The following is a 230,686-nucleotide window of genomic DNA, read 5'->3' as shown; positions in this document are numbered from 1 at the left end:
TGGTCGACATCACTTTATATTCCTTATCTTTATAGATGATTGCACAATTGTTATCCACCGCGATTCCCGGCAGACCTCCACCTTTAACCATGCGTGTAAAATCTTCAACCCGAATATCCTCATTATAATGCGGACAATGAATGCCCGGCAGAATCCCCATGGCTGCAAGCTTGATATACTGCCATTCCCCCTGGTCGTCGAACGCTTCAGAGTCACTATGCCCATATTCAAACCAACAGATGGAACCTGCGCTAAGCCCGGCCAATACGGTTCCAGAGGAATAAGCTTCTTTCAAAAGCGTATCTACCCCTGTATTTTTCCAAATCTCCAGCATCTTTCGGGTATTGCCTCCACCAACATAAATCAAATCAGCAGCTGTAATTAAATCTGTAATCTCATCCTGAGTGTAGGTTTGGCTCACAAGCAATAAGTGACTTATTTCACATCCGAGAATATCGCCATATACTTTGCTAAAAGTATCACAATACCCCGGCGCATCACTACTGGCTGTTGGAATAAATAACACCTTCGGCTTAGCCTTTTGAGTTAGCTGCACAACTTCACGATCAATTTCCAGCGTTTCAAGCTCGATTAACTCTCCCCCGCCAATAACTACGATAGTGCCCATGTTTTCCCCTTCTTTCACCAGGATTACATCCTATTGCTTACTCTTGGCTTACCGATGCTTGCAAAATATTCCTCTGCCAAAATGCTGTAAATCTCCAGATCCACCAGCCCTTTACCTGACCATACATGCGCCTGCCTTAACGTGCCTTCTTTCGTAAAGCCATTTTTCAAAAGCACCCGCTTCGATCGTTCATTAAAGGGCATAACCTCAGCTTGAATTCGATTGACTTCTGCAGTCTCAAATAAATATTTCACCACTAACTGAATGGCCTGAGCTGCAATCCCTTTGCCCCAATAAGGTTCCGCCAAAAAGTAACCGATCGTCACCATATCCACCTTTTGATTAAAATCCATAACTTCGATGATACCTAGCAGTATGTAAGGGTTATTTTTGAGGAAAATCCCCCATTTCACTCTCACCCCTTTGGTAAAATCACGTTCGAAATGGCCGATCATATTCTTGACTGTATCTTTATTATGTTTCGGAATAATCCCACAGTACTCAAACACTTGATCATTGCTATATATCCCAAATACCTCATTAAGGTTGCTGACTTCAATCTTTTTCAGTAATAATTGCTCGGATTCCAAAGTAGGGAATTGCTCAAATACGTGACTAAGCTTCAATTTGTTCCCTCCATTACTTTTTGATGGCTTGGATTAAGGTTGCAGTTTGATTTTTTGTTTCCTTTATTATCCTTTCCTTTATTATCCCCGGACACTTCCCCTGTACTGCGCGGTTCTAAGCTCACGAATATAAGGCTCTGCAGCTGGCATATCTGCCTCAACGGCCTGTTGAACGGCTAACTCGATGTCATAAGGCACTCTTACAAATTGCATATTTAAAGGAGCTGCTGACCCTCCCATGTATTCTCCCTCCATAATCACATAAGATGCCTGGGTTAAATCAAGCGGATTCCCCACACTGCCTACATTAAATAAAGTCTTGCCTTCTAAATGTTGAATAAAAGCATTATGAATATCCCCGTAACCTACGATATCCGCTTGTCGTTTCTCCTGGCAGAGATCAGAATAATCAAACAAAGATAATCGCTTTTCATAATCATCCCAAGGTTGAACACGTTCATACAGGCTTCGTGGCGAAGCATGAAATAATCGCACAAATTTACCACTTATCATAAACTCAATCGAAAACGTCAACGTGCTTAAATAATCAAGACGTTCTTGACCTAATAACCCGCGGCACCACCGAGCCATCTCAAAATCAACATCCTGATTCATTAAATCATCCCAGTTCCCCATAACACTGATTTCACAATTCTTTTTTATGATATCAACGGCTAGATCTGAGTTCGGTCCTTTTCCAACAATATCGCCTAAACAAAATACTCTGCTGATTCCCCGCTGCTGGATGTCATCTAAAACGGCCGTAAGGGCCGGTATATTTCCATGAATGTCTGAGATTATTGCAATTTGCTCCACTGTAGAACCTCCGTATATATTGATCTTTAAAAAAGTTACTTATCCTAATTCTAATTGTACTGCATCAGCGACTGTTGCTCATTTATAGGGCTTTTTGCTTCTCATTTTGCTACTTTGGATGATTTCAGCCAAATCTGAGGCATTTATACCGTACATTCCACCATTCCAGCCACTTCAGCCCATTTCAACGGCATTTATACCGTACATTTCACCATTCCAGCAACTTCAGCCCATTTCAACGGCATTTATACCGTACATTTCACCATTTCATCCACTTCAGCCCATTTCAACGGCATTTATACCGTACATTCCACCATTCCAGCAACTTCAGCCCATTTCTACGGCATTTATACCGTACATTTCACCATTTCAGCTACTTCAGCCCATTTCAACGGCATTTATACCGTACATTTCACCATTTCATCCACTTCAGCCCATTTCAACGGCATTTATACCGTACATTTCATCATTCCAGCGACTTCAGCCCATTTCAACGGCATTTATACCGTACATTCCACCATTCCAGCCACTTCAGCCCATTTCATAGGCATTTATACCGTACATTTCACCATTCCAGCTATCTTGTTCTAGTCCCACTTAATCTTTTGTAAACTTTATGGATTGTAAAATATCCTCTATCCTCTTCATGTCTTCTTTATGTACTTCATCCACACTGTAAGGGAACTGCACCATAAATGACATTTCCGGTTCCTCAATAACGTAATAGATAGCTTTCCCTTTACTCCCTTCCTCTTCGAATACTTCAGTTTCGTACTTTATGGACTCTAACCCGCCTAAACTAGCTTTACTTTTTGTCAGCTCCGCCCCGTTGTTGTAATTCGTTTGGGCATCCTCGAGCCATTTGTTGACAAGCTCCATATCCTTAGGCTTAAATCCAAAGAGCATTACTCCTGGACCTTTAAGTCCCTCAGCAGGTTTATAATCAGTCGTAGAGACTATCAACCATAATGGCGCTCCATACTTCTCAGTTACAACCCAATGATCCGGATAGTTAAAGGTGATTCCAAAATTCGCATCCTCGTATTTAGTGGTATCCCTTGATTCATTACATCCGGTAATCATTACCATAATTAGTAGTATAGGCAGTAATTTCTTTAACATTCTTTAGCTCTCCCTCAATGTATGTATGTATATTATCTTTAATCCGGCTTCTAAATACAGATTCTATATTCCCTCTTACTTCCCTTCTTTGTCCATAAACCTAATTAAGCAAAAAAAGACCAGAATCACGTTTTCACATGTTCTGGCCTTCCTTCTAAGCTATGATATGGAGTAATCATAATTCAGGCATTTCATTCACAATCTGCTCCAATGTAACCTCCTGGAGAACATTCTCCATTGCTTTTTGGGCGAGCGAGAACACAGGTACAATTGCACTGGCTATATTCTTGCCAACAGGACAATCGGGATTAGGATGCTCATGGACAGAAAACAACGAGTCCTCTTCCACCGCATTAACTGCTTTATAAATCTGCAGCAGCGTAATCTCGGATGCGCTACGCGTAAGCGAAGCACCTGCGACTCCGGGGCGGGCATTTACTAGTCCTGCTTTTTGCAGCATACTCGTAAGCCGACGGATAACTACAGGGTTTGTGTTTACGCTACCAGCTATCCACTCCGAAGTGCTTTTGCCTTCTTTATTGCTGTCAATCAACGTTAATATATGAATGGCTACCGCAAATCGGGTGCTAATATTCATAGAAATCTCTCCTTCTGCCTTGCTGCAAAACATCATTCAGATGCAACTATAATAGTTACATTTCATGCGTTTGTCAAACTTTTGAGGATATGAACAACTTAAAATCTATCAATATTCTCCATATAGATTAGGATGGTATATTTTCATAAAAAAAGATCGCTGGGCAATATTTTTAATAATAACAGTTGTCTTTGAATTTATTAATATAACTTACAGTTTAATATTCGAACAATCCATAGAATGGTTTTCTTTGATTATCTTAATTCTCTTTGTTTCTTTAATTGTTAATTCTAATAAAAGTAAAAACAAAAAAAATGATTAAATACAACTGCCAAATGGCACTCGTATCCTAAGTATCTTTTCCTATGTTATCGAATTCCTTTAGAATCTCAGCCACCTGGGCAGCATATTTTTTACTCAGACGCGATTTGCCAAGATTACTCTTCACAATCTTAATGATTCGGGCATCTCGGCTCTTTGCAAATCTCTCCAGCATAACAAAGCCTTCTTCAGGCTCATTCGCCACAAATACACTCAAGCTGTATTCAAGTCCCTTAGATAATACACGAAAATGCTCAGCGTCCTCATGTTGCGCTCCCCCACCATCTATACTCTCCATGATTCGGGCAGCCAACTGAAGACAATATAGCGTATTTTCTTTCTTTTTTAAAAGAGGAGGATGCGCTAATGCCGCTACAAAAGCCCGTTGTTCAAGCCTGTTCGCACCTTTCTCCCACATGTCAATCAGCTGCCTGAGCAGGGTGAAATCATCCTCCCCTATACTTTGCAGCGCCATAGCAGACGCTTCACGCACCCTCCATCTCGAATCATTCATAGCTGTCTTAATGCTGTTTTGAATCACTACTTGCTGTTCTTCTCCAGCGTAACTGTAATAAGCACCGAACGCCCTAACCGCACAAAACGGCAGAAACTCACGGGGATCATTCACCCCAGCTTCAGCTTCAGTAATATTAGTCCAAGAGACGAGCAGCTCCCAGCCTGTATCTGTTAGATTAGGATGCGCGAATTGTTTGGCGAAATGGTCTGAGAGCTCCAAATTCACTCGTGGTCCTGGGAGTTTACTCTCCTGCATCATCAAATCATTAAGCTGTACCCACAGCTCCTTATCGTTTACCCATTGCTGAAACGGCACTTCAATCATCTTTTGCTCAGCCATCTCTGGTCCCCTCCGATAGTTATCTTCAGATTCGAACGATTCCTTGCATCGCGTATGCGAGTTTCCTGTTCCATCAATATTTGATCAAATCTCCAGCATTAATCACTCATGGACATTTTACATCACATCAATGGCTTATGCATATAACCGATGAGGGAATATTAACACCTTGGCAGAAAACTTCAAATCTAGATAAAGCGAAAACGTGCAAGACAAAAAGCAACTTATCTGTAGATAAGCCGCTTCTCTGTAACAAGTTCAATATCACCTAGGCTTAGATCGTTAAAAAGCATCCAATAGTTGCATGCAATCCTGGTGAAATTGGCATTGGTTTACCACTGAAACCTCCCCGGGAAATAAGGGGTTTTGCGCACATACGGCTAATTTATATTTCTCATCAATATGATACTGCTTAAAGTGATACAATCCGATTGCGTCATGGTTCTCCAATTGAATTCCGTTGTTTAAACGAAACGAAAACGAGTTCAATGGAAGAGATAATCCCTTCCCTATCGCTTTGATATAGCTTTCTTTAAGTGTCCAAAGGTCAAAGAAAAGACTCATCCGACCCATCTCTTCACATTCCGTCAATTGGACATATTCATCTTGCGAAAAAAAACGCTTAGCAATATTAAGATCGGCTTGCTGAATCTGCTCAATGTCAATACCGATCGGCAATTCATCTAATGCGCAAACCACCCATTCTCCTGAATGCGAAATATTAAACTCTACAGTACCCCCCCTTTTTTTTAGGGAGGGTTTTCCGTAGACATTTGTAACAAACTCGATATCGCGGTTGTTCACTTTTAACCGTTTATTTAAGCTTACACGAACCAGCAATTCAGCAATAAGAGAATGCTGCAACGCTTCCACTCTTTTAAAGCGTTTAAGCCGCTCTCTCTTTTGTTGGGGGATGCGCCACATTAATGTTTCTAACGCAGGTTCAGATATTAGCTCAGCCACCTTCACCCCGAAAATCTCCATCGCTCATCGCTACTCCTTCAGCTCATAAGTACTTGCGAATCCTATTCATGAAAGGACAACACGTCATTCTCTATAAAAGCAGCTTTCTCTACAATTTTCCGCTTATAATTCCTTACTTTTGCATCATCTTTCTCTCCTTGAAGTGCAAAAAAACTATCCCGTGTTTCATCAGAAATTCCCCAGAATTTTTGCATCACCAAGGAAGTATGCATGTAGCTTTCTTCACCATCTTTATAAATTCCAAAATCAAAAAGCTGTTCCTTCACCTGTTCATATAGCTGTGTGCCAACATAAGGAACATTGATATTTATCACATAATTATCAGCCTTTAAGGCTTTAAAAAAAGGTAACATCTCTATATAATCTTGGTCATTGAATCCAGGGCATCCCAGCAAAATATAGGCTGTCCGTTTGATTCCCGCCTCCGCTGCCATGCGGAAAGCTTCCTCGACTTCCGTCAATCTAATTCCTTTATTCACCACTTGCAGCATCCTTTGGTTGGCCATTTCCACACCAAATTTCAAATGCACGCACCCCGACTGCTTCATCTTATCAAGGATATTCTGTCTCACACAAATGTCCACGCGCGCCTCTGCCCACCAGTGAAACTCAGGGTACTCCTCTTTTAGTTCAATCAGCAATCTAAGCATTTCTGAAGTGCGTTTGCCTAAGCCCGGCAGAAAGATCATATCTGAGAAATAAAATCCAAATACATGCATACGTTCAATGCGGTAGCGGATTTCGCTAACAAAACGTTCGGGAGACATAAAGGAGACATTGCAGCCGCGCAGCGAGGGCTGATAACAGAATGTACAGCGTTTGGGGCACCCGCGCATAGACATAATGTAGTCCCAGTCTTCCGGCTTATTTTTCTGCGCTAAATATGAATCTGTCAGTATCGGAAGATCGTTTAATTGCTGGGCCCATTTAACAGGCAGCATTCCCCTTGCATTCCCCTCTACTACAGAAACCGCAAGATCCTCGCCTTCTCCAACAATGATCGTATCCAAATCAGCCGTGTCCTTCAGCTTGGCATGTTTAAGCAAATGTCCATAACCAATACAGGTAACCTTATCTCCCCATCTCTTCTTTATCTCTTTTGCAAGGTATGCACAGGACTGAGTACTTCCAAGTTCGACAGTAGGCATCAGAACATCGCCAACACCAATAAACACATAATCAGGCTGAAAGCGCTCTAGCTCATTTATGACCATATCAAAGCTTTCATGCCCCCGAGTACAACGTTCCTGCATAAGCCAGCTGTTCATAGTCATACTGTACCGCTCTGTATAATCATGATCATCTGGAGCATTATCGCCATTAATTAACGTGACTGCATGACCCCTACGATGCAATATCTCCGCTATGTAATGCATAGCAGGACTGATCCTATTGTTTTTCGACTCAATAAGCCGGTAAAACGGGGGAATAACACAGGCTACTCTTTTACTCTGACGATCTGCCATTGATTTCGGCCTCCATTGTTAAATTTTAGTGAAACTGAGGTCTGAATCTGAGACGATGGAAGAACCGACTTTGGCAGCGGAACCGGGAAGTGTTCCAAATCTGGCACCCAAAAAACTGGCAGAGAATTGGGGCATCCAGCCATGCACATTAAAGCAGCCATTTCGGTCAAAACCGGCAATTAACATTCCCGAACGGTCGTATCTCCCTCTTGGAAGCCAAATCCAGTATTCCGAATCCGGGGTATTACCTGTCAAGAATCTCACTCTAGCCACGAAAAGAAGATACCTTTCCAAACTAAAGTTAAGATCCCCGCTGTCTTCCACTAAGTGTGCAACCTCTAGCCCTGTGTGTTTCATTAATGAAGGCGACAGCGCAGCCGATGTTCGAATCCAGCAATCTTCCTGCTCCGTTGCGGCTGTCACAAGTGGATCTTTTAAGGCCCAGCTTGAAATTCTTGTAAGCTCACCAATCTGTTCCCGTGTAATTCCCTTGGGAAAGCACAAAATAATTTCTCCATTTTCTCTCGATGAACGAATCTCTTCGCTTGTAAAAGGACAAGGCGATAGTTCGAATTTTCTGCCAATGATCTGATCTACCCCCATCCCACGATACCAGGATTCAAGCTCCAGACGCAGCATTTCGGGATCATCCGGTGAATGCTCAAGGTTTGCGGTAAACCGTTTGAGATCCGTCCGCTGAAGCACATTTGCGTTTAGCATATTATCTATAAGCTTTAACATTTGGTTCTTAGAGTTCTCCATTTCAATAAACCTCCTATACTTCTAAATCTTGTAGTATTCATTAATTTTTCTGCCTGCTGCAGTTAGCCAGCGATTGGACCGCAATGATGATATGTCTAATGTTTGTGCCGAATTCCCGGCTATTTCTTCACTGATTAGGAGTCCGGCGGCCGGGCTGTGCATAAAACCATGTCCGCTGAATCCTGACGCATGGTAAAACCCTTGGATTTTGTTATCAGCGCCCAGCACCGGATGGGAGTCCGGCGTGTCATCATAATACCCTCCCCAGCAGGATTTGATGGTTGCTTCCTGGAGACGAGGCAGCCGACGAAGAGCAGCTTCCAGATGTTTATATTCCCATTCCGGGTCTGAGTAGCTATAATCCGGATCTTCGCATCCCCCTGCAACAAAGGGCTTATTTAAGCCCGTTAACAGACCGCCTGTCTCCTTATGTAAGCCCAGACCTTCCCCGGGGAACACAATAACGGGAAAATCGGCGGGCAGCCATGGGAGCACATCTGTAACCAACAACTGCTGATGGCAGGGGATTACCGGCAACTCAATTCCGGCTTTAGCAGCCACAAATTTGGACCAGGGGCCCGTAGCATTTACAACAACTCGCGAAGTTATCGCTCCTTCTGACGTTACCACTTGCTGTATCTCGGAACCGTCAGTAATAAAGTCCGTTACAGCGACTCCAGGATAATATTTGACACCCAGCTCTCTGGAGAGCCGAATATACGTGCTTGTAATCTTATTGGGATCGATCAATCCATCCTGCTTATTGTAAGTTGCACCGGTTACATCCTCTAGAACCAGCATCGGCAGCTTCTTTTGAATCTGCTTAGGCTCCATCCATTCCGTTTGCACACCCAACCTTTGCTGCAAAAGCATCGCATCATAAAACTCAGAAAGATTATCTTGTGCCGTGAAAATAAACATATATCCGCACTGGTCCATTTCATCCTGAACAAGGTTATACGAATCAAGCTGCTCCAGCAATCGAAAACTTAACTTGGACAATTCAATATTTATCTCCGTTGTAAACTGACTTCGCATCCCGCCTGCGCAGATAGATGTGGTTGCTCCGCCTAAACTTTCGCTTTTCTCAAGCACTACCACATCGGTTATTCCTTTTTTGGCTAAATAGTAGGCTGTACATGCCCCGACTGCCCCAGATCCAATAATAACAACTTCACATTTATCGGGTATCACCGAGAATTCTCCTTTTCTTCTATTTTGCTGATTACAGTACTAAACTCTTTCAAAAGCGCTGACAGAAGCGCGCGCTCTTGCACATCGATACTCTCCACTGTGCGTGCAGCGATCCGCAACAGGTTAAGGTCAGGCTCAAGATGATATTTCACCAAAATGTTTCTGAGAATAAGAGTGGTTTCGTATATATCCTCATAGCCTTTCATAATGAAATCAGAAAGGTTATATCCACATTGAGATAAATATCCAAGCCTGTTAACCATGCATTTTTTGTGCTCCCAGAGTAAATGAAACGGACGAACACAATAGAAAATTTCGTTACGCGCCAACCTATCTAAATAGTCTAGCAGCGCTCCATACACCTTCATTCCCCAACACGAACCTCCATCTGTTCCCGGGCAGGTTACCATGGTTTCTGGCTGGCGTGAATAGTAATAATCCGCTAGGCTTGCGATCAGTGTAGTTGGCTCAAAATGCATCTTATCAGCTTCATTTAGCCGGACAGAGCGAATCGAACGCCGTTCGAATGCATGAGCGCGCAGCGATGATATGATCTGATCGGCGGGAAGCTCATGAAACTCGAAGATTTTATCGTAATCCGAGCCAGCAATACTAAATGTATGACTAAGATCATCATAGCCGTAAATCATAAAATTCCTTTCGAAATGAACCTTATTAAAATAGTGCTTACCTTCTATATAAAATTCATCCAAGCTTACTTCGACATACTCCTTCTCGGCCAGACAATCCAAGATCTGTTTTACAGCAACACGTTCAGGACCAAGCCTGATCTCTTTCAAATTCAGATAGGGGAAATGCCCCAAAGATTGCTCGGGTGACAGAAATTCAAGATCCATCACATCCATATTCGCTCCAAGATACAAATGAATATAATGGTTATGCAGCCAATCCATCTTTCTAGAGCAGACTTCTACTACACTGAGCAGATGAGAGCTGTTCATGCTGCTGTTCACCATAGGGTACTTGATCGGCAGGTTAGGCATCTGTGGCACATCCTTCACCATTTTTACTCCAGAGATATGCCGTTAAATCTCCAACCGTAGGAAAATGTCCTGCTACCAAAAGGTAAGGATCAAAGTCCAATTGCAACGCCCGCTCAACTTCAACAATAAATTTGATGTAAGTAAGCGAATCCATTTCCAGATCTGTGAACACACTTTCGGGCTCCAAGGAAATATCACACTTTACAAATAGGCGCAGCAATACCTCCACCCGCTGTTGTATTTGGTCCATCATATCCTCCCCGTCCATCATTTATCTCTGGCCTAATGTTCCTTCGCCTACTTGCAAAATTTCTTCCAACGACATTCCTAATTGAGATAACACTGATTTCGTCAGCTGTCCCTGGGCTGCAGCAGAGGACGGTTCAGCAAGCATGTCCGCCATTCTTGCAATCGTAAATTCGCCTAGGTACAACTCCATAATGGTTATGTTTGTATTGAATCTTTTGTTGACAATACTAACTAGCTTTAGAGCTAATAACGAATGGCCGCCCAGATCAAAAAAATTCTCGGCAATGCCGATCGCACGGCCCTCCAAACTCAACAACTCTTGCCAGATAGATTCTATCTCTGCCTGAAACTCATTTTTAGGAAGTAGAGCGCTGCTCGCTTCTTTAAATCTCACATCAGGCAGCGGAAGCGCCTGGCGATCAACCTTACCATTTCGATTTAACGGAAATCTCTCAAGTCTCATAAAGATGCCAGGAATCATATAGGCCGGCAAATAAGCTCTCGCATAGTTTCGCAGCTCCGCAGCGGCAATCTCTTCATCGCTCACATAATAGGCAATCATAAGCTGCCCCCCGTTATTCTGCTTGAGCGGATGGACAAGAATCTCTTTGATCCGGTTGTAACGGCGAAATACGGCCTCGATTTCACCCAGCTCTATCCGCGCACCGTTGAGCTTGATTTGTTGATCTGTTCTTCCCCCATAAATAATCGTGCCGTCTTCGAGGAATTTGCCCATGTCTCCTGTGCGGTACAGACGTTCAGCAGCAGGATGTCTGGAGTAAGGATTGGGTACAAAACTGCGGTTGGTCAGCTCTTCATTTCCGATGTATCCTAGGCCCACTCCTATTCCACCAATGCATATTTCTCCGTAAACCCCAACGGGAACCGGCAGAAGATACTTATCCAGAATGTAAATTCGGAGATTGGAAATCGGTTTGCCGATCGGAACACTTGAATGGCCTCGGCTCTCCGCACAGTCCCAGCAGGTTACATCAATGGCCGCCTCAGCGGGCCCGTACAAGTTGAACAAATGCGCAGCGGATTTTGAGAAAAAAGAATCACGTAATGTGGTACTCAGCTCTTCTCCACTGCAAATGACATTTTTAAGTGAAATGCAGCTTTCTATTGGAAAGGAGTCCATAAACTGCTGCAGTAACGCCGGAACAAAATGAATCGTCGTAATATGCCTCTCGACAATCACATTCCCAATATATTCAGGATCATGCGGTTTATCCGGTCGGGCTAATACCAATTCCGCTCCATGCAGTAATGGCCACAGCAGCTCCCATACTGCCACATCAAAAGTGAGCGGTGTCTTCTGCAGCACTTTATCGGTCTCATCCAAACCAAACTGCTGCTGCATCCAAAGAAGCCGGTTGTATAATCCCTCATAGCTGTTCATCGCGCCCTTCGGGGTTCCGGTTGAACCGGAAGTATAGATAACATAGGCTAAATCGCTGGGTTCGACCGGCTCATTGTGCACAATTTCACACCTTAAGTCAGCTGAATAAGAGCTAATCCCGACGAGGACCACCTTATGCATCGGTTTAAACAGAGCCGCATATTGTTCCTGGGTGATGATCAGTGCACACGACGACTCACAAATCATATGGGCCAGACGTTTGGAGGGCAGCTGTGGATCAAGCGGCATAAATGCCCCGCCGCATTTAATTACCGCCAGAATTGAGGTGACTAGCTCAACAGATCTCTCCAAGCCCAACCCAACAAGGCTGCCACGCCCGATCCCCAATTGTATCAGCCTCGAAGCAAGCATATCTGAGGCCAGATCAAGCTCCTCATAACTCATGTTGTCTTCTTCGCTCAAAAATACAGCCCGCAGATGACTATGCTTCGCAGCTTGTTTTTTGATCTGGCTTATGAACCTTCGGCTGTCCAGACAGCCGAAATCCGTACAAGTATCATTCCATTCGTAGATCACTTTATTGATTTCTTCCGCGGTCAAAAACATGTGGCTGCTAACCGTAGCCTCCGGTCGCTGCAGCAGCTGCTGGAGAATGTTAATGTAGTGGTAATGGAATTGCCTCAATGAGGCCGCGTACCATTTATCATTGTTGTATTCGTAAAATAATTGCACTCCGCTTCCGGTATCATTAAGCCCAATCGTCAGGTCAAAGGCCGAAGAGCTTTTATCTGCCTTTAACGCTTCAACAGTTAGGTTGGATAACTCCAAATCCGTTTTGCCGCTCTGCACATAAGTAAACATCGTTTGAAACAGCGGATTTTCCCCTGGCCTGCGATCTGGATGCATAATACTGACCAGCTTGTCGAAAGAGACTTGTTGATAGGCAATGCCCTCATTAATTGTTTCTTTCTCTTTATTCAATACTTCAAAGAAGCTGTCTTCAGTCTGCACATTGGTGGTGAGTGGCAAAGTATTGGCAAAAAAACCGATAAGATTCCTTACTTCAATGCGGTTACGGTTAGCCATGGTTGAGCCGATAATCAGGTTAGACTGGCCGGTATATCTAAACATCAGGACCCGGTAGGCTGCGAGCATAACGTTATAGACCGTGAATTCGGGGTGACGTTTTATAAAATCCAGCATTTCATTATAGGCATCCTGCGGCAACTCTCCCCCATAATTGCACTCCGAATCGGTTGGCCCAGCAGCTTCAGGCATTGCCGCAAGGTTTAAATCAAGCCGTGTATCTGCCGAAGCTAACTTGTTGCTCCAATAATCCATTAGTGTTGGATTGCCGGCATTTGCAATATATTTTTGTTCCCAGACCGCATAAGCAGAATACTGTACCGGCAATTCAGGCAAGCGTGCCACCCTGCCTTCTTCCAAAGCGTTGTAGATCTCCCTGAATTCATTTGTAAAAATATCCAGAGACAACGCATCTGAAATGCTGTGATGGAAACGAAATATCAGTAAATGCTCGGTTGGGCTCATCTGCACCAGTACCGTCTCAAATAAAGAGCCTCCATTTAATTCGAACGGTTTATTAATCTCCATTGCCAACCAATCCAACGCCTGTTTCTCCATCTCTGACTCAAGACAATCCAACCGCTCAATCCTGACCGCTGCGGGCTGTGGAACCGTCTTTTGGTAAGGCTCCCCGTCTTTTTCGTAAAATACAGTGTCTAAAATTCGATGCCTTTCCTTCAATATACCCAGACATTCAGTCAAGTGTTTATAATTCAGACAACCCTTCAAGCGGTATTGTATCGTCATATTGTAAGCGGAGCTGGCAGGGTTCAATTGATGCAAAAACCATAATCTGCGCTGAGCGCCGCTCAGCGGAATATCGGTTAAATCGGAATCAGCACGGATAGGAGGGAGACTTCTATGCATTCGCTCGGCCTGCAGCAGCGCTTCCCAATTTGATAAACCTCGAGTCATACTTCATCCTCCCGATTCTTGGAATTAAAAATCATGCATCAGGAAATTGCCTTATCATTGAGCAACACTTTAAGACAGTTAATAATCGTCAAGGGAGACTCAAAGGTCTCTGGAGTGAGACAGTTGTCTGGAATCTGAACCCGGAAGACCTCCTCCAAATCGTACAGAAGATATAAAGCCCGGAACGAATTAACTCCCCATTCGGTTAAAGTTCTGTTCAAATCAGCAGCCTGCAGCGTCTCTTTCTGCTCTACTGAGGGTAAGGCTCCATTTTTGCGGATTAGTTCCATCACTGTCGCTTGGATATATTCCTCATCTCTGTTCATAACGGTCAAATCCCCTCGTTTCCCGTATTATTTTTCGATTAAGAAATTGCCGACCGCCAGCGCATCCATAGCGGAGGTATAGAAGGTTTTGATGGCGTCGTATGGAGTCTCACACACCGGTTCTCCTCGTGTGTTAAGCGATGTGTTCATTATCAGCGGAATTCCAGACAACTTATAATGCTCGGCAATAAGCTGATGCCAGACCGGATTCACCTCGCTTCGAACCGTTTGCGGTCTGGTAGATCCATCTACATGCACGATGGCAGGAACAGCCTGCCTTCTCTCTTCTTTGACTGTGTAGGCTTTCAGCATATACGGCGAATACTGCGCCTCCTCCACCAACCAATCCGCATGTTCATCCATAATACTTGGCGCCAGCGGTCTCCAGGATTCTCTGAATTTGATTTTTTGATTGACTTTTACATATGAATCATAACTTGCAGGACTGGCTGTTATGGAACGATTGCCCAATGCCCTTGGCCCCATCTCGGCTGCGCCTTGGAACCAGCCAATGACTTTACCTCTATCAATCAGTTCTGCCGTCTGCCGGCAAATATCGGATGAATAGTTATACTTCAAACCAAGCTTGTTTAATACCTCCGATATATGGTTGTCATCATAGGAAATTCCCCAGTAAGGAGTCTTCAGTCTGCCCTTTACAGGGAGAACGGAACGTTCTTTAGAGGCAATCATGGCAGCTCCGATACAGCCCCCAGCATCATTGGTTGCCGGTAATACGAAGATTTCATCGAAAATTCCGAGGCGTTCCAGCCTTCCATTCGTCGTACAATTGAGAGCAACACCTCCGCCTATCACCAAATTTTTACTGTTGCCTTGCCGGATGGTCTGCTGGCAAAGATGCACAATAGTGTCTTCCAGCGCCTGCTGCGCCGATGCGGCAATATCTTTGTGCTTCTTGCTGTATTCGACCGTATAATTGAGCCCGCCATACAGTGTATTATTGCTATAGATACGCTTTGGAGGATCACCGAATTTACGGTACATTTCCTTCATCCATATTCGGGTCAGCTTGTTATACTTATCCTCCAAACCAAGCGAACTATCAGGTTCTCCGATAGGAATCTCGTACCCGTCTTCCGTCAACCGTACAGAAAAGTCATAGACTGACTCTCCATAAGAGGCTAATCCCATCAGCTTTCCTTCTCCCGATGCTCCAAGCTGTAAATAATCACTGACGATGGAATAAAAAAATCCAAGCGATTGTGAAATCCCGTATTCTTGCTTAACCTCAATATGCTCATTCTTCCCATAGGCTACTGTGGTTGAAATATCGTCACCTTGTCCGTCCATAACCAAAATCACCGCATCATCGAACCCGGATAAATAGTAGGCACTTGCCGCATGACATAAATGGTGGCTGACCGAAATGATAGTGGGCATTTTTTTGCCTGATAATACCGGGTGCTTCTTGAATTTCTCCAATATCCCCAATTCTTCCGCTTTTTGCGGGTCCCATGATAAAGCAATCAGATCGATATCTTCAAAAGCAACGCCCGCTTGTGACAGACAATTGAGGAGCGACAAAACCGGGGGCTCTCCGTAAGCATGTTTTTTTCGGCAAAAACGCTCCTCCTCAGCATAGGCCACCAAAACGCCATCATGAACCAAACATGCCGCTGAATCATGTCCTAGCCCACCGCTTAAACCAAGAATTAACACGTATACTCCCCCTCTAAGTTTTGTTGATATTGATTGAGAAGCTGATTTACAATTCGACCTGTTTTGGAATTCTTGATTTCCGCGATGTTCTCTGGTGTGCTTTCACCCAAGACTTGTCCCCCCTCCAGGCCTCCCTCCGGCCCCATGTCAATAATCCAGTCCGCCATGACTAAGACATCGGTATTATGTTCTATCACAACGACAGAATTACCCGAGTCGACCAACTGCCCAAGCATATCAATCAGCTTAATCACATCATGCGGATGCAGGCCTGTTGTTGGTTCATCAAGCAAGTACAAGGTGTGGTGTCTACTGCTTTTGGAGAGCTCTCTGGCCAACTTTACCCGTTGTGCCTCCCCGCCGGACAAAGTGGTTGCCGGCTGGCCCAGAATTAAATAATCCAGTCCAATACGGCACATCACATCCAGCTTGTTATATACGGATGGTTCATCCGCGAACAGTTCCATCCCTTCTTTTACAGAGCAAGCCAATACATCTGAAATGCTATAGTTTTTATACTTTACATCCAGAATCTCCGGCTTAAATCGTTTGGTCCGGCATACAGGACATGGGGTCTCAACCGACGGTAGGAATTGCAAATTCACTTGCACAACCCCTGCTCCCTGACAGCGTTCGCATCGGCCGCCGGGGACGTTGCAAGAAAAGTGTTTGGCCTGGAGATTACGCATTTTCGCTTCAGGCAGCGCAGCAAAAATATTCCTTATCGCCGTGTACACATCTGTGTAAGTTGCCGCGTTTGATCTTGCAGTCTGACCGATAGGGGATTGATCGAAGCTAATGACCTTATGCACATTCTCCCAGCCCTTAACATCTGCATAGGCATCAGTCTCGGTGCTTTGGGTAAAATGAAGCTGTGCGGATCGAGCCAGGACGTCGAACATAAGAGTCGATTTCCCCGACCCTGATACCCCGGTCAGCACAACGAGCTTGCCCAACGGGATATTCACACTTACATCCTTAAGGTTATGGCGATTGGCATTTGTAATCTCAATGCATTTCCCGTTCCCTCTGCGGCGCTGTTCAGGAAGAACCACCGTATCTTTACCAGCGAAATACTGCCCGGTCCATGATCTGCTGCACTGAATCAGCTGCTGAACGGAGCCAGCCGCAACCACTTCTCCCCCTTGCTTGCCCGCACCCGGTCCGATATCAATAAGGTAATCGGCCGCCCGCATAACATCCGGGTCATGCTCGATAACTAGAACCGTATTTCCAAGATCACGCAACTGCCGGAGCACCCGGAGCAGACCTTCGGTATCTATCGGGTGAAGGCCAATTGTCGGTTCATCGAGAATATACAAAACTCCTGTTAAGCTAGCTCCGATTAATGAGACGAGCTTAAGCCTCTGCATTTCTCCCAGAGATAAAGAAACGGTGGAGCGGTCCAAGCTTAAGTAGCCGACACCCACTTCAATCAAGCGAGCCAGCTTTTTTTCCATTTCGGAAACGATGTTCATAAGCGGATCCTGACTTCCCCCTAGCTGTTGAGCGGACACTTTACGCAACCAGCCAAGCAAATGGAAGAGCGGCATTGCAGATGCTTCGGTGATACTTTTCCCGGCTAGCGTAACCGCTCGACTGTCTGCGTTCAGCTTCGTACCGTGACAATCCGAACACTCTTGCAGATGAAAGAATTTTTCAATCTTCTCTCGATAGTCCGATTCGTGTCCACGTTCCTTGTATCTGCGTTCCAGGTTGGTCAGAATCCCCTCGAATCTTCCCTCTGCAGCATAAGTTGGAGGGGTCTTCCCAGGAAAATGCCTGATAAATCGCTGGCTGTATACACCGAAATACAGCAGATCCCGTTCGACCGTGCCCAAATCTCTCAAGGGTTTATCAGGATCAAACACAAATCCGTAATAGTTACCGGCTGCAACCAAATTATCGGCCATTAACTGTGCTCCATGAGGATTGCTCCCCTTAAGTGCACACTGCTTCAAGCTGAGGCTGTCATCGAAAATTTCTTGTAAATTCGGTTTTCGTTCAACCCCCAAGCCCATACAAACCGGACATGCGCCTTCAGGTTTATTGAAAGAGAAATGGGACATGGTCAATGCTCTAAGCTCATGGCTGCACTCTGGGCACACGGCTTTGCCCTCATCGGAATAGGACATAGGAAGATCATGAATCTCTGTTTCGATCGACTCATAGTTTTCCTGCCAGATGTCAGCACTACTTGAACCCTTGACTTGGCTTCCGCAATTAGGACAAGCTCTTTCTCCGCTTTTGGTAAACAATATACGAAGCAAGGTGTACAAATCCGTTGTAGTTCCAACGGTTGACCGGGGATTTCGGTTAGTGTGGCGCTGGTCAATACAGATGGAAGGCGACAACCCTTCAATAGAATCAACCTTAGGTTTGTGGATAAAATCACTTATCATACCGAGCGAATCCATGTATTGCCTCTGACATTCCTGCTGCAAGGTATTCATGGCAAGCGTTGATTTGCCGGAACCAGACAATCCAGTTAACACCACTAGTTTGTTTCGGGGGATAGACAGAGATATATTTTTCAGATTGTTTTCTCTCGCACCTTGAATTTTAATCCAGTCATTCAATGTGATCGGCTCCTTCATGAGACATCGTCATATGCTGCCGTATGAATGTTATCCATTCGGTCTTCGCTTCAGAAATGTTCATCAGCTCACTGAAGCATGATTCATGGTTAAAAGCTACTAACAGATTTCCTTGCATCTTTGATGCTGGTTTTCGTTTTTTGCCGCTCCATATTTCTCCTTCAAAAAAACAATAGCTATCTTCATCAGTTATACAAACCCCGCCTTGAGACTGGTGGCTTTGATTTAACCAGACATACACCAACACTGTAAGGGAAGCCGGATCGGCGGTACCGTGACGTATTACTTGGTCTGCAGTCATCAGTCGGTCGTGTTCCCGAAATATGGATTTCTTCTTCAATAAATCCACATACTCAAAAAAATGCTGTTTCGTATTATAATCGCTCAGAAACTGACGAATAAGCGGACTATTCATAGATGCCAGAACATAAGCCTGCGGTTTTGTTACTAATAGTGTCTGATAAGCATATTTGGCGTACGTATATACAGAATCCGGCAGATTGCAGCTGTATCTCAGCATCGTTTGACGCAGCAACCGATGAAGTTGCAGCGGGTCAGCGCATTCTTTTAAACTGGGCATTGGGCATTCATCCATATAGCTACTTCCCGTTGTTAGCGGACGTGAGAATTTAAACACAATGCCATCCTTGAACCAGTTATTTAATCGCTCCACCGTCCGGCCTGATAAATTCGAACTTCCGGCAGCAGACCAATACTCCCTCTCATTGAACAGCTTGCTGATTTCGGTCTGATAATAGTAAGTACCTGCATTTAATTTAACAATCCGGTCTGTGAAAAACAGGTATGCCTCTCCAGTGATGGAGACGAGCAAACAATCGTAATTAACTAAACGGAGCTGGACGATATCCGAAGCCGCCAAGCCGCATAATCGGAGCACCGCAAAATAAAATGACATAAGCGGCGTACAATTAGCGGTTAATGGAAAGTGATCTTCAGCCAAGGTCAACAGTTCATCATAACTAAACGTTGGAGCAGTAAATTTGCTTGACCAGCTGCTGTTACGATCAGGCCGCTCAATCTGGAAATTGATATTTTCACTTGCAAAATGATATAAGGACTCCAGCGTCCCTAGAGCGGTTGGCTGAAACAGCAATGCTGCCAGATCAGCTACGCGCAAAGACAGCATATTGGATAGAATGGCCGCACATTCCAATTCAGAGTGCACTTCCCGGGAACGTATATTTCGTGGAATTGCCCGAGCGTATAAATTCGCCGGCAGAGGATCGTTGCTGTTTCTAACAATCTCCAATTCCGCTTCATTGGTCCACCAGAAGAGATCAGTCATGGAATAAGTATCGTAATGAATTAGATCGGCTTCGGCCGAACCAAACGGTAGCCAGCTTTTCTCGATCGTTACAACCTTCCATTCTTTTTTGTCTTCAACATAGCGCATAGTATAAATATGCTCATCCTTTAGCTGGTCAAACTGTTCATAAGTAAAGGTCAAAGTACAAGCAGCAACAATTTCAGCAAGACTTATTCTGACATTTCGTACGTTAAATTCTATGCAAGTCGGAACTGTTTTTTGTAAATACCCATGGAACCATGCCCGCTGTGATTCAGCTTCCATTTCATCTTCGAAATACTGGGTCTCCAGCCAAAGTTCAATATCTCCTGTTGTTAAAGCACGATGAAGACAGTCGAGCAATGTAACGGAAATGGCGGATGTATCCAATGTCTTATCCACACTTCTTCACCTCACCTTGCTGACATTTCGGATTGCAGCATATTCTCCAGATACAGTTCGAATTTTTCAGGCTGGGCCTCCGTTATAAATTCCTGCGCGGCAGCTTTAGAGGCTGCAGAAATGGATTCGTAGAGTGTCCTGTCCGTCAGCAGCCGTTGCAAAGTCTCCACCCATATGGCAGTATCCTGTTCGGGAATAACCGGCATTGTATGTCCTGTTGCTTCATCCTTGTAAGTTTCCGTAATCGGCGTCACCGGAAGATTATAGTCAACCTTGCATTTCGATTGCATGAGGCCGCCTTGGTCGCTTGCAATAACAGGAATACCTCTTAGCATCGCTTCAATTACTGTCTGCCCAAAAGCTTCAGCGCAGATGGAAGGATGAAGCCACACTCGTACCTGTTCAAAAATCAAATTCATCTCGCGCTCCGGTTCAAGCAGTGTCACATTAGGCAGAGCACGTAAAGCGGATTGTTCCTCCTGCTTCAAATCGCCCCATGTAATTACCGCAGCAAAAGGATAGTCCGGAAAAGCTTGAGCCAGCTTCAGAAAAATGGATAAACCCTTTATCTCTGTAGGGTTGCATATCGCGATGTATCCTCTGTTGAAATTATGAAAGGTTGGAAAAATACCATCCCCATAAATTGGGAAACGTAGCGAAACAGCATTGGTATAACCACCCCATTCGGTGATATTATGAGCTACGAAATCACTGTCACCAATAAAGCCGGAGACCTGGGCAAGTTCCTGTCGGAGCAGCGGATTTTCGATCCAGCTATGCGGCCCAAAAGGGAGAGTGATCACATCATGACAAATCACAACCAATTTTGTTGCGCTTCCAGCCACGAGCTTTATTCCCGCAGCAACCATGGTGTGGTAAGCCATATTCACAAGAACCACGTCCGGATTGCCTTTTTTCATTAAATCCCCTGCTGTTCTGTATAACAGCATAACACTCGTGGTGAAATGGCATTCTACACCATTTACTGTCCCCTGAAGACTATGCGCGGAACGAATAATATTGTTTACCCCATGCTCCTGCAGCTGTTCCTCCACCTGTAACAGAGAATCTTCCTGGTCTACCAGATGGACTACTCTACATTGATGTCCCCTGGCAGCCAGGGACTCGAATACTGCACGGTTAGCCTTGACGGCCCCTTGATAATAGGCAAAATAAGCACCTTCAGAAAGAAACAAAAGATTCATCGTCAGCTGCTCACCCTTTCCGACTGTCCCTCAATATATGCCGTCAATTTTCCGGTATCATTTAATAGTTCCAGTGCCAGGTCATCATCTTCAATGACGATTCCAAGCTGTTGTTCAATCTTAACGATAATCTGCAAAGCAATCAGTGAATCCATATGGAACGCTTCAAGTAAATCCGCTTGCGCATCCAGTTCCTCCATTGTAACCTCCTTGCTCAAGACCTCTGAAAAAATAGCGGCCAGCTTACCCAGAATCTCCTTGTTCTGCATGCTTATATCTCCTCTCAGAAAACCTTTGGTTGCCGCTCTGCCGTATCTTGTACCAGCTGCTGCAGCATGTTTAAGCTCTTGGTCCGGGCGGAAGGATCAGGAAACGAAAGGACTTCAACGGCAAATTGATCACAATACCCGCATACCGCACAATCCAGTGACCGGCAATCGACTTCTTTGAAAAAATCAATAAAACCTTGCAGCTTAGAATTGTCAATATAAACATCCAATAAGGTCAGGGCACGGATGCTCTGGCGGCTCTGCTGCGTTTGCCGGGAAAAAACCGCCTTTTCTCGTGTAACCGCACCGGCCGTTCTGCGATGGTTGGTGTGAACGATGTTCAAAATATCAGCCAAGTTCCCCGGATACTGCCTATCATGATAGGCTTTTGCCGCCTGCAACAGCCAGGCAGTAGATTTTGACCGGTCCGTCAGCTTAAAACGGTGTATGCCTATCTTCTCATATTCCGCCAAATCCTCCGGCCTGATCCAGCGCGCCTTCATGATATTCCCTGGATCATTAAATTTCTCGTAAGTGCATTTGACGGAGCAATAATCCATAAAGCTTTGGTTATCCGTTCCACGGTTGGATGAGCCATGGCTCATTACATTGTCATGATAGACCTGCATTGGACATTCATAGAGACAGGTCTGATTGACAATGACCTGGATTTCACATTCAACGCTGTTCTGTATACGTTCAAGCAGCCTGAAATCTCTGGCTATGTTTTCTCTTACTGTGATCTCTTTGACGCCCATTGAATCAAAGTATTTTGCCCGTTCCACACTTTCGACCACCGCAAAGGAGGACAAGCTCACTTTGATCTCAGGATGTCTTCTCCTGCAAATGTCCACAAGCAGCTGATTGGCTAAGGTGATCCAGTCCACACCTATTTCAGCGGCCCAATCCATTTGATCTACAATTTGTCGGTAGCCTTCATCCTCATATTCCCTGTTGCCGAGACAGGAACTGTTCATCAAATAGTTAAACTCTTTGTTGTACATATGGGCCCGCTTAACCGCTTGTTCAATATCGCTCCGCGTACTTATCGGCATTGCCGCAGCCGATCTTCCGCTTCCACAGCCCTCCTGAGAAGAACCACCGAAGAAGCAGCTGATATATTCGTATCCGCCCAGCTCGTCAATAAGCTGGATATCGCCGTTATATGGAACAGATATCTTCATAAATTACACCTGCCAGCTATTTTTTTGTGCCAGTGCGATCAATGCAGCACAGCAATTCTCAGTTCCGCTTAAAGTCCTCAGCTTGGACCTATAATGCCCGCGAAGCTCAGCCAAATTATCGTTCAACGCTGTCTCAACAATCTTACGGATACGGCTTGGTCTGAATGCTTGAACGGGTAGCTTATAAGTGAGACCAAGATTTTGGAGCTGCGTACAATTATAGTCCCGTTCAAAATGTTGACCGGGAACGGTTATGCTCGGAAGTCCATGAAGCATTGTCGTAAGCATAGTATCTTGTCCGCCATGAAAGATTACCAGAGCTGCTTCCGGCATAATTTCAGCAGCCGGGATAAACCAATGGAATTGAATATTGTCGGTATGGTCAGGAAGCACCTTAAGCTCATAATGAAATCCGCATAAACAGGCAACACGGTAGGGTTGCTTGTCAAAGATCTCTTTGACCAGCTCAATATAAATTAAAGGGGGAATGGCACTAACGCTTAAATAAATAAAAATTAGCGGCTTGCCCTGCCAGTCCGGATGCCACTGCAGATTTGAAGATTGTCTTGCCTCCAAATCCAAAATGTAACCGGCGAAATCGCACTCCTTCAACGCAGCCAGCTCCGGCTCCAGTTCCGGTAGTGTCGGTGCCATTTTAATTGTTGCTCTTGAAAATAATAATTCAGCCAGATTGGAAACAGAATCCAGTGAATAATCCGCCAACACCTCATTAAAAGCGGCGATAGCTTTGGCAGATCCCGGATACTGTAGGTTGGCCGGGAAGGCTGGATGGCTTGGCCAGCTCGCAATCATCAAAGCGGGAATCTGGGCCACGGCAGCTGAAATGGAAGCACTCGGACGAGACTCGGCAAATATGGCGTTGGGTTTAAAAGCCTGTATCGCCTTCAGTTCAGCCTCAACCGCTTGACGAATAAAGCCCGATTCTGCCATCCCTGTCCACTCTACATAATCGGCAGCACTGCGAACATCTCCGGAATTCCCTGAAGGAAGCGGAATCGGATAGTCATAAACCTGAAAGCCGTTGGCTCGGACAAAGTCAGCAAGCTTGCCGCCAATCACAAAGCTGACCGTGCAACCTTGGCTTTGCAGAACCTTGGCAATGCCCAGCGTTTTGCTCACTGATCCTATAGAACCGGAGCTAGGGGGGCTTGGAAGAAGCATAATTCTTGGCGGACTCACAAACTATTCACCTCGCTTCTATTGGACATTTCTTCGATTAAATAAGGAATCGCATGGGCGTAAGTAGGGTATGCCAGCCGTACATCGGCATTCTTTTTTATCTTTTCGTTTCCCATACGTACGGAAAGGGCGCGTAAACCATGTATACTTAGTCTGATACGATCAGTGACAGCCTCAGGAGAAATCCATTGTATTTCAGACAGTTGAGCATATTTCCGAACCTCTTTTATCAATTCCTCCTGTGTTAGAGGAAGATCATCACTCACGTTATAAATCTCTTGAACAGCAAGATTACTCCAGGCCAACTGCATCATTGAAATAACATCATCAATATGCACTTTAGATGAATAACTGCGCCCGTTCCCCAGCATCTGAGTGCAGCGCATTAATTGCCGGATATAATTATGCTCAAGCGGGCCGTACACTTCAGCGATCCTGAGAATGATATAAGAAAATTTCGCATGGGTGCAGTATTGCTGGACCAGCCGCTCCATTTCGAGTGTAATTCTTCCAAATGGATGAACGGGATGGCACAGTGCAGATTCATCGGCCACACAAACGTTGTCGCTTCCATATACAGCCCCATTGCTTGCCACAATGAACTTGCCATACGTTCCGCTGCGCAAAAGTTGGTCCAGCAGATTCCGCGTCCCCTCTACATACAGCTGCCTCATCCGGGACACAGAACCAGAATGTTTGCCGGCAAGATGATAGACGACATCAATATCCTCCCCTATGCCATCCATCGTTTCAGGGTTCAGAACGTCGCCTACCCACAGTTCCATACCCAATTCTACAAGTGTTTCGCCAACGCCTTTTTCCTTCGGCAATACAAGCCCTCTGACAGCATGTCCCTGTTCCAGTAAACTGCTTGTTAACCTGCTCCCGATAAAACCGCTGCAACCTGTCACAAGAAACCTCATGGCGTCAGGATGTGACTGGCTGCTTGATTCTGATTTCTCAGCTTCTTCCCATAGCGACCCTTGGGAATGTTATCCGTCCACTTGATTACTCTCGGCACCTTATATGCCGCAAGTCTCGCTGAACAGAATCTGATAATATCATCGGCTGATACCTGGGCATCCAGCGGCACGATCTCCGCAATCAGCTTGCTGCCATAGTATTTATCGGAAACACCATATACAAGTGCTTCTTTAATGCCGTTATGGAGCAGTAGGACTTGTTCAATCTCTGCCGGATTTACCAAATGTCCGCCGACATTGATGTTATCAGAAAGCCGCCCCGACAAATACAGATACCCAGCCTCATCCAACCTTCCCAGATCACCCGTACGTACCCAACCCTGTTGAAAGACCTCTGCCTGCAACTCGGGTTGCCCGTAATACCCGCACGATATATGAGCGCCGCTGACCCATATCTCTCCTTCCTCTCCATGAGCAACCTCGTGCCCCTCCGGATCAAGCAGCCGAATAGAAACTCCCAGATGTGGCTGTCCCACCGAATCTCTGATCAGTTCTTGCTCATTTGAAGGATTATAGGCAATTGCCCCACCTTCGGATGAACAGAACAATGAACGGATAGACTTGCCCGACAGCTTATAAAAGTCCTTAAAAGTCGCTGCGTCCAGATGAGCAGAGCAGCTGATGCACAGTCTCACTTTATCCCAAGCTACACTTGACGATGACACGACTGACTCATTAAGCAAGGCATACATATAGGGAACCGCAAAAAGAATCGTTACCTCTTTGCGATTGATCTGCTCGCAAATTCTAGCAGGCATTGTTCCCTTCGACATGATTAATGTAGCACCGGCACAGAGGGCCGGTAGGACTACAGTGGTTAGCGTCGCGGGCAGCCACGGCGAAATCGGTGTGAACAGCTTGTCGTTTGCAGTAATTTCAAGCCCTCTACAGATGGCCATTACATTATTGTAGATGGCCCGATCGCTAAACTGTACGCATTTAGGCGGTCCAGTCGTTCCTGAGGTATAAAAATTCAAAGCAATATCTTCATCAGACTGCTTATCTGCCTGTAAAAAAAGCGTTGCAGTCCTAAAAATAAACATCGGTACTCTGAGTACGAGCTCAAGCTGACTGCTGCCCTCCGAATCAATTGGATCGCAAATTAAATACTGACAATGGCTTGACGAGTGCATTCTCTCCAGTTCCGGTAAGTTCTTCACAGGTTCAAATGGGATCGGAACGGCTCCCGTATGCCAGCATGCAAGCCACAGCATGATAAAAGCAGATTTGTCTGCAACGGCTAAGGCAACTCTGTGCCCGGGCCGGATCCCCGCGAGATCCAGCTTCTCACTACTGTGCTCCAGTTCCTGCCGTAGCTCTTCATAAGTGATCGTTGATCCTTCATAATCAATGGCCGTAAGCCCTGGATTATTCGAGCAATTGAAATAAATCAAATCCAATATGGAAGAAGTGCTCACTTAGAATCCTCCTCAACTAGAAGCACTTGCATATTTTTTCACTGCTCGTTTAAAAAACGCACTGGCTAACATTAGCAAAACCGCAGCTAGCAAGCTGCCTCCGAATAAATAGGACAGGCTTACCCTGCCCACTAATGCTTCTGCAGGAATGGAAACGATAAAGGCGACAGGAACGATCCAGGTAAGCGCCAATTGGATTGGTTTCTGATATACATTGACCGGAAATCTACCCATCTGCATGATACTGTCGAATATACTCAACATCGGACTTCCGGCATACCAAAACGCCAAAGAGCTTAATAACAGCAGTATTGAGTACAACAGCAGTAAAGCATTGCAAATGGCCCATACAAACATCAGACAAGTGGATATTCCTATCGCTTCTTGCATTTGAGAAACGCCCAGCACCATCACCGCTACTCCCACCATAACATCAAACAGATTAAGCGGAGACCAGTATCTCGTGCTCACATAAAACTGGGTCTCAATCGGTTTGAGCAGCGTTAAATCAAATCCTCCAGTCCATAGCTCTCCTTCCATCCCGGCTAATGAGCCAAGGCTTGGACCAACAAATAGATTTTTCATTGCCAAAATAAAATAGTACACGCCCGATAATGCCAGCGTATCCGCAAAAGTCCAACTGTTAAGCGAATTTGTGTTGGAAAAGAGGATCGCGATCCCGCCAATCGTCCCGGTTAAATTAATTGCGGTATACAAAATTTTGATTAGAAAGTCACCGCGGAATGACGCTTCCTTTAGAAGCGCTGTAGAGAAAAACAATCTCAGCAAACGCATATATCTCAGCATGTTCCCTACCCTCCCACGGCCATGTATGCACGAATCCCTTTTTTCCACACTAAACGGTTACATAATATGATAACGACCGCCCAAACGAATTGAACAATTATGCCAAAAACAAGCTGTGAATGATCCAACTTTCCAAGGGAAAACTCTATCGGAAAGCTGATCATATATTGAAAAGGCAAATAATCCGAGATATCCTGCATAAATCCCGGAAGCAACGACGAAGGCGCTACCTGTCCGGCCAGCAAAAATACCAGGGTGTCATTAATAGAAAGTAAGGACTTGATTTTATTGGTGAAAAATGCAAACAGGGAAAGTGTATAGGCCAGCATAAATCTGATTATTTGAGCCATGAGAAGAAGATAAACGGCCACCAGCAAGTCCAGACCGGATATAGCCAGTCTGAAGTTCAAAAAAATGGCAGCCACACCGGCAACAAATATAACAAAAGGCATACAGACGATTTTGACAGCCAAATCTGATGCAACCACATCGTAAAAAGGCGATATCGGCCTCAATAATACAATCGACATCTTGCCGCCATAGATTTGATCGCCGACCGTCCAGTGTGATGTAGGGTAGGTCAGCTGGTTCACAAGAATTAACAGAATATAATACCTCACAAAATCCTGCTGAGTGAACCCGGTTATGCTTCCATCTCCCGCAGCAACGGTCCAAACAAACATATAGATGATAGGTCCCATCATCCAACCAAGCGTCAATGTCCAGAAGAAACCTTTCTCAGCCATAAACCCGAACATAGTCCTACGTATCAGCGCAAAGCCTCCGCGAAAATTCAAAGGAGCCTCCCCTCTCGATACACTTCATCAATTACCGAATCGATTGGAGCATCATTGATTGTTACATTTCCAATGCAATAGCTATTAAAGATTTCTGAAACAATCTCAGGTACAGCTTCCTTCTGAATCTTAAACAATACGTAGCTTTCCGCAAGCTCCATGACCTGCAAGCTGTCAGTAAACTTCTCCTTTAGCTCTTCAATTGTGCCCGTTACGTCTTCATCCATAAAACTGACTTTGAGAATGCGGTAGGGAGCTATTTTACCGCTCAGCTGCTCCAGAGATCCGTCGTATAACAGCTTGCCTTGATTGATCAGCACAACCCGTTTACAAAGGGAAGAAATATCCTCCATATAGTGACTGGTAAGCAGGATGGTTGTCTCATGTTTTTGGTTATACTCCTTGATAAAACTGCGAAGCCGCAGCTGCATGCTAACATCCAGCCCCAAAGTAGGCTCATCCAAAAACAATACACGTGGCTGATGTAACAACGCTGCTGTTAATTCACACTTGGAGCGTTCTCCCAAAGAGAGATTACGTGCCTGATTCTTAAGCAGATGCCCTATATCCAGTAGTTCTTTTAGCTCGTTGAGTCTTTGTTTAAAATCAGCATCAGAGACTCCGTATATTTCCTTCATCACAAAGAAAGAGTCCTCGACCGTAATATCCCAGGTTAACGTCGATTTGTTCCCCATTACCATACTGATGTTGCGCAGAAACTTATGTTGGCGTTCCCACGGTTTGAAGCCATAGACGGAAATGTTGCCTGATGTCGGATACAGGATACCGGAGAGCATCTTCAGCGTGGTTGTCTTTCCCGCGCCGTTAGGTCCGATGAACCCGACAATTTCTCCCGGCTCAACCCTGAGGTCGATACCTTTTACCGCCTCAACTTCGTTGTATTCCATTTTGATCAGACTTTTGAACGCATGCTTTAACCCATGTTCTCTTACAGGGACGCGATAGACCTTTCTCAGATTATCAATAATAATGCCCTCGTTCATTGCTGCCCCCTTAACTCTGCGACCACACTTAAGAATACAGCCAAAACATAATCGATCTGCTGATCAGTCAAATTGGGATAAATCGGCAAGCAGATATGACGCCGACAATAATCATCCGCTAGCGGATATTCCCCACTGAACTGTAGGGAAGCAGCGATCGGCTGCCTATGAAGCGGCGTTGCATATACCTCCCCTTGGAGCGAAACGTCTTTCTCCTTGAGTCTGTCCTTCAAATCGGAACTGTCAACGTCTAAAGGCACTATAACAATGTACTTATACCAACTGCATCTGTCCTGCGGCATTACAATCTCGAAATCAGGAAGATTTTTCGTAAAGAAGGAAGTATAACGGTTGGCGATCGCTTCCCGTTGTTCAATGATCGCGTCGAGCCGCTCAAACTGGGTAAGCGCTATCGTTGCTGTGATATCACTCATTCGATAATTGTTGCCAAGCGAGGTGTGGTAAGTCTCCCAAGGCTGGGGCTTGCCATGATTGCGGAACATTCTTAGCTTCTCAGCCATTGAATGATCGTTTGTGACAATGATCCCTCCTTCCCCCGAGGTAATGATTTTCGTGGCAAAAAAGGAATAACTTCCGGCAATTCCGAAAGCTCCCGCACCTTTTCCGGCCATCCTGCTGCCATGTGCATGAGCGGCATCTTCAAATAACCAGAGCCCCTGCTCATCGCACCATTGCCTGATTTCTTCAATCTCCGGTGTAACAATTCCGCCAATATGTACGATAATAACCCCTCGGGTACGACTCGTGGCCTGCTTCTTTATTTCAGCCAGCGACACCGAAAATGTACGGGGATCAATATCAACAAGGCGAACATGCCCTCCGGCAAACAGGACACTGGAAGCCGTGGCAATAAACGTATTTGCCGGAACCAGCACTTCCTGCCCCTTTACTTCGAGCACTCTCATTACCGCTTCAATCGCACTTGTACCCGAATTAACCGCAATGGCATGAGTAACTCCTACATACCGGGCAAAACGTTCCTCCAGCTCCTGTACATACCTACCCTGACTCAACGCTCCTCTCGACAGACAATCATCAATTCGCTCCATAATGATACGCCGCTCCTGCTCAGAAAATGCAATATCGAGTGCGGGTACATCCATAACACCTTGTGTCAACTGCATGACGAACCTCCTCTACCAGTCATAGACTACAGTTTTCCCTTCAAAAAAGCCTTCCGCCGCTTGCCTGATAAATTGCTCCATATGTTCCGCATGAATATGTTGGGCAATTAGGCTGGTTACTTCAAGCTCTTGCTTCCCAATTCTGCGAGAGATTTCCTGAATACGGTCATGCGTTATGGATTCCTTAAGTATTCCAGGTCTTGTCAGATCAATAAATTGTATGTGCTGGTCTGGTGGATCGTTTTTTAAAGCCGAATGCCGTTGAACCTGCGAGAGCAGGTCCGAATCAAGTGCAACAATGGCTCTCTCCTCGCAGTCCCACACACCGCTGTTTAACCCGGCCCAAATCTCATCCTTGGCCTCCTTCTTTTCAACACTGAAGCTCAAATCTTCATCCTGCTCCAGCAACCTTAATAAAAGCTTTCCTAGCAGTCCCATTCCCCACAGTTCCACCGTTTTAATGCCTTCATCTGCCAGCTCTTCACACACATTTAGTGCCACACAAAACATAGGAACAAACGCAGCTGTCACAGGGTCTAAGTCGTTGGAAATAAAGATCTGACCATCCACCCCACTGTGCAGAGGGACACATACATCCTTTGTATAATGAGGAGAAAACACAAGAGCTTGGCCTACGCGATGCTCTGCTCCAAGCCCCGCTTTAGTCACTACTCCGACACTGGAGTAAGGATAATGCCCTGGTAAATGGCATGCCCCATGAAAAAGCTGCAAGCAGGATGGGTCCTTTACCGTTCCCGTTAAAGTAAAACGGTTGGTAATGAACAATTCATTAGGACCCGGTTCTGCCTTGCGAGCAGCGGTGAAGTGTACACTAGGCTGAGGCCCCGATTCAGTGAACTTATTGTACATAGCCGAAATAACCGTCTCCTTACTGTTTATATATGGTCAGGTATCCAGGTATAACGTCCGCCCACCATAGGCGAGTGGAAATTCGGCATCCAGCCATGTGCTGTAAACTCGCCAGCCGAGTCGAAACCAACCACAAGCATCGCCTTTCCTTCATATTTGCCGTTGGTAATCCACATCTTTGTCCTTATATCCGGTGTTTGTCCTGTCAGATGCCTCATGCGGGCGACAAATACCAGATACCGCTCCAGACTCATTCCCAATTTTCCGGTTTTCTTGTATGTACGCTGTATTTCCACAGCCGTCCGATCCAGCATATCCGGTTCGGTTGTCCGCGGAACGGTGAACCAGAAATCCTCAATTTCCGGAGTTGCTGCGACCAGTTCACTCTCCAGCGCCCAATTGCGGATATTAAACAAGCAGCCTAATTGCTTGCGACTGACGCCTTGGGGAACACATAAAATGATCTCGTTTCTTCGGTCCGCTTCTTCTAATTCTTCTCTCGTAAACTGCGGCATCCGAAGTGAAAATTTTCGCTGGATGATATATTCGATTCCTAATGTTCTGTACCAATTCTCCATCTCGCTCCGGATGTATTCCGGAGAATATGTGTCGTGGACATCGCTTTGAAACCTGAACATATCCTCCTTCTGAAGCAAGTGCTCATCGAGCATGACGCCAATCGTATGCAGCGTTTGTTGTCTTAATAGCTCCTTCTCAATCATCGCCCAACCTCCTGTACTGTGTTCAATGCCGACAATATTTCAGGTATGACTGTAAAAAGATCGCCTACGATCCCATATGTGGAGTAATCAAAGATAGGTGCATTGCGATCCGTATTTATTGCAAATATCGTCTCCGAATGATGCATCCCAACCTTATGCTGCACTGCCCCAGACACTCCGCAGGCGATGTACAGTTTGGGCTTGACCATTTTACCTGTCAGTCCGACTTGATGCATACTATCCATCCATCCACATTCTACAAGCGGTCTGGTAACCGCTACTTTCCCCCCAAGCGCATCGGCGAGCGCATAGATTAAACGAAGATTGTCTGCGTTTTGAATGCCTCTCCCGGCAGCAACAATAATTTCTGTAGTCTCGATGTTCTCCTTGCCCGCGGCTTCTTCAATTACTCCCATAAACTGCAGGACTGAGGAAGAGCAAGAATACAGGGAGCTTAGATCAACAATCTTGCCCTGCGCGACGTGTGCGGTCTCAGCAGCGGAATAAAAATTGGTTTTTACAGTTGCCATTTGCGGCCGTCTTGCCGGTATTTTTATCTCAGCGAATTGCTCGCCCATTTGCGTCGGTCTGGTAATAATAAAATCCCCGTGATCCGGTCCCATCTTCAAATCGATGCAATCGGCGCATAGCCCCGTCCGCAGGCGAACTGCGACTCTGGGGAAAATAGACCTCCCCCATGCGGTAGCCATACCTAGTACGACAGACGGTCTTTGATCCCGGAGCACCGCAGAAATCAAATTATAATGAATATCTTCGGCGTAACGCTGTATTCCCGGTTTGTTCACCATCCACACCTCATCTACTCCCCACTGAAGCAGACGCTGGGCTAGGTCTTCTATACGCTCTCCGACCACCAAAGCGTAAATGCGCTGGGCTCTCATAGCCTGCAGCTGTTTTGCTGCGGTAACCAGTTCCGGAAAATATGAAGAGAGAGCGCCTTCAGCATGTTCCACAACAAGGCAAATACCCTCATGCTCAGGGTACGGTTGTCTGGTCTCCTGTGCCCTGCCTTTCATTATAATGGCTTGGTTAGGACAGCAAGACGTGCAGACTGAGCAATAAGTACATGCCGCAACGTCGATACGCAAGCCCTCATCCTCATCCTTGATTGCAGCGGCGGGACAGCGTTTTAAACACAGGAGGCAATATGTGCATTGTTCCTGATCAATCCTAATCATCCATTTCTAACCTCGCTGATTTTGCTGATTATCGGCTCCAATACCCGTAGATATTCATCGCTTTCTAGCAAAATCCCCTTTCTTTCGGAGTGCTGTTCGTACACTGAAACTACTTCAGTAGCCGAGCCTGCCAAACCAACCGTCTGTGGGTCAAGGCCAAGGTCATGACAGGACCATACTAGAATATCCTTGGTTCTGGCATGCAATTTGGCAGCAATTGTTAGCGATTTCAACTCAGAGGCGGCTGTCATTCCACCAATACTCAATACTGCCGGAAGCCGGCAAGACTGTCTGGTTGTTACCCCTTCGTCATGCTGGCGGTGGAACAATACCTCATCGGTCGAAATATCCTCAAACCGTGTTACATTTATCGCGTGGGGGATATCTAGATACTCGCCGATTCCCGGACCTACCTGACCGGTATCACTGTCGGTTGAATGGCTGCCGGTCAGAACCAGATCACATCCACCAAGCTTCTCAACAGCACGAGCCAGTACCAGCGATGTCGCCAATGTATCCGAACCGGCAAAAGAAGCGTCGCTGAGCAGGACTGCCTCATCGATTCCATAACCCATAAACTCCTGCAGAGCCGTTTTACAACCGGGAGGGGCCATGGAAATAAGAGTTACATTAGCATTACAGCTATTCTTCAGCTCCAATGCCACATGGATGGCTTGCCGGTCCGGATAGTTTAGCTCAAAGGTTGCCTTCGGTGGCGGTGAGGCCGAGATCTTACGGCCATCAGCAATGCCACGCACATCGCCTTTGTTCACGTGTGCAATAAACTTTAAACAAACCACTATTCGCAATATATCGCTCCCCCCATCACATTCTGCTGCTTTTTTATCAGAGAAACGTATGTCAAAATGTTTCCAAAAGTACTATTCTTCGCCAGATTACCATTTCCCTTTATTATCATAATATGATTATCATCACATAATTGGAATGAACAATTATTATAGTATAATAATGTCATTTATTTCATTTTCATTTACATATAAGGGGAATATGGAGGTGTAAATTGAGTAAAATTACTTTACCCGTTTCCGATCCACTAATAAATACTTCCAACGCCTATGGGACTTTGTTTTCTATTATTTCTTCGGATAACCGCATATGGCCCTGGGTTTATTCCAACTTCATTCAGCTGAGATATGTAACGGATTGGGAAACTTACTTTTTTGACAATCATGAGCTTCTTGTTGATTATTGCCCATTTCTCAATAAGTTCATATTGCCTAGAACCATCATTTCCAAGTGGTCTTCCTTTACGGATTTTGTAGTAGACTCTATCAACGGCGATTGCTATGTATGGTGCCATCTCGACCGGTACTTTATATCTGCATATCAGGAGTTCGGCCAAGAGCACCGTTTTCACGAGACATTAATTTACGGCTACGATCTTGATCGCCAAACAGTCTGCATTCGGGACAATATTACGGGCGGTAAATTTATGACCGCTCAATGCACCTTTTCCGAACTGGAATCCGCCTTTGACTATCTGTCCGGGGAAGAAAATTTTATTACGCGTGTAACTTTGCTTAGCAAAATCGATGCAGAATTTGATTTAAACGTCGAACAGATTGTCGACAGCTTGCAGCGATATCTATCCTCCAAGCGTTCATTCGATTTTATTAACCATACCACTACCAGCATCTATGGACAAAGTGTGTACCAACACCTCATTTATCAAATGGAGCATCCTAAAGAAGATGACCCTGAGCTTGACATTAGAGCCTATCATTTGCTGTGGGAGCATAAGAAGCTTATGGTTTTAAGACTTAAATATCTCCAACAAATAAAACTCCTGCTGCAAAGCGACCGATGGATTGAGCGTTGTACTGAGCTTGAAGAACGCTCTCTTCTGAACAGAAATATGGTGCTTCGGTATAATCTGTCCATGGACCCCAAGGTGCTAGACGCACTCAAACATTCTCTGTTGACCATACAAACAGACGAAACCAAATTATTGGGCGAAATAATAAGCGCGCTCGGCTCCAAGGGATGAATTGGAGAATTAGCAGCAGTTGGAGGGACAATTATGCAGACGTTGCAGACGTTAGAAATGGAATATTACTATAATTCTGCAGGGGAGCCTATTGCAGAGGTACAGTCACTGGGAAACTGCTATACCCGTAATATTTTTTTCATGCTAAAGAGGTATGTCAATGACTCTAGCGTATTGTACAAGATGTTTTTAGATGATTTTAATCTGAAATTAGTTACCCATACTGACAGTGACCAGTTTGAATTAAGCTTGAACGAGATCAAAGATCCCGAGGATTATATAACAGTCGCTAATAAACATACTTTTAGCAACAATGCAGAGGCAGCCATCCAGACGATAGAGACACTGTTAGCAAATAACGAAGTCGTATTTGTCAATACGTTAATGAAACGAGTCCCCTTTTATAGAACATTTGAATTAAACCCGGCTCTGGAAACAGATCATATTGTGGATGGGCATATATTTTTGATCCTAGGGCAGACGGCAACTGATTTTTATTTCTTGGACAATTATATAAATTACAACAAAGAGTATTTCAAGCCTTATCCGCATAACAAAAATATCGGTCAAGATGCCAAAACTTCGTTTATGGATGCCTACAATCGTCAGTTTTCCTGTTTCACAGTGCATCCTAATCAAGATGAGCTTGCTGAATTGCCAGCCCGAGCCTCGCTCATTTTAAGAACCGCACTATCGAATTATTATAAGCCGCCCTCTTGTACCGAAGGCCGCCTGGAATATATCGGACGATCAGCCATCCAGGAACTGAACAATCTGTTTGCAAGTGGACGTTTCATCCTCAATACAAAGATTTCAAACCGCCCCCATGACCTTTACTCTTTAACCCGGACGACGCTCACCCGTCATTCAGATAGGAAAAAAGTATTGCTGTTGCTGCTGAATTCCTTAGCAAATCCTAATGCTCTCAGCGATGTCATTCATTGTGCTCGGCAAAGCATCGAACAATGGGAACTTTTAAGGAATGTTATGACCAGGCAGTATATTATGAATGAATTTACACTTACTGACCAGATGGAAGAATACATGGCCTATGTCCTTCATGCGGAAGACCTGTTTTATCATTCCATTGAAAAAAACATCGATAATTTATGCCAAATATAGGATATAAGCGTAACGCCTCATCCTAGAAAAAAAGAGACTTGTCAAATAGACAGGTCTCTTTAAAGTATTTACCGCATTGCCACTTATCACGGCTAATAACAACTTCGCTAAAGACATGGAAGGAACGGAGGGTCCGGGTAAGGGCTTTTGCTCATATCCCCCTCCATCCTCCACCCCTTTAAGTCGCTATTCGGGCTTACACACTAGTCAGAATAATAGGCTCACCTTTAGTCACGATAATCGTATGTTCAAACTGCGCTACCCGACCGTTATCTACAACACTTAGCGTCCAGCCATCCGATTGCTGCTCAACATAGTCCGCTCCAGTCGAGAGGAAAGGCTCTACTGTAATTACTTGTCCTTCCTTCAGTACTGTGGTCACTCTTGGATTATAGAAGGGTAGAATTTCAAAAGGCTTCTCATGCAGTGATTTGCCAATTCCATGGCTGCACAGATTACGCACCACTCTATAACCGCGTTTGCGAGCTTCAAGTTCCATCATTCTGCCGATCTCGTTAACCTTCATCCCTGCCCGCAGATGATTGATCACACTCATCATGGTTTCCTCAGTACTCCGGCATAAACGCAGAATATCATCGTTATAGGGCGGCAGTTGAAAAGAAACGCCAGCATCCCCATAATACCCATTCAGCTCAGCAGAGACATCAATGTTGATCAAATCGCCGGCATTAATCACTCTCGGACCCGGAATACCATGAGCAACCTCTTCGTTCACACTGATGCAGGTGCTGCCCGGGAAATTATAAGTTATCTTCGGGGCTGAGGATGCTCCGAAGCTTTCCAGAATCTCAGCTCCAATAAGATCCAACTCCGCAGTCGTCATCCCAGGGGTTACTTTCTTTTTCATCTCGGCGATGGTGTGGCCCACCACTTTTCCAATAGCTTTTAACCCTTCTAAATCTTGTACCGTATCACTTGTCATCCAACACACATTCCTCTCACTTCATGAATTAATCAATTGTCCAGCCTCTGAAATGCACTCCCTACCCACTGAAAAGTATCTTCCACTTGTTTGCCTGCTGCGATATCGTAGTAACTTCTCTTGAAGCTATGCTCATCAACTTTATCCAGCTTTATGGAATACCGCTCAGGACTGCTGATAAACAGCTGATTTTCAGGTTTAATAGGCAGTTCTTCTATCACGTTATTTCTTCTGAGTGTAAAAAGCTTGTAGAAATAACCGTTACTCGTTCCATATTGTCCGATCGTAAAATCGGGATCACCGTCTCCATTATAATCCTCAAACTGAAGCTGGAAAAAATCATTAAAGGTCTGGGCAAATTGATCATTTAACGGATAGCTACTCAGCGTTTTCCCTTGCTCATCAGTCACAACTAGTCTAAATCGGCCACTCCAGTTTCTTCCCGTTAACGGACTGGGTGTAGTCCAATCTTCGCTATATCTCCCCTCTAGCAGTTGCAGATTTAAAAATCCCGCTCTGCCTGTGACCGGAGACAGTTCATTATGTGATAGGGTTACTGGACCTGTTACCTCGACAGAAGTCTCCACAGGGTCTGCCTGTTCAATGTTCTTCGTATCGATTGTTCCATAAATGAGCTTTCTTAACTGGTCAGAGTTTTTTACAGGAATCGTGTAGCCCTGACTGCTGTTCTCCGCTGTAGTAAACATCCCTTCATGTCCAAGTTGATCTCCAAGCGCTATGTAATAGTCTTCCGAATAGCCGTCCCCATAAACAAGCTTCATTTCAAATTCCGGACCCCAATCCAGATCATCAGAAAATTTCTTACTCTTGTTCATAGCCTCCGCTAGCGTCTTGATCAAAACAGAATCCTTTAGCGTTAAGCTCTCTGAGTGCAAAGGACGATCCGCTTGTTTCTGATCACTAGTTGCCACGGGTGTCAACGACACGCCTTCGATCCATCTGGCATTGATGAAGCCCAAATCACTTTTACATCCGCTTAACACTACGACCAATAACAAAGGTGCTATCCATATTAACCGCCTAATGCGAATCGCCTCCAATACATAAGCATATTCCAATTATAACAGTGTCTATAAATATATAAAAACGACTTTACTAACACGCGATTAAAAAAAGACTACAACCTGCTTATTAAAGCGTGGTTCTAGTCTTATAATGACAATTGATTAGATTGCTCCCATCGTTTTGAGCCAAGCATCCGCAATAAGTGCATGACCTGCAGGAGTAGGATGTACTCCATCATATGCCCAGTAAGCCGGTTTTGCTTTTACGGAGGCCGCTGCAAAAAGTCCATCTAGCGGAACCAGCGGCGCCCCATATTCACGTGCCAGCTCGCGGACAATATGAATTTTAGGATCAAGATCCTGACGCCAAGTTCTACGATCTTCCGGTACAGGCAAAACAAAAGGCTCTATAAGAACTAATTTAGCATCCAAAGATTTCTGAGTGCGTTTAATCAGGTCCCGATATGAAGCTTCAAACTGCTCGGGAGTGGTTTCTTCACCAGAATCAAAACGGCGCCAAGTGTCGTTAATTCCAATATAAATGGACACCCAAGTCGGCTTCAAATCCAGGCAATCCTTATCCCAACGCCCCTGTAAATCAACAATACGGTTGCCACCAATGCCACGGTTAATAAAAGTAAGATTCTTCTCTTGGTATAAATACCCCAGACGAGCGGCGACCATCATTGCATAACCCACTCCAAGCGATGAAGCGTCTTCATGATTACGTCCCCAGTCTGTTATGCTGTCACCTTGAAACAGAATGACATCGTTTTGTTGGAATATCATAAATGAAATCCTCCTCTAACTACCTCTGTTAATATAACCCAATCTATTATATCAAATACAATGAATACAGCCTACTACGAAACATCAATAATGCAAACATTTCACTAAAAAAACAATAACAAAAACCCCGCTCAGATTCGAGCAGGGTTTAGGGTTAAACTATATTAGTAAGCTAGGCTGAACAATCCTTTAATGTGGGACAAGTAACGAATATTACTTGCTTCCTTCATCAGAGTTGCAGGCAAGCCTTTTAACGGAGTAGAACTTGCACCAACGATGGCTACACCGTCTTTACGGCCTAAGCTAGCAAGCGTACCAGAGTTGATTGGGCTAAAGCTTTCAAACGATTTATTTTTCAAGAAGGCATACAGATTGTATCCGATCAATTCACCCATTTGCCAAGCGATTTGAGCAGTTGGAGGGTATGGACGTCCATCTTCTGCAAAGACCACCGCGCTGTCACCAGCAACGAATACATCTTTGTGAGAAGTGGATTGCAAGAACTCATTCACCGTTGCACGACCGCGGTTAACTTCAAGACCGGATTCGCCGATGAGTGGATTTCCTTGTACGCCACCAGTCCATACAAACGTGTTAGCAATAATTTTTTGACCGTCTTTCAAGTCAATCGCATTGCCTTCTACATTCGTAACAGGAAGACCTGTCAAGAATTGAACACCACGTTTTTCCAAGCTTGCTACAGCACGTTCGATCAATGCATCTGGCAATACTGGAAGGATTTTAGGACCTGCTTCAACGAGCATAAGCTTAATTTCTTTAGGATCAACGCCATATTTTTTAGTAAGTGTAGGCAATACATCCGCGATTTCACCAACAAGCTCAACACCTGTTAAGCCGCCGCCACCGATTAGGATGTTTGCATCTGCTTCATTTTTCGATTTCGCATATTCACGAATACGATCCTCAATATGTTGATGAATTTTGTTAGCATCTGCAGCTGATTTCAATACCATACTGTATTGTTCAAGCCCTGGAATGCCAAAATAAGCTGTAGTGCTGCCAAGACCTACAACAAGCGCGTCATAAGTTAGTGTCACACCATCAGAAAGAACAATTTGTTTGTTCTCCACAGAAAATGAATTAACCTTCGCGATTTTCAGGTCAATATCTTTACCTGCGAAAAGCTTAGTTAGAGGCATAGCAACAGCACCCTCTGCAACACTACCTGCTGCAAGACGATGCAATTCTGTGATGATTTGGTGGGTAGGATACTGATTAACTACAGTAATTTTAGCTTCATCTTTTTTGAGATACTTGCGTACGGTTAAGGCGCTTAGTAGACCACCATAACCTGCTCCTAGAATGACAATATGTTTAGACATGATGTTTCCTCCGTCCCTTACGAATAAGATATGAAAATGATTATTTCTGCTTACTGCGTTCTCCAGCAACTTGAAGGTATGCATTTACGAAACGGAAAAGCTTTTGTGCTTGTGGATCTTTCAACAACTTCATAAGACCAAAAAGACCAATAACTTCGTTACTTTCATTCGCACGATCTTTTGCTTCGATCACTGTAGCTGCCATATTCTTCGCGGAATGCACTACAGGTTCAGCAAGTTCTTTAATTGCACTTACCGTATCACTTTTCAAGACATCATCCGCTGCGACAGTTTGCACAAAGTCATAGGACTTTGTAAGCACGCCAACAAGCTCAGTTAATTTTGGCAGCTGTTCCACCAAGACTGTTAATGATTCCTGAACTTCTGGTTTCAAGAGCTGCTCTAGAACATCCATTTGTTCCTTGCTAACAGCTACTTTTGGTGATTCTTGTTCAGGTTGTGTTTGAGTGATTGATTCTGACATATCCAAATCTCCTCTGCAATAAGCTTTGCTGCTTAATAGTAATGAAAAACATAAGAACTTTTAACGCCATATTTCTATTATAGCACTTATCAAGTTATAAATGTCACAAAGTTTTTGAATTTCCATAAAATTTTGTGATTTTTATTACATTATAATAAATTATTTAAATTACCAGTGTTAATTAAAACCGTTTGAGTGAATTAATGTACAAATTCATTCAAATTCTTCTCAGTTTTCAACAAAACATCCACAATGTCCATATTCTTCTCTGTTAGAAGTAACCTGAAATAAAGAGAACGCAGGAAGTTCTTTGTATTTATTCGAGTAACATACTGGCTGTGGCTTCTAGGCCAACTGCCACATTGCGCCAAGTTGAGAATCCAATCGGTTATAGACTGCTGTGGAAGTAAATGATGATCGATGATTGTAACTATAATAGTAGCAATCCGTTCATCTTCTTCCTCCCTGAATATGTATTGATCGTTATAAAGCATCTTTTGAACAACTGTCAGAACCTCTTCCCGCACCTCGGCATCACTCTCCGAGCATAAAACCAGCTCATCCAAGGCGTCTGCGCCATGGGCTGCTGCGTGTGCCCAGCCTTCTTTTTCCATATAACCTCTTAAATCCCGTTCTTCCTTATAATAATGAATTAAACCCTGCTTCACCTTTGTAAATTCAGAGCTATCCAATATAGCCTTTTCCCTATGCCGCTGGAGAATAAGAGCAACAACCAATACAGAAAATGTTCTTGTATACACCGTCTGATCTTCTTTGTTCCCAATGTGATAAAACAGATGCTGCTCGTCAAGGAGTATCCACAGCAGTTCACGAAGCTCCGCATCATTAAACCAATGTTTCTCATTAATCCATTTGTAGAATGTGGAATAAATCAATTCATCACGCAGCATAGGCTCGGGAACTCCTAAATGCTCAAGCATCAACTTCACATAATCCTTTATGTCCTCTCCACTTCTAAGCTCGTAGTCATTCTCTTCGATTCTTTGCAAATCTATCATCAATCGTTCTCTACTATTAATCAATTTATCCACCTTTCATTCACCGTGTTTTTACATATCCTAATATCCTAATTTATGTCCTATTTTTTTACAACAGGGTATTCAAGATTAACTTCAATAAATTTTATCATTGACGAATTTTATAGGCTGTGTTATTTTGAGTTAGTAACATTTAGTTAGTAAATTTACAAATATCAGGTGTTTATATTTTACAACCGAATACATACACAACGGAGGAATACTTATGAGCGCTTTTACAGACTTGATTCAGTCCCGCAGATCCGCTATGAATTTTGTGGAAGGGGTCACCATCCCTCAAAATGAATTAGAGGAAATGTTCTCTTACGCCAGATTGGCACCATCGGCCTATAATCTACAGCATACAAATTACAAAGTGATATCTAACGAGAGCTTAAAAGAAGAAATTCGCGAAGCGGCTTACGGCCAATATAAAATCCATACTGCTTCAGCAGTTATTGTAGTGCTAGGAGATAAGCATGCTTATCAGCAGGCTCCAGAAATCTATGGCGGGCTTAAAGCTTTAGGAGCGATGTCACAAGAGGAATATGATGAGCAAATAGAGATGATTAACAATGCTTACATTGATAAGGATGCTTTTCAAAGAGATGAAGCAATACGTAATGCCTCTCTCTCGGCCATGCACTTTATGCTGATCGCCAAAGATAAAGGCTGGGATACCTGCCCGATGATCGGCTTCGATGCTGATGTTATCCAATCCACCTTGAATCTGCCGGATCATATGGTACCTGTTATGCTGATCACGATCGGCAAAGACAAAAAACATAAAATCAGACCCCGCGGCTACCGTAAGCCAGTCAACGAATTCGTTGAGTTCATCTGATTATAGATACAGCAAAACGTTCCATCCGAGGCAAGTAGCGGGTGGAACGTTTTTTAATTGAAACTCATCATGAAGATAGTCGACCATGCGCTCGTTATATAGAAGAAGTTTTACTTCGCATATTGTAAAATGGCAATCGCTGCTCGTTCCCGTCGTTCGGAGTCATCACAAATCAAAGCTTCTTTCAAAATATTAAGCGCCTTAGAGAGCATCTCCTCATCCAATTGCAGCGGACTATTCACTTCTTGTTCATTAGCAGAAACACCTGTAATCCACAGATCCAAGCGAGCACTTGGTTTTGGACCCTTATATTGTACAACCGGTGCACTTTGGTTAAATAACTCCCGCAGGCCTGTGTTTAGTTCAGAAATCGGCAGACTTTTCAACCACGTTACACCACGCCGATGGCATGTACCCTCGTCAACATTATCATTTAACTCGTTGTAAAAATAATCTCCGAGGTCTCCGAGATGTACCCAATCTCCATCGGCCACCAGCACATAATCTCCATCTTGCATCGTATGTACAAATAGCTGAAGGGCTTGCAGATGTTGCATAAGCTCCGGCTCACTATATTGGTAAGTACCGATTAATCGATCATGAAGTTCCTCTATGCTTAGATTCTCCAGATCCCCTATTCCGGGGTAGCCGATACTCACATAATTATCCTCCAAAAATGTGCTGATCCGCTCAATCCCCAGTGGCTTAGATCCCATCCGAAACAGATTCATATGTCATTCCTCCAAATACTTAATAAAATGCTTATAGTAGCCCTTGGATTTGGGAGTAACAAACCGTCCATCATTCGCAGAATCCTTCATTAGTTTATGAAGATTCGGACCTCCAGTATAGGGATCTACTACGCTAGCCTTCAGTCTTGTCGCTTGGATTGCCTTCTGAGGACAAGAATAAACACAACGCATACATAATAAACAATTTTGACTGAAAACAATTCCTTCTACGCCGCTACTAATATTGGATGTTGGACAGTTGCTGACACATTTTAAACATAGTGTGCAAGCGTCCGTTGTACTCAATCCTTTGGCGAAGTATTTTCCCCCTTGGTGTTCCTCACAATAATATACTGTTCTCAGAACCCGCTCCAACACAGGGTGAATCGGCAGATTTCGTGGTGTTCGGTTTACGATTTCCTCTGCAAACAATTCCACCTTACGCTGTGCGGCTTGGTACAACTGCTTATTCAACCTGTCATCATATTTGATATAAAAATTACATGGCATCGCCAAAATGGAATTGTGAAAAGGGATATATCCCTTCCCACGCAAAGAACGAAGAACCGTATTCGAAGCACCGTTATTGATATAGTGTGGAGAGGATGCCGTTTTGAATACAAATGCCGGGGTTCCATTACATTCAGGCAGCTGATCTGCAAAATGTTCAACAAAACCGGAAGCGCCAAAGCCTAGAACCGGATGACCAATACCTATAAGATCATAGGCTTCATATTCTACAGAACGAGTGCCTTTAATAATATCTTCCACTCTAAACAAATCTACGTCTTGCCCTTTACTTCTTAGCCTTTCAGCAAATTGCTTAGCAATAATCTCCGTATTGCCAGTACCTGAGAAATAAAATATGGCCGTCTTTGCATTATGCATTCCATCCCCTCCCAGATCAAATATACCTCATTCCCGTCTGGGAAAGCTGTGATGCTGAAGTGGGTTTGGGCTATTTCGGACTCAGTTGCTCTTATTTCTATAATTTCGCTCGTTTTGCCACACTATCAGACTCAGTTGCAGCTATTCGCTCAAATGTACTCAAATACTGCAATTAACATATCCTCAATCATGCGTCCTCACAGGAGTAATTAAAAAAAGTGTGGACGAAGATGCGTCTACAGGCAGGATCACCAGCGGTCTTTCTTTTCCCGCGAACCTGATTCTAAGCGTCTCACTATCAATCGCCCGAAGGATGTCCCTGAAATATTTTCCGTTAAAGGCTACTCGAAAATGATCACCCTCTAGATGCTCCAAAGGAATCTCTTCTTTTACATCCCCAATTTCTGCAGTCTTGGACACTAAACTTAGCGTGTTAGAAGGAAGTACGCTGAGCATAACACTCTCACCAGCCAATATAGAAATACGTTCAACCACATGTAACAAACGGTCTGTCTTAACAATCACTTCGGAGAGATACGCTTTTGGGATTAAATTATTGACAGAGGGATAAGTTCCTTCTAGAAGGGCAGACTGAACCCTCAATCCATTAGAAATAAATCTGATCTGCTTGGGGCCTATTTCTAAATCGGTGCTGCTGTCTGCATCATCGCTTAATATTTTTAAAAGATCCTCCAGGCTGCTGCCCGGGATTACAACATCTAAAGGAATTGCACCGTAATCTTCTATGCTTTCAACAATATGCTGGGCGAAGCGGATGCCATCAGTGGCGACTACACGAATATTTCGCTTATCTATTTGAAGCAAAACTCCTGTGAGCACAGGTCTGGTTTCCGATGAAGAGACCGCAAAAACCACTCTTTTAAATATTTGCTTCAGGAGAGTGTTCTTCATGCTTATCTTTTGAATGTTTGGATGATCTATGTATTGGATTCTTGGAAACTCTGCCGCATCCATTCCACATAAACGAAATTGAGTGTTCCCTGATTGAATGTTTAGAATCAATGCCTCTTCGATTTCCAGCCTAATTAGTCCAGGATCAAGCTTACGAATGATCTCATAAAAATAACGCGCGGGAACTACGATCTCACCTGTGTTGTGCACAACCATCGAATCCATCTTCACAGGGAGCTTATATTCAATGGTCATTCTTATATTGCTGGCTGTTAATATCAGACCCTGAGTTTGCGCCTGAATAAGTATTCCTGAAAGAACACGTGAGGAACTATTCGCGGATATGGCTTTTAATGCTGCCTGTAATGCGGTACTAAGAGAATCTTTTGATACATGGATTAGCAAAGACTTCACCTAACTCTCCTTAGATTCCTTTACAAAATGCGCCTCAATAATGTTCCGAAATACTTGAGAGCGAGATGCGTTCTGATCCGCACAAGCCTGCTCTATCTCCTGCCAAACGTCCTCAGATAACGTCAAAGATACCTTTTTAGTTACACCAGTGCTTTTTCTACCCGCACCCTCCCGAAGACCTCCCCTTGTAAAAAGAAACCCCAACTGCCCATCTTTAGTAGCTACACCTACTTTAACTTTATCCTCGTTGTTACTTGCGCTATCGCTAGTGACTTTATCTTTAATTTCGCTAAAATTGCTCCTCTTGTGTACGCCTTCGAATTTATGATCACCCAATCCCTCGCACCTCCGTATTTGAATTTAGTAACTTAAATCAATGCATTCACTAATTTCATAATACCATAATCGCCATTAATCCACCACAAGTCTAACCACAAAAAAAACACCCCAAAGATCGGAGTGTGTGTGGTGGGCTAGGCATGAGTTTGGTATGCGTTGGGTATGAGTTGGGTATTGCAACGTTAACCCATGGATTTTTTATTTTGCTTAAATTTTTTTGTGAATGTATGAGTTAATTGCACTTTATACAACTATAAACAATACATAGTGCTGCCCGAGCGAAATAAGTGTATTCTCTGCAACTAAATTCATCGATATTAACAAATTAGTGTGAAAAGACTTCTTTTAACTGCACCAAATGCAACTAAAAGTGACTAAGCTTATTATCTCCTGCAAATAAGTGCATAAACTGCAACTATCCCGTTTACCCGCTCCCGGACACACGCACTCACCCTCATCACGCCACTAGCCCAACCTTCCTCCCCTCTCACTCACCATCTCCTAAGACTCCCTTCCCTACTCAACCCATTACCTTTACCGCAGAACTCCCTACTCATGTAAAAATAGCTCGCCTCATAACTCAACGCGCGGCACATATTAACATCTACTCTTCCGCCCGCCTTACCTAAACTACACTATCTCAGGATGTTCTGATAATTTGGTGGGAAGTCTGACTTTTGGGGGTCTTTTAGATGCTTGAACGATTCAAGCTTCACCTTAGGACCAGGAGAGATCCTAAAAGTCATGGTATCTTCTCCAACTGAAATATGTGGACCTACTGTAGGATATACGTTAAGTGTAATCAAGAAATCAAACCCACGGAAACCATTGAGCCGCTTCACCTCAGTCACATCCACAAAGTAAGGATAAACCATTGGCGATTCTCGCAGAAGCGGTGAATAAATATCTGCAATTTTTTTCTCAATATGGGGTAAAAGAAATAACATCAGCATGTCTTGAAACTTAAGTTCGCGAGAATCTTGATCTGGCAGTTGAAGTCCCGAATCAGACCTGGAGGGCGTTATAGATTGAGGTTGAATTAACCTATTAGCGGAGCAAGGTTGTGGCGTCAGAACAAGCATCACTGCGACAAGAAGGGGAGCAATCCAGCTTTTTTTCATCACAATAGCCTCCTTAGGGAACTTTATATAAATTCCCCAAAGAGACCCTATTTTTATACGTTAAATCTCAATCCTGTCAAAAAGAAAGGGTTCTCCCTTAAGATAATTTTTCAGGATCGCTAGCGCATAGGGCTGTTCTGCTTTTAGACCCTCAGTTTCCCTAGGATCGGATACGTGATGGCAATAATTTTCGATCATAACCATGACCGTAAAATTCTCTAAAGTCTGAACCCACTCCCCATCGAGCTTGGCGATACTTTCGTACCCCTTAATGACCCCTTCTCTTTGCAATGGATACAGTCCAAGAAGGGTATGTGCCACGTCATAAAGATAATACCCCCAACCACATCTTCCAAAATCAATCGGCCGAGGCTCACCCTCTTTAAATATGATATTGCCTTGATGTAAATCTCCATGGATAACGCCATAAGACCTTCTGTTCTTATTTTTATGCTGCTTGCTTAGCCAATTGTATAACTTCTCAGCTGCCGACTGATACAGCACAAACTCTTCATCCGTAAGAAAACAATGATAATGCAGCTTTAAACGAAGCATTGCTTTTCGAAAGCTATGTTCATCCCAAACAGGACGATTAAAGCCAGGGGGTAACTCCAGCTCCTGTGCCGCCTTATGTAGCTTGGCTAATAGAACACCTTCTTTGTACATTTGTTCTTCGGTAAGATTTTCATTCGCATGTTCCCCTTCAACCCAGCGCATTAAAGAGGCATACACGCCTTCTCCATTTCCCTGTTCCACTTTGAACGTTACAGCACCCGTGCGATCATGAACACCTTTTGGCAGGGGGACATCAATTTTGCTCCTTAAAAGCTCCAGCCACGCGATTTCGGAGTTAATTTCCTCTTTAGATCTCCCCGAATGAAGGCGCAGTAAAAAAGTTCCCTCTTTATTAGTTTCGATTACAAAGGTACAGTTATCCGATAGCTGGTTAAAACGAATCTGCGTCCAATCCAGGTCAAAGTTCTGAAGCGCTATTAAAGCTGCCTGCTTATAATTTTTTCTCATCGCAAAGGAAGGAACACTTCAGCCTCATCGGGCCAGGAAGGGTTCGCAATTTGATAGAATTCTATATCCAATCCACGATCATTACTCTGCAAACTGTTATTAAATTCTCGCTTCATTTCCGGCAATTCAAGCACTTGGACTTGGCCTTCAACATTCATATATAACCATCCCTTCAATGATCTATAAAAATGAAAACTATCTGAAAAAATATTTATCTTGAAAATATTTTCAGAAAACTAAATAATAGAAAAGCAATACTTACATGTCGGATCTATCATCTTAACCAAGGTGGAGCTTCATTACAGGCAGAAGAAAGGTTGAACATCGGCATCATGAATGCAATTCCAAACCTCAACAAGGCACAAACACGCAAAGAACGAGCAGGGAAAGAGCCCTTTCCCATCTCTATACTTTCTCTTACGGTAGGCGCTTTTGCGATTGGTATGACTGAGTTTGTTATTATGGGTATTTTACCAAATGTCGCCAACGATTTACAGGTTAGTATTTCGACTGCTGGCCAACTCATTACAATGTACGCACTTGGAGTGGCCGTTGGCGCACCCATCCTGACCATTCTCACGCAGCGCATTCCGCAAAAGAAACTGTTATGCCTTCTCATGATTCTTTTTATACTGGGCAACGGAATCTCTGTGTTTGCACCCAACTATACCGTTCTCATGGTAGCTCGTATAATTACAGCTTTAACTCATGGTACTTTTTTTGGGGTTGGCGCAGTCATTGCATCCAATCTTGTACAACCCAATAAGCGGGCCGGAGCCGTATCTATTATGATGGCAGGTTTAACGATAGCCAATATTGTCGGAGTTCCTCTAGGAACATTTATTGGACAAAGTATGGGCTGGCGGGCCTCATTTGCAGCGATTGCTGTCATGGGAGTCGCCGCGCTGATCGGCATCCTCATTTTTATTCCAAAGCTTAAACAAGAGAAACCAGCGAGTGTTATCCAGCAGATTGCTGCTCTGGCTAATCCAAAGCTGCTGCTATTCTTATTGATCGGGGCGTTAGGGAACGCCAGCTTGTTCACCGTGTTCACATATATTACTCCACTGCTTGAAGAAGTGACTGGTTTTGCTGAACATAGTGTGACTTGGATTCTAGTCTTATTCGGCTGTGGGGTGACCATCGGGAACATCGTTGGCGGAAAGCTTGCGGATTGGAAGCTGATGCCTTCTATCGTGGGACTTTATTTTGCAGTCAGTATGATTCTAACGATCTTTTCCTTCACGATGCATAGCCCAATAGCTGCGGTAATCACAATATTTTTCTGGGGTATGGTGTCCTTTGCGGTCATGCCAGGTCTGCAAATACGGATTATGAGTCTGGCTCAGGCAGCCCCTGCACTTGCTTCAACGACCAGCCACTCCGCCGGGAATCTCGGTAACGCAGCGGGTGCCTTTATTGGTGGTTGGGTTATTTCTCATCTAGCGATCACTTCGCTTCCTTGGGTCGGTGCGGTTCTAGTGGGCCTTGGTCTGGTATTAGGCATAGCTTGTTTTGTAGCAGAACGGAAAGAAAGTGTAGCGTAAGCTTTATAGATATTTATACAAAAAACGAGGGCGCTCCCAAAGTCATCATGGCTTGAGGCACCCTCGTTTTATATTTCAGAGGAACAATTCTGCTCTTCTAATCTTCAACATCTGCTTTGCACCTTTTTGAAATTCATAAGGAACCTCTAGTTCCTCTGCAGTAAATCCTTGTCTTACCAAATCATCAATAAGGCGGTCTAAATGCTCATACCTTTTGCAAGAAAGATCGACTAGTGGAAAGATTCGAAGCTCGCCTCTCGTCACCCGCATGAGTTCCTTAACAGTCTCTAGATGGAATTCATAGTCCAGCCGATCGCTGTACATAAATAGAAAGTGAGCAGATAATGTCAGATCAAATGCTTCATCCGCAAAAGGCAGATCCGGAAGTACCACAGGAACATAATGCTCCGGGGTTTGTTTTCGATCCTTAGTGCTGGCGGTTAAAGCTGCGTTTCTCGCTTCGGTCAGTCCCTCGATTGATTTAAAGTAGTTCCAAACGAAATTATCCTGTACTTTTTCCATTCCGGACATCGCATGTGCAATATCTAGAACCCCTTTGACTGCCAGCTCATCTTCAGAGTAATAGTAAGCAATATCAGCAGCCGTTACTTCACCACCCAACTGATTCGCTATTGCTGTAAAAGAGCAAGCACCCGCAGGACAATCCAGAATTCTCTGGCCGATAAGATCTGATTCCAGCAAATCAAACATACGTATATATTCCTCATAGGTCCTGCCAATAAAAACAATTCTCTCCAAATCAAGTTTTCCCTTTGCTCCGCTCATCTCAGCTCACCTTTCCTCTTCTATGCTCATCTACACTTCTACTTCTGTTTTATTATACGAATCAGGTAATCCATTAGAATACCCAAAATCAAAAACGTTCCAAAATGAATAATATAAGTTGGGAATCTGACGCTGATTAACGCACTATTGGTTTCCCATCTCGGATTATTTACATCAACCATGAAGCTTTCAAAAGGTTCTGTAAAGATCAGTGTATCTATAATAGGGTTCAAACGGACAAGAATAATATTCGCGATCCCCACCCCCAGATAGTCACTCAGACAGATGATGATACTTATAATCGAAAGCCAGAAACTGAATTTCCTCCTAAAAAACATCAAACACCGCCCTTTCTATTTTTTCTATTTCTTAACAATTCGTTTAAAATTCAAAATATCCTTGTCACGGTTAGTTCTTGTTTTAAAAAATGATACAATCTGGAGCTCGCTAGCTTGAGCGGATAATCTGAAAGTTTACATAGGATCCCACAGGTCATATCAATAACCTTCCCCTCCAGCTTCCGTACTATAGTTCCTGCCGGGGCTGGATTCAGCACAATCTCAGGAACAAGTGCCACGCCTAAACCACTTCCCACAAAATATTTCAGCGCTGTCATACTCCCAATCTCCATTGTTTCTAGTGGCGGCCCGCCTGATTCCTGCAGCACACTTTCTAATTTTTTGCGATAAGGACAATTCGCTGCCGTAATCAGTAAGCGATGACTCTGTAGATCCTCTGGGGTGATATGTTCCTTGGATGCTAGCGGATGCTCTTCTGGCAAAAGTAACAAGAATTCCTCCGCAAATAACGGTTCAAAATAAAGCTCCTTACCGAGCTCTGGTGCCGAACACACTGCCAAATCAATTTCACCACGCAGGAGTAATTCACTAAGTGCGGCGGTTCCCGCAATATCCACGGAGACCTTCACTTTAGGAAATTGCACCATAAACCTACTTAAAAGCTGCGGCAAACGATAGCTCGCCGTCGGGTCCGTTACTCCTAATCGCACGTTGCCAGCTTCTCCTATTTTTAAATCAGCCAAACGGCTCTCTAGTCGTTCCATATCTTTAACGATATGTAAGCTCTCTTCATAAAACAATCTGCCTGCTTCTGTTAAGCTGATTTGCTTACCCCGCTCAAGCAATTGACATCCCAGATCAGATTCAAGCCTTTGCATCTGCATCGTAACTGTAGATTGGGCATAGTTCAATTCTTCTGCGGCACGATTAAAGCTTCCGGAAGTTACGATTGTTTGAAAGGTTTTTATTGTTTTTAGATCCATCCTAGTGTCCTCCAGTGTTCAATTCAAATAAATTGAACCAAACCTTCATTATATTCAATTATACGAAATCCACTTTTCTCTATAGAATACTTTATATCAACAACATACGCCAACTTAAGGAGTGCATGAGGATGGATCTCAACAATAAAGTCGCATTAGTAACTGGTGGAGGGACTGGAATTGGCAAAGCTGTAAGCTTGGAACTATCCAAACGCGGGGCTCACGTCGTAGTGAACTATTCTAGATCTGAGGATGAAGCCATTGAAACCGTAAAGACAATTCTGAATCAAGGGGGGCAGGCTATAGCAATACAAGCCAACGTTTCTAAAGATCAAGAAGTGCAGAGTATGGTGGATTCGATTATTCAGCATTTCGGGACAATAGATCTGCTAGTGAATAATGCCAGTATAACTAAACATATTGCTCTCGGAGATCTGGAAAAGGCAACCGAGGAAGTATGGGATGAGCTATATGATGTAAATGTGAAAGGAATGTTTTTCTGCGCCAGAGCGGTTGCACCATATATGAATCATAAAAATTCAGGAGCCATCATCAATCTCGGCAGCATCGCTGGACAGACAGGCTTAGGCTCCTCCCTTCCTTATGCCGTCTCCAAAGCGGCTGTCCACGGTCTTACGAAATCGCTGGCACACGCGCTGGCTCCAAATATTAGAGTTAACTGTGTAGCACCGGGCGCCGTTGCTACTAGATGGTGGGCTGGACGAGAAGAACAGATGTATAAACTAGCCCCTAATCTGCTGCTTCAGCATATTTCAACCCCCGAAGATATCGCCCAGTTCGTCTGCGCTGCGCTAGAACAGGAAGCAATGACTGGACAGATCATTACCATAGATAGCGGACAAACATTGTAACAGCCAAAACAGCTAATGGTATGTCAGAACTACTTTTAAGTATCATTAGCTGGTTCTTACGTACCGTACAGGACGAAGTGAAGCGTTGATAGAATAATTGGGGAATTTCTCCCTAAAATTCTGAGTTTTCTGGTCATCCAACCAATAATTAGGGAAAACCTCCCTAATTATTAGCTAATTTACTGGCAAATAACGAATTCGCCTGATTTTTAGGGAGGTATTCCCTGATTTCGTTCATTTAAAGCAAATATCGGCTGTTTTCAGGGAGGTTTTCCCTAATTACTATATAGCCAACACTGTAGGAACCATAAATGCATCCGACATACCACATGCCTTCTCATAGCACGTACCACATGCCTTATAGAACGTTGCCACATAGTACACGCCTCTTAGAACGCACGTAGTACACCACAGTCTGTGGGTTAAAGTAAGAAGCTGCCCCAAAAGTAGAATTTTCTACTTTTAGGACAGCCTTTTCAGCATAACTATTAATGGAGATTCTTAGTTAGGTTCACTACCCCAGATCAGATTACCCGAGATATAGGCTGGCGCTTTTGTCCAATCTACAAAATTGGTATCAACCGCATTAAAGGAGTAATCTCCGGTTTGAGTGTAATTTGACCAATCCTCTTTAGCCACTCGCACTTGGATATCGATGCTCGCACCCGCAGCAAGTGAACCTGCTGCACTCGAGAATCCAAGCTCCAGATAATAATCCGCATCTGCTTTAGCCGTTGGCAGCTTCACAAACGTGCCCGTTACATTCGCGCTTCCAGCCTGTGACCAATCGCAGAAGAAGCTTTGTGCCTGCTCACCGTCAATTGTGTAATAATATCTTAATTTCACATCAGAAAGTGCAACAGCACTTGTGCTTGTATTCACCAGCTTAAACTTTGGATTTAGAGTATTTCCGGAAGCAGACACTGTACCGTTATACATCTGCACTTTCAGTGCTGCTGTAGGAGCTACTGACGTATCTGTGATGGTGACAACCAAGGATTGTGCGGCTCCTGCACTAAACTCAAAGGTCAGCGTTGTCGTTCCTACGGCTTGAGTTGCCAGATACTCCTTCTTGAGAGTGACTGTTGATCCACTTACCGTATAATCCGTTCCAGCTACGAGGGTTGCCGTTCCATTTTTGATCGCACTCAGCGTATTTCCGTTCAACGTCATAGTTACGGCGACGTCTGTCTGATTCGCTGTCTTCTTATCAAATCCGGCGCTTGTTGGCGTTATCGTGGAGTTGGATACTGGTGTTGTAGTATCCGTTACCGCTACCGCCAAGGATTGTGTGGCTCCAGCGCTAAAGCTGAACGTCAGCGTTGTCGTTCCTACCGCTTGTGTCGCTAAATACGTTTTTTTAATCGTCACTGTTGATCCACTTACCGTATAATCCGTTCCGGCTACAAGGGTTGCCGTTCCGTTCTTGATCGTGCTCAGCGTATTTCCGTTCAACGTCATAGTTACTGCAACGTCTGCTTGATTTGCTGTTTTCTTATCAAAACCTGCGCTGCTTGGGGTGATGGTCGAGTTGGATACTGGTGTTGTAGTATCCGTTACCGCTACCGCCAAAGATTGTGTAGCTCCAGCGCTAAAGCTAAACGTCAGCGTAGTCGTTCCTACCGCTTGTGTCGCTAAATACGCTTTTTTAATCGTCACTGTTGATCCACTTACCGTATAATCCGTTCCGGCTACAAGGGTTGCCGTTCCGTTCTTGATCGTGCTCAGTGTATTTCCGTTCAACGTCATAGTTACTGCAACGTCTGCTTGATTCGCTGTTTTCTTATCAAAGCTTGCAGTTATTGGCGTAATGGTCGAGCCTGTAGCTGGTGGATTTACAGGATCAGCATACAAGGTGCCTCGGCCATTCGTACCGAGATATACACGTCCATAGATTCTTGGATCCCCAGTAATCGCCATATTGATCTTAGCGTATTGGTGAGCATCGTCATTAATACGTACCCAAGTTGCGCCAACATCATCGGAACGGAAAACGCCCCTTACACCATCAATCTTCGCTACGGTGTACAATGCCATATAAGTTTGGCCCGGAGCAGCCTTACCATAACCAATAAGATCAGCTTCTTCTACATTCGTTAACTTCGTGAAGCTCGCACCTGAATTAGTGGAGTGCCATAGACCATATTTATTCTCAACCGTATTCCCTCCGGCGAACCAAATGTCGCCTTCAATACCTGGAACTGCCTTCATACTGATTTGGGCTTCATTCGGCTGTAATCCAGCCACATTATTGGTCGGGAAGCCCGAAGCTGCGGTGGCAGTAAATGTAGCTCCACCATCCACACTTACATAGAAAGTTCCTGCATAGAATCCATAATATTTGTTAGGATTCACGCGATCAGACGCTATCTTCGCCCCTGCCGGTAATCCTGCACTTGCTGTCCAAGAATTGCCTGAGGTTTTGGAGTAATAGACCCCAATATCTGAGGTGCTCCACAGAATGGAATTACCACTTGCAGAGACTGCCACTTGTCCATGGCCCACCGTTGTTTTGGTTCCATTTGAAGGCTCGGAGTTTGGCATATACCAGTTCACTCCACCATCGTTAGAGATACCAATGGACTTCATGCTTGGCGTTTTTTCTTTATCTGCACTGCCTACCCGCACCATATAGGACGGACTCAATTCAGCGTAGTCAATACTCATCGTTGTTGCCCATGAAGGACTGGTCTGGAATTTGGTTGGTGCTACCGACAAATCCTCATGACGGAAACCAGAAACGTCACCAAGTGCAGTGATCAAATGCGAAGTTCCAGTTGGCGGGCTAATTAGACCCAGCACTGCAGTTTCCTCCACACCTTTTGCCATGACTGAGATATTTACCTTGCCACCGGTATCCCATGAGGTCAAATTGTTCGAGCCATAAATTGTTGCTCCAGTGCCGTACATCATTCGATTCGAGTTAAATGGATCAATTTCCAAATCACCCATCATCCAGCCTAACTTCGGTGAAGGATCCAGGGATGTAGAAGTGGTTCCATGATCGAGCCATGGAGCGGCGGTGATATCCATACTGAACTTATAAGTCCGTTCTGGATAATTGCCCCAATCCCAAATGCGACTCCAAGTAGCGCCACCGTTGGTACTGCGGAAAATGACTTCATCAGGCCACCAGGCGTTTAAGCTGGATACCATCAATGTGTTAGGGTGCTGAGCATCCAGCGCCAATCCACCAAAGCCGTACCAATTATCTGTACCAGTCGTAGGACTGATATTGGTCCAAGCCCCACTAGTTTTGTTATATTTCCAAACTTCACCCTTACTACCATCATACGGTCCTACACCATTACTATAAGTAATATAGAGGTCGCCTGTGGATGACAGCTCGCCGTGATGTGGCAAGAAACCCGTAGGTTGTCCAGCCAGAGCTGTCCAGGTTACTCCACCATCTGTACTCCGATATACGCTGCTAGCCGTGTCGGCTACACCGACATAGATCGTTTGAGTAGCGTTGCCAAGTGTACCTGTACTCTTATCGAAAGTGATCCAAGACAATCCGACGAGATCATTCCCATAATCAAGTGTCGGATTCTGAATATACGTGCCTACATTTGGAAAAGAGGTTACCTTTGACCAAGTTACACCAGAGTCAATACTCTTCCAGAGACCGTTACCACTTCTAGCTCCAAAGTAGAGAATGTTGTTCTTATTGGGGTCGATGACTAGGCGTTCACCAGCGGAACGGCCCGGCATATTGCCACCTACTTTAAAAGGCAGTGGTGTGGTTTGCCAGGTGTTCCCCCGGTCATTAGAGCGCATAATCTGGCCATTATTATCCCAATGATTAGTATACGTACCCGTTGCCATGTAGACTTTATTAGGATCAATTGGGTCTGTAGCCAGAGCATCTACGCCATTCTTGTTCCAATCTACCCAGCCTACCGAGTCACTAATTGAGACCCAACTGGATGTAGCTTGATTCCAGCGATAGGCACCGCCAATATCTGTTCTGGCATAAATCAGATCCGGTTCAGTTTGATTAAAAATAATTCCGGGTACAAAGCCCCCGCCAGCTCCCGTTACAACGCTTTTCCAGGTGTAAGGTTCACTTGAGACTGCATGGGTAGTAGCTGGGAATGCAGAGAATAAAGAGCCTACCATCGCGCCAAGCAGGACCAAAAGTCCTGTTTTCCGGATACGGTTACGAATCACGTTTTACGCCTCCTACGATATAATTGGTTTGTTTATGCCTTCTTCTTACTCTATATCCCTGCTCCTCCCTCCCCCTTAATCCATACCTTTAGAACTTAGAATCCATTTTCTGATAACGCTTTCATTATAATGGTAAGGTTTTTCATTATCGAGAGAAAATGGTTATATTTTGCAGAAGATTGTCTCTAAAAATCGTACCATTTTCACACTTCAGGATACAATTTCACTAAATTTTGATCAAAAATAATTCTGTTGATAAAGAAAACCTCCGGAATAAATCCCAGAGGCTTTCTAATATAACTATTCTTCACTAGTATCTGCAGGCATAACAATCTCTTTTATACCATTAAAATGGCTGATATTTGTTTGCAAAGTGAGCACTGATTCTGAATCTAAGTTTTCTGATTTCAATGAAGTGAATATTTCCGCTTCCACTTTTTGCGGCAAATGTGTAGTTTTATCCAGCGTATATCTTAGTTTAATTTTGTCTGTTAAATTCTGTTTCATCAATTTGAGTGTTTCCTTACTCGCATCATTAGACGATATCTCCATCGAAAGTATGTATTCTTGTTCCTCTTCAGTAACAACGATCTCCTGAGAATCTATCTGGTACGTGTCTATATAATCGTACGGATCAATAAATCTTTGTACCATTTGTTTTTCTTTCACTGGAATATAATCGTCTTGCTTGATAAATAAATCATCCATTACCTTTGTATGATATTCAGTATCCGATATGTACTCTTCTCGTTCCTTCCCTTCCGCAGTCTCCGATTTTAGATATACGGTATAAGGATTTCTAACATAGTCGACATGAAATGAGACAGCGCTCGACCAATGTTTATCTTCACTTTTTTCCGATTTGCTTGATGTTTCTTCTTGTTTCTCCATTTCTATAGTGTAGCTCTCCTGCTTAGCCAGTTCACTCCGAGACATGCTGAGCAGCTCCTCTGCACGCTTATCTCCCTCTCCTTCAGCACCCGATTTAGTGTTCGTTGCACAACCTGTCAAACCTAACATACAAATGATACCGATAAAAACCATTTTTCTGATAAACATATTACTTCCCCTTCACTTCGAATGAAATCCAAATATAACTAAATCTATTTTATCATTATAAAGCTAACAGCTTATATGACGGAAAAGGTAGACATGTGAAAAAGCGTCTTATGGTGTACAGTTGCGCCGGGTTTGGTGCTTTGATGCAAATCAAAAAAATACCTCCCCCGCCTTTACAGCTGAGAAGGTATTTTAGTAATATTACCAATTCCCTTAGCTCAATGTGTCAGCACAAACTCATCCAGCAGCTTTCCATCCACATCATAGGCCTGATAGGTTAATGTATCCCCGGTAACGTTAATGCCGGCAAACATTTGCTTATTATTCTGAAAATGCACCGCGTGATAGAACTGATCTTCTTTTTTCTCGTTAAATTTCCCTCCAGAAGCGTTGGTCACAACATAGACTGTACCTCGTTTAGCATCTTTGGAAATCTCACCTTCTGGAACTTTTTTTCCGCCACGTAACGGGTAGGATCTGGAATATTCATGATTATGACCCTGCAGCACTAAGTCAACCTGATACGTATCAAAAATATCCGTCCAATCTTCAACTTTCTTATAGGAGTTCCCCCCGTAAGCCGGACGGTGCATCGCAACGATTTTCCATTTCTTGTCTGTGTTCTTCAGATCTTCCTTCAGCCATTCCGTTTGCTTTTTTAGATTGCTCTCTGTATTCAGTACCGTTACATGCACAGGTCCATAATCGAAGGAATACGAGGTGCCAGTAATTGAACCCTTCGCCCCATTATCCGGCAGGTTGAAGTGTGAAGTATAATACTTTGCATCCTCATCCACCTCATCATGATTGCCTGTTACCGGCATTAACGGAATCCCTGAAATCCAGCCCTGCACATTGCCAAAAAAATCATCCCAGCCTGCCGAATCCTCCGGATCCTCCGTCAAATCCCCGTTATGCACAATAAATTTGGCTTCAGGAAATGTCTGAAAAGCCTTGTTCAGTGTATTCCCCCACAGCTTAAAATCCTCTGCCGTTTCCCCTTGAGAATCCGTTACGTTGATAAAAGACACACTGTCCAGTCCATCTTCTTCCGTTGTAAATTCCGCTGCCGGACTCCATTCCCCTTCAACGCCACTACCCACTCTATAAGTATATAACGTCCCGGGTTCAAGACCCGTAGCTTCCACTTTATGAACACCTTTGGTGCCATTGTCTGTTTTGATGGAACTGCTTTTCGCTTCTACCCTTTGTACATCCGTATTTGCAAAAGAGGACACCTGTCCCTTTACAATCTCCAGAATGCCTGCTGCACTAGAATCACTTGTATACCAAGTAAACGCGCGGCTTGTGCTCGCGGCTCCCTTAAAGGTAGTCACGAGATCATACGGTGCTGGTGAATTTGCATCACTTCCGCTTTTCGATCGTTCCAACCCATAAGCCACTAAAATAACCACAATCACAAGCACTCCTAGGATTATGGCAAATTTATAGTCTCTCATCACGGTACCTCCTTATGAAAATTTCTCTCTAGCCTTCTAAATAAGATAGCCCCCTACAAAGTCAGAAGTCAAATCTGCACACGATTCTTTATACAGACTTTTGTTAACGCAGTGTAAAACATTCAGCAAACATTCAGTCTATTTTAAGTTAAGCATAAGGTCTGTCTCCTAGAATTAGTCAAGCAGGAAGGTTAGCCAGAGATAGAGAGAGAAACGAGGTGTGAAAATGAATAAGAAGCTTCAATTCCGGCATGAACTTAAATTTTTCATTAACTATCATCAATACCTTATATTACGCCAGCGATTGCAAAGCTTGATTGATAAAGATCAACACGCTAATGAGAGTGGAGAATACCACATTCGGAGTTTGTATTTTGACGATATCAACAACACGGCACTTGCAGACAAGCTCGGCGGTCTCAGAGAGCGGGCCAAATACCGGATTCGCATTTACAACATCCAAGACAACATCATTCACTTTGAGAAAAAAATTAAAATGGACGATTATATCGCCAAAATCAAAGAACCGCTAACACGTCAAATGTACGACGAGATTATGGCGGGCAACTACGAAGTGCTGAACGTCCCGGACAGTCCGCTGTTCATGGAGTTATACGATCAGATGCGCCATAACCTGCTGCGACCCAGGGTCATCGTGGATTATGTTCGCGAGCCTTATGTTTGCCACAACGGCAATGTGCGAATAACGTTCGATAAAGAATTACGTACGGGCCTGCATTCTACGGATATTTTCGATAAGGATTTGCATCCGATTCGGGCGATTGATGAGAACTTCATAATTTTTGAAGTGAAATTTGATGAGTATATTCCGGAGTACATTAAAATCGCTTTGCAGCTTGGGGGACTGAATAGGCAGTCCGCTTCAAAATACGTGATCTGCCGCAAATTCTTAAAAACTAACACTTGGGAGGATTATTGATTATGAATGCATCACTAGCACCGCTAGCAGCTACAACAACGACTACAGATACTACAAATAATTTTTCGGACATTATTAAAAACTCGGTGATCGACAATTTTGTATCTGATATTAGTATCTCCAAGATGCTGATTACCTTGGGCGTAGCTTTTCTGATCGGATACTTCATTTACCTGCTCTACAAACGTGTCTTTAGCGGTGTTTTATATTCCAAAAGCTTTAACGTCTCACTTATGGGCATGACCATGATTACAGCTACTGTCATTATTGCGATTAACTCTAACCTTGTGCTGTCCCTCGGTATGGTCGGCGCATTGTCCATCGTTCGTTTCAGAACACCAATCAAAGATCCAACTGATCTGATCTTCTTGTTCTGGGCAGCTGTAGCAGGGATTGTAACAGGCGCAGGATTTTTCACCTTGGCTATTATCGGTTCGATCATTATCGGCCTCATTTTGTTCCTGTTCATCAAACACTCTTCTATCGAAACGCCATATTTACTGGTCATTAACTGCGACAGTGATGAAAGTGAACGTGAAGTACACAGCCATATCACCAAATCCGTAAAACGTTACAATGTGAAGCAAAAAACAGTCTCCGCAAACAATATTGAATTGACGCTGGAGCTTCGTCTGGATGATAAAGTAGGCGGCTTTGTCAACACAGTCTCTGACCTAAAAGGTGTCAAAAATGCACTCTTGATCAGCTATAGCGGTGACTATGTATCTTAATTACAACGAGATGAAAGGCGGTGCCCCAGATGAAAACCAGAGGTAAGTCAATCCTGCTGAGTTTTTGCTGCCTGCTGCTGGTCATCGCCGTAGCCGGGTGTCAGAACGCAAGTCCGTCTGCAACAAATAATCCAACGTCTGATGCTCAAGACAAGGTCATTTCGAGCGATGAGAAAAAGCTAGACGAGCAGGTCTTTCCAAAAGATAAGGTAGTGGATGTCAAAATCACTTTGGACCCGGACGATTTTCAGGATATGCTGGATAATGCCAGTGCAGAAGAATATAAAATGGCTTCCGTAGAGTACAACGGTATGAAATACGATAATGTAGCTGTACGGACCAAAGGAAATCTCAGTCTCAGAAGCGTAGTACAGATGACAGACTCTGACCGCTACAGCTTCAAAATTTCTTTTGATGAGTATGTTAACCAGAATTTATTCGGCATTACTAAAATCAATCTTAATAATAATTACAGCGATGCTTCTTATATGCGTGAATTTCTGACCTATGAGCTCGCTGAAAGTGTCGGTCTCCCGACGCCGAAATATTCCTTCGTCAATGTGTATGTAAACGATGAACTGAAGGGTTTCTATCTTGCAGTAGAACAGATCGGTGATGCTTATCTGGAACGCAATTTCGGCAACACTTATGGTGCACTTTATAAAGGCATAATGACCGGTCAGGGCAGTGATTTGACTTGGCTGGGCGATGATCCAGCCCTCTATACTGGACTAGAAATGAAATCCGATAAGTCCAACGATGATATTCTTGTCGACATGCTGAATGAGCTAAATAACGGCACCGATTATGAAAAATACATCGACGTAGAGGAATCGCTGAAGTATATCGCTCTAAATGCGGTCACGGGTAATATGGACAGTTATTTAGGTGGAAATAAGCAGAATTATTACTTATATGAAGACGATGGAGTCTTCTCGATTCTACCGTGGGATTATAATATGGCTTTTGGCGGCATGGGAAGCGCAGATGTGTTAATTGACGAGCCTACCCAAGGTGCGTTGGCAGAACGCCCGCTGATTGCGAAACTACTCGCTAATGAGGAATACAAAACGAAATATCACGAAATTGTTAGTGAGATGATTACTGGCTATCTAGCGGACGATACGTTCCAGGCTCGGATTGATGAGCTGAACACGATGATTTCCAGCTATGTCAAAGCGGATCCATCCGCCTTCTACACTTTCGAACAGTATGAAAATGGGATAAAGGCTGTTGAGACCTTCATGTCGAACATGGCCACAAGTATCCAGCAGCAGCTCGACGGCACCATTCCTTCATCCGGTGACGGATCAGGAAGTGGTGGCGGCATGGGTGGTGGCATGGGCGGCGGTGGCTTTGGTGGCGGCGCTAAAAATGGTGCAGCTCAAGGCGCTGCGGGTGCTGGGCAGGCCACAGGTGCGGATGGCGCTACTGGTAATACTGGCGCAAACGCAGCTGCAGCAAATACCGGAGGGCAAGCGGCTACGGATGGACAGACTGCTCAGGGTGGTGCAGGTGGTGAGCCTGGTGCCATGGGCGGACCGGCTGTCCCTAATGCCGGCGATGGTCCTGGCAGTAACTCACAAGCAACTGCGGGTGGGCAGACTACACAAACAGGGCAAACTGCTCAAGACGGACAAAACAACACTAACGGCCAAGCTGCTCAAGGTGGATTTGACGGCGGCGCGGGTGGTGAGCCTGGAGCTATGGGCGGACCCGCTTTCCCTGAAGGCGGCGGAAATGGTCCTGGTGGTGGCGGCATGGGCGGCGGTGGCTTTGGTGGCGGTATGCCTGGTGGTATGGGCGGTGGCGACTTTGGTGGTGCTGGTACTATGCAGCAAAAAGGCAGCACGAGTGAAGCCATCACCACTGGCGTCGCCATCCTTCTCCTAATACTAACCGCTGCTTTCGTAACCTACTACAAACGCAAACGGCTGTAGAGCAGTAAAAAGTATCCTCATCAACAAATAATTCATGCAAGAAGCCTCCGTCGTTTATTGACGGAGGCTTCTTGCATGAACACTATATTCTTGTATCACAACTAGTTCCCGCTTACTCTTTCCGCCCGCGCAATATACTTATGGTTGCTATTAAAAAGGCTAGTAAAGAGATCCCTAATGCGATATAGACCATTGGGTTGACACTGGTTGAGTTGTTCTCGCTTTCCATGATGGCATTATGTTCTTCCATACTCATGCCATTGTCACTGGAACCGTGAGAATGTTCATTCCCACCGGAGGCTTGCACAATCGAAGTAATAGAATGCGGACTTTCTGTTCCTGCCTCACCAGACCACTGCACCAAGCTGCCATCGGCATAATGCTGATAAGCATCCCAAGCAATGTCACCTGCAGTATCAGGGTTCTTCGCTGTGAAATAGAAACGTTGGAATTGTCCTGCTTTAATTCCTTCTCCATTAGCTATCCAGCTAACTTTGTTCCCCTCAATGGTAACATCCCAGCCCGGTGTAGCCTCATATTGCTTGAACTCGGCACCTGCCGGGATACGTAGATCAACTTGTACAGTCGCTACATCTTTTTCTGAAGGGACTTTAAGTGTGTAAGTCTCCCATGCTCCGGTACTGGATTGTGCTGGTGCCACGGTTACGTGTGCGCTTGCCACGGCTGCGAACAACAGAAGTGTTGCAGCGGCTGGTGCGAATAGTGTCATTATTTTGCGAGATAATCTGTTCATAGTTAGAGTGCCTCTTTCCTTAAGTAATTTTATCATTTTTCACTTTCATCTCTATCCTCATAATTACCGCGGAAAATCACGTTTACGTGAAGCAAGCCCCTGCTCCAGAGCATAACGCGTCAGCTGCGTACGATTTTGGAGTTGAAGCTTTTGAAGGATGTTTTTCAGATGGTTTTTTACGGTATGCTCCGAAATCGACAGGCTTATGGCAATCTCTTTATTCGTCGATCCGGAAGACACACAGCTTAAAATCTCCTTCTCCCTTGCCGTCAATGACTCTCCTTCGTCCGTTACTGAAGGAACGGTAAATTCTTTCAGGATTTGAAAAGCCAGCTCCCGGCTTAGCGGTGCTTCTTCATTCACAATGGCTTGCAAATATTCAATCCAGGTGGAAGGTGCCAGATTCTTCAATAAGTACCCTTGTGCACCTTGCTTCAGCGCTTCGAGGAGGTGGGAAATTTCGTCCGATACCGTAACGATAACGATTTTGACATAGGGATATTCCTGCTTGATCCGGCGAGTAGTCTCCAGCCCGTCCATCTCCGGCATCTGAATGTCGATAAGAATGAGATCAGGCATCCACTGGGCCGTGAACGCGATCGCCTCAGGACCACTCTCCACTACACCAATGACCTCAAAACTATCATCCATGGACAAAATCTCACACATCGCCTCACGCGCATGCGCATGATCATCCACAACCAAAACCCGGTACCGGCTCATAAACTTCCCCCTCCTTTCGTAATTTCCACATTTGTCCCCGTATTGCCGGAGCTCACCTGAAGCTTCCAACCCATTCCTTCGACACGTTCCTTCATGATCTGAAGGCCGTAACTTCCGTTTACCTCAAAAGGGTCATGCTGAAATCCTTCGCCATTGTCGACAATCGCCACGCTCCAGTTTTTCTCAGTGCCTGCACCCGTGATAGAAACCTTCGCCGCTCTTGTATGCTTACGCACATTAATAATAGCCTCTCGGATACAAGATAGTAGCTCTGCTTTTTCCGAAGGAGAGAGGGCTTCATCCTGTAGACTCCAATCCAAGGAAACTTCAATCATAATCTCGTTAGCCATTTGAGCAAGCTGATCTTTAACCGACTGTTCCAATGAAAAAGAGTGCTGCTCAGACACTGGTACCTTCAGATTAGCGATCGCCTGCCGAACATAACGGTTCACCTCGTGGACGGTCTTTTTGATCTGATCCACATTTTCTTCGCTGACTTCCCCATTCCTGCGGCTTGCTTCCAAACGATCTATTTTGACAGATAAAAGAAATAAAGATTGCGCCATCCCATCATGCAGTTCCTTAGCTAGCCCTTCCCGGGCTTTCATTGCCTCTTTGAGCGCACGTTCCTGCTCCAGCTCCCGCTGATTCCGCTCCATAAGCGAAAACATAGGGACGAGCAATACAAGAGTGAACAAAAATACGAGAACAGGTGTCAAATAATTCCCCAGATCCATCGAAATATAAGGCATTAGAAACTGATGGCGCACGACCTCCCAGATCCCTACCATTAGCGTTGGCAGTAACAGGATCATGTACTTGATTCGGTTATACGTTGCTGTCCCCTCCCGTACATCTTATGATTAACAATATCACCGTCACAATTCTGCTACATGACTCGATCGGGCTATTTAAAGTTCTTATTGTTACAAATTTAAGTATTTTAAAAAATTAATGCTATCCTTCATAATATTATAAGCAATATATAGTGAAAATTTATACTTTCTTATATTGTAGCAAAAAAAAGATACATCCTTCGATGTATCTGCATCCCAGTTATAGTGGTGATGTGTAGCGTCCGTATTGAATGTCCATTTCTTTAAAAACATCTCCCTCTTTTTTCAGGAAAAATGTATTTACGCCTTCCGCTCCCCACCACTCCATACCGAGTAATGGGCCTTCAGCGGTTTCCGCCGCAAAAAGAATAGAGAACATCTCTGGTATGACTTCCCCACCATCATCCACTCTCCAGACGGAAAATTCATCGCCTTGAATGACAGCCGGATAATCCATAAAGGTAAGCCCGACCTTGTCTTCCAGCACGAGACTGAATAACATATCCTGATCCTGCCTAATGAATTGAACGAGATACAGCTGCCGTTCACCAGACAGGTCAGCAAGTTTCCAAATATGCTCTACTTCACGATTTTTTGCAGAAACAATATTCTGCCGCACATTTTCTGCAACATTTAGCGAGGCTTGCTTAACCTCCGTAGGCTTAACAGAGATTAGCGCATTCGTATTAAACTCTGCCTGATCCGTCAGGTAATAGGTCTCATCAGGAGTCGCATTCCCCTCTTCAACCGTATAAAGATACCCTGGCAGATTCACAAAATTGTGAGCCATCTCCCGGCCATTACTGTTCTCCGTACCCTCCTGCCATTTATTCAACTTCACTTTTAGCACTTGCCCATGATCGCCGATCGCCTCATTCAATTGTTGCATTTGCGCATCCAGCCCTTTTTCCTGCCCGGTGACTAAGATGCTCTTGCCAGACTCATCTGCAAAACCAAAATTCTCCTTCAGCTTTCCAGCTTCCAGATAAGTTGCTGGCTGCTGCATGCTTGCCGTTGGTGTTGGCTCTGCACTTGGAGAAGGGGTTGGCTTGTTAGAGCCTGAGCAGCCCGCCAGCAGTAGAACAATAAGAAAACTCACACTGAGCTTATTCATTCCCATTCCTCCAGACGAAACTAAAATATTCCCATACTAAGATACCGTTCCCCTGTGTCAGGTGCAATGCAAAGCACGCGTTTGCCAGCCCCAAGACGACGCGCTTCCTGCAACGCCGCCCATACAGTGGCACCACCGGATGGACCCAGCAGAATTCCTTCTTTTGCAGCCAGCCTTCTTACCGTCTCCAAGGCAGCTTCATCCGCGACCTGAACGATGTCATCGTAGACCTGTGTATTCAAAATTGCGGGCACAAAGCCCGGACTCGTTCCTACCAGCTTATGTGGTCCTGGCTTTCCTCCAGATAATACGGGCGAGCCTTGCGGCTCAACCACAAGAATCCGGATATCAGGTAGATGCTCACGCAAAACCTCACCGGTTCCAGTTATCGTGCCCCCAGTTCCTGATGAAGCAACAAACACATCCAGCTTACCTTCCATTTGCTCCAAGATTTCCAGAGCGGTCGTTGTCCGGTGAATATCAGGGTTGGCTTTGTTCTCGAATTGCTGTGGAATAAAACTGTTCTCCACTTCTTTTCCCAGCTCAATCGCTTTTGCTATAGCTCCCGGCATCCGTTCTGCTGCCGGCGTCAGCACAACATCCGCACCATAAGCCTTTAGAATATTGATTCGTTCCTTGGTCATATTATCAGGCATGACAAGAATCGCTTTATACCCTTTTGCCGCGGCATTCATCGCTAATCCTATCCCTGTATTTCCACTAGTCGGCTCAATGATCGTCCCGCCCGGCTTCAACAAACCTGCTAGCTCGGCTTGCAGGATTAGATTATAAGCTGCCCGGTCTTTTACACTGCCACTTGGATTAAAAAGCTCCAGCTTCACATATAGTTCTGCATCTTGGGGGCTAGTCAGCCGATTTAATCTTACAACCGGTGTATTCCCAATCAGCTCTGTTATATTGTTAACCACTAAGGATGTCATTTTAGAGCCTCCTTCATTTCTGTACCTTCCATTATTGTAACGTGAGCAGCACCTCCTGTCGATTCAGAACCCTTGGTTTCTGCAACCTGAAAACAACCGCCCCCCACGAAAGCGGGAGACGGCTGTTCAGTATTGGCAGCTTTATTTTTACGGATTAACGTTAATCGTAAAAGTAGACGTATTATTTTTAATATTCGTTACCGTGTTGGTAATTTTCAGATTGTTAAAGGTGGCTGACCCTCTGGCAGGACCTTGCCCAGCCTCAGCCGCTTCATTTACCCAGATGCCCACTCCGGATTTGCTGTCAAAAGCATCTCCACTCTTTTGCGCACCGGAAATTGTGACATTCGTGAAGATGGTATCTGTCACTGGGAACTGCGGCGCGGAGCCGACATAGTTGGTCTGGAACATGATACCATGATAGGTTGGATCAATGATATCCACATCACTGACACGAATGCCTTGGAATACCTTAGAGGCTGAGAATACCCAGATTGCCGGGAAGGTCTGTGCCCCCCAGAAATGTCCACCTGCACGAACAATGGAAATATTCTCAAAATTCGTTGTCGGTGAAGCGCCAAAGCCGTTCATTGGATACCCGAAGTCAAGTGAGCTGATCGTAATTCCAGAATAGCAAAGCGTGTCGGCAATATAAATGTTGCGGAAGGTATTGGCATATCCGCCATAGACGGCTACACCTGCTGCCCGCCAGGTTAAGATTGAAGTGAGATTCTCATAAATATTATCCTTCATATCTGCACCACCGGAATCAATAGCCGAAAACAATGCAAAGCTATCATCCCCTGTAGCCCGTGCCTCAATATTGGATACGAGATTATTCGTGCTGCCATTCGTCATATTGATGCCGTCAGCGAAGGTGTTGCGGATACGGGAGTTTTTGATCACCATGTAATCCGTATTAGCTCCCCAGTACATACACACCTGATGTTCGGTCCAGATGTTATCGATCGTAATATTTGCCACATTGGAGAAATCAAATACTTTACCCGGACCATCAATACGTGATGTGTAGTTCCCAAAGTAAGCAAAATTCGCAAAAGTAGAGCCATTAGCAGTATCGCTTGCCCGGAAACCGATATCCGTATTCTCCTGATTCGTTGGAGCGTAGAATCTCGTATACCATGGGCCTGCACCAATGATCTTCACTGCTTTTCCATAGACCTGAAATTTACTGGAGGTCTGATAGTTACCTGCTGGCAAATACACACCTACGAGATTTCCGGTCGTATCCATGCGTACTTTATCTAGCGCATTTTGCACATCCTGATGTGTAAAGCCGGCTGGGACCGTATATTTGGCCGGATCTGGATTGGCAATTGGTGAAACCTGCTCCAGACTGATGAAATCAATGGCATACTGCGAGGTATTTGCCACATCCTTTTGCAGTCGAATCGTACTACCTTTCGGAATCGTGCTGTCGAACATAATGTTGGCTTCATCATAAATATGCCGCGGAGAGCCCGCGCTTGGTGAATTGCCGGGACTTATCTCTGAACCGTACAGCCATGCATATTTAGAGGTCAGATTAATCGCCTTGGTATAAACTCCGTTCACATAGATGTTCAGTGTAGCATTCGTACCGTCTCCACTCGCCGAATCTGGAATCGAGAAGCGGGTGACCAGTGTATTAGTGTCAGCCTTAGTAGTGAATTCTACATAACTGCCTGTAGTATTCAGTGTAACTGCTCTTCTGCCTGAAGCCTCACCCGCAAGATCTCCAATGGTCCGATTAGCAGTAAGCTTCACAGCCCCGCCACCAATCACGCCCTCCTCAGCCTCATACATGTCGTAAGGCATATTGGCTCCACGACCTACAAAAAGAGACTGTGTTTGAATATTGTTGGCTTGTTTAACTGGCAGCTCATTAGTGTCTACGGCAATTTCGGTCTTCACAGTATATTTGCCATTAGCTGCTGTCCAAGTGCCAAGGCTAACAGGAGGCGCTGTTACTCCACTGCCAATCACGCCGTTATAGGTTCCAGTTAAGGTTTGGAGTACAGCATTCGTAGTAGCATCCAGAACCTTCAGGGTTATGTTATGCGCACCCCCTGCGGATGCTGCCGTCCCTTGATTCTTGATTGCCACCGAGAAGCTGACCACATTGCCGCCTGCTGGATTGCTTGGTGTCCAGCTAACTGGGGAAGCTACTAGATCAGAACTGGATACGGGAGCAATAATAAGAGAATTTGGACTAGTGAAGCTGTTATTGCCTTCGTTCAATTCAATAACCGTATTATTCTCGTCAACCTTTGCAGTTAAAGTATAGGTAGCTGCATCCTTTACGCCCATATTTAAAGTGACGTTCGTAGATGCGCCAGCCGCTAATGCCCCCACTGGGCTAGTACCTACAAGTGTGCTGCCCAAGTAGAAATTTACATTAGTCGCTGTGGAAGCTAATGTTCCAATATTTTTTACCGTTGCATTTAAAGTAATGGCATTGGTCTCTACTGGAGCTGAAGGTGACCATGTAAGACCGGTTATCGCCAAATCCGGATTAGCAGCTGGTGCACCCATCACTTGGAATTCAGCGATTTGTCCAGCGGTTGAACCAGTATTGGTGGTAATCTTCAACTGTACTTCACTAGCCGTGGCCGTTACCGGAATAGTGACCGTATTGCCGGTTGCCGGATTAAAAGTATACACGGTTGCTGGCACAAGACTAGTAAAGGCTGTTGTATTCTGATTATGCCCAAGCACTTGAATAGTCTGAGTACGTGTGGACCAGGCTGATGATGGATTCAGTTTGAGGACAATGGATGTAATATCGGCATTACTACCCAGGTTTACAGATAATGTATTGGGATAACTTCCTCCTGCTCCTTCCCAGTAAGTAGTTACATCACCGTCATTCGCATTTGCAGGAACAAAGGTAAAGACGGAAGAGGAAGCGTTGATGCTTTTGTTCAAAGCCAGATTGGAACCCGCCCCAGGCGTTGGTGTAACTGTTGGTGTCTGGGTCGGTGTTACCGTTGGAGTTGGTGTAGGTGTTACTGTCGGTGTTGGCGTAGGAGTTACCGTCGGTGTCGGTGTTGGTGTTACCGTTGGAGTTGAGGTAGGTGTTGCCGTTGGTGTTGGAGTTGCCGTTGGTGTTGGAGTTGCCGTCGGCGTTGGTGTTGTCGCAGAAGCTGGAGTGACGTTCAAATTATCTAGATTCACATTTCCAGTGTCTCCTGTATCGTACTTATAAGTAATCGTGTTAGCGCCAGCATTCAGAGCCAGCGTCTCAATCTTTGTTGACCACGTATTCCAATTGGCCAGATTCGCAAGTGAGGTTTGCTTAATTTTAGTTCCATTCACATAAACACTAATGGTTTTTGTACTGCCTGATGCATTTGAAAATCTTAATGTAGCATCATAGTTACCAGCAGAAGCTACATTAACACTAAATGCAGTTGCAGCACCTTGATTTAGGTAACCATCAACAAATCCTGTACCTGTATAACCTGTATGATCCGTGTTAACCTTGGCACCACCGGATAATGCGGCATTCTCCGCTTCATATCCTGAGGATGGAGTTGTAGTTGTATTACCATGAACCTCAAATTCCGCTAACTGTGCTGCTGGCCAGACCGTATTGGATGTGAAATTCAGTTTAACATATCTGACATTCGCAGCTGTAAAGCTGATGGTCACTGTATTGGAATCACTCGTTGGATTAAATGTATAATTGGCGGAATCTACTAAGTTATTGTAAGCTGCATCATCTGTACTCCCTTGCACCGCTAACGTTTGAGTTCTTGTTTCCCAATTCGTAGGCAGCTTTAACACAACCTGATTCACGCTGCTTGCTGCCCCTAAATCCACTTTAATCCATTGTGGAAAAACACCGCTTGCGCTCTCCCAATACGTTCCTTGGCTGCCGTCATTAGCATTGGCTGCTACGTATACATCACCGAACGAGCTTGAAGTAATAGTCTTCCCTTGGGCTAAATTCCCCGCAGCTAAACTCACCGAGGGATATAATCCTAACTGACCTACAAATAATATAACAATCAAACAATAAAGTACTGCCGTCTTCCCGGTAAATCTTTTAGAAGCTGCTATCATTGAATAACCACCTTCCAAAATTTTGTGGAGCTATACAGCAGAAAGGATGCGCTTTCAAAACAGTAGTTTTATAGACATTCGCCTCCTACATTTGAAATGATGGATTACGGATACAAGCTAACTAATAACGCTAATAATATAAGTTATACGTAGATGGCCGTCGATGGCAATTTCTATGCTTTGTATGTGGGATATTACGTTCAACAAAAAAAAGCCCCGGAGAGGACAAGGGGACTATATTGCCCCTTAACTCTCCGAAGCTTCATGTTATACATTAAATCTAGCTACCAACCCTTGCAGTCCATGCGCCATTGTACTTAATTCACTTGCAGAGAATGCAATTTGTTCGACCGAAGCCATTTGCTCTTGTGAGGCTGCTGACACATGCTGAGTACTCGCAGCGGTTGTTTCCGAGATTTGCGTAACGTTACGAATTGACTCTACAATCTCATCCGCAGCCGCCGTAATCTCCTCCACGGCTCCAGATACTTCCTGAACCTGTTCGGCGAGTGAATCTATAGATAATCGAATCTCACCGAAGGAACGTCCCGCTTCCTCGATAATCTCCGTACCTCCCTTTACTTCACGCATGCTGCTCATCATCACCTTCATGGCATCATCTGCTTCACTTTGGATCCCAGTCGCCATTTCTGCAATTTGATTGGCGGATTCCGCGGACTGCTCTGCCAGCTTACGGACCTGATCGGCAACCACAGCAAAACCTCTACCTTGCTCACCAGCACGAGCTGCCTCAATCGTCGCATTTAGGGCCAGCATATTCGTCTGCGAAGCGATTCCTTTTATGACTCCTACAATACTGCCAATCTCCTGAGATCGATTCACAAAACCTTGGACTTGCTGTGATAAAGATTGTATGGAGTGATTAATCGATTCCATTTGCTGCCCAGCGGCCTGAAGGGATTCATCTCCTGTAATGGCAAATGCCGCAGAGCGATGGGAGGCTTCCGAGATGTCCTGGACACTGGCAGCAATTTGGCCGATTCCTAGTGATATTTCTGAGATTGTAATCGTATTGGTCTGCAAATCATTCATCTGTTTGGCTGTTCCGGAAGCGATTTCACCCATAAAATCCGATATTCGTTCTGTGGCGCCTGCCGTCACTCCACTATCTGACCTAAGCTTTGTAGAGGAATTCGCGAGACTATTTGCCGATAACTTCACCTGTTCAATCATCGTGCCCAGATTATCTGTCATTTTATTAAAGTTAAACGCCAGTTCACCAATCTCATCTTTAGAACGAACACTTAACTTGCGCGTAAGATCGGCATCCCCATCTGCAATTTCCTTCAACTGCGTGTTCACATCACGAAGCGGTTTAATAATTCGTCCAGAAATTAGCAGCGCAAGGATCACCGCGAGCACTACCGACAATCCGGTCACACCAAAGCTAGTAATCAAAGCGTTATTACGATGCGAATTTGCCAGGCTTTGTCCATTCTCTATTTCCTCCATGAGCATGTTCTGAAACACAATCTGAGATTCTATCATAGCGTCTAATGATAGGTCCGTGAATTTCTTTTGCGCTTCCGGGAAGTTGCCTTCCTTAGCTAAAGCAAAAGCTTCCTTCAGAACGATCAAATAATCATTCCATTTGCTCTTCAGCTCAGTTACACCCTTTAACTCAGCTTCACTTAATCGGGCACTCTCCAGCTCTGTAATAGCATTTTCAATCAATGGGAGCATTTCTTCATACTGCGCCAGATAGGAATTCCGCTCATCATCTGTGTTGCTCATCACATAACGAGCACCCAGCTCATCTGCGGTACGAATCTTATCCGTTAAGCCTTGAACAAGTGACAGCTTGTCCCAGTTACGATTAACCTGATCTGTCAATTGGGTAACCTTCCCCTGAAACAATGTGTTTCCGGCTATCGCCACTAGAAAGACTATAATCACAGCAGTAAATCCTAAGACTATTTTCCCACGGATACTTTTCACCATCGTTTTTCCTCATCTCTATATGTATGTAGGTCTATTTGGTACTTTTATCCTACTAGCTCTCCCTTAAGCCTCTCTGAATTTGAACTGAATGTTTGCTTAAAAAAACAAAAAGACCCCTATTTCCGGCCGAGGGCAGGAACTAATGGTCTTTTGAGATCTTTTTATTCGTATAAATTTCCGTTAGCCAGCTCTGCCAGCTTCGATTCATCCAGTACACTTAAGCGTCCACGATTTCGTGTAATGATTCCTTCATCAATAAAACGACGCACGATTCGATTAAGATGCCGATAGCTTGTGCCAAGCAATTCTGCTGTTTCAATAAGACTTGAGGTCCGAATCTCCTCCACTCGCCGGTCACCGTTTTTATCTGCGAACAAAGACATTAAATAACTGGCAAATCGATTCTCCACAGGATACAACAGGTTAAGTGCGGAGGCTTGACCGAGCGTATGCAATTTGTGACTAAGTTCTCCGACGAGAAAACGTAACAACGCTGTATTTTCCTCAAGCTCTCTCAGGAGTAGTCTTCTCCCTGCAAAAAGAATCAAGCTCTCACCCACAGACTCCACTTGATTCTTAACAGGGAACCGGTGAAGCAGCTCTACATCCCCAATCACAGATATCGGATTTGTAAACCGCACCAGCATAGATTTGCCATTTGGCAGCAAGGTCTGAATTTTGAGCTTGCCCTCAACCAATATGAACATTCCATCCAATTGATCGCCAACCAAACACAGCTTTTCTTCATCCGCGTAACGTCTCAACTCCATTTTATGCGTTACCAGCGGGCTAAATATTCCGTCCAGACCGTTCTTCACTGCCAAGGCACGGACAGCCTCACGGTCATTTATCGTCTGCATGTTGTGCCCCCTCTATTGTTTGCTCCAGTGTAATTTAGAATACCCCACAAAAAAAGGACATATGTCCTTTTTAATGAGGTTTTCCTATGACACTTTACATTACAACAGAATCCACACAATAACGAATCATCTCTACCTTCTGATCCTGCAGCCAAAATTCAATACTCCGATGGTTGATTTTATCCACGTATCCGATAATCTCAGCCCCTTGCTCCCCTCTTTTATAATAAGAAGTGCCATAAGCCTTGATCACTTCGTCTGCTGAAGCTCCAACATGAATATCTCTTGCCGTACTCATCGTATGATCGGAATAGACGCTGATTAGAATTATTTTATCATCACCACGCGCTGTGGCTATTGTTGTCTCGTTACCCAGATCATAATACTGATACCGCTCTATATCATTATTTGGCTTAGGTTCCCTAGCAATTGAATCAAGGCTTTGAAGCAGCTGAATGCCGCCCAGACTTTCCTGTTCAAGATTGGTGCTGGAAACACGCGAGTAATGATTTTGTTTGGGCGCATTGTATAAATAGATATGATAGATCCCGTAACTTAAACCTACCGTAATAAAAATGATGATAAATGACCAGCCTCTTTTAAATGGCTTCTTCCTCACTGACCTCACACCTTCTTCTTACCTTTACTGTGCAAAATATTCAGCCAGCTCACGCTGCGCCAGATATTGCGGGAAATTGAACGACTGCCAGGCCCGCTCACGCTTATTGAGTTCTCTCCATTCATTCTTTAAAAAATCAGCCAGCATCCCATCTTCCTGTTCACTAAACCTTATCAGAGAAGGGATGACCTCCGGAGATAAACGGACCAAATAATTGGCGTCCAATTTACCACTTGCCGCATAACGATCCATATTTTTATTAGCGATAATAACATCCATCCCGATATAGTTCATGACGACGTAGGAGATCAAGCCCAGCACAATATAACATTTCGCCAATGGCACACGCTGAACAGCTATCCGTAAGGCTGCAACCACCAACAATAAGCCCATAAATATCATAAATGCATGCACTAAAAACCGAGTCGTGGTATAGCCGTACACCTCTTCATATAGAGTCAGACGGGTATAGGCGGAATATAGCATCACTGTCGAGCAACCAACCAGAATGTAGAGCAGGACATTAATAAATTTTTGCAGCCCTCCACTTCTTTTTCCTTCCGATACCAAAGCCAGCAGCAAAATCACGAAATTAATCGCAGCCACCATAATCAGCTCAAAAAATCCACTACGTGCGTAATCAGCATATGAGCTGCCCTCTGGTAAAATCCCTTCCCATGCTCCAAACAAGTAAGAAAACTGTACGAAAACAAACAATACATATACCGTGTTAATGGCTATAAGAATCGTCGTCATAATTATCGGATCCATTTTAAAGCTTACAGGCGCCAGCACTGGACCATATTCCTTAGGCTGCATATTCCAGTCATAGATTTTCGAATCCACATACCCCCACACTAAGCCGAACAAGCCCATGCCCAGCAGGATAATCCACAGCACCCGCACAAAACTTTCCCCAAATGAAATCCGATCCAGCACATTCGGCAGCTCCAGCAGTACATGATGAAACACTCCGTCCGCTGAGGACAGCAGAGTAACCACAACCAGCAATATTGGAAAAGAGATCGCAAGTCCTATCAGCACTTTCCCCATGACCTGCTTACGCTCGTCCTTCATTTTACTGCCGCCAGTCCTTTTAATGATCGTAAACACAGTGCTCCAATGGCGGAAATTCTGTGGAAGCACATGCTCCAGCGTGTTCCCCACTAATCCAAGCCGGCTCCAAGCCGGCCGTTTATCACTAAGCAAATAAGTCATATGTAATAAAATCAACACCGGGATCACCAGCAGGTTCAGCCCAAAGAAGAAAAAATTATGAAAGAATAAATAGGTTAATGAAAGTAGAAAAATCGCTCCAAACCAGAAGTAACTGAATATGTTGAGCTTGCGGATTTTAGCCTTGGCATAATAAAGCATGAACGCATAGAACAGACACACAAAGATTGGATACGATAGGCCCGCCAGCTTTCCATAAAATAAATACTGATGAACTATTGCCAGTAAGAACGCAGCAAGCAAAGCAGCAAGCGATCGATTAAGCCTAAGTCCCGTTCCCGTTTCCATTTCCTCGGTCATGGTAATTACCCCCATTTTCTTACTTTCTCATCCTTATTTTACGTGATAAAATAAGAAAAAAAAGAGAAAGAATTTATTTATAATTTCCTATTTTCCGAAAGGAACCAAGACAATGAAGCTGCATAGCCAATTTTTAAAGCTGCAATCTCATTTTGGGGGAGCAACAGAAATCTCAGTGACGATGGATGAGTTGGCATTGATTTTCGGCTGTACACACCGCAATGCCATGCATATTGTGAATAAAATGATGTTGCAGGAATGGATCAAATGGACGCCTAAGCGTGGGCGGGGAAGCCGCTCTTTGCTGCAATTTCTTGTTCCCTCCGAAGAAATTGCCCTTCAATCCATGATGCAGGCGATTAGCCGCAAAGATGTCCACCACGCTATAGAAGGCATCAAAACCCATGCCAGCTCCACCTCACTGCAGGATACACTACAGGGTTGGCTGCTGACCTATTTTGGGCATCATTCTGAAATTCGTAGTGACAAACAAATTGATACTCTCCGCCTGCCCATTACCCAGCAGCTACATACCTTCGATCCGTTATATATGAATTTGCTGGCAGAGTCATTTGTTTCCAGCCATGTTTTCGACGGGTTAGTGAAAAGAAGCGGTGAACGGGACAAAATTGTTCCCTGTCTGGCTCACGCCTGGGAAGTCGATGAGAGCCGGACGCTCTGGACTTTTTTTCTGCGCAAAGAGGTGTTATTCCATCATGGAAAAGTGCTTACAGCCAAGGATGTAGTCTATTCCCTGGGACGGTTGATGCGAACCTCTAAACGGACACTCTATAGCTATATTTTCAAAGAAATCCAGCGGGTCACCGCATTAAATCCATCTACCGTTCAAATTACGCTTAAGCAGCCTAATGAACTATTTCTGCCATTTTTGTGCACGAGCAGAGCCGCAATTGTACCGCGTGATTTAGAAGGAATAGATGAGCAGAGCTTTGGCCGTAGACCCGTGGGGACTGGCCCCTTTAAGGTTGTGGACATGACCGAGGACACTTGTGTGCTGGAGGTTTTTCCTTATTATTTTCAAGGACGGGCTCATTTAGATCGGGTTGAAATCCTTTATGTCCCGTGGGATACCGAAACGTCATCCTCTGATACGGGTTCTGCTTTTCACGTGATTCAGAATCCCTCATCCGCCAGTTCTTCGACCTGGAGCCGAATTCATTCGGAGTCTTCCATCCGGAAATTCGTCACCTGCAATACGCAAAAAAAGGGACCGTTAAGCGATCCCCTGCTTCGGGCAAAAATAGTCTCCTGTTTAAAAGACGATTCAGCGTCCATCGAGCAAGAAGCGATAAAAGATCAAGAAATCACGTTGCAAATCTCTACGATTCCACAATATGCTGGCGATGCTGATTTTATTGCCACTAGACTAGAGCAACAAGGTTATAAATGCAATGTCATTTCCGTGTCTCCAGAGGAATTTAAAGGTCCGATTCGGCTGGAATCTGACCTGATTGTTTTCTCATTATTCCGTGACGAGGATGAACAACTTCGTTTATTTGATCTATACCTTACGCTCTCCCAGCATATTGAACCGTATACCCGGGCGGATATAGAAGGCTGGCTGTATACCATCGCGCGCGAACCTAATCCGGTGGCCCGAGCGGAAAGTTTCAGTATCATCGAGAACCGTCTGATTAAAGAGCACCACCTACATATTTTGTATGAAAAGCCCACTCAGACAGCTTATCTCCCCTCTGTCCGCGGGGTTAGCTTCAATAGCCAGGGTTGGGTTGATCTTCGTCATGTCTGGTTTCCGCCACTGCTCTCTAGCAGCAGCACGAGTTGATCTGCTTGAATTAAAAAATGCGGAAATCCAGAGCTTGCCCCGGATTTCCGCATACGCGATAAAGCTAATTATTAAGCTGCTGTTTTAGTCGTAGCTGTAACTGTAGAAGTCCCCGCATCCCACTTCACATCCATATTCAATCCCTCGGAAATAAATCTAACCGGAACTAATGTCCGATTTCCGATAATTTGCGGAGGAACGTCGAGTGTGAGCGCTTTGCCATTGATGTAAGCAGTCTTGCTGCCAATGGTGGCCATTACGATCGTTGTATTGTCTTTTACTGCAGTGATTTTCTTAGTCGTTTGATCCATGGTTACTGTAGCACCCAGAGTATTAAAGATTGCATTCACTGGCACAAGCACCCGGCCATCCTTATTCACAGGAAGCTGATCTGCAAAGCTGACCGCTGTTCCGTTTAAAAGTACGGATATTCCCTTAGTGCCCGTCGTGTTCGGATTAGTTGTTGATGGTGTTGTAGTTACAGAGGGTAGAGGTGTGACGTTAAGTCCTAGCTGGCCTTGCAGATTAGCAAGTCTGTTCAGCGCAAAGGTCATAATCGAACCTGCAGCCATTGTGCCCATACCTTGTCCCCCGCCTCCAGCGTTACCTGTTGGAGGTGTAGGATTACCATCAGTCGCAGTCCCTGTATTATCAGGACGTGCTGGCGGTGTCGTTCCATCCGGAGGTGTCATGCCTTCCATCCCAGCTGGTGGAGTCATTCCTCCACTACCACCCATCTCACCTGTTGCTGAATAAGTAACATTACTTTCAAATTGTTCCATGGTATAAAATTTGGTTGGGTCTGCTTGAACGTAAGGTTTAATCAAGGTAGCCAATTCAGTGATTCTGCTCTGAATTCCTTCCAAATAATCTACCAGCTCAGATACATATTTCAAGTATTTAGTCTTATATTCAGGCACTTCCAACAGATTAGCAATCATTGGGACCTGATCTAAACTTATCCCAAGTGTAGGATTATCAATCGATGCAGTTACTGCGTTGGTATTGGCTGCAATGGTTGTTGCCGATGTAGATGTTGTGCCCGCAGCAGCTGTTGTACCTGCTCTGCCGCCTCCGCCACCAGAATACCCGTTAAAGGACATGTTCATATCCCATGGAAGTACACTAAATTTACCGGATGCATCCCCGTACAACATATAATTATGACCTTTATCCCCGTTATAGCTGTCATAGTTACCCAATACAGCATTAGCGGCGATATACTTCAGGGCCGAATCCACATCTAGCACACTTTCAATAGAACCCTTCTCACCGGCAGGCATCTCATTCAGTACCTTGATGAAGTTCTTTAACGAAGCTTTATCATCTTCTTTACCTGTATCATAAGTTATCGTTTCGTAGTCACTGTCTTCTTTGTACTGCAGATAACTTTTTTCTTCTGTATCATACAGAACACCTTCGTCATAAGTTTCTCCATAGGTACGTTCTAGATAGCTGTCATCTATCGCTTCCACACCTACATAAAACCCATATAATTCTCCGTTGATATACAGGTTGGTGAACACAGTCAAAGGTGCATCCACACCAACAGAACGGAGCGCTTCGTAATGTAAATATTCACGAATATACGAAGGGTCCGAAAAATTGTTGTTCAGTACCATTTTATCAAGACCAAGTAACGTTTGCTTCTTATCATATTTATCAAATTTCAGCCGGAAGCTGTATCTGTCCGAGTCTGTCATACTGGCTACCGATTTTAACGTCAGATTCCCTTTAGTAGAAAATCCAACATTTTCAACAACATTCCCGTCAACTTCAACCTTAACTTTTTTGTATTCTTTTTCGAGGGGACTTGCTAATATACTTTTCCAATCCGCATCATCAATCGTTACTTTAACATCAATGATTCTGTCACCCGCGAACAGGGATTCATACGCTTTCGTTACACCTGCATCCGCCGCACTAACTACGGGCGTGTTTCCAGCAACTCCAAACGCTGTTGAGACGATAGCAAGACTTAGTGTAACTGCCATAAACTTTCTCAGCAAATTTTTCTTCTTCACCATGTGTAATCCTCCTTGAAGTACAGATTTATGTTTTCGCAGTTCAAGGAGATTGTAAAATATGAATCTGAGTATACGCTGAATAGCTTGTCTACGCTTTGCCAGGCAGGCTGTTTATCAGCCCTTTGCCAATCAGTTTAGCTGAAACCGGCGGTTTTCCGATCTCTCTGGCCCAGACAGATAATTGCCCGACATGATGAATCTCATGAGCAATCACATGGCGCATTACCTCACCCCAGGCATCGGTCACGATCCTGCCATCCGGAAGGTGATCCTCAAAAATCCTCTGCTCCAGCCCCTCATGCCAAGCCGTTACAAAGGGTTCCACCTCTGTGTGGAATTTTGCATCCAATTCTCGTACATGCTGCAAAGTCTTGTACTGCTCAAAATCCTCTTGGAAATCCGGTTTTCCTTGCAATACTTGAATCCAGCTCCACTCCACATCCACAATGTGAAAAAGCGTCTTGAGTATACTGCCTACACCACCTATACGTATTGCAAGCAGCTCCTCCTCAGAAATATTTGCACACCACTCATACCATTGTTCGCGGACCATCCAGTTATATTGAAAAAATGTCTGCAAATAAAAACCTCCTAGAAAGTTGTTGTACTTTTTAATGGGAACTTAAATGTTTTCGGTATCCTTCTACCTTTTCATCTCTATAACCTAACGATTCATAGAACACATGCGCTTCCTTCCGCTGCTCACCGGAGACTAAAATAATATAATAGCAGTCTCTTTCCCGGGCCGCTTGTTCAATGGCGTTCATAAGTTTTTTGCCGACGCCTTGACGGCGTGCCCGCGCTGAAACGACCACATTCTCAATCACCATAAACGGTTTGCAGTCCCCCACTAAGTCCTGACACACGATGCCCATCAAAGACCCTAGTAACTCCCCCTCTACAAAAGCACCCAATAGAATGTACCGGTTATCCGCCTTAACCACTTTAAACACTTCTTCAAGCTTATTAAGGTCAGACGGTTTATTCATCAGCTCTTGATATAAATTCCCCAGTTCAGGAAGAGATTCCATTTCTATTTCTTTAATATCAACCATGATTGTTCATCCTGCTTTCTTTTAAATTAACAGCCCTGCTCATACACATACAGTCCACCATTCCGTGGATGAGATATAGGCTTTCAATTATAACCTCTTTGGACCAACTGCTGTGCCAACATCTTCATAAAAGAAGAATGCCCATAATACCAAGCCATCCGCCCCAGCACTAGCCACATAAAATGGATGCAGCTTAATCTTCTTCATAGCCCCATTATTTACGAACTATCAACTCGAATTCATCCATCTGTCCATCCCACTCTACGCACCAATCCCAGAATGTACGGACTTTAACTCGCCGTTGACTCCCTCAACATTATTGCTGAATTCTTCTGTAGCCTGTTGAATATATTCCGCCGACCAAAAGTTCCTCCTATACCATTTGTAAATATCTCAGCACGATCTCAACACGATCTCCAACCGATAAATCTTCCTCTATTCGTAAAATAGGACATTCCAGTGCGGACATCCATTCCTCATGCAGCACTTTGCTCCTGACTTCAACTCCAGCTACATCATATAATGCCGCCCACTCCATAAAGCTCTGATACGCTTCATATTTACTTCCTCCAGGCAAAATATGATCACCATATCTCTCGTACTCTCTGGCTCTTAATCTATCTAAACGAATTTCCGGTGGAAGTCCTAGAAAAATAACCAAATCGAATAATGGTCGAAGGCCGTCTCCCCAGCCACATACCGCACCGCTCAGAATCCAAGGTTCCTTATGAGTCAAATCTCTTGTAAGTCTTGCTAATCGCTCATTGACCTCACGTTGCTTAGTGAATTTATGCTCCCAAAAATAGTCGTCACTGTCTAACTGGACATGTGGCAACACTTTAGCTAATTCGTAACCTAATGTACTCGTTCCTACGCCTGAGGCTCCCATAATATGAATTTTTCTCATACATTCCCTCACCTTTAAGTGGATTTAAAGTTGCAATTCGGGCAATTTCCCTCCAAATATAAAAACAAATAGACTGCTCTCTAAGTAAGCAAAGCAGTCCATTTATCGTATAGCTCTTATTCCGTTATAGCTGCTACGTCTTTAGGAATCCGGCGTGCTGCATCCGTGGATATAGCCGCTTGGATTACTGCCAGGCGGACCTGTTCAACTACTTTTTCGTTAAAAATACTTGGGATGATATATTGCTCATTGAGTTCATCGGGATGAACGACCGATGCAATGGCTTTTGCCGCAGCCAGCTTCATTTCCAGATTCACAGTTCTAGCCCGGCAATCAAGTGCGCCACGGAAAATACCCGGAAAACATAACACATTGTTGATCTGGTTCGGATAATCACTTCTGCCTGTCGCTAGAACGCGAACAAAAGGTTCTGCCAAATCCGGTTCAATCTCCGGTGTAGGATTAGCCATCGCAAAAACGATGTTATCACTGGCCATGCTTTTAAGATGCTCCACGGTCAGAATCCCCCCACGGGACACCCCAATAAAGACATCTGCCCCTCGTATAACCTCCGTTATTCCACCCTCAATTCCCTCAGGATTGGTTGCGGCAGCAAGCTTCTGCCATTCCGGATTATCATACTGGAGATCTTTTCTGAGAACGCCTTCACGATCAACCGCATAAATATAACGCGCGCCCGCTGCCAGCAGCAGATTACATATGGACACCCCAGCCGCCCCTATACCCACAACAACAATCCGCGCATTTTCAATAGATTTATTAACAACTTTAAGCGCATTCAAAAGTCCTGCAAAAGCCACCACGGAAGTTCCGTGCTGATCATCATGGAATACCGGAATGTCCAGCTCTTCCGCAAGCCGCCGTTCGATTTCAAAGCAGCGTGGTGAACTTATATCCTCTAAGTTTATCCCTCCAAAGCCAGGAGAAACTGCTTTTACGATATTGATAATTTCTTCCGGATCTTTGGTATTTAAGCATAGCGGAAAAGCATCAATGTTCGCCAATTGCTTAAACAGCATCGCCTTACCTTCCATGACAGGCATAGCTGCTTCCGGGCCGATATCCCCTAGTCCAAGCACAGCAGTGCCGTCCGAAACGACTGCAACTGTATTTCTTTTCATCGTCAGAGAATAAGCTTTTCTGGGATCTTCGGCAATCGCCGTACACACTCGGGCTACCCCCGGCGTATACACTAAGGATAAATCCTCCCGATTTTTAATCGGCATTTTAGGTGTGATTTCGATTTTTCCGCCAAGATGAGCCAGAAACGTCCGATCCGACACGTTGATTATTTTAATTCCCGGCATCTTCGATAATATTGAGATAATTTCTCCATTAGCTGCGTCTTGCACATTCACTGTTATATCTCGGGTAGTGACATCCTTCCCTGCACGTATCACGTCAATAGCAACAATATCTCCGCCAGCTGCGGCAATTCCTGAAGCAACATCGCCAAAAGATGCAACCGATTTCCGAATTTCGAGCCTGATAATCATTGTAGTCGCAATCGACATGAATTAGCCTCTCTTTCTTCAATCCTATTATTTAAAAAATACTATACTTTCCCATTTAAACATATCTTCCGCCTATTAACTAGATCAACGAAAAATTTTTCTTCATACAGTATTCCCATCCGCACCCGGTCCAAATACATCAGGTATAGCAGCTACGGACACAGAGCCATTTTTCCCGTGAAAATAAATTTCATCATAATCTTAAGTGTATGTAAGCATAAACAAACCGTAAGCTCTTCTACTCTTCATTACCTTCACTGCATGCTGTAGAGCATCCCGCCGATTCTTTTCTCCGCTGGCACTTTCAGTTGCTCTCCCTCACTAAGGTCTGTACTGCTCTTCTAGCAAAACAGCCTTACCTTCTACAAATGTCAGATGGAATAATCTATCCACAAGCTCTTCGCTAATAAAATTCGTATAGTCAACTTGCTGAGGTCTCGCCCCATTTAGTTCAGCTATAGTTACATCAGTCTCAAGCTTAAGTCGTTCGATTTCATCGCTTGCATTTCGGATATAGAATCCATTAGGCAATGATTCGGGTTCTTGTATACCATCTTCTTTAGCCGCAATTTCTGCCGCCTCTCCACCGAACCATTCCACCTCATCCAGATCCAGATAAACCGAGTTCCCTTCTGTGATTACTCCCTTTATAAAAGCTAATTTTTTCTCCACTTGAGGTAAGTTATAAATAATTTTTTTCAGTTCCTCCACGCTTTCACCCTGCACTCCACTCTCAGAGTTAGATTGGATTGAAATCTCGCCTATAGTTTGAACAAGCTCCTTGGTAGTTTGGTTAGTCTCTTTTGGTGGCTTGTTATAAAAAGAATATCCATTAAAGCCAAGTGAGACTAATGTGATACCCGCTAAGACTGTACCCATTAAATTTTTCCATTTCATAAGCTTCACCCTCTATCACAAGATTTAACGGAACCTTAATAAACAATTGCGCTATATCATAGACAATCACAAGTTGACCGGGCAGAATAAATATTATATACATGTCTTACCTATAACGTAGTTGAAGGAGCTCACACTTATGACAGAATCATTTCAGGCGTTAGTTGTCGACAAAACAGAATCATCCTTCTCCGTAGCTGTTAAGCCGGTTACCCTAGAGGATCTGCCAGCTGGAGAGGTTGTAATTAAGGTTGCTTACTCCAGTGTAAACTATAAAGACGGTTTAGCCAGTATTCCAAACGGTAAAATTCTAAGAACATATCCCTTTATTCCAGGGATAGATTTATCCGGTGTTGTGGTATCTTCCACAGATGAGCGGTTTCATAAAGGGCAGCAAGTCATTGCGACAGGATATGGTGTTGGCGTATCACACTTTGGCGGCTTTAGCGAATACGCTCGGATTCCCGCAGGTTGGATCACTCCCCTTCCCGAAGGCCTGACGCTTAAAGAAGCTATGATCTACGGTACTGCAGGACTGACAGCTGCCTTGTCCATACTAGCCCTGGAAGATCATGACGTTTCCCCGGACAAAGGCAAAGTACTTGTAACAGGCGCTACCGGCGGTGTAGGTGGATCTGCTATTGCCATGCTTGGCGCAAAAGGGTATAGCGTAGTGGCAAGCACAGGTAACGCCAAAGCTACCGATTACCTTAGAGGTATAGGAGCCGAAGACGTGATCTCACGTGAAGAGGTCATTGGCGGCGCCAGCAAACCCTTGGACAAACAATTATGGCAAGGCGCAGTAGATTCGGTGGGTGGTGACACCCTTGCCGCAGTTTTGAGTAAAATCACCTACAGAGGTTCTGTAGCTGCAAGTGGCTTAACCGGAGGCACTTCAGTTCCAACTACAGTACTTCCGTTTATTCTTCGGGGTGTTAACCTTCTCGGCATAGATTCCGTTGAATGTCCTGCCGACCTTCGCCAGAAGGCTTGGAAACGGATGGCGAGCGATCTGAAGCCAAGTCAGCTGGAGAACCTCGTGGATCGTGAAGTCACGTTAAACGAGCTACCGCAAGCATTGGAAGATATTCTGCAAGGAAACCTTAGAGGAAGAGTACTTGTCCGTTTATCCTAGGTTTAACAACGAAACCTCCCGGAATCTAGAGTTCCGGGAGGTTTTTTTAGTTTACTCTTGGTTATTTGGATACGGGTAATGCGGCTGCTGCTGTACATAGGGTTGTTGGCGATAATGCTGATCATAACCCTGCGTATAGTACCCTTGCATCGGGTAAGGCTGATAATTAAAGGCTTGTGTAGCTGGAGGCATTTGTGAAGATATCGGGATGGGTTGTGCCTGCATATGAGCGTATGGATTCATATTTGGCTGCATATTAGGATGCATATTTGGTTTAACATTGGCTTGCATATTTGGGGCCATGTTAGGGGCCATATTAGGAGCCATATTGCTGCTGCCCATTACTTTATCTTCTTCGCAGCAGTCAGCAGGAGGGCCGATGAAGGTTCCCGGCTTGATTGGAGCAAGAGCTTCTTTTACCTTAGCTTCATTTAAGCAGTAAGTATGGGCTAATACATTTGCTGGGGTTTTGCTAAGAATATCCGAACCTAAAATGACCTCAGGAATAGGTGCGTCAAAAATCGCGAGCAGATGTGTATTATCCACAGTAGCTACCTCATAATGCCACCAGCCTTGCGGCACGTTTGCCACTTGACCCGGACAAATCGGAAAATGCAGAAGTTCATTTGTGAACGGATTGATTAAAGACACTACCGCTGAACCGCAGATACAATACACAAGCTCTGCAGCATTTTGATGATAATGAGGTTCCACAACATTTGATTTGCTAAGAAAAATATCCAGCAGCGATATGTTCTCAAGCGTGTTCAATTGTTTAATCGACAGCAAGTTAATGAAGTTGTTGGCATCTTTTTTAAAAAGTGTATTGGTGTTCACATCAAAAGTAAACTCTGTATTGGGGGACGTATAGTCCATGTATGAAGTCACTTTTTTTCCTGCCTTTCTGTTGCTATAAATTTTTGCTTTCCCTAAACACAAGATATGCGTTTGCCTATGCCTAGGTGCGGAGATTCACTACTCCTGATAAAAATTCATCTTTCTTTTCTAAACGGGGCATCCTCTAAGTATTACACTCTCACCCCACATAGGAGGCATAGTATGAAATCCATTCACACAAAAATAGTGTTAGCGTTATGTATCACTCTCTTTACAATTATGGGTTTCCAGCCTATGAATCTCAGCTCCACGGTTGAGGCCGCCAATAACAAAACATCATCGAAACAGGCGCCTCTTACATTTGTTCTAGTTCATGGGTCTTGGGCTACTGCTGGTTTTTGGGATCAAACGGCCGCCGCACTTCGCAGCTTAGGACACACCGTCTATACTCCGGAATATGCCGGTCATGGCGGGGACAAAAACAATAATGTAACGCATGCGCAAATTACACAATCTGTTGTCGACTTTATCAAGCAAAAAGACTTAAAGGATATCATTCTGCTCGGACATAGCTTTGGTGGATCGGTGATCCAAACCGTCTCTCAGCAAGTACCGGATCGGATCAAACGTCTGGTATTCTTCGATGCCTTCGTACCGCTGGATGGGCAAAGTCTGGCGGACCAATTTCCAGCTGATTCGCTTAAGTACTTTGAACAGCTAAGAGATACTTCCGGCAATAACACCATAACGCTCCCCTTTCCTCTCTTCCGGGATACATTCGTCAACACCGCCAGTCTTGCGGAAGCGCAAGCTTTTTATAAACAAGCTCCTCCTGAGCCAGCAAGTCCACTTTTCGAAAAGCTTGATCTCAAGAAATTCTACAGTCTCCAGATCCCCAAAAGTTATCTTTATCTAACGGAGGACACCGCGATACCGCAAGGTCCATACGGATTCCATCCTACACAATCCAGTCATTTAGGCGTCTTCCGCTTCATCGAGGGCAAAGGAGATCACATGACCACCGTTCGAACCGAACCCAAAATGCTGGCGGAATTGATGGTGAAGGCGGGAAGAGATTAGTCGCCTAACAGCTGGATAGTCTAGTAGCTGTTGTGGCTTGAGCTGGGGTTCGCGAGCTGGGCTGGTGACGTGAGCTGGGCTGGTGGCTCGAGCTGGGCTGGTGGCTCGAGCTGCGCTTTGTGATGTGAGCTGAGCTATGCGATGTGAGTTGCGCTGTGTAATGCGAGCTGGGCTATGCGACGTCAGTTGCGCTGTATGATATGAGCTGGGCTGGTGACGTATGCTACACTCTATAATGCAAGCTGGGCTTTGTGATGCTGAGTTGGCCTTCCACTCTGGGCTGAACATTGCGACTCCAAATACACTAGAGCTTGGCGGTGATCGGACCGAGGAGCTCTTATTTTCACAATTTCGGCGATTTAGCCATGCTATCGGACTCAGATGCAGCTATTCACCCAAAAGTACTCCTATAATGCGTGATTTCAGGGGAATAAGAGCCATACAGTCCGAAACTCTCGCCAGAACGATCATAATGCCAAAATAGCTGCAATACGGTCCGTAACGATGTCTGACGCGAGGTCTCTTAATTAATCACCAACGTAGGCTGATGATTTGTGACTCGAGCTGGCATTGCCACTCTGGGCTGAACATTGTCACTGATGATTTGTGGAGAAACAGACCGCGTGGACTGAACGATTGTGCTTTCGAATCAAAAAAAGAGCAAGCGTATGGGAATCCCCTAATACGCTTGCTCTTTTTATCCATAACATACCTACTTCCTAGGCAATCCGCCACGCGGCAGCTCAGGGTCCGATGTCACTCCGGTAATCACCCAGCTATTCTTCTCTTGCACAAGTGAGATTGTCAAAAATATAGAAGGTGCTGGTCCACTTGAAGTCGCAGTATCCAAACGCATTTCTATGACCTCTGAGTTCTTGTTAATTATCGTTTCTTTAGTGACCTCGTAGTTCGTGATCCAGGGGCTGGAGACACCCGTTACCCAGTTTAGTTCAACAAACCGCGGATACATAATCTTTTTGAATTCTTTAGAGAAGATCGAATATTGAATCGAGGCATTCCGATGCTGTAATCCGAACCCGTATAGCTCTGATGCTTGAATTGCAGAAGGTAATATAATGCGCTTGGACTCCGGAGCTGGCTTGGGCATAGCCGATAGCAGTTCTCCATTAACGCGAGTCATAGTAACGGGGGCTGATGCACCCAAGGCCATTCCCGGCAGAAGCAACAACCCTGCAATTAGAGCAGTCGCCATTTTCTTTTTGCTAATTAGAATCACCTCATTCGTAGCCTGTTCACTACATGTGAATTGAATCTAATTATTCCCCCACTTCACTCATAAATATGTACACTGTTTCCAAATCCACCAATAATGTATACCTCAATGAATTAAACTGGTAATATAAAACACATACGATACTACGCAATCATCAATTCCATTAGATTTTTATAGGAGATGTTCTCATGAAAAAAATCTTAAACATTTGTCTAGCAGCAGGCCTGCTACTCACTCTATCCGTCGGTACCTTAAATACAGCAAGCGCAGAATCCAAGGTCAAAACCTACAAAAACTGCTCGGAGCTAAACAAAGATTACAAAGGTGGAGTTGCTATTTCCAGCTCAACCAAGAACAAAGGCGGCAAAACGAAAAATAAACCCTATGTATCGAAAGAACTCTATAATGCCAATAAAAAAAGCGACCGTGACAAAGACGGAATCGCTTGTGAGAAATAGGCTTAACCTTGCTCAATCATTTGCTTGAGCCTTAGATCCCGCGTGAATATCGCATTTCAACTATAAAAAAGAGAAAGACATCCAGATCCAGGACGCCTTTCCCTATTCGAACTATTGCTTTTTATTGATTAAACCGGGCCACAACAAACACCGCAGGTGAATTCCAATAGATCGTCACTTCATTCGTAGAATAGCTAAGCTCATGATCGACAAAGCACTGCGCAGCTGGTTTTCCCTGTAAATGCTCAACTACATATTCATCATGCAGCCCACGATCTGGCCCCCCTGACACCAATCCTGGCACCGGATCAGCCACTTGGTCACCTACAGAAGGGCGATGATGCGGATTCATCACGGCATGATCCCCAAATCCGGTAACATAGCTGATATCCAATACGTTACGCCCCATCAGATAATGTAGATGATCTAAGGCACAGTCCGCAAAACCGGAGTCTCCACTAAAATATTCAGCCGCCAGCAGCAGCATTGCATTGTTCATTACAAGCATATTACTGCCCCAGATATAGTCCTCCTCTTTTAAAGAGATCCTATAGCCCTCCTCACGACTCTGTTCCACTAATCGTTGCGCCTCAGCAACAAGCCCTTCTTTTAACGAGACATATAAAGCACGTTCTGCTTGCTCCTCACCATTTAACAGATAAGCAATAGTGCCATAGCCCCCCATATCACCCCAGCCTAAACTGTATTTTGGAAAAGCCAGCTGCACTAGCTGGAGAACAGCTTGATGATACTCCTCTTTCCCTGTCGTACGATACAGCTCCGCCGCTGCCCAATACCGCTCGTCCTTATCGACTCCATCCCCGTATTCTCCAGTGCTAATCTCAGGCGGATTCGTAAAACCGGGTACATCTGGATGCTGAACAAGCCATTCCCATGCTGCCCCTGCAGCATCCAGACATTTCCGCGCATAAGCAGCATCAAAAGACTCGTACACTCTTGCAGCCATAGCCATAACCCCAGCAAAATCTCCAGTAGCAGTAGCAGATATTGGTGAGAAGTACAGATCCGCTGTATCGTCCTCAGGCATAACATCCAGTCCAGGAAAGCTTAGCGTAGTCAGTTTATGGTATACACCACCTGTTGCGGAGTCTTGCATTTTAAACAACCAATCGAGCTCCACCTTGCATTCCAGCAGCACATCTGGCGTAGATCCATCACTTTCAGGCAATGGGATAGCGCTTACAAAAGCCGAGGGATATAATTCATATGCAAGCAGCATATCCGCGATAGCTTTCGCTCCGGGACCGCTATATTTTCCATAATCACCTGCATTATGGCACTGTTGTCCGGCGATTACATTAATTATTTTATTAGCATAGTGACGCGGTTTTTAATTCCAGTGTGTACATTGTTTACATCAAAAAAAGTATCTGATTTTTAATTATTGTGGGAAAGATGTGGGAAAGTCCACAAAGTAAAGACCCGGGATTATTCCCCCGGGTCATCCACTTTAAGAATATCTTTAAACGGTATTTTAACGGTGTCATCGTATCCCCTTCGAATATGTATGCGTTGTGTCTGGCCATCTAATTCAATGACTTCTCCTTTGAATGGTTCACGTCTCCAAGCGGAGATAAAGATTGGTTTGTGACTTTCCTGTGCTTCTCTTAATTTTTCTGCAATCTCTTCTTGCGTAAACTCATCGAGTTTTGGGCGGATATTTTCAGTCTGTTTGCTTTTTGACGGCTTAGGAACGGCTGCCATGAGTATCACCCTTTCATGTATGATAATTGGATTATACACGAACCTATGTTCCTATTTCAATATCCTATATATTCCTAATTGTAGGAATTTGGTTTAAAGGATTCTTGTAGAATGCTTTCAAACTCAATAAATTCACCAATAACAGAACGAAACTCGTCTATAAAATTTTCTTGTTGAGGCAAACTTTCCTTTTCAAGATCCCAGAGTAGTATCATTAAGTCCGATTTTAATTTTGCAGCGAATGATAAATCGTTCAAATCAATTCGTCTCATTTCCTCACCTCATGATGTATAGTGTGTTATAATTCCTTCGAAATCATCAACTTAATCGAAGGGGCTTACCGCAGTGATCAGATCCTTCCGTGGGAACTGTCTGCTGCAATCTATTCTGAACAGCCAAGAAATGACTCCTGCAGAATTTGCCCGCCGAAGCGGTTGGTCTTCACGTATGGTTTATTATTGGTGCGACAATAGTAAACCTATGAGTGTTGAGGCCATGCATACTGCTTCGTTAATTCTAGGCGTTCCTATGGAGGCATTATATACTTGGAAGGTCGTTGAGAAAGATTGAACAGGCAGGGCGACTTTGGTCGCACTCCCTCGGATAAAAAACGAACCTATAGGTTCGTAAATGATCTTACGTGCATTGTAATATCTTTAATGTCAAATTACTGTCGCTATATGTCGAAATGACTATCGGTAATTAAATACAAACTTTAACAGTTAAGACCATATTCATATAACAACGATATTTAATAGTACGAAGTAAGGAAAATCAACCTTAGGGGATGGAAGAAGTGAAAATCGAAGAGTTAAAACTTGGCGTTCGGGTCCGTATCAAAAACGGTTTCCATATCAATAAGATCGGTATTGTTATAGCTAAAGGAACACAAACTGTCTTGCTAGATATTGATGAGCCGTTACTTATTAGTGTGCTGCCAGCATATCTAGAAACAGCACCTGAGAATCCATTACCACCAGGATGGGAAGAAGTAAAGATATAAAGAGGCTTCACTCACAGAATAATATAGTAAGTTTTTCCTCGTTTTGATAGACTAATCTTTATAAAGCCTTAGGAGGATTAGTTTATGTCTAATAGCGAAGAATTAGTTTTATGGGAAGGCAAACCTGCTGGTATCTCGGATCGATTAAAGGAAAAAGCAAAACTCGGTATTCTTAACAATACGACCTACAAAATCACGACTCAGCGGATAATCATAGAGTCCGGTCTCATTGGGAAAAATATTGAGGAAGTTGAACTTCTTCGAGTACGGGATTTATCCGTAAAACAGTCTCTCAAAGATAAATTGATTGGTGTAGGGTCAGTCACAGTATTCTCCGATGACATTTCTAATTCTTCAGTTATATTCGAAGACATTCAAGATGCTCATAAAGTTAAAGATATAATTCGCAAGGCGGTTCGTGAAGAGAAGTCTGCTCATAATATTAGTTATCGCGAAAACCTGTAAAAGCTTATAAAACAAAAAATCAATACAACTTTCACCATAACAGTAAACCTGTTATAGTGTCCCTATATTCTAATGGAGGTAAATCATCATGGAAAACATCATTGATGAAAACACAGTATTAAGACACTACTTTCCACTTCCAGCACATCTTTATTATATGGATATCGATTGTTTAAAAACCGTGGCTCATGAAGAAGAACGAGGACACAATTTAACGGGGCTTATAAATGCTCTATACATCCAAGGTCATTTAGATCTTGATCGTTTATTAAACTGTACTCGGAAAGAAATATATCAGGCACGGAGAATAGGTGCTAAAAAGCAAGTACTTCTACTTAATTTACTAGAACGGATTTCTGCAGATCCCAAGATAATAGAAAATCACAAAATCCCCCCAACGATAACAATACACACTGAAAAAGATATCGGGGAATTAACCTTAAAGAAAATCATTGGAAAATATAAAGAAACACACGTAGATTCATTAAAGCTTGAAGAAACAAATGAAAAGGAAGTTCGGTTAAAAAACATTAAAAATAGGCTCCGTGAAATGGGAATGATTCAATAACTAATCCTTTCAACAACATAGAAATATTTCTCTTGCCAGTTATAAGTTATACTCGTTAATAAGACGGTACAGGCGGTGCCTGGTTTAAAACCAATTAAAATACCCCGAGGACACCCGGGGTATTTTAATATCTATATTGTTCAATTTTCCCAACCATATCAGTTCTGGTCTTCCTCTAAGAAGTCTAAATACAATTTATAATGGTTGTCGATCCGTTCACATCACAATGTCATACGATTTTTTATATAATGTCACTATATTCACACTATCTATTCTAGATCAATACCAAACCCCTAGTTTAGATGTTATTCCATGAAAATACATAGTAATAATTACCTGATTCTGATAGACTATTCCGTGGCGATAATTATCATTTTTTAGGAGGATATAGAAAATGTGGATGACAGTGGGGTTATTAAGTTTTTTAGCAAGTGTTGTTTTGGTTGTAATGGGATTGATTTATTTAATTAAGAAGAAAAAAACGAAAAAGTTATTCTTATCAGCCTTGGCGTGCTTTGCAATTTTTATAATTGCTGTATCAGTTGATTCATCTAATGACGCCGAAACAGCTGCTGAAACACCAACTTCTGCAAATACTAATGGAGAAGCAAAAACAGTTAGCGCAAATCAAGACTCTAAAAATACAACAGCAGAAGATACTACAAAAGAAGCTGAAAAGAAAGCCAAAGAAGAAGCAAAAGTGAAAGCAGCAGCTGAAAAGAAGGCTGCTAAGGAAGCAGAAGAAAAAGCCCAAGCAGAGGCTGATGCTAAGGCTAAAGCAGAGGCTGAAGAAGCTGCTAAGAAATCACAGGCAGCTCTCGTCATGACTCAGGTTGTCACCAACCTCACAGAAGGCGCATCCGAATTAGATGATAGGACTCGTGAATACTTGGTGAGTAACTTTGATCTATTTCCTGCTGTTAGCGCAGAAACTAAAAGTAAAGCAGCTGCTGAAGTTGATCCAACTATTACCTCTCGTCATTTATTTAAAAACATCTCACCTTACTATGCAAAGATGATCGAAGTATCTGGGGAAGTGGTTCAAATTTCAGAGGAAGAAACAGACTTTGGAACTCTCGCGGCTATACATATCATGAACGATAATGGAGATTCCATTATGGGTATTTATCTAAATTCTACTGGAGATATCCTTGATGGTGATTACGTTACATTTAAGGGTGTTCCTACTGCAGCCTATTCTTTTGCTAACGTAGGTGGAGGCACAACTAATGCCATCTTACTAACGGTGTCTACTATTCAAAAAGTTCAATAAAAATAGCCCTGGGGAAACCTAGGGCTTCTCTGTATACTTGCACCTACTACATCTTATACTTTGTTGAATCCTGATAGGTATTTTACCAATACATGATTCACCTAGTCATTTTAATGAATTTTAATAATTCTTCCAGCACTCAATGTCACCGTCATCGACGACTAAGCCCCTCCAGTATAATCACTAACTAGAGGAATGTAAAAATACAATTATATGTAGGAGCTGTTTTAAAATGAAAACGTTAACGACATTCCTTGGGTTCTTTCTTTTGTTGAACTCATTGATAATCCCAGTAAGCGCTCAATCTCCCACCCAACACGCAAAAGATATTGTAATCAAGAAATATCCTAATGAAAAGATCCTCTCATTAAAAACAGTAGATCTAAACAACGACAAGAAAAATGAATCCATTATTTTAACAGACTCAGGGAACCTATTCTTCCTAAATTCCAAAGATGTTTTAGTTCTAATTAATACAGGTGTAGCTTATGAGGAAGAAGATTTGGAGATTAAGGTTCTTCCAGCTTCCAGCAAAGAAAAACATGTCGCAATTGTAGTGGATACACCACCTTCTACCGTGGTGTATGTATACCGACTCGAAAACGGTACTCTAGTACAAAAACTTCATTTCATTGCAGACATCGGAGTAGACTTCGAAAAGAACGGTGAAATACGTCAAGTATGGAAAAAATATCGGCAAAACGGAGGATGGGATATAGTTTCAGGAACTTTTACTTGGGATACAAAAACTAATAAATATAAGGGTTCAGGTAAGTATATTCTTAAATAAGCAGAAGCCTCAGAGGAAACCCTGAGGCTTTATTATGTAATAGCTCCAATTACATCGTCTATCATTATCCATTCCCAGTCATCATCATGGAGAAATTTAATCTATCCTAATTGACAGTCTACCCTCATCACTATGCCATGTATTTGTATATCCTCGATCACATTAAACACCGTTAATGTGATGGGACTGCAATCTTCTAATGATTGAGCTAACACCTGTGAGATCTCCACTAATGCTCGGGGATCTAAATCAGGCTTTGATCGCACCTCTTTTTTTCAACGAATCGTCCAGAATCCTATTTTTATGCTCAGCATTATCATCCGACTTCCCTCCCAAAGACCATCACCCTCAAGTTTCTTACGCTGTTGTGATTTCATTGTCTCCGTCGACTCCCCTAATGACTCTCAACGCTCGCGGCATGTTCTTACCTCTCTGTATGTACCCCTTAATCTCTAAACGCTCCATATGCGCATGTATTACCGCTGTAGATGACAATCCTACCTCCTTGGCAAGTTCACGTAACGTTGGTGGATAGCGATTGATTTCGATCATCTTAATTAATGATCTGAGTATTTCTTTTTCTTTATCTGTTAATGGCTTCATGCAATTGCTCCTTTATCACTTGGCTGCCAAGCTAATATATTTACCATTAGAAACACTCTTGGCGCTCCTGTATTTAAGCATGTTGCACGGATTTTTCCGTCCTTTATACCTTTTACCTCAATCTTACGCTGAGTGATCTTGCCGACTTTATCTAAGTAAACAATTTCAACGGTTTGACCAATCCGAATATGCACGCTGATAACCCCCCAAAATAAGAACGTTTGTTTGTATTATAACCAAACATACGTTCTTGAATCAAGCGAATACATATTAATCTATTGGGATTAAAAAAAATAAATAATTCTCCATCATTTAATTACAAATATCTTTTATAAAGATTAAAAAACTCGCCTATACTCAGGCGAGTTTAAAGGTGAAGGAGTCTTAAAAAGGGGTTACTTATATCCTATGTAAACAAAACAACTGGGTTCTTGATGATCATGAACCTTTTTGTCTATCCCCTTCGTTAGAAAACAAGAAGATCACAATAGCATTGAATACTACAGCAAGCAAATATGTTGGTTTTCCTGTTAAAGCAAATAAGAATCCAAATGAAATCATTATGGACCAACTAAGAAAGGCATTGAGTTTGAGAAGTTCATTACTCATAATTACCTCTTCCTTTCAAGCGAACGTTATTGTATATATATTCCCAGCCTATCTTCTTTCTATGCATACAAATTTTTTCTGTATCAAAACTATATATTCAAGCCATAGAATAAAACTGGACACTCAATGCGAAGGTTGACGGAGTATTCTTGTCTTTACTCTAAACTAAAATCATAGTTGGATGCCTCGAGCGGTAGCTATCTCGATAGATTCTTACGTATAGCCTTCTAATATGGACTCTAACCCAAGAATTTTTCAATCATATTTGTTTTAAAGTTCTAGATAAATGCCATTGCCCAAAGTCAGCTCTTCGTTAGAAAGTTGTGCTTCTCTATGTATGTAGTACTCAAACAATCACTTCTAAAATAAAAATATAAACACTAATACTCCTAGAATAATTACTCCGACGTTAATCACACAAACGCCTTTTCTCTTCTTTAAATAGTAGTAGCCCCCGTTATATATGAGCGTACCGCATAATGACACAATTGACCAGCAATACCATTGCTGAACATGTGGAACATTGTACTTTAATAATATGAACAGATTTATAACAACCGTGGCCACTGTAAAGCAAATTCCAAAAAATAGGAGTTGATTTTTCATTTCATCGCTCCTTAAGTCAAAAATGCCCCGTCTAGTTTGATGGGCGTCCTTCCGAATCTTATTAAGATATTATATTCTTTTCGAAACCGTTTGCAAACGATCTACTGTTAATGTAATTTAAAGATTTCGAACATCCCACCGACCACTTAAGGTTGGTGGGAAATTTTTATAATCCTTTAAAATTCACCTATAACTTATTCGCATGTTGACTACAGAGTAATCATTAACATATTCCACTAAATTTCCGAAACCCGAATAACCTTATACCTTGAATTTTCCTTTTCTAAATCAACTCTAATTTTTTTGGTTTGATTGTCTTTGAAAAGATTCCCCTCAACAGTAAGACTCTTACCATTTATCTCACAAACTTTTTTAGGAAAGAAACCCCAATCCGAACCAAATTGTTTTGATATAGAGCTATTGATTTCTTCAAAGAGGATAGATAATGTGTATGTTCGTATGTCTTTTACTGGATCTTCAATATGATCTCCTGGCGTAGCTAAACAAATTCGACCTACACTCATAGTTAGGAACAAAGTCGACAGAATCACAAGTAATTTCATTTTGAATTTCAATTTGATCACCTCTTCTTTATCTATAGTTAGCAATAACAAGAAATTTAATGCACAAGTTTTATTCTGTAGGTGATACTAAATAATCAAGACGTAAAAAATCTAAATTCAACAATAATTTACATTATTTTATGATCAATTATACCTATATACAAATAAATGTAATATTTTATAATAAAATAGAATAAAATAACATTTTGGGGAGAGTGTAAAATGAAGAATAAACTAAGTTTAGTACTAATGACAGTATTATTTTTTGTGATTTTATTACCATCTCATTCATCCGCAGCTGAAGATATCGCACCCGTAACTGATGATGTTACCGCAGTTGTAAATACAAGTTCTCCTCCAGCTGACATTTCACCTTTATCTCAGGATACCTTCAGTTATGAATTTTCTAGTAACTTTTATACCCCTACATTCCATGTCTATAATCCCAATACCAATATCACAGTTAATCTTACAAGTACAAGCACTTATGATTCTAATGATGGTGTATTTAAGGTTTCTTTAGAAAAATGTGATAAATCAGGATCAATTGTTTGTACATGGAAAAGTTTATTGACTGCTGCTGCCCCTTCGGATGGTGCCTGGACTGTTCTTTTCCCAGGCGGGTTTGAAACAGGAGATTATAGAATCAGATTACATGGAATTCTGCCTGGTGGGTATACTGTAAAGGGTTATGCCCAATATATATGGTATTAAACCCAGCCTCATGAATTTGCTGATAACACCCATTTCTTCGAAGCGAAAAGAACATAAATGTTAAAATCTCCACCTAATGTTCAGACCTACGTTCTAAAATGTCAGTATGAAAAATACCCCATCTACCTTAATGTAGATGGGGTATTTTTCATACGCGATTATGCCAAAATCATTCTAAATTCAAATTCACTTCTCATATAATAAGCATCCGCGACTTTAACACTAACAGGACTCCATTTCTGAATCGAGCCACCACAATCAACTATACACCCTGCCAGATCACCACGGCGTTCAAGTATATCTACGTGTGACTGTGACAAAGCAGCCGTAAGAAATTCAGAGTCTGTCTTTAGGACTTTGTATATATTACTCAATACGATCACTCCTATTTATTCTTCGTGACCAGTCGTTTTTCCGCCTTAAAATCCTTCTTAATAACTTTATTACTATTCATATAATTATCCCATGAATCTAGTATAATTCTCGGTTCCGACTCAATGATATCTTTTGCTTTATTTATCTCTCCTGACTTAAATAAGTCCATGATATTAATGAGATCACTGCGATTATGTAATTTCACTGCGTTATAACCAGCAAGTTCTTCACATGCTGATGTATATTGATTTGAGGATATCACCATGGACTTCTTAGCTCGGTAATATCTCATCGAACCATAAACCTCTTGAACAGCTCCTAATCCTACCGGATTCGAATACCTTTTGGCCTGAACAACATTTCGATATCCTTCACGATCAGTAAAAACTAAATCAGAACCGAAATCTCTGCTCCCTCTGGTTTTATATGCATCATTGTACCCCAGCGCTAAAAACAAACGATACAGGTATTCTTCGAAATCAGAACCATCTTCCATACGGTCAATGTCCTTAATTGAGATCTTAAGAGGATCAATCACCGTATTTTTAGGATACCCCTTATTCCTCTTTGACAAAAAAACAGAAACTATAATTGCTGTAATGATAATAATCAATATCATGATGACAACAAGCTTTAGCAATATACAAACCTCCTAGAAAATAAAAAAAGAGACCTGGCGGTTACTGATCCACGAGGTCTCTTGTAGATACTACCGGATCGCACTGTCGGTGCTTCCGAACTGTGTATTCTACACTATAATTCATTTGGAACATTATGTATATGCACTCTATATCACTGTAAGATAATTTTTCCTGTCGATAGCCTCTTCCATACTGGAACAAAGCATCTTTAGTTTCAATTCTACATTATTACATTTTTATTCCAAACTAGGAGGAATTCAATAGAAAAATGTCGAAATATTTCTTACAGATTTTGAGGGGGAGAGTACTATTGGATTATCCATGGTGGATTGTGCTTAAAGACATATTAGGGGTTTTATACAGTCTTTCAGGAATTGTACTGATAATTGGTGTCTTCGTCGGTATAGGTCAATTAAAATTATTAAAAAAGGATCTTGATATAAGAAATAGGCGCCTAGCTGTAGAAACCAGCCTTCAATATCTAAATATTTATGCTACCGAAATTATTCCTGAATATGAGAAATATGCTAGAGAATTTAAAAAAGAGGTCCCAAAACCTTCAACAAGTGATCATTTATTTGACGGTAGCTTTAATCTTTCCTTGGATCAATTCTCTAAAGAATTATTAGCAGAATCGATTATCAAACAAAAATTAGGGTTAATTAGTATATATAATCGATATGAATTTTTCGCAACAGGAATACTGAACAAACTTACTGATGAAGACCTAGTTTTTATACCTACTGGTAAAGATTTCTGTGAAACAATTCGAAATGAACACTTGGTAATTTCCCTATTTCGCAATTTAGGAACTCCTTATAAGAACACAATTGAATTGTATCATAAATGGCAAGATCGGATTGATATTGAAATCCTTGAGTTGCAAAAACAAGAAGCAGACGCTAAGATAAGGGAAAAGGGAGACTCCTACAAAAGTTCTCCGCCTATAGGATTTTAAGGAGGGAATTACATTGAAGGAAGAATTAATGAAAAAGAATTTCGAAGAATTAATTGAGATACTCTATAAATCCATTAAAGACTCGAAGGAAGATATACCATTTTTAAATTATTATGAACGCACTGCGGAAACCCAAAAAGAACGAGTAGTTTGCTAAAATATAATTAAAAATAAAAAGCGACCTTGATTTCAATAGGGTCGCTTTTTTTTCAGTTTGATTTATCCCTTCGTTGTACCATCCCTCTTACTAAACGCTAATTCAAATAATCCCGTTGCTGATAGTCCCGCTAGGCCGCCCGACCATAATCTAAGCACTAAGCCTAACTCTGTAAACGGATATGCAGCCGCGCCGATCAACAGGCCGATAACTAATCCTATCAAGGGCAATATATTTTTAGGCACGTTAAACGAAGTCTTCACGAACTGTACTCCTGTCAACACAAAAACGGCGATCACCGAGGCGAACGCCAGTACATTAGTTAGGTTTTCATTGTCCATAAATTATTTATCTCCCTTCGCAAATAATCCCATATTGTACAACATTTGAATTACATTAAGTTCTAGTTTTGATTTTTCTGCTGATGTTGTAATCGCTCCAGCCGCTTTAGCAGCTGTAATAGCCTCACTATAATTGATGGCATATGTTTCCTTGCCCGAGATGTTTAATCGCTTTTCTACGTCCATTAGGCGCTCATCCTGTTTCGCTATGATTGCTTCTAACTCCTCAATTTTACTCATGTCTTCCTTTACCTCCTCTTTTAGTCGATCTATAATAGCCGTTGCTTTTGCCATTGCTGTTTCAGATGGCTTGATACCAGCTCTCAGCTGAGTAAGTGTTAAACCAAAGACCATTTGAAAATGCGGATAATCCTTAAATGATGTCCAGTCACCGCCCCAATCAAAGCCGAGCTTCTTAGCCTCTTCCACTACTTCAATCCAGTCTTTGATGTTGTTTTCGTTGTAGTCTCGGTTCATATCCCATGAGACACTGGATCCATTTGGCAGCAGCAAAGCGAAATCAACAGCCAAACCAAAATTGTGATAACTATACCCGCCTTTAGCATTAGTCACGATAGATCCGGGTTTTGTACGCCCTTGTGCATAGAGAGCGTCTTGCTCCGCAATAGTTCGTAAACCTTGAGTGATAAGAATAGGCACTCCCCGAGAGTAACAGCGTTCAATTAAAATAGTTGCAGCAGCCAATACAACCGGATGCAACCCTATCAATCTCGCAGATGATTTACTCTTTACTTGATCTAGTGTAAGCATATTTACCTCCCTAAAAATTGGTTAGCCACAATCACGCCAATGGTAATACCAATGATGTACTTAACAAAATCAAGCCACATTTTACGCTCTGATCCACTATCCTTATTAGCTTGCTGTAATAGCATGAATATCTTATTTTCTAGAGAATCAAATTTCCCCATGATCTCACCAAACTTAACTTCCATTTTTATTGTGGATTTCTCCATTTGTAAAATGCTCTCTTCGTGTCTCAGACCGGCTTCAAGTAAGTTCATTTTTGCATTAGTATTGGCTAGGTCTGCGGATATTCGCGCAAATTCACTTGAAAGACCGAGTAAGCCCTTTTCAACATCTTCCAATCGGTGCATCGGCATTACATCACCGCCCCCTCCTCCTTGGTTTGCTCCCCCAATGGACATAAAACAACTCCCCTCTCTATCTATTGATCAATATAAATAGCCCCCGGAGATCCGAGGGCAAAAGAAAAACGCCTCGATGGGCGCTGATTTTATTTATTCTTCTTCAGCAAGGAATTCAAGTCCGCTATCAACCAAAATTTCTTTTACTCCTGGTCTCAAAGTAGATGGAACCTCAATATATTTGGTCTTACCTAAGATTACGCGTTGTGCGAAAAACATAGCCATCATGATGTCACCCCCTCTCCTCTTTGACATGAACCAGTAAAAAATGCGGGCTATCATTGGTATATCTGCATTGCCATTTCAGCAATGATGTCCTCGATAAAATCGGCACGTTCAGTTATTGCGTTGTTCTGTGCCTTTAAGAGCATGTTCTCTTTTTTTAACATCTCAATTTCTGAGAGCTCACCGGGCTTTGTCAACTCCGCAATCTCTTCTGGTGTTAAGCCTTCGACCCAAAGGTTATCAGGTTGTACCGGAGGTGTGTAAACTGGCTCAGGACCTTGTTTCTCACCCTCCGCCCATTGCTCCCGCCAATCATGCAGCTCGTCGGCATAGTCGCTCTGTGCCTCTAGTACAACGTCCTGCCACGCATTCCAAGCAACTAAATCAAAGTGTGGCTTATATAGTCCAGCAGGTACAGGTACAGCCACACGATAGCCGACAAGCACTGGCTCCGGTGTTTCGTTTGCTGGCGTGTCGTGATCGTACTCGGACGTCGGAATCTCATAAAGCGGCGTGACTCCGAACTCAGTATCAGAGACAATCGTCACGTCTGTGTATAGCCCATTAGTATCTGTTATGATTGCTTCTTTCATCGTTTTATGCCTCCTTAATTGACCGCCAAGAACGGTGGAATGTTATCGAGACTTAGCCATGTTGTGCCTCCAGAATATGGGGTTACACGGCCTTTATAGTCCACCTCGACATTGCCGATTAAAACACCACTGCCGTTATTGGATACGGATATTGACTCGATGCCGGCTGTTGCTGATGGGCGATATCCAGGCGGTAACGTCAAGATTGGCGACCCGTTGACACCGCTCTTAACCATGCCCCCGATATGCACAAATCCAAGCGTGTCTTTGTAATAGTAAGGTGCGTTGCCGCTGCCATACGTCTCCCACCCGTTAAGCAATGTCGGTGTTATCTGCGCCGGTACGTCCTTCTCCGCTTTCTTAGCCTCAACCACGGATACTCTCGCCAGCGCTTCTGTCACTCCATCGGTCAGATCACGTAACTGTGCCTTCTCAGAGGATGCGTAAAAGCCAGTAACTCCCGGTACTGGGGATTTATCCAGTTTGATATAAGAGACGCTATAAGAGGCAGATGGATCATATATAGCAGGTGGCTGATTTGCTCGCGAATTTCCGTATCCCGCAGTCGCTGCTTTTTCTATGATCCATGCCCCAACTCTTGATTCTTTAAAAACATTGAGTATCTCACGAGCCTTATTTTTAAGACGAGAATCTCCGCCCGGGGAGTATAGACTTGGATCATTATTGATATACCAATTACCTGTATCTGTTGATGGGGTAACTCGCTCACGGCTTACATACCCACTACCTACTTCTATAAAGTTATCTCCCTCAAGTAGTGATAGGCTGCCGTCCTCTTGGACTGCCTCCGTTGTTACGGCAGCAAGACGGTATAAGAGTTGATATGGTGTCCAGTTTGGTACGGCCGTCGTAGGTACAGTGTTTGTATTGCCCTCATAGAGGTTACTCTGATATCCCCACACTTTTGTACCTGTTCCGTTATATGGATTGGTGGATCCAGACAATGCCATCTTCCACCCGTTAAAATACGCTTTAATCTCGTCCACACTCGGTGTATAGGAGTCTCCCCAACCAGAATCAGCAGATGATACGCTTAGATAAAAATACGCATCTTCCGCGCGCTGCCTAAATTTATCAGCCCCAGCAGTTGCGATTGGGTCGCTTGTATTTACGAGTGTTTGGCCGTTATATTTTGTTGCAAACCCAACGATATAGTTACCTGAAAAAACAGCTCCAAGCTTTGATATCCGTAGCGCCTTATATCCGGATGCAGTGGAGTTATATTCCCAAGGTAACGTTCCATCCAGCACCATCTCACGCCATAACCTCGTCACCTCATACCGTCCGTTAACCTCACGCAGTATATCCGGTTCGCTGCCATCCGTTGGGTTAGCGTGTAACTCTACTCCACCAAAGGCGATAAGGCTGTCTTCACGCGGTTGGAACGGCGTGGCTGCGTTGCCGAGTTCGAGCTGCCAGTCCTTGAAAGTGAATGTGCCTGCAATGGAACCTGCCATATTGAATCTCAAAGCCACACAATCTGACGGAGTATTAATTATTTTCCCTTGAGGTGTAGCATTGCTTATCTCCGAAAGATATGTTGCAACTCCACTTGAATTCACCCAATAATAGTTTATATAACTTTGTCCCGCAGAAGCGCCTAACGTAGCTCTTAGATAGTATTGGGCTCCTCCTTTTACGGGTACATCAGTTGTGGATGGCCCTCCACCTGTTGTTATTGTTAATGTAATATCATAAGGTCCGTTCATTTTAGCATTAGCATTCAACGTATCTGGCTTATCCGGCAGCAAATTACGTCCATATCTCCGTACATACAGCCCATCTACTCCATTAATACCAGGAGGGACGAAAGGCCAGCGTTGTGCAATTTGATCCGATGTCATGCTGTCGAAAGAAATGTAATCAGACGCCGATACTTCGATTACACGAAGGCTATCGAACTGTACCCACCCCACGGTTCCTAATCCATTATAGTTGTATAAACGTAGGATGATAGTTCCCGATGTTGTCGGCATGAATTTAACTGAGTGTGTTTTTGTTGCGGCAGAAGTTACAGAGGTGGCATTGGTTATTGTACTTGTTCCACTCGCAGCAGCGAGATGTGCGAGCGAGGTACCATCTGTTACAACATCCACGAGAGCCACATAGCGTTTACCAGACTCAACCGTAATATTACGCTCTAATCGTCTAGGTGTCCCCGTATCAGCTGCAGTTGAAGTAATACGTTGTGCCTTACCGCCATTTATCGACACTAGGGATGGCGTTGCTCCGTAAAGCGTAGCTGCCCAACCGTCGGCCATTCCGTCCGAGTTACTATCTGTTTTAAAACTGTCAGATAATAATGGCATTAACGTCCTACCCTGTACCTTTAATCCTTGTAGTCTAGCGTTCTTTGTTGCGTTTAAAATTTGCTGTCCAGCCACTAAAATGATAGAGGTGAGAGATTCAGTATTTAGCCTGTTATTAATCGGAAGCACTGCTGCATCTGCTTTAGCTTGAGATCCTGTTGTTGTTTCTTTGGCGTTCCATGTCACCTTTTCGGTATCCGTTGCAAAACGATGTGTAGCATCCTCTACAACTTCAGATCCGTTAACATTTCCCCAAGATAAGCTCCCGGCTGTTGTTCCAGCTTTAAGTACTTTGCCATTGTTACTAGTACCCGTAGCTGGTACGTGTTGATTACCATCTCCTGTAGGATGTGTATAATTATTAGCTCCGGTAGCTACTCCAGACAATTTTGTCTTTTCCGCTGTCGTGTAATCATTGGTAGATAATTGCTTGCCGGATACCTTATCTACCTTATTACCAACTGTTGTGTCTATTTTATCCCAGTTATCATTGAGCATAGTATCGATGTTAAAAGTATCATTACCATCGGTAACTGGGTTAACTTTGAGTAAATTCAAATTGGGTGTATTACTGGACAACAGGCCCACCTCCCGCAAATTTATTTAATAGCGTCTGCTGCAATTGGTTGATTGTCATGATCTTATGCACCTCTTTGATAAGCAAATAACGGTAGGCATAAGACAAAATCATATGAGCCGGTTTGATATCCTCTAAAGCTTTTTTAAGGTCATCTATGTTAATTGGCACACCCAATGTATCAATAAAGGTAATCACGATCTTATACTCAGCTGGAGATACAGCCACATCAACTGTGCCGCCGTCATATGCCTGTGCTACATTCTTAATCATGTCTCCGGATACCTTACCAAATCCGCGCATTTTTGAAATGATCACAGACCGCCGTTGGTCACTAGGTTTGTTGGTATCGACTACGATTTGTAATTCCTCTTCGTATCTCCCTAATGCCCAAGTAGCCGACTCCGGGAATGCTTGGTTCAATAATTCTTCAACCCGTGTGCCAAGGAGATCAAACTCTGGTCCTTCACCGTTCATCAGCTCGTTCATTTCGAGTATGTCAGCATAATATGCCGGGAGATAATTTTTTAAACGGTCAGTCCCATTCATGTTACAGTCACCGTCCCAAGCACTGCTACAGCATCATCTGGTATCTGAATATTAACTGTTTGATTGTTTACTTTCAGATTTGTATAATCAATCACCGGTGGTATATCTAATATTAGACTCTGTATCCGGGTATAACGGACTAACGAGTCAGTAAAGGCAAGAGTAGCCAGATAATTCCTAGTCGCTGTCTCCAACTGCGTTTTTACTTGATCCGTTGTAGCTCCACTTGCAAGAGTTACACTCACCGATATATTAATAGGAAACTCAGTAGCCTCAACTACCGTAACAACTGCACCGATCGGAGCTACTCCTTCACCCATCCCGTCCTTTGTCGGATCAATGAAATTCTGAACAGCCTCTACAATCGCTGTCGATGGTTTTCTCATATCATTGTTTAGCAACACTACCTTAACGGTACCAGGTCCATTCCATAGAGGAAACGCCTTAGCCCGGCCAACACCGCTGATTTCCCGAGCCCATTGCTCATATTGGTATCTGTTACCGCTGGTGACTGGTTTGGTTATCCGCTCCTGATACCTCTCGTAGAGCGCTTTATCCGTTTCCCGGTCAACTCCGGCAACAAGCAGTTCTGTCAGTTCTGCCCGAGCTAGGTTATTAATAAAATCAATTGGCAGTAGTGCCCCGAATGTTTGATTTCCAGCAGCTCCCACAGTTTCTGATTCCATCCGGTAGTTACCAAGAGAAAGCCTTTCTATTGCCTTGTAGTTGATATCGCCTATTGCAAACCGACTGCCTACCGGAATATCTAAAAGAGTATTGGCTGCATTGTAAAACAACCCTCTTAATTGCGCTTTAGTAGCCACCTTTCGAGTAACACCTGACCACGCTACTGCCCGATCTAAGTAATCACCACTCGTTGTGTCTGCGAAGATCAGGTTTGTATTTATATCCAACTCAACATACATCTGAGCTAATTCCATTGCTGCTGGAGCCATAGCATCATAAATAATGCTACCTTCTCGCTTGTCCAGCCCATCTGGTACCCGGTCTAACATCCGTTCTAAGATCGTTTCAAACGTTTGATCTTCATACACCGCCATTCACCTCCAATCGGTCTGTATAGTTTCCGTAATCACTCTCTACGTCAAACAAGACGAGCACCGCATCGCCATCATAGTTAAATCTAAAGTTGGTTACGGAAACGATACGATCATCCTGAAGTAACGCTTCCCTAGTCCAGCGTTCCACTTCGGTTTCAAACACCGCCCGACCCCGCACCGCTCCAACATCTGCCTCACTACCGTAATTGTCACTGTAAATCAAGTTTTCAAATCGGATTGTCGAGAGTATTTTTATAACTGCCTGTTTTACAGCATCCAATCCATCCACTACTACGGATCCTATACGTCCATTTACAAGGTCTAATTTATAAGTAAGACTTGGTTGGGGTGTATCCTCCATATCCTCATTCAGCAGCACGTTATCGCTCTGTGGTATCAAACGCTCACCACCCTATCCATGATTACGTAGCGTTGACCACCTTGCATGCGGATAAGTAAAAGTTTATCTCCGGTAGCTAACGGCTTACGAATTACGTATTCTTGGATTCCTATTGTTATTTTCTGTTCAGATAAGGTTTCCGGAACAATTAAAAAATCCTCCGTAAGTGAAAGCCGATTATCGACCAACACTACAAGAGGATTAATTTTTTCTACAATTCCTAGCTGTACCAGAACTGGACCAGCAGCATTCACCGCTTCAGTGGCAGCGCGTTTTATCGCATCTATCATGATCACACCAACCTTAGCTCTAAGTCCATGGTATGTACTCCGCCTTCTTTCTTATGAGTACATTCATCGACTAGGAAGAATTTATTTATGTTCATTGCGTTGATATATAAATTAACGTAGCATCCTGCACGCATCCGGTAATCTCCAAGGGCCTCTATACTAAGCGTCCGATTCTCTCGATTCTTCATGAACAGTTGCTGAGTTAGTTGCTCGGTAATTTGAGCCTGATTCAGATTCTCATCTACTGACTCGTAGAGTTGTAGCAATCCCCACTTAGCAATGCTGGCGCTATCTTTGGTAACGTAAGTTTCCCGCTTACCAGTCTCCTTGTTGTCTCTGTACAATACAATTTGATTGTATGTCTCATCGTCAATGTTGCGGCTGTAAGAGTAATCCGTCATGAGTGAATCATCACCCACCACAAAAGGAAAGCGCATATTAGAAGCATTACGTATCGTCAAGCTCCCAAAATCGTCAAAGAATACGAAGTTGGTCCCGTAGTTAATCAGGGTCTCATCTAACGCCATGCAGATCATATCGATAAACGTTTTATCGTCACGGATCTGGGAAGGAATAATGTATTTTGTATCTTCCAGCGTTCCGGTCTTGAGCTGCATGTCTTGCGCGATCTTTTGAACTACCTGAGTTGCTGTCTGTTTCGTAAATACATAAGTTCCGCTATTCATCAGATACCGGATCTGATCATAAGCAAGGATGCTTATTTCTTCTGTCTTGCCAGTTTCAATACTGAAAATATATCCATAGAAAACCTTATGTCCCTCATCTGTGTATCTAACCACATCACCATTGTTCAGTTGGAATTTTTTATCTTGCCACGGGCCATGGTCTACAAGGGTGAATTCTAAGGATGCTGCCTTACCTATACGGATTGTCTTCCAAGATATATCAGTAACGATGCTGGAAACATCCCAGACGGCGCCATTTTTATTATCGATCAATAATTCCATGTATCATCACCCCGGTAGCTTTAGAACAGAGCCGATTTTGAGTGTCTTCAGCTGCGCATCTGTTAAGCCGTTTAACTTCTGAATCTCTTTCCACCGACTACCGTCACCGAGTTCTCTTTTAGCTATCTTCATCAAGGTGTCCCCGGATTTGATGGTAACTGTTTTAGACTTGGTACGTTCATCTGCGCGTTTCGCTGGCTCTTTCTTAGTGGTGGTTGTTGTACCAGCTGGTGTTGTATTTGTCTTCAACGTCACCTTTTTAGCAGCGTAAAAGACATACTCCTTCAGGCTGATTTCATATTCAAAATCGCCCGGGCTCCCGGCAACCTCTTTATAATTAAATTCTTCGATACTGGCAGCAATATTTATTTTGAGACCCGTTGACGTAAAAATAAACCGAATCGGCTTTCGCTTGTTCATCCAGGTTTCAATTAATTGGATGTAGTCCGCGGGTTGCCCCCAGTTTTTTGATGATACATAGCTTGGTACAGTACCACCGACTGCGATAGCCGGAAAAAAACTACTAAAGCTAATCTCTTTCAGCTTAGCGGCCTTGATTACATTAATTTCACCAAGATCCGTTATATCATAAGTCTCTCCGTCACCTTCCCCACCAATCTCTATTTCTTCCGGAAGGACGGGGATTTCAAACCATATTGCACGGTTGTTAAAACTTAGTTCGATGCTGTAGTCATTAGCCATAGACTCACCTCCGATTTATAGAGGAATAACCCCTTTATTGTCGAATATTGGTAGGTGTTCAGTCATACCAACTATTCATGAAAGGAGTTGAATATTATTAATATTGATCTGCAGGAACTTGAAAAGGACATCTTAGAAAATTTTTTCGAACTAAATGTCGATGATAATTCCAATCCTGAACTAACACGACAGATAGCCGAAGTATCCGCCCGGATTGTAACAATTGCTCTTTCTAGGCTTTCACATTTACAGAAGGAGTCAGAGTGACAAAGGGTTTAGAAACTTCGCTGTAAATTCGTGAGGAAGAAGATATAATGTCTTCCTCCAATCGGCGAGATACGGAATTAATAATTTCGTTCATCGATCGTTCATTCTGAATGTTTATCGAAACATTGAAGGTCGTTACTTTGGCGACCTTCTTTTTATGCGCATGGCGTCTTAACATTGGCATTCCCTCCTCTTAGCTATATACTCCCTTGGCTGTACTCACGATGTCCTCATTAAGCTTCTTTGTGATTTTACTAACGATGGAATCTACATTAGTCTCATTGTGTACTGGTCCTGTCTTCACTTGGATAGTAGGTGTCAATGTTACGAAGTTTTGGATATTCTTCATCTCAGCAACATCACGCATAACCTTCAGATCCTCTTTAGAGATGTCGATTGGCTTCTCTACTTTGCCGACTTTATCAACTTTTTTAAGCTTATTCTTTTTGTCATTATCAGTCGCTGAACCATTTCCCGCACCGGTATGTGTGGAATCCCACTTAGAGAAATCATACCCTTCTGCAGCTTCTTTATTTTTATTTTGCTTGGCTAATTCCTCTGCTTCCTTGGCTGTTTGATCTTTGGCTCGTTTATCCGCTCTATCTTCCAGCATCTTCTGTACTTTGGCTTCTCTCTCAGCAGCAGTTTTGGCAGCGCCATTCTCAGCAGCGGTTATTTTCGCCGCTCTTTGTTGACGAGCTGCTTCTTCTTCAGCGGCAGCTCCGGTTGCAAATTCAACATGCCCAATTGCTTTTATGCTGACGAACTTTAATCCGTTCAGTTTTTCGATAAGTTTATTCAACCTATCTATTGCTCCGTTTGCTAAGTCTTCCATTAACTTAAGAGATTCAACTTTCGCATATCCGAATGCATCAGCTATTCCGTATCCAACCTTCATGAAGAAGATGGGAACCTGGTCGAAAAAATTAAGAATTGCATTCCACGCCCTCATCATACCGGCGGCAAATTGGTCGTTAGTTTTCCACAAATTTATTAACCACTTAACAAGGAAATAAATAGCTGCTACCACAGCGATAATAATAACGATAACCCATGTGAGAGGATTCGCTAATATCGCAGCATTCAAACCAACCTGAGCACCAGTGGCAGTCGTTGTCGCAGCCGCCTGTGCTAGTGTTGCTCCTGCGAGGTACGCTTGTCTCGCTTTAGCGATACCCATTAACAAATTTTGTATGCCCATAACAACGTTTGAGGCAATGACTACACCTTTCCATAAAGCAAACGCCCCTGCAAGCCCTGTTATTATAGGTGCAATGGTCGTCCAGTTAGAGGAAAAAAAGTTATAAATCTCTGTAGCTATATCAAGGACACGAATGGCATTTTGAACCACCCAATCCAGTGCTGTGCTCAGGCCATCAAAAAAGGGCTGGAATGTCCCGTCTTGAAAGGCTGTATTGATCATAGATATTAGCGGCATCAGACTCTGAACTGCAGCACCGCCTGCATCCGCTAAAGTTGAACGTAAGTTATTACCTAATACTTCAACCTGTTTGGCAGGGGACGCCATCATGGTGTCAAATGCTTTTTGACCCATTTGCTGCTTCTCCAATAACTGGTCGAACGCCTTGATGAACCCCTCCATATTACCCGCCTTACCGAGGTCATCAATGTTAAAAGCCCGTATATCGGATTTACTCATGTTAAATCGTTCAGCTAGAGAAACGATATCGCCACTCATAGCCTCCTTGAGCGCAAAAGCAGCACCCTCTATCCCATTCCCTGCACTATCAAAGGCATTAAGCCGCTGGGCGAGATTGTTCAGCTGAGATAACTGGTCTGTATTTTGAGTCGTTGAGAAAAAGGACAGCGTGCTTTGTAGCGATTTAGTTACATCCTGACCAGCTGCCAGCGCTTCATCCTTGAATTTATCGAACATCGCTTTCCCTATCTCAGCATCTCCGGTACGTGCCTTAAACATATCCTCCATCTTCTGTTGCTCCATCGCCCCGCCAACTGTCTTTTCGAAAAGAGCCTTAGCGCTCGCCAGTGACAGGTAAGCAGCAACTAAGCCTTTAATATTACTAAGCCAAGCTGAGCTGCTTTTACCAGCTTCACGTACCCTACCATTAACCCGAGATTGCAAGTCCGCTATTTGCTGTTCTAGTCTAGCTATACGTTCAAGCGCTTGCCGTAGTCCATCAGCATCAGAAGTACGTGTGCGAAGTTGGCGTGTAACTCTGATAAGTTGCAAAACTAGCCGTTGTAAGTTAACAAACATTGCTTCAAGTGATCGTGGAAGTTCAATCCTGATGCGTGCTTGAATATTACCGAGCTCCGAATCAATCTGTCTTCTGATGGCAGCGATCTCAGAATTAATATCTGCTGTATTAAGGCGAATTTTGAGAATAGATTCTTCTCCACCTAATTGCTGCCGAATAGTTGTGAGTCTCTGAAGAATCTCACTAGAATTAATACTAATTCTTATTAGACTGCCAGTTCCCAAAGCAGCTATTTGCTGTTTAATAATATCTAGGTTATGAATAACATCAAAAGCACTAATTCTTAATGTAATTGGATTTTGTACTTGTGATTGCAAACGAGCCATAAGTTGTAGCGTTGATGCAAGTACAGTATTCACCTGCGCTAACCGTTGGCTGAAAGCATCGTTCAGAGCTAAACTGGCGGCAATACTATTCATACAAACTCTCCTTTCTGAGAAAATAAAAAAGCACCCCTTTCAGGAGTGCCTTCCGTTGATTCAAATTTATAATTCAACTATATTGGAGTTCTTTGTTCTTAAAGTTAACTCATCTGCAATTTTTCGAGCGTATTTGATATCTCTGGGTTTGGTCGTAGCGTTATCTGTTTTAAACGAAGCAGAACTAACCTGCCCAGACTTATTTATATAACTAATTAAAAGATAGCATGTCATCCAAATACCACCATTTGGTGCGGGGACATTCTCAACTTTAAATTGAGCATCTTTTATTTGTGAAACGTCAATTGAAAAACTTGTTCCTCCGCCATCAATATTTAATTGGGTGGAATCCAGTTCAATTTTGCAAAGATTCCTTTCCGGTAAAGGCAGTCCATCTACGTGATATAAATTCACAGTTATAGACTGATTCTTTTTAGAATCACTTTTCTTGAAAAAACCCATTCTATCACTTCCCCTAAAACATTTTTTCTATATTCTACCACAGCAGATGGAGGGTTGTGATCATTTTTTACGAACTTTGGACTTAGCTGCATCCTTTTTCTCTTTATCGATTCGAACCAAGATCATAGCATAAATTGCAGATCTATCTGGCTTGCTCATTGCCATTAACTCATGTGGCATGATATGAAGTTCGTGGAGGGCGTAGTAAGCCAAGTTAGCCTCACTATCGCCCTCCTCGATTAGTTTTTTACATCTTCAACCAGTTCATTAATATCCTGATCAAAGCCATTTAAGGTTTGAACCTGATCAGTTAACTTGGTAAACTCTCCTGGTAGCAACATTTTGCGCACCAGAGCCTCAGCACCTTTTACCCCGTATGTCTCCTGTAAAGCTGCGTCTTTCAGGTTAGGATAGACAACAGTTGCTGTAACCAATTTAGCGACATACTCATTTGGATCAGTCTCAGAAGTATATTGTCCATACTTAGCCTTTGTACGTTTAGTTGCTGCCTTGCGGATCTCTTGATTTTCCGCCTCAGTGATACTACGTAGCTTCCAAGGTATCGCCTTTCCATCTTTATCTTTAAATCTAGGAGAGACTACGAAATCCTCTGTAGTCTCAACCGCTGCGTTTTGTGCGTAGAATGCTGAAAAATCGCTCATATTATTAATTCCTCCTGAAATTTGGTTTAATTGGCTGGTGGGTTAAATGCTTGACCCATATCAATATCCTCAAAGGTAAAATCAATATCCTCTTCTAGTGCATCAGACTCTGTATCTAGTGATACCATAACCACACTATCAAGATTCACGCCTAGTAGAGTAATTGTTTGAGACCCAATGGTAGATCCCGGATCTTCATTAGTTACCGTAATATCAAAGTTGGTATCTCTACCCGTTTTGATATAATCGATCATCAACTGGCGGAACCGACTTGTCATATAGTAGATCGTCATACTACCGGTACCGGACCATCCGGTAGTTTTATGTTGCGTGCCGCGGCGGCCCAATGTCTTCACCTCAGCCTTTTCCTTTTCAACAGAGGCTTCAAGAGTCTTGATGTAGAACATTTCCTCCACCTGACCGTTGATTGTGGCGTAGGCTCGTCCCTCTTGTCCACTGATTGTTTCGCTAGCCTTTAAGAAACCCATTTTATCTCACCTGCACTTTCATATATACTTTTTCGATACTATCTACTGGTTGAATATTGGCTTCCACGTAGATGGCATCTGAGTCAATACCAGGAAGTACCGTGATATCCGTCTGGGCATCAAAGTTTTCAATGGCATCAATACTCTGTAGGTTATCCAGATAGATCACAGCCTCTTTGCGAAACAGAGCTCGGCCATCAACATTGTTTGATACCTTACCGATGTAAAATGATTCAAAGATACGCTTCAGATCATTTGCAATACCATCCAACACACGGAGCACACGGTTTTTTTGAAGTTGTTTCCCCTTCTTTGGAGTGTAAGAGAGGAACGTATTAATATCCTGTTCTACCACAGCTCGATTAACGGAAGGGGTAAAAACAAATTCTCCAGCCTTTAACGCTGCCTCAATCTGTGTGTTGGTGTAGCGTGGCGCTACATCTACAGCATCATCGTAAGCCGAATAAGTCAGAGACTCGTTCATCTCAGCTGCTGCCGAAGCACCAGCTACCCAAGCAGTGGCCTGCGCTGCTGTAAGTATGGTCCCGTCTGAAAGTATCACGCCATTCTTGACGCTAATTACACCTTCGAAATCGGCTACAGGGTAGTTCTCAAGTGCTGCCTGTACCTTTTTACCCTCTGACTCTCTCAAGCGCCGTACAAAGGCAGCATAAACAGCTTTGAGCGCATTGTCCGTGGATGTCAACCCCACTGTCTGGAATTCATACAGCTCTAGTGTAGCTAGATATGCAGTATGATCCGCATTAGTCACAGTGCCATTTGCTCCACCAATCAAAGGAGCTCCAGCATTTGCAGTTAGTGTGCCGGTCCCGCTCCATACAATCCAGTCATTCGGGATGAGCCCCGCAATATTAGCGACTACCTGCGTGTCCACTACTGTATTATCCAGCAACGTTTTTACATCAAACTTGCTACTATCGTCGATGTTGGTTTGTACGACAACCTTCAGTGCATTACCTCGAATGCCACCATATCTTGCTGTAGCTACCAAGGTCCCAACTGTGACCGTTGACTTTGTTCCGTCATTGAGTTTGTACAGCAACACTGTCCGAGCTCTTTTAAGCGCCTCACGCACCAACAACAGCTCTGGGGCTGTAATGTCATAGCCAAGCGCTTTGAATGTATCCTCACCAGCTATAATCGGTGTGATGACCTTAGCCGCTCCCCATGGGAGAGTTAGAGCTAAAGAGGTTATTCCCCTGCTGCCAACCGTACCCAATGCCCCGCCAGACGTTTCCACGTTAACATACACACCGGGTCTTACTTTATTTTGAGTGGTCCATGTTCCACCGGCCATAATCTATTCAACCTCCTTGTTCTTAAATTCTTTGATAACCTGCTGTGCCTCGGCCGCCGTATACAACTTTTCCGGCTCCAGCAACGCCGACAGGACATCTTTATCCTGGTATGAGTATTTGGTAGAGCTCAAGAACTGCTCCTTTGTATACGAAGCCTCAGGAGCTTCAATAGCTTCCTTTTCATTTTTCACACTCACTTAATACCGCCTCCTTGCTTCATAGTCTGCATTTTAATATCCGGTGCTTTATCCCGGATCAGGTGAACATTGTACTCAACGAAGAAATGCAATACTCCATCCACTATTTCATGCCTCATACCTGTTCCCCGGTAAAGCCCATCATGCCCAGTTACATATTCCAACTCGGAATATAATTGTTCAGATATCAGCTCGCATTCTTCTCGGGGAGCCGCTGATTCCTGTTGCGGGAAGTAATGAACGTCAAAGGGATTGAAACGCTGATAGCGCCGGTTAACCCCTCGGACCTGACTACTTTCCAATAACAGCACAAAAAAGCACGGCTGCTGCATGCCCTGCTCCACTGCTTCGTCATAAACCGGATACTCCGGAGTAAATAACGATAGTTTTTTTATGAGTGCGTTTTTTATATCCTGCATACTCACCGCCCCATATGCTTATTAAGGAATTTCTGAAACTTCCGTTCTATGATAGCTGGCATTTCCCTCTCCAACTCCTGCTCCGATAGCGTTAACATAAACCTACCGTTAACCCAACCAGTACGGAGACGGGTGACATGCCCGAATTCTACATATAGCGCATACTCCACGTTATTTGTGATCTCAACATGCACCCCACCGCCTGGTAACTTTACTACCTGGCCGATCTGCCATCCCCGCCGCAAGTCTCCAGTCAGTACGGGAGTCCGAGCTATAGCCTTTGCCAACAGCCGTCCAGCCAATTCCCGGATGCATTCCTCCATAAAGGCTGGGAACTCTTTCTGCATCTGAACCATACTTTTATGCAGCTTCTTCAAATCAGTGAAATCGAACTTCCCCATACTCATGCGTTCAGGACCTCTTTTAGCTTAATCTCCTGATGAGTGGCATACCTGAATGGCTTACCCGCTTGCTCTCCTTTGAACTCCATGCCGTTCTGTTGAACCGTGATTCGACTTCCTGGCTTGATAGTCACATCAGGGGAGATAAACAGCTTAGCATCGTATTCCACCCTGTCTGACGTTACAGTCTGTGTCGCGCTTGGAAGAGTTGATTGAGAGAGTCCACACGGCTCGTCAGCAAACACAACGACAGGCTCCTGTCGTGTTTTACCGCTCACTGGATCTTTTACATCCTTCATTTCCGAAACAGTACATAGGCCTTCATAGGTGCTCTCTATAGCTAACCGCTCTGCTGGTATATTACCGAAACTGACCATGTTACCACCTCAATCTGCGGAACGCCTGCAGCTGAGCCGCATAGTTCCGCACGAAAGTAGCTCCAGATCCAACCGTGACTGTAGCCTTAGCGGATCCGAACGCTGTTGTAACATCCCCACGCTTGATGCTAGTAACTGCTGGCGCGGTCAGTTCGAATTCTGTTGGGTACTTCGTCCGGTAGTAGTCCTCAGCTATATGCAGAACCACATTATCCAAGGCTTCTGGAATAGATGGTATGTTGCAATAAGTTTTAATCTCCTGGACGATAGTTTCCAAAACAAACAGCAGCCTACTATCCTTACTGGTATCTTCAAACGGTATCAGTAGTAATTGTTTCAGTCGAATTAGATACTTTTGGATCTCCTCCGGCATCTGCTTCACCTGCTTTCAGGATAACTGCAAGCACTTCCTTTATCTTCGAAGCTTCGCCCAAGTCAATACCATGTTCCTTAGCATATTTCTTGAGTGCTGGCAGTTTCATTTCTTCCAGCGGCACATCCTGCTCATCTTCATCATCATCATCAAATTCAGGCACATCTTCACGCCGAATTACCCCATCCTTAATGAGCGATTCAACTTCACTCGGCAGAATCAAAACCTTCTCCCCCGGCATATAAAACTTCCGATTGTACTTAGCTGCTACCAAAAGAGATATTTCAATACGTTTTTCTTCGGTCACTCAGATCACCCTTTCAAAATAAATAGGAGAGGCAAAAGCCCCTACATTAAGCCACTTTAGCAATGAAGATACGTTCGATTTGTTCGAATGATGGCAGGACGATTTCGGAAACAATTGTTTCAACATTTACAGGATGACTCTCCTTGATAGCGGTGATAGCTACGCCTGTATTTACAATCTGTACCTGTGCATCAGTGCCGCCACTCATTAAGTCAGCTTCTTCCGGAGTTGTACCGTACCATGTGGTACCCAAGTTTCCATCTGGAATGAGTGTAAAGTAATCATCTGGATAGAACAGGTGACTGGAACCATCCAAAAGTCCGTATTTCTTGTTGTACACCGCAATGGAGATGCCTAACTTGTTCTGCAGATACTGCTTCATCAATGAATCTGTCATAATGATGTTCATTCCGCCCAGTGGGTTCATATCGAGTCTAATTGCAGTATTCTTCATAATGTAGTTCCATGTTTTGAGGCTGCAGATACCCTTGGTCGGTTTAGAACCTGTCTCATCCTCTACAAGGTCCTGCCAAGTTTTGATATCTCCTACAATATCCGCACCCGGATCATCCCACTTGTCCGCGCCTGTCAGTGTAACTTTATGAGTCGCTGGCATTTTGTAATCATAATCATAAGGCATACGGTTAGCTGAAATATGAATTTCCCCAGTAGAAAGCAGCTGCATAATCATCCGTTCAGGTACCACTTGCGCTCCGCTTACCAACGTCGTTGCATCATCGAAGATTTTACGGATAACTTCGTTGTAATATGCTTCGTTATTTGTCTCTAATAACCGCAGCAAATCCTGACGATCTTTTTCACCGACTCTCATCGACTCACGGAAGAATGGCATTTCTTCTTGGACATCCTTCAAACCGATACGGTCACGAACTGTAGCCTTCGTATCGAATGCTGAGGGAGCCAGAGACACTGGCAACCCGCCTGCTCCTTTAATCCACTTAAGATCAAGCCCCAGCTTCTTTCTAGCAGGAAAGAGTGTCGCTCCAAGATACGGAATTGAGTTAGATGTTGTTTCAGTATAGTAGGCTCCGATTGCTTTCGGGTTAACCAACTCGAAAATAGTAGGCATTGTTTTTCCCCTCTCTTATTTCAAGAATGTGATCTGCTTCAGGGCAGCGATTTCTTCAGCTGTCGGAGCAGTCGGAATTTTTGTAACGTCAACAAAACCATGAATCATCAAAGCACCAGGTGCTGGCCCATAAGTTACATCAACATCCTGAAATAGGACGCCCTCAGCATTGGATACACCTGTTGTGGTGACGGCCTTCTTCGCCTTTTTAGTCAGATCCACCAGAATTCCATTACCGATGATTGTCCCGCCTGGCACAATTTTTCTACCTTCTGCATTTGCTGTGACCCCGGTGTCATCCACTGTCACGGCCAAGTTGACATAGTGATCAGGAAATTTAAGAATCGTCTTCCGATTTCCGTACGTATTTTCTGTAAATCTCATATTCAATCTTCCTCCTTATTCAAAATAAGATTTTTGAGCTTGCTGCATGGAATCACTCTGCTTATTGGAAGCAGCAAGGTTCTTCGCAAATTCTGTAGACTCGTCTGGCTTTCCTCCGCTACCACTAGGTTTACCATCTGTTGGTGTCGTACCTTTGAAGGCTGGCGGCTTGCTTTCCTGTTTTTCCGCAAACAAAAAGCCCTTGCTCTCCCGCAGGGCTTTTACCTGGTCTTCCAGCCCTCCCTTTACGGCGCCGCTGTCATCCAGTTCAATCTTTGTTTTGTCAATTGCTCCTAGTGCCATATCAAGTGCGTTCTCATGCACATCACCAGCTAGTGCCAACTTCAGAGCCGTGCTCAGCTGTAGGTCCTTCACCTGGGTATCGTAATCAGCTTTGGCCGTTTTGTTCGCTTCCTGTAACGTCTCAATTTGCTTTTTTAACGTTTCATTATCACCGGCTGACTTTCTCACCTCTTCCAATTGCCCGGAAATTGTATCTCGATCCTTTTCAGCCTGCTTCTTGGCCTCCGAGACATCGTTATACTGTGACTTCGGAACAAAATGCTTCGGCAGTTCCTTGCCAGCATCACCAACAATAGAATCAACCTTCGTATCGTCCAGCCCTGCTGCCTTCAAAATTACTTTTAACCAATCCATCTATCATCTACCTCCATAGATTTGTATAGCTGCTCTCCAGCTTAGGGAGTGAACCGATATGCTCCGGATCATGAGCAAATAGGCCGTTGGTAGTCTCACCCACGGCCCAATATAAAAAGCACCCTCGCATATTGGAGAGTGCTTCATATACCATATTTCTGTTTGATTAGTACCCATTTCATAGCTTCTTCACGATTTAACCGCCGTTCGTCCGCTGCATTAGCATCCAGGACACCTACTAGCTGTTTTGGCAGCTTATCACGCTTCTGAAGATACTCATACCTAACGGCGCTGATCTCGTCCACCAAAGCGTCAAATCGTTCGCCTAGCTTTTCACGTTGCGGGGCAAACAGTTCAGCGATAGCCGCTCTATTCTCTTCTTTAGTTCGCAAGATCATCACTCCTTTGTATATTGTAGCGATTCAAGAAGCATTACTAGCTGTTCCATGGTTAGGTGCTTTTCGTCATAACCTGTGAGTGCCTGCTCAATAGTAAGCAATGCAAGATACGAATCTTCTGCTTTATCAAGTAAACGGTTAATCTCATCTGTACTCAGGTTTATTGGGGCTGACTTCTTCAGGATGTACGTGCTACCTGAATCAACTGCTCTCAACTCCTTGATTCCATTCTTTATGAATGCTAGGACATCATCCCGACTAAATGATCCTCCGGGTTCCCCATCCACTGTAGGGTGGTTATGGGTGACGATGCTCTTTTTAAGTACTTCAGGTGGTTTGATCTTGGTAATATCGACAGATGCCTTATCACCCTTAACATGGATAACCTCACCTTCTTTAGTGAGAGCAATAGCATGTTCTTCTGGTGCATTCCTAATAGCTTGCTCAGCATCCTTTACATAGTTGCGGACGATATCAGGTTTAGACAGATCGATATTACCTAGTTTACGCGGAATGTCTGGCTGCAGCTTCGGTAGATCCATCTTACTGAGATTAATCAGCGGTGGTGCAGTCTTTCCGGTTTCATCATACCATTTCTCTGGTTCCAGGGTATAGATGCTTTTCTCAGGAATTGGAATATCACTTGTTGGCCCACCTGGAATTTCAATAGTAGGTAATGGAGTTTCAGGTGTCTTCTTGGATGGCACCTCCACGGTAACCGTATCAGAGGCTTCAGGAGCATATTTCTTTTCCCACTCTGGATATGTTATGTCCTCTGGCACTTCGTATGTCTTACCGTCCTCATCCCGAGCTACCCTCTCTTTGATGTTGTCATCATAATGAGGTATGGTGGTTGATCGGCAGTAACCATGCATAGGTGGGTAATTGACGTTAACCTGAGCATCTTCAACATCAAATACTTTACCATCTAGATCTCGGCAAGTAATGGATGTACGGCTATCTAGTGTGGCAGTGTAGCGGTAGTGCTCTACTCCAAGTTCTTTGTAGCCGGCTATACGAGACTGACCAGCGAAGTATGCTGATTCCGTCAGTATTAACCGCTCTGCATTCTTCCGTGACACATCGAAGTGTTTCATAAGCTGCTCTATCATTTGCTTAGAGGTATCACCACTAATAAGCCCCTGACTAAATATGTTACGAAGCGTTCCAGTCAGTTTGACACGATCAGTCCATATACGTTGCGAAAAGTTGCTACCGTCTGGCGCCCATGGAGCAGATAGAATAGCTTCAAGCTGCCGCTTATCTATCTTAGAGAATGATGCTCCTATACCGATACCCTTTTCCAGTTCAAAAACACTTCGATAGTAACCATCCTTGTAGACGTTACCTAATAGTTCTGTTGTACCTGTCAAACGCTTAGCTGACAATACCTCGATATGTTGCTTCATCTGCAATTGGATGGACTCTAAGCGGGTAACACGTACCCTTATGCTGGCATTCTCTAGTTCCTTCATCCACCGCTGATCTATGGCGTTTTCTTTACCACGAGCAATGTAATCCTCAACGGTCCATTTGAATTCTTTGAGCTCGCCTGCTTTGAGAACTTGTTTAGCAGCGGATAAACTAACAATCCCGTTATTATCTGCGAACCGCTGATAGAAATTATTAACGTCCATCTGGATGGATATCTGAGCCTTGCGGTATTCCTTATTCATCGCCTTCGTAAATGGAATACCTTTATCTAGCAGTGATTCATTCAACTGCTCCATTCGCTTTGACCAGTAAGCTTCTGATCTCATTTCTCATCATCTTCTTCCGGCTTAGCATTGCCTTTAGAATCTCCCTGAAGTCCGTAATCCTCCATATCTTTCAGCGCTGCCTTTTCTTCATCAGCTTTGCGCTTAATTTCCTCCTTGGTATTTGTCACCCATGGATGGTTAACAAGTATGGTTTCATCGGAGACTATACCAACGCTGTTTTTAGCGTCAGTAATAACCTGGGACTCATTAATGACGATATCCCGATTAAACAGGAAATTTACAGTTTCCTCAGAAAAATCAATACTAGTGGTGTTCGCAAGATGAGTATTAACGAACCACAGCAACTGTTCAAGCGCTGCCTGGAATTCATTTTCGATATCATTGGCATCCATATCTAAATCAGCATATAGGAATTTCAAAGCTTCCCCGCTCGGTGCTGTTGCAAATGAATCCGCTTGTGTATCTACCCCGCGACCGAATTCATATATATCAGACCGGGTCATCTCCGTATGGAGCTTGTAAGCCTCAGTGTTGATATTGACATCCATAGTTTCGACATCAGCGCCATCTTCTGCAGTTACCTTAACAGATCTATAAATCATTAAGTTTGTCCGGAACTCACCAAGATCAGTTCCATCATATCCCTTAAGTTTAAATATGCTGTTGGGAATGTCTTCTAAGTTATTGCTGTTATCAGACTTGCTTCTATCATAGTCATCTATCAGCGATTTAAGTAAGCTGATCAGCGGTAACTCGTCCTCATTGTATTTAAAGCAAATGAAAGGGATGCGCTCCCAGTTTAAGGCATGTTCAGCTTTTTCAATCCCGTCTATAGCAGCAAAATGACTGCTGGATTCACCCAATTCTACATCCGGTATCAGTCCGCTTGTTGTCGGTACCGCTAAACTACCCGTACCGATCACATAGCGGTTAACGCCTTTAGAGTGCCAGAATTCAACCTTTTGGATAGTTGTTTTCTTTTTCCCCTCATATTCGTCAACCTCATATACGCGGATAATCGCATCTAGTTCGGTATGAGCGGCGTCTTTCCATAGTGGTATGATTTCTTCAGAAGGCAGCTTCTTAAACCGGAAACGGCCTTCTTCGTCGTAATAAACATGCAACCAAGCGCGGCCCTTCTTGCTACTTTCTTTCAACAAGCTTTTTAAGAGTCGTTTAAACCCTTTATCAAATATTCCTGTCAAAAGTTCATCATAAACTTTGTTTTTTGTCTGGATGCTCATTTCCTTACTCAGCAGATAGCCAGCTTTCTGGTCAATAAGCTTCCGCAAGAATCCATGGACGATCTTGTTATTAGCTAGGTTTTTAGCTTCTATTAGCGCCCCGCCTTCTCCAATGGTCATTCGCTTACGTTCTAAGATATCTGCCTTATTCCGATAGTAGCGTTCACCAGCAAGCATATCCCTACGTTCCTGAGAAGATAACCAGTCATCGATTTCCTGCTTAATAATTTCTTCGTCTGTCATAGCCGACTTTGCGCCTTTTTCAATGATCTGGATAACCTCTTCTGTTGTACTCAAATAGGTTTCCTCCTCTCCTATTAATCAAATGAGAATGCATCTGGTTTGCGGATTTGTTCCATAGCATAACGCAACGCATCCATAGCATGGTTAAAGTCATCAACTGGCTTTTTCGTGAACTTCCCAGCTTTATTCTGTTCCCATACATAGCTTGATAGTTCTATGCTGACATTCGGGCATTTGAATTTATGAACTATGATTTCATATTGCTGAATGGTCTGAATACCAACCTTAATGCTATCCCCGCCCTTTTCAGCAGCTCTAATCCTACCGATCCCGAAGCCGCGGATTTCAGCAATGGACTTCGGCTCTGAGGAATCCGCAATGATACGCTCCTTAGAGTAGCCTTTTTCTTTCAGCATATCGGCAATATCATCATTCAGCATGCCGTGCTCATAGTGTTCATCGAAGATATACAGCTTCTTCTCCTCTTTGTTGACCAGAGCGCATACAAGAGCGGTAGGGTCATTCGTATAACCAAAGTCGAGTCCAAACACTGCCCTGTAGCCCTTTTGCTTGGCAATAGTTCGGTAATCAAACTCTTCTTCCCGCCAGTCTTCATATATAGCACCCTCAGCGATACCCCAATCTCCGTCACCCTCTACCCTATGACGCTTTGGTTTATGCTTCTTCATCCATTCAAATAGCTTGCGGTCCTCGTCTCCCAGGAACTCATTACAGCGGTATGTTGTAGTATCCACGAATGTATCTGGGTTCTCAGTATCGAAGAAGCGATGTTTCAACCAATGCTTTTCATTCCATGGGTTAAAAGTAATCGTTAGCTGCTTATAATATCCTTCAGGCAGCAGACCACGAATAGACATATCCACCTTATCGAAATCATCTTCGTTAAGGATCTGATAGGCTTCTTCAAACCATGCCCAACACAAATATCCGGTGTCCACCGTAATAGAGGTGATTGACATCGGATCATCTAGGCCACGGAACAATATCTTTTGTCCTGTTGGCTTATATATAGCTTCCAGCGGCACTTTCTTAAATTGCCACTTGTTACCCACTCCTAGCCTATTAGCTGCCCATTTAAGCTGTGCCCAGGTAGAGTCTTTATGAGTATTGAACGTCTTACGCAGAACTAAAGTATTCGCTAAAGGATATTCCATCATCTTTGCAATAATAGATAAAGCGGCTGTAACGCTCTTTTTCGACCCTCGACCGCCTTTGACTACCCGGTAGCGCCCTTTAAAATGCCAAAACTTCGCGTATCCCTTGCCGACGGTCTCCTGTAAGCTGATAACCTTACTCATGGAGATCATCCTTTATGAATACGACCTCGGATTCTACCGTTTTACTGATAGCCGTAACCTCAAGCTGCATCTTCTGAACGCGAAGCTTAGTTTCTTCATCCATATAACCTAGGTACTTCTCCAGTTCCTTCAGTGCTCGCATTTTGTCGTAAAACTTAATGCTCACACCATCTCGGCCCTGCTTCACTTCACTGATCAAAGTTCCATCTACCTCATAAGCTGATTTGAAATGAACAAAGCTGACTGTTTTCGTGACCGGATCGCCCTCTTCATCATAAACAGGACCATCCATTCCTATCACCGGCTCTTCGTTTGTCCCAAAATCCACATAGTCGGTAGTGTCAGCAAACGCAATCTTCAGGTACTCGGCTATGACCCGGTGGACACTCAACCCAAGCTCCGCAGTCATTTGTTCCTTCAAAAGCGTGATCTCCGCCTGAATTTCAGGTTTTCTCAGGTTTTCCCATCCTATGGAATAAGCAGCTCTCTTTGAATAACCGGCAGCTAATGCAGCTCTAGTTGCGTTGAAGTCTCGCATATATTCAAGGACGAACATTCTTTGTTTGTCAGTCAGCTCACCTTCTTCTGGCGGATCGCCCCGAGCTACTTCTTTATTTTGTTTATTGGACTTCTGTTTCTTTTGTTGTACAACACTTTTCTTTTCTTTTGGTTGTTGTACAACGTTATTAGATGATTGTTGTACAACAATCCATTTATCACGCTGCTTCCAGACTGCTACCTTCTTTTCGTCAATGTCCAGTTGCTCAGCTATCTGCCTGTTTGTTATTTCCCCACCGTGTTCACGCCATATCTCTAGTGCGCGGTCACGGTTTGGATCGCGTGCTCTTGGCATTACATTATCACCACCCCCGTATTTAAGACATGAAAAAAGCACCCGAAGGTGCTAATAGGTTTTTTTGTAATTGCTTTTCAAAAATTCTTGAACTGCAGATAAAGTGGACCCGCCATAATCTAAGAAATCAGTATTCTGATCGTATCTCTTTTTATTACGATGTATTTCTTCTCCCGCCATCTTAACCTCTTTCTGGTTAATCTCCACCACCCATTCAAGCGGATGAAGAGTTAAGAATTCATATCTGACTATTAAGCCTAAATCTTCAAGTTGTCCCAAACACTCATTTAAAGCTAAATCAACTTCTTCTGCAAATCTCTGATGCGAGTTGATATTCTGAATGATTTCTTCAGCCCAATTCATACAATCATCTCCCTTTAACATCATATTTCGACATCAAGGATTTTTTTTCCTGCTATCCCATGTACCTTACTTCACCGTCACCTCTGCAGCTTTTGGGGTTTAGATTATGGGCAATATAAAAAGCCACCCTGATTATGGATGGCTTTATGTTTAGAATTTCAAAAGGGTTCATCACCATAAATCTTTTCTAACAGTTCACTTCTTTTCTCAGGAGTTATCGGTTTCAAAGCCTTTGAAAAAGTAACTTTTTTATTCTGGACAACACTTTCATAAAGTGAAAGGATCTGAGAGGTTTCATCAAGTGACCATTCGCCCAGCTTATAATCGTCTAAATCAACGCCATTTTTCTTTGCAATTTCACTAAATAAAAGATTTTTGAATCCATGTTCCTCATACATACTGATAATTCTCATAAGATCTTGGATTCGTTTCTGAGTTGGGTATCCCACATGGTATTTTATAGAAGTATCGTCACGACCGTTAAATTCCTTTGAAGTATCGATTATTATCCAGCCTTCATCCAAGTACTTTTGAATATCGTATGATGTTGCTGTTTCAATTTTCACATAATCCAATGATCATCAACCTCCCATAACCTTAATTCGTTATAAAGGAAAACAAATCCTGCAAATATTTATTAGTTATGGGCCGGGGCCACTCCACTCTCCCTGGCATGACAAGTTTCAGAAGCACAGCAGTACCTGCCCAGTCTTTTTATGCGTTTCTCTTCCGCCACCATAATTGAATTATAACATTGCTGAGCTCAATTCACCGTGAGCTCATCGGTTGGGTTTGTTTCCACACGTCATTTATTATAAGAGTCGAACCATTTATAGGTTCCTCCTATATATAGTGGGCGTTTACTAGACAAATACCGCCTACTCTAAGGCGGCTCACAGTTTATATATAATGAATCATTGCCATATCTTGTTCTTGATTTTTGAGATCGCTTAAATCCAGATTAAGAATATTAAAGACAAACTCTGCAAATTCATCTTTATGATTTTTCACTACGTCTTTAGGTGAGTTTATTGCCCTATTTATGCACCCTGTATATAAGTCAGCGAGCTGAATTAATGTACTCCATTTTGAATCAATCGCGCTGAATGTATTGAGAGTCAAGTTCTTTTTAAAGTATCCCTCAAAGTGTGTGACAAGATGTTGTTCTAATTCATTCATAAAGAGGTTGTCGGCACCAATCTCCTGATCCTTCCAAAAGTTAACCGTTCTGGGCAATGTTATTCTTCCTGAATTAACTTCATGTTGAACACCATGATGGACATGCTGATAATATAGTGCATATATCATCTCATCAATGGATTTAAATTTACTACTGGTTCTATCAAAAACAACTGCCTTCAAACTTAACATATCAGACATTGATATCATTTCTGAGAAAAAATCCTTGTAGTGCTGTAATTGTCCACCTCGCATCTCGGTAAAATGAAACTCTTTAGGCATATTTCTTTCATTCTTTCTTTCTGAACGCCATTCAGCAAAGTGCCTATGTAACGATGCAACCCTATCACTCTCCAAAATCCAAAGACCGCCAATAATCATGTATTTATCGGCGTTACTTTTTCCGCTTTCGTCGGTATAAAGAGTAATACTAGGAGTTCCGGGTTTGGTTGAGAGTTGAATTTCTTTTTCTAATTCTTCCTTATCATTTCTATATCCTTTTATTCTATCATTAGCTTGATACAGCTTATATTCATTTTGAATTTTAGCGCGTGCCCTAGAAATTGATGTATCTCTTGTTAGTTTGAACATCTGATTAACATCCACAGAATTTCCTGTAAACCCTTCGAATATCTCCCAATACTTTATTTTAAGCGCCATATCTGAATTTCTGGTCTCTTCAAACCTATTCAAAATAGAGGCTACTTTTGAAATTAAAGTAGTCAAATTCCCGCTTGCTAAAGCGTTATTAAGGTTACTCATCTCCTTTTGTCGACGTTCCTCTTTCGAGAGCTTCTTTTTTTCATTTTTTTCTGGTGCATCCTCGCTACTCTCTGGTTGTAAATCACCCAAAATATCTTTGCTCATCTTAACCACTCCCGTCGAATAATACTGCATTTAGGACAATAGTAGCATAACATGTTATTTTTTCCTGTTAAACTTTGGAAAATTCATTAAATCCCCATATATAAAAGCTATCAACATATTATCGCTGATAGCTTTTTCCTATATAGTGTAATCTAGATAAAAAACAACGAGTTATCTACTATGTCACTAATCTTTCGTTGGGCTCGCTGCACATATTCACTCACACTCCCGTAAGTAATCCCGAGCATCTTGGCAATCTCAGAATGTGGAAAGCATTGACCATGTGCTAAGGTATAACATTCTCTTTCCCGTTCGCTTAATTGATTAAGGGCATATTCTAATTGGAACCGTTGTTCATCTGAAAGGTTGGCTGGACTTCCCGCCTTCGAATCACTAGCGAAAGCCTGCATTCGTATTGGATCCAGCAATATTTCCCGTTCATAGCCAGCTCGTCGTTCAATTCCACGCTTATTCCCTGGTCTCCGTCCTGAATTCAGCCACTCAATGACAAACTCACAGTCAGATTTCATTCCAGAGATAACCTTTTTATCATCAGCGTCTGCCTTCCTGTATGCTCGCTCCGCGCCTTTGAGGGAGAGTTGATAGTTTAGGGCAGTTGCTGGACCTAAGTCCGTTACCTTTACTACAGGAGCCTTGCTATTGGCGATGTTCATCCTCATTCCCCTTTGTGGTATAATTTGGTCGAGGATAAAAGCTGCTATTGCCCTGATGCGTCAGGGCTTTTTTCTGTATAAATACCTTCCACCAACATAGAAAACATCTTCATGTTTGTACTAATAGGATATGTGTTGTACGTATCTTTGAATCTAACCCAGCTTGGACCCCACTCCAGTACATCTACAGGCTCTCCAGGGCTTGCAGTAAAAATAAATTGTCTATGCCCGTCCGACAATGCTTTTTGAGTGTCCTTGTATCTCATTCTACTGACCTCGCTTTTTAGTGTCTTGTTCCTCTCTTTATGGGGAGCAGAAGTTATGTAAACCTTACCCCGGCCCCCACTTCGTTGGGTCTATTCGGTCGCGTCTCGATGGCCTTCGGCCTGATGATTGCATTTGATGCATTTGAAGCTATACTGCGGTAGGACCTCATCGGACCAAGCAACTGCAGGCTGACCACAAGCGCACCAGAACCGGGTTAAATCGTCCCTCAACTGTACGTGACCGCCCTCACATTGCATTAGCACCACTTCGCCGTGTCCTTGATTTGGAATACCCATCCTCTTCTCCCCCTTATACCTAAATGTGTGGGGTCTCAGCCCCCTAAATGTCACCTGTATCAACGAATCTTTGCAGTATTTCGATTATTTCTTTAGCCTGATCCTGATTAATGTGCATCCTTGTACTCAGCAATACGCCCTCCGGTAAGGCAAACGGAACCCAGCCCGTTCCACCTTGTGGTGTTTGACTTGCCATGATTTGCGGATTGGCATCGCTGACTCCGATCCATATAGCGTCCTCTGTAGCCAAGGAAGATTTCTGTATTGAGCATTTGTCTCCGTATAAATCCTCAAATTCTATAATGTCGAATCCTCTGTTTGTTTTTCCCGGTTTCATTGTCTCAGCCCCCTTATAAGTTCAGTACAGCCAAACCTGCGGCCTCCATTCGTCTATACTTGGACATTCAAGTTTTCCATTTGCTCTATTGCTTTTCCTAAGCTCTCCAACTTCTCAAAGTTATCTTTCGCTTCTGCAATTTGTTTGTCTCTTACTTGGTCAGCGATCAACAAGCGCAGATCATTATAGTTGTCCTTGAGATTATCCAATGTCTCAATCACGTCTTTTAATTTCACTAGGTTCATGGCTGCCCTCCTTGGGTGCTGGGGTATCTGGGTAAAGGGTGGACCTGAATCTCTTATAAACTTCCTCTGCTTGGTCCAAGTCGAGACTTGTTAAGTCACCGCGCTGAATGATTTGGTATAACCCCTCTATAGCCTCGGACGATTCCTCTTTTAGTTGCTTTTCCCGTTCCTCCAGCCGAATTATTTCCTCAGCAAGAAGATATTCTTTTCTATCTGCTTCAGTGCGGATATGACGTATTAATTCGAAACGTGCGCTATTCTCTAATTCTTTTACTCGAGCCTCTGCTGCGTCTGCACGCTTCGAATATTTTCCAGACTCAGCTATTTGTTTTTCATATGCTGATTCTAAGCCGCCATATGCACCCAGCCAGTAGAACAGTGAATCAAGCACATTGTTAAGGTGGATGATGGTATGCTCGTATCTGGCTGTATGTGCCATCTCCATATCCTTTTGCCAGTCCCTTTGTGTCATTGGGCTTCCTCCCCATAAACTGGTTCGAGTCCGATAACCTCAATTTCACCTATCATTTCTTCTTCACTCATTGAATCAAGTACATACGATGGATAATTTGCACCTTCTAGTATTGTTCGGTTAGCACTCATCTCTTATATCCTCCTTGTGGGAGAGGAGGGCTATTAACCCTCTCTGTCCCTGTATCTTCGTACTATTCAGTAACTATCGAATGACCAAGCAGTGACGCAATAGATTTAGCCTGAGAAAGAGTAATTCCGAAATCATCAACAATGCTGTCGTCTTCATCGAGCAAATCAACCACGCAGTCAGGCTCTCCTTTGTTCTCGGAAAATTCCAATTTGATACGGTTAAATGTTTCTCTTGCATACTCCTCCGAAACTCCTTTTAATATCAGCAAAGTTTCAATTTCATTCGCTTGGACATCAATTCTTACAAACTGTAAGCCCCACGTATTTTCATCCATTTTCATTCATCCTCCTTTTACTCTTCCTTTGGGAGAGGAGGGATACTCCTACTCCCTTAATGATCTGGTACGGCCCCCGCGTTGCTGGGTTTATGCTGTCGGACGATGGCCTAACGGCCTAGCGCATCATCTATCGCTTTAATTGCAGCTAGTATCGGATAGATTTGATATGGATTTACTGCGTTTCCTAGTGCGAAACATCGGTCTTTGCGATAAACGTCCAATCTTCCGGGAAGCCCATCAGGTTTTCCATAAACCGGGGGTCCAGATACGTTCCAATCAGTTTTGGGAATCGGTCTCCAACTACGCCTACGAGCATCTTCCCATGCTTCCCATTCTTCTCCGATGGCGCTAATTTTCTGACGCGCTTGTAATCCTGACTCTTCGTTGGAGTGGGCCACAACGAATACGCGGTATCGTTCATGGTCCCCATCAATGGCGATAGCTGGTATATGAAACGGCCTTGCGGTGTAGTTGAGATGTCCCAAGTCAGTAAGCACCGTGTCGAGCCCCATTGTGATGTGCCCACTAACGTTCTCACCAATAAACCAAGGGGGCTGGATTTCATCCAAGATTCGAGCAGTTTCTGGCCAGAGCCATCGGTAATCGAACGCGCCTTCTCTGTCCCCGGCGTAACTTTCACCCTGGCAAGGATATCCGGCGGAAAGAGCTCTAATTGTTCTAGTGTTGATTCCATCTGCTTCTAACCTCGCTTTCGTTAACGTACATACGTCGTCATAGATTGGTTTATCAGGCCAGTGTTTACGCAGTACCTCCTGAGGGAATAGTTCTCTCTCACAGAATGCCACTGTCTGCATACCGGCCCACTCAGCTGCTAAATCAATACCACCAATTCCACTGAACAGGCTTAGCTTTTTCATGTAGCCCCCTGTAGCGTGATATATGCCGCCTCTGCCCTCTCTCGGGGGCAAATGTTTGTCTTATCCTTTACCTGTGTCATGACTTACCCTCCTTGATCTTAGCTACTTGAGTCACATAAGAGTCATAATGCTTTGTGATGATCTCCTTAGCCTTACGAACCGCCTCTTTATATCGTTCATGGCTGTATATTTTGGTTCCAGTATCAACGTCTGAAACGGTCCAGAAGTCGAAATGTCTACCTTCCGTTCGATAAATAAAGAAGTCATGAGTTCCAACAGTGAACACTTTCTCGCCTGTGACTGTCTGAAAATCACCCTTCATCATTCGTATTTCAAATTCCTCTGCTTTTCTCAACTTTCGCACTGGTTGTTTAGGTTTCTCTTTACTCTTCCTTGGCTTTCTTGAAGTGGTTCTCTTCAGAGATATAGCAATTTGATTGAATTCTTCCGAAGTAATTCCAGTCATTTCAATGAGCTTCTGTTCCACTTCCTTGAAATGCCGTTTATGTTCTGTAAGCAAGTCCAGTTTTGAATTGCTTTCCAGTTGTTCATACCACCAAGGACGAAACACGTTATGATATTGAGAATCCGCAAACAACTGGACACTTTCGACTATCCTTTGAGCGTGGAAATGAGATATTTGCTTGCCTTGATGAATGTTCTGAGCAACAATCCTGAACCATTTCTTCTGATTACGTCTTTTATGTTTGCGCATTATATCTCCCCTTCCTTATTTTCTATGGCTGCTCGGGCCGTGGAAATTATGTCTTTCAATCCGTGCTGATATCCGATCTTGTCATCATCACTTATGGCATCCCGTGCCCTATCAAGTATGGATTCAACTGCTCCTGCATATCGGTCAAGTCGGGCTATGGTCTGCTGTGCCTCTATCAAATCTTCTTGTAGACCGTACATATAATCTTCATTTCCTTGGCTTACGAAGAGTATCTTAGCTTCAGCAACCTTCCGATGTTTTTCAGCCTCTTTCCGTGACTCTTCTAGAGCAGCCAACAACTCGTTCGTGCCTTCACATAAGGCAAACACTTCACCTCTCAAGTGCGCTTCTGCTCCTCTTGAATTGTCAGCAGCAAACCAACTATCATCAGCAGTTTGTTTGATCTCTTCTATCCGTTCTGGTGTCGGTAAGGAAACTTTTCCTGATTCACTCATTTGCCCCATACCTCCTTATGGCATGCCTTGCAAACTTCGAGTTCATTGCCGTTGAACTTATTTTTCATGACCAGTTCAGAATGATGCTCATTACAGAGTTGGCAGAGCGGACGACCACATCCGGGACATTTCTTGAGTTCAGTCATAATGTCACCCTCTCTTAATATCCATTGGATTGACGATCATGGTTTACTTTGTTCTTGGCTGCATAGGCTTCAGTGATCTGTTCAAATGAGAAGCCAAGGCGTTGCTCACCAAGCGAGTAAAAGCAAGCCAGCGCTCCCCGGAAAAAGTGACATTGCTGATCTTTGAATCTTTCGTATCCTCCGACCAAAAATTCGCTCCCAACGATCATTCCGACATTGTGTAAAATCTCCGTGAATAGAACAACCGTTTCTAATTCCGCTACATCATCCGGGATGTATAAGCGATCCGCCGGAAGGTCGAGCTGTCGTGCGATACTCAGGAAGAAGTGTAGACAGTCTACGTACTCTTCAATCAGTGGACGAGACTCAATTCCAGTTTCATCGCAATATAGACATGGATCGAGGATGTCATCGCCTTCCGCTGTTGTTCCGATACTGAATCCACCTTTACCTCTGCAAGCGTGGCATTTACGTTCAAGGCGAGGTTCTTGATCATTGCTCCAATGCTTGAAACCGCGCCATTCATTTGCCAATTCTCCGATTTCTACCTGAAGAGCTAAGACTGTATTAGGCAGCAGGTCAACTCCTTCAAGACCCTTTTCTTTGATGATCCGTGCATCCAATACTTTCTGCATTTCATACATTTGATCGAGTGTTAATGTGCTCATACTGGTTATGCCTCCCCTGAAATGGATTTTTTAAAGCGCTCGACTCCGGCTAGTCTCCCAAAAATAAACTCTTGATCAAGCGGCGGCGTATATGGATTTTCGTCTTCTTGTGTACGATAGAGGTAGGCTGCTATGCTGGATGCCTTGTATCTTTCCATAGCCAGTTTATAATCAAGGATCATGTTGGCAATCTCTTCTGGGCTCTCCTTAACCAGCGCATGTCCGGCACCAGGAATCGTGACATCGGTATAGACTTTGTAAGTTCTAAACACTACATCTACCGGAATGAATACAGGTGTTTCACTTGCAATATCTCCGCGCCCATTTAGAAGTACTTCCGTGAGTTTTATCATGCTTATCAGCTCCTTTATAGGAAAGAGGGTGGTTAACCCTCAATTCTCCTTGGTCATTTAAGATACTAATGCACCTATTTCCCAGGCTATCTTCCGAACTTCCGGCCAGTAATGTGCGTCTGGTCCCTGCCCGTTGCTATCCTTACAAAACCATTCTGTAATCGTTCGTTTCCCATAAACCACATATTCCCTCAGAGCCTTCACCCAATAGCTTTCTGTACTGGACATTGGTAATGTTCGACCATATAAACTAAGCTTTACAGGGATCTCATGTACCTTGTGGTTCCCCCATGCCTTGCTTTCGGTTTCTATCAGGGACAACCGTCCGTTGGCTTTTAATTCAAATGCGAAAAGTCTTGAAGTCCAATCAAATTTATAAAGCTTCGAGAGCATCTCATTTGCTTTCACTAAGCGTCCTTCTTTGCCTATGACCTTGCATTCCTTGCTAATCTGGGTTGCCACAGTTTCGCTGAATTTAATGCGCGCTGCTGGTTTATGATGGCCAGATTTTTTGATCAGTTTTCGTTTCCGGTTTTCCTCACTGTCTAAATCAAAGAACTCAAAACTCGCTATATTTCTGTAGTTATATTCATGCAGTATGACCCACCACATGTTGTTGATATTGTGGTAAACAATGCCACGCTGCAAACACCCTTTACGGTCTCTGAAATACTTAACTTCTCCATTCCGGATGCGCTTTCCGTCTTTATCTTTGCTGTTGTAGCTTGGTACCTCATACTCCGGTAATTCTTTTCCTTCTTTGTAATGACAAGAGCTTTTAATATGGTCCATCACTTTATCAAAAGCCCTGACTGTAACCGGCTTGGATTGATCCGTATACCCATCTTCCTTGCACGTTTCTTTAATGTGTTTTAATTCAGTTAGAAATGACAAGCGAAGCAAGTATGGCATGAGCTTTAATTTATCGAAATCATAGTATCCGCCGCTTTTATTGACGGTGTTTATTTCTTGGAAAAATTCAATTTTAAATCCCATGCGGTATTTTTCAGCCTTAAACTTAAGATTTCCCTTCTGCCCCTCAAAGTGGTCTTTTGCCAAACAAGCGTAATCTCTTAAAATACGCTGATCTGTCTGAATGAACCATCCTCGTTCTTTCATCTTTTCAAATATAAGACCCATAACAGCCGAGGCATTATCTGATTCATCTCTTAGATAAAAACTTGTTCCCTGCGAAGCAAGATTGTCTTCGAAATACATTTCTTTATTGATCATTTCTCGCTCTCTCTCCTTATGGGCTATGCCCGAAATTGTTTTAAACTCCCAACTCCCGCATTTCTGCATCCTCTGTAGCATCTAACGTGATTGAAGGTATGCCATCCCATAACTCTCGAATCTCATTAGCCTTAGCAATTACTGCTGCTTTTTGCTTTGGTGTTAATACGATATCCATAGCCTCTTGATAATGGTTTTCAGCTTTGGTGTACGCCCTTGTGTGAAGTACATTCATGTACCGCCAAAACTTATCGTTACTCAGGGATTTAATCCGCTGGAAGTGTCTGCGCTGTTCTGTTTCAGTCATTATACTAATCACCTCACGTTGTTATATGAATTTTCTAATCTTCAAATCGGTCATTAGGATGGTAAGATCCCTGTGCAGCATAGCCATTAAGAGCATCAGTAAACATTGATGTGAAGGTGTTCAGATCCTTAGTTTCTAAGGATTCCAGTAATCTAATTTCTTTTACTCGAAGATCCCTACCAGCTGCCGTTGCGATTAAATCCGCTATAGGTTCAATCTGCTGCAGCCGCTCATCCCTTGCTTTCTCCAACTCAAGTTGCTTGTTTAACTTGTGATTGTGTTCATTCCAGTCTTGTTCATCAAACCAGAAGTAATCGCCGTATTTATTCCAAAACACTGAAATCCAGTACTGCAAGAGCTCTTCATCTGTTTGGATAATGTCATGGCAGACCCCACAAAGGCGTAATCCATTTGTCTTAACTCCCCTGCCCTTTCTTCCTCGTGGCATTACATGATGTGTTGTTGTATCCGGGGCAGTTTTACAATGTGAACATTTACCGTCAGCCTCTGCAATCAATTCCTTAATTACTGCCGCTGGAAACTCACAGCGCTGTTTTGAACTTTTACCTGACTTGTGTTCTGCGAATATCTTTTGCTTCAAAGGAGATACCTCTTTCTTCTCCTTCTTCCGCTGCCCTAAGCTGCTTGTCTTCTTGGGTTTCTCTTGTTTCTGCGGTTTCCAGAAAGTTTTATGAGGGGTTTCTTGAACCATGCTACACCTCATCTCTCTTTGATTTTGTTTAGTAGGTTGTCCTATAGATAATTGCTCTGCCTCCCACTCACATTCAGTACAACGGTATAAGTCCAGGGTTATTTCCCTCATATCTGATCCACACTGGAGACATACCAGAATCATGATCCTCTCTCCGCTTCTGCAAGTTCGCCTGGCGTGAGCTGGTTTACTTCGATCTGTTGTTTATCCCGAGCGTACAATGGAGCATAGCTATAAGGTGGAATTGCATTTCGTACATGAAGATAAGCAACAGGCTGTTCGGTAGCTTCCACATGAGCTTTAAGTTGCGCACATCGATATTTTGGTAGGATCGCCCATCCTTTGGGACGTTCTGGACGCCATCCGGGACCGCCTGTGATATAAAGTGGCTTACCACATTCTGCAGCTTCGTTACGGGTCAGCCAGCCATTTCTATCAGGCATTCTTCTGAGTGTCCTCGAACCAAACTCTATCAACTGTAGCTAAATAATCTAGTGGCATGCTTCGTCCTGAACTAACTTCATAGGCATCTATCTCCATGTTATCTAGTGTCATACTCTTATGCCCTCCACGAGCTGCCTCCATCTTGTATGCTCTCAGTGCAGTAAACGGGAGAAGATATGTTTTGCGTTGCTTTCTAAACTCCACTAATACGAAGCATAGTGCTCCAAATTTATGGCACTTCTCTAAATGTTCATACTGATGATCCTCAACCTTCTTTAGGTCAAATCGATCAAGTTCTTGAATTGACTTAGCTTCAAAAAATACTGCTCGTCCTCGATAAATGCCGTCATAATCAACTGTTGACTTAGCTTCAAAGAATCCTGCAAGTACTTTTGTTCCTTTGCTCCGAGTTACTTTTACTGGTGTCGATCTTTTATTGATAACCGCAAGCTCTCTATTCTCATAAGATTCATTTGTGTAATTTAGTAGATTCTCGAACGCTGCTCCCCGGTTCCCTTGTCCCATGTTTAACCGCCTTTCTATTAGCTCTAGAATCAAGTACATAGTTCATACCATCGATATTAAGTATGTTTGGTACTTCATTTTTGATTTTCATTACTGTTACGATCTTTTTATATTTCTTACCAACCTCGTAATGTGTCATTTCGAATCTTTCCTCGCTCTTTTTGGGGTTTCTAATTCACGTTTTTCAGCTATTTGGTCAATCATATCTTCAATCTTTGCCCGTACAACTTTTTGACTAGTTGATAACCCTACACCTGCAGTAGATGCCTCTGAGATAATTTTAGCTACGATATGGTCAGCTGCGGCCAGATGTTCAAAAAGTCGATATTCCAAGGATTCAAAGATTCTATCGAATTCATTTAGCAAGTACTTCTCCCGGCGTTCAGCAGCAGTCATAATCACCACACCTTTTCTCGCTTGCGATTGACGAGTAGCATTATAAGCTTTTTTATTTTTTCTCTAGCTATGAGTTCTTTAGTTGCGTGGATTCGTATGTCATAGTCAAGTGATTCATCGTTTATGATCTGCAAAAGTTCAGCGTCAGTTCGACAATTAAGAAAGGTCATCGATGTTTTGCCTCCTTCTGTTCTCTTTCTCTCGCCGCTTTCATTTCCTTTGCCCGTTGCATTGAACGTTCTAACTCTTCAGCGCTAACCGATTTAGCACCGGCATTTGTTGTAATTTCAAGCTTTGGCTTTCCACTCGGTGTACTGCTATTTCGGTTTGTCTGCTGTTGTGCTCTCATATGGGTTAGTATTTTCGGATATTGTTCTCTCAAATTAGTTGGACTAAAAATGATAGTCCGGTAAAAGTTTTCGTTCAGACCGTATTTGATAACTTCGCCTAACTCAACCTCTGGGATCTTATCTCTTTCAAGTATCAATCTGAATGTGTCCGCCCAGTTCTGAAAGTTAGGCTCCTTGATTAAATGGCTTGTCCCAAGTTGGAGAGCATTCTCATAGGCCAATTCATGAAATCGTTTAGCCAGTTTATAGACTCGGTCATCCTCGGAATAAACGCGTTTAGCGTTTTTCTGAGAGGAAGATTTTTTTAATTCTTTTTCTTGTTCATTCTTGTCATTCTTTACATTCTTGTTTATATTGTTGGGTTGCCGTTGCTCTCGCTTAGGCTTCGCGTCCGTTTCGTCATTGCCTTCGTCGTTGCTTTCGTCCTCACCAGAATCTTGATAAACGCTGTAGTTAAGCACTTCTACAAGCATTCCGTGCGTTGCTTTCGTCGTTGCAATCATCGTTGCTTCCGTGTCGCTTTCGTGACCCCCTCCATCGGGTTTTCGTAGAAAGCTCAAAACCTGATATACTTGGTCCTTTGTCGGCCGTTCTACTCGGGCTCCTACATGCCATTTACAAGCTTCAATGATATCGGGTATAGAGGTACTAATTTGCCCTCGTTTAAGCCCCTTGTATTGAGCATGTTGCGCTGAGATAAGCAAATACATCCAGACCTTCAGATACAGCGGCGGCTTATCCCAAATGGTGCTTTCTATAATCTTTCGATGTAGTTTGATCCAGCCGTCCATTTCACCACCTGCTTACTTTTACATTTTCATGAACTACCCAGCATCAATTGCTATATCCCGGCAGTTACGCGAACAGTACCATGCACCCTGATACTCATAGACATTTTTCTTCGAGTAAATTCTTTCTCTACAACAGACACAAACCCCAATAATTTTTTTGTGCGGCCTCTCCTTTTCAGGTGTTGTTTGCTTTGTTTTTTTCATAGTCTCTTCAGGTTCCGCCTCGATAGAACGTTTATCAATCCGTTTCAGCGCTATCCTTAATCCTTCTATCGTTCTATTTCTCTTGGAACACGGCTTGCCGCATTTTCGTATATAGTTTGATTGGTCTTGGTAGGCAATTCTCAGTTCTAGGCGTATCCGTGCACGCTCCGCCACGCGTTTCGAATCTACTTTAGCCATCAAAGTCCACCTCCTAGAGTCCTATTCTCGCGATTAGCCTTCAGGTGTAGTTCAAATAGTTGTTGTAACAGAGACTCATGCTCGTTTTTCCACATCTTTCTTTCTTCCATAGCTTCAGCCTCTAACATCCTCAGTTCCTCTACAGCTATTTCAGCGCGTGTTTCCTTATCTCCGGGGCCTGGTTCCATCTTGGCGCGAGCATAGGTGGATTTCCGAAGTGCGTATATCCGCCAATACTCCCCCTCTCTCACAGCTGCCACGCGTCCCATGAGCATATGTGCTTTAGTCAGTAGTTCAATCTTCATAATGTCCGCGCCTGGGGCGTTCCCATCGTACTGATCAGCTTGGGCACGTAGTATCTTGATATCCTTGATATACTGCTTAATATCAATGTCCATCTGATTTCACTCGATCTCTTATTAATTTGTTACCGAAGCAATGATAATTACAGATATGACCGCCATGGGCTGATAGATGTACCTGGCCTTCAGGAATAATTGTCTCGCAGGCTAGACAGCTAAAATTACCGTTGGTCCAGCCTGAAGTTACTTTCTCACGCTGTATCTGACGCTCTAAAAAGTCTCTTCTCCTTTGTTCTGGAGTTCTCATCCATTCCGGATAATTCATCGTTTTTGAAACAAGGTCTAGCGACTCTTCACGCATGTCCTTTACATATTTAGAGTGATCTATTGCTGCACGTTCTTGAGCTGTGAAATCCATCCCATCAAGGATGGGATCGGCATAGGGTTGGCGCTTATGCATAGATAAAACTGCATTAAATAAACTTGTAGATTGGATTGTAACCTCATATTTTCGTCCAGTTACATCTACCATAGGTAAATTCCAATCTTTAGCTTGCATTGCTTTTTCCTCCAAATGCTGATAGACTGTCCTTAATTAAATTTGTTTTGCACGTGACTAGCTCCCCGGCTCCTACCCCGGTGGGCTGTTTTTCATTTAATCGGCCATTTCGGAACTTGTCTAAGGCGATTTCATCCCAGACTTTCAGCAACTTATCCCTACATTCCCGCCGATTTTGAGCAGCAAATAGATAGATATTAAAATCTATTTCTCTTCCCCGTAACAACGCATCATCTTCAACTGTCTTCCAAAATGCAACCTCTTCGCGAAGATCTTCAGCAACAATATGCTTGTCCACAAGATCCCTCCTTTTCTTAGTTAAATCAAAACAACATTTGACCGTTTGCTTGTTCAATCTGTCTCATTAGGTTATTGGGTGGATTCCAAAGCGGAACGTATTGAAGCGCACGATCGTAATCTTTAATGAATGTGTTGTTATATGAATTGATCTCAAAGAACTCAGTGAATTCATTCCACAGCGCTGAATATACTTGCGTCCGAAGGCTGCTATCCTTATAGGCTGCTGATTTCTTTCCACCCACGATTTCTAAAACTCGTTTGTTCCCTGCCTTTTTTAGTGTTCGTTGCTGCCCGTAATCAATCGTTATGCGGTTTTCTAAATGCTCTACCCGATCTTCCATTTCTTTAGTTCGAATATCCAGCATCAGAATTGCTTGTAATTCTTTACTAGCCCCAGCGAATGGATTCTTGATCTTTTCTTCCATAGCTTCGAATTTAGTCACATAAGCAGCTGTGAAGAGCACACCCTTTTCTCCTGTCATTTTATTGGCTACCATATCGCAACCTTTACGAGTCAAGAGGTAATTAGGCTGTTCTTTGTTCTGTGCATTGAGATAATGGCTTGGAATGAAAAATTGATGACTCCCGAGATCTTGGGAGTCCAAAATCTCTGCATATCTCCGAATGTCATATAAAAGATGGTCATGACGTTTACCCATCATGTCTGCTACTTCACGGCTGTCAATTGTAACTGGCTCCTTAACAATTTGTTTATGCATGAATCGCTACCTCCCTTTACTCCTAGCTGATCTCCTATCTTTCGCGTTAATGGAGTCACTAGGGTATCCGATATTTAACCGTTGAACTGGCGTATGTCCTTCTAAATTCTTGTTTGCGGCTTGAGGATCGTATCCGATACTTTGCGGTTTACCGAATCTCCCAAACAGTTCTTTGCGCTCCATTTCATGAGCAGTGCGGCAATGATTGACTGTGATTACATCACCTGTATGACCACAATTGGGATAAGGGCATCTGACTGTACTGCATATGATTACTGTCACGTAACTAAACCTCCTTACCTTCACCTAGAGAAGTTATATACCTTACTTCTAAGTCATCAATGAGTGCTAACATACTTGGATTATTCAACCAGTTACGACGAGTACGGTCAGTAAAGTCTTGAATTTGCTCTGGCGTACAACCACGATTCAAACAGTTTTGAAATATAGTTGTCATATCAGGGTATCTACTTTTCTTGTTGTCCATGGAGTGTCTCCTTTCCAAATCTTCCCTCTGCCTTTAGAATGAAAGTTGTCCAGACTACAATTCAAAGGAAGAAGGTGATTACATGACTGACACAACTTCCATGTTTATTGGCGATTGGGAAATCGAATCATTTTTGCCGGGTTCGGTTATTTTCCATTCTCCCAAAGACAATGAGGTTCTGTTGCTCTCTAGGAGTTCGCAAATTCTTGCGAGAGTTGTCCTAAAAGAAGATAATGCAGTTATCCTTAAAACTGAGGTGGAGATTAACATACCGGTATCAGGCGGAAAACTTATTCAGTTTTTGCATAATAACGTCCATTGACCAGTTCGTATTGATCAACTAAACGTTCAGAGGTGCGGCGTAACTCTTCGGCAATCGCCGGGTTGATTTCACTTTTTAATGTTATGTTTAATTTTCCAGTCTTGATGTTGATTTTCATCGAAACCAACAAGGTCGCCTTCTCTTGGGCGGCCTTCTTCTTGAGCGCCTGTCGTCTAAACATCTGATTTGCTCCTTACTGGGTATAAAACCCTATAATGCGGTTATGATGGCTGATAGGGCTACACCTGAGAACTACAGCTTGCCCTCTCATGTTCAGCGATCCATTCTAGCAAGGCAGCTTTCCGAATGCGTATTACCTTTCGCATTTTTATACTTGGGAGGTCACCAGAAGCACACCAAGCATAAATCGTGCTTCTAGCGACATTAAGATACTCAGCTACCTCTTCTGGAGTGCAAATTTCAGGTAATGTTTCGATTTCCATAATTGCTCCTCACTTACTGTTGCTTAAAAAGCAACATTTGAATTAAAAATTTTTGGAAATACATCACAAACCGGCATTTCCAGTTTGTTTGCTATCCTCACCGCCTCCCCTAAAGTAAACTCTCTCCCACCTCTTTCCGCGCGAAGATATGTTTCAGCGCTTACTCCAACAGCAACAGCCATATCATTCGCATTGAATTTCTTAATCGTCTTACGAAGATAAAGTAATTCAGCGTACTGCGTAGGATCGGAATGCAGGTCTAATTTTTTGCTCAAATTCAGCCCTCCTCTCGCACTAATAATATACATCCGTGTTGCTCGAAATGCAACTATTTTATCATGTTAATATTTATCTTCAACTAAAGGCAACAATTTTGTTGTCTTTTACGCAATTCTGTTGTATAGTAAACAACATTAGGAGGTTAGAACATTGGAAAGAGATGTTTTTCAACAAACGTTTGAACGATTGAAAACACAATCTGGTTTAACAGATGCTGAAATAGCGAGACGATTAGATGTTAATCGCTCAACAGTTAGTAGATGGAAAGATGGAACAATCTCTCCGCCACTATCCAAAATTAAAGAAATAGCTAATCTCTTCGGGGTAAGTCCTCTTGAGTTTATTGATGATTCGGTTGAAGAAAATGAAGTGCGTAATACACTTAAAAAAGCTTTACCAGAAGGGGCAATTCCGGTCAAAGGAAAATCCATTACTGTTCCGCTTTACGGATCTATTGCGGCTGGTGTACCTCTTGAAGCAATACCGGTAGAAGAATACATAGAAATCCCTGAGGACGTGGGGAGTTGGTATCCTTATGCCTTTCTTCTCCGCGTAAACGGTGAAAGCATGAATAAGGTTGTTCCTAATGGAGCTTACGCTCTCATTGATCCTTATAATGGCGAGGACGTTGGTAATGGGGATGTAGTTGCTGTTCAAGTAAATGGATACGAAGCTACACTAAAGCGGTTTTTCAAGTTACATAACACTGTTGTTCTTGAGCCCGATAGTTATAATCCTGAATACGTCGCTCAAAACTTCACTTCACCAGAAACTCAAAACCTGCGAATAATGGGCAAAATGGTTTGGTTCATGTCGCCACCAAACGCTAAATTTTAACTAATTTACATATGAAGGGAGGTGAAGTTGAAAATGCCAAGAAAACCAAAGCAAAAACCTGAAGAGATAAAATACCCTGGGGTTCGTGAAAGAGGCGGTGTGTTTCGTTTTCGCTATGATATCATCAATCCTAAAACAGGCAAACGAAAGCAAAAAGAATCCGATCCATTTCCTACGGCTCTAGAAGCATTCACTGCAGGAATTAAAATCAAGGAAGAACTCAACAATAAAACATACGTAGAAAAGAAATCAGTTTCATTCGATGATTGTTGCGAAGAATTCCTTAAGCATTACAGTGCAAGAAATAAAAAAGGATCTTCGATAGAATCAAGGGAAAGAAACTTGAAGCGGTCGCGCGCTCAATTCAAATTCACTAGAATTCAAGATATCACAAAAAAACAATATCAAGATTTTTTGGATTCCCTTAAACTCGTTGAAAAGAAAAACAAAACTATTGGTTTAAGCCAAAACTTTATTAATAACATTCACGTTTCAACTAAACTGGTTTTTTCTTATGCAATGGAAAACGGAGTCATAAAGACGGACCCATCCAAAGGCATTGAGGTACCAAAATACCAAGAGACCGTTGAACAGCTTGAGAATGAAAATGAAATACCTAACTACATGGAGAAAGAGGAGCTAGTCCACTTTTTAAAAATAATCAAAGAGCATGGAACCGAACAGGATTACCATTTTTTTTATGTACTTGCTTATACAGGTATGAGAATAGGCGAGTTATGTCCGCTTAAATGGAGAGACTTGGACAAGGAGATAAAACAAATCTCTATCACAAAAACTCTAGCTGATTCGGGCAAAACCACAGATATGAATGTCGGTACACCAAAAACTAAATCATCGAAGCGAAAAATTAGTATAACCAGTAGTGTCATTTCTATATTTGACGCTCAATCATATTGGCAAAAGCAGTACAAAATGTCCGTCAGAAAAACTTATTATGAAAAAAGCGAGTTTGTGTTTATTAACACCAAAACGTTTCCTGGCTATCAAATATCAGGCAAGCGAATGCGTGACACAATGAAGGTCTTTCTGAAACTTGCCGGATTATCAACGGACCTAAAACCTCATTCACTAAGACATACTCATGTTTCATTATTGGCGGAAGCTGGGGTATCTCTAGAAGTAATACAAGAACGCCTTGGCCATAAAAACGATGACATAACCAGGGCGATTTATATGCATGTAACTAAAAAACTAAAAACGGAAGCTTCTGAAAAGTTCGAAGAATTACTAAATGGACTTTGATGTGGGAAGCATGTGGGAAAAAACCGCAATTCCATTGACAAATCAAGGCATTGGCATAGCCACCTGCATCATGCCAGCCACCCGAACAGTCTAGTTGAAGATCCGGTTGCCCATATACAATCCCTTTTACGGTATGACACGCCTTGTGCTTCCAATCTTCAGCATATTCTTCAGTCAATCCAACGCCACAGCGATAATAATAGAAAGCTTTCAGCAAGCCCTGTTGAAGCTCATGATAAGGCTGATCTGAGATTGTAAAGGATGCCGAAGCTACACCCTCGCCCTGCTCAATCCGATATCTTCCCTCAGCCTTGACCTCCGAGAAATCACCTGTGTGCAAAGTTACTCCACTGGCTTTATCAAATCTTCCAGCATCTGAACTACCTTTGAACACAATAGTCCCGCTATCAACATCAACTACCTGAAAATCATGCTCAGCACCTGTAAATACTGCGATTTTTTCTCCATCCAGCGGATATCCGATTTGATTCACAGTAATGGCGCGAAGTGTACGCTCGCTCATCTTCATTCTCCTTTTATGTAAAAATGATGAAGCTGAAGTAACCTTTCTCTTCTAGTTGAGAATACTCTATTCTAGTTATCTATGGCAATGATGTATACAAGAAAAAACCTAGAGTCACCCGAAACGAAACGGATAACTCTAGGCGGACAAAACAGCTTATTTATCGTCAAGCAGTTTAATAAAGTTAGCTGGAAGTGTGAACTGCTTATTATGAACCACTATACGGCGAAGCTCCTCCTCGAAAGAGCTAAGATCATCTTCATCATCGTCTTTAATTTCTTTTATATCTCGGTGCAGACGCTCCATTTGCAGATCAAGAGCATGGGCGGCATCCGCCGCATTTTTCAGCTCACGAGTCATGCTCTCAGGTACTGATTTATTATATTTATAAAAGATTTTATGTTCGAGGCTTGCCCAGAAATCCATAGCAATGGTACGAATTTGAACTTCTACACAGACAAGCTCCTGGCGATCGGACATAAAAACAGGGACTTGAATCAGCAAATGAAGACTCTGATATCCGTTAGGTTTAGGATTCTTAATATAATCCTTTACCTCAAGAACCGTTAGATCATCCTGCTTCTGAAGCATCTCACTAACATGATAGATATCAGAGATAAAAGAACAGGTGATCCGCAGACCAGCGATGTCTTTAATACAATTTTTCACTGAATTCAGCGATAATTCACCATTTTTGCGCAGCATTTTGTTCATGATACTCTCTGGTGACTTAATACGCGATTTGGTATGTTCAATTGGGCTGTAATCATGCAGAGACTGAAACTCCTGTTTTAGGATCTCAATCTTTGTTTCCATCTCATCCAATGCAAATTTATAAATCAACATGAAACGAGTGATATCGTGCTTAAGCTTCTTAAATTGTTCAATTTGATTCTCGGGGGTCATTATCTCATTTCTCCTCTTGTAGCGTTTCTCTATATTTATCATAGCCAATCCACTAGTGAAATTCAAATTCAGCGGTATTCACTTTTCAATTTAGAGAAGACAGCAAGATCCACATACCGACCTTTTTCGAACTCATGTTGCCTTAAGACCCCTTCTTTGTAGAAGCCGAGCTTATTCATCAATATAAGTGACGCCTCATTTTTCGGTTCCACTCTCGCTTCAATTTTATTTAGTTTCATGTTCAAAAAGCCAAACTGCATAACACGGTTCACTACCTCTGTCATAATCCCCTTTCCCCAAAAAGCAGGCATTAAGTCATACCCAATTTCCACACGATGATGATCTTGCTCATAATTCAGAAATCCGCAGGTTCCAATCACTTTTTGAGTCTCACGATCTTCAATCATCCACCGTAAACCGGATTGTTCCTTAAAAATTTTGTCATACCATTTCATTTCATCTATCGCATCCTCGACCGAAATGAAGGGTGTAAATGGCATATATTTCACAACGGCTTCTTGGGAATAAAGTTCAAATATATCATAGCGATCATTTTCTGTTGCTTTACGTAGTGTACATCGTTCAGTTTGTAACACAGGGAAATCAGTAAATGCAAATTCTGAATTCATGTAAGTTCTCCTTTTTCTAGTTGAGCTGTTTCCACTTTTGCTCTAGCGTTTGCGGAACATACTCCTTCAATAGAGTTAAGAGTTCCAACGGCTCGTTGGATACGTTTAGCAGACTGAGATGCGAAGAATTAGAGAAGCCTTCTTGGATACTGTTATGAATCAGATTCAGCAGAGGATCAAAATAATTCCTGATATTTAGAACCCCTACCGGCTTCTTGTGTATGCCAATTTGTGACCAGCACAAAACCTCAAAAAGCTCCTCATACGTTCCAAACCCTCCAGGTAAAGCAATGAAGCCATCTGCCAATTCTCCCATTTTTGCTTTACGGCCATGCATATCTTCTACTTCTATCAACTCCGTTAATTCTCTATGTACCATTTCCCCATTAAATAATCCTCTAGGCATTACTCCGATTACCTCGCCTCCACCATTCAAAACAGCATTAGCGACTTCACCCATTAATCCGATTTTTGAGCCACCGTAAATTAAACGATAATTATTCATAGCCATGTAGTTACCAAGTTCAACAGCTTTAGCTTTATAATCCTCATGTCCCCCTAAATTCGATCCTGCGAAAACACATATTGATTTCAAAATCCCATCTCCAAACTATATATTGATAATGTCCGCTATCTAATATACTATATGTTGGAGTATAAATCATGTGAAAGATTAAGGAGTGCTACATAATATGGAAATTAATGATGTGCAGAAATGGATTAATCATTTTTATGGAGAACGAGGCTGGACTACTTATGGTCCTTTTATAAGAGTGGGATTCTTAATGGAAGAGACAGGTGAAGTAGCACGAGCTGTACGCTCCTATGAAATCGGCAGAGATCGACCGGATGAATCGACTCGTACTCCAGAGCAACTGAAAACCGACTTGATTGAGGAAATCGGGGATGTTCTCGGAAATATCGCATTGTTAGCCGACTTATATGGCATCACTTTAGAAGAGGCTTTTACTGCACATAAAGACAAATTAGTGAAGCGGTTTAATTCCTAGTGACGAAGTAATCCTGAAAAAAATAGGACTACAATCGGCACAACCGAATTGTAGCCCTTCATTAATTTACTCTTTAAGCCCTGTTAAGCTTTACCGCCTAATGTATGATTCGAAATTGCTTTGATTATGGTTTCCCAATCATCCGGATGGACTTCGTGGCCCGTTCCTTCCAGGGTTAGAAGCGACGCATTAGGAATTTCCGCAGCAAGTGCCAAGCCATGCTCTATAGGAAGCACCGTGTCTTCTGTGCCGTGGATAACCAAAGTAGGAACCATGATATTTTTTGCCTTGCCCTCGTAGTCGTCATCCCCTGTAAGGAGAGAATGATTAAACATGCTAAGCAAGTTGTTGGCACGTTTTATTTCCATCCTTACTTGTTTATACGCTCTTTTCTCATCGAATTTATGTTTTGAACCACAGAGTATGCTGGAACCTGAAACCAAATAATGGGCTACCGCTTCCTCATTAGACCAATCCAGTGTTGCTCCATCTGCATGGAATGCGAGGATCCGCTCATCCATAGGAGGCAAGTTCCGATCATTATCATCAGATTCGAAAAAACTTGATGCGATCAAGGTTAAGGTTAGAACTTTTTGCGGATGACGTGTAGCAAGGACTTGTGCAATCATTCCGCCTAAGGACATCCCAACGATATTTGCCTGTTCAATATTATAGGCGTCTAGTAACCCAGCGGCATCATTAGCCATATCTATCACGGTATAATTGGAACTCCCAGACTCATAAACAACGGAACGTCCGACATCCCGGTTATCATAACGAATAACGTAACGTCCGGTATCTGCTAATCGCTGACAGAACTCTTCATCCCAATAAACCATAGAACATGTGGCACCCATAATCAGCAATATCGCAGGATTGCTAGGATCTCCAAAACTTTCCGAGCATATATCAATTCCGTTTACTTTTACTATTTTTTCGCTCATTGTTCATTCCTCATTTCATTCGAATTTTATCAATGAATGCACAGTTAAATAAGACTCAATACATTTTCAAAAAAATGGATGATGTCATCATTGAATTGCACCTCAAATTAACGTAAACGAATGAATTTGATAATCACGATAAGCACTCTCCTATTCCATATTAAAGGGTTTTTAACCCAATTCCGATTATAACACAAAAAAGCTATCCCCTGATTTTACGGATCAAGGAGATAGCCTTACTATTTTTCGCCACAAAAATATTCGTTAAATAAATACTTCTTCAACAGTCAAATTACGCTCTTTAGATAAGTCTCTGAACGTAGTCTCATTTATTTTTACCAGAGGTTTGAAAATATCCAACGGATTATTCATAATAATCGTACCTTGCTCACCATTGCTAAGCTGAACGCTCTTACCCACAAAATTCGGCAATAAATGTCCGATCAGAGCTTGTACCGCATTTCCATTCAGCTTGCCAAATCCAAGTTCATGTACCTTGCGAAGAACGTTAATCAGGCCTTGTTTCGGTTGATTCGCTCTTCCTAAGGTCATGCCTACATAAGTATTTGCGACAGCAACAATCTGCGTATACGGGTGCAAGTCCTGTTTACGGAGATTGTTAGGATAACCTGTACCATCCTCGAATTCATGATGCTGAAGCGCCACTAGTGCGGTCTTTTCGTCATTCATCGATTTAAGGATAATGTCGTATCCATACGTAGTATGACGTTTTAGTTCTTCTGATTCTTCAGGAGTTAAGTTATCCGTCTTATTTAAGATATGTGGAGCAATCTGGCTTTTTCCGATATCGTGCAAATAACCGGCTCTACTAATCTCAAATCTTTCGGCTTTTGTATGACCTAACCAAGTCGCTATGTAAAAGGATAACAGTCCGACCTGCAATGAATGATTGTATGTACTGATATCATCACGTTCAAGCAGCAATAATAAAGAAACGACATCCTTTTGTTCATCCAATTTCTCCAGCAATGGCTGCAGCGTATTATCAACATCCGACTGCGTAAAGCTACCCTTGCTGAGTGCTTCCAGAAATATAGATTCATAGTTTTGGATGGCTTGATCAAAATTACCATCTATCCCTTGTGCCACATTCATTTCTTCATTATCCAGCGCCATCATGCGTGGTTCAATATCGACATAATCAATCTGATGCCTCATCAGGATGGTGATTTCTTCTCCGTAGACCACTGTCCCCTTCGGAAGCACGTGTAGGCCAACACTATTGAATGTATCTGCTATTAGACAATCGCCATGTTTGAGATCTGTGACATGAGCTTTCAAAATTCAGCACCCCTTACTATATGTAGGTATATTTTACCTTAAGGATAGCTAAATTCTTCCAAAGTAACAATATGGTTAAAGTCTCATTAAACCACTCGGTTAGTTCAAAAGACCCCCGCGACTTCAGCACCCCTAAATCTATTTTTAGAGATTAAGCCTTACATTTATCCGTCTTACACACTACCTAAAAGGGATTGCTAAATTCAGCGATCACTTTCCCAATCAGCTTATCCTTCGACACAAATGGAGTATCCCACAGATGAGCATCATAGCTTATATTCCGGTTATCTCCAAGAAAAAAATAATGATCGGCGGGTACCGTAACCGGTCCAAAAGTGTAATCCATCTGTTCATTGAGGTAAGGTTCGTTAACCTTCGCTCCGTTTCGGTAAAGTTCGCCATCTTTAATTTCCAAGGTATCTCCAGGCAGCCCCATTAGCCTTTTTACATATCTTTTATTCTCATCACCAGCTACAGGTGGCGTAAATACAACAATATCTCCATGCTCCAGTGTGGTCATCCATAACATTTTCTCAACAATTAAGCGATCATTGATTTGAATCGTTGGGATCATAGAGCCCGTTGGAACTCGCATGGCTTCAGCAACATAGGTTCTAACAAACAAAGAAATAACCACTGCGATCATAATACTCGGCAACCATTGCTTCATAAATTTCAACATTATTGCTCACCTCGCATTCATTTTAATGAGTCAAACTTTTTCAGCTGGTTCATATTCAGTTCATATTGTCGTCATGTATAGTTCATCTTCATCGGGTAAGCTTCCTTTAGCGACTCGTTAAGGTAGCTAGAATAAAGCGATTAGAACAGGAGAAGATGCGATTGAAACCAGAAGAAGAGGTTATAAAAAAAAGGATGAATAAACCGCTGAAAATTATACTTATTTCCTTAGGGGCTTTAGCTACTGCAATAGTACTTTTTCTAGTGACTGTTTTTGTCGCTAATATTTTCCTTAATAAATCGGACCAAGCTAAAATAAAACCCTATGGTCAGTCTGTAAGCGTCGACGGTAAAAATATGAATGTTTTGATTCAAGGAAATGGCGAAGAGACGGTCGTACTCTTACCTGGTTATGGAACGGTGGCACCGGGACTTGATTTTAAACTGCTGATAGATGAACTATCTCCATTTTACAAAGTTGTCGCGATTGAGCCTTTCGGTTATGGATTAAGTGATAGAACTGAAAAAGAACGAACCACGGAAAATATTGTAAGTGAAATTCATGAAGCTGTAAAGCAGCTTAATATTGACCGTTATATTCTAATGGCACACTCTATTTCCGGTATGTACAGTTTGAATTATGTGAACAAATATCCACACGAAGTGAGTGCATTTGTCGGGATTGATAACAGTATTGCAACAGAAGACAGAACAAATGTTAATATACCAACAGGAAAATTAAAACTACTTAGAAAATCAGGCTTGGGCAGATTGTTATTTAAAACAAGTGGAAACCCCTATGTTGGATTGCCGTTTGATGATGAAACTAAAGAACAATTGAGATTATTTACACTTAGAAACACTTATAATTACACTCACTTAAATGAAGTGGAACATATGTCTTCTAATTATAAAGGGGCTCTAAATTCAACTTTTCCAAAGGATCTTCCCCTTTTGCTCTTTGTACAAGGGGATGATACTCTCTTAAAAGATTGGATATCATTGCATGAAGAGCAAGTCAAAAATTCTAAACAAGGAAAATTGGTAAAACTTGATGCAGGACATTATCTGCACCATACCAAATCAAAAGAAATCACTGAAAATTTCAAGACATTTATGGAAGAAATAAAATAAAAAGCGTTTCTCTATTCTCCATGCTGCAGTCATCGTGTGCAAGTTTCCTTGCATTTCATGACGCAGCATTTTTTTCTTAGTATTCAAATCTCGAACCGCTCAATAATTCGATTCATTTCCCCATCAACATCAATCGAAGTATTCTTAGGAATATGAATGACGAACAAACCGCCAAAGATCAACTCACATTTGCCTTCATTCTCTATAATTCTATGTTTAAAATCTGCAATGGCCGTTGAATCAACAGCCTCTTTACTAAGCAGCCAAGCGTATCTTTTGAAAGGAGATTTCTGGACGGTCTCTTGGTAATAATAGACTCCATTTTCTTCCTTCACCTGTATAATATCTCCCATTGTAACAGCCGGATTAAAAATCGGTGTCTCTTCAATTCGAAATTTATCTTTGCCAAATGGAGTAACATCGAGGATTTCTATTTCACGGCCATCTGCGTTGAAGCAGATATGGATTCCGGACGATTCTAGCATCGGCACACCTCTATCCTTGTTCAATATCTAATCTTGTTCATTCTAAATAACACAAAACAAAGTAAATACATTAGGCTCGTAATCCCGAACAACCTAAAGATTCCGGGCGTTAATAACATATATAAACTGTAGGGAAAACTCCAGATAAATGCAAGCAGCATTAGCCGACTTCTGTTTAAAAAGACACCTATTGCTAATAACCCCGCCGGTAATAACAACATAATTATACTAATTACAAGAGTGGAGCGATTCGTAATCTCAGCATAAGGATTGATGAATATAAAAATTAGCCATAAAAAAACGGTCATCAAACTGGACATATAACCTATTAGTTTAATGATTGTTAAATTTATGGATGACTCCATCCTATCCCCTCAATTCTTTCGCAATAATTCTCTCCAGCCATTTCCATGGAAGCAGCGTTTTGCCTAAGATTAAGATTCGCGTGCCTTTGCCGATAGGATAACGTAGCCGTGGTGCTTTCATTTCGGTAATACGACCGATAAGATTAGCCACTTGACTAGGGTCAGGCGCTGTCTCAGCAGTATGTTTGGAATATCGTAGCACAGCGTCAAGACGTTCTTTATACGGAGAATCCTCCTTACGTCGAATTTGCTCCATGCCTTTTCCCCATATCGGTGTACGGAAGGAGCCCGGTTCAATTAATACCACCCGTATTCCATAAGGGGACATTTCATGACGCAGGCTTTCGCTGAAACCTTCAACAGCAAATTTAGAAGCTGCATAAGGCGCATAACCTGGAAATCCGGATAATCCGCTTACACTTCCCACATTAATAATCGTGCCGCTCTGCTGTTCTCGCATAATGGGCAGCACAGCTGTTGTCACAGCCACTAATCCAAAAAAGTTCGTCTCCATTTGCCGCCGCCATTCCTCCATAGATATTTCTTCTATGAAACCGCCAATGGCAAAACCTGCATTATTCACTAGAACATCAATTCTTCCAAATGTTTCGTGTACTGAAGATATTGCTGTCTCTATAGAATCGCTGTCGGTGACATCCATGGTCATTAAATGAAGCTGCTTTAAAATTCCTGCCTGCTCTGCCTGCTGCACCAGCTCGGCTTTACGGCTTAAATCACGCATGGTTGCTATCACCTTAAACCCCTGTCCAGCCAATTTGAGCGCTGTCAGCAATCCAAATCCACTGGAGGTTCCGGTAATCAGGGCCACTCGATCGTGCCCATACTCTAGATGTGAACTCATATTTACTCCCCTTTGTATTTCACAATTATAAAAACAAGCAAACAAACGTTCTATTGTCCATTGACTATCCATTAATTTCAAGTTATAGTAAGAGCATCTTTTATATTTCTGTGCGGGAGAAGCACCTCGCAAGACAGGCGTCAATGCCTATCTTGGAGGTGCTTTTTTGCGTATATTAACTAATTCATTAAGGAGCTGAGATGAATGTTTAAACCAAAAGGTACCGTCAGATGTAGAAAGAACATTTTCAGAATTAGGGATTTAAAATGGGTGGCTCAATTAGTGCTGGTAGCAGCTTTCCTAACCTGTAACCTTACACTTGTGTCTGCTGCTAGTGGCTGGGATGCCGCGCTGGATGACATTAACAGTCTTCATGGTAATTATACCGCGCTTCAAGCCACCCTCAAGACAGATAACTCAGAAATTCAGAAGTTACGCAAGCAGAATAATGACGCTCTGAAATCTATTCGTTCCGTCATACAGTCAACAGATCAAGCACTGTTAAGCCGCTTATTTTCAGAAGCAACCTCAGTTCAGAAGAAACACGCTCCCCTTCTGGAACAATACAGCACACTCGGTAAACAGTCTACCGCAGCCAAGAAAGCTAAAGACTTGAAAACAGTCACATTGCTAGACCTGAAGCGCAATAAATTAAAAGCTGCTGTAACCCTGGCCCGAGCCGAAATTAAAACGAAGACAACCGCTTTGGCAGCCGCTCGCAAGCAAACCGCTGCTAAGCTTAAACCCGTCAAAGATGCGTTGGCACCCATCACTGCTTTAAAGAAGCAAATAACTGCCGAAAGTAAGAATCTCGCTGTCACGCAGAAAGTACGCGCGGATGCTGACAAACAATATAAAGCAGCTGTTAAGCAAGGTGATGCAGTTAGAGCCGCTACAGAATTGAAATCATCCTATGAGCAAATGAAACGAATTCATTCCATTCAGCAGAATATTTACAGCTGGGAGCAGAAGATCTCGCTAGCTCTAAGAGCAGCAGAATCTAAACTTCGCTAATGATTAGCCCCACTGGCTCAAATCAGCTTCACTAACATACTAATTAGCTGGGCTGCGGGCACAATCAGGAGCTGAGCAAATATAGTGCCTACAAATCGAGAACCCATCAATACCACATATATTTTTCCTAGCTGATCACGGTATTCTACATTTTCAGTAGCCTTATGGGTAATTAGACCAAGCTGTGGGTCGATAAATATGGTCAGCAGAATAGTCGCCATACCGTTAATCAGTCCGGAAGCTTGAGAAGCAGTCGTGCTATATTGAGGCATTAGATGAGCAGCATACAAAGATGATATGACACCTACGGTGTAAAAGGCTGTAACAAAAACATTCATCACAATAAATCGTTTAGGAATCCCCAGGTATCTGAAGTTATATAGATTCACTTTTGGTTTTCTTATGTATTTTCTTGTGTTCTTTAGTTGCCCGATCGTTACACTGGTAAGCAGTTTTGGGATAGAACCCTCAATTTCAAGCTTAGAGATGATTCTCCCAAACAAGCCGACAAAGGTAGGAAAAACAGCAATGGCAATTAATGTTCCTAAGGAAGAAGCCAATAATATAATTCTCAAGTAATTTAGAAGCGGAAAATCAGAATGTATTTTGGCATAATCTACGAATTTAGCCGTCAGTGGAGCTTGGATCATATTTGCAGTTCTTGAGACGAGAACAATAATGCCTGTGAGAGATAACGCAATGGCTATCTTGTTCAGCTTCACTCCGGCATATCGTACCGAATACGATAAGGTTTCTGCCGTGTGAATAATCATCGTAAGCAAGCATACCACAATCAAACTATTTACCATTTAAAGGTTCCTCTCCAATAAACACTATTTATCATTTCGGTGCACCTTTTGGTGAAAGTATTGATCCAATCCATAACAAAGGGTAATGCCAACCAAATATCTAACGAGGTCGATCCATAGGAATCCTTTTCCGAGAATTAGACCACCCAATACTGTAGATCGGATGCTGTTGATCCACTCCGCTTGATACAGCTGGCTAAATTCTATGCCGAAGCTAAACACCAAACTCCATACAAAGGCGAGCCTTAGCTTTTGATTTACCAGTAGGACCCGAAACATAAAATAAACCATACTGCCCCAAAGCGCATCTCCGAAATGTCTAGATATAAACAAAGGCAGCTGATCCGAGAATACTCTAGTACTTAACCCCAATACAATAACAACGAGACTGATACAAATATAAAAAAGTTTTTCTTTCAGATCATTGATCCTCATTTCCAACCTCTATCCAGCGTCTGACTTAAAAGTGATGCTTGCGATAATACTAATCATTGCGATATAAAACGGATAAATAATCATGGCCCCTATTATGATCAGTCCTGTTACCGGTGCAGGTTTATCTACAGGTTCTGTGATTGGGAACCAGGTTGCGAATAAACTAATGAACAGAATCAAATAGGGAAACCATAGGATCGTAGTGAAATACATGGATTTTTTTCCGCTCAAATATTTTTTTGTAAGCCAAATAAATACCATAGAAGATAATAAAAATAACACAAGCTTGATGATAAACAGCAAGGTATCCACTTTACCCAACTCCAAGCCGGAAATTCTGCTGATTCGATAAATATTCAATGGCAGCTCTATTACAACAAATAACATAAAGGCATAAAGTACGCTTAGTGCATTCAACTTTATGAAATATTTCATCTGTTCAGCACTTCGGAGTCCCACAGCCGCTCCACATGGGTAAGCTCCAATTCTTCAAATTCCAGCTTATAAATATCCGGCTTGGACGTCTGTTCAAAGAACTCATATCCATACTTCTTATCGAAGTAATTCAGGATAATGGTCATGATATTCCCGTGCGTACCTAAAGCGATTTTGCCGCCTTTATGCTGTTTAATTAATTGCTTGATAACAGGAATTGCACGCTCTTGTGCTTCCTGAGTACTCTCTCCATCCGGCATTTTATAATATTTGTCGCTGAATGATGTCCGAATGCCCTGCAGAAAGTCATCTTCACTAATTTCAATCTCGACACTTCCGATTGCTCGTTCTCTGAGTTCTTCATACAGTTCAATCTCTTGGTTCGAAGCTTCTGCCAAATACTTGATCGTCTCTACGGCTCGTCTATATGGACTGGAGACAAAATGTGTAATTTTCTCCTCCGCCAAAAGCTCTTTGATTCTATAAGCGTCTGCGTGCCCTTTTTCGGATAATCCCCGTTCCCGCTCATTCCCTAATACAAAAGGTGACACTGCATGTCTAACCATATAAATGTAGGTCTTCATGAGGCACTCCTCTCAGTCACTCAAATATCGTTGCAGTCTTCTCTCGGTCTTTTATAAAAATCTCTCTAGGATATAGAATTGCAATCTCTGGCAGCTCGTTCTCTTTGAAAAATTTAAATTCTTCGATCTCCCCATCTATAGCTCTAAGCGTTCCTCTGATGATAGAGCACTCAAATACAATAACCGTATATTCTACCTGATCGCCATTACTATATTCGTATCTATATTTCGCTCCACCAAAAACACCTAAAATAGACGTAGGATGAACCATCAACCCTGTCTCTTCATATACCTCTCTGCGTAAGGTTCTTCCAGGACGCTCCCCTGGCTCAATCGCTCCCGCAGGCAATCCCCACAAAGATTCTCCTGGCTTGCGGATGAACAGAATCTCATCCTCTTTATTTCTTATTACTGCAGCTACGGAAGGCATCATTAATAATTCTGAGCCCACTTTCCCACGAATTCCTTGATAGTACTCAGACATCGGCATATTGTTCATCCATCCTCTCCGTAAATGGGTTTATAATCTTTCTTTTAAAAAGCTGATCACATTTATTTTCTCACCGTCTGGCTGAACATTACATTGGGATAACTCGACATTAAACCGCTCACCTGTCTCTATTAGTTCAATCGCCTTGCATACATATTCGATCTTCCCAGGACTATTACTCCATGCATCTCTTGTATCATCCTTTACCCAATGAAGCTCTTTACCATTAGAATAGAAATCATGAATTAACCGTCCACTATCCGTGGTTGGCTCAATCAACATCAGGTTATCCCCTTTACCTTCACTAAACCTTTGAACCGTTTCTTTTATCCTGTTTAAATCTTTTTGATCAAAATGTATTAAAATATCATCATGTTTAGACTCATCTGAGCCTGGCTTACCTAGATCGGCCGCCAAAACGCCTACAAGCACAGCAATCATAAACAACTGAACAATGATTATCCATGTTCTAAATTTCATAGTTCCCCCTAATTTCTTTCCTTGGACTTCCCAAAAACCCACTATATGTATATTAGACATCACTATGAAGGAATCCTTTAGATTTCACAATATGCATAGCCAGGGACAAAAAAAGCTTCCGAACTCAAAAAATCCTGAGCTCCGGAAGCAGTTACAATGAGGTGAGACTTAGTGTTTACCTTTTGTGCCAGCAAGCTGTACGATCATAATGACAAGAACGAGCAAAGCAATGAGCTGATCAATACTCATCTGCGTCCGCCTCCTATCCCAAATGAAGGATGGCTCATCGGACGGCATTTCCTCTCCCAAGGACACTGCTTCGTTCCCCTTATACACACTATGTATCCTGCAACCTATTTATTACTTAAAGAATAACCTGCCCGTCCATACGTGCGAGTTCCTGCTCGACTTCGTCCAGCTGATCTTCGCCAAATACTTTAAACCCATTTTTCCTCAACAGCTCCGTAGTGGTGCCCTCTCCCGGTGCTTTCGTATCTTTAAAGGTTCCATCATAAATATACAGGCTTCCGCATGAAGGACTGTCTTGTTTTAAAATAGCTAATGCAACCTGATGCTCCCTAGCCAGCTTTAGTGTGGCTTGAGCCCCCTTCATAAATGGCTCGGTAACATCCGTGCCTGCCCCCGTCACTACCCGATCTCCTTGCCGCTGTGCGTCAGGACGAGGGGTTGGCAAACCGCCCACTACCTCTGGACAAATATGGACAAAACGCCCTTCCTCATACCACTTTAGGAATCGGGCATCGAGACACGGAACATCGCCATTATCATAACGTACTTTATGCCCTAACAGACATGCGCTCACTAGAATCTTCCCTGTCATCGTTATCGCCACCAGTCCGTCTAGTATTTAATATATTGCTATATTATTTATGACTAGAAACGGATATGCAATATCGAAATGCCTGTCCACGAAATGTTTGTGCTTGATACACAAAAGAAGACTCATTGTATACATATAGGAAACCATTATTTCTGATATTGAGGGGTTTTCTCCATCCGATACCGGCTCCAGCAGGTCCATAATAAATCCGCCATAAAGTAGAACCCCACGATCGGAAGCACGAATTTCCAAATAGGCTGAACACCCGAATATAAAAGCTCCATAAGCGGCTGAATTACATACACACTAGCTACTGAAAGCCCCCACCAATATAGAGAAAAACGCAGGCAAATATGCCCTTGCAGTTGATAAGACATTCCTGAGTAATCCCACCATTGCTTATGGAATACCGTTTTTAACAGCCAACCGCTTATAAATTCAACAGCAGAAGGAATGATTAGCGCAAGAAATAGGAAAAGCGGAAGTGGCAGCATCAAATCTCTAGCAATCAATAGCAATAGTGGAGCAAAGCCATACATCGGCTTAAATGGACCTTTTAGAAATCCTTCTTTGCGAAAGCTTCCATTACTGTATAGATTATAGGTCCCTTCCAATACCCAGCCTAAAAAGGAATAGACCATAAAATAAAAAAAGTATTGGCCCACCACAGTAACTGCTATATCTCCACTTAACGAAAATATAGGAATAATCATGACCTAATCCCGCCTCTCGTTGTCATTATTTTCTTAGTTGCCCATCCGGCCCTATTATGTCTTGATCGTTCAGGAAATATGCGCACAAAAAAGACATAACCCAAAAGGTTATGCCTTCATTCCAGAATTCCAGGAGTAAAAGTCTCCCACTCGTTACTTTCTAATTATTTATGCTCTTCTTCATGAGGTGTCGTCAGCAACTGATCGTCGTTTTGTTTCTTCAGTGCATCCATCTTAAGCTCACTGCGTACGCCAAAGTTTGAACCGTACTTTTTCTCAAAGTTTCCTGCGAGAGCCTCACCACGTTTTTGCCGGTAACGGCTGTTCTCATTTCGACTACGCATTCCATTTCCTCCCCATTGGCAAAGATCTGTGAAATTTGCGAAAAGCTAAGACGAACTTGGAGAAAACACTCTGATGAGGTTGTACTTTTATTTATTATACAATACTTACTACAATCATCAACAAAAACAGACTGTCCCCTAAAGGACAGCCTGTCTTCCGAATCATTTACTCCAAATTATCGGGAAGCGGATCTGGGTGTGAGGATTCAGCAGGTTTGGCTACCCACTCATCTGCCTCTGGCTCGATGTCTACACCGTTCTCCATCTTCTTAATTTCAGCTAATGAATCGCCTTCTTTATTTTCCTTGTTGCGGATTTCCGCTTCATCTTGTGTGTGATCGGACATGTGAAATCCTCCTCAGGTGCTTTGCTTTTTTTGTTCCTTAGTTATAGTTACCCGATGGAGTGTTTTGCAAACATAGTCCAATTAAAAGAATAATTTAAGGGTACATCATCCACGCTACAAGTGGGCCGATACAAGAGCCAACTATGGCGCAAACAGTCATTGCAACCGAGCTCATCGAAACGGATTGTTCACCATATTCCAAGGCCTTTGCTGTTCCTAGAGCATGAGAAGCGGTTCCTAGACCAATTCCGATTCCAACCTCACTACGAATTCTAAACAGCTTGATGATAAAAGGTCCGCCAATCGCACCAGTAAATCCAGCAATCATAACAAATACGGAGGTTAAAGAAGAGTCCCCACCTAAGCTGTTCGAGATCTGTATCGCTACAGGTGTAGTGATCGATTTAGGTAATAAAGATAAAACATATAATTTAGAGAAGCCTAGACCTGCCGCCAAAAGCAGTCCACTAAACATCCCTATAAGCAGTCCCACAATCGCTCCGCCCAGAATCGCCGGGAGATTCTCAATCAACACATTACGTTGTTTATATAATGGGTAGGCTAACGAGACTACAGCAGGACCGAGCAGCTGATTAATCCATTGGCCGCCTATCATATATGTATCATACGGAATATGAAAATATAGCAGTAAAGTTACAACAATCACTGTTGCTGTAAGCGCGGGAATAAGTACAGGAATACGAAATCGTCTATATACTACTGACATCATCAAATAAATAGCTACGTTAAGAAGTACAATACCTGTTGCGATAAAAAACATTATATTTCCTTCCCCTTTTCGCTTAGTCTCTTGCCGCTCCAACCCGCTTTCAGTTTGTTGTTTACACTAGTAAGCCATTGGCTAGAATGTGCAGCTGCGGCAATCGTGAGAACACTGCTAACGATAAGGATTAGGATTAATAGTAAACCTCTACCACTAAAGATATCCATATGATTCACGATCCCAGCTGTCGCTGGAATAAAAAATAACGGAAGATAAGCTAATATCGTTGTTGCACCCTCTTCAATCCACTTCACAGGCACGACCCTGAATAGCAATAGAACAAAAAGTAACAGTAATCCTACGATACTCCCGGACACGGGGAGATGCAGTTGCTTTTGCAGATAGTCCCCAGCCAAGTAGAACAAATATAGCAGGAACACTTGGATAATAATGCGAATGATTTTCATGATGCAGGATCCCTTCATTATTAAGTTAAAGCGATAGCGCTAATATTGAGTCACCTTCATAAGGGTATCAGAGTTTTCATGAAACTTTCAATTACTTTTTGAATCTTATAAGAAATATCGCAAAAAAACCTGCAAAATCCCCAGAATACAGAGACTTTACAGGCTCAAAGATTAAAATTCAATTTCGTTAAACCCACTGAATTACTTGCTCTGCACCTTGACGCGTCTTACCACGTGGTTCATTCAGGCGATATCCGAAAGCTGCCATACAAGAGATTCCAAAATGCTCAGCGTCCATAATACCTTCTTCTGCCAATATCTGCTCAACCTTTGCTTTATCGAAACCTTCTATTGGGCAGGAGTCGATCCCAATTAACGCAGCTGATGTCAGCATATTCCCAAGTGCCAGATAAGTCTGCCGGCAGCTCCATTCGAACATCGCCCGCTCATTCGCCATCAGTCCGAAATCAACCTTCAAGAACTTATCAAAAACTTTACGTTTTCCTTCCATTACTTGCGGAGGCAACTCCTGCACATTCTCCATGATCCCTTTAATATAATCGGAGTCAGCAGCCATATCTTTAGGAAGACGTGAGAGAATAAGCACAAAATGGCTTGCGGTTGCCAATTGCTTTTGTGCTCCCCAGGCATTAGGACGTAATTTCTCACGTACTTCCGGACTTTGCACTACCACAAAACGCCAAGGCTCGAATCCGAATGAACTTGGTGACAATCGTCCAGTTTCCAATATAAATTGAAAGTCCGATTCACTAATTTTTTTATGGCTATCGAATTCTTTAGTTGCATGTCTGAACTGATATGCAGACAGGATTTCATTCTTGTTTAACGATAAAGTATCCATGAGTAACACTCCCTTTACTTGATTAGAATCGACGGGCATTTGACTGTTTGCCGATCACATGCTTAATATTAGTATATATATCACTTCTTTAAAAGTACGCACAATAATGTTATGTAGTATACAAAATGATACCATGGGAGTTGAACAGCTATGCGTGACCGAAAAGGTGGCTTCGGAAATTTCCCGGAAAGCAATAAAGAAGCTTGCCCTGTAGAATTCACACTGGACGTTATAGGAGGCAAATGGAAAGGAATTCTCATCTATCACTTGATTGATGGCACGAAACGTTTTAACGAATTCCGCCGGATCTGCCCGGGAATTACCCAACGTATGCTGACCCTGCAACTAAGAGAGTTGGAAGAGGATGGGGTTGTACACCGTGAGGTCTACCATCAGGTTCCCCCAAAAGTCGAATACTCTTTAACTGAATTCGGCAAGACACTGATTCCTATTATTAAACTCATGAAAGATTGGGGCGAGGTGTACAAAACAAAACAGCTTTCCGCAGAAAGCTGTCCTGAAAGTACAGATATAACGGTGTAGCTTAATGCTGCACCTTTTATTTTTCCCCATTAAAAAACGCTTCCGCCTTTTCCTTATGTTCGTTGGTTACCTGACCGGATATCGCTTTAATGCCTGCTGCGATAATCGCTGCATCATCTGTAAATCCAAGGCCTAGAATCGCATCGGGTATAGCATCTATAGGAGAAATAAAATAAGCCAATGCACCGAAAGCAATTCCTTTCGCCCATAAAGGTGTCTTAGCGTCGACGGCACAATAATACATCGCGATAGCATCTTTAGTAAATGGAATTTTGCCTGCAAACTTTTTAGTTTTCGTCCAAAAATTTTGCGTTACCATTTCCTCATTTTCTTTGCTATATGGAAATTTCTCTGCAGTGAGCTCCATGCTATTCTTGACCTTATCTTTCTTCATTGCCGGTTCCCTCCGAAAGGTTCATATGACGTACATACCTAAAGTATTCCCTCAATTGAGGTTTATATCTTTAAGATAAACTAAAGTCCGTATCCTGAACCTACTTACGATTAATCGATTGCTTTGATTTTCGTTAAATCGCTGCTGCATAACACTTCAAGATTATTAAAGATTCGCTCTGCATCCCAATCCCACCACTTCAGCGCTTCAAGATATTCGATCATTTCATCATCAAAACGTTGTCTAATCACTTTGCAGGGATTTCCTCCAGCTACACTATACGCCGGGATATCCTTTACAACTGTAGAATTGGCTGCGATAACTGCTCCGTTTCCAATATGCACACCTGGCATAATCGTAACATTTTGTCCAATCCAAACATCGTTTCCGATGACTGTATCACCTTTTAGCGGCAGATCTTTTAAATCCGGGACCGCCTGTTCCCAGCCATTTGCCATGATATTAAACGGATAGGTCGAAACCGAATTCATCCGGTGGTTGGCACCATTCATAACAAATTTAATGCCTTTGGCAATCGCGCAGAATTTTCCAATAATAAGCTTGTCGCCAATAAAATCATAATGATGAGTCACACGTTCCTCAAACTTCTCTGCACCGTTTATATCATCATAATAGGTATAATCGCCAACAATGATATTGTCTCTTGTAATCGCATTTTTTATATAGCAGATACTTTTAATTTGTTCATTGGGATAGAGCGTATTCGGGTTCGGTCCATATTGTTTCATAGTTTACGCCTCGCTCTCTTTTGGATAAAACATAGCAGAGATCAGAGCTGAATTCAAATAATGTACGATTTATAAACAAAAAAAGCGGCCACCTGCTGGTAACCGCCTATCTATTATCTACTTATATTGTCAAAGCTCGTTCTGCTTCTACTTCCACCTCTATCTTTTCGATAAAACCTCTGCCTCATACTGTTTTACTTCATTTAGCCAGCTTTCCCGGACCGGTACGCCATTCTTCGCACAATAATAATCCCAAATGGCTCCAAACGGATACGATTTAAATTCCTCGACCAAGGCAAGTCTTGAAGTGTAATCTCCATCCAGCTCAATTTGCTTCAATTGCTCGATTGGCTCCAGCATGGCACGAAGCAAAGCTTTTAATGTATTTCGTGTTCCGATCACCCAAGCAGCAACATGATTGATGCTTCCGTCAAAAAAATCTAACCCAATATGCGTCCTGTCCAGAAACTGGCCACGAACCAGTTCACGGGCAATCTCGAGCAGCTCATCGTCCATAGTTACCACATGATCACTATCCCAGCGTACTGGACGGCTAACATGCAACAGCAATTGATCCCCAAACAGCAGCCAGGAAGACAGCTTATTCGAAATCGTCTCGGTTGGATGGAAATGCCCAGCATCGAAGCACACCGCCTTGCCCCGGCTTAGCGCATAACCCATATAGAATTCATGTGAGCCAACCACGTAACTTTCCGAACCAATACCAAACAGCTTACTTTCTACAGCATCAATGTTATATTGCTGATCGATTTCCTCGCTGAAGATTTCATCGAGTGACTGCTGAAGCCGTACCCTTGGTGACAAACGGTCGATCGGCGTATCTTTATAACCATCTGGAACCCAAAAATTAGTCACACAAGGCTGACCTAATGCCTGGCCAAAGGACTCGGCGATTCGACGTGAGGCCTTGCAATGAGCGATCCAGAAGTTGCGGATTTCAGGATCTGGGTGGCTCAGTGTGAAGCCATCGTTTGCTTTTTCATGAGAAAAACAGGTAGGATTGAAATCCAATCCGAGTCCCTGCTCTTTGGCCCAGCTCACCCATCGCTCAAAATGCTTAGGCTCTAAAGCATCGAGATCTACAGTCTCTTCTGTATCCGCATAAATAGCATGTAAATTTATTTTATGTTGGCCTGGGATGAGTGCAAGGGCCTGTTCCAAATCACGGCGCAGCTCCTCCGGATTCCCGGCCCTCCCCGGGTAACTTCCAGTGACTGCGATCCCGCCGCTCAGTTCTTTTTCCTTATTCAAAAATCCCTTCACATCATCACCTTGCCAACAATGCAAAGAAATCTTAATTTCCGCTAGCTGCTGCAACACCTTATCTACGTCGATCCCATGCTGTGCGTAAAGCTTTTTCGCTTCATTGTAGCTGTTCTGAATGCTCTGTAAGCTCTCTTTACTCTGCTCCATGATTGAGCCTCCTGATTTTTAGCTTAGTGTGTTTTAGGTGAGGCACTTTTGCCTCTCTTTGGCTCGCGTGCCTCTTAACTTAGCTACTAATTAACGGCCTGCAGCCGGGCGAACTGTGCCAAAGCCGCCTTTTTGGTCGTGGGGTCCATCCCCTTCGGTATATAAGATGTAACTTGGAATGAACGACTTATAATTTCTCTCGCCTCTTGAAGATCATTTACAGCACCCGTGCTGATCATCTGCACCACTAGATTGCCTAAAGCCGTAGATTCCGTTGGTCCGGCGTGAATTTCCATCTCCAGCAGATCTGCCGTAATCTGGCACAACAGACCGTTATTCGCACCTCCGCCAACGATATGCAGCCTCTCTAAGTTGTCACCCGTCAATTGCTGGAGATCCTGAATGTAGAAATAATAAGATAAAGCAAGACTATCAAATACACATCGAGCCATTTCCCCAGGCGTTTGAGGAACCAACTGTCCTGCTTCCACACAATAGCTCCGGATCTCGTCAATCATGCTCTGTGGATTCATGAATCGTTCATCATTGCAATAAATGATTGATCTAAAAGGGATTTCTTGTGCTGCCAGCTCTACCAGCTCGCCGAAGCTGTATTGTCCGCCGTACTCCTCACGAACCTTTTGAATCAACCACATGCCCATAATATTCTTAAGAAACCGGAATGAGTCGTAGGCTCCCCATTCATTCGTATAGTTGCGTAACATTGCCTCTGGACTTGTGATGGCTGAACCCCGTTCCACCCCGATGAGTGACCAAGTACCACTACTGAGAAATCCCCAGTTCTCGCTGTTTGCCGGAACCCCTAATACAGCTGATGCTGTATCATGAGAGGCTACTGCTATGAACTCGCAATCTGGAAGATCACCGCGAGCCGCCAAGTCCTCCGTCAACCTCCCAACGGGTTCCCCAGGTTCTGTTAAGGGAGGGAATTGCTCTTTTGAAAGACCAAGCACCGACAGAAGATCCTCATCGTAATCACGAGTGTGAAGATTCAGCATCCCAGAGGTGGAACCTATCGTCACTTCACTAATCTTGCGACCCGTAAGCCGATAATAAAGATAATCAGGGACCAGCAGGATGGAATGTGCTGCTTCCAGCTCTGCCTGATCATGCACAAACAGCTGATACAATGTATTAATCGGGAGATATTGTATCCCCACCTTTCCGTAAACGCTTTCAGTCGAGATCTTGCGATGCAGCCTCTCTATCGCGCCATCCGTTCGGGAGTCACGATAAGAAAAAACTTCATGAATCCGCTCTCCCTCCTGATCGAGAAGTACATAATCGACACCCCAAGTATCGATGCCCACAGTGCAGCGCTCGATCCCTCTAGCCTTGGCCTGCTGTAAGCCCTTGACGATTTCAGCAACTAAATAATCTATATCCCAATAAAGATTACCATTTTGTTCAGCGAATCCATTACTGAAGCGATGAATTTCTTCTATAGACAGGGTTCCTCCCGGTTGCTGCAAGGTTCCGCAGACCACTCTCCCACTAGAGGCTCCGATATCAACAGCGATATGATTTCGAATTTGATTATGAGCTTGTGTATTCATCCCTATACAACACTCCTTATCTCCTATCAGCCTACTAGCAAAGCGAATACGATTCCTGGACCATGCACGCCTATCGTCAGATCATTCTCAATATCCGCTGAACGACTAGGTCCGGAGATAAAATGAATGCCCGCCGGCAGCCCCGATGGCCCAGCTTCATCAAAATCAATAAGCACCTCACCGAGACGAGTCTTCAGCCGCTCCAATGGAACGATGGCAATTAATGCGGTAGGCAATAAGCTGACTGAACGGCCTTTATTCTCAGAGGACAGCACAGAAATGGAGCCTGTATAAGCAACTGCATAATCCGCAATCACAATTCCAATATCAGCCTCTGCCGCCCTAGCTTTCCATGCCTCCTGATCATCCGTATTCCAGACAGACACCCGTGTATCTGTGAGTTCCTCCTCTAGTCGAAGTACTGCTAGCTCGGTGACATTTTGCCGGAGAATATATCGTGCGAGCATCTCATTGACTTTGCTGACGATGAAAGCCTTGGCTTCATCCATATCCTGCACACGAAATACATGACCACCGGCGCTTTGAAAATTCGCCGTAAATTGTTCAATCCTTTCCTCCGGACTCCACTGGAATTGCTGCCAGTACTGCGGTGCGCCGCGAAAAGGATGTGCAGGAGCTTCAGTAATTCTCGGCCGCTTCAGGCGGCGAGCGATATCATTCATGAATGCCTGCTGCTGTTCACGTGAATCCTGCTCCATACGTTCCAACCAGTTACTGTGCGTCTCTTCAGTCATGCCCGGCCCCTCCTTCCAGCTCTTCCCGCTTCCGCTTCCGCTTCGCTAGTAAATCTTCCATTCGCTTCTGTATCACAGGGTCCATTTCGCGACTGTTCTTATCTAGCTCCTGTTGCAGCCCCTTCCAGCTCTCACGGAAGGATTGATCTGCCAGCTTCGGGGCGATCCGATAATTGTTCCAGCCTTTCAGCGGGCCCAGTTTCGACGGAATTCCTCCGTCTCGTACGAGCAGCTTTTGCCCGATTCTACCTACCTTCATCACATTACTAAATCGCTGTGACTTCGCCATGATCGCCCCAAAACCCTTCATGCCGAGACCTTCTGCCTTATCCCCATAACCACGTTCTACCTTCCGCCGCCGTAAATAGATGAGCATATCATGCAGAGGGATTTTGACCGGACAGGCTTCATAACATGCTCCGCACAGGCTAGAGGCTGAGGCGATGTCATCCCATTGATCTACATTTTTATTCAACGCCGGAGTCAACACCGCTCCTATAGGTCCGCTATACGTTCCTCCATATGCATGACCGCCAATATGACGGTAGACAGGACAAGCATTCAGACAAGCTCCACAGCGGATGCAGTTCAGCAGCTCCTGAAACTCAGGATCGCCTAGCTGCTCAGATCGACCATTATCAAGAATAATAATATGTTGCTCTTCCGGCCCATCACCGTCATTATCCCTGCGGGGACCAGAAATACCCGACATATATACCGTTAACTTCTGCCCTGTTGCCGAACGAGGCAATAATGTAGCCATCACTTCAAGATCACTCCACGAAGGAATAATCCGCTCCATCCCCATCAGGGTAATTTGCGTTTTCGGTAAAGTGGTGACCATACGAGCGTTACCTTCATTCTCGAACAGCACCATCGAACCCGTCTCTGCAATAGCAAAGTTACAGCCAGTCATTCCGATATCCGCATCAAGGAACTTCTCTCTCAGCTTACGCCTTACAAATCCAGCAAGGATAGTAGTTTCGGGCAAAAGCTCCTCTCCTGCCTCTTTGGACAACAGCTCGGCAATCTGGTAGCGGTTCTTATGAATCGCCGGAATAATGATATGTGACGGGGTTTCCCCGGCAAGCTGGATAATATACTCCCCCAGATCCGTCTCTATGGTCTCCACACCAATGGATTCCAGCGCCTTATTTAAATGCAGCTCCTCTGTAACCATTGATTTGGATTTGACCACAGAAGCTGCCTGTTTTCGCTGCGCGATTTCAAGGGCAATCTTCACAGCCTCTTCACCCGTTGCTGCAAAATGAATATGTGTGCCGTTTGCTCTTGCCTTGTCTGCAAAAAGGTTCAGATAGTAATCAAGATGGGCGATCGTGTGTAGACGGATTTGCCGCCCACGTTCACGCCACTCTTCCCAGTGGCCATGATCGTTAGCTGCTTTTTGTTTTCCATCACGCAGTCTCTCCGTGGTAAAACGAACAGCCTTGCGTAAAAAGTCATTATTTAGTGCCAAGTCTGCACGTTCTTTTACTGTAGCTGGCTTTCCATTCTCTGAACCCGCCTTGGGATTGGTGGTAGCTTGGCTCATTTATCAGTCACCCCCTCATACAGCAGTTCTGCTAAATGCATAACTCGAACGGGTTCGCGGCGGTAACGCAGATTCCCGGCAATATTCATCAGACAACCCATATCCAGACCCGTTAGGATTTCTGCTTCTGTCTCCAGCACATGATCTGATTTCTCAGTGACCATCGCCCCGGAGATATCAGACATTTTCACGGCAAAGGTTCCACCGAACCCACAGCAGTCCTCAGCAAAAGGCAGTGGCACCAGCTCCATCGCCTTCACATTTTGCATAAGCTGCATAGGTTCGTCGCGAATCCCTAGAATCCTTGTGCCATGACAGGAAGGATGATAGGTAACCTTATGCGGAAAGACTGCTCCTAGATCAGTTACGCCAAGTACCTGCACCATAAACTGGCTAAATTCATAGGATTTGCGTTGCAAATTCTGCGCCTTGACCAGATTAACCGGATCATCCTGAAACAGCTTAGGGTAATGATGAAGCATCCCCGTACAGGATCCGGAAGGTGCAATGACAAAATCACTGTCATCAAAAGCCTGTAGAATCGTAAGTGCAGCTTGCCGCGCTTCATTCCAATATCCACTGTTGTACGCAGGCTGTCCGCAGCAAGTCTGCACCTCCGGAAACTCCAGCTGTACGCCATACCTGGCTAGCAGACGAGCCATGGCTTCCCCGACCTTCGGGAACACGGCATCGCTGACGCAAGTTATAAACATCGATACCTTCATGCCTTCACCTCCTGCACAACTATTTACTACACTGTCGTTATTGCGATGTTCAGCTTCTGCAACTGCTTCATTTGTTCTTCAACAGGGCTGTAATCCGTTATTAGGACATCCACATCACTAGGTGCCGCAAAATGTGTGAACGCTTGTATTCCAAATTTACTGGAATCACATAATAAGATCACTTGCTCCGCTATAGAAATCATCTTTCGTTTCACCATAGCTTGCAGCTCATTTGATTCACTAGCGCCACGTTCGAGATGAAATCCTTTGCAGGAAAAAAACATCTTATCCACGTGATACAATTCAAGCGAACGTTCTGCTAAATGACCAACATAGGACATTGATCTGCGGCTCAGCTGTCCGCCTGTAGAAAAGACCTCGATCCGCTCCTTCCCGCTTAACTCTGCTGCCACTCTAGTAGAATTGGTCAACACAGTAAGCGGCATATCCGGCAAATGCGAAGCCATATACCAAGCCGTTGTACTGGCATCCAGCAGAATTCGATCGCCCGGCTTAATCATCATTACCGCCTCACGGGCAATCCGCTGTTTCTCCGCTGCATTCATGATTTCTCGTTCGGCATAAGGGGTCTCCGGTTGCCGGTCACGCAGGCTAACTGCTCCGCCATGCGAACGCAGCAACCGCCCCGCTTTTTCCAATCGATCCAGATCGCGGCGAATGGTTTCTTCCGTCACTTGGCATAATGTACTCAATTCTGAGACACGGATGCTGCCGCGTTCATTCACTAGTTCTACGATTCGTTCATATCTGTCTGCAATCAGCATGATTTTCCTCCGTTATCCCTATCTATATTCAAGCTACCTCTTATCTAGTAAAAGCTGCTGGCACTCCACCGTCGATTGTCAGCATACAACCCGTAGTTTTCTCTGACTTGGAAGAAGCAAAAAAAGCAACGCCTTCGGCAATATCACGCGGATAAATATTAACTAGCAGCGTCGTGCGTTTACGGTAATGCTCCTCTAATTGATCCGGCTCAATCCCGTAAGCAGCCGCCCGTTCATTACGCCAGTTCGAATTCCAGATGGCTGATCCCTGTAAAATTGCATCGGGCAGAATCGTATTGGCACGGATGCCAAACTCTCCGCCTTCAGCTGCTATACAGCGGGCCAGATGGGCTTCGAGCGCCTTGGCAGAACTGTAAGCCGAGACGCTTTTTCCTGCAAAAATAGAATTTTTGGAGCCGATGAACACCATGCTGCCACCGATTTTTTGCTCCTTCATCACCTTAAAAGCTTCGCGCGCAACGAGGAAATATCCTGTGCCCAGTACAGAAATATTCAAGTTCCACTCTTTTAATGAAGTCTCATCAAACGGACTGGAGGTTGCAAGCCCAGCATTATTAACGATAATGTCGACCCCGCCATAAAAAAGTGCTGTCTCCGCATATGCTGCGGTTACCTGCTCTTCCTGAGTTACGTCCATTTTAACGGCGAATGCACGATTTTCACCATACTTAGCGTTAATCTCTTCTGCTACTTTTTGTGCACCCTCCAGATTGAGGTCTGCCAATACAACATGCGCTCCTTCTGATACTAAACGACGAGCCGTCTCACTCCCAATTCCCCCGGCACCACCTGTAATAAAGGCAACTTTACGGGAGAACTCCGCTTCTGCCGGAGCCAGTGATAATTTATATAATTCCAGGGGCCAATATTCCACATTGTACGATTCATTCTCACTAAGAGAGACGAAATCTCCCAGTGCAGTAGCTCCGCGCATAACAGCAATCGCCCGGTGATACAAGGCTCCGCTGATCTTAGAATTGCTCCAGCTTTTACCTGAGTTGATCATGCCCACGCCAGGAATCAGGATCACACGTGGCGCAGCCTCGAACATTACATCGCCCTCATGTTTATTACGGTCGAAGTATGCTTTGTACTGCTCCTTATAAGCGCTAATCACTTCGCTCAGCTTCGCCTTCAAGCCATCGATATCATTGGTGTTTGGCTCCCAAGCAACAAAAAGCGGCTTCATTTTGGTATGTACCAAATGATCCGGACAAGCTGCGCCTACATCAGATAACTTCTCCGAGTCAGCCCCTCCTACGAAACGCAGCACATCCTCCGCATCGTCGAAGGTCAAAATCATTTTACGCTCATCGCTGACTGCGCCTCTGATCAGTGGCATCACTGCGGCCGCTACAGCCCGTCGCTCTGCTTCTGGAAGTGCTTCTGATTTGCGGCCGCCAAATAGGTTCTGATCTTCAATTCTTTCTTCAATATAACTTTCCGCTTCGTTAATTATGGAGATTGTTTTGGCATAACAAGATTCAGGTGTATCCCCCCAAGTCACAAGACCGTGTTTCTCCATCAGCACTAATTCAGCTTTCGGGTTTGCGAGTACACCTTCGGCAATCATTTTGGATAAAGTGAAGCCTGGACGGATGTATGGCACCCATACGAAACGATCCCCATAAATCTCACGGGCAATTTCCTTACCGTTATGAGCGCAGCATAGGCTGATAATGGCATCTGGATGCGTATGATCCACATGCTTGAAAGGTAAAAATGCATGCAGCAACGTCTCGATGGAAGCACGCGGATGTTTAGGGTCAATCATACAATTTGCGAGATAAGCTACCATCTCTTCATCTGGCATTTCATCACGTTCAAATAACGGGGCAATATCCTGAAGCCTTAGTCCGGTAAAATTGCCTGCTTTCATCGTAGCGAGGTCAGAGCCGCTGCCCTTCACCCACATTACTTCTACCTCGCGCCCGCGAAAATCCAATTCTATCGTTTTGCTGGAGGTATTCCCTCCGCCAAAGTTACAGACTCTGCGATCTTCGCCCAGCAGATTAGAGCGGAACACTAATGCATCCAATCCCCCGTTTAATTTCTTTTCCCGAGATGAATCCCATAAGTTTTGTACCATTTGTGAATACCTCCGTTTTTGAATGTTTGTTTTTTTGTTTATTTTTGTTTGTTTTGATTTTAAACTATTTGTTTGTGTTTGAATAGAGCGCTTTCAACAAAATTTTAAATTTTTTTCACATTTTAGACGAATCTACATTGGATTAACTACAATAACATCGCGAATAACAAAAAAGAGCTGCCTCTTGGCAACTCCTCCCCTATTGTTCACACCAGCTTAAAGGGTGATCCAGTAGTTACATTTTTCATTCTCAATACCATGTAGTATTCCTTTGTTCGCTTCAATAACCTTTCTCGAAGATATATTGTCCGGCTCACAAGTCAGCATGACCTTATCAATCCCCATGTCCGCAGCTTTTTTTAACAGCTCTGCCAAAAAAATCGTACCATAACCTCTTCCTCTCTCACTGGGTCTGATACTATAGCCAATGTGTCCACCTGACTTCCTCAATTGATCATTTAAGGAATGTCTTAATTTTCCGACACCAACGGGATAGGAGTCAATCAGTAGCCAGTAGTTGGTCTGTGCTACATACTGTGGTGGAAGATTATCACCTTGTGAAAGTGCTATCCTCTCCCGGATGAAATCAGGAAATTGACTGAAAGCCAGATCAAATCCATTGTTGACGAATCCATTTTCCCCCGGACCTATCTCCACAATCATCTCAAAAATATCGCGTCCATCTGAAATGCTAGCTTCCTTTAGCTCAACAAGCATAATAATCCCCCCCTAGAACGTTATTAATAACTTCCCTATCAAAAATTTACCGCAAAAAAGACCGGCATGCATTATTTAATTGCACAATCTACAACTAAAATGCACTTCAATGCTCACGCCTAATGTATTAAGTGTACTTTGTGCAATTAAATTCGCCCAATTTAGCTAAATCAGCTAATTACGAGAGATATAGTTGTACAAAGTACATCTATATCACCGAAGTGAGAGTAAAGTAGCAATTTAGTTGTATGAAATACACTTATCTGGCTCCTTGTGACTACTAGGTGATCAAGCAACAGGTATCTAAACTAATCTATCTAATCTATCTAATCTAATCACCATCTACTCACCCTCTAATCACCTTCTGCTCCCCCACTTTTCACAGGAATGTTTCTATTTCTCACTCCTCCTTCCGCACTCTCGTAGTATACTTATTGGAATAAGATACAGATGTTGTATTTTCACTACGGAGGTTTGTGATGGTAAATAGCTTTAAGAATGCCAAGGCGAAAGAACAAGTGTGGCAGTCCTACCAACAGCTAGTTGATCAGTGGCCTATTCCTCTTGAAGAACTCGATCTCCCAACCACATATGGGCTGACGCATTGTATCCTTACCGGGCAAAAGAGTAATCCCCCCTTATTTCTATTTCATGGCGTTGGTGATAACTCGGCGGTCATGTGGCTCCTTAACATCGAGGAATTATCGCGGCATTTTTACTGCATCGCTATTGATACTCTGGGCGGACCCGGAAAAAGCATTCCTAATGCGTACTTTAATAAACAAAAGTTTGAGCAGGTGGAATGGATTAATGAAATAGCCAAACATCTGAGCATTGACATCTTTAATATTGCAGGGGTGTCAAATGGCGCCTATATTGCTTTTAATTATGCGACCAAGCAACCGGACAAAGTGAACCGTGTGATTTGTTTGGAAGGCGGAATGGTCACCACACCAATCAAAGCCATGCTGCAAACGCTAATGATGATGTTCCCAGAGATTCTGGTTCCCACGGATCGCAATTTACTGAAAGTGCTGAAGAAGTTAAGTGCGCCTGACTCCCCTTTATTTGACAATCACCCAGAAGTAGCTGCTCATCTAATCCTTTTAATGCGCACTCATAATCAACAAGCTATGTTTGTTCATAAGCTTCAAAAATACGATAGAAACGCCGCAGTTGCCGTCAGAGATAAGCTCTATTTTTTAGTAGGAGAACACGCATTAAAACAATCAAAGGATTTCATAGATATTTTAGAGGACGGAAAGTTTCATTACCAAGTCATCCCCCGTGCGGGACACGGCATTAATCATGAGCAACCGGATAGAGTCAACACTGAAATCATCAATTTCCTGACCGGCGATAATGATAAATCACTTGCATCCTTATGAAAGCGTTACTATTATGAAGGTTATTACTCATACTTACTCTATTAAAGGAGAGGTTACCCATCAGATACGGAACTCTAGCCCACACATTTGGCTGCCTGCCGCTCAAGTCGTTAACTGCAACCCTTCAGAATTATGATATCGATTTTGTTCAGCTTGCATTATCCAAAGCCATTCAGGACATCGACACTTCTACCGGTAAACTAAGTCCAGGTCTTGCCAGCTATATTGGCGAACAATTTGATAAAGCAGGAATACGTATCGGTGTTTTGGGCTGTTACATCAACCCTGTTCATCCGGATCCTGTCATCCGGAGAGCTGAGATCAATCGTTTTAAAGAGCATCTTCGTTATGCCCGCCAATTCGGCGCACCTATGGTGGCAACAGAGACCGGTGCGCTGACTACTTTTCAAGCACAAGATCCGGTCCATTACGAAGCTATCGGCTGGGATACGTTAAGGGCAACTATAGAAGAACTTGCAGAGGAAGCTGAAAAATGGGGCGTTTTTCTAGGACTAGAAGGGGTCTGCACACATACACTTTCTACACCAGACAAGATGCGCCGCATCTTAGATGAAGTCCCATCAAGCTGTATAGGTGTTGTATTGGACCCTTGTAATTTTATTGGCACGGCTGCGCATTTGCAGGATCAAATTGTCGATGATTCCTTCAGATTATTCGGCGACCGTATCATTCTGGCGCATTTAAAAGATATCTATCAAGATGGTGAAAAAGCATACCACGGAAAAGCAGGCAGCGGATTATTCCATACCGAAGCTTTCCTGCGCAAACTCCAAGAATATAAGCCAATGATCGATGTGTCATTAGAAGATATCAAGGATCTGGAGGTTAATGATACCGTTGCTTTACTGAAGAAGCTTGCTCCTATAACACAATAAAAACCCACTTCTGAGGATAGGTGTTAGCAGCAGCTGCGCATCTATCCCAGCTTTATCTATGCTCAAAAATAGTGTTTCCAGTTATTGAGCAGATGATCATCCTCTTTCTGCAGCAATTTGGAGGCATATACGATTTGACCTGTATGATAGGAATAATGTTCTACCGCTCCGATCATAATCTTTTGAATACTCCAAGTATAATTCTCCATTCCAGCCCCCTCAGGGAAACTAATGGTGACCTCCCGTTCTAGATCAGCCTTCGTCAAATTGCCCACCACCGCACGGCTTTCTTCCCTGACCTTCAGCATATACTGCAATAATTCCTGTGATGAATAACCGCCTCTGGTCAAAAATTCATTAGGTCTATCTCTTTCTATTGGCTTATTGCCGATTCCGCTGACCAGATGCTGATATTCGCTGCCCGCAATATGCAGGCATAGGTTACCAATGGCATTCATTTTTGACTTTGGACGAAACCATATCTCTTCGGTCGATAGCTTATTTACAGCTTGCTCCACATACCCCAAGGATTGATCGAGCCTTCTCATACATTCGATAATGATTTCACTCATACTAATCCCTCTTCCTTCTACTTTTGTTTGTAAACTTGTTAAATGGTACTTTTCTATAGGAGCTGAATAAAATAAGAAACATAACGATTGAATCATATTGTTTCACTATTACAGCTCTAACTTGGAAGGGACGGGATTATCAATGAGATTCACATTCCCTATTCTGACCTTATCTCATGGCGGAGCACAACGTATGCTGGTAGAGCTCACCAATGGGCTGACAGATTTGGGCCATCAGGTCAACCTCCTCTTGCCTGTGGATGGCGCTATTTCTTATGATGTGCGCGCAAACGTAATCCGCTCCTCACATATGAATATTCACGAGCATGACTTTCCTCCCGGAGACGTCATTGTTTCTAATTATTATACAACTGTCCCCATCGCCCAAGCAGCAAGCAAACAAGGAAAAGGGGTTCATGTACGTTTATCTTTATGTTATGAGCCTCCTTTTTTACCGGATAACGGACGCTCCTTCCCCTCCTATCACATCACTGAGCATCTAATCGTTTTATCACGTTGGCAGCAGGAGCTGATCTTTTTAAATCATGGCATCACCGGCAGTATCGTGCCCATTGGCATTAGCTCCTCTTTTAAAAATATGAATATCCGTCACAGTCTTCAAGAGCCTTTAAACATAACAGCTATATTAAGAAAAACAGAACGCGGCTTCTCCTGGCACCGCGAGCAAGATTATCTTATAGAACAGCTGGATTACGTAAAAAGCCAATATCCCGATGTAAATATTAACTTCATCAGTCCGCCTGACGAGTTCAACACCTCAGAAATTCTCCAAAGAATGAAAGCTACTGGCAAATATCGGTTCTTTACGCCAGCAAATGATGAGGAGCTCTGCTATCACTATAACGGTGCGGATATTTTTGTTAGCTCAAGTATTTTTGATACAGGTTCTTTACCGGGACTTGAGGCCATGCGTTGTGGAGCAGCGTTAGTCTGTGTATATTCGGGTGGGAATATGGAATACGCCCATCACAAGAAAAACTGTTTGCTCTCTTATCGATATGAGAACCGGCTCGGTGAAGATGTCATCCGCTTAATACGTGATCCCAACTTAAGAACTAAATTAGCGGAGCAGGGGGAAAGATATTCGCGCAAATGGACTTGGGAAAATAGTGTCAGATTATTTGAACAAGCGATCACAGATTTATTATAAAAATATAAAAAAGCAAGTCTCCGATGGCTGAGATTTGCTTTTTTATTGATCCAAAAGAATCATTGACTAGAGAAATAATACAAGATATTATGTAAGCGTTATCAATTGCAAAATAATGAAACACTTTAGGGAAATCTAAACTAAAAGGAGAAGGAATATGGCGAAAAAAGGTAGGCAAGGTTATCGGTTGTTATTGTTGTCTTTTTTAATGCTTTTTACAACTGTTTTCTCAGGAGGATCGCAAGCTTATGCAGCAACCTGGAATCTGACTGGAGATACCAACGTACACGACCCTTCATATATCAAAGAGGGGAACACACATTGGGTATTCAGCACGGGATCAGGTCTCCAAGTGATGTTCTCAAACGATGGAACTAACTATATTCGCTCCCTCCCGATTTATACCTCGAAACCCTCCTGGTGGAGCTCTTACGTTCCCAATCAAGAAGGGCTAGATGTATGGGCCCCAGAAATTTTCTACTATAACGGTACCTATTACCTCTATTATTCTATCTCCACATTCGGCTCAAGAGTGTCTGCTATTGGTTTAGTAACTACTAAATCGATCTCCGGGGGAAAATGGACGGACCAAGGTGTCGTTATCTCGTCTAATGACGCCTCCAATTATAACGCCATTGATCCTAACATTACGGCAGATGCTAACGGAAACCTATGGATGACCTTCGGTTCCTGGAGCAACGGGATTTACATTACCTCCATCAACAAAACAACCATGAAGCCAACGGGCAACTCGTATCGCATTGCGACTAAATCCGGGGGGATTGAAGGCTCCAGCATGGTTTACAATCCAAACACCGGATATTATTATCTATTCGTATCCATTGGCCAATGCTGCTCAGGCGTAAACAGCACCTATAAAATTGCAGTGGGACGCTCAACCAGCGTACTGGGGCCTTTCTATGCGAAGGACGGTACCGATATGAAAAATGGCGGGGCTACGGTCATCGATAGCGGCAACAGTTTTTGGGCGGGTCCTGGTGGACAGGATATATACGGAACCAACGTTATCGTCCGCCATGCTTACAGTGTCGCTGAGAATGGCGCACCCAAATTGTTAATCAGTGATCTCGAATGGGATTCTGCTGGCTGGCCTTACTATAATTAACGTCTAATCGAGAGTTGCCCCGAAGTCCTACTCTGTGATTTATGGGGCAGCTTCTTTTTACTGATAAACCTTCTACTCTCTCTTTCGATAGATACCTGGCGAGACACCATAACGCTCCCGAAACACCCTGTGAAAATAGGTGTAACTTCCAAACCCCGTCTCCTCTGCTATACGCTCTAAGGTGTAATTGGTATTGTCCATTAATCTCAGTGCCATCGCAAGCCGGATTTGCCCCGCATATTGCATAATAGAATAACCGAATTGGATCTTGAATAAATGTACAGCCCTTGTCACACTAATTCCAGCATGAGCAGCTACGTCCTTTAGTCTGATCTCTGAAGTAGCATGCTCCTCCACATAACTCTTCATTTTAAGTCCGTGTAGAAGCGAAGCCGAAGATGATGCAGGTGCCTCTTCCATAGCCCGATCTAACAACAAACATAAAGCTTTAAATAGTGCTTCAAGTATTTCAGGGCTACCCCCGTCTAGTCTTCTATTCTCCAGATCAAGCTGTTGCCATACACTTTGCAGCTTACCATCATCCGCAATTCTAACCTTTTTGGGTCGCTCACGCAGGTTCCACCAGTGGTCCACCCATTCCCCTGTACACATTACAAAATAGTCCACACTATGTCCCAAAGGACTTTTCTTTTCACCGATTCTCAGATCATATATATCGTAGGGCTTAAATAACAATAGATCCCCCGGCACTACGGCAGTCATTTCTCCATCGATGAGGACTTCACATTCCCCTTCTGCTTGCAGCCTGATGATATAGGTATCCAACCCACTGCGATATAGTTGCCGAAAAGGCTGAGTATGGCGGATAAATCCACACAGACTAATTTGAACGCTGTTTGTTTCCATCGCATATGCTCCTCATTCTATAATAGTCGATGACCAGATTGTTGAGGTTCTTAGCCATATAGTTTCTTCAAAGTGCAGTGAATCTCCTTCTATAATAAAGACAGAATTCATATGTAGGAGGTTATCAAGCATTATGAGTAAAACTATTCGCGTCATTCAAACCGCTAAAGAAACCACGGATCGTTTAACAGAAAAGGACCCTCTGATTTTCCTTCCCGATACGTCAGGAGTCGAATCAGAGCTAATCAATATCTATGATGATCTGGAGTATCAAGAAATTGAAGGCTTTGGTGGAGCTCTTACGGAGTCCTCTGCCGTTACTATCGCTAAGCTTAGTGCAGCTAAACAAAAAGAAATCATCGACGCTTATTTTCATCCTGAGCACGGCATTGGATATACCCTTTGCCGCTCACATATCCAAAGCTGCGACTTCTCACTGGGCAACTATGCTTATGTAGAGGAAGGCGATGCGGAGCTACGTTCGTTCGATATTTCCAGAGATCACGAGTCGGTTATCCCCCTCATAAAAAATGCTGCCGCAGCAGTAGGTGAAGATTTCCGTCTGTTCTCTTCCCCATGGAGTCCTCCAGCGTTCATGAAGACTAACGGGCAAATGAACGGAGGCGGAGCTCTTAAGCCTGAATATCGTAAGGCTTGGGCTAACATGTTCGTTAAATATATTGAGGCGTACACTGCAGAAGGGATTGATATCTGGGCTGTCAGTGTTCAGAATGAAGCCAAAGCTGTACAAAGATGGGATTCCTGCCTGTATACCGCCGAAGAAGAAAAGGATTTTGTGCGTGACTACTTGGGACCTGCTCTGGAACAAGCGGGCTTGGGCCATGTAAAGGTTATGATCTGGGATCATAATAAAGAACGGGTGTATGACCGTGCTAAGGTTGCTTTTGAAGATCAAGCAGCGTCCAAATACATATGGGGAATCTGCTTTCACTGGTATTCCGGTGATCACTTCGAAGCCCTCTCTGCCGTTCATGATCGTTTCCCAGATAAAAAGCTGTTCTTCAGCGAAGGCTGCCAAGAAGGTGGCGTTCATCTCGGCTCATGGAACACCGGTGAACGTTACGGACATGATATCATTGGCAATCTGAACAACTGGATGTCGAGCTGGACAGACTGGAACATTGTCTTGGATGAGCAAGGTGGACCTAACCATGTAGGAAATTACTGCGACGCTCCAATTATCGGAGATACCAAAAACGATGAAATTACTTTTGAGAGCTCTTTCTATTACATCGGGCACTTCAGTAAATATATTCGTCCGGGTGCTAAACGCATTGGTTTCTCTAAATATACAGATAAGCTTGAAACAACAGCTTTCCGCAACCCTGATGGCACTATTGCTGTTATCGTTATGAACCGCACAGAGCAAGAGCTTCCATTCACCTTGCGCTTCCATGACGAACTGGCTGAGAACATGATTCCGGCTCATGCCATTCAAACCCTGCTAATTAAGTAGCAGCTGTTCATTTCTAATAAAAAGAGGTTCTCTTTATGCCAGCGCACAGAGAGAACCTCCTTTTTTATTAAATTAAAAGAAATAGTGCTTAAAGCCTTGCTGATAGTATTTCGCATAACGCTCCATACAGTGTATGTTCAAGATCCAACGAGGCAAGAGAAGCCAGGGCCGCCATCGGCGTTACTGCTGCTTTGACTACATGGTAAATTTGTTCTTTCAATTGGAAAAGAATTTGCGCACGGTTCAGAAGGCTGAACACCTCATCATCTACAGAATTCACCGCAATCCGGGCATCTGTGAACGTTACCTCCAAGGAATGCTCTACCGCTTGATCCGAGATCATGATCGTAAGCGTATGTGTTGCCTCATCATAGTCTATGTTTGCTTCGATTTCTGTGCCGCCAGCGAATACCTGTACCTTCGTATCAGCAAAACCGACAAAGGACAACTTCCATGATCGCCGCTCAGGCACAACCTTTGTATTTCCCTGAGCAGAGAGAATCTTGAAGCTGGCTTTATCCCCCATTTCCAGGATCATTTCTGTATCGCACCATTGATCATCCTGATCCTCCGCAGTATCCCCCTCATCCTCCCAGAGATGAAAATGACCCCTTCCTCCCGCAAACACACGGACCTCCATATGCCTCGGATTATCCACTGAAGACGTATATTGCGTCAGATCTGCCATGGGCACAATAGCACCTGCTTTAGCTAATACAGGGATATTTTCTAGATTGCGATAGAGAGAAAGCTTTCTGCCACCGTCGTACACTCTTCCGTTAAAAAAATCTATCCAAACCCCTTCTGGTAACCAAGCCTTAAATTCGGCAACGCCTACCTTTGGGTTGACCGGCTGTGTAATCGGACAGGCAATAAGTTCCGTTCCGAAATAATATTCATTGGGCACTTCATAGGCTTCATTCGACAACGCATGATGATAATACATCGGTCGGATTAGCGGAAGACTATCGCGGCTGGCGTAGCGATTCATGGTGTACAGATAGGGAAGTAAACTATGCCGCAAGCGCAGGCAATCCTTTATCACATCTTCCGCAATCTTATTGAATCGCCATGGCTCCTTGCTGTTAAAGGCACTAGCAGAACTATGTAACCGCAGAATAGGCGAAAACACACCGAATTGCACCCAGCGCATTGCCAACTCATCGTCTAAATAACCATTCATATGGCCCCCGATATCATGGCTCCACCAACCATATCCCACGTTAGCGGCGTTGGCTGTGAAGTATGGCTGGAAATCCAGCGACTCCCAAGTGACAATGGTATCTCCAGAGAAGCCCACAGGATAACGATGGCTGCCAAGACCTGCATAACGGGAAAAAGTAATCTGCCGGTTGCCTCTCCGGCCGCTATCCAGATAGTGATAATGGTTCAGCATCCAAAGCGGATCTAGTCCCGGTACTTTAGTCACTCCACCCTGCTGCCAATCAATCCACCAGAAATCCACACCTTCATTTTCTAGCGGATGATGCAGAAACTTAAAGTATGCTCGCAAAAAATTCGGATCCGTGATATCAAATTCCACAGCATCCCCTTTTTCCGGGTCCATACCCATCTCCGCAGCAATGGCAAGATAAGGATCTTCAAACGCCCGTACACCGTCTGCTGGATGTACGTTGAGCGTTACTCGAAGTCCTTTTTCATGCAGCCATGCCAAAAATCTTTGAGGCTCCGGGAACAATTCCCGGTTCCAGGTATAACCCGTCCAACCACTGCCGTACTGCGGATCAATATCGACGAGATGCCAATCCATATCTATAACAGCGACGGAAAACGGAATTCGCTCGAGCTCAAACCGCTCCATTAGCGCTTTGTATTCTTCTTCTGAATATCGGTAATAACGGCTCCACCAGTTGCCAAGGGCATAACGTGGCAATAGGGGCGTACGACCGCAAAGGTGATAGAAATCCTTCAAGCAGTGCAAATAATCATGACCGTATCCAAAAAAATAAACATCGAGGCCAGCCAACGCCCGTAGCTCTACCCGTCCATCCTCTTCCAGTACTAGGGAGGTGCTATCATCAACTAACGTATACCCGGCACGTGAGAGTAGTCCGTGCTCCAGCGGAATGGCACCATCTGCATTATCCAGTGTACGTGCTGTCCCTCCCAAATCTTGGACTGTATCTCCATAATTCCAGACACTCATTAAATGACCCGCTTCGTTTCTCACCCGAATACTGAGACCATGCCGGGAGAAAGGCTGTTTGTCATAAGTTAAATGCAGGCGCTTCGTAATCAACTCAAGTTTATTCCCCAGATCCATTACGCGGAACTCTGGAACCGGAAAATTGCGATTCACAACGGTCTGTGACGCCCGATCTTCGAAATATCCTTCCTCACTATATTCCATCCGGATAAGCTCCGGAGTTAAGACAGTGAACCGATAGCACTCCCCCTGAATAATCGCGTCAGCATTACTGCCTGGTTCAGAACGCAGCTTTAATTGGGTCGCCAAAGGGGTTGGCTCTTTCATCGTATTTCCCATCAAGTAAAAACCCCATTTCTTGTTATTCAACGCCGATATAACGGCTGAAAGCATCTGTCCGAATTTTCACCATCTTTTCGAGGCCCATCCCCCGCAGCTGCTTCACATAGTCATCCCACTGCTCGTCAATATCACCTGAGATTATAAATTGAGCACGCATTGTATTGACGTAACTATCAATATCGGTGGTCAAGGTCGGCAGCTCCTGAAACTCTTCTGCAGTGTACATTACGTTAGGGAAAGGTGGTGTTGTGTAGTCACTTCCCAGCTTATCGAGTTGTAGCTTCAGCCCATCTCCGGTTTTGGGATTTAGAAAGATGGTCTTTTCAAAAGCTGGGCTCACATATTTCGGCCCGAAATCCCGGAGTGACTGTTCCCAATACCAAGCATCTGCACTGGTGCCGGTTGGAGGGTCCATCAATGTATACGTACCGTTGTCATTTTTCTTAATCACCGTTCCAATGGCACCCCAGAAATTCTGAATGCTGGCTTCATTGGTATAGAACTGATCCGCCCAGCGTGCTGCAATTTCTGGATACTTGCAGGATATGGTGATCAACAGCTCGTTGCGTTCCAGATTCATCCCATACGGGTTCCCAACGGTGTAGCGCTTCCCGTCTGGTCCAGCAATTGGCGGAATGGTCACATATTGATCACTCCATTTGCCAAACATAGCGTCTGGCGTCCACTGATAAGAGAAGCCTACGATTGGGGCATCCGGATTTAGAAACTTTGCCGATCTCATCGTTTCGTCTTGAGTGAATACTTCTTTATCGAGTAATCCGTCTTTAAATAATTTGCTCTCCCATTTGAGCCCTTCTTTGTACTCTTCTGAAATCGGGTAATAAACCGCATTTCCGTCCTTGACCACCATGAAGTTATTATTCAAATCTGCGATTCCGAAGGGACTGATTAGATCATTACTTAATTCGATAAAAGGAATCTCATCCTGTTTTCCGTTTCCATTCGGATCTTGTTCTTTGAATGCTTTTAGCACGTTATAAAGATCGTCTATCGTATCCGGTACCTTCAAACCCAATTTGTCCAGCCAGGTTTTGTTAATCACAGGCTGACGTGAGCTTTTAGGACGTGAGGGTAATCTTGCAGGCAGCGAGTAGATTTTCCCGTCAGGAAAGGTGCTGATTTTTTTCATTTCCGGTGTTTCTTCCATAGCTGCTTTGAGATTAGGCATGTTGTGCTCAATATAGTCATCTAACGGCCGAAATAAGCTTAAATTATTGACGATATCCGCATCTCCGAAGGTCTGACTCCCTAAAATGATATCTGGAAGTGTGCCGCTGGCCAGCATAATAGACTTCCGTTCACTCCAATCATTGGAGGACATCACCTGCCACTCGATTTTGACATTCGTGTTCTTCTCCAAATCCTTGAGCCATTGATTCTCGGTAAAAGAATCTCCCATGCTGACCCACCGGACAGTGAGTACTTTCAGCGTCACAGGCTTATCCACTATCGGCAATCCTTCTTTGTTAAATTCACCCGGTTCAGTTTCAACAGAATTAATCCCACTGTTCCCTTTACAAGCTGTAAGGCTAGCAAGCAACGTTGTCACTAAAAGAATGACGGTGATTGTTCTATATATCCTGTTTTTTTGTTGCTTTTTCATAACGTTCTTGCTCCCTTACGAATGTTAGTAGAATAGCTGAATGTACTATTCCTTCACTGCGCCGATCATTACCCCTTGGTTAAAGTATTTTTGTACAAAAGGGTACACGCACATGATCGGAACCGTTGCCACGATAATAACAGAATACCGCATCATATTGGCGAGTCGTAGTGCGATTTGCGCAGCTTCCCCGGTTCCCATCCCCGACTGCATCTGATTGGTGATCAGAATATTTCGCAGGATCAGCTGCAAAGGATACATATTAGGATTTTTCAGATAGATCAAAGCATTAAAATATGAATTCCAGTAACCAACGGCGATCCATAGACCCAGCACGGCAATAATCGCCTTCGACAGTGGTAAAACGATCTGTAGAAAATAACGAAGATTTCCACAACCATCGATCTGTGCAGCTTCCCATAAATCTCCCGGAATACTCGACTGAAAAAAGGTGCGGGCAACGATTATGTTAAACACCCCAACGGAGAAAGGCAGTACCATCACCAGAAATGTATCGTACAGATGGAAATCACGGATCGTTAGAAAAGTCGGAATTAACCCCCCATTAAAAAACATCGTAAAGATGAAAAACAGGGAAAGATATTTTCGTCCCACAAGATCCTTTCTGGACAACGCATAGGCCGCAGAAATATTTACAATTAAACCGATTGCCGTCCCTACCACCGTATACATGACGGTATTCCAGTAACCGATCCAAATATTTTCATGACGCAGCAGCTCTTTGTAACCATCGAAGGTGAACCCTTTAGGAAATAACCAAACCTGCCCCCCCGCCACCGCGGAAGGATCACTGAACGAAGCAATGACGATAAAATACAGCGGATAGATTAAGATAACTAGAAAAATTGCTGATATAACATACATCACTATTTCCATTATAGTATCCGAAGAACGATTCTTCTTTATTTTCCCCACATTCCCTTTAGTAACTGTCTCTAAACCTCCCATTTCAATTCTCCTCCCTTCTACCACAAGCTATTTTCGCTTAGTTTTTTAGATATCTGATTGACCATGATCAATAAAATAAAATTAATAACGGTGTTGAATAGGTTGATCGCCGAGGAAAAGCTGTATTGACTGCTGAGCAAGCCAATTTTGTAGACATAAGTAGAAAGAATTTCACTTGAAGTGATGTTCAAGTCATTTTGCATTAGGTACACTTTTTCAAAGCCAACCCCAAGCAGTCCTCCGACCCGCAAAATAAGCAGGGTTATCGCTGTTGGCATCAGCATCGGAATATCGATATAACGAATTTTATGCATCCGGCTTGCTCCGTCTACGGTTGCCGCCTCGTACAAGCTAGGATCAACTGCGGAGAGCGCAGCGATAAAGATAATGCTGTCCCAGCCGACATGCTGCCACACATCCGACCAAACATATACACTGCTGAATAATCCAGCGGAGCCAATCAGATCAGGAGCCTCTTTACCAAAAAGACTATATATATTGCCCAGCAGTCCGGTGCTAGGTGAGAACAAAATCATCATTAAACCCACCATTACTACCGTGGAGATAAAGTGCGGCATATAAGACACCGTCTGGAAAAAACGTCTAAACCGGTTAGGTCTCATCTGGTTAACCATCAACGCCAGTATAATTGGAATCGGAAAGGTAATCAGACTGTACACACTGATGATCAATGTGTTTTTAATCGTTGATGAAAATTGATAGGAATGAAAGAATTTCTCGAAGTATTTGAATCCAGCCCATGGGCTGCCCCCAATTCCCAACGCAGGGCTATAATCCTTGAAGGCAATCAGCACCCCGTACATTGGCTTGTACGCGAATAATAACGTCAGAACTACAGCAGGAAAAAGCAATAGATAGAGACCCCAATTTTGTTTGATTTGTCCGAATTTCCGCCCGAAATGAAGTGGACCAGATTTCATGACATCCCCTCCTTATTTAAAATAGAGAATGCTACCCCACAGCTATCCTGTAGGGCAGCACCTTTTTCGAAAGACGAATAGGTTATTTCACGTTCATATAACGGGTGTAAGCATCCGTGCGAATCTTAACTAACTTTTCAAGTCCCATTTTATTAAGCTTGCTCACATAAGCATCCCAGCCCTCGTCAATTCCGCCTTTGCTAATAAATTGCGCCCGCATAGTATTCACATAGCTGTCGATATCCGTAGTCAAGGTTGGCAGCTCCTCGAACTCCTCAGAAGTGTACATTACGTTAGGGAAAGGTGTTGTTACATATTCACTGCCCAGCTTATCCAGTTGCAGCTTCAGTCCATCTCCACTTTCAGGGTTCAGGACGATTTTCGATTCAAAGGAAGGACTCACATATTTCGGTCCAAAATCACGTAAGGATTGATCCCAATACCAAGCATCTGCGCTGGTTCCAGCAGGTGGATCCATCAATGTATAAGTGCTATCATCGTTTTTCTTAATAACCGTTCCAATTGCACCCCAGAAATTCTGAATACTCGCTTCGTCAGTGTAGAACTGATCTGCCCAACGTGCAGCAACCTCAGGATATTTGCAGGATGTGGTGATCAGCAGCTCATTACGGTTAAGATTCATCCCAATCGGATTCCCGATCGTATAACGTTTACCATCTGGTCCGGCAATCGGTGGAATCGTCACATATTGATCGCTCCATTTTCCAAACACGGCGTCTGGAGTCCACTGGTACGTAAAGCCTACAATTGGAGCATCCGGATTCTGGAACTTAGCCGATCTCATCGTATCGTCCTGAGTGAATACCTCTTTATCTAGCAAGCCTTCCGCATACAATTTATTTTCCCATTTGAGACCTTCTTTGAACTCCTCTGAAACAGGGAAATATATCGCTTTTCCGTCCTTGATGATCATATTATTGTTATTCAAATCGGCAATTCCGAAAGGACTGATCAAGTCATTACCAATTTCAATAAAAGGAATCTCATCTTGTTTTCCATTACCATTCGGATCTTGTTCTTTAAAAGCTTTGAGCACGTTATAAAGCTCATCAATCGTTTCAGGCACCTTCAAGCCCAATTTGTCCAGCCAGGTCTTGTTAATCACAGGCTGACGTGAGCTTTTTGGACGTGCAGGAAGTCTTGTTGGCAGTGAGTAGATTTTCCCGTCAGGAAATGTGCTGATTTTTTTCATTTCTGGGGTTTCTTCCATAGCTGCTTTGAGATTAGGCATATTTTGCTCAATATAATCATCAAGCGGCCGGAAAAAGCTTAGATTATTTACGATATCGGCATCCCCAAAGGTTTGATTTCCCAAGACGATATCCGGAAGCGTGCCACTCGCCAGCATAATCGACTTCTGCTCACCCCAATCATTGGAGGACATCACTTGCCAATCGATTTTGACATTCGTATTTTTCTCCAGATCCTTCAGCCATTGGTTTTGCGTAAAGGTGTCCCCCATACTCCCCCAACGGACAGTCAGCACTTTAAGTGTTACAGGCTCATTCACAATCGGCAGACCTTCTTTGTTATAGCTGCTCGTTTCATTTGTCGCTGCATTATTCCCGTTGTTACCGCCGCAGCCAGCAATTCCAAATACCATCGCAGCCGCCAGCAGACCCACAGTCCATTTCTTTGCAGTTTTTTTCTTACTGTGTTGACTCATCTCTTAATCCCCCATTTCAATTTATCAAAATGCATCTGAATAGCTTTATAATAACTTCTTATTTTTTCGTATTCCGGACACATTAAGACGGTTATCCAGACCTTTGAATTCGCTTACAAAAAATGCAAAAGCTAAATGCTCTACTTGGGGAGATTTAATAACAGTATCCCGACTTCTGTATGTGCTATCCGGACTTTGAGGGAAATCGCTAGCGAGTTCTTATGTTTTTTTCACGCAGAGGTTTTATAATGACTTTATGATCAAAAAAACAGCGAAACACAAAACCTACCCCATTCGCCATTATATAAAAGTCATGATGTTGGTTTCATTCACAGTCCTTATTCTGGATTTAGGAATCAGCATCGCTTCCATTTCCATCGTTAAGCAGCAGTCCACTCGAAATTTGCAGGATACTGCGGCGCTTTACATCAATCGTATTAATCATGATTTTGCCTACATTAATCACTATATGGGCTGGACGCTTGGGAACGATGAGAGCTTACTAACGATGAATACTTACGGGGTCAACAGTATCGAGTTCTTAAAGGCAAATGATAATCTGTTCAAACGCTTTACCGAGCTGCAAAAAAACTACGGGCATGAGTATAACTTCTTCTACTATTTGAAAAATGAGACCTATTTTTTGAATTGCGCACCGATCAGCGTAACCTATACGGATTACAGGGAGCTGAAAAAGAAGATTATTTCTTATATTGATGATAAGGAGATGTACGAGAAGTTTTATTCCAAATGGACGCCTATTCTAGTAAACAACCATTATTATGTGATTAATATCGTGCCCTATTACAATCGCTATTTAATTGGACTGATCTCCGCAGATAATCTGATCCGGCCGCTACGCCAAATTAATCTTGGCGCCAATGGTTATGTTTCTCTAGTAGATGAGAATGAACAGCCTTTAACTAGTCCGATCTCCAATAGCGGAAAGCTAATAACGGAAAATGGGGGATTCTCTAATCTTTTGCAATCGCGTACAACAATCAACAGTGCATTCTCAGACACCACCTTCAGCACCAAAATGGTCATTAAATATGGCATATTCGAAAAAATCATGATTGCCCAGCTGCTTATTATGTTATTGTTCTTCATTGTGACCTCCACGTTATGCATTGTTCTGCTCTTTTTCAAAAAAAGAGTGTTAGGTCCGATTCAAAGCTTCTCCGATAACCTTGCTTTCATTAATGAGTCTGGGCAACCCGCAGATTTCAGAAGCAGTGAGATTATAGAGCTGGAACAGGCAAACACTCAGTTTAAAGGCTTGGTTGAACAAATCAAAACCTTTAAAATCGCTATGTACGAGCAGGAACTGGAGAAACAAAGAATACAGCTGGACTATATGAAGCTACAGATTAAACCACACTTTTTCTTAAACTGTCTGACTAGCATCTATAGCATGGCGCAAATTCATATGTATAAAGAAATTGAAAATATGACGTTGTCTACCTCTAAGTATTTCCGTTACATTTTTCAGAATGGCGAGAATTTTGTCCGGTTGGAGGATGAAATCGAGCATGTCCGAACCTACTTGGAGATTCAAAAGCAACGTTATCAGGACGCATTTATTTATTACATCGAACAAGAGGATCAGGCAGGCAGTGTGGAAATTCCACCGTTAGTGCTGCAAACCTTTATCGAAAATTCAATTAAATATGCGATTTCACGCGAACATGAAGCCGAAATCAGACTTACAGTACAACGATTACAGATGGAGCAGGAAGAAGAAATGCTCGTTATCCAGCTCACCGACACCGGTCCCGGTTTTCCACCTCAAGTGTTAGAGAAACTTAATCTTGGAGAGCCCTTGGATCAAAGTAAAGGTACACAAATCGGCATTATGAATACGCTTAAAAGACTAGAGTACCTATATTTAAAAAGAGCAACCGTTACCTTCTCCAATTTGGAGGGCGGCGGCGCTAGTGTAATCTTATATCTTCCGAAGCTTCCTAATAAATCTAAATGAATGGAGAGCAAACTATGAATGTACTGCTTGTTGATGATGACTTTTATGTTATTGCCGCATTGCAAAAGAAAATTGATTGGGAATCACTACACATTGATACTGTTTATACGGCTAATAATGTCGCTCAAGCACGTGAAATAATAGAAAAGCATTCTGTTCAAATTCTGATTTCAGATATTGAAATGCCACAGGGCAGCGGACTGGAATTACTAGCATGGATTCGCGAGGGAAATTATAGTATTCAGACTATTCTTCTTACCAATTATGCAGATTTCAACTATGCGCAGAAAGCAATCGAATTGCAGAGCTTTGAATATTTCCTTAAGCCCATTGAATTTGACAAGCTGATGTTGATCATCCATAAGGCGGTTACCCAAGCAAAAGAGCAGCAAAAAAACGAAAAAGCCATTCAGGGCGGTTACTTTTGGCAAAAAAATCAGGCGAAGATTCTTGAGCATTTTTGGCGGAAGTTAGTTAGTGGCAGTACATCATTTCCGATTAAATTGTCAGACATCACACATGCCATTGAAGAACAAAACCTCTCCTATCAAATGAGTGATACCCTACAGCCTTTGATATTTAACTTATTCCCTTACAATGGCAGTATGGGAAAAGAAGAAAAGGATCTGTTTGATTTTGCCCTGCTAAATGTATTGTACGAATTGTTTCAGCACCCTTGTTTTACCATCGAAAGCATTCTGGAATACAAAGATTATAACTGGATCGCCATATTAAAATGGAACCAGGCTCCAGATACGCAACTGCTTGAAGCATTATGTGCTTCTTTTATTCAAAAGGCGAATCCTTATTTAAAATGTGATGTCTGCTGCAATATTGGTTTAAACGATAAACTGAGTAATGTGGGGAATGTTCTAAAACAATCCCTGACTATGGATGAAGAAATTACGAGATGCAGAAATCAGACCTTTTTGGTGGAGGCTTATCTGCATCAAAATAAACCGGGCTATACACCACCGGATCTTGCCTATTTGGAAGAACTGCTGAATCAGAATAAATTCACTGCTTTTCTTGAAGAAGTTACACAATATTTAAAGGTCATGCTTAACAATAGAACACTTGAGACCTCTGTCCTTAGCTTGTTCCGTTTAGATGTAGTACAGCTAGTCTATTCATTTCTCAACCTGAAAGGGATAAGATCACACAAATTATACTCTGGCAAAACTAATGATAAATTATCTATGCACTCTTTGGATTCAATCGAGGATATGGAAGAATATCTTAAATACCTTGTCACTACAGCCATGAAATATCGTGACTTTGCTGCCCAGCCTAAGTCCGTCGCAGAAGAAATCAAACAATACATTCATTCACATTACGGCGATGACCTGACCCGAAATGATTTGGCTGAAATTGTCTATCTCAATCCTGATTACCTGGCAAGGATATTCAAACGAGAAACTGGGGTTTCATTAGGCAGTTATGTCATCCACGTCCGAATCGCGGCTGCGAAACATTTATTGGAAACCACAAATATGTCTGTATATACCGTCGCGAACAAAGTTGGCTATAGCAACTACTCCTATTTCTCCAAGCTTTTCAAACAAGAGGTAGGTCTCCCTCCAAACGATTATAAAAAGGAACAACAATACAATCCAGCTTACTAAAAGAGGGTAACCCAGCATCTAGTTCATGGATGCTGGGTTACCCTCTTTGGGATATCTTCTGCATATTAATTACTGTCTACCTTTACTCCTACGCTGCTGATAATGATCCACCTACGAGCTTACTCTTGCGCCCAGTAATCATCTGCCACTCCTTTACTCCTACGCTGCCGGGAATCTTACACCCCTGACTTTACTCTTACATCCAGTAACCATCCACCATGTCCCCCTGCTTCCGGACCCAGATGACGCTATTTGCGCATTTATCGCCTTTTGAGCACAGTTTCGGACTCCAGTGCAACTATTACTGTGATATTGCTCCAAATCGAGTGTGTTTCAGGTCAATAGCGACTATGCGGTCCGTTAGAATTCCAAATGTGGCATAAAGCAGCGTTTAAGGTCAGCTGAGTCCGATAGCTACTTCGTACGCGGAAATCTAATCGAATCTGCGAAGCTTGCCGGGGATCACGGGAAGGTTCCCCACCGCCAGTAATCTTGCAAGCTCCAAAAAACACATAAATGCCCCAGCAGTCATAATCAGAACGGCTGGGGCATCTCTTTTACTAAATTAAGCCTGAAGCGTTACATATTTATCGCCAAGCAGATTTTTGAAATAGGTGCGATTATATAACATACTAGGATGGGATGGATAAAAACTCAACGCCGTTTCATTGTGATGATTCGCCTTCTCGTGTTGGCCGAGACGATCATAACAGAGTGCCAATTGAAGATGCGGCAGCCAGGTATAAAAGATCCCATTCTTCATCCCCATCGAATCGTAATCCCGCGGTAGTTGAATCGCTAGCTCATACCAGTATGCGGCTGGTTGCAACTGGCCTTTTTCCAGCAGAAGTGCCCCCAGTCGGCAACAAAACTCTGAACGTGGTTTATCATACTGCAAGGTTTTACATAACGCTTCAAAAGCACCTTCTTTATCCCCCAGCCGTTCCCGGCATTCGGCAAGCTTTAGGCAAGCCTGGAAATTATCTTCAATCCAGCCCTGCCTACCCGCTAAAAAAATCTCATAGTATTTGCAAGCCTCTTCATTAATAGCATGATCTCTTAATTCATTCGCATAATAATACTGGTCTCTCGGCGAAAACACTTCACCCTGTGCAACTCGTTTTTGATAAATCCGCAAATTACGATCTGTGTATTCCTTATCCTTCTCATGTGTGATGCAGACATCACTACTAAAAGAAGGACCACTTACCTCTAAATACTCATGAACAGGCCCGATCCACTGAAAGTTGCAGCTGCGCCGAACCAGCCTGTTGCGGCGTAAACTAGCTGTGACATTTCCCGCTTCGTCAAAAGCCAGATTATATTGCATGTTCACACTGTGAATATGTCCCGGCAGGATTTCTTTTAGTTTTTTAAAAAGAATCTGATCCTCTTCCTTTATATAATCATCCGCATCAAGCCACAAAATGTATTCCTGAGTAGCTTTGCTAAAGGCAAAATTACGTGCGGCACTAAAATTATCAATCCATTCGAAATCATAAATTACAGCTCCGAAGGACAACGCAATCTCTTTCGTTTTATCCGTCGAGCCTGTATCCACGATAACAATTTCATCTACGAGACTTGCAATGGTAGATAAACATCGGTGCAAGCTTTTTTCTTCATTTCGTACTATCATACATAAACTAATCGTAACCATACTCGCCCTCCTACACGCTTTGTTTGAAATTCTTTCTATATTGATATGCAGGGTTTAAGAAACGGACTCCCGCTCTATCCCGCCCGATCATGAAGAACTTCAGAAATATAAAGGTTATGTAAGAAACTTTCCACTCCATTCTTAGGTCTATATAAGTAAGATCAAAGGAGGTACTGCATATATGAAATCCACACGAAGAGGTGTTAGAAACAGCTGGATCTTAACTTCAATATTGTGCGTCGTAATTGTACTAGTGCTGCTGATTGGATATAAAGGGCTCGACTGGGGAACGCCCACCACACCACCCCCGTCCACCAACGCACAAACTAATAATGAAGCAGATAACGAACCCAGCTCCACTCAAAAAATGCTCGAATTTCCTAGCAGTGATCCCGATAATGGGCAGGTCATCATTCCACTGCATACCACGCTCGCGCAGCTAAATATTGATAGTGGCAGCGAATATGTAAACACAGAAATCCCCCCCATACCTGAAATGACCTTTGCTTTATCTCAAGACATGAAAAACCAAGTAGAAGCAACGCTGGTCTACCGCCCTGATATCGGTGGAGGTTATCTTCTACTCGCTCCTGCCGGATGGCAGGCTACCGCGGTTGTCGGCGCTAACGGTTCTTATGGAGTTACCTTTCAGGATCCGAACCATCCGGAACAAAACATGAACTATTCAGATACGGCTTGGACTTGTATAGGCTGTGCTATCACTGCAATCGGAGCCTATTTCCCGGAAAAAGCCGAATGGGCTGACGCGTTGGGATTTACCATTAATAATCCGCTTAAGTTTAGCGAACAGCATATTTTAGGTACTGCAGGAGCTGAAGCCAGAACGGTCAGATATACGCTTCAAGCAGACGCGAATGGCTATCAGGACGAGGGTGCTGCCTATTACGATAAGGGAGAATGGGGTTATTTATTCCGCAGTATCGGAATACATCAAGCTCAAACATCCCCACAGCAGGAAGTAGTGGAGACCCTCATGAAGTTCTTTACAGATAATCATGGACCGCTCTTCATTGCTGACCCAAACGCAGAGAAGCTGGACTAAGGGTGGGAATTTTTAGAGGAAGGTATTTTCAACCTTGCTCTTGCTTTTAGAAAGACGTAGGTGCTATTTTTTGTTATAATCAATGCAATGCGTTGTTTATGAATTCAGACATATATAAAGGGGACGTAACCATGACTCAAATTATTAAAACTCTAACTATTGCAGGCAGCGACTCCAGTGGTGGCGCAGGCATCCAAGCGGATCTAAAAACATTTGAAGAGTATGGTACCTACGGCTTTAGTGCCTTGACCACTATCGTTACTATGGACCCGGACAACGGCTGGCACCATAATGTTTATCCAATTGATGCCTCCATTGTTGCTGAGCAGTTAAAAACTATTTTCGCTGGTGGCCCGGTTAATGCCATGAAGACAGGTATGCTTGGAAGTGTTGAAATTGTGCGCGTTGCAGAGCAAGCGATCAAAGAAAATCTTCAGACTAATGTAGTTATTGATCCAGTTATGGTGTGCAAGGGTGAAGATGAAGTCTTGAACCCTGACAGCGCTGAGGCTATTCGTGACTTATTGCTACCACTAGCAACTGTGGTCACCCCAAACTTGTTTGAAGCAGGTGTTCTTTCAGGTCTTGGCAAACTTACTACCCTTGAGGAAATGAAAGAAGCTGCCCGTCTGATTCATAAGCTCGGTGCACGTAATGTCGTGGTTAAAGGCGGCAAAGCACTCGGCGGCGATCAAGCGATTGATATCTTCTACGACGGTTCTGAGTACACTGTATTCCAAACAGCCAAAATCGAACCCGCTCACAATCACGGGGCTGGATGTACTTTTGCCGCAGCAATTACAGGCGGTCTAGCTAATGGATTAACGGTTCATGAGGCTGTTGCAAAAGCTAAAGATTTTGTCTCCGCAGCCATTCGTAATGGATTTGCGTTTAATGAATATGTGGGTCCTGTATTTCACGGTGGTTACCGTTTAGAACGTTAGAACTCGCAATCCAATTCACAAAAAATAAATGGCAGTCCAGACGCTGAACTTCAGCTCTGGACTGCCATTTTTATTTACTATTATTGAAAATCCGTAAATTCAAAACTTTGCTTACCGAACATAGATTTTTTATACGATTATTTTCATAAAAAAAGCACCCGAATCAAGATTCGAATGCTTCTGAGCTACGTCCAGCAATTATTTTATCAAAATGGATAAAGCACTTTTTGACGCCAAACGGAAAGATAATTCATCCGCTCCCGGCAAGTTCAAAGCCACATTCTCAGCCTTTTCGCTATCGTTGAACAGAACAACTGCAATAGAGTTATCTGTATTCTTAAAAGCTACTGAGCGAATCACTTCTTGATTGGTGGAGGCGTCAATACGCACAGCCTTCGGACGAATAAATTTACTGAAATGGGCCAGCGCATAATAGTCGAGCGTATACGTAAGCTCCTTGGTCTCTTGGTTGACTGTCACAACACCACGACAAGTACTTTTGCCAAAACCCGGTACGGTTGGGCCGTTCTTTTCATCTAAGGCCATATTCCATAACACAAAGGATTTACTATGATTTCTAAGAATATCAATCCCTGTTCTCATTACATTGGAGAAGGCTTGTTCAAACGGAGGAATCCATTCTCCACCAGAACCTTCTGTAAAATGCACTTCTTTATCAGCATAAGCTTTCAGAACCTCTGATTGCGCTGATGCATTGCCACCATACCAGTGCCAAGCTACACCATCTACTTCATCTTTTGCATAATCGAGCACGGTTAACGGATAATCTGGACGATCCCAGTTGTGGTCGTAGCAGAGAATTTTTGTAGCGATGTTGTGCTTAACAAAGCTAGGCTTCAGGTAGTTTTTAATGAAATCTTTTTGCGCCTCAGGCAACATTAACATACTAGGGTAGTGTTTGGGTTCAAATAAAGGCTCGTTCTGTGGTGTTACAGCATAAGTTGGCAATCTGTGCCCTTCAAAAGCTTGAATATATCGAACAAAATAATCGGCATAAGCCTGATAATATTCTTGTTTAAGTTCTCCAGCAATCATCGATCCGCTAGTCTTCATCCAACCTGGTGCACTCCATGGAGAAGCCATCAGTTTGATCTCAGGGTTAATTTCCAGAGCTTGTTGCAACAAAGGGATAATGTCTGCTTCATCATGTGCGATAGAGAAGTGGGTTAATTCCGTATCCGTTTCCTGTGCAGGTCTATCATCATAGCTATAAATATCTCTAGCATAATCCGATGCCCCCATTGGATTTCTTAATACGGACAAACCAATTCCATCTTGTGCGTCAAAAAGCTTGCTCATGACTTCCTTTTTCTGTTCGTTGTCCAGGACTTGATTAATCAAATAAGCGGATGAATCCGTAAAAGATGCTCCAAAGCCATCCATTTCCTGAAAGGTTTGATTCTCGTCAATAGTTACAGTAGTGGTCGCCTCTGCGTCAGCAATTGGAGTTAATTGTTGCAGACTTTGCTCTACAAACAATGTATTCTCCCCGGTGGATTGATAAATTTTAAGCTCTGGCATGTTGTTTCCCTCCATCTTTCTATGAAGAGGCCCCAGTGAAGGGGCCACATTCTATTTTCTAACTTATTTAAGGCCTAATTTTTCTTTGTTGTTTTTCATTTTTTCAGAACGAACTTCTACAATCTTATCCCAGTTGTTATCATTTAAAAATGTTTTGTAAGCAGCTAAGGTGCTGTCGAATGTAGCATCGTCTTTAGCGCGGATCATACTTACAAGCGTAGTGTTCCAAGTAGTATCAATTGCAGTAAGACTGCGAGCTTCAGGCGTTCCTTGAGCCGGGTTAATGTTTTCAAGAATAAAGTGTGGTTTCAGCTTTCCTTTGCCCCACTCTTGCATTTGTTTAATGGAATCTGCGAATGCGTCGTTACTTAGCGCCTTATCACGGTCATGTCCAAAGAACATAAATTCACCCATCCGGTAATCCTTTTTGAATTTATCGGCATTATTTAATTGCAGGTCTTTGATTTCAGGCAAGAATTCAATTTTACCGCTGTCGTTAACTTTATAGGTTTCTCCTTCAATACCGTAGTTCATGAGCTTTTGTCCTTCGTCGCTGAGCAAATAAGTGTAAATTTGAATCGCTTTGGCAGGGTCCTTAGCCTTTTTAGTAACATAGCTAATCATCCAACCTGTAATTCCTGATTGATTCAACGTTGGTTCATGTCCAACAGTACTTTGTGGGCCATCAATAGCGATATATTCCTTGCCTGGATTTTCTGTCATGAAGATTTGCAGGTTACCACTTTGTTGCGGTGTTCCATCCAAAAGTATTGTTGCATATTTACCGGATTTCACTTTTTCTTCAAAGGCAGTACCGTCATCAGCAAAGCTGTCATCACTGATGTCACCATTTCTGTAGACTTCATTTAACGTTTTCAACCACGTCAAGTAATCCTCATCCAGGTTACGGTTGTAGAATTCGCCATTTTCAGTTTCCATCGGCACTCCGATGAAGTCCTCCAATACATCTCCCAAAGAACCAGTGCCTGAACCAATGGAGTTAAAACCAAAAGGAATCATGTCCGGGAATTGCTTTTTGATTTGTTGCATTACACTCTTGAATTCTTCAGGAGTTCCAAAGCTTGGTTTTCCAATGGCCTCGTAAACATCCTTGCGGATGACAAAGGCTGTTTTGGCAGGGATGTTACCGCTATCATAATCGTTTTGCGTATTGGAATAGTTAGGGTATCCATAGGTCTTGCCATCAGCTAACTGGAACCAGTTCATCGTATCTTTTTCTGCAACTTTATTGAAATAAGGATCATATTTATCTGCCAGATCATTCAAAGGCAATGCCCATGTAGCAGCTTTTTGTACGACTGGAGAGTTGGAATCAAAAATAGTCAACAGGTCTGGCATTTCACCGCCGGCAAAAATCGTATTTAGCTTAGTGTCATCGCCTGTAATGAATTTAATGTTGATGTTTAAATCCTCTTTAATTTTCTTGGTGACAAGGTCTTTTCCGAAATCAGTATTCCACCAGTCTGCATTCACGTACCAAGTCAGATCTGTTGTCTCTTTTTTTGTATCCAGCTTCCATGCCGGTGTTTCCGGATCTATAGTATAACGGCCTTCAATGGAGCTTAACTCTTTACTGGAGCTGTCAGAATTACCTTTCGATCCACAACCTGTAAATACTAATACAACAGCCATAAGTGCCGTACAAAGTTTGAGTCCTTTTTTCCCAAATGCTTTGTTCATCTTTTATTTCCCCCTAAAATGTTTTGTAAGTATTCACTACTTGGAGATTTACTTACTATTCCTTCACCGCCCCCATCATCATGCCTGAGATAAAGTACCTCTGTAATATTGGATACATCACAACAATCGGCAAAGTTGTAATGACAATTGTTGCTAGTTGAACCCCTTTAGTCGTAGTTTCGATAATCGCAGATCCACCCACATTTTGCATGGATTGTGTTTGCGACTGAACAATGATTTCATAGAGCTTCATCTGCAGCGGGTAGAGCGATTGATCGGTAATATATAACTTGGTGGTCATAAAGTCGTTCCACTGCCCAACCCCGTTAAATAACGCAATGGTGGCCATAGCCGGCATGGAAAGAGGGATAAAGATTTTTAGGAAAATGCGCCAGTCACCTGCACCATCAATTTTGGCTGACTCTTCAAGTGAATCCGGTACATTTCTGAAGAAGTTCATTAGAATAACTACATCATAATAACTGAACAAGGCCGGGATAATATAAACCCAGAAGCTGTTTAAGAGGCCTAATGATTTAATCAATAAATACGTAGGGATCATTCCACCAGAGAAAAACATAGTGATTACACCCATGGCAACATACAGCTTACGTCCACGTATGTATTTCTTACTCAAGCCATAACCGATCATGGCACAAAAGAATACGTGGGTAATGACACCAATAAATGTTTTGGCAAGCGATACTACGAATGCTAAACCAATGGTCTCATCTTGAAATACAGCACGATAATTTTCCAAGGAGAACTCTGGAGACCAAAATATGAATCCGCCTTCCGCAAGCGCCTTGCCCGAGCTTAAAGAGGATATGACTACATTCCATAAAGGAACGACAATAATGATTGTACAAATACAGAGCAGGATAATATTTAAGGTATTAAAGATTCGACTATCGAGATCTTCTTTAGCCACCGTACGATTCACAGAAATGCCTCCTTCTACAGAACTGATTGATTATCATTTAATTTACTGGATACTTTGTTGGCGCTAATCAGTAGGATGACTGAAACGATGGAGACACCTAAACCAACAGCAGTAGCATAAGAGAAGTCACCTTGCGTCATACCCATACGATACACATAAGAATTAATGACCTCCGCCTTAACGCGGTTCTGAGAATTCATCAATACCAGGGTTTGATCCAGATTTGATCCTAATAAACCGCTTACAGTGAGAATCAGATTTAAACTGATAATCGGTTTCATGTTAGGAAGCGTGATATTCCAAATTTGTCTCATACGGCTTGCGCCATCTATTTTGGCAGCCTCATAATAAGTAGGATCAATTTTCGACATAATGGCTAAGTAGAGAATCGTTCCCCAACCAGCCTCTTTCCAAATATCGGATAACGTTGCAATCCACCAGTATTTATTCGCATCAAGCAAAATATTTACCGGTTTCGAAATCAGTCCCAAACTGAGCATAATCTCATTAAACATACCGGATGAGGAAAACCAGGCAATCAGCATCCCGCCGAGAACGATCCAGGACAAAAAGTGTGGTAAATAAGAGATGGTTTGCACTATCTTTTTAAAGCGTCCACCACTTAACTCGTAAATCATTACGGATAAAATAATAGGAATAACAAACCCTATGGCTAATTTCAGAAAGCTGATCCCTAATGTATTGACTACAGCGTCCCAAAAATATTTATCAGATAAAATAATTCTGAAATTATCGAGCCCTACCCAAGGTGCAGAATCGAGTGTATCAATTACGGTGTAGCTTTTAAAAGCAATCGTCAATCCGTAAATCGGAATAAAACAAAAGATAATCATAAAAATAATTCCCGGGATGACCATGGATTGAATTTCCCATTGTCTCTTATAATCAATTACAAATTCTTTGACCCTCTGCCCCATAGGCTTTTTCCCGCTCATTGGATTCTTTCCGTTTGTTGGCACTACGGCTAATTTATCCACTTTTTCTTCTCCCCTCCAAATCATGATCCCCAAACAATAAAAACGTTTTTATTTTTTTGAAAAAAAAACCCTCCCAAAACAACAAAATTTTAAAAAATGATCGGGTGAAATCTTGAACCCATTACATATATGTGTTCTTACCGACCAATCTTTACTTGACTAGAACCTCTTACGACTAATTCACCCGCCAATTTCATCATCTCGCCCTGTTCCTTCTTCTGGATCATGCGAACTAGGTGATTAATAGCCAAAATACCCTGTCTAGCAATTTGATTTCTTACCGTAGTTAAAGGCGGTGAGAAATACTGCGCAATATCAATATCATCAAACCCCATAACGCTAACATCTAGCGGAACTTCGTATCCATGCGATTTCAAAGCTTGAATACATCCAATTGCACTCAAGTCGTTCCCTGCTAAGAAGGCATCAGGTATTTTATCAGGACTATAGTGAAGGAAAGATTTTATAGCGTTGTAAGTGCTTTCTTCCTCAAAATATCCTTGTATAATATACTCTTCATGCGTGGGTAGCTGATACTGACGCAAAGCAGCTAAGTATCCTTCTCTCCGCTGAACACTGTCGTACATCTCATCCACACCAGATATGTAAGCAATCTTTTTATGCCCTAGACTGATTAAATATTTGGTCGCTTCAAACCCCGCTTCAAAGGAATCAAAAATCACGCTTCCCATCGTGTCGTTCTTAAGCGGCCGATCCAGAAATACAGCCTTGATCTTGTCTTTCACCATTGCGGCAATTTCTTCTTCGTCTATTCTCAGCTCTTCGTAGATAATGACACCATCCACTCGCCGGCCTAGAATATTGCTCATAATCACTTGTTTATCCTTGGTAACAAATACATTCAGCCCGTAACCTAGTCGATCACATTCACGCGACATGGACTCGACCAGTTTATAGAAGTATGGACCCGACACACTTGTTGTGAAAAAACCCAGCATTTTGGTTTTTCCGTTCCTTAGGAGCTTACCGTTTAGGTTAGGAACATAATTTAATCGCTTCGCAACCTTAAGAACATGTGATTTGGTCTCCGGGTTCAATACATCTACGTCATTTAGCGCGTTGGAAACCGTAGAAATGGAGACTCCAGCCTCTCTGGCAACATCTTTGATCGTTACCTTTTCCATAATGATTCAATCTTCCTTTACGAATAAAAACGTTTTTATAGATTTAAATTAACATAAAAACGTTTTCATTACAATATATTTTTTATATTTATTTTATCAGAGGTAATAATTGGTACACAAGCTTAAATTTTCTACAGAATCTTATAAACACTTTACCTGCAAACTCGAAATCATTCGTAATACACTCTAAACATAATGTCTTGCTCGTAGTTCCCAAATCCACGGCCATATATGGTTAGTCCGCCTCTTCTCCGTCCGCTATTCTCTGCCGTTAAACGAAAGGTCCACTGATCCTGCTCTACTCGTACATCCTCCAAGGTAATATCTGAGATTTGCTGCCCATCCACAAAGGTTCCACCTGCATTAATCCGCAGAACCTTAAGCAAACCATATTGGTTAACATCCGAACGCCACCAAATGGGATTTAATCGTCCTCTAGTGAGGCCAAAGTCGCCCGGACTAGTCCATTTCCCTAAATCCTGTCCATTCATCATAAAGCCGATATCCGACGGCCACTTCTCATTTACATGTGGAGCTTCGGAACCTATTTCCAGTGAAATCTCAATCTCTTGCACCACTTGATCTTGAAATAGATAATTTGGAATCTTGTACTCGATAGAACCTTTCGCAAACCATACAATGCCGGCATTCACCCGTTCCGGGTCCAGAAAATAACGTGGATCATCATAATAGCCGATCAGTTTCTCAGTAGTAGCAATCCCGCAGGTAGGTAAAGCCTGAATATCGGTATATTGCCCTACAGGGATAGACACCTCAACCACCTTTCTGGCAACTCCACGGGAGCCCGATAATTTAATCTGCAGGTAATTCGCAGACAAAGAACAATATTTATAGGTCCCTCCATTTACTCGTCTCATTTTAGAACTGATCAGGCCTGCTTTTTGCAGCTTTGCTACATGAGTACTAACAATTGCACTACTAAGATAGAGCTCCGCTGCCAGCTCTTTGATGTGCATCTCTCTGCGGTCCAGAAGTTCAATAATTCGCAGCCTAACTTCACTTGCCAGTGCTTCATACACCTGCAAGGATTCAGAATCTGTGGTTAAGTACATTTCAACGTCTCCTATGCTTATTGAATTAGTATTTTAACGAATCCTAAATTAATTCATTGCTTATTATAAGCTAAAATCAGTATCATGTAATCATAAAACAATTACTTAATTAGTGAAACCATTAATTCAACTAGAGGGAGCTGTACACTCATGCCGATTAAATCGACAATGATTATTGACAAAGATTTCAGACTAGCTGAAGTAGACCCGCGGATCTACGGCTCATTTATCGAACATTTAGGAAGAGCAGTTTACGGTGGGATTTATGACCCGGGTCACCCTACTGCGGATCAGAATGGTTTTCGGAACGATGCCATCGAAGCTATTCGTGCCCTAAACGTTCCTATCATCCGTTATCCTGGAGGAAACTTTGTATCCGGTTACAATTGGGAAGATGGGGTTGGACCCAAGCATGAACGCAAGCAATCTCTTGAATTAGCTTGGTGGACCACAGAAACCAATCAAGTGGGTACCAACGAATTTGCAGATTGGGCTAAGCTCGTAGGCAGCGAAGTCATGATGGCAGTTAACCTTGGAACACGCGGCATCGATGCAGCTAGAAATCTAGTAGAGTACTGCAATCATCCTTCCGGTTCCTACTACAGTGACCTGCGGATCTCTCATGGGTATAAAGAGCCCCACGCTTTTAAGACCTGGTGCCTCGGAAATGAAATGGATGGTCCGTGGCAGATTGGAGCTAAAACCGCGGTCGAATATGGCCGGTTAGCGAACGAAACTGCAAAAGCTATGCGCTGGGTCGATCCAACGCTTGAGCTTGTGGCTTGTGGCAGCTCCGGCAGCGGCATGGACACTTTTGCCGAGTGGGAAGCTACCGTGCTTGATCTTTCTTATGATAATGTGGATTATTTATCACTGCATACGTACTACAATAACAACAATGACGACACGCCTAACTTCCTAGCCCGCTCCATGGATTTGGATCATTTCATCAGCAGTGTGGCTGCCACCTGTGATTATGTTCAAGCGAAGAAAAAGAGCAAAAAGAAAATAAATCTGTCGCTCGATGAATGGAATGTATGGAAATCACAAGGCAGCAGCCGTGCCGAACAACACTGGCAGATCGCACCGCCAGAATTCGAAGATGTGTACACACTTGAAGATGCACTTGTTGTGGGCTGCTGTCTTATTTCATTATTGAAGCATGCTGATCGTGTGAAAATGGCCTGCTTAGCGCAGCTGATCAATGTTATCGCCCCAATTATGACTGAAAATGGCGGACCGCTTTGGCTGCAGACTACTTATTATCCGTACCTGCATGCTTCCCTTTATGGTCGTGGAACCGTACTTCACCCGCTGATTTCCAGCCCTAAATACGATTCCAAAGATTTCACTGATGTGCCTTATTTGGAAGCCATTAGTGTATACAACGAGGAACTGAATGAAGTAACCGTCTTCGCTGTAAACCGCCATTTATCCGAAGGACTAGAGCTCGACGTGGATCTGCGCAGCTTCAGTTCCGTAAACATTATTGAGCATATTGTACTGGAACATGAAGATATTAAAGCTGTAAATACCAAATCCAATCCACATAATGTGATGCCTAGCCAAGGCAAAGCCGTTGTTGAGGGTGGACATGTAAAAGCCCTTCTCGCAAAAGCTTCCTGGAATGTGATTCGACTGCGTGTGAACGGCTAAGTTAACTTGTAATAGTCATAGAAACGCCCCCATGAATCTTTAATAAGCCTTAGATTCATGGGGGCGTCTTCGTTATTTTATTCTGAAAATTGTCACGGATTGCTTCGGAAATTCATAAGTAAAGCTGCTTCCTTCTGTCTTAAAGCTGGTTTGTTTCGGAGAGACCCGCTGCTTATTCTCAAAGTTATTTTCGTCCTCAAGCTGGTATCCCGACATTTCATAGACTTCGATGGTCAGTGCTTCTTTTACCAAAGATTCCAGTACAACCTTTGCAGAAACACTGTTCTCTTGTACATTTACTGTCTTGAGGATAATATCCCCCGTTAAATCTTCCACACTTGCCGTGTAATACAGCGGTTCAATGACCGGAAGTTTATCTTCTGTCTCATTCACCAGTTCTCCGTTAATAAAAGTACGGATATGTCTGCCCACTACTTCTAACTTAAGATCGTATTCTACATCTGTTTCAACCGTAAACATAGCATGCGTCAGAACAGAATTTCTTCCGTTGATAATTGAGGCCACAATCGAATCCTGATTCTGCCAGCCACCCAGCTCCCAGTACAAATGATTCTGATCATCCGCTTTACCAAAATAGAAGATAAACCCTTTATTTCCTGCGGTTCGTGTAGCCTTAAAATGTAAAGTATAGTTTTCCCACTCTGTCTCACCAAGCTCTTGTGTCCGTTTAGCCGTTCTATTCTGAGCAGGGTCAGGCAGATTTGAGACTTCCTCTGATAAGTCAGAGTACGTCTTCACTTCTCCCGTAAGATTGTTGACTAATGTGATCTCGGAGAAACGAGCAGCAGAGGCATCCACACCGAAACTGACGGCTCCAGTGATCGCTTCCTTTCTGCTTTCCTTCGGTGCCGTGAAGCCATCTGCTTCCATCTTCAGCAAATGATCTCCCTGATGGTTCATGAATAGCTTTTGCACATAATAGTTTGCCGTGCCGTACACTTCATGATTATTGAACCAGATCAGGTCCGGCTTCCAGTTGATATAATCCACATTACAGAGCATTGGAGCATAACAAGCTAAGCCAACGGCATGGGCATTATTTTGCAGACCTGTCATAAATGCTGCTTCCACCAATGCATTGTAATAGGTATTGCCCCATGAAGCATATTCACCGAGGAATACCTTTGGCTCATCCGCTTTGAAGTCATCATAACGATGATGATTAGCCAGGAACCATTCAGGTGTACAGTAATAATGCTCGTCTACGAGGTCAGACTTATTCTCTTTTGCCGACGTCCAGCCCCGTTCATATTCCTGACCGGCAGAGAACGGGCCACTAGAATTAATGACCTTGATTTCCGGATATTTTGCTTTGATGGCTTGATGAAAGTAAGGATATCTCTCGAAAAAGGGTGTACCTACCTCTTCGTTCCCAATGCCGACATACTCCAGCCCAAAAGGCTCGGGGTGACCCAGTTCTGCACGAATGCCTCCCCACTTCGTGGAAGAATCCCCCTTGGCGAATTCAATTAAATCCAAAGCATCCTCAATCCAAGGCGTTAATTCATCCAGCGGGACCATCCGTTTATGATGCGGGTCATAGCCGCCCGGAAGAACGGGGATCGGCTTAGCTCCAATATCCTCACAGAACTGAAAATATTCATAATAACCTAACCCAAGCGTCTGATTATATGACCAGTTATTGCGTCTTGCCGGTCTTTGTGCAACATCCCCAATCGTATTCTTCCATCTGTACATGGAGTCTCTGTCATCTGGATCCAAGGAACCGTCATGCACCAGACATCCTCCTGGGAACCGCATAAATTTAGGTTTTAAATCAGCGAGCAGCAGCGAAATATCTTCACGCATGCCTCCGGGTCTATTCTTAAAGGTCTTCTCAGGAAACAGGGAAACCATATCCAGATATACCTTCCCGCTACCTTTGGTAACGATTACAAGACGACTGCTTGTGTCAGTGCTATTAGCTGTGATAACGGCTTCATATCGGTTCCATTCCGAGCTGCTAACGGCTATTTCCACTTCACCAAGAATGGTGCCGTCTGTGCTTTCGATGTTTACGGTAAGCGGCACATCAAAGCTTGTCTCCCGGCGGGCATACACCGAGAAGTTATAATTCTCGCCTTCTTTTACCGGAATACCACTGTTAAAGCCTAGATTCATCAGGCCAACGCCGTCACCTTCAGCCACAATATCGATGGCAACATAATGTTGGTTACGATCATTTAAGGGCTTGCTGTCTTCTACAGAGATATTCACCTTTCCATCTCCACGTTCTACAGGCTCCCAAGCCATCAGCGCATGATAATCTGCCCGGTCAATCGGGTCGAATTCAAAAGATCGGTTCTGAACTAGCTCAGCGTAAAGCCCACCATCGGCCGCATGATTCAAATCCTCGAAGAAAATACCGAATAGATCGCCTAACTCCGCCCCCCGCTGCTGCGTATGTATCGTCAATTTTCCTTCTGTCTTCATTCTTTTGTCTTCCTCCTTGTGAATTCCAATTTGATTTATATTTATATTACTTAGTTCATATCAATATAAATCATTATAATAACTCCTCTCTACATTCGTCAATTCGAAAACGAAAAACTGACACCGAATACCCCTCGATGTCAGTTCACACTAGGAAGCCCCCTAGTATAGGTTATAAAGAATACGTAAATTGATAGCTGCCCGAACCTATTTCGAGTCTCACTCCGTTATCGACCAAGCTGATGCTGTGCACGCCTCTGGACTGCTTCACAGGGACTCCATTTTCTAATAACCCTAGTTGATTGGCTCCAGGCAGAACGACAATACCGTTGGTATTGGCAGGAATCGTAACGTGGATCACCATTCCATTATCCTCTGATCGCCGCCACGCTGACTCCACTTTTCCGTACATGGTTTCAAGACTAGCTTCTGCATAATCCAGACCGGGGCCTGGCTGTGGCTTGATATGAACGATTTTGAAGCCAGGCTCCAACTCATCTGTTCCAATTCCTGCAACGTAACGATACAACCATTCACCTATTGCGCCATAGGCGTAATGATTGAAAGAATTCATATCTGCACTCCAGAAGCTGCCGTCCTCCTTGATCCCATCCCAATGCTCCCAAATCGTCGTCGCACCTTTCGTCACCTGATACAGCCAGGATGGATAATCCTTTTGAAAAAGAAGCTTATACGCGAGTTCGTTATTTCCAATCTCGCTGAGCACAGGATTCAGATAAGGTGTGCCCACGAATCCAGTAGTCAGATGATCCTTAGCTTCAGCAAGCAGCTCAGTGAGCTTCTGAATTGCACGTTCTTTGGCGACCCCTTCTACAAGATCGAAACGTAAGGCTAATATCTGTGCAGTCTGTGTAGAGACGGATAACCTGCCCGCAGGTGTTATGAACTCATCACTGAATGCTTTTATAATTTTGGCGTGCAGCTCACTATAATAGTCCACGTCCTCCGATTTTTCTAAGGCTATTGCCGCTTTCAAAGTCAGAGAAACAGAATAGGCATAAAAAGCGGTGGCGACATAATCCCGATCTGTAGCCCCTACATAGCTGTCTGGCTTGGAATCAAGCGCTAGCCAATCGCCGAAATGAAACCCAGTATTCCATAGATAAGGATTGCTTCCCTGTGCATAAATATAAGAAATCCATTGCTTCATGCTCTCGTATTGCTCTGCAAGCAGCCTTTTGTCGCCATACATTTCATAGATTGTCCATGGACAGATCGTAGCTGCATCTCCCCAGGCCGCAGAAGAATGGTTAGTATCTCCGTCGCCAGGAGGAGCTGCTCTCAGCTCTGGAATAAAAAACGGAATGCCGCCCTCAGGGGTTTGGTCTGCCTTCAAATCTCGCAGCCATTTCGTAAAGAATGGTGCCGTATTCATCAAATAAGAGGCTGTGCGGACAAACATCTGAGCATCCCCCGTCCAGCCGAGCCGTTCATCACGCTGTGGACAATCAGTGGGCACATCGAGGAAATTCCCTTTTTGCCCCCACAGGATATTGTGATGCAGTTGATTCACAAGTGGATCTGAGCACTGAAAATCACCCGTACGTTCCATATTGGAGTGCATCACAATTCCTGTGAAATCCTCTAGTTGAAGATCTGCTGAGAACCCACTAAGCTTCACATACCGAAAACCTTGGAAAGTGAAGTGTGGTTCATACGTCTCTTGCTCTCCACCTTTCAGAGTATAGCGGATGCACTGTTTCGCTTTACGCATATTCTCCGTGTAGAAATTTCCGTCCCGGTCTAATATTTCAGCATGCTGAAGTTCTACCGCCTGACCAGATTGACCTTTCACATTAAATTTTAACCACCCTACCATGTTCTGGCCCATGTCCAGCACTCTATCTCCCTGCGGGGTAGTCAGCAGTGCAATCGGCTTCAAGGTTTCAACTTGTGTCACTGGCACATTTTCCTGGGCAACGATAATCGCTTTGGAATAGTTAATAATCTCCACTGGATGCCAACCTTCTGATGAAGGATCGGTGATATCCAGCTCCAGCCGAGCATCATAGGTTTCACCATTATAAATTTCAGACATCATAATTGCGCTTTTTGCAGCCTGCCAATTCTGATCTGAGCTAATAAGCTCATTTGAACCGTCTGCGTACCGGATATGAAGCTCCAGCAGAAGTGAAGTCTTTGATCCATAAATCTCCTTTTGATTATCCCAGCCCAAATACCCTCTGTACCAGCCATTGCCTAACAGTGCGCCTAACGCATTCGCACCTTCATGCAGAAGCTTTGTGACATCATAAGTTTGATATTGCAGCCGTTTACTGTAACTGGTCCAGCCTGGAGTAAAATAATGATCTCCCACCCGACTTCCGTTCAGCTGCAGTTCATACAAGCCCAAAGCAGTAACATAAATCCTTGCACTTTCCACTGGACCTTTTACATCCACGAATGTACGAAGCTGTGGGCAAATCTCAGAATCTTGTGAAAAAGAGGCTGTAGGAGCGCTGATCCACTCCGCCTGCCAATTCCCTGCATCTAATATTCCGGTTTCAAAAAATGCAACCTCAGACCAACCCGAGTCTGTTGCATTCTGATTCCATGCCCGAACCCGATAATAATAACGCGTGCGAGCTTCCAGCAGCAGACCTTCAAGCTCAACATGGATCGATTGAGAAGACTTTACTTCCTCTGTATCCCATAGCTTGCCTTGAAAAAGCATATTCTCAGCCACTTGAATTTGATAAGCAGACTGCATGCAGTCCCTGTCATCTGAAACTAACTGCCAACTGATTCTGGGTCTGATCACATCAATTCCTAGCGGATTTTCTTTGTACTCACAACGAAGCTTAGTGATTGCGAACATATAGATAAAAACCTCCCTCTATAGCTACAAATTAGTCTTTGCCCTATAATTATAGCTGCGTTACCGCTTTCATCACCCGGTAAAAAGGACATCATATCCCTGCAATCATGCCATAAATCTGGAAAGGGGAATTCAATATGCAACGAACCACCGAATTGTTCAAAAGTGAAGTCTTTTTTCAAAACGATCTGCATCTGCTGGTTAACCGCTATTCAGAGAACTTCCATGCCCCTTTTCATGCACATGAATTTATTGAGTATTGCTATGTAGCTGAAGGAAGAGGTTTTCATCACCTTGAAAATGAGATCTTTCCCGTTAGAAAAGGAATGCTGTTCGTGATTCCTGTAGGTGCTCCCCATGTGTTCCGTCCAGCATCTTCTGATACTTTAGGGAATCGCCTGATCGTCTATAATTGCCTTTTTGATATGCAAATGGTGGAGCAATTAAATATCGTCCTTCAAGAGCCATCTATCCGGGAGCACCTAGCCACTCTTGGGAGTAGCAGCTCATCTTACTTTTCCGTCTCAGATCGAGATGGCTCTATCGAGCGCTTAATGCTGAATTTATATCATGAAATGTCGGTATCCGGTATGGGCTCCAAAACAATGCTTTACACCCTGCTGAGTCAATTAATCATAGCAGTGTACAGGCAAAAATACGGAGAAGATGACAAATCTACGATGGATATGGCAGACTTCACGCAAGTCATTCAATACCTAGAGCATAATCTGTCAGAGAAGATTACACTTGCCGAATTAGCCCGTATTTCACAGTGGAGCAGCAGGCATCTTCAGCGTATGTTCCACAAGCATACTGGCCAGTCCTTTGGGACCTACTTGAAGAATCTGCGAATGCATAAAAGCTGTGAATTGCTGCGTACTTCTGGACATAAAATTAATACGATTGCCGAGCTAGTTGGTTACCGTGACATCGACTCCTTTAACGCTGTATTCAAAAAAATAGTCGGCCAGACACCCATCGCGTACCGCAAGCTCTACAGATCATAAAAAAGCCGATGTCGTATGAACATCCATACAACATCGGCCCTATTAATTTATTGATTAGTGATCTGTTTAAGTAAAAACTCAACAAAATCAGTTGATTTAGTCTTACTGTCATCTTGCCCTAACGTTCCGATGATCATCTGGTTAGAATGGATAGGGAGTTCTGTAGCAAAATCCGTATCTGTGATATCTATGCCAGTAATCAGCTCTTGACCACTCTCCGGGTTAGTCATACGTTTCAAACGGTTATCGTCCAGAGGAAGTCCTGCGGATTTAATAAACGACTCCAGATTTTGCAGTCCCGACTGCTGGCCAATCCATTCAAAAGTAGCATCATCCATAATCAGGATATCCGGATGGTCGGCTGCCAGCATCGCCATAGCCCGCTGCATATAGCTCATATCCAAGACTCCACCGTCCGTCCCACCTGTTGAGGGTAGATAAACGATTTCTGCCTCCACTCTCTTCCAGGTCGGGTAACGTTTGATAATCTCTTGTTTTAGCTCTTCATTCTTACCTGACGAGTCCTGAGATTCATAGTTGCCTAGGAACATGATTCGAACATCTACCGGTGGGAGCGTAGCTTCATATTTTCTTTCCTGCCACTGATCATAGAGCGCTTTCCCCCCAAAGATAACTACCAGCAGCACGATAATAGAAATAATAGTGTGCGTTTTGTAGAGCCGAAAGAAATTCTCCGATTTACGTGCTACGCCGGACATGGCTCCCCACTTCTCCAGGCGCTTGTCCTCCGCTTCCTGAATCTCCTTCTGATCCAAGCCATCTAGGATGGTTTTGTAAGCGCGGAATTCCTCTTCATAAGCTGCGACCTCATCTTCAGTCGAATTCGATCGACGGCGTTTCAAATGAATATCTAACCTTTTGTTCAATTCCTCCCGGGTAACGTCTTCAGGCAAGTTCAAACGCTCATAGGCTTGCTTTAGCTTCTCATTCAAAATGATGTCTCCTTCCTGATGCTTTTCGTCATTTCAGATCGTTAATTTGGTTCTATGTATTGAATTCTTGTGGCAGTAAAAGTATGGGCTAAGCAGTAAAAAAAACATCGCAGGAACTCAAGTAAACTATATCATGTTGTGCTAGACGGTAACAAGTAAGCGTTTATCTAATCCAAACCATGCAGCTGCTTAAATTGCTCAGGACTCATCCCTGTCAATCTTTTAAACACCAAACAAAAGTAACTAGCATTATCAAAGCCCACTAGCTGGGCAATTTCATACATTTTTTTATCGCGTCCATTAAACATAAGCTGTTTACTCAAATTGATACGTTGCTTATTGATATAGGTTACAGGTCGATCATGAATTGTTTTTTGAAAAAGCCTGCATAAATACTGTGGCGATACAGAAATAATCTCCGCCAGCTCCTTTAAAGGAAGCGTCCTATGCAGATTGCTCTCTATATAACGCAGCACCGGTTTGATTCGCTCCAATTCATGTGCCTCATTCAGAGGCGATACTAGCTTTCTTTTTAAATCCAGAAGCAATGCGTAAAGATGTTTTGATCGTGCTAAATTGGTTTCCAGCTCATTGCTATCTGGCAGCATAAGGATTTGCTTTAGAGGATTGAGCCATTGATCTTCTTTTAATCTAGCAGGACCAGACTCGCGGATGCCCGCATAGAGCAGCATTTGACCAACCTCTCTGCCATTGAACGAGACCCATGATACCTTCCACTCCTTCCCACTGATAGGGGCATACGAATGAGGAATATCCGGGAACAAAAAGAACACATCACCTGGCCCCACGAGATATCGGCTCTCATGAATGATAAGCTCACCCTTACCTTCGTGAATCTGATGTATTTGATAGTCTGGAAAGCCTGCAGGACGTATAGTTTCTGGCTGATGCTCCCAAAATCCAAGGGTTGTAGCATAAAGCGGCAGCATGCTTACATCTTCTGTTTGGCAAAAAATAATTTTGCTCTCCATAAAAAAGTCCTCGTTTCATATTTTGTTATCTGGGACTAAAATTCTTTTATTTATCCTAACATTACTTCAACTTATAATATGAATATAATAACATTACAATGATTATAAAGGAGATCAACTCATGCGAGCAAAGTTTGTCTACCAGCCACCTGCTAACGGTTATCCGGAATGGAATAACAACCCAGAGACTTTTGAATTGAATCGATTGGATGCACATGCCTCCATGATCCCTTACCGTAGTTTATCCCAAGCGCTAACTAACGATAAAGAAACCTCACCTTTCTACCAAACCCTCAATGGGCTTTGGAAATTCGCTTTTTCCGAAACACCGGATCAACGAATTGTGGATTTCTATAAAGCCGATTTCGATTGCAGTAATTGGGATACAATTCCTGTACCGTCCCACTGGCAGTTCCAAGGTTACGACTATCCACAATATACAAATCTCCGATATCCTTGGGCGGAATCCGAGCCAGAGCTTAAAGCCCCCTTTGCCCCAACAAAATATAATCCAGTAGGCTCTTATCTGCGAACCTTTACTGTACCTGAGTCTTGGAACGGTCAACCGGTGTACCTAAGCTTTCAGGGTGTTGAATCCGCTTTCTATGTCTGGGTAAACGGTGCACTTGTCGGGTACTGTGAAGATACATTTACTCCATCAGAGTTCGATATCACCCCATATTTAGTTGCAGGGGACAACAAACTAGCTGTCGAGGTTTATCGTTGGTGTGATGCCAGCTGGCTAGAGGATCAGGATTTCTGGCGCCTTAGCGGTATTTTTCGGGAAGTCTATCTTTATTCGGCGCCTTCCGTTCATATTGCTGATTACTTCGTCCACACCGACCTGGATGAAAACTTCGTACATGCGGATTTAAATGTAGATATCAAGGTGGAAAATTACTTTAACGAGCAAAGCCCATATACACTGCAAATGCAGCTTTACAATAAAGAGGGCCAGCCTGTTTGGGAGACTCCTATCTCCACTACTGGTTCCTTTGAGCAAGAAGGCGTCCAGCAACTCAAGCTTTCTGCCCCGGTTGAGCAGCCATTTAAATGGAGTGCTGAAACCCCTTATCTTTATACCTTAGTCCTGTCTATAAATGACGACAACGGGCATACACAAGAAACGGTCAGCTGTAAGGTTGGATTCCGCAAGTTTGAGATTAGAGACGGACTTATGAAGATCAACGGCAAAAGAATCGTGCTTAAGGGCGTCAATCGCCACGAGTTCTCTTGTGACACAGGTCGTGCTTTAGCCAAAGAAGATATGCTGCGCGACATCCAATTAATGAAAACACATAATATTAATGCCGTTCGAACCTCCCATTACCCGAATCAGTCTGTCTGGTACGAGTTATGTGATGAATACGGATTATATGTAATTGACGAAACCAATCTGGAAACGCACGGCACTTGGGCATACAGCCAAGAAGGATTGAATGACGGGAATGTTCCTGGAAGCAAACCGGAATGGCGGGCCAATGTCATTGACCGCTGCAACTCCATGATGCAAAGGGACAAAAACCACCCTTCTGTCATCATTTGGTCTCTCGGCAATGAATCTTTCGGAGGCGACAATTTTATCGCTATGCACGACTACCTGAGAGAAACCGATCCTTCGCGGCCAGTTCATTATGAGGGGATCTTTCACTGTAGAGAATCGGAAGCAGCAAGTGACATAGAATCTACTATGTACATTAAACCGCAGGATGTTGAAAAATATGCGCTTAATAATCCGAAGAAGCCTTATATCCTCTGCGAATACAGTCATGCCATGGGCAATTCATGCGGTGGGCTGCACTTATACTGTGACTTGTTCGACAAATATGACATTGTTCAAGGTGCATTCATTTGGGATTGGGTAGATCAAGCCATTCGGACCCACACCTCCGAGGGAATTGAATATCTCGCTTATGGCGGGGACTTTGGTGAATCGCCTCATGACGGCAATTTTAGTGGCAACGGATTGCTTTTTGCTGATCGTACGGTTACTCCTAAGCTCTTTGAGGTCAAAAAATGTTATCAGAATATTAAAGTAACGGCTGAAAATATTCTAGAAGGACTCTTCCAGATTCGCAATTCCTTCTTATTTACCAACTTAAAGGAATACGATCTCAAATGGGAAGTTCGTTTAGACGGAGTAACTGCGCAAGAAGGCTTACTGAAGATCTCATGTGCACCAGGTGAGAGCACTTCATGCAAAGTTCCTTACGAGCTGGATTCACTGCGTGGCAATCATGAGGCAGTTCTGAATCTTTCCTTTATTCAGCCTTCAGCAACTATATGGGTAGAAGCCAATCACGAAATCGCTTGGGAACAGTTCATTCTGTCACCTCGTTTCGTAACCAATACCTCAAAGAGGACCACAGAAACACTGCGTGTCAGCGAGCTTGAGAATGTTTTGAACGTACAAGGTGATAATTTCGAACTGAGCTTTAGTACCACTACGGGTGCTCTGAACTCTTATCGTTCCTCAGGCAAAGAACGTCTGCTAGAACCTGTAAGACCTAACTTCTGGAGAGCAGTCACAGATAATGATTGCGGTAATAAATTGCCACAGCGGTGTGCAGTATGGAAGCAGGCATCGCACAAACAACACTTAATCAGCTTTACATTTAGAACCGAAGGCTCTCTCTGTCTCGTCTCTGCCAGCTACCTTCTGGCTACAAGTCCGGATTCCACGCTTCGGGTTCAGTATGTGATTCGCGCTGACGGGACTTTAGAGATCACGCAAGAACTGAGTCCGGGCAGCAGCGTTCTGCCAGAAATCCCTGAGTTCGGAATGATGTTCGTTCTAGATGGAAGTCTTGATACCCTATCATGGTACGGCCGCGGGCCTCATGAGAATTATTGGGATAGACAAACAGGGGCACCACTCGGACGTTATACAGGCAAGGTCAGTGAACAATTCACGCCTTATCTCAAACCTCAGGAGTGCGGCAACAAGACAGATGTCAGATTTGCTTCAATTACAGAGAGCAAGGATGGATCAGGGCTCTATTTTGAAAGTGCAACGCCTATAGAGATTAATGCCCTGCCTTGGAAACCTGAGGAATTGGAAGCCCATGATCACGTCTATAAATTGCCAGTCTCGAACAAAAGCGTACTAAGAGTTAACTACAAGCAAATGGGTGTTGGCGGGGACGACAGCTGGGGCGCACCAACCCACGAAGAGTTCACTCTGCCGGCTAATCGCCCGTACATCTTCCGTTTCACTGTCTCACTGCTCTAATCTCTTCCACTTATAAAAAAGGCCGTCTCTGGTTGGTTTCTACCACACAGGACGGTCTTCTTTTATTTATTTCACTGCTACTGTTCCTTGTCTGAATTCCGAAGGGCTTAAACCCACATTTTTTTTGAACTGTTTGGAGAAATAATAGAGATCGCTAAAACCAAGATCATGGGCAATCTCACCGACAGAACTTTGCGTCCCCCTCAATAGCTCCTTGGCCTTAGTTATCTTTTTTCTGGTGATATACTGAATAGGTGGAACTCCGATTTGCTGTTTAAATAGCCGGATAAAATAGTTGGGATGCATGTACGCAATCTCGGCAAGCTCCTGTATGGTGATATTACGCTCGATATGGGCGTCTATGTACGTTAATATTTTCGTTAATTTTTCGATCGAGCTTAGATTCTTAAAAGTGATTTCGTCTACATCTATGTTCATAATAAAATAAGAAAATAACTCCATTAACTTACTTTTGGCTAATAAATGAGCATACACCGCATCAGATTTCATATGACTCGTTAGGCTGCTGAAAATCTCTTGGATTACATGAGGATCTACTTCTCTGCATACATGACTTAACTCTAACATTTTGAATAGATTAATGTCTCCGACTTTTGCGCTGAAATGGCACCAATACTTCTCAAAGGGTTGATCACTTATGCAAGAATAAGATTGCTTAACTCCCTCAGGCATCAAAAAAAGCTGACCAGGCTTCGGATAATATTCTCGATCCCCGATCTTTAACCAACCCTCCCCATCGCAAATAAAATAAAACTTGCTATAGTCAGGTGTATAGTCGAGATCTCTCCAGTCACGGCCACAAAGATTGTAATCAGCCATAAATAAATCAACCTTTAAATTGGATAAATAATTAGTAAGCAAAACATGGTTATCCATCCCTTACTCCGCCTTATCAGGTTAGTTTTGTACATCTAAAAGTTAATGTCCTACATTTTGATTCCCACATCCATTCACTACAATGAAGAAGAAATAAACGTTTGAAAGGATGATTGCAAAATGGTGGATAAAAGCAAATATTTAAAAGTAATCGAAGATACGATCGTAACTGGAAGATTCAAAGCCGATTGGGATTCACTAAGTCAATTTCAAGTGCCTACGTGGTATGAGAACGCTAAGTTTGGTATTTTCATTCATTGGGGTCTTTATTCTATTCCGGCTTTCGCCAATGAGTGGTATCCCCGAAATATGTATATCCAGGGTTCACGGGAATATGAACATCATCTTGCTACCTATGGCGAGCATAAAACCTTTGGCTATAAGGATTTCATCCCCTTGTTCAAGGCTGAGCATTTCAATGCTGAGGAATGGGCCAATCTCTTTAAATTATCTGGAGCCAAATACGTGATGCCTGTTGCAGAGCACCATGACGGCTTTCAAATGTATAAGAGCGCTTACTCCCACTATAACACATATGAGATGGGTCCCAAGCGGGATTTAGTCGGGGAAATGAAAGACGCTTTTGAGCAGCAGGGATTAGAGTTTTGTGTATCTTCCCATAGAGCTGAGCACTGGTTCTTCCTGTCTCATGGCAAGGAATTTGATTCCGATATCCATGAACCGCTTGTATGTGGAGATCTCTATTGGCCATCCATGCCCGAACCCGATCATCAGGATTTATTCGGCTCCCCACCCAATCAAGAATTTCTGGAGGATTGGTTGATTCGCTGCTGCGAGCTGGTAGACAATTATCAGCCGAAAATCTTTTACTTTGACTGGTGGATTCACACAGCCGCCTTCAAACCCTATCTCAAAAAGTTCGCTGCTTACTATTACAACAAGGGAGAGGAATGGGGAACTCCGGTTGCAATCAATTATAAGCATGATGCCTTCATGTTTGGCTCAGCGATCCCAGATATTGAGAGAGGTCATTTCTCCGAGCTTAAACCTTATTTCTGGCAAACGGATACAGCAGTAGCTAAAAATTCATGGTGTTTTACACCGGAAAATGATTATAAATCTGCCGTAGAAATTATCAGAGATTTAGTAGATATCGTAAGCAAAAACGGCAACTTGCTGCTGAATATAGGCCCTAAAGCGGACGGCAGCATTCCAGCTCAGGATCAGGAAATTCTGCTTGGCATCGGAGAATGGCTAAAGGTGAATGGTGAAGCAATCTATGATACGACCTACTGGCGCACCTTCGGGGAAGGCCCTACAGAGATCGTTGAAGGTCAGTTTACAGATGGGATCACGAAGATTTTCACCAATGAAGATATCCGCTTTACGGTAAAAGGCAGTTATCTTTACGCTACTGTTCTTGTCTATCCAAACAACGGTATAGTGCAAATCAAATCCCTTAAAGAAAACTCTGCTCACTTCCATGGGATGATTAAACAGATCAAAATCTTAGGTTTTGAGGAACAACCTGCATGGGAAAGAACCGATGAAGCCCTGATTATAAAAACAACCTCGGTTCGCAGTGAGACTCCGGTTGTTCTGCGGATTGAATTGGATTAGGGACACTTACAGAACTTCATAACCTATAAAAAGAGTGTTCTTGCCCATCCAGCAGAGAACACTCTTTTATAGTTTTATAACCATCAATTTATATTAAAAGTAGGGTCCCCTGACGTTTACTGTCTTCATTCTAGTCCTATGAGGATATCTCGCGCGTAATTTGTTGGACTCCAAAATAATGCGACCATGAAGCGGATGCTCCGTAGGGATTTTTAGTTGTGTAGCAATGACTTCACTTAGCCCGTGGTTTCGGATGTCCGCTTGAAGCTGTAAGGCTTCTGGATCTTTTTCATAATCAAAATAAAGTGCAGAAACAATAGCTGAGACTAAATGTGAGGTCTCAAAACCAAGTTCATGAGCAAGCATTGCCGGTTTTACGAGTCGATCATTAGGTGAAAGCTTGCGAAGCGGGGAGCGGGCGACACGTGTAATTTTATCGTTAAAGTTGGGGTTAGTGAATCGTTCCATCATCTTTTCTATATACCGGTCATGTTCTATGGGCTTGAAGCCATATAAATGCACCAATAAGGTCCCTGTTTCCTTAAGCACCCCGTGAACACGAGCTCTGATTTCGGGATCAGACATCGCTTCTTGAATGCTAGTATAACCTTCCAGGTATCCAAAATAGGCTGCACTGCAATGACCTGTATTCACAGTAAATAGCTTCCGTTCGAGGTATGGCGCCAGCGAATCTACATAATGGACGCCTTTAATTTCATTGTAGTTACCAATCATTCCACTGCGGGGAATAACCCACTCACTGAAGGGTTCAACGAGGATTTCAAGTGAATCTGTATTTTTCTGCATAGGTACAATCCGGTCAACCATCGCATTGGGAAAAGCGACATTGCGGTCAGCAAGCTCCTTGAAGGATTGCTTCATATATCGATAAACAGATTTTTTCAACTTCTGACTGCTTCCAATCCCATTCTCACAGGCGATGATATGAAGAGGGGTGAGATTTCTGTTGTTTTCAAGCCTTCGTTCGATGCCCTGCGCAATGGTCTCAGCAATATCTTGTAAAGCGGATATTCCGACTGCAGTTGTCACAATTTCAGCTTCTGCTATAGCTCTAGTAACGTCCTCAGTATCATTCAGATTGATCGCTGTAACATTATCAACGATAAAGCTGTCCCGGTTCTTGTTAGCTAGGGTGACAGGATATTGGCCACGTTTTTGCAATTGGGCAATTTTACTCTTATTTCTTCCGACGAAACAAACGTTGTAACCGGAGTCCGACAACATAGGCCCAATAAATCCTCTGCCAATATTGCCCGCTCCAAAGTGTACGGCTCTCAATTTGGTATCCCCCTTTAATTTGAACTCAGTTTCTCGGTTTCTCTATACGAAGCAACGTTGAGTAACTACATGATCAAATTCAAGAAGACTTAGATTATCAATTTTATGGTGCTGCTTATCGAATTCAAGAAAATTAGTAATTTCGTTAGGCGTCACAATGCAACGGATGCCAGCTGCTGCCGCTGCCTTAGATCCATTCGGTGAATCCTCGATAGCAACCGCCTCATCAGCTGTGATTCCAAGACAAGCTAACGTTTGGTTATATAGCTCCGGATCTGGTTTCACTTTTGCCACATGGTCGGCAGTCCGAACGCATTCGAAATACTCGCGAATACCCAATTGATTCAGATATTTTTCCACCCATTCCAGGGAAGAACTTGAGGCCAGCCCTATGCGCAGTCCAGCTGCTTTGGCGGAATCAAGATAATGCTGAATACCTGGTCGTATTGTTTCAAGCTCCATCAGTTTGCTGTGTCTCTGTTTAACAGCCTTACTGAACTCTTCTTTGTCAATCGCGAGCTTAAGATCAGTCATCAAATATTCATAAGGATTAAAACTGTTCAAGCTCGTGCCGATGCAGGTGGAATATTGTTCAAGCGTCAGGTCCACTCCATATTCTGCATAAGCCTCGTTAAATGCGGTGTACCAAGCAGTCTCCGTGTCGATAATCGTTCCGTCAAAATCAAAAATAATTCCTTTGATCACAATCAACCATCTCCCTCGTATTATGTTTGGTTAGAATATCTTACGCAAAACCTTCTGCATATTCTACAAAAAGCTATTTCGGCTTGCGTTTGACTATAAAAACCATAACAAAGCCCTTCTACTGACGTCAAGCACGGTAGATAACATGCCACGTAATGATAACGATTACAATCAATGCGGACAACCCTGAATTTTTGCATCACCTGAACATCTTAATACATAACAATAATCAGATTCAAAAAAACACCACAATCCTATGTGCTTCAAGGGATTCCTTCTGCCAAGTTTGTTATGAAGACAAGCTTCCTCTCTTTCTCTCCATTGCCGTTATTTAGAGTATTTTTCCAAGCAGCTAAAAATAATTTAAAATAATTTCAACCACATCCTTTTTACTTGATTGTACAAATCAAATTACGGGGTTATTTTTTGTCCATTGAGTAAAAAGAGGCTTTAATTTATGATAGTTTTTAATCGATAATGATTATCATTATTGGTGGTCGTTACATATAATAGGGAGGCAATAAGATATGAACAAGGCACGACAGTCCTTCGCTGTGGTATGTGTACTATTTTTGCTGAGTACATTGCTACTGGCGTGCGGAAACTCAAAGGAACAATCCTCTGCCAATAGTACGGCAAACGCAACCGGGAACTCTTCCGCTGCAACCGCGGCACCTTCAGCAGAACCCTCAGATAGCAGTACAGATGAAGCTGCAGCGACTACCCGCTCCTATACAGATTACATAGGACATACTGTAGAGATTCCAGTGAATCCGCAGCGAATTATCTATTCTGGAGAAACTTATGGCGATTTGCTCGCACTTGGTGTGCAGGCGGTAGGTTATCCTCTTTCTATGGGGGAAGGCCAGATTTTTGAAGAACAATTGCAAGGTGTGGAGGATGTAGGCTTCCCTATCAATCTGGAAAAAACATTGGAGCTTCAGCCTGACTTGATCATCTATGCGGGCACAGATGAAGCTGATTTCGAGCAGCTCTCCAAAATTGCACCAACGATAATATTTAATACCTTTGCCCCACTCCAGGAACGTATGCTGGACATTGGTGGAATTGTTGGTAAAACGACTGAAGCAGAAGCATGGCTTGCCCAGTATAAAACCGCTGAAGAGAACATGTGGAAGCAATTGAAATCCGCAGGCATGAAAGAGGGCGAAACGGCTGCGGTCTTCACTTATTATCCAGGAGACAGACTATTTATAATGGCAGCAACCGGACTTTCACAGGTACTCTATGGGGAGAATGGCTTCAAGGCAACTCCAGCTATTCAGAAGATACTTGATGAAGGTAAAGGGTTCCAGGAAGTATCCATGGAAGTCCTGAAAGAATATGCCGGAGACCGGATATTCATCTTGACTCCAGTGGCAGAAGAAGCAAAACAATCCACAGAGAATCTATTAAAGAGCCCTATCTGGAAGAGCCTTCCTGCCGTCAAGAACGGATATGTCTATACACAAGACATCATGAAGACTTCAAGTGATGCGACAACAAGAGAATGGCTGCTTGGCGAAATTCCACAGCTATTGAATATGAAATAACCTTCTGTGATGAAGAGTTTAACACAAGGCTGATAAAAAACTGCAAGAAGCATGTCAACAGCTGTTGATATGCTTCTTTTTTTTATATACAATGAATTCATTGATAATCATTCTCACCAAATGAACGGAGGCTGAACCCATGCTGCATATATCATCGTCCTGCCCCCCACTCCACTCTCTGCTATTTCAGCTAAACGAGGCCGAACTGATGATTCAAGCTGCCGATTCAAGCTCTATAACGCGTACAACCCGGGACTATACCCTTCTCATATTTACTGGAGGGAACGGACAATTGAACCTCGATGATCAAAGCGTGATACTAAGTACGGATAAATGTTATCTACTATCTCCTGGAATCTCCTATAGTACGAACAACCAGGAGCTGACGTTGTATTATTACCTCATCACCTTTACAGCAATTTATACAACCAAGCTTCCTAAACGATATTCTGGAGAGCTGCTTTCCGGCAGGCGGGAGTTAATTGTGCACCCGTTCACCAAGGTAATCCGGCTAGTCGAAGACCTGCTCATGAACAGGAATAACACCGATGATGTACAACAATTCAAGCAACAATTAAAATTCCAAGAATTGCTGCTGTTACTTTTTGAGCATAATTACCCTTCCAAACACCTGCCAAGTCCTACGGAATCCGTAGAAAAGACCATAACATTCATTCAGGAGCATTATACAGAGAGTATCACCGTGAAGCAGTTAGCTGAACTGGCGGGAATATCAATCTGGCAATATACACCGATCTTTCAGCAGCTTACGGGTAAAAAGCCGCTTGAATACCTGACGGATCTGCGTATTAATCATTCCAAACGATTCCTGCAGGAATCGACTGAACCACTGCGGGAAATCGCCAGACTGGTCGGCTTCTCGGATGAATACTATTTCAGCCGCCGCTTTCGGCAAAAAACCGGAGTTACACCCGGACAATATGCACATCAGCAAGGTCGTAAGCTTACCGTCAAGGATTGGACGGGTCATGAGGTGGAAATTCCTGAACGAGCGAAACGTATTGTCTATCATGGCGAGACACTTGGCGACCTTCTCGCGTTAGGTGTAAAGCCTATCGGTGGAGATGAAGCATTCGCCCGGAACAGCGTCTATAAACATCGGCTTAAGAAGCTCGCCAACGTCGGGTTTCCACTGGACCCGCAGTTGACCGCTTCCCTAAACCCAGATTTGATCATTTTGGCAAATAGTGATGAAAGAGCCTACAGAGCAGTTTCTGGTATCGCTCCGACACTCACCTTTGATTCATTTGCGCCTCTCGACAACCGAATGCGGACATTAGGCAGTTGGCTAGGTAAACAGCGCGAAGCCGAAGCATGGCTGGAGTCATTCACAATCAAAAACGCTGCCATGTGGCAGCAGCTTTACTCGACAACTCTCCAAGTTGGAGAAACCGCCTCTGCTTTGGTCTATGATCATGGAGATCATCTATATGCTATGGGAATGTCCGGATTCTCCACTGCGCTTTATGCCCCATGTGGTTTACAACCGACCGAAGAGATCCAAGCCATATTGGACGAAGAGTTAGGGTTCGCCGAAGTTGATCCAACACGACTGCCTGCCTACGCCGGAGATCATATCTTCATGTTCATTCCGGAACGCAAAGACTCGCGAGCTGCGATGGAACGATTACTAGACAGTTCACTTTGGAACACTCTTCCGGCAGTACGTCAGGGACATGTTTATCTGCTCGACGGAAGCAAATGGAACTCTAGTGATGCGTTAACCCGGGAGAAACTGCTAACGCTGTTGCCTAAACTACTCGGCGGAAGTAGCGCTAGCAATTGAAGGTGAATCTAGGATTCTCTTTTGACTTTTCAAAACTTGATAGGGTATACTTTATCTACGCTTAATTTCCAACTTTTACAGTTGAAAAGCGGGGGAACCAGTTAATTGGGGCGAATCATTGAGCATTAGAATGTAGGGTACCATCTTACCCGAGTCCGTCAGCTAACCTCGTCAGCAGTGGATGGGTCTGCTTTTCATGTTATTTACATAACCAGAGACCCTTGCTAAGGGTCTCTTTTTGTGCTTTTTTTGGACCCTGCTGGCAGTAGATTGGCCTTTGACACTAAGGCTCCCTCATTTCTCACACTACGAGACAAAGGAGAGATGTACGTGCAAAAGGTAAAGTACTTCACGGATATTAACAAAATAGCTATGTTGTCTGAGCTGGAAAAAGAGAATCTGAAAGAAATTACAGACAAATTTGTTTTTCGTGTAAATGACTACTATCTGTCTTTGATTAACTGGGATGATCCAGATGATCCCATCCGTAAGCTGGTTATTCCTAACGAAGGTGAACTGCTGGAGTATGGGCGCTGGGACGCCTCCGATGAGGACACGAATTATGTGGTACCTGGTTGTCAGCACAAGTATAGAACCACTGCACTACTGATTGTATCCGAGGTCTGCGGGGCTTATTGCCGCTACTGTTTCCGTAAGCGTCTGTTCCGAAATGACGTGAAAGAGGCGATGGCTGATGTCTCTCCGGGCTTGGAGTATATCGCAAAGAATCCGGAGATTAACAACGTACTTCTTACGGGCGGGGACAGTTTAATTCTCTCCACACCGAAGCTAAGATCCATTATTGAAAATCTAAGAAGCATTGAGCATGTTAAGATCATTAGACTAGGTTCCAAAATTCCCGTATTTAATCCGATGCGGATCTCTGAAGACGAAGAGCTGCTGGAGCTGATTCGTACTTACTCTACCGAAGACAAACGAATCTATGTTATGGCGCACATCAATCATCCTCGTGAAATCACACCTGAAGCCAAAAAAGCATTTAAAGCTCTCCACAACGCAGGGGCAATTGTCGTAAATCAGACTCCCATCCTCAAAGGCATCAACGATGATCCCATTATTTTAGGGGAACTACTGGACCGACTTTCATGGGCTGGCGTTACACCCTACTACTTCTTTGTGAACCGGCCCGTTGCCGGAAACCGGGATTTCGTATTACCGCTCGAGCAAGTCTATCAAATTGTAGAAGAAGCCAAAGCTAGAACCTCAGGACTTGGCAAAAGAGTACGCTTATCCATGAGCCACACCTCAGGAAAAATAGAAATTCTCGCCATTGATAACGGGAAAGCCTATCTCAAATACCATCAATCCAGAGATCAGGAATACGGAAAATTCATGATTCTAGATTGTCCAAAGGACGCCGAATGGTTCGATGACCTGCCTGGGAATGAGCAATATTGGACCCCACCTGTGAAAAAAAACGATGCTATTATTTCTGTTAATGATTTATCAGAGCCTGCGGATTTAATCTGTAAATAAATTAATCGGCTCTGTCAGACTCTGTCATAGGATATTTCTTCATCACCAACAACAAAACTCCTCCCTCCCAAAATTAGCCCGAAAAAATCTATGATATAATCACGCTGTAACACGAAATGGACTAATGGGTGGGAATGCACACATGAAATTGGAACGATTGATTTCTATGATCTACAAGCTATTGAACCACGAAGTTTTATCTGCCTCCAAGCTGGCTGAAGAGTTTCAGGTTTCCCAGCGAACAATCTATAGGGATATCGATGTGATTTGTGCCGCTGGCATCCCGGTCGTATCGTATCAGGGTACTAAAGGTGGATATGGCATTATGGACGGATATAAAATGGATAAAAGCCTGCTCCGTTCGTATGATGTCACTTCTCTGATTACTGTACTTAACAGTCTCTCTTCCGTGTTTGAAGATGAGCATACGCAAGGAACCATTGAACGGCTGCAAACGATAGGAACGGAGCCACAAACTTCTAGTCTCGCGGTGGATCTTGAAACCCGGCGTACGGATCCTGACGCACTTCCTCTTTTACGTGCGGCTATAGCGGAACGAAATGTTGTCCGTTTTGATTACATCAGTGTAAAAAATGAACGTACAACCCGTGAAATGGAACCAGTAAAGCTTCATTTTAAATATAGCAACTGGTACATCTATGGTTATTGCCGGGCACGGCAGGATTATCGGGAGTTTCGTCTTTCCCGGATGCTGAATTTGTTCCTGACGCAGGATACCTTTCAATCACAACATGAAGTACCCAAAGAGGCTGGCTGTTCAAACAGGGTAGATCAGGTGGAGGAAATAGTAATCCGGGTGGGCCCTGAGGCTTTGGCAGAAGCTTTGGATCAGTTTCATCAAGTCGACAAGGAATTTCATTCTGATAAAAGCATGACGATGCGAATTCCTGTGTATAAGCCATTGGAAGCTCGTTGGCTTTGGTCCATTCTGCTGAGTTTCGGCAGCGGGGCCGAAGTCCTCGAACCCCCTGCATTGCGAGGTATTTTAAAAGAGCAGCTTCAAAACACACTCAAACTTTATGAAGAAGTATGACAGTCTGATGTCATACTTCTTCTTTTATATTAACAACAGTAACAAAAACAAATCCATGACAATTCAAAAGGAGACCATACGAATGACAAATTATCCAGTAGAAATGTTTAAATACCACACTTGGGCAAACCAAACTATCCTGGGGAGAATCAAGGAACTCCCATCCTCTGTGCTAAGTCAAGAAGTGAACAGCTCGTTTCCCACCATCGCTCATGCCCTTAGCCATATCTATGCGGTTGATACGATGTGGTATCTTGTTTTAACAGGCACTGCTATGCCTGAGGCTTTTCAACAAAGTATCCCGCTAAATTTGAGCATTCTAGATTCTGTGGATGAGTACGTAAATATCTTTGCACAGCTATCGGAACAATACAAAGAATGGTTACACCACCAATCCGATTTGGAGCAAACCATTCTGCTTGACAATCCATTCGCCGGAATCCGCCAAACACGCCTATCAGAAATTGTGTTGCAAGTCGTCAATCACGGGACTTATCATAGAGGCAATATCTCTAATATGTTACGTCAGTTAGGCCACGCTTCCACCATGAATGACTATTCCCTTTTTTGGTATCAGGTACCTGCGGAAGCTATTTAATCTCTAATGGGCAATGTGCTCCACTCCATACCTAGAAAGGAAATTGTATTTTAATTATGGAGATTGAAAATCTAATTACAGTAAAATCGAGGGAAGATTTAAGAGTTTGGCTGCAGGAGAATTGTAAGACTGAAAAATCTTGTTGGGTACTCGTTAGTATGAAGCCAAACCCAGAAACGTTGCTATATTTGGACGTAGTTGAGGAATGTTTGTGTTTTGGATGGATCGATGGAGTGAAAAAGAAAATTTCGGAAACAGAGCTGGCGCAAAGACTCTCTCCCCGAAGTAAAAAAAGCTCTTGGACTGAATTGAACAAAGAACGGGTCCGCCGCCTCGAAAAGCTGGGGTTAATGAGTGCTGAAGGAAAACGGATACTTCCTGATATGAACCCTGATTCTTTTATAGTAGATAAGATTATAGAGCAAAGGCTAAAAGAGGACAGGCAAGTATATGAGAATTTCCGGGCCTTTCCCCCCCTTTATAAAAGAGTTCGGATCGACACGATCCAAAGCAATAAACATCAGCCAGATTTATTTAAGAGTAAATTAGACAAATTCATAACAAACACTAAAGAAAATAAAATGTACGGGCAATGGCATGATAATGGACGTCTGCTCGATTATTAAGCTGCGCTAGATGCATGATCTCCTGCTGAGGCTTTCGGACTCCAATGACGCTATTTACTAATTTATCGCCTCTTCAGCAATCCATCGGACTCCAGCGCAGCTATTCCTTAGAAACTGGCTCTTATAAGGCGTTTTTTTCGCCAATAGGGGCTATGCGGTCCGATAATACTCCAAATGACGGATTTTCCTGCATTTAAGGTCTGCTGAGTCCGATACGCCGAAGAATGATCATTTGCTGGACTCCTGAGTCCGACACCGCCGAAGCATGGTCATTCACTGGTCTGCTGAGTCCGATACCGCCGAAGCATGGTCATTCCCTGGGTCAACTGCTATTGCTACTGCTGCTGACACCATGATCTCCTGCTGAGGCTTTCGGACTCCAATGATGCTATTTACTAATTTATCGCCTTTTCAGCAATCCATCGGACTCCAGTGCAGCTATTTCTTAGAAACAGGCTCTTATAAGGCGTTTTTTTCGCCAATAGGGGCTATGCGGTCCGATAATACTCCAAATGGCGGATTTTCCTGCATTTAAGGTCTACTGAGTCCGATACCGCCGAAGCATAGTCATTCGCTGGGTCAACTGCTATTGCTACTGCTACTGCTACTGCTACTGCTGCTGACACCATGATCTCCTGCTGAGGCTTTCGGACTCCATGAAGCTAGAATAAAAAGTGGACAGTAGTTAACAGACTGGCGATAATGAGTCCACGGAGGTGTGTTCACATGGGAGAACATCGACAACGGTATAACGAAGAATTTAAAAAACAGACAGTGCAGTTCATTCAAGAGCAAACAAAGACAGTGGGCGACTTGGCGGAAGAGCTCAACATCCCAAAAAGTACCCTGCATCAATGGATGAGTCAGTATCGAGAACTAAAGAATGAACCGGCAGCTAGCGTGGATCGAGTACGGGAACTCGAGGCACAGTTGAAAGAAATGAGCCGTCAACTTCAAGAAAAAGATAACAAGATTGCTGATGTGGAAGAGGAATTAGCGATCGTAAAAAAAGCAGTGCACATCTTCAGCAAACCAAGGAACTGAGATTCCAGTTTATTGAAAAACATCGCTCCGAGTTTCTCTTGGAGAAGATGTGCATGACCCTACATGTGTCACGGAGCGGGTACTACAAGTGGCGGACAGAAAAAAACAGTACGCATATGCTTCGTAAGGCTGCGATAATGAAGCGAATTCAGTATCATTTTGCAGACCATCAAAAGCGGTATGGGAGTCCGAAGATCACTCGCCTGTTGCATCAAGAAGGTTATACCGTTACCGAACGCACGGTGAGTGTGTACATGCGACATATGAAGCTTCGCTCCATTGTCTCCAAAACGTATCGCGTACAGACCACCGACTCCAATCATGACCATCCGATTGCCCCAAATACGCTGAACCAGCAATTTAAAATACTCAAACCCAATTCAGTATGGGTTACCGACATTACATACATTCCTTGCCGGGGAGGGCGCTTGTACCTGGCTAGTGTGATGGACCTTTGCACGCGTGAAATCGTGGGGTGGCGCTTGGAGAACCATATGGAAACTAGCTTGATTTCGGGCGCCTTACAAGATGCTTACGAAGCTAAGCAACCGGAAAAGGGTCTATTACATCACTCCGATAGAGGTTCTCAATATACTTCTCATGAATACACGAAGCAGTTGAAAGCGTATGGCATGGAGTCCAGCATGAGCCGCAGAGGTAACTGTTATGATAACGCCTGTATCGAGTCGTGGCACAGCATTTTGAAAAAGGAGCTCATTTATTGTAATCCACGATTCAAAACTAAGGAGCAAGCCTACCAGACACTTTTTCAATATATTGAGTTTTATTATAACCGCAAGCGAATGCATGGCGCGCTGGGGTATCTTTCTCCAGTTCGTTTTGCTGAGCAATTGACTAGAATGTCTGTTGCGTGACTGTCCACTTTCTTGACAGAGGTCCACCAATGATGCTATTTACTAATTTATCGCCTTTTCAGCAATCCATCGGACTCCAGTGCAGCTATTTCTTAGAAACAGGCTCTTATAAGGCGTTTTTTTCGCCAATAGGAGCTATGCGGTCCGATAATACTCCAAATGGCGGATTTTCCTGCATTTAAGGTCCGCTGAGTCCGATACGCCGAAGCATAGTCTTTCGCTGTCTGATGCTACCGTATCCTAATCATCTGCGGATCAAACACCATCGACTCATGATCATCTGCTAATCCTATAGTGCTACATACGTGTAAATTCATCTGTTAATCCTAATGTGCTACGTACGTGTAAATTCATCTGTTATTCCGAAAGTGTTAAGTACGCGTGAATGGGATCGGTTCAAACGTTCAGACGAAGTTTAGAGTTGAGAGCAGTGGTTGGTTTAAGTTCAAAAAAGGAGGTGTCCTAGCCATTTTCATGGCTTTTGGACACCTCCTTTTTTTGATTACATCCCTACAGCCAGAATCCGTTTCAGGAACATCCCTGTGTAGGATTCCCGCACTTCAGCAACCTGCTCCGGTGTACCTTCAGCTACAAGCTTACCGCCCACAACGCCACCTTCAGGGCCAATGTCAATCACCCAGTCGGACTCCCGAATCAACTCTAAGCTGTGCTCCACAACCACGACCGTATTTCCCGTATCAACCAATTTGCTCAATAAGGTATGGAGCTGCCTGATGTCTGACGGATGAAGGCCTGTTGTTGGTTCGTCGAGCAGATAGAGCGTATGGTTTTTGGAAGGTTTGCTCAACTCTTTAGCCAGTCTAATCCGTTGCCCTTCACCACCGGATAAGGTTTTGACAGATTGTCCCCATTTAAGGTAACCGAGACCCACCTCACACAACGTCTCGATTATCCCCGCCATTTTGGCTTCCGACTT

The 230,686-nt window shown here is 43.4% G+C and carries 246 protein-coding genes, 1 pseudogene and 1 riboswitch (2 of these 248 cut by a window edge); of the genes and pseudogenes, 51 read left to right on the top strand and 196 right to left on the bottom strand.

The window, feature by feature from the left end; genetic code table 11:
* The 3 genes from MKX34_RS12355 to MKX34_RS12345 all read right to left on the bottom strand — a co-directional run.
* Positions 1-646, bottom strand: partial view of a peptidase E gene (locus tag MKX34_RS12355; protein ID WP_081383956.1) — the 5' portion only. 113 nt of this gene lie to the left of the window's left edge; 646 of the gene's 759 nt are visible here — the first part of the coding sequence; the start codon lies at positions 644-646; its stop codon lies beyond the left edge, outside the window.
* 5 nt (positions 647-651) lie between these two features.
* Positions 652-1,254: a GNAT family protein gene (locus MKX34_RS12350; RefSeq protein ID WP_051491425.1), complete on the bottom strand. Its 603-nt coding sequence runs from the start codon at positions 1,252-1,254 to the stop codon at positions 652-654.
* 81 nt (positions 1,255-1,335) lie between these two features.
* Complete coding sequence (locus MKX34_RS12345; protein WP_076105504.1) at positions 1,336-2,070, bottom strand: metallophosphoesterase family protein; 735 nt, start codon at positions 2,068-2,070, stop codon at positions 1,336-1,338.
* 118 nt (positions 2,071-2,188) lie between these two features.
* On the opposite strand from MKX34_RS12345, the gene MKX34_RS12340 reads away from it, so the two are divergent.
* On the top strand, positions 2,189-2,617 hold the full coding sequence (locus MKX34_RS12340; protein WP_339205095.1) for a hypothetical protein: 429 nt from the start codon (positions 2,189-2,191) through the stop codon (positions 2,615-2,617).
* A 50-nt stretch (positions 2,618-2,667) separates the two neighbouring features.
* Here the strand turns inward: MKX34_RS12340 and MKX34_RS12335 are convergent, their stop codons facing one another.
* From MKX34_RS12335 to MKX34_RS12200, 28 genes and pseudogenes are all read right to left on the bottom strand, one after another.
* Positions 2,668-3,192: a hypothetical protein gene (locus tag MKX34_RS12335; protein ID WP_076105503.1), complete on the bottom strand. Its 525-nt coding sequence runs from the start codon at positions 3,190-3,192 to the stop codon at positions 2,668-2,670.
* Between the two features lie 175 nt (positions 3,193-3,367).
* A complete protein-coding gene (locus tag MKX34_RS12330; RefSeq protein WP_076100677.1) occupies positions 3,368-3,790 on the bottom strand; it encodes an Rrf2 family transcriptional regulator in 423 nt (140 codons plus the stop codon).
* Positions 3,791-4,139: 349 nt separating this feature from the next.
* Positions 4,140-4,967 carry a hypothetical protein gene (locus MKX34_RS12325; RefSeq protein WP_081383957.1) on the bottom strand — a complete coding sequence of 276 codons (828 nt, stop codon included), beginning with the start codon at positions 4,965-4,967 and terminating at the stop codon, positions 4,140-4,142.
* A gap of 378 nt (positions 4,968-5,345) precedes the next feature.
* A pseudogene (locus MKX34_RS12320) lies at positions 5,346-5,951 on the bottom strand (4'-phosphopantetheinyl transferase superfamily protein); the annotation flags it as partial.
* Positions 5,952-5,992: 41 nt separating this feature from the next.
* Positions 5,993-7,417, bottom strand: coding sequence for a radical SAM protein (locus tag MKX34_RS12315; protein ID WP_076105502.1), 1,425 nt, complete (start codon positions 7,415-7,417; stop codon positions 5,993-5,995).
* Positions 7,418-7,435: 18 nt separating this feature from the next.
* On the bottom strand, positions 7,436-8,179 hold the full coding sequence (locus tag MKX34_RS12310) for a hypothetical protein (protein WP_036685943.1): 744 nt from the start codon (positions 8,177-8,179) through the stop codon (positions 7,436-7,438).
* Positions 8,180-8,200: 21 nt separating this feature from the next.
* On the bottom strand, positions 8,201-9,373 hold the full coding sequence (locus MKX34_RS12305; RefSeq protein WP_076105501.1) for an FAD-binding oxidoreductase: 1,173 nt from the start codon (positions 9,371-9,373) through the stop codon (positions 8,201-8,203).
* Positions 9,370-10,377: a hypothetical protein gene (locus tag MKX34_RS12300; RefSeq protein WP_076105500.1), complete on the bottom strand. Its 1,008-nt coding sequence runs from the start codon at positions 10,375-10,377 to the stop codon at positions 9,370-9,372. Before MKX34_RS12300 ends, MKX34_RS12305 begins: the two co-directional genes overlap by 4 nt.
* Complete coding sequence (locus MKX34_RS12295) at positions 10,370-10,648, bottom strand: acyl carrier protein (protein ID WP_081383958.1); 279 nt, start codon at positions 10,646-10,648, stop codon at positions 10,370-10,372. The genes MKX34_RS12300 and MKX34_RS12295 overlap by 8 nt, the downstream gene beginning before the upstream one ends.
* A complete protein-coding gene (locus tag MKX34_RS12290) occupies positions 10,649-13,990 on the bottom strand; it encodes a non-ribosomal peptide synthetase (RefSeq protein WP_076105499.1) in 3,342 nt (1,113 codons plus the stop codon).
* Positions 13,991-14,028: 38 nt separating this feature from the next.
* A complete protein-coding gene (locus tag MKX34_RS12285; protein WP_036685933.1) occupies positions 14,029-14,316 on the bottom strand; it encodes a hypothetical protein in 288 nt (95 codons plus the stop codon).
* 27 nt (positions 14,317-14,343) lie between these two features.
* Positions 14,344-15,996: a carbamoyltransferase C-terminal domain-containing protein gene (locus tag MKX34_RS12280; protein WP_036685931.1), complete on the bottom strand. Its 1,653-nt coding sequence runs from the start codon at positions 15,994-15,996 to the stop codon at positions 14,344-14,346.
* A complete protein-coding gene (gene uvrA, locus MKX34_RS12275) occupies positions 15,990-18,575 on the bottom strand; it encodes an excinuclease ABC subunit UvrA (protein WP_076105498.1) in 2,586 nt (861 codons plus the stop codon). Before uvrA (MKX34_RS12275) ends, MKX34_RS12280 begins: the two co-directional genes overlap by 7 nt.
* Entirely contained in the window at positions 18,568-20,301 is a 1,734-nt protein-coding gene (locus MKX34_RS12270) for a hypothetical protein (RefSeq protein WP_076105497.1), read from the bottom strand. The genes uvrA (MKX34_RS12275) and MKX34_RS12270 overlap by 8 nt, the downstream gene beginning before the upstream one ends.
* 11 nt (positions 20,302-20,312) lie before the next feature.
* Positions 20,313-21,506: a glycosyltransferase gene (locus MKX34_RS12265; RefSeq protein ID WP_076105496.1), complete on the bottom strand. Its 1,194-nt coding sequence runs from the start codon at positions 21,504-21,506 to the stop codon at positions 20,313-20,315.
* Positions 21,507-21,508: 2 nt separating this feature from the next.
* Positions 21,509-21,775: an acyl carrier protein gene (locus MKX34_RS12260; protein WP_036685924.1), complete on the bottom strand. Its 267-nt coding sequence runs from the start codon at positions 21,773-21,775 to the stop codon at positions 21,509-21,511.
* A gap of 14 nt (positions 21,776-21,789) precedes the next feature.
* Positions 21,790-22,959 carry a peptidase U32 family protein gene (locus MKX34_RS12255; protein ID WP_076105495.1) on the bottom strand — a complete coding sequence of 390 codons (1,170 nt, stop codon included), beginning with the start codon at positions 22,957-22,959 and terminating at the stop codon, positions 21,790-21,792.
* Between the two features lie 3 nt (positions 22,960-22,962).
* Complete coding sequence (locus MKX34_RS12250) at positions 22,963-24,159, bottom strand: nucleotide disphospho-sugar-binding domain-containing protein (protein WP_076105494.1); 1,197 nt, start codon at positions 24,157-24,159, stop codon at positions 22,963-22,965.
* Positions 24,156-25,070 carry an NAD(P)-dependent oxidoreductase gene (locus MKX34_RS12245; protein ID WP_179087398.1) on the bottom strand — a complete coding sequence of 305 codons (915 nt, stop codon included), beginning with the start codon at positions 25,068-25,070 and terminating at the stop codon, positions 24,156-24,158. Before MKX34_RS12245 ends, MKX34_RS12250 begins: the two co-directional genes overlap by 4 nt.
* An 8-nt stretch (positions 25,071-25,078) precedes the next feature.
* Complete coding sequence (locus MKX34_RS12240; RefSeq protein ID WP_076105492.1) at positions 25,079-26,560, bottom strand: class I adenylate-forming enzyme family protein; 1,482 nt, start codon at positions 26,558-26,560, stop codon at positions 25,079-25,081.
* 12 nt (positions 26,561-26,572) lie between these two features.
* On the bottom strand, positions 26,573-27,367 hold the full coding sequence (locus tag MKX34_RS12235; protein WP_036685913.1) for an ABC-2 family transporter protein: 795 nt from the start codon (positions 27,365-27,367) through the stop codon (positions 26,573-26,575).
* Between the two features lie 5 nt (positions 27,368-27,372).
* Positions 27,373-28,164: an ABC-2 family transporter protein gene (locus MKX34_RS12230; protein WP_036685911.1), complete on the bottom strand. Its 792-nt coding sequence runs from the start codon at positions 28,162-28,164 to the stop codon at positions 27,373-27,375.
* Positions 28,161-29,168, bottom strand: a complete 1,008-nt coding sequence (locus MKX34_RS12225; protein ID WP_036685909.1) for an ATP-binding cassette domain-containing protein — start codon at positions 29,166-29,168, stop codon at positions 28,161-28,163. The genes MKX34_RS12230 and MKX34_RS12225 overlap by 4 nt, the downstream gene beginning before the upstream one ends.
* On the bottom strand, positions 29,165-30,313 hold the full coding sequence (locus MKX34_RS12220) for a DegT/DnrJ/EryC1/StrS family aminotransferase (protein WP_218642115.1): 1,149 nt from the start codon (positions 30,311-30,313) through the stop codon (positions 29,165-29,167). Before MKX34_RS12220 ends, MKX34_RS12225 begins: the two co-directional genes overlap by 4 nt.
* Before the next feature lie 12 nt (positions 30,314-30,325).
* Entirely contained in the window at positions 30,326-31,183 is an 858-nt protein-coding gene (locus MKX34_RS12215) for a hypothetical protein (protein WP_076105491.1), read from the bottom strand.
* A 26-nt stretch (positions 31,184-31,209) separates the two neighbouring features.
* On the bottom strand, positions 31,210-31,905 hold the full coding sequence (locus MKX34_RS12210; RefSeq protein ID WP_036685905.1) for a hypothetical protein: 696 nt from the start codon (positions 31,903-31,905) through the stop codon (positions 31,210-31,212).
* On the bottom strand, positions 31,902-32,942 hold the full coding sequence (locus MKX34_RS12205) for an electron transfer flavoprotein subunit alpha/FixB family protein (RefSeq protein WP_339205083.1): 1,041 nt from the start codon (positions 32,940-32,942) through the stop codon (positions 31,902-31,904). Before MKX34_RS12205 ends, MKX34_RS12210 begins: the two co-directional genes overlap by 4 nt.
* A gap of 158 nt (positions 32,943-33,100) precedes the next feature.
* On the bottom strand, positions 33,101-33,904 hold the full coding sequence (locus MKX34_RS12200) for an electron transfer flavoprotein subunit beta/FixA family protein (protein ID WP_256715510.1): 804 nt from the start codon (positions 33,902-33,904) through the stop codon (positions 33,101-33,103).
* Positions 33,905-34,125: 221 nt separating this feature from the next.
* On the opposite strand from MKX34_RS12200, the gene MKX34_RS12195 reads away from it, so the two are divergent.
* Both MKX34_RS12195 and MKX34_RS12190 read left to right on the top strand, forming a co-directional pair.
* Positions 34,126-35,112: a hypothetical protein gene (locus tag MKX34_RS12195; protein ID WP_038570088.1), complete on the top strand. Its 987-nt coding sequence runs from the start codon at positions 34,126-34,128 to the stop codon at positions 35,110-35,112.
* A gap of 33 nt (positions 35,113-35,145) precedes the next feature.
* Positions 35,146-36,234: a hypothetical protein gene (locus MKX34_RS12190; RefSeq protein ID WP_036685899.1), complete on the top strand. Its 1,089-nt coding sequence runs from the start codon at positions 35,146-35,148 to the stop codon at positions 36,232-36,234.
* 196 nt (positions 36,235-36,430) lie between these two features.
* On the opposite strand, the gene map is transcribed toward MKX34_RS12190, so the two are convergent.
* The 6 genes from map to MKX34_RS12160 form a co-directional block, all read right to left on the bottom strand.
* Complete coding sequence (gene map, locus MKX34_RS12185) at positions 36,431-37,177, bottom strand: type I methionyl aminopeptidase (RefSeq protein WP_076100706.1); 747 nt, start codon at positions 37,175-37,177, stop codon at positions 36,431-36,433.
* A 32-nt stretch (positions 37,178-37,209) separates the two neighbouring features.
* A complete protein-coding gene (locus MKX34_RS12180) occupies positions 37,210-38,196 on the bottom strand; it encodes a hypothetical protein (protein ID WP_143763742.1) in 987 nt (328 codons plus the stop codon).
* A gap of 168 nt (positions 38,197-38,364) precedes the next feature.
* Positions 38,365-38,991, bottom strand: coding sequence for an SGNH/GDSL hydrolase family protein (locus MKX34_RS12175; RefSeq protein WP_076105487.1), 627 nt, complete (start codon positions 38,989-38,991; stop codon positions 38,365-38,367).
* Positions 38,992-39,155: 164 nt separating this feature from the next.
* Positions 39,156-40,334, bottom strand: coding sequence for an NAD(P)/FAD-dependent oxidoreductase (locus MKX34_RS12170; protein ID WP_036685891.1), 1,179 nt, complete (start codon positions 40,332-40,334; stop codon positions 39,156-39,158).
* A 40-nt stretch (positions 40,335-40,374) separates the two neighbouring features.
* Positions 40,375-40,818, bottom strand: coding sequence for a DUF1641 domain-containing protein (locus MKX34_RS12165; RefSeq protein ID WP_036685888.1), 444 nt, complete (start codon positions 40,816-40,818; stop codon positions 40,375-40,377).
* Positions 40,819-41,018: 200 nt separating this feature from the next.
* Complete coding sequence (locus tag MKX34_RS12160; RefSeq protein ID WP_076105486.1) at positions 41,019-41,861, bottom strand: DUF2785 domain-containing protein; 843 nt, start codon at positions 41,859-41,861, stop codon at positions 41,019-41,021.
* Positions 41,862-42,081: 220 nt separating this feature from the next.
* On the opposite strand from MKX34_RS12160, the gene MKX34_RS12155 reads away from it, so the two are divergent.
* On the top strand, positions 42,082-42,699 hold the full coding sequence (locus tag MKX34_RS12155; RefSeq protein WP_036685885.1) for a nitroreductase family protein: 618 nt from the start codon (positions 42,082-42,084) through the stop codon (positions 42,697-42,699).
* Between the two features lie 110 nt (positions 42,700-42,809).
* Here MKX34_RS12155 and MKX34_RS12150 read toward each other — a convergent pair whose 3' ends face one another.
* From MKX34_RS12150 to MKX34_RS12120, 7 genes are all read right to left on the bottom strand, one after another.
* Positions 42,810-43,430 carry a hypothetical protein gene (locus MKX34_RS12150; protein ID WP_076105485.1) on the bottom strand — a complete coding sequence of 207 codons (621 nt, stop codon included), beginning with the start codon at positions 43,428-43,430 and terminating at the stop codon, positions 42,810-42,812.
* A gap of 3 nt (positions 43,431-43,433) precedes the next feature.
* Entirely contained in the window at positions 43,434-44,318 is an 885-nt protein-coding gene (locus MKX34_RS12145) for an EFR1 family ferrodoxin (RefSeq protein ID WP_076105484.1), read from the bottom strand.
* Between the two features lie 183 nt (positions 44,319-44,501).
* Positions 44,502-45,644 carry a DNA polymerase III subunit beta gene (gene dnaN / locus MKX34_RS12140; protein ID WP_076105483.1) on the bottom strand — a complete coding sequence of 381 codons (1,143 nt, stop codon included), beginning with the start codon at positions 45,642-45,644 and terminating at the stop codon, positions 44,502-44,504.
* Positions 45,645-45,980: a hypothetical protein gene (locus tag MKX34_RS12135; RefSeq protein WP_235219526.1), complete on the bottom strand. Its 336-nt coding sequence runs from the start codon at positions 45,978-45,980 to the stop codon at positions 45,645-45,647.
* A 638-nt stretch (positions 45,981-46,618) separates the two neighbouring features.
* Positions 46,619-47,104, bottom strand: a complete 486-nt coding sequence (locus MKX34_RS12130) for a DUF3888 domain-containing protein (protein ID WP_256715508.1) — start codon at positions 47,102-47,104, stop codon at positions 46,619-46,621.
* Positions 47,105-47,164: 60 nt separating this feature from the next.
* Entirely contained in the window at positions 47,165-48,127 is a 963-nt protein-coding gene (locus MKX34_RS12125; RefSeq protein WP_076105482.1) for a phosphotransferase, read from the bottom strand.
* Positions 48,124-48,285: a hypothetical protein gene (locus MKX34_RS12120; protein ID WP_179089302.1), complete on the bottom strand. Its 162-nt coding sequence runs from the start codon at positions 48,283-48,285 to the stop codon at positions 48,124-48,126. The genes MKX34_RS12125 and MKX34_RS12120 overlap by 4 nt, the downstream gene beginning before the upstream one ends.
* A gap of 174 nt (positions 48,286-48,459) precedes the next feature.
* Here MKX34_RS12120 and MKX34_RS12115 point away from each other — a divergent pair, with 174 nt between their 5' ends.
* Complete coding sequence (locus tag MKX34_RS12115; protein ID WP_036686510.1) at positions 48,460-49,674, top strand: MFS transporter; 1,215 nt, start codon at positions 48,460-48,462, stop codon at positions 49,672-49,674.
* A gap of 75 nt (positions 49,675-49,749) precedes the next feature.
* Here the strand turns inward: MKX34_RS12115 and MKX34_RS12110 are convergent, their stop codons facing one another.
* Positions 49,750-50,460, bottom strand: a complete 711-nt coding sequence (locus MKX34_RS12110) for an SAM-dependent methyltransferase (protein WP_036685878.1) — start codon at positions 50,458-50,460, stop codon at positions 49,750-49,752.
* A 388-nt stretch (positions 50,461-50,848) separates the two neighbouring features.
* Positions 50,849-51,742: a LysR family transcriptional regulator gene (locus MKX34_RS12105; RefSeq protein ID WP_076105480.1), complete on the bottom strand. Its 894-nt coding sequence runs from the start codon at positions 51,740-51,742 to the stop codon at positions 50,849-50,851.
* 131 nt (positions 51,743-51,873) lie between these two features.
* Between MKX34_RS12105 and MKX34_RS12100 the strand changes: the two genes are divergently transcribed.
* Positions 51,874-52,614, top strand: a complete 741-nt coding sequence (locus MKX34_RS12100; protein ID WP_076105479.1) for an SDR family NAD(P)-dependent oxidoreductase — start codon at positions 51,874-51,876, stop codon at positions 52,612-52,614.
* A 501-nt stretch (positions 52,615-53,115) separates the two neighbouring features.
* Here the strand turns inward: MKX34_RS12100 and MKX34_RS12095 are convergent.
* The 3 genes from MKX34_RS12095 to MKX34_RS12085 form a co-directional block, all read right to left on the bottom strand.
* Positions 53,116-56,736: a X2-like carbohydrate binding domain-containing protein gene (locus MKX34_RS12095; RefSeq protein ID WP_339205411.1), complete on the bottom strand. Its 3,621-nt coding sequence runs from the start codon at positions 56,734-56,736 to the stop codon at positions 53,116-53,118.
* A gap of 351 nt (positions 56,737-57,087) precedes the next feature.
* A complete protein-coding gene (locus MKX34_RS12090) occupies positions 57,088-57,846 on the bottom strand; it encodes a DUF6612 family protein (protein WP_076106132.1) in 759 nt (252 codons plus the stop codon).
* 218 nt (positions 57,847-58,064) lie between these two features.
* Positions 58,065-59,306 carry a metallophosphoesterase family protein gene (locus tag MKX34_RS12085; RefSeq protein WP_076106129.1) on the bottom strand — a complete coding sequence of 414 codons (1,242 nt, stop codon included), beginning with the start codon at positions 59,304-59,306 and terminating at the stop codon, positions 58,065-58,067.
* 226 nt (positions 59,307-59,532) lie between these two features.
* Here MKX34_RS12085 and MKX34_RS12080 point away from each other — a divergent pair, with 226 nt between their 5' ends.
* The 3 genes from MKX34_RS12080 to MKX34_RS12070 are packed head-to-tail and all read left to right on the top strand — an operon-like array spanning position 59,533 to position 62,917.
* A complete protein-coding gene (locus MKX34_RS12080; protein ID WP_076297103.1) occupies positions 59,533-60,246 on the top strand; it encodes a polyphosphate polymerase domain-containing protein in 714 nt (237 codons plus the stop codon).
* Positions 60,247-60,248: 2 nt separating this feature from the next.
* Positions 60,249-60,977 carry a DUF4956 domain-containing protein gene (locus MKX34_RS12075; protein ID WP_036683492.1) on the top strand — a complete coding sequence of 243 codons (729 nt, stop codon included), beginning with the start codon at positions 60,249-60,251 and terminating at the stop codon, positions 60,975-60,977.
* Positions 60,978-61,006: 29 nt separating this feature from the next.
* On the top strand, positions 61,007-62,917 hold the full coding sequence (locus tag MKX34_RS12070) for a CotH kinase family protein (RefSeq protein ID WP_038570060.1): 1,911 nt from the start codon (positions 61,007-61,009) through the stop codon (positions 62,915-62,917).
* A 112-nt stretch (positions 62,918-63,029) separates the two neighbouring features.
* On the opposite strand, the gene MKX34_RS12065 is transcribed toward MKX34_RS12070, so the two are convergent.
* The 10 genes from MKX34_RS12065 to MKX34_RS12020 form a co-directional block, all read right to left on the bottom strand.
* Positions 63,030-63,671: a DUF1775 domain-containing protein gene (locus MKX34_RS12065; protein WP_051491292.1), complete on the bottom strand. Its 642-nt coding sequence runs from the start codon at positions 63,669-63,671 to the stop codon at positions 63,030-63,032.
* Positions 63,672-63,734: 63 nt separating this feature from the next.
* A complete protein-coding gene (locus tag MKX34_RS12060; protein WP_038570057.1) occupies positions 63,735-64,394 on the bottom strand; it encodes a response regulator transcription factor in 660 nt (219 codons plus the stop codon).
* Positions 64,391-65,209: a histidine kinase gene (locus MKX34_RS12055; protein ID WP_076106124.1), complete on the bottom strand. Its 819-nt coding sequence runs from the start codon at positions 65,207-65,209 to the stop codon at positions 64,391-64,393. Before MKX34_RS12055 ends, MKX34_RS12060 begins: the two co-directional genes overlap by 4 nt.
* A gap of 241 nt (positions 65,210-65,450) precedes the next feature.
* Positions 65,451-66,344 (bottom strand): hypothetical protein, encoded by an 894-nt coding sequence (locus MKX34_RS12050; protein ID WP_076297104.1) that lies wholly within the window; start codon positions 66,342-66,344, stop codon positions 65,451-65,453.
* Positions 66,345-66,364: 20 nt separating this feature from the next.
* Positions 66,365-67,285 carry a cysteine synthase A gene (gene cysK, locus MKX34_RS12045; protein ID WP_038570052.1) on the bottom strand — a complete coding sequence of 307 codons (921 nt, stop codon included), beginning with the start codon at positions 67,283-67,285 and terminating at the stop codon, positions 66,365-66,367.
* Positions 67,286-67,432: 147 nt separating this feature from the next.
* Positions 67,433-71,353 (bottom strand): discoidin domain-containing protein, encoded by a 3,921-nt coding sequence (locus tag MKX34_RS12040; protein ID WP_081383995.1) that lies wholly within the window; start codon positions 71,351-71,353, stop codon positions 67,433-67,435.
* 267 nt (positions 71,354-71,620) lie between these two features.
* Positions 71,621-73,315 carry a methyl-accepting chemotaxis protein gene (locus MKX34_RS12035; RefSeq protein WP_076106118.1) on the bottom strand — a complete coding sequence of 565 codons (1,695 nt, stop codon included), beginning with the start codon at positions 73,313-73,315 and terminating at the stop codon, positions 71,621-71,623.
* A gap of 161 nt (positions 73,316-73,476) precedes the next feature.
* Positions 73,477-74,175 carry a cyclic nucleotide-binding domain-containing protein gene (locus MKX34_RS12030; protein ID WP_036683474.1) on the bottom strand — a complete coding sequence of 233 codons (699 nt, stop codon included), beginning with the start codon at positions 74,173-74,175 and terminating at the stop codon, positions 73,477-73,479.
* A gap of 94 nt (positions 74,176-74,269) precedes the next feature.
* Positions 74,270-74,794 (bottom strand): hypothetical protein, encoded by a 525-nt coding sequence (locus tag MKX34_RS12025; protein ID WP_076106116.1) that lies wholly within the window; start codon positions 74,792-74,794, stop codon positions 74,270-74,272.
* 24 nt (positions 74,795-74,818) lie between these two features.
* Positions 74,819-76,330 (bottom strand): DUF4173 domain-containing protein, encoded by a 1,512-nt coding sequence (locus MKX34_RS12020; protein ID WP_076297105.1) that lies wholly within the window; start codon positions 76,328-76,330, stop codon positions 74,819-74,821.
* A 112-nt stretch (positions 76,331-76,442) separates the two neighbouring features.
* Between MKX34_RS12020 and MKX34_RS12015 the strand changes: the two genes are divergently transcribed.
* Positions 76,443-78,137: an ABC transporter substrate-binding protein gene (locus MKX34_RS12015; protein WP_036683466.1), complete on the top strand. Its 1,695-nt coding sequence runs from the start codon at positions 76,443-76,445 to the stop codon at positions 78,135-78,137.
* Between the two features lie 71 nt (positions 78,138-78,208).
* Here MKX34_RS12015 and MKX34_RS12010 read toward each other — a convergent pair whose 3' ends face one another.
* The 6 genes from MKX34_RS12010 to MKX34_RS11985 form a co-directional block, all read right to left on the bottom strand.
* Positions 78,209-80,164 (bottom strand): CotH kinase family protein, encoded by a 1,956-nt coding sequence (locus MKX34_RS12010; protein ID WP_076297106.1) that lies wholly within the window; start codon positions 80,162-80,164, stop codon positions 78,209-78,211.
* 88 nt (positions 80,165-80,252) lie between these two features.
* The gene (locus MKX34_RS12005) at positions 80,253-80,744 is read right to left on the bottom strand and encodes a DinB family protein (protein ID WP_038570047.1); all 492 of its coding nucleotides are present in this window, start codon (positions 80,742-80,744) and stop codon (positions 80,253-80,255) included.
* A 31-nt stretch (positions 80,745-80,775) separates the two neighbouring features.
* Positions 80,776-81,219, bottom strand: a complete 444-nt coding sequence (locus MKX34_RS12000; RefSeq protein ID WP_036683459.1) for a GNAT family N-acetyltransferase — start codon at positions 81,217-81,219, stop codon at positions 80,776-80,778.
* A gap of 373 nt (positions 81,220-81,592) precedes the next feature.
* The gene (locus tag MKX34_RS11995) at positions 81,593-82,126 is read right to left on the bottom strand and encodes an AAA family ATPase (protein ID WP_036683456.1); all 534 of its coding nucleotides are present in this window, start codon (positions 82,124-82,126) and stop codon (positions 81,593-81,595) included.
* 116 nt (positions 82,127-82,242) lie between these two features.
* Positions 82,243-83,661 (bottom strand): NAD-dependent malic enzyme, encoded by a 1,419-nt coding sequence (locus MKX34_RS11990; protein WP_036683453.1) that lies wholly within the window; start codon positions 83,659-83,661, stop codon positions 82,243-82,245.
* A gap of 321 nt (positions 83,662-83,982) precedes the next feature.
* Positions 83,983-84,558, bottom strand: coding sequence for a hypothetical protein (locus tag MKX34_RS11985; protein WP_036683450.1), 576 nt, complete (start codon positions 84,556-84,558; stop codon positions 83,983-83,985).
* A gap of 139 nt (positions 84,559-84,697) precedes the next feature.
* On the opposite strand from MKX34_RS11985, the gene MKX34_RS11980 reads away from it, so the two are divergent.
* A complete protein-coding gene (locus tag MKX34_RS11980) occupies positions 84,698-85,693 on the top strand; it encodes an acryloyl-CoA reductase (RefSeq protein ID WP_036683447.1) in 996 nt (331 codons plus the stop codon).
* A 51-nt stretch (positions 85,694-85,744) separates the two neighbouring features.
* On the opposite strand, the gene MKX34_RS11975 is transcribed toward MKX34_RS11980, so the two are convergent.
* Positions 85,745-86,581 carry a cupin domain-containing protein gene (locus tag MKX34_RS11975; protein WP_256717644.1) on the bottom strand — a complete coding sequence of 279 codons (837 nt, stop codon included), beginning with the start codon at positions 86,579-86,581 and terminating at the stop codon, positions 85,745-85,747.
* A gap of 171 nt (positions 86,582-86,752) precedes the next feature.
* Between MKX34_RS11975 and MKX34_RS11970 the strand changes: the two genes are divergently transcribed.
* Positions 86,753-87,610 carry an alpha/beta hydrolase gene (locus MKX34_RS11970; RefSeq protein ID WP_081383996.1) on the top strand — a complete coding sequence of 286 codons (858 nt, stop codon included), beginning with the start codon at positions 86,753-86,755 and terminating at the stop codon, positions 87,608-87,610.
* A gap of 712 nt (positions 87,611-88,322) precedes the next feature.
* Here the strand turns inward: MKX34_RS11970 and MKX34_RS11965 are convergent.
* Positions 88,323-88,823, bottom strand: a complete 501-nt coding sequence (locus MKX34_RS11965; RefSeq protein ID WP_076100742.1) for a hypothetical protein — start codon at positions 88,821-88,823, stop codon at positions 88,323-88,325.
* 209 nt (positions 88,824-89,032) lie between these two features.
* On the opposite strand from MKX34_RS11965, the gene MKX34_RS11960 reads away from it, so the two are divergent.
* The gene (locus tag MKX34_RS11960; protein ID WP_076105397.1) at positions 89,033-89,302 is read left to right on the top strand and encodes an excalibur calcium-binding domain-containing protein; all 270 of its coding nucleotides are present in this window, start codon (positions 89,033-89,035) and stop codon (positions 89,300-89,302) included.
* A 121-nt stretch (positions 89,303-89,423) separates the two neighbouring features.
* On the opposite strand, the gene MKX34_RS11955 is transcribed toward MKX34_RS11960, so the two are convergent.
* From MKX34_RS11955 to MKX34_RS11945, 3 genes are all read right to left on the bottom strand, one after another.
* On the bottom strand, positions 89,424-90,617 hold the full coding sequence (locus MKX34_RS11955; protein ID WP_256717648.1) for a glycoside hydrolase family 9 protein: 1,194 nt from the start codon (positions 90,615-90,617) through the stop codon (positions 89,424-89,426).
* Positions 90,618-90,751: 134 nt separating this feature from the next.
* Positions 90,752-91,027 carry a YolD-like family protein gene (locus MKX34_RS11950; RefSeq protein WP_076139037.1) on the bottom strand — a complete coding sequence of 92 codons (276 nt, stop codon included), beginning with the start codon at positions 91,025-91,027 and terminating at the stop codon, positions 90,752-90,754.
* Positions 91,028-91,101: 74 nt separating this feature from the next.
* Positions 91,102-91,299, bottom strand: coding sequence for a hypothetical protein (locus MKX34_RS11945; protein ID WP_076139038.1), 198 nt, complete (start codon positions 91,297-91,299; stop codon positions 91,102-91,104).
* Positions 91,300-91,372: 73 nt separating this feature from the next.
* On the opposite strand from MKX34_RS11945, the gene MKX34_RS11940 reads away from it, so the two are divergent.
* The 6 genes from MKX34_RS11940 (at position 91,373) to MKX34_RS11915 (ending at position 95,126) form a co-directional block, all read left to right on the top strand.
* Positions 91,373-91,597 carry a helix-turn-helix transcriptional regulator gene (locus MKX34_RS11940; RefSeq protein WP_076139039.1) on the top strand — a complete coding sequence of 75 codons (225 nt, stop codon included), beginning with the start codon at positions 91,373-91,375 and terminating at the stop codon, positions 91,595-91,597.
* 226 nt (positions 91,598-91,823) lie between these two features.
* Positions 91,824-92,030, top strand: a complete 207-nt coding sequence (locus MKX34_RS11935; RefSeq protein WP_076139040.1) for a hypothetical protein — start codon at positions 91,824-91,826, stop codon at positions 92,028-92,030.
* Positions 92,031-92,114: 84 nt separating this feature from the next.
* Positions 92,115-92,495: a PH domain-containing protein gene (locus MKX34_RS11930; RefSeq protein ID WP_076139041.1), complete on the top strand. Its 381-nt coding sequence runs from the start codon at positions 92,115-92,117 to the stop codon at positions 92,493-92,495.
* An 88-nt stretch (positions 92,496-92,583) separates the two neighbouring features.
* Positions 92,584-93,063 carry a hypothetical protein gene (locus MKX34_RS11925; RefSeq protein ID WP_076139042.1) on the top strand — a complete coding sequence of 160 codons (480 nt, stop codon included), beginning with the start codon at positions 92,584-92,586 and terminating at the stop codon, positions 93,061-93,063.
* Positions 93,064-93,457: 394 nt separating this feature from the next.
* Positions 93,458-94,336, top strand: a complete 879-nt coding sequence (locus MKX34_RS11920; RefSeq protein ID WP_076139043.1) for a hypothetical protein — start codon at positions 93,458-93,460, stop codon at positions 94,334-94,336.
* Between the two features lie 232 nt (positions 94,337-94,568).
* Positions 94,569-95,126 (top strand): hypothetical protein, encoded by a 558-nt coding sequence (locus MKX34_RS11915; protein WP_076139044.1) that lies wholly within the window; start codon positions 94,569-94,571, stop codon positions 95,124-95,126.
* A 357-nt stretch (positions 95,127-95,483) separates the two neighbouring features.
* On the opposite strand, the gene MKX34_RS11910 is transcribed toward MKX34_RS11915, so the two are convergent.
* The 4 genes from MKX34_RS11910 to MKX34_RS11895 form a co-directional block, all read right to left on the bottom strand.
* Positions 95,484-95,729, bottom strand: a complete 246-nt coding sequence (locus tag MKX34_RS11910; RefSeq protein ID WP_076139045.1) for a winged helix-turn-helix transcriptional regulator — start codon at positions 95,727-95,729, stop codon at positions 95,484-95,486.
* The gene (locus MKX34_RS11905; RefSeq protein WP_076139046.1) at positions 95,726-95,923 is read right to left on the bottom strand and encodes a hypothetical protein; all 198 of its coding nucleotides are present in this window, start codon (positions 95,921-95,923) and stop codon (positions 95,726-95,728) included. Before MKX34_RS11905 ends, MKX34_RS11910 begins: the two co-directional genes overlap by 4 nt.
* A 244-nt stretch (positions 95,924-96,167) precedes the next feature.
* On the bottom strand, positions 96,168-96,338 hold the full coding sequence (locus MKX34_RS11900) for a hypothetical protein (protein WP_179088988.1): 171 nt from the start codon (positions 96,336-96,338) through the stop codon (positions 96,168-96,170).
* Positions 96,339-97,180: 842 nt separating this feature from the next.
* Positions 97,181-97,519: a hypothetical protein gene (locus MKX34_RS11895; RefSeq protein WP_076139048.1), complete on the bottom strand. Its 339-nt coding sequence runs from the start codon at positions 97,517-97,519 to the stop codon at positions 97,181-97,183.
* Positions 97,520-97,729: 210 nt separating this feature from the next.
* Between MKX34_RS11895 and MKX34_RS11890 the strand changes: the two genes are divergently transcribed.
* Positions 97,730-98,221, top strand: coding sequence for a hypothetical protein (locus MKX34_RS11890; RefSeq protein ID WP_076139049.1), 492 nt, complete (start codon positions 97,730-97,732; stop codon positions 98,219-98,221).
* A 158-nt stretch (positions 98,222-98,379) separates the two neighbouring features.
* Here MKX34_RS11890 and MKX34_RS11885 read toward each other — a convergent pair whose 3' ends face one another.
* Together MKX34_RS11885 and MKX34_RS11880 are read right to left on the bottom strand one after the other, a co-directional pair.
* Positions 98,380-98,604: a hypothetical protein gene (locus MKX34_RS11885; RefSeq protein WP_256717645.1), complete on the bottom strand. Its 225-nt coding sequence runs from the start codon at positions 98,602-98,604 to the stop codon at positions 98,380-98,382.
* Positions 98,605-98,606: 2 nt separating this feature from the next.
* Positions 98,607-99,236, bottom strand: a complete 630-nt coding sequence (locus MKX34_RS11880) for a restriction endonuclease (protein WP_256717646.1) — start codon at positions 99,234-99,236, stop codon at positions 98,607-98,609.
* 311 nt (positions 99,237-99,547) lie between these two features.
* Here MKX34_RS11880 and MKX34_RS11875 point away from each other — a divergent pair, with 311 nt between their 5' ends.
* Together MKX34_RS11875 and MKX34_RS11870 are read left to right on the top strand one after the other, a co-directional pair.
* Positions 99,548-100,195 (top strand): hypothetical protein, encoded by a 648-nt coding sequence (locus MKX34_RS11875; RefSeq protein WP_143763758.1) that lies wholly within the window; start codon positions 99,548-99,550, stop codon positions 100,193-100,195.
* 13 nt (positions 100,196-100,208) lie between these two features.
* The gene (locus MKX34_RS11870) at positions 100,209-100,352 is read left to right on the top strand and encodes a hypothetical protein (protein ID WP_179089312.1); all 144 of its coding nucleotides are present in this window, start codon (positions 100,209-100,211) and stop codon (positions 100,350-100,352) included.
* A 62-nt stretch (positions 100,353-100,414) separates the two neighbouring features.
* On the opposite strand, the gene MKX34_RS11865 is transcribed toward MKX34_RS11870, so the two are convergent.
* From MKX34_RS11865 to MKX34_RS11645, 45 genes are all read right to left on the bottom strand, one after another.
* The gene (locus tag MKX34_RS11865; protein ID WP_076297110.1) at positions 100,415-100,693 is read right to left on the bottom strand and encodes a holin; all 279 of its coding nucleotides are present in this window, start codon (positions 100,691-100,693) and stop codon (positions 100,415-100,417) included.
* A 3-nt stretch (positions 100,694-100,696) separates the two neighbouring features.
* A complete protein-coding gene (locus tag MKX34_RS11860; RefSeq protein WP_076297111.1) occupies positions 100,697-101,464 on the bottom strand; it encodes a M15 family metallopeptidase in 768 nt (255 codons plus the stop codon).
* Between the two features lie 2 nt (positions 101,465-101,466).
* Positions 101,467-101,862: a hypothetical protein gene (locus tag MKX34_RS11855; RefSeq protein ID WP_339205051.1), complete on the bottom strand. Its 396-nt coding sequence runs from the start codon at positions 101,860-101,862 to the stop codon at positions 101,467-101,469.
* A 93-nt stretch (positions 101,863-101,955) separates the two neighbouring features.
* A complete protein-coding gene (locus MKX34_RS11850) occupies positions 101,956-102,090 on the bottom strand; it encodes a hypothetical protein (RefSeq protein WP_256715915.1) in 135 nt (44 codons plus the stop codon).
* Between the two features lie 50 nt (positions 102,091-102,140).
* Positions 102,141-102,680 carry a hypothetical protein gene (locus tag MKX34_RS11845; protein WP_339205048.1) on the bottom strand — a complete coding sequence of 180 codons (540 nt, stop codon included), beginning with the start codon at positions 102,678-102,680 and terminating at the stop codon, positions 102,141-102,143.
* 14 nt (positions 102,681-102,694) lie between these two features.
* Positions 102,695-105,589, bottom strand: a complete 2,895-nt coding sequence (locus MKX34_RS11840; RefSeq protein WP_339205046.1) for a hypothetical protein — start codon at positions 105,587-105,589, stop codon at positions 102,695-102,697.
* Entirely contained in the window at positions 105,579-106,136 is a 558-nt protein-coding gene (locus tag MKX34_RS11835) for a YmfQ family protein (RefSeq protein ID WP_076296350.1), read from the bottom strand. The genes MKX34_RS11840 and MKX34_RS11835 overlap by 11 nt, the downstream gene beginning before the upstream one ends.
* Positions 106,133-107,197, bottom strand: coding sequence for a baseplate J/gp47 family protein (locus MKX34_RS11830; RefSeq protein ID WP_305953652.1), 1,065 nt, complete (start codon positions 107,195-107,197; stop codon positions 106,133-106,135). The genes MKX34_RS11835 and MKX34_RS11830 overlap by 4 nt, the downstream gene beginning before the upstream one ends.
* Positions 107,184-107,597, bottom strand: a complete 414-nt coding sequence (locus MKX34_RS11825; protein ID WP_036684205.1) for a DUF2634 domain-containing protein — start codon at positions 107,595-107,597, stop codon at positions 107,184-107,186. Before MKX34_RS11825 ends, MKX34_RS11830 begins: the two co-directional genes overlap by 14 nt.
* A complete protein-coding gene (locus tag MKX34_RS11820; RefSeq protein WP_076138688.1) occupies positions 107,594-107,887 on the bottom strand; it encodes a DUF2577 domain-containing protein in 294 nt (97 codons plus the stop codon). Before MKX34_RS11820 ends, MKX34_RS11825 begins: the two co-directional genes overlap by 4 nt.
* A 2-nt stretch (positions 107,888-107,889) precedes the next feature.
* Positions 107,890-108,855, bottom strand: a complete 966-nt coding sequence (locus tag MKX34_RS11815; protein ID WP_076296348.1) for a hypothetical protein — start codon at positions 108,853-108,855, stop codon at positions 107,890-107,892.
* A gap of 6 nt (positions 108,856-108,861) precedes the next feature.
* Positions 108,862-109,557: a LysM peptidoglycan-binding domain-containing protein gene (locus MKX34_RS11810; RefSeq protein ID WP_076208585.1), complete on the bottom strand. Its 696-nt coding sequence runs from the start codon at positions 109,555-109,557 to the stop codon at positions 108,862-108,864.
* A 232-nt stretch (positions 109,558-109,789) separates the two neighbouring features.
* Positions 109,790-110,002: a hypothetical protein gene (locus MKX34_RS11805; RefSeq protein WP_076104539.1), complete on the bottom strand. Its 213-nt coding sequence runs from the start codon at positions 110,000-110,002 to the stop codon at positions 109,790-109,792.
* Positions 110,003-110,017: 15 nt separating this feature from the next.
* Positions 110,018-112,483, bottom strand: a complete 2,466-nt coding sequence (locus tag MKX34_RS11800; protein WP_076104538.1) for a hypothetical protein — start codon at positions 112,481-112,483, stop codon at positions 110,018-110,020.
* Between the two features lie 66 nt (positions 112,484-112,549).
* Complete coding sequence (locus MKX34_RS11795) at positions 112,550-112,945, bottom strand: hypothetical protein (protein WP_076104537.1); 396 nt, start codon at positions 112,943-112,945, stop codon at positions 112,550-112,552.
* A 239-nt stretch (positions 112,946-113,184) separates the two neighbouring features.
* The gene (locus tag MKX34_RS11790; RefSeq protein WP_076104536.1) at positions 113,185-113,607 is read right to left on the bottom strand and encodes a phage portal protein; all 423 of its coding nucleotides are present in this window, start codon (positions 113,605-113,607) and stop codon (positions 113,185-113,187) included.
* 26 nt (positions 113,608-113,633) lie between these two features.
* Entirely contained in the window at positions 113,634-114,095 is a 462-nt protein-coding gene (locus MKX34_RS11785; RefSeq protein ID WP_076104535.1) for a phage tail tube protein, read from the bottom strand.
* Position 114,096: 1 nt separating this feature from the next.
* A complete protein-coding gene (locus MKX34_RS11780) occupies positions 114,097-115,413 on the bottom strand; it encodes a phage tail sheath family protein (protein ID WP_076296347.1) in 1,317 nt (438 codons plus the stop codon).
* Positions 115,414-115,416: 3 nt separating this feature from the next.
* The gene (locus MKX34_RS11775; protein ID WP_081383863.1) at positions 115,417-115,611 is read right to left on the bottom strand and encodes a hypothetical protein; all 195 of its coding nucleotides are present in this window, start codon (positions 115,609-115,611) and stop codon (positions 115,417-115,419) included.
* Complete coding sequence (locus MKX34_RS11770) at positions 115,608-116,030, bottom strand: DUF6838 family protein (protein ID WP_076104533.1); 423 nt, start codon at positions 116,028-116,030, stop codon at positions 115,608-115,610. Before MKX34_RS11770 ends, MKX34_RS11775 begins: the two co-directional genes overlap by 4 nt.
* A 2-nt stretch (positions 116,031-116,032) precedes the next feature.
* A complete protein-coding gene (locus tag MKX34_RS11765) occupies positions 116,033-116,437 on the bottom strand; it encodes an HK97 gp10 family phage protein (protein WP_076296346.1) in 405 nt (134 codons plus the stop codon).
* A complete protein-coding gene (locus MKX34_RS11760; protein ID WP_076296345.1) occupies positions 116,434-116,808 on the bottom strand; it encodes a hypothetical protein in 375 nt (124 codons plus the stop codon). The genes MKX34_RS11765 and MKX34_RS11760 overlap by 4 nt, the downstream gene beginning before the upstream one ends.
* A gap of 1 nt (position 116,809) precedes the next feature.
* Complete coding sequence (locus tag MKX34_RS11755; protein WP_076296344.1) at positions 116,810-117,181, bottom strand: phage head-tail connector protein; 372 nt, start codon at positions 117,179-117,181, stop codon at positions 116,810-116,812.
* A complete protein-coding gene (locus tag MKX34_RS11750; protein ID WP_076296343.1) occupies positions 117,120-117,488 on the bottom strand; it encodes a hypothetical protein in 369 nt (122 codons plus the stop codon). Before MKX34_RS11750 ends, MKX34_RS11755 begins: the two co-directional genes overlap by 62 nt.
* 46 nt (positions 117,489-117,534) lie before the next feature.
* A complete protein-coding gene (locus MKX34_RS11745; protein ID WP_076296342.1) occupies positions 117,535-118,578 on the bottom strand; it encodes a major capsid protein in 1,044 nt (347 codons plus the stop codon).
* A gap of 15 nt (positions 118,579-118,593) precedes the next feature.
* Positions 118,594-118,962, bottom strand: a complete 369-nt coding sequence (locus MKX34_RS11740; RefSeq protein ID WP_076296341.1) for a hypothetical protein — start codon at positions 118,960-118,962, stop codon at positions 118,594-118,596.
* Positions 118,963-118,977: 15 nt separating this feature from the next.
* A complete protein-coding gene (locus tag MKX34_RS11735) occupies positions 118,978-119,619 on the bottom strand; it encodes a phage scaffolding protein (RefSeq protein WP_076296340.1) in 642 nt (213 codons plus the stop codon).
* Positions 119,620-119,762: 143 nt separating this feature from the next.
* Positions 119,763-120,011, bottom strand: a complete 249-nt coding sequence (locus tag MKX34_RS11730) for a hypothetical protein (protein ID WP_143763715.1) — start codon at positions 120,009-120,011, stop codon at positions 119,763-119,765.
* Positions 120,012-120,016: 5 nt separating this feature from the next.
* Positions 120,017-121,777 (bottom strand): minor capsid protein, encoded by a 1,761-nt coding sequence (locus MKX34_RS11725; protein WP_076296338.1) that lies wholly within the window; start codon positions 121,775-121,777, stop codon positions 120,017-120,019.
* On the bottom strand, positions 121,774-123,279 hold the full coding sequence (locus MKX34_RS11720; RefSeq protein ID WP_256717603.1) for a phage portal protein: 1,506 nt from the start codon (positions 123,277-123,279) through the stop codon (positions 121,774-121,776). The genes MKX34_RS11725 and MKX34_RS11720 overlap by 4 nt, the downstream gene beginning before the upstream one ends.
* Positions 123,280-123,299: 20 nt before the next feature.
* Complete coding sequence (locus MKX34_RS11715; protein WP_218642112.1) at positions 123,300-124,544, bottom strand: PBSX family phage terminase large subunit; 1,245 nt, start codon at positions 124,542-124,544, stop codon at positions 123,300-123,302.
* Positions 124,537-125,397, bottom strand: coding sequence for a terminase small subunit (locus MKX34_RS11710; RefSeq protein ID WP_076296336.1), 861 nt, complete (start codon positions 125,395-125,397; stop codon positions 124,537-124,539). Before MKX34_RS11710 ends, MKX34_RS11715 begins: the two co-directional genes overlap by 8 nt.
* Positions 125,398-125,448: 51 nt before the next feature.
* Positions 125,449-125,760 (bottom strand): hypothetical protein, encoded by a 312-nt coding sequence (locus MKX34_RS11705; protein ID WP_076296335.1) that lies wholly within the window; start codon positions 125,758-125,760, stop codon positions 125,449-125,451.
* Between the two features lie 158 nt (positions 125,761-125,918).
* The gene (locus MKX34_RS11700) at positions 125,919-126,335 is read right to left on the bottom strand and encodes a hypothetical protein (protein ID WP_076296334.1); all 417 of its coding nucleotides are present in this window, start codon (positions 126,333-126,335) and stop codon (positions 125,919-125,921) included.
* Between the two features lie 325 nt (positions 126,336-126,660).
* The gene (locus tag MKX34_RS11695; protein ID WP_076296333.1) at positions 126,661-127,806 is read right to left on the bottom strand and encodes a DUF3800 domain-containing protein; all 1,146 of its coding nucleotides are present in this window, start codon (positions 127,804-127,806) and stop codon (positions 126,661-126,663) included.
* Positions 127,807-127,958: 152 nt separating this feature from the next.
* A complete protein-coding gene (locus MKX34_RS11690) occupies positions 127,959-128,480 on the bottom strand; it encodes a sigma-70 family RNA polymerase sigma factor (RefSeq protein ID WP_305953651.1) in 522 nt (173 codons plus the stop codon).
* A gap of 44 nt (positions 128,481-128,524) precedes the next feature.
* On the bottom strand, positions 128,525-128,746 hold the full coding sequence (locus MKX34_RS11685) for a hypothetical protein (protein WP_076296331.1): 222 nt from the start codon (positions 128,744-128,746) through the stop codon (positions 128,525-128,527).
* 340 nt (positions 128,747-129,086) lie between these two features.
* Positions 129,087-129,380 (bottom strand): hypothetical protein, encoded by a 294-nt coding sequence (locus MKX34_RS11680; RefSeq protein ID WP_076296329.1) that lies wholly within the window; start codon positions 129,378-129,380, stop codon positions 129,087-129,089.
* 53 nt (positions 129,381-129,433) lie between these two features.
* Positions 129,434-129,625: a hypothetical protein gene (locus MKX34_RS11675; protein WP_076296328.1), complete on the bottom strand. Its 192-nt coding sequence runs from the start codon at positions 129,623-129,625 to the stop codon at positions 129,434-129,436.
* Positions 129,594-130,097: a hypothetical protein gene (locus MKX34_RS11670; RefSeq protein WP_076296327.1), complete on the bottom strand. Its 504-nt coding sequence runs from the start codon at positions 130,095-130,097 to the stop codon at positions 129,594-129,596. Before MKX34_RS11670 ends, MKX34_RS11675 begins: the two co-directional genes overlap by 32 nt.
* Entirely contained in the window at positions 130,094-130,228 is a 135-nt protein-coding gene (locus tag MKX34_RS11665) for a hypothetical protein (RefSeq protein WP_256717602.1), read from the bottom strand. The genes MKX34_RS11670 and MKX34_RS11665 overlap by 4 nt, the downstream gene beginning before the upstream one ends.
* A gap of 62 nt (positions 130,229-130,290) precedes the next feature.
* Entirely contained in the window at positions 130,291-130,563 is a 273-nt protein-coding gene (locus MKX34_RS11660; RefSeq protein WP_076296326.1) for a hypothetical protein, read from the bottom strand.
* Between the two features lie 110 nt (positions 130,564-130,673).
* Complete coding sequence (locus MKX34_RS11655; protein ID WP_076296325.1) at positions 130,674-131,444, bottom strand: DNA cytosine methyltransferase; 771 nt, start codon at positions 131,442-131,444, stop codon at positions 130,674-130,676.
* A gap of 76 nt (positions 131,445-131,520) precedes the next feature.
* Positions 131,521-132,159 carry a hypothetical protein gene (locus MKX34_RS11650; RefSeq protein ID WP_076296324.1) on the bottom strand — a complete coding sequence of 213 codons (639 nt, stop codon included), beginning with the start codon at positions 132,157-132,159 and terminating at the stop codon, positions 131,521-131,523.
* On the bottom strand, positions 132,159-132,614 hold the full coding sequence (locus MKX34_RS11645) for a hypothetical protein (protein WP_076296323.1): 456 nt from the start codon (positions 132,612-132,614) through the stop codon (positions 132,159-132,161). Before MKX34_RS11645 ends, MKX34_RS11650 begins: the two co-directional genes overlap by 1 nt.
* A 17-nt stretch (positions 132,615-132,631) precedes the next feature.
* On the opposite strand from MKX34_RS11645, the gene MKX34_RS11640 reads away from it, so the two are divergent.
* A complete protein-coding gene (locus MKX34_RS11640; protein ID WP_339205032.1) occupies positions 132,632-132,778 on the top strand; it encodes a hypothetical protein in 147 nt (48 codons plus the stop codon).
* On the opposite strand, the gene MKX34_RS11635 is transcribed toward MKX34_RS11640, so the two are convergent.
* From MKX34_RS11635 to MKX34_RS11545, 19 genes are all read right to left on the bottom strand, one after another.
* Complete coding sequence (locus MKX34_RS11635) at positions 132,775-133,428, bottom strand: dUTP diphosphatase (protein WP_076296322.1); 654 nt, start codon at positions 133,426-133,428, stop codon at positions 132,775-132,777. The two genes, MKX34_RS11640 and MKX34_RS11635, sit on opposite strands and share 4 nt — an antisense overlap.
* 5 nt (positions 133,429-133,433) lie before the next feature.
* Complete coding sequence (locus tag MKX34_RS11630; RefSeq protein ID WP_076296321.1) at positions 133,434-133,781, bottom strand: hypothetical protein; 348 nt, start codon at positions 133,779-133,781, stop codon at positions 133,434-133,436.
* Between the two features lie 57 nt (positions 133,782-133,838).
* Positions 133,839-135,014 (bottom strand): hypothetical protein, encoded by a 1,176-nt coding sequence (locus MKX34_RS11625; protein ID WP_081383860.1) that lies wholly within the window; start codon positions 135,012-135,014, stop codon positions 133,839-133,841.
* A gap of 40 nt (positions 135,015-135,054) precedes the next feature.
* Entirely contained in the window at positions 135,055-135,321 is a 267-nt protein-coding gene (locus MKX34_RS11620; RefSeq protein ID WP_076296320.1) for a hypothetical protein, read from the bottom strand.
* A gap of 34 nt (positions 135,322-135,355) precedes the next feature.
* Positions 135,356-136,144: an HNH endonuclease signature motif containing protein gene (locus MKX34_RS11615; RefSeq protein WP_339205030.1), complete on the bottom strand. Its 789-nt coding sequence runs from the start codon at positions 136,142-136,144 to the stop codon at positions 135,356-135,358.
* 29 nt (positions 136,145-136,173) lie between these two features.
* Positions 136,174-136,476: a hypothetical protein gene (locus MKX34_RS11610; RefSeq protein WP_076208152.1), complete on the bottom strand. Its 303-nt coding sequence runs from the start codon at positions 136,474-136,476 to the stop codon at positions 136,174-136,176.
* Positions 136,469-137,002, bottom strand: coding sequence for a Holliday junction resolvase RecU (locus MKX34_RS11605; protein WP_076138858.1), 534 nt, complete (start codon positions 137,000-137,002; stop codon positions 136,469-136,471). Before MKX34_RS11605 ends, MKX34_RS11610 begins: the two co-directional genes overlap by 8 nt.
* A 135-nt stretch (positions 137,003-137,137) precedes the next feature.
* A complete protein-coding gene (locus tag MKX34_RS11600; RefSeq protein WP_076138857.1) occupies positions 137,138-137,398 on the bottom strand; it encodes a hypothetical protein in 261 nt (86 codons plus the stop codon).
* Positions 137,399-137,564: 166 nt separating this feature from the next.
* Positions 137,565-138,539, bottom strand: a complete 975-nt coding sequence (locus tag MKX34_RS11595) for a hypothetical protein (RefSeq protein WP_076138856.1) — start codon at positions 138,537-138,539, stop codon at positions 137,565-137,567.
* A 33-nt stretch (positions 138,540-138,572) separates the two neighbouring features.
* On the bottom strand, positions 138,573-138,941 hold the full coding sequence (locus MKX34_RS11590; protein ID WP_076138855.1) for a hypothetical protein: 369 nt from the start codon (positions 138,939-138,941) through the stop codon (positions 138,573-138,575).
* Positions 138,941-139,339, bottom strand: a complete 399-nt coding sequence (locus tag MKX34_RS11585) for a hypothetical protein (RefSeq protein ID WP_076104498.1) — start codon at positions 139,337-139,339, stop codon at positions 138,941-138,943. The genes MKX34_RS11590 and MKX34_RS11585 overlap by 1 nt, the downstream gene beginning before the upstream one ends.
* Positions 139,329-139,802, bottom strand: coding sequence for a hypothetical protein (locus tag MKX34_RS11580; protein WP_076138854.1), 474 nt, complete (start codon positions 139,800-139,802; stop codon positions 139,329-139,331). Before MKX34_RS11580 ends, MKX34_RS11585 begins: the two co-directional genes overlap by 11 nt.
* Positions 139,792-140,100: a hypothetical protein gene (locus MKX34_RS11575; RefSeq protein ID WP_076138853.1), complete on the bottom strand. Its 309-nt coding sequence runs from the start codon at positions 140,098-140,100 to the stop codon at positions 139,792-139,794. The genes MKX34_RS11580 and MKX34_RS11575 overlap by 11 nt, the downstream gene beginning before the upstream one ends.
* Before the next feature lie 25 nt (positions 140,101-140,125).
* Positions 140,126-140,821 carry a Rha family transcriptional regulator gene (locus MKX34_RS11570; protein WP_076138852.1) on the bottom strand — a complete coding sequence of 232 codons (696 nt, stop codon included), beginning with the start codon at positions 140,819-140,821 and terminating at the stop codon, positions 140,126-140,128.
* Positions 140,822-140,827: 6 nt separating this feature from the next.
* Entirely contained in the window at positions 140,828-141,103 is a 276-nt protein-coding gene (locus tag MKX34_RS11565) for a hypothetical protein (protein ID WP_076104494.1), read from the bottom strand.
* A 4-nt stretch (positions 141,104-141,107) separates the two neighbouring features.
* A complete protein-coding gene (locus MKX34_RS11560; RefSeq protein WP_076138851.1) occupies positions 141,108-141,308 on the bottom strand; it encodes a hypothetical protein in 201 nt (66 codons plus the stop codon).
* Positions 141,309-141,598: 290 nt separating this feature from the next.
* On the bottom strand, positions 141,599-141,811 hold the full coding sequence (locus MKX34_RS11555; RefSeq protein ID WP_076138849.1) for a hypothetical protein: 213 nt from the start codon (positions 141,809-141,811) through the stop codon (positions 141,599-141,601).
* 58 nt (positions 141,812-141,869) lie between these two features.
* On the bottom strand, positions 141,870-142,073 hold the full coding sequence (locus tag MKX34_RS11550; RefSeq protein WP_076138848.1) for a helix-turn-helix domain-containing protein: 204 nt from the start codon (positions 142,071-142,073) through the stop codon (positions 141,870-141,872).
* Positions 142,074-142,096: 23 nt separating this feature from the next.
* The gene (locus MKX34_RS11545) at positions 142,097-142,348 is read right to left on the bottom strand and encodes a helix-turn-helix transcriptional regulator (RefSeq protein WP_076138847.1); all 252 of its coding nucleotides are present in this window, start codon (positions 142,346-142,348) and stop codon (positions 142,097-142,099) included.
* A gap of 154 nt (positions 142,349-142,502) precedes the next feature.
* On the opposite strand from MKX34_RS11545, the gene MKX34_RS11540 reads away from it, so the two are divergent.
* Both MKX34_RS11540 and MKX34_RS11535 read left to right on the top strand, forming a co-directional pair.
* Entirely contained in the window at positions 142,503-143,189 is a 687-nt protein-coding gene (locus MKX34_RS11540; RefSeq protein WP_076138846.1) for an XRE family transcriptional regulator, read from the top strand.
* 33 nt (positions 143,190-143,222) lie between these two features.
* Entirely contained in the window at positions 143,223-144,452 is a 1,230-nt protein-coding gene (locus MKX34_RS11535) for a tyrosine-type recombinase/integrase (RefSeq protein WP_076138845.1), read from the top strand.
* Here MKX34_RS11535 and MKX34_RS11530 read toward each other — a convergent pair.
* The 4 genes from MKX34_RS11530 to MKX34_RS11515 form a co-directional block, all read right to left on the bottom strand.
* On the bottom strand, positions 144,394-144,975 hold the full coding sequence (locus MKX34_RS11530; protein WP_076296319.1) for a cellulase N-terminal Ig-like domain-containing protein: 582 nt from the start codon (positions 144,973-144,975) through the stop codon (positions 144,394-144,396). The genes MKX34_RS11535 and MKX34_RS11530 overlap by 59 nt on opposite strands.
* A gap of 156 nt (positions 144,976-145,131) precedes the next feature.
* On the bottom strand, positions 145,132-145,881 hold the full coding sequence (locus tag MKX34_RS11525) for a GTP pyrophosphokinase family protein (protein ID WP_036689808.1): 750 nt from the start codon (positions 145,879-145,881) through the stop codon (positions 145,132-145,134).
* 68 nt (positions 145,882-145,949) lie between these two features.
* On the bottom strand, positions 145,950-146,510 hold the full coding sequence (locus MKX34_RS11520) for a GNAT family protein (protein WP_036689806.1): 561 nt from the start codon (positions 146,508-146,510) through the stop codon (positions 145,950-145,952).
* A gap of 16 nt (positions 146,511-146,526) precedes the next feature.
* A complete protein-coding gene (locus MKX34_RS11515; RefSeq protein ID WP_036689805.1) occupies positions 146,527-147,105 on the bottom strand; it encodes a TIGR00730 family Rossman fold protein in 579 nt (192 codons plus the stop codon).
* Positions 147,106-147,202: 97 nt separating this feature from the next.
* Here MKX34_RS11515 and MKX34_RS11510 point away from each other — a divergent pair, with 97 nt between their 5' ends.
* Positions 147,203-147,520 carry a MazG-like family protein gene (locus tag MKX34_RS11510; protein ID WP_076142003.1) on the top strand — a complete coding sequence of 106 codons (318 nt, stop codon included), beginning with the start codon at positions 147,203-147,205 and terminating at the stop codon, positions 147,518-147,520.
* Positions 147,521-147,603: 83 nt separating this feature from the next.
* Here MKX34_RS11510 and MKX34_RS11505 read toward each other — a convergent pair whose 3' ends face one another.
* The 3 genes from MKX34_RS11505 to lepB form a co-directional block, all read right to left on the bottom strand.
* Positions 147,604-148,464 (bottom strand): alpha/beta hydrolase, encoded by an 861-nt coding sequence (locus MKX34_RS11505; protein ID WP_076296318.1) that lies wholly within the window; start codon positions 148,462-148,464, stop codon positions 147,604-147,606.
* A 264-nt stretch (positions 148,465-148,728) separates the two neighbouring features.
* A complete protein-coding gene (locus MKX34_RS11500; protein ID WP_036689800.1) occupies positions 148,729-149,766 on the bottom strand; it encodes an HD domain-containing phosphohydrolase in 1,038 nt (345 codons plus the stop codon).
* Between the two features lie 184 nt (positions 149,767-149,950).
* Positions 149,951-150,448, bottom strand: coding sequence for a signal peptidase I (gene lepB / locus MKX34_RS11495; protein WP_036689798.1), 498 nt, complete (start codon positions 150,446-150,448; stop codon positions 149,951-149,953).
* A 155-nt stretch (positions 150,449-150,603) separates the two neighbouring features.
* Between lepB and MKX34_RS11490 the strand changes: the two genes are divergently transcribed.
* Entirely contained in the window at positions 150,604-151,581 is a 978-nt protein-coding gene (locus MKX34_RS11490; RefSeq protein WP_076296317.1) for an alpha/beta hydrolase, read from the top strand.
* Between the two features lie 83 nt (positions 151,582-151,664).
* On the opposite strand, the gene MKX34_RS11485 is transcribed toward MKX34_RS11490, so the two are convergent.
* Positions 151,665-152,090: a DUF4265 domain-containing protein gene (locus tag MKX34_RS11485; RefSeq protein WP_141118582.1), complete on the bottom strand. Its 426-nt coding sequence runs from the start codon at positions 152,088-152,090 to the stop codon at positions 151,665-151,667.
* A gap of 342 nt (positions 152,091-152,432) precedes the next feature.
* On the bottom strand, positions 152,433-153,293 hold the full coding sequence (locus MKX34_RS11480; protein WP_038570030.1) for an SDR family oxidoreductase: 861 nt from the start codon (positions 153,291-153,293) through the stop codon (positions 152,433-152,435).
* Positions 153,294-153,497: 204 nt separating this feature from the next.
* Between MKX34_RS11480 and MKX34_RS11475 the strand changes: the two genes are divergently transcribed.
* Positions 153,498-154,307, top strand: a complete 810-nt coding sequence (locus MKX34_RS11475) for a hypothetical protein (RefSeq protein WP_143763714.1) — start codon at positions 153,498-153,500, stop codon at positions 154,305-154,307.
* Positions 154,308-154,324: 17 nt separating this feature from the next.
* On the opposite strand, the gene MKX34_RS11470 is transcribed toward MKX34_RS11475, so the two are convergent.
* The 14 genes from MKX34_RS11470 to MKX34_RS11405 all read right to left on the bottom strand — a co-directional run bounded on the left by MKX34_RS11470 (position 154,325) and on the right by MKX34_RS11405 (position 161,837).
* Positions 154,325-155,116: a lipid II flippase Amj family protein gene (locus MKX34_RS11470; RefSeq protein ID WP_036689792.1), complete on the bottom strand. Its 792-nt coding sequence runs from the start codon at positions 155,114-155,116 to the stop codon at positions 154,325-154,327.
* A gap of 24 nt (positions 155,117-155,140) precedes the next feature.
* Entirely contained in the window at positions 155,141-155,551 is a 411-nt protein-coding gene (locus tag MKX34_RS11465) for a DUF2809 domain-containing protein (RefSeq protein ID WP_076273054.1), read from the bottom strand.
* Between the two features lie 9 nt (positions 155,552-155,560).
* Entirely contained in the window at positions 155,561-155,986 is a 426-nt protein-coding gene (locus MKX34_RS11460) for a hypothetical protein (protein WP_076273055.1), read from the bottom strand.
* Positions 155,983-156,570, bottom strand: coding sequence for a histidine phosphatase family protein (locus MKX34_RS11455; RefSeq protein ID WP_076100752.1), 588 nt, complete (start codon positions 156,568-156,570; stop codon positions 155,983-155,985). Before MKX34_RS11455 ends, MKX34_RS11460 begins: the two co-directional genes overlap by 4 nt.
* Before the next feature lie 16 nt (positions 156,571-156,586).
* Positions 156,587-157,060 (bottom strand): NUDIX domain-containing protein, encoded by a 474-nt coding sequence (locus MKX34_RS11450; protein ID WP_036689829.1) that lies wholly within the window; start codon positions 157,058-157,060, stop codon positions 156,587-156,589.
* Between the two features lie 30 nt (positions 157,061-157,090).
* Positions 157,091-157,540 carry a DUF4362 domain-containing protein gene (locus MKX34_RS11445; protein ID WP_036689788.1) on the bottom strand — a complete coding sequence of 150 codons (450 nt, stop codon included), beginning with the start codon at positions 157,538-157,540 and terminating at the stop codon, positions 157,091-157,093.
* Positions 157,541-157,708: 168 nt separating this feature from the next.
* On the bottom strand, positions 157,709-157,855 hold the full coding sequence (locus MKX34_RS11440; protein WP_155288116.1) for a hypothetical protein: 147 nt from the start codon (positions 157,853-157,855) through the stop codon (positions 157,709-157,711).
* Positions 157,856-157,904: 49 nt separating this feature from the next.
* Positions 157,905-158,381: a DUF523 domain-containing protein gene (locus tag MKX34_RS11435; protein ID WP_036689786.1), complete on the bottom strand. Its 477-nt coding sequence runs from the start codon at positions 158,379-158,381 to the stop codon at positions 157,905-157,907.
* Positions 158,382-158,527: 146 nt separating this feature from the next.
* Entirely contained in the window at positions 158,528-159,094 is a 567-nt protein-coding gene (locus MKX34_RS11430; RefSeq protein WP_076296316.1) for a putative ABC transporter permease, read from the bottom strand.
* Between the two features lie 164 nt (positions 159,095-159,258).
* Positions 159,259-159,438 carry a hypothetical protein gene (locus tag MKX34_RS11425; RefSeq protein ID WP_038570027.1) on the bottom strand — a complete coding sequence of 60 codons (180 nt, stop codon included), beginning with the start codon at positions 159,436-159,438 and terminating at the stop codon, positions 159,259-159,261.
* A 166-nt stretch (positions 159,439-159,604) separates the two neighbouring features.
* Entirely contained in the window at positions 159,605-159,784 is a 180-nt protein-coding gene (locus MKX34_RS11420; protein WP_036689781.1) for a hypothetical protein, read from the bottom strand.
* A gap of 94 nt (positions 159,785-159,878) precedes the next feature.
* A complete protein-coding gene (locus MKX34_RS11415; RefSeq protein ID WP_036689780.1) occupies positions 159,879-160,565 on the bottom strand; it encodes an LrgB family protein in 687 nt (228 codons plus the stop codon).
* Positions 160,565-160,993, bottom strand: coding sequence for a CidA/LrgA family holin-like protein (locus tag MKX34_RS11410; protein WP_256716148.1), 429 nt, complete (start codon positions 160,991-160,993; stop codon positions 160,565-160,567). Before MKX34_RS11410 ends, MKX34_RS11415 begins: the two co-directional genes overlap by 1 nt.
* 169 nt (positions 160,994-161,162) lie before the next feature.
* Positions 161,163-161,837: an NAD(P)H-dependent oxidoreductase gene (locus MKX34_RS11405; RefSeq protein WP_036689777.1), complete on the bottom strand. Its 675-nt coding sequence runs from the start codon at positions 161,835-161,837 to the stop codon at positions 161,163-161,165.
* A 150-nt stretch (positions 161,838-161,987) separates the two neighbouring features.
* On the opposite strand from MKX34_RS11405, the gene MKX34_RS11400 reads away from it, so the two are divergent.
* Complete coding sequence (locus MKX34_RS11400; protein ID WP_036689775.1) at positions 161,988-162,380, top strand: helix-turn-helix domain-containing protein; 393 nt, start codon at positions 161,988-161,990, stop codon at positions 162,378-162,380.
* A 16-nt stretch (positions 162,381-162,396) separates the two neighbouring features.
* On the opposite strand, the gene MKX34_RS11395 is transcribed toward MKX34_RS11400, so the two are convergent.
* The 10 genes from MKX34_RS11395 to MKX34_RS11350 form a co-directional block, all read right to left on the bottom strand.
* On the bottom strand, positions 162,397-162,774 hold the full coding sequence (locus MKX34_RS11395) for a YkvA family protein (RefSeq protein WP_081383858.1): 378 nt from the start codon (positions 162,772-162,774) through the stop codon (positions 162,397-162,399).
* Positions 162,775-162,884: 110 nt separating this feature from the next.
* Positions 162,885-163,523, bottom strand: coding sequence for a Vat family streptogramin A O-acetyltransferase (locus MKX34_RS11390; protein WP_076105390.1), 639 nt, complete (start codon positions 163,521-163,523; stop codon positions 162,885-162,887).
* A 159-nt stretch (positions 163,524-163,682) separates the two neighbouring features.
* Positions 163,683-164,957, bottom strand: coding sequence for an L-rhamnose isomerase (gene rhaA, locus MKX34_RS11385; protein ID WP_076296315.1), 1,275 nt, complete (start codon positions 164,955-164,957; stop codon positions 163,683-163,685).
* An 86-nt stretch (positions 164,958-165,043) separates the two neighbouring features.
* Positions 165,044-166,534 (bottom strand): rhamnulokinase, encoded by a 1,491-nt coding sequence (rhaB, locus tag MKX34_RS11380; protein ID WP_256717600.1) that lies wholly within the window; start codon positions 166,532-166,534, stop codon positions 165,044-165,046.
* A 26-nt stretch (positions 166,535-166,560) separates the two neighbouring features.
* Positions 166,561-167,289: a lactate utilization protein gene (locus MKX34_RS11375; protein WP_038570021.1), complete on the bottom strand. Its 729-nt coding sequence runs from the start codon at positions 167,287-167,289 to the stop codon at positions 166,561-166,563.
* Positions 167,282-168,841, bottom strand: coding sequence for a LutB/LldF family L-lactate oxidation iron-sulfur protein (locus MKX34_RS11370; RefSeq protein ID WP_076296314.1), 1,560 nt, complete (start codon positions 168,839-168,841; stop codon positions 167,282-167,284). Before MKX34_RS11370 ends, MKX34_RS11375 begins: the two co-directional genes overlap by 8 nt.
* Positions 168,838-169,566 carry a (Fe-S)-binding protein gene (locus MKX34_RS11365; protein ID WP_036689769.1) on the bottom strand — a complete coding sequence of 243 codons (729 nt, stop codon included), beginning with the start codon at positions 169,564-169,566 and terminating at the stop codon, positions 168,838-168,840. The genes MKX34_RS11370 and MKX34_RS11365 overlap by 4 nt, the downstream gene beginning before the upstream one ends.
* Positions 169,567-169,592: 26 nt before the next feature.
* Positions 169,593-170,351, bottom strand: a complete 759-nt coding sequence (locus MKX34_RS11360; protein ID WP_036689767.1) for a DeoR/GlpR family DNA-binding transcription regulator — start codon at positions 170,349-170,351, stop codon at positions 169,593-169,595.
* Between the two features lie 40 nt (positions 170,352-170,391).
* Positions 170,392-172,461, bottom strand: coding sequence for a bifunctional aldolase/short-chain dehydrogenase (locus MKX34_RS11355; RefSeq protein WP_076296313.1), 2,070 nt, complete (start codon positions 172,459-172,461; stop codon positions 170,392-170,394).
* 216 nt (positions 172,462-172,677) lie between these two features.
* On the bottom strand, positions 172,678-173,178 hold the full coding sequence (locus MKX34_RS11350) for a GNAT family N-acetyltransferase (RefSeq protein WP_076296312.1): 501 nt from the start codon (positions 173,176-173,178) through the stop codon (positions 172,678-172,680).
* Between the two features lie 479 nt (positions 173,179-173,657).
* Between MKX34_RS11350 and MKX34_RS11345 the strand changes: the two genes are divergently transcribed.
* On the top strand, positions 173,658-174,566 hold the full coding sequence (locus MKX34_RS11345) for an alpha/beta hydrolase (protein ID WP_076296311.1): 909 nt from the start codon (positions 173,658-173,660) through the stop codon (positions 174,564-174,566).
* Positions 174,567-174,595: 29 nt separating this feature from the next.
* The gene (locus MKX34_RS11340) at positions 174,596-175,462 is read left to right on the top strand and encodes a sugar phosphate isomerase/epimerase family protein (protein ID WP_305953653.1); all 867 of its coding nucleotides are present in this window, start codon (positions 174,596-174,598) and stop codon (positions 175,460-175,462) included.
* A gap of 62 nt (positions 175,463-175,524) precedes the next feature.
* Here MKX34_RS11340 and MKX34_RS11335 read toward each other — a convergent pair whose 3' ends face one another.
* Positions 175,525-176,034 (bottom strand): DinB family protein, encoded by a 510-nt coding sequence (locus tag MKX34_RS11335; protein WP_076105385.1) that lies wholly within the window; start codon positions 176,032-176,034, stop codon positions 175,525-175,527.
* Between the two features lie 142 nt (positions 176,035-176,176).
* On the opposite strand from MKX34_RS11335, the gene MKX34_RS11330 reads away from it, so the two are divergent.
* Both MKX34_RS11330 and MKX34_RS11325 read left to right on the top strand, forming a co-directional pair.
* Entirely contained in the window at positions 176,177-177,205 is a 1,029-nt protein-coding gene (locus MKX34_RS11330) for a glycosyltransferase family 4 protein (RefSeq protein WP_036689759.1), read from the top strand.
* Positions 177,206-177,362: 157 nt separating this feature from the next.
* Complete coding sequence (locus MKX34_RS11325; RefSeq protein ID WP_036689758.1) at positions 177,363-178,331, top strand: glycoside hydrolase family 43 protein; 969 nt, start codon at positions 177,363-177,365, stop codon at positions 178,329-178,331.
* Positions 178,332-178,403: 72 nt separating this feature from the next.
* Here MKX34_RS11325 and MKX34_RS11320 read toward each other — a convergent pair whose 3' ends face one another.
* Entirely contained in the window at positions 178,404-179,198 is a 795-nt protein-coding gene (locus MKX34_RS11320) for an AraC family transcriptional regulator (RefSeq protein ID WP_076105384.1), read from the bottom strand.
* A 133-nt stretch (positions 179,199-179,331) separates the two neighbouring features.
* On the opposite strand from MKX34_RS11320, the gene MKX34_RS11315 reads away from it, so the two are divergent.
* Positions 179,332-180,675 (top strand): glycoside hydrolase family 30 protein, encoded by a 1,344-nt coding sequence (locus MKX34_RS11315; protein WP_038570011.1) that lies wholly within the window; start codon positions 179,332-179,334, stop codon positions 180,673-180,675.
* An 88-nt stretch (positions 180,676-180,763) separates the two neighbouring features.
* Here MKX34_RS11315 and MKX34_RS11310 read toward each other — a convergent pair whose 3' ends face one another.
* The 5 genes from MKX34_RS11310 to MKX34_RS11290 all read right to left on the bottom strand — a co-directional run bounded on the left by MKX34_RS11310 (position 180,764) and on the right by MKX34_RS11290 (position 188,405).
* Positions 180,764-183,181, bottom strand: coding sequence for a TIM-barrel domain-containing protein (locus MKX34_RS11310; RefSeq protein WP_256715505.1), 2,418 nt, complete (start codon positions 183,179-183,181; stop codon positions 180,764-180,766).
* Between the two features lie 22 nt (positions 183,182-183,203).
* Positions 183,204-184,808 (bottom strand): extracellular solute-binding protein, encoded by a 1,605-nt coding sequence (locus MKX34_RS11305; RefSeq protein WP_051491642.1) that lies wholly within the window; start codon positions 184,806-184,808, stop codon positions 183,204-183,206.
* Positions 184,809-184,853: 45 nt separating this feature from the next.
* Positions 184,854-185,777 carry a carbohydrate ABC transporter permease gene (locus tag MKX34_RS11300; RefSeq protein WP_076105383.1) on the bottom strand — a complete coding sequence of 308 codons (924 nt, stop codon included), beginning with the start codon at positions 185,775-185,777 and terminating at the stop codon, positions 184,854-184,856.
* Positions 185,778-185,794: 17 nt separating this feature from the next.
* Complete coding sequence (locus tag MKX34_RS11295) at positions 185,795-186,718, bottom strand: ABC transporter permease subunit (RefSeq protein ID WP_036689753.1); 924 nt, start codon at positions 186,716-186,718, stop codon at positions 185,795-185,797.
* A gap of 82 nt (positions 186,719-186,800) precedes the next feature.
* Positions 186,801-188,405, bottom strand: coding sequence for an extracellular solute-binding protein (locus MKX34_RS11290; RefSeq protein ID WP_076105382.1), 1,605 nt, complete (start codon positions 188,403-188,405; stop codon positions 186,801-186,803).
* A gap of 313 nt (positions 188,406-188,718) precedes the next feature.
* On the opposite strand from MKX34_RS11290, the gene MKX34_RS11285 reads away from it, so the two are divergent.
* Positions 188,719-190,386: a sensor histidine kinase gene (locus MKX34_RS11285; protein ID WP_143759070.1), complete on the top strand. Its 1,668-nt coding sequence runs from the start codon at positions 188,719-188,721 to the stop codon at positions 190,384-190,386.
* A gap of 14 nt (positions 190,387-190,400) precedes the next feature.
* Positions 190,401-192,011 (top strand): helix-turn-helix domain-containing protein, encoded by a 1,611-nt coding sequence (locus MKX34_RS11280; RefSeq protein WP_036689748.1) that lies wholly within the window; start codon positions 190,401-190,403, stop codon positions 192,009-192,011.
* 565 nt (positions 192,012-192,576) lie between these two features.
* Here the strand turns inward: MKX34_RS11280 and MKX34_RS11275 are convergent.
* Positions 192,577-193,671: a glycosyltransferase family 2 protein gene (locus MKX34_RS11275; protein ID WP_038570004.1), complete on the bottom strand. Its 1,095-nt coding sequence runs from the start codon at positions 193,669-193,671 to the stop codon at positions 192,577-192,579.
* Positions 193,672-193,852: 181 nt separating this feature from the next.
* Between MKX34_RS11275 and MKX34_RS11270 the strand changes: the two genes are divergently transcribed.
* Positions 193,853-194,734 (top strand): DUF4850 domain-containing protein, encoded by an 882-nt coding sequence (locus tag MKX34_RS11270; RefSeq protein WP_076296310.1) that lies wholly within the window; start codon positions 193,853-193,855, stop codon positions 194,732-194,734.
* Between the two features lie 131 nt (positions 194,735-194,865).
* Positions 194,866-195,678 (top strand): bifunctional hydroxymethylpyrimidine kinase/phosphomethylpyrimidine kinase, encoded by an 813-nt coding sequence (thiD, locus tag MKX34_RS11265; protein WP_036689743.1) that lies wholly within the window; start codon positions 194,866-194,868, stop codon positions 195,676-195,678.
* A gap of 198 nt (positions 195,679-195,876) precedes the next feature.
* Here the strand turns inward: thiD and MKX34_RS11260 are convergent, their stop codons facing one another.
* From MKX34_RS11260 to MKX34_RS11235, 6 genes are all read right to left on the bottom strand, one after another.
* Positions 195,877-197,220 carry a glycoside hydrolase family 30 beta sandwich domain-containing protein gene (locus tag MKX34_RS11260; protein WP_076296309.1) on the bottom strand — a complete coding sequence of 448 codons (1,344 nt, stop codon included), beginning with the start codon at positions 197,218-197,220 and terminating at the stop codon, positions 195,877-195,879.
* A 63-nt stretch (positions 197,221-197,283) separates the two neighbouring features.
* The gene (locus MKX34_RS11255; RefSeq protein WP_038569996.1) at positions 197,284-198,921 is read right to left on the bottom strand and encodes a sugar ABC transporter substrate-binding protein; all 1,638 of its coding nucleotides are present in this window, start codon (positions 198,919-198,921) and stop codon (positions 197,284-197,286) included.
* A gap of 55 nt (positions 198,922-198,976) precedes the next feature.
* Positions 198,977-199,864: a carbohydrate ABC transporter permease gene (locus MKX34_RS11250; protein WP_036689738.1), complete on the bottom strand. Its 888-nt coding sequence runs from the start codon at positions 199,862-199,864 to the stop codon at positions 198,977-198,979.
* Positions 199,865-199,878: 14 nt separating this feature from the next.
* Complete coding sequence (locus tag MKX34_RS11245; protein WP_036689816.1) at positions 199,879-200,820, bottom strand: ABC transporter permease subunit; 942 nt, start codon at positions 200,818-200,820, stop codon at positions 199,879-199,881.
* Positions 200,821-200,999: 179 nt separating this feature from the next.
* The gene (locus MKX34_RS11240) at positions 201,000-202,007 is read right to left on the bottom strand and encodes a LacI family DNA-binding transcriptional regulator (protein WP_036689737.1); all 1,008 of its coding nucleotides are present in this window, start codon (positions 202,005-202,007) and stop codon (positions 201,000-201,002) included.
* Positions 202,008-202,177: 170 nt separating this feature from the next.
* Entirely contained in the window at positions 202,178-203,080 is a 903-nt protein-coding gene (locus tag MKX34_RS11235) for an ArsR family transcriptional regulator (protein WP_076100771.1), read from the bottom strand.
* A 150-nt stretch (positions 203,081-203,230) separates the two neighbouring features.
* Here MKX34_RS11235 and MKX34_RS11230 point away from each other — a divergent pair, with 150 nt between their 5' ends.
* Positions 203,231-204,736: an alpha-N-arabinofuranosidase gene (locus MKX34_RS11230; protein WP_076100772.1), complete on the top strand. Its 1,506-nt coding sequence runs from the start codon at positions 203,231-203,233 to the stop codon at positions 204,734-204,736.
* 72 nt (positions 204,737-204,808) lie between these two features.
* Here the strand turns inward: MKX34_RS11230 and MKX34_RS11225 are convergent, their stop codons facing one another.
* Both MKX34_RS11225 and MKX34_RS11220 read right to left on the bottom strand, forming a co-directional pair.
* Positions 204,809-207,190, bottom strand: a complete 2,382-nt coding sequence (locus MKX34_RS11225; protein ID WP_076296308.1) for an alpha-L-arabinofuranosidase C-terminal domain-containing protein — start codon at positions 207,188-207,190, stop codon at positions 204,809-204,811.
* 172 nt (positions 207,191-207,362) lie between these two features.
* Entirely contained in the window at positions 207,363-210,029 is a 2,667-nt protein-coding gene (locus tag MKX34_RS11220) for a family 78 glycoside hydrolase catalytic domain (protein ID WP_076296307.1), read from the bottom strand.
* 137 nt (positions 210,030-210,166) lie between these two features.
* Between MKX34_RS11220 and MKX34_RS11215 the strand changes: the two genes are divergently transcribed.
* A complete protein-coding gene (locus MKX34_RS11215; RefSeq protein WP_076100777.1) occupies positions 210,167-211,036 on the top strand; it encodes an AraC family transcriptional regulator in 870 nt (289 codons plus the stop codon).
* Positions 211,037-211,083: 47 nt separating this feature from the next.
* Here MKX34_RS11215 and MKX34_RS11210 read toward each other — a convergent pair whose 3' ends face one another.
* A complete protein-coding gene (locus MKX34_RS11210) occupies positions 211,084-211,989 on the bottom strand; it encodes a hypothetical protein (RefSeq protein WP_036689727.1) in 906 nt (301 codons plus the stop codon).
* 167 nt (positions 211,990-212,156) lie between these two features.
* The gene (locus MKX34_RS11205; RefSeq protein ID WP_036689725.1) at positions 212,157-212,981 is read right to left on the bottom strand and encodes an AraC family transcriptional regulator; all 825 of its coding nucleotides are present in this window, start codon (positions 212,979-212,981) and stop codon (positions 212,157-212,159) included.
* A 121-nt stretch (positions 212,982-213,102) separates the two neighbouring features.
* Between MKX34_RS11205 and MKX34_RS11200 the strand changes: the two genes are divergently transcribed.
* Positions 213,103-216,213 carry a glycoside hydrolase family 2 TIM barrel-domain containing protein gene (locus tag MKX34_RS11200; protein ID WP_076100779.1) on the top strand — a complete coding sequence of 1,037 codons (3,111 nt, stop codon included), beginning with the start codon at positions 213,103-213,105 and terminating at the stop codon, positions 216,211-216,213.
* A 66-nt stretch (positions 216,214-216,279) separates the two neighbouring features.
* Here the strand turns inward: MKX34_RS11200 and MKX34_RS11195 are convergent, their stop codons facing one another.
* Positions 216,280-217,110: an AraC family transcriptional regulator gene (locus MKX34_RS11195; RefSeq protein ID WP_038569983.1), complete on the bottom strand. Its 831-nt coding sequence runs from the start codon at positions 217,108-217,110 to the stop codon at positions 216,280-216,282.
* Positions 217,111-217,230: 120 nt separating this feature from the next.
* Between MKX34_RS11195 and MKX34_RS11190 the strand changes: the two genes are divergently transcribed.
* On the top strand, positions 217,231-218,691 hold the full coding sequence (locus MKX34_RS11190; RefSeq protein ID WP_076105373.1) for an alpha-L-fucosidase: 1,461 nt from the start codon (positions 217,231-217,233) through the stop codon (positions 218,689-218,691).
* A 93-nt stretch (positions 218,692-218,784) separates the two neighbouring features.
* On the opposite strand, the gene MKX34_RS11185 is transcribed toward MKX34_RS11190, so the two are convergent.
* Both MKX34_RS11185 and MKX34_RS11180 read right to left on the bottom strand, forming a co-directional pair.
* Positions 218,785-219,990, bottom strand: a complete 1,206-nt coding sequence (locus MKX34_RS11185; RefSeq protein ID WP_076105372.1) for a mannitol-1-phosphate 5-dehydrogenase — start codon at positions 219,988-219,990, stop codon at positions 218,785-218,787.
* 42 nt (positions 219,991-220,032) lie between these two features.
* Positions 220,033-220,695 (bottom strand): HAD family hydrolase, encoded by a 663-nt coding sequence (locus tag MKX34_RS11180; RefSeq protein WP_036689719.1) that lies wholly within the window; start codon positions 220,693-220,695, stop codon positions 220,033-220,035.
* 527 nt (positions 220,696-221,222) lie between these two features.
* Between MKX34_RS11180 and MKX34_RS11175 the strand changes: the two genes are divergently transcribed.
* The 7 genes from MKX34_RS11175 to MKX34_RS11145 all read left to right on the top strand — a co-directional run bounded on the left by MKX34_RS11175 (position 221,223) and on the right by MKX34_RS11145 (position 228,186).
* A complete protein-coding gene (locus MKX34_RS11175) occupies positions 221,223-222,248 on the top strand; it encodes an ABC transporter substrate-binding protein (protein WP_076105371.1) in 1,026 nt (341 codons plus the stop codon).
* Between the two features lie 208 nt (positions 222,249-222,456).
* Complete coding sequence (locus MKX34_RS11170) at positions 222,457-224,055, top strand: AraC family transcriptional regulator (RefSeq protein WP_305953650.1); 1,599 nt, start codon at positions 222,457-222,459, stop codon at positions 224,053-224,055.
* A 48-nt stretch (positions 224,056-224,103) separates the two neighbouring features.
* Positions 224,104-224,245, top strand: a riboswitch (cyclic di-AMP (ydaO/yuaA leader).
* 140 nt (positions 224,246-224,385) lie between these two features.
* A complete protein-coding gene (locus MKX34_RS11165; RefSeq protein WP_036689715.1) occupies positions 224,386-225,552 on the top strand; it encodes a KamA family radical SAM protein in 1,167 nt (388 codons plus the stop codon).
* Positions 225,553-225,694: 142 nt separating this feature from the next.
* Complete coding sequence (locus tag MKX34_RS11160; protein WP_076100790.1) at positions 225,695-226,606, top strand: YafY family protein; 912 nt, start codon at positions 225,695-225,697, stop codon at positions 226,604-226,606.
* Between the two features lie 82 nt (positions 226,607-226,688).
* Positions 226,689-227,204, top strand: a complete 516-nt coding sequence (locus tag MKX34_RS11155) for a DinB family protein (protein ID WP_076105369.1) — start codon at positions 226,689-226,691, stop codon at positions 227,202-227,204.
* A gap of 56 nt (positions 227,205-227,260) precedes the next feature.
* Positions 227,261-227,830 (top strand): YdeI/OmpD-associated family protein, encoded by a 570-nt coding sequence (locus tag MKX34_RS11150; RefSeq protein WP_076100793.1) that lies wholly within the window; start codon positions 227,261-227,263, stop codon positions 227,828-227,830.
* 224 nt (positions 227,831-228,054) lie between these two features.
* Entirely contained in the window at positions 228,055-228,186 is a 132-nt protein-coding gene (locus MKX34_RS11145) for a hypothetical protein (RefSeq protein ID WP_326058360.1), read from the top strand.
* A 132-nt stretch (positions 228,187-228,318) separates the two neighbouring features.
* Here the strand turns inward: MKX34_RS11145 and MKX34_RS11140 are convergent, their stop codons facing one another.
* Entirely contained in the window at positions 228,319-228,459 is a 141-nt protein-coding gene (locus tag MKX34_RS11140; protein WP_179089339.1) for a hypothetical protein, read from the bottom strand.
* A gap of 97 nt (positions 228,460-228,556) precedes the next feature.
* On the opposite strand from MKX34_RS11140, the gene MKX34_RS11135 reads away from it, so the two are divergent.
* Positions 228,557-228,874, top strand: coding sequence for a transposase (locus MKX34_RS11135; RefSeq protein ID WP_036683594.1), 318 nt, complete (start codon positions 228,557-228,559; stop codon positions 228,872-228,874).
* Positions 228,823-229,749 (top strand): IS3 family transposase, encoded by a 927-nt coding sequence (locus MKX34_RS11130; RefSeq protein WP_143760599.1) that lies wholly within the window; start codon positions 228,823-228,825, stop codon positions 229,747-229,749. The genes MKX34_RS11135 and MKX34_RS11130 overlap by 52 nt, the downstream gene beginning before the upstream one ends.
* A 502-nt stretch (positions 229,750-230,251) precedes the next feature.
* On the opposite strand, the gene uvrA (MKX34_RS11125) is transcribed toward MKX34_RS11130, so the two are convergent.
* Positions 230,252-230,686, bottom strand: partial view of an excinuclease ABC subunit UvrA gene (gene uvrA, locus MKX34_RS11125; RefSeq protein ID WP_076104652.1) — the end only. It continues 2,070 nt past the right edge of the window; the window shows 435 of its 2,505 coding nt (coding positions 2,071-2,505); its start codon lies off the right edge, out of view; it ends in the stop codon at positions 230,252-230,254.

Source organism: Paenibacillus sp. FSL R5-0636 (assembly GCF_037974255.1).
GTDB lineage: Bacteria > Bacillota > Bacilli > Paenibacillales > Paenibacillaceae > Paenibacillus_AQ > Paenibacillus_AQ odorifer.
This window is presented reverse-complemented; position numbering and strand designations above follow the sequence as displayed.

What these genes read in the sequence shown, in the direction of transcription:
- MKX34_RS11655 (WP_076296325.1), bottom strand. Translation starts at nt 131,444, where the DNA reads ATGAAAAAGCTAAGCCTGTTCAGTGGAATTGGTGGTATTGATTTAGCA.
- MKX34_RS11780 (WP_076296347.1), bottom strand. Translation starts at nt 115,413, where the DNA reads ATGGCCGGTGGAACATGGACCACTCAAAATAAAGTAAGACCCGGTGTG.
- MKX34_RS11270 (WP_076296310.1), top strand. Translation starts at nt 193,853, where the DNA reads ATGAAATCCACACGAAGAGGTGTTAGAAACAGCTGGATCTTAACTTCA.
- MKX34_RS11300 (WP_076105383.1), bottom strand. Translation starts at nt 185,777, where the DNA reads ATGGGAGGTTTAGAGACAGTTACTAAAGGGAATGTGGGGAAAATAAAG.
- MKX34_RS11345 (WP_076296311.1), top strand. Translation starts at nt 173,658, where the DNA reads ATGGTAAATAGCTTTAAGAATGCCAAGGCGAAAGAACAAGTGTGGCAG.
- MKX34_RS11205 (WP_036689725.1), bottom strand. Translation starts at nt 212,981, where the DNA reads ATGGAGAGCAAAATTATTTTTTGCCAAACAGAAGATGTAAGCATGCTG.
- rhaB (WP_256717600.1), bottom strand. Translation starts at nt 166,534, where the DNA reads ATGAATACACAAGCTCATAATCAAATTCGAAATCATATCGCTGTTGAT.
- MKX34_RS11855 (WP_339205051.1), bottom strand. Translation starts at nt 101,862, where the DNA reads ATGTCCATTGGGGGAGCAAACCAAGGAGGAGGGGGCGGTGATGTAATG.
- MKX34_RS11755 (WP_076296344.1), bottom strand. Translation starts at nt 117,181, where the DNA reads ATGCCGGAGGAGATCCAAAAGTATCTAATTCGACTGAAACAATTACTA.
- MKX34_RS12010 (WP_076297106.1), bottom strand. Translation starts at nt 80,164, where the DNA reads ATGGTGAAGAAGAAAAATTTGCTGAGAAAGTTTATGGCAGTTACACTA.
- MKX34_RS12335 (WP_076105503.1), bottom strand. Translation starts at nt 3,192, where the DNA reads ATGTTAAAGAAATTACTGCCTATACTACTAATTATGGTAATGATTACC.
- MKX34_RS11910 (WP_076139045.1), bottom strand. Translation starts at nt 95,729, where the DNA reads ATGAAGCCATTAACAGATAAAGAAAAAGAAATACTCAGATCATTAATT.
- MKX34_RS12165 (WP_036685888.1), bottom strand. Translation starts at nt 40,818, where the DNA reads ATGTCAGAATCAATCACTCAAACACAACCTGAACAAGAATCACCAAAA.
- MKX34_RS11530 (WP_076296319.1), bottom strand. Translation starts at nt 144,975, where the DNA reads ATGAGCGAGCGTACACTTCGCGCCATTACTGTGAATCAAATCGGATAT.
- MKX34_RS12110 (WP_036685878.1), bottom strand. Translation starts at nt 50,460, where the DNA reads ATGAGCGGAGCAAAGGGAAAACTTGATTTGGAGAGAATTGTTTTTATT.
- MKX34_RS11175 (WP_076105371.1), top strand. Translation starts at nt 221,223, where the DNA reads ATGAACAAGGCACGACAGTCCTTCGCTGTGGTATGTGTACTATTTTTG.
- map (WP_076100706.1), bottom strand. Translation starts at nt 37,177, where the DNA reads ATGACAAGTGATACGGTACAAGATTTAGAAGGGTTAAAAGCTATTGGA.
- MKX34_RS12030 (WP_036683474.1), bottom strand. Translation starts at nt 74,175, where the DNA reads ATGCAGACGATAAATGACCGTGAGGCTGTCCGTGCCTTGGCAGTGAAG.
- MKX34_RS11395 (WP_081383858.1), bottom strand. Translation starts at nt 162,774, where the DNA reads ATGAAGAAAGATAAGGTCAAGAATAGCATGGAGCTCACTGCAGAGAAA.
- rhaA (WP_076296315.1), bottom strand. Translation starts at nt 164,957, where the DNA reads ATGGAGCAGAGTAAAGAGAGCTTACAGAGCATTCAGAACAGCTACAAT.
- MKX34_RS11915 (WP_076139044.1), top strand. Translation starts at nt 94,569, where the DNA reads ATGAAAACGTTAACGACATTCCTTGGGTTCTTTCTTTTGTTGAACTCA.
- MKX34_RS11135 (WP_036683594.1), top strand. Translation starts at nt 228,557, where the DNA reads ATGGGAGAACATCGACAACGGTATAACGAAGAATTTAAAAAACAGACA.
- MKX34_RS11310 (WP_256715505.1), bottom strand. Translation starts at nt 183,181, where the DNA reads ATGGGAAATACGATGAAAGAGCCAACCCCTTTGGCGACCCAATTAAAG.
- MKX34_RS11260 (WP_076296309.1), bottom strand. Translation starts at nt 197,220, where the DNA reads ATGCCAGAGCTTAAAATTTATCAATCCACCGGGGAGAATACATTGTTT.
- MKX34_RS11550 (WP_076138848.1), bottom strand. Translation starts at nt 142,073, where the DNA reads ATGGAAATCGAAACATTACCTGAAATTTGCACTCCAGAAGAGGTAGCT.
- MKX34_RS12050 (WP_076297104.1), bottom strand. Translation starts at nt 66,344, where the DNA reads ATGAATAAGCTCAGTGTGAGTTTTCTTATTGTTCTACTGCTGGCGGGC.
- MKX34_RS11950 (WP_076139037.1), bottom strand. Translation starts at nt 91,027, where the DNA reads ATGGCAGCCGTTCCTAAGCCGTCAAAAAGCAAACAGACTGAAAATATC.
- MKX34_RS11555 (WP_076138849.1), bottom strand. Translation starts at nt 141,811, where the DNA reads ATGTTTAGACGACAGGCGCTCAAGAAGAAGGCCGCCCAAGAGAAGGCG.
- MKX34_RS11945 (WP_076139038.1), bottom strand. Translation starts at nt 91,299, where the DNA reads ATGAGACGAATTGATTTGAACGATTTATCATTCGCTGCAAAATTAAAA.
- MKX34_RS11770 (WP_076104533.1), bottom strand. Translation starts at nt 116,030, where the DNA reads ATGCAGGATATAAAAAACGCACTCATAAAAAAACTATCGTTATTTACT.
- MKX34_RS11930 (WP_076139041.1), top strand. Translation starts at nt 92,115, where the DNA reads ATGTCTAATAGCGAAGAATTAGTTTTATGGGAAGGCAAACCTGCTGGT.
- MKX34_RS12065 (WP_051491292.1), bottom strand. Translation starts at nt 63,671, where the DNA reads ATGAACAGATTATCTCGCAAAATAATGACACTATTCGCACCAGCCGCT.
- MKX34_RS11535 (WP_076138845.1), top strand. Translation starts at nt 143,223, where the DNA reads ATGCCAAGAAAACCAAAGCAAAAACCTGAAGAGATAAAATACCCTGGG.
- MKX34_RS12220 (WP_218642115.1), bottom strand. Translation starts at nt 30,313, where the DNA reads ATGCAGTTGACACAAGGTGTTATGGATGTACCCGCACTCGATATTGCA.
- MKX34_RS11715 (WP_218642112.1), bottom strand. Translation starts at nt 124,544, where the DNA reads ATGAGTAAGGTTATCAGCTTACAGGAGACCGTCGGCAAGGGATACGCG.
- MKX34_RS12070 (WP_038570060.1), top strand. Translation starts at nt 61,007, where the DNA reads ATGAAAACCAGAGGTAAGTCAATCCTGCTGAGTTTTTGCTGCCTGCTG.
- MKX34_RS11615 (WP_339205030.1), bottom strand. Translation starts at nt 136,144, where the DNA reads ATGAGGGAAATAACCCTGGACTTATACCGTTGTACTGAATGTGAGTGG.
- MKX34_RS11220 (WP_076296307.1), bottom strand. Translation starts at nt 210,029, where the DNA reads ATGTTCGCAATCACTAAGCTTCGTTGTGAGTACAAAGAAAATCCGCTA.
- MKX34_RS11445 (WP_036689788.1), bottom strand. Translation starts at nt 157,540, where the DNA reads ATGAAATTTAGAACATGGATAATCATTGTTCAGTTGTTTATGATTGCT.
- MKX34_RS11430 (WP_076296316.1), bottom strand. Translation starts at nt 159,094, where the DNA reads ATGATTATTCCTATATTTTCGTTAAGTGGAGATATAGCAGTTACTGTG.
- MKX34_RS11400 (WP_036689775.1), top strand. Translation starts at nt 161,988, where the DNA reads ATGCGTGACCGAAAAGGTGGCTTCGGAAATTTCCCGGAAAGCAATAAA.
- MKX34_RS11480 (WP_038570030.1), bottom strand. Translation starts at nt 153,293, where the DNA reads ATGAGTTCACATCTAGAGTATGGGCACGATCGAGTGGCCCTGATTACC.
- MKX34_RS12310 (WP_036685943.1), bottom strand. Translation starts at nt 8,179, where the DNA reads ATGGAGAACTCTAAGAACCAAATGTTAAAGCTTATAGATAATATGCTA.
- MKX34_RS11455 (WP_076100752.1), bottom strand. Translation starts at nt 156,570, where the DNA reads ATGAAGACCTACATTTATATGGTTAGACATGCAGTGTCACCTTTTGTA.
- MKX34_RS11290 (WP_076105382.1), bottom strand. Translation starts at nt 188,405, where the DNA reads ATGAGTCAACACAGTAAGAAAAAAACTGCAAAGAAATGGACTGTGGGT.
- MKX34_RS11795 (WP_076104537.1), bottom strand. Translation starts at nt 112,945, where the DNA reads ATGGGTTTTTTCAAGAAAAGTGATTCTAAAAAGAATCAGTCTATAACT.
- MKX34_RS12265 (WP_076105496.1), bottom strand. Translation starts at nt 21,506, where the DNA reads ATGAATCTTTTGTTTCTTTCTGAAGGTGCTTATTTTGCCTATTATCAA.
- MKX34_RS11335 (WP_076105385.1), bottom strand. Translation starts at nt 176,034, where the DNA reads ATGAGTGAAATCATTATCGAATGTATGAGAAGGCTCGATCAATCCTTG.
- MKX34_RS11425 (WP_038570027.1), bottom strand. Translation starts at nt 159,438, where the DNA reads ATGCGTAGTCGAAATGAGAACAGCCGTTACCGGCAAAAACGTGGTGAG.
- MKX34_RS12040 (WP_081383995.1), bottom strand. Translation starts at nt 71,353, where the DNA reads ATGATAGCAGCTTCTAAAAGATTTACCGGGAAGACGGCAGTACTTTAT.
- cysK (WP_038570052.1), bottom strand. Translation starts at nt 67,285, where the DNA reads ATGACATCCTTAGTGGTTAACAATATAACAGAGCTGATTGGGAATACA.
- MKX34_RS11785 (WP_076104535.1), bottom strand. Translation starts at nt 114,095, where the DNA reads ATGGGTTTCTTAAAGGCTAGCGAAACAATCAGTGGACAAGAGGGACGA.
- MKX34_RS11585 (WP_076104498.1), bottom strand. Translation starts at nt 139,339, where the DNA reads ATGGACATTGATATTAAGCAGTATATCAAGGATATCAAGATACTACGT.
- MKX34_RS11415 (WP_036689780.1), bottom strand. Translation starts at nt 160,565, where the DNA reads ATGTTTTTTATCGCAACAGGTATTGTACTTCTTAACGTAGCTATTTAT.
- MKX34_RS11510 (WP_076142003.1), top strand. Translation starts at nt 147,203, where the DNA reads ATGGAAATTAATGATGTGCAGAAATGGATTAATCATTTTTATGGAGAA.
- MKX34_RS11965 (WP_076100742.1), bottom strand. Translation starts at nt 88,823, where the DNA reads ATGGCGACTGCTCTAATTGCAGGGTTGTTGCTTCTGCCGGGAATGGCC.
- MKX34_RS11145 (WP_326058360.1), top strand. Translation starts at nt 228,055, where the DNA reads ATGATCATTTGCTGGACTCCTGAGTCCGACACCGCCGAAGCATGGTCA.
- MKX34_RS11295 (WP_036689753.1), bottom strand. Translation starts at nt 186,718, where the DNA reads ATGAAATCTGGTCCACTTCATTTCGGGCGGAAATTCGGACAAATCAAA.
- MKX34_RS11150 (WP_076100793.1), top strand. Translation starts at nt 227,261, where the DNA reads ATGGAGATTGAAAATCTAATTACAGTAAAATCGAGGGAAGATTTAAGA.
- MKX34_RS11560 (WP_076138851.1), bottom strand. Translation starts at nt 141,308, where the DNA reads ATGGACAACAAGAAAAGTAGATACCCTGATATGACAACTATATTTCAA.
- MKX34_RS11670 (WP_076296327.1), bottom strand. Translation starts at nt 130,097, where the DNA reads ATGACACAAAGGGACTGGCAAAAGGATATGGAGATGGCACATACAGCC.
- MKX34_RS11470 (WP_036689792.1), bottom strand. Translation starts at nt 155,116, where the DNA reads ATGGTAAATAGTTTGATTGTGGTATGCTTGCTTACGATGATTATTCAC.
- MKX34_RS11890 (WP_076139049.1), top strand. Translation starts at nt 97,730, where the DNA reads ATGAAGAATAAACTAAGTTTAGTACTAATGACAGTATTATTTTTTGTG.
- MKX34_RS12175 (WP_076105487.1), bottom strand. Translation starts at nt 38,991, where the DNA reads ATGATATTCCAACAAAACGATGTCATTCTGTTTCAAGGTGACAGCATA.
- MKX34_RS11850 (WP_256715915.1), bottom strand. Translation starts at nt 102,090, where the DNA reads ATGATGGCTATGTTTTTCGCACAACGCGTAATCTTAGGTAAGACCAAA.
- MKX34_RS12215 (WP_076105491.1), bottom strand. Translation starts at nt 31,183, where the DNA reads ATGTACAATAAGTTCACTGAATCGGGGCCTCAGCCTAGTGTACACTTC.
- MKX34_RS11830 (WP_305953652.1), bottom strand. Translation starts at nt 107,197, where the DNA reads ATGGCGGTGTATGAAGATCAAACGTTTGAAACGATCTTAGAACGGATG.
- MKX34_RS12235 (WP_036685913.1), bottom strand. Translation starts at nt 27,367, where the DNA reads ATGCTGAGATATATGCGTTTGCTGAGATTGTTTTTCTCTACAGCGCTT.
- MKX34_RS12125 (WP_076105482.1), bottom strand. Translation starts at nt 48,127, where the DNA reads ATGAGAAAAAATTATAAGCAGGCAGCTTTAATAGCGCTTCAGAACTTT.
- MKX34_RS12170 (WP_036685891.1), bottom strand. Translation starts at nt 40,334, where the DNA reads ATGTCTAAACATATTGTCATTCTAGGAGCAGGTTATGGTGGTCTACTA.
- MKX34_RS11695 (WP_076296333.1), bottom strand. Translation starts at nt 127,806, where the DNA reads ATGAGCAAAGATATTTTGGGTGATTTACAACCAGAGAGTAGCGAGGAT.
- MKX34_RS11505 (WP_076296318.1), bottom strand. Translation starts at nt 148,464, where the DNA reads ATGAGCGAAAAAATAGTAAAAGTAAACGGAATTGATATATGCTCGGAA.
- MKX34_RS11990 (WP_036683453.1), bottom strand. Translation starts at nt 83,661, where the DNA reads ATGTCGATTGCGACTACAATGATTATCAGGCTCGAAATTCGGAAATCG.
- MKX34_RS11765 (WP_076296346.1), bottom strand. Translation starts at nt 116,437, where the DNA reads ATGAGTATGGGGAAGTTCGATTTCACTGATTTGAAGAAGCTGCATAAA.
- MKX34_RS12055 (WP_076106124.1), bottom strand. Translation starts at nt 65,209, where the DNA reads ATGATCCTGTTACTGCCAACGCTAATGGTAGGGATCTGGGAGGTCGTG.
- MKX34_RS12325 (WP_081383957.1), bottom strand. Translation starts at nt 4,967, where the DNA reads ATGGCTGAGCAAAAGATGATTGAAGTGCCGTTTCAGCAATGGGTAAAC.
- MKX34_RS11600 (WP_076138857.1), bottom strand. Translation starts at nt 137,398, where the DNA reads ATGACTGCTGCTGAACGCCGGGAGAAGTACTTGCTAAATGAATTCGAT.
- MKX34_RS11410 (WP_256716148.1), bottom strand. Translation starts at nt 160,993, where the DNA reads ATGAAGGGATCCTGCATCATGAAAATCATTCGCATTATTATCCAAGTG.
- MKX34_RS11995 (WP_036683456.1), bottom strand. Translation starts at nt 82,126, where the DNA reads ATGAGAAAAATTCATATTATGGGAGCCTCAGGCGTAGGAACGAGTACA.
- MKX34_RS11820 (WP_076138688.1), bottom strand. Translation starts at nt 107,887, where the DNA reads ATGATAGATGCGATAAAACGCGCTGCCACTGAAGCGGTGAATGCTGCT.
- MKX34_RS11370 (WP_076296314.1), bottom strand. Translation starts at nt 168,841, where the DNA reads ATGAGCCAAGCTACCACCAATCCCAAGGCGGGTTCAGAGAATGGAAAG.
- MKX34_RS11365 (WP_036689769.1), bottom strand. Translation starts at nt 169,566, where the DNA reads ATGAAGGTATCGATGTTTATAACTTGCGTCAGCGATGCCGTGTTCCCG.
- MKX34_RS11420 (WP_036689781.1), bottom strand. Translation starts at nt 159,784, where the DNA reads ATGTCCGATCACACACAAGATGAAGCGGAAATCCGCAACAAGGAAAAT.
- MKX34_RS12020 (WP_076297105.1), bottom strand. Translation starts at nt 76,330, where the DNA reads ATGACCGAGGAAATGGAAACGGGAACGGGACTTAGGCTTAATCGATCG.
- MKX34_RS11590 (WP_076138855.1), bottom strand. Translation starts at nt 138,941, where the DNA reads ATGGCTAAAGTAGATTCGAAACGCGTGGCGGAGCGTGCACGGATACGC.
- MKX34_RS11195 (WP_038569983.1), bottom strand. Translation starts at nt 217,110, where the DNA reads ATGGATAACCATGTTTTGCTTACTAATTATTTATCCAATTTAAAGGTT.
- MKX34_RS12255 (WP_076105495.1), bottom strand. Translation starts at nt 22,959, where the DNA reads ATGAAGATATCTGTTCCATATAACGGCGATATCCAGCTTATTGACGAG.
- MKX34_RS11735 (WP_076296340.1), bottom strand. Translation starts at nt 119,619, where the DNA reads ATGGATTGGTTAAAAGTAATTTTGAAGGCAGCAGGGCTGGACGATACG.
- MKX34_RS11160 (WP_076100790.1), top strand. Translation starts at nt 225,695, where the DNA reads ATGAAATTGGAACGATTGATTTCTATGATCTACAAGCTATTGAACCAC.
- MKX34_RS11190 (WP_076105373.1), top strand. Translation starts at nt 217,231, where the DNA reads ATGGTGGATAAAAGCAAATATTTAAAAGTAATCGAAGATACGATCGTA.
- MKX34_RS11610 (WP_076208152.1), bottom strand. Translation starts at nt 136,476, where the DNA reads ATGCCTGATAGAAATGGCTGGCTGACCCGTAACGAAGCTGCAGAATGT.
- MKX34_RS11285 (WP_143759070.1), top strand. Translation starts at nt 188,719, where the DNA reads ATGATGTTGGTTTCATTCACAGTCCTTATTCTGGATTTAGGAATCAGC.
- MKX34_RS11215 (WP_076100777.1), top strand. Translation starts at nt 210,167, where the DNA reads ATGCAACGAACCACCGAATTGTTCAAAAGTGAAGTCTTTTTTCAAAAC.
- MKX34_RS12260 (WP_036685924.1), bottom strand. Translation starts at nt 21,775, where the DNA reads ATGCAGAACAAGGAGATTCTGGGTAAGCTGGCCGCTATTTTTTCAGAG.
- MKX34_RS11980 (WP_036683447.1), top strand. Translation starts at nt 84,698, where the DNA reads ATGACAGAATCATTTCAGGCGTTAGTTGTCGACAAAACAGAATCATCC.
- MKX34_RS11635 (WP_076296322.1), bottom strand. Translation starts at nt 133,428, where the DNA reads ATGAGCACATTAACACTCGATCAAATGTATGAAATGCAGAAAGTATTG.
- MKX34_RS12130 (WP_256715508.1), bottom strand. Translation starts at nt 47,104, where the DNA reads ATGAAAAAAAGCTGGATTGCTCCCCTTCTTGTCGCAGTGATGCTTGTT.
- MKX34_RS12295 (WP_081383958.1), bottom strand. Translation starts at nt 10,648, where the DNA reads ATGATGGACGGGGAGGATATGATGGACCAAATACAACAGCGGGTGGAG.
- MKX34_RS12315 (WP_076105502.1), bottom strand. Translation starts at nt 7,417, where the DNA reads ATGGCAGATCGTCAGAGTAAAAGAGTAGCCTGTGTTATTCCCCCGTTT.
- MKX34_RS11255 (WP_038569996.1), bottom strand. Translation starts at nt 198,921, where the DNA reads ATGAACAAAGCATTTGGGAAAAAAGGACTCAAACTTTGTACGGCACTT.
- MKX34_RS11860 (WP_076297111.1), bottom strand. Translation starts at nt 101,464, where the DNA reads ATGCTTACACTAGATCAAGTAAAGAGTAAATCATCTGCGAGATTGATA.
- MKX34_RS11805 (WP_076104539.1), bottom strand. Translation starts at nt 110,002, where the DNA reads ATGTTAAGACGCCATGCGCATAAAAAGAAGGTCGCCAAAGTAACGACC.
- MKX34_RS11815 (WP_076296348.1), bottom strand. Translation starts at nt 108,855, where the DNA reads ATGGAATTATTGATCGATAATAAAAATGGCGCCGTCTGGGATGTTTCC.
- MKX34_RS11520 (WP_036689806.1), bottom strand. Translation starts at nt 146,510, where the DNA reads ATGAATTCAGAATTTGCATTTACTGATTTCCCTGTGTTACAAACTGAA.
- MKX34_RS12115 (WP_036686510.1), top strand. Translation starts at nt 48,460, where the DNA reads ATGAATGCAATTCCAAACCTCAACAAGGCACAAACACGCAAAGAACGA.
- MKX34_RS11665 (WP_256717602.1), bottom strand. Translation starts at nt 130,228, where the DNA reads ATGAGTGCTAACCGAACAATACTAGAAGGTGCAAATTATCCATCGTAT.
- MKX34_RS12000 (WP_036683459.1), bottom strand. Translation starts at nt 81,219, where the DNA reads ATGGTTGATATTAAAGAAATAGAAATGGAATCTCTTCCTGAACTGGGG.
- MKX34_RS12285 (WP_036685933.1), bottom strand. Translation starts at nt 14,316, where the DNA reads ATGAACAGAGATGAGGAATATATCCAAGCGACAGTGATGGAACTAATC.
- MKX34_RS11725 (WP_076296338.1), bottom strand. Translation starts at nt 121,777, where the DNA reads ATGAGATCAGAAGCTTACTGGTCAAAGCGAATGGAGCAGTTGAATGAA.
- MKX34_RS11680 (WP_076296329.1), bottom strand. Translation starts at nt 129,380, where the DNA reads ATGAAACCGGGAAAAACAAACAGAGGATTCGACATTATAGAATTTGAG.
- MKX34_RS11985 (WP_036683450.1), bottom strand. Translation starts at nt 84,558, where the DNA reads ATGAAATGGAAAAATTTAATGGGTACAGTCTTAGCGGGTATCACATTA.
- MKX34_RS11490 (WP_076296317.1), top strand. Translation starts at nt 150,604, where the DNA reads ATGCGATTGAAACCAGAAGAAGAGGTTATAAAAAAAAGGATGAATAAA.
- MKX34_RS11405 (WP_036689777.1), bottom strand. Translation starts at nt 161,837, where the DNA reads ATGGATACTTTATCGTTAAACAAGAATGAAATCCTGTCTGCATATCAG.
- MKX34_RS11970 (WP_081383996.1), top strand. Translation starts at nt 86,753, where the DNA reads ATGAAATCCATTCACACAAAAATAGTGTTAGCGTTATGTATCACTCTC.
- MKX34_RS11390 (WP_076105390.1), bottom strand. Translation starts at nt 163,523, where the DNA reads ATGAAACAATATGGACCGAACCCGAATACGCTCTATCCCAATGAACAA.
- MKX34_RS11790 (WP_076104536.1), bottom strand. Translation starts at nt 113,607, where the DNA reads ATGAGCGATTTTTCAGCATTCTACGCACAAAACGCAGCGGTTGAGACT.
- MKX34_RS11640 (WP_339205032.1), top strand. Translation starts at nt 132,632, where the DNA reads ATGGCATGCCTTGCAAACTTCGAGTTCATTGCCGTTGAACTTATTTTT.
- MKX34_RS12035 (WP_076106118.1), bottom strand. Translation starts at nt 73,315, where the DNA reads ATGGTGAAAAGTATCCGTGGGAAAATAGTCTTAGGATTTACTGCTGTG.
- MKX34_RS11355 (WP_076296313.1), bottom strand. Translation starts at nt 172,461, where the DNA reads ATGGTACAAAACTTATGGGATTCATCTCGGGAAAAGAAATTAAACGGG.
- MKX34_RS11170 (WP_305953650.1), top strand. Translation starts at nt 222,457, where the DNA reads ATGATTCAAGCTGCCGATTCAAGCTCTATAACGCGTACAACCCGGGAC.
- MKX34_RS11240 (WP_036689737.1), bottom strand. Translation starts at nt 202,007, where the DNA reads ATGGAAAAGGTAACGATCAAAGATGTTGCCAGAGAGGCTGGAGTCTCC.
- MKX34_RS11605 (WP_076138858.1), bottom strand. Translation starts at nt 137,002, where the DNA reads ATGGGACAAGGGAACCGGGGAGCAGCGTTCGAGAATCTACTAAATTAC.
- MKX34_RS11275 (WP_038570004.1), bottom strand. Translation starts at nt 193,671, where the DNA reads ATGGTTACGATTAGTTTATGTATGATAGTACGAAATGAAGAAAAAAGC.
- MKX34_RS11325 (WP_036689758.1), top strand. Translation starts at nt 177,363, where the DNA reads ATGGCGAAAAAAGGTAGGCAAGGTTATCGGTTGTTATTGTTGTCTTTT.
- MKX34_RS11835 (WP_076296350.1), bottom strand. Translation starts at nt 106,136, where the DNA reads ATGAATGGGACTGACCGTTTAAAAAATTATCTCCCGGCATATTATGCT.
- MKX34_RS11465 (WP_076273054.1), bottom strand. Translation starts at nt 155,551, where the DNA reads ATGAGGATCAATGATCTGAAAGAAAAACTTTTTTATATTTGTATCAGT.
- MKX34_RS11620 (WP_076296320.1), bottom strand. Translation starts at nt 135,321, where the DNA reads ATGACTGAAACAGAACAGCGCAGACACTTCCAGCGGATTAAATCCCTG.
- MKX34_RS12100 (WP_076105479.1), top strand. Translation starts at nt 51,874, where the DNA reads ATGGATCTCAACAATAAAGTCGCATTAGTAACTGGTGGAGGGACTGGA.
- MKX34_RS11525 (WP_036689808.1), bottom strand. Translation starts at nt 145,881, where the DNA reads ATGACCCCCGAGAATCAAATTGAACAATTTAAGAAGCTTAAGCACGAT.
- MKX34_RS11360 (WP_036689767.1), bottom strand. Translation starts at nt 170,351, where the DNA reads ATGCTGATTGCAGACAGATATGAACGAATCGTAGAACTAGTGAATGAA.
- MKX34_RS11460 (WP_076273055.1), bottom strand. Translation starts at nt 155,986, where the DNA reads ATGAAATATTTCATAAAGTTGAATGCACTAAGCGTACTTTATGCCTTT.
- MKX34_RS12120 (WP_179089302.1), bottom strand. Translation starts at nt 48,285, where the DNA reads ATGAATGTTGAAGGCCAAGTCCAAGTGCTTGAATTGCCGGAAATGAAG.
- MKX34_RS12090 (WP_076106132.1), bottom strand. Translation starts at nt 57,846, where the DNA reads ATGTTTATCAGAAAAATGGTTTTTATCGGTATCATTTGTATGTTAGGT.
- MKX34_RS12300 (WP_076105500.1), bottom strand. Translation starts at nt 10,377, where the DNA reads ATGCCTAACCTGCCGATCAAGTACCCTATGGTGAACAGCAGCATGAAC.
- MKX34_RS11330 (WP_036689759.1), top strand. Translation starts at nt 176,177, where the DNA reads ATGAGATTCACATTCCCTATTCTGACCTTATCTCATGGCGGAGCACAA.
- MKX34_RS11350 (WP_076296312.1), bottom strand. Translation starts at nt 173,178, where the DNA reads ATGCTTGTTGAGCTAAAGGAAGCTAGCATTTCAGATGGACGCGATATT.
- MKX34_RS11690 (WP_305953651.1), bottom strand. Translation starts at nt 128,480, where the DNA reads ATGAACATCGCCAATAGCAAGGCTCCTGTAGTAAAGGTAACGGACTTA.
- MKX34_RS11810 (WP_076208585.1), bottom strand. Translation starts at nt 109,557, where the DNA reads ATGGCTAATGACTACAGCATCGAACTAAGTTTTAACAACCGTGCAATA.
- MKX34_RS11925 (WP_076139042.1), top strand. Translation starts at nt 92,584, where the DNA reads ATGGAAAACATCATTGATGAAAACACAGTATTAAGACACTACTTTCCA.
- MKX34_RS11900 (WP_179088988.1), bottom strand. Translation starts at nt 96,338, where the DNA reads ATGAGTAATGAACTTCTCAAACTCAATGCCTTTCTTAGTTGGTCCATA.
- MKX34_RS11650 (WP_076296324.1), bottom strand. Translation starts at nt 132,159, where the DNA reads ATGCGCAAACATAAAAGACGTAATCAGAAGAAATGGTTCAGGATTGTT.
- MKX34_RS11645 (WP_076296323.1), bottom strand. Translation starts at nt 132,614, where the DNA reads ATGAGTGAATCAGGAAAAGTTTCCTTACCGACACCAGAACGGATAGAA.
- MKX34_RS11920 (WP_076139043.1), top strand. Translation starts at nt 93,458, where the DNA reads ATGTGGATGACAGTGGGGTTATTAAGTTTTTTAGCAAGTGTTGTTTTG.
- thiD (WP_036689743.1), top strand. Translation starts at nt 194,866, where the DNA reads ATGACTCAAATTATTAAAACTCTAACTATTGCAGGCAGCGACTCCAGT.
- MKX34_RS12225 (WP_036685909.1), bottom strand. Translation starts at nt 29,168, where the DNA reads ATGAACGAGGGCATTATTATTGATAATCTGAGAAAGGTCTATCGCGTC.
- MKX34_RS11675 (WP_076296328.1), bottom strand. Translation starts at nt 129,625, where the DNA reads ATGAACCTAGTGAAATTAAAAGACGTGATTGAGACATTGGATAATCTC.
- MKX34_RS12155 (WP_036685885.1), top strand. Translation starts at nt 42,082, where the DNA reads ATGAGCGCTTTTACAGACTTGATTCAGTCCCGCAGATCCGCTATGAAT.
- MKX34_RS11580 (WP_076138854.1), bottom strand. Translation starts at nt 139,802, where the DNA reads ATGCAAGCTAAAGATTGGAATTTACCTATGGTAGATGTAACTGGACGA.
- MKX34_RS11660 (WP_076296326.1), bottom strand. Translation starts at nt 130,563, where the DNA reads ATGGATGAAAATACGTGGGGCTTACAGTTTGTAAGAATTGATGTCCAA.
- MKX34_RS11375 (WP_038570021.1), bottom strand. Translation starts at nt 167,289, where the DNA reads ATGACTGAAGAGACGCACAGTAACTGGTTGGAACGTATGGAGCAGGAT.
- MKX34_RS12190 (WP_036685899.1), top strand. Translation starts at nt 35,146, where the DNA reads ATGCAGACGTTGCAGACGTTAGAAATGGAATATTACTATAATTCTGCA.
- MKX34_RS11845 (WP_339205048.1), bottom strand. Translation starts at nt 102,680, where the DNA reads ATGAAAGAAGCAATCATAACAGATACTAATGGGCTATACACAGACGTG.
- MKX34_RS11760 (WP_076296345.1), bottom strand. Translation starts at nt 116,808, where the DNA reads ATGGTCAGTTTCGGTAATATACCAGCAGAGCGGTTAGCTATAGAGAGC.
- MKX34_RS12105 (WP_076105480.1), bottom strand. Translation starts at nt 51,742, where the DNA reads ATGGATCTAAAAACAATAAAAACCTTTCAAACAATCGTAACTTCCGGA.
- lepB (WP_036689798.1), bottom strand. Translation starts at nt 150,448, where the DNA reads ATGTTGAAATTTATGAAGCAATGGTTGCCGAGTATTATGATCGCAGTG.
- MKX34_RS11570 (WP_076138852.1), bottom strand. Translation starts at nt 140,821, where the DNA reads ATGCATAAACAAATTGTTAAGGAGCCAGTTACAATTGACAGCCGTGAA.
- MKX34_RS12290 (WP_076105499.1), bottom strand. Translation starts at nt 13,990, where the DNA reads ATGACTCGAGGTTTATCAAATTGGGAAGCGCTGCTGCAGGCCGAGCGA.
- MKX34_RS11235 (WP_076100771.1), bottom strand. Translation starts at nt 203,080, where the DNA reads ATGTACTTAACCACAGATTCTGAATCCTTGCAGGTGTATGAAGCACTG.
- MKX34_RS11710 (WP_076296336.1), bottom strand. Translation starts at nt 125,397, where the DNA reads ATGCCAAGAGCACGCGATCCAAACCGTGACCGCGCACTAGAGATATGG.
- MKX34_RS12205 (WP_339205083.1), bottom strand. Translation starts at nt 32,942, where the DNA reads ATGAAAGGCAGGGCACAGGAGACCAGACAACCGTACCCTGAGCATGAG.
- MKX34_RS11315 (WP_038570011.1), top strand. Translation starts at nt 179,332, where the DNA reads ATGAGTAAAACTATTCGCGTCATTCAAACCGCTAAAGAAACCACGGAT.
- MKX34_RS12060 (WP_038570057.1), bottom strand. Translation starts at nt 64,394, where the DNA reads ATGAGCCGGTACCGGGTTTTGGTTGTGGATGATCATGCGCATGCGCGT.
- MKX34_RS11305 (WP_051491642.1), bottom strand. Translation starts at nt 184,808, where the DNA reads ATGAAAAAGCAACAAAAAAACAGGATATATAGAACAATCACCGTCATT.
- MKX34_RS11280 (WP_036689748.1), top strand. Translation starts at nt 190,401, where the DNA reads ATGAATGTACTGCTTGTTGATGATGACTTTTATGTTATTGCCGCATTG.
- MKX34_RS11155 (WP_076105369.1), top strand. Translation starts at nt 226,689, where the DNA reads ATGACAAATTATCCAGTAGAAATGTTTAAATACCACACTTGGGCAAAC.
- MKX34_RS12145 (WP_076105484.1), bottom strand. Translation starts at nt 44,318, where the DNA reads ATGCATAATGCAAAGACGGCCATATTTTATTTCTCAGGTACTGGCAAT.
- MKX34_RS11435 (WP_036689786.1), bottom strand. Translation starts at nt 158,381, where the DNA reads ATGACAGGGAAGATTCTAGTGAGCGCATGTCTGTTAGGGCATAAAGTA.
- MKX34_RS12075 (WP_036683492.1), top strand. Translation starts at nt 60,249, where the DNA reads ATGAATGCATCACTAGCACCGCTAGCAGCTACAACAACGACTACAGAT.
- MKX34_RS11230 (WP_076100772.1), top strand. Translation starts at nt 203,231, where the DNA reads ATGCCGATTAAATCGACAATGATTATTGACAAAGATTTCAGACTAGCT.
- MKX34_RS11450 (WP_036689829.1), bottom strand. Translation starts at nt 157,060, where the DNA reads ATGCCGATGTCTGAGTACTATCAAGGAATTCGTGGGAAAGTGGGCTCA.
- MKX34_RS11245 (WP_036689816.1), bottom strand. Translation starts at nt 200,820, where the DNA reads ATGAGCGGGAAAAAGCCTATGGGGCAGAGGGTCAAAGAATTTGTAATT.
- MKX34_RS11140 (WP_179089339.1), bottom strand. Translation starts at nt 228,459, where the DNA reads ATGGTGTCAGCAGCAGTAGCAGTAGCAGTAGCAGTAGCAATAGCAGTT.
- MKX34_RS11475 (WP_143763714.1), top strand. Translation starts at nt 153,498, where the DNA reads ATGTTTAAACCAAAAGGTACCGTCAGATGTAGAAAGAACATTTTCAGA.
- MKX34_RS11745 (WP_076296342.1), bottom strand. Translation starts at nt 118,578, where the DNA reads ATGCCTACTATTTTCGAGTTGGTTAACCCGAAAGCAATCGGAGCCTAC.
- MKX34_RS11960 (WP_076105397.1), top strand. Translation starts at nt 89,033, where the DNA reads ATGAAAAAAATCTTAAACATTTGTCTAGCAGCAGGCCTGCTACTCACT.
- MKX34_RS11705 (WP_076296335.1), bottom strand. Translation starts at nt 125,760, where the DNA reads ATGAATTGGGCTGAAGAAATCATTCAGAATATCAACTCGCATCAGAGA.
- MKX34_RS12095 (WP_339205411.1), bottom strand. Translation starts at nt 56,736, where the DNA reads ATGGTAGGCTCTTTATTCTCTGCATTCCCAGCTACTACCCATGCAGTC.
- MKX34_RS11625 (WP_081383860.1), bottom strand. Translation starts at nt 135,014, where the DNA reads ATGATCAATAAAGAAATGTATTTCGAAGACAATCTTGCTTCGCAGGGA.
- MKX34_RS11200 (WP_076100779.1), top strand. Translation starts at nt 213,103, where the DNA reads ATGCGAGCAAAGTTTGTCTACCAGCCACCTGCTAACGGTTATCCGGAA.
- MKX34_RS12015 (WP_036683466.1), top strand. Translation starts at nt 76,443, where the DNA reads ATGAAGCTGCATAGCCAATTTTTAAAGCTGCAATCTCATTTTGGGGGA.
- MKX34_RS11595 (WP_076138856.1), bottom strand. Translation starts at nt 138,539, where the DNA reads ATGGACGGCTGGATCAAACTACATCGAAAGATTATAGAAAGCACCATT.
- MKX34_RS11630 (WP_076296321.1), bottom strand. Translation starts at nt 133,781, where the DNA reads ATGATAAAACTCACGGAAGTACTTCTAAATGGGCGCGGAGATATTGCA.
- MKX34_RS11225 (WP_076296308.1), bottom strand. Translation starts at nt 207,190, where the DNA reads ATGAAGACAGAAGGAAAATTGACGATACATACGCAGCAGCGGGGGGCG.
- MKX34_RS12210 (WP_036685905.1), bottom strand. Translation starts at nt 31,905, where the DNA reads ATGATTGAGAAGGAGCTATTAAGACAACAAACGCTGCATACGATTGGC.
- MKX34_RS12150 (WP_076105485.1), bottom strand. Translation starts at nt 43,430, where the DNA reads ATGAATCTGTTTCGGATGGGATCTAAGCCACTGGGGATTGAGCGGATC.
- MKX34_RS12330 (WP_076100677.1), bottom strand. Translation starts at nt 3,790, where the DNA reads ATGAATATTAGCACCCGATTTGCGGTAGCCATTCATATATTAACGTTG.
- MKX34_RS12340 (WP_339205095.1), top strand. Translation starts at nt 2,189, where the DNA reads ATGATTTCAGCCAAATCTGAGGCATTTATACCGTACATTCCACCATTC.
- MKX34_RS11800 (WP_076104538.1), bottom strand. Translation starts at nt 112,483, where the DNA reads ATGAATAGTATTGCCGCCAGTTTAGCTCTGAACGATGCTTTCAGCCAA.
- MKX34_RS12085 (WP_076106129.1), bottom strand. Translation starts at nt 59,306, where the DNA reads ATGAGAGACTATAAATTTGCCATAATCCTAGGAGTGCTTGTGATTGTG.
- MKX34_RS11740 (WP_076296341.1), bottom strand. Translation starts at nt 118,962, where the DNA reads ATGAGATTTACAGAAAATACGTACGGAAATCGGAAGACGATTCTTAAA.
- MKX34_RS11320 (WP_076105384.1), bottom strand. Translation starts at nt 179,198, where the DNA reads ATGGAAACAAACAGCGTTCAAATTAGTCTGTGTGGATTTATCCGCCAT.
- MKX34_RS12080 (WP_076297103.1), top strand. Translation starts at nt 59,533, where the DNA reads ATGAATAAGAAGCTTCAATTCCGGCATGAACTTAAATTTTTCATTAAC.
- MKX34_RS11685 (WP_076296331.1), bottom strand. Translation starts at nt 128,746, where the DNA reads ATGAGATACAAGGACACTCAAAAAGCATTGTCGGACGGGCATAGACAA.
- MKX34_RS11865 (WP_076297110.1), bottom strand. Translation starts at nt 100,693, where the DNA reads ATGGACAATGAAAACCTAACTAATGTACTGGCGTTCGCCTCGGTGATC.